The sequence below is a fragment of the Flagellimonas marinaquae genome (genome assembly GCF_023716465.1).
Taxonomy (GTDB): domain Bacteria; phylum Bacteroidota; class Bacteroidia; order Flavobacteriales; family Flavobacteriaceae; genus Flagellimonas; species Flagellimonas alginolytica.
Genome location: NZ_CP092415.1, coordinates 1,772,573 through 2,003,258, shown reverse-complemented (window position 1 = coordinate 2,003,258; position 230,686 = coordinate 1,772,573). Strand labels below are relative to the sequence as shown.

General features: G+C 40.9%; 200 protein-coding genes, 3 tRNA genes and 1 riboswitch (2 of these 204 cut by a window edge). Of the genes, 134 read left to right on the top strand and 69 right to left on the bottom strand.

The window, feature by feature from the left end; translation table 11 throughout:
- The 5 genes from MJO53_RS08995 to MJO53_RS08975 form a co-directional block, all read left to right on the top strand.
- On the top strand, positions 1–2,795 hold the 3' portion of the coding sequence (locus MJO53_RS08995) for an efflux RND transporter permease subunit (protein WP_252078833.1). It extends 298 nt beyond the left edge of the window; the window shows 2,795 of its 3,093 coding nt (coding positions 299–3,093); its start codon lies beyond the left edge, outside the window; its stop codon occupies positions 2,793–2,795.
- Positions 2,795–4,015 carry an MFS transporter gene (locus MJO53_RS08990; protein ID WP_252078832.1) on the top strand — a complete coding sequence of 407 codons (1,221 nt, stop codon included), beginning with the start codon at positions 2,795–2,797 and terminating at the stop codon, positions 4,013–4,015. Before MJO53_RS08995 ends, MJO53_RS08990 begins: the two co-directional genes overlap by 1 nt.
- A 90-nt stretch (positions 4,016–4,105) precedes the next feature.
- Positions 4,106–6,274 (top strand): carbohydrate binding family 9 domain-containing protein, encoded by a 2,169-nt coding sequence (locus MJO53_RS08985; RefSeq protein ID WP_252078831.1) that lies wholly within the window; start codon positions 4,106–4,108, stop codon positions 6,272–6,274.
- Between the two features lie 23 nt (positions 6,275–6,297).
- Entirely contained in the window at positions 6,298–7,020 is a 723-nt protein-coding gene (locus tag MJO53_RS08980) for a superoxide dismutase (protein ID WP_252078830.1), read from the top strand.
- 239 nt (positions 7,021–7,259) lie between these two features.
- Positions 7,260–8,387 carry a Fic family protein gene (locus tag MJO53_RS08975; RefSeq protein WP_252078829.1) on the top strand — a complete coding sequence of 376 codons (1,128 nt, stop codon included), beginning with the start codon at positions 7,260–7,262 and terminating at the stop codon, positions 8,385–8,387.
- A 30-nt stretch (positions 8,388–8,417) separates the two neighbouring features.
- Here the strand turns inward: MJO53_RS08975 and MJO53_RS08970 are convergent, their stop codons facing one another.
- Positions 8,418–9,680 (bottom strand): site-specific integrase, encoded by a 1,263-nt coding sequence (locus MJO53_RS08970; RefSeq protein WP_252078828.1) that lies wholly within the window; start codon positions 9,678–9,680, stop codon positions 8,418–8,420.
- 541 nt (positions 9,681–10,221) lie between these two features.
- Between MJO53_RS08970 and MJO53_RS08965 the strand changes: the two genes are divergently transcribed.
- From MJO53_RS08965 to MJO53_RS08875, 19 genes are all read left to right on the top strand, one after another.
- Complete coding sequence (locus tag MJO53_RS08965; RefSeq protein ID WP_252078827.1) at positions 10,222–10,665, top strand: GNAT family N-acetyltransferase; 444 nt, start codon at positions 10,222–10,224, stop codon at positions 10,663–10,665.
- Between the two features lie 8 nt (positions 10,666–10,673).
- Positions 10,674–10,871, top strand: a complete 198-nt coding sequence (rpsU, locus tag MJO53_RS08960; RefSeq protein WP_224835634.1) for a 30S ribosomal protein S21 — start codon at positions 10,674–10,676, stop codon at positions 10,869–10,871.
- A 30-nt stretch (positions 10,872–10,901) separates the two neighbouring features.
- The gene (locus tag MJO53_RS08955) at positions 10,902–11,093 is read left to right on the top strand and encodes a hypothetical protein (RefSeq protein WP_224835635.1); all 192 of its coding nucleotides are present in this window, start codon (positions 10,902–10,904) and stop codon (positions 11,091–11,093) included.
- Positions 11,094–11,132: 39 nt separating this feature from the next.
- Positions 11,133–11,939, top strand: a complete 807-nt coding sequence (proC, locus tag MJO53_RS08950; protein WP_252078826.1) for a pyrroline-5-carboxylate reductase — start codon at positions 11,133–11,135, stop codon at positions 11,937–11,939.
- A 3-nt stretch (positions 11,940–11,942) separates the two neighbouring features.
- Complete coding sequence (gene proB / locus MJO53_RS08945; RefSeq protein WP_224835637.1) at positions 11,943–12,713, top strand: glutamate 5-kinase; 771 nt, start codon at positions 11,943–11,945, stop codon at positions 12,711–12,713.
- Positions 12,714–12,718: 5 nt separating this feature from the next.
- A complete protein-coding gene (locus MJO53_RS08940) occupies positions 12,719–13,918 on the top strand; it encodes a glutamate-5-semialdehyde dehydrogenase (RefSeq protein WP_252078825.1) in 1,200 nt (399 codons plus the stop codon).
- 184 nt (positions 13,919–14,102) lie between these two features.
- Positions 14,103–14,429, top strand: coding sequence for a YegP family protein (locus MJO53_RS08935; protein ID WP_224835639.1), 327 nt, complete (start codon positions 14,103–14,105; stop codon positions 14,427–14,429).
- Positions 14,430–14,934: 505 nt separating this feature from the next.
- Positions 14,935–17,094, top strand: coding sequence for a DUF5723 family protein (locus MJO53_RS08930; protein WP_252078824.1), 2,160 nt, complete (start codon positions 14,935–14,937; stop codon positions 17,092–17,094).
- Between the two features lie 388 nt (positions 17,095–17,482).
- Positions 17,483–19,774, top strand: a complete 2,292-nt coding sequence (locus tag MJO53_RS08925) for a hypothetical protein (protein WP_252078823.1) — start codon at positions 17,483–17,485, stop codon at positions 19,772–19,774.
- The gene (locus MJO53_RS08920; protein WP_252078822.1) at positions 19,729–20,196 is read left to right on the top strand and encodes a hypothetical protein; all 468 of its coding nucleotides are present in this window, start codon (positions 19,729–19,731) and stop codon (positions 20,194–20,196) included. Before MJO53_RS08925 ends, MJO53_RS08920 begins: the two co-directional genes overlap by 46 nt.
- A 337-nt stretch (positions 20,197–20,533) precedes the next feature.
- Positions 20,534–22,327 (top strand): hypothetical protein, encoded by a 1,794-nt coding sequence (locus MJO53_RS08915; RefSeq protein ID WP_252078821.1) that lies wholly within the window; start codon positions 20,534–20,536, stop codon positions 22,325–22,327.
- A complete protein-coding gene (locus MJO53_RS08910; RefSeq protein ID WP_252078820.1) occupies positions 22,282–26,799 on the top strand; it encodes a beta strand repeat-containing protein in 4,518 nt (1,505 codons plus the stop codon). Before MJO53_RS08915 ends, MJO53_RS08910 begins: the two co-directional genes overlap by 46 nt.
- Positions 26,712–29,057, top strand: coding sequence for a T9SS type B sorting domain-containing protein (locus tag MJO53_RS08905; RefSeq protein ID WP_252078819.1), 2,346 nt, complete (start codon positions 26,712–26,714; stop codon positions 29,055–29,057). The genes MJO53_RS08910 and MJO53_RS08905 overlap by 88 nt, the downstream gene beginning before the upstream one ends.
- Before the next feature lie 14 nt (positions 29,058–29,071).
- A complete protein-coding gene (locus tag MJO53_RS08900) occupies positions 29,072–30,022 on the top strand; it encodes a type IX secretion system membrane protein PorP/SprF (RefSeq protein WP_252078818.1) in 951 nt (316 codons plus the stop codon).
- 10 nt (positions 30,023–30,032) lie between these two features.
- Positions 30,033–31,037, top strand: coding sequence for a hypothetical protein (locus tag MJO53_RS08895; protein WP_224835663.1), 1,005 nt, complete (start codon positions 30,033–30,035; stop codon positions 31,035–31,037).
- A 152-nt stretch (positions 31,038–31,189) separates the two neighbouring features.
- The gene (locus MJO53_RS08890) at positions 31,190–31,561 is read left to right on the top strand and encodes a hypothetical protein (protein WP_224835664.1); all 372 of its coding nucleotides are present in this window, start codon (positions 31,190–31,192) and stop codon (positions 31,559–31,561) included.
- Between the two features lie 342 nt (positions 31,562–31,903).
- Complete coding sequence (locus MJO53_RS08885) at positions 31,904–32,476, top strand: hypothetical protein (RefSeq protein ID WP_252078817.1); 573 nt, start codon at positions 31,904–31,906, stop codon at positions 32,474–32,476.
- A gap of 714 nt (positions 32,477–33,190) precedes the next feature.
- Positions 33,191–35,137, top strand: coding sequence for a histidine kinase (locus MJO53_RS08880; protein ID WP_252078816.1), 1,947 nt, complete (start codon positions 33,191–33,193; stop codon positions 35,135–35,137).
- 10 nt (positions 35,138–35,147) lie between these two features.
- Positions 35,148–35,900 carry a LytR/AlgR family response regulator transcription factor gene (locus MJO53_RS08875; protein WP_224835667.1) on the top strand — a complete coding sequence of 251 codons (753 nt, stop codon included), beginning with the start codon at positions 35,148–35,150 and terminating at the stop codon, positions 35,898–35,900.
- A 6-nt stretch (positions 35,901–35,906) separates the two neighbouring features.
- Here MJO53_RS08875 and MJO53_RS08870 read toward each other — a convergent pair whose 3' ends face one another.
- The 3 genes from MJO53_RS08870 to MJO53_RS08860 all read right to left on the bottom strand — a co-directional run bounded on the left by MJO53_RS08870 (position 35,907) and on the right by MJO53_RS08860 (position 41,644).
- A complete protein-coding gene (locus tag MJO53_RS08870) occupies positions 35,907–36,488 on the bottom strand; it encodes a precorrin-2 dehydrogenase/sirohydrochlorin ferrochelatase family protein (RefSeq protein WP_224835668.1) in 582 nt (193 codons plus the stop codon).
- Positions 36,489–36,554: 66 nt separating this feature from the next.
- Positions 36,555–37,490, bottom strand: a complete 936-nt coding sequence (locus MJO53_RS08865; protein WP_313791037.1) for a type IX secretion system membrane protein PorP/SprF — start codon at positions 37,488–37,490, stop codon at positions 36,555–36,557.
- Between the two features lie 8 nt (positions 37,491–37,498).
- Entirely contained in the window at positions 37,499–41,644 is a 4,146-nt protein-coding gene (locus MJO53_RS08860; protein ID WP_252078815.1) for a gliding motility-associated C-terminal domain-containing protein, read from the bottom strand.
- Positions 41,645–41,912: 268 nt separating this feature from the next.
- On the opposite strand from MJO53_RS08860, the gene MJO53_RS08855 reads away from it, so the two are divergent.
- From MJO53_RS08855 to MJO53_RS08840, 4 genes are all read left to right on the top strand, one after another.
- Positions 41,913–42,218 carry a hypothetical protein gene (locus tag MJO53_RS08855; protein ID WP_224835671.1) on the top strand — a complete coding sequence of 102 codons (306 nt, stop codon included), beginning with the start codon at positions 41,913–41,915 and terminating at the stop codon, positions 42,216–42,218.
- Positions 42,219–42,439: 221 nt separating this feature from the next.
- The gene (locus tag MJO53_RS08850) at positions 42,440–44,809 is read left to right on the top strand and encodes a TonB-dependent receptor (RefSeq protein WP_252078814.1); all 2,370 of its coding nucleotides are present in this window, start codon (positions 42,440–42,442) and stop codon (positions 44,807–44,809) included.
- A 39-nt stretch (positions 44,810–44,848) separates the two neighbouring features.
- Positions 44,849–45,634 carry a DUF4625 domain-containing protein gene (locus MJO53_RS08845; protein WP_224835673.1) on the top strand — a complete coding sequence of 262 codons (786 nt, stop codon included), beginning with the start codon at positions 44,849–44,851 and terminating at the stop codon, positions 45,632–45,634.
- Between the two features lie 50 nt (positions 45,635–45,684).
- Entirely contained in the window at positions 45,685–46,164 is a 480-nt protein-coding gene (locus tag MJO53_RS08840; protein ID WP_224835674.1) for a DUF4625 domain-containing protein, read from the top strand.
- 168 nt (positions 46,165–46,332) lie between these two features.
- On the opposite strand, the gene MJO53_RS08835 is transcribed toward MJO53_RS08840, so the two are convergent.
- Complete coding sequence (locus MJO53_RS08835) at positions 46,333–48,123, bottom strand: ribonucleoside-diphosphate reductase subunit alpha (RefSeq protein WP_252078813.1); 1,791 nt, start codon at positions 48,121–48,123, stop codon at positions 46,333–46,335.
- Between the two features lie 3 nt (positions 48,124–48,126).
- Positions 48,127–49,401, bottom strand: a complete 1,275-nt coding sequence (locus MJO53_RS08830; RefSeq protein WP_224835676.1) for a ribonucleotide-diphosphate reductase subunit beta — start codon at positions 49,399–49,401, stop codon at positions 48,127–48,129.
- A gap of 425 nt (positions 49,402–49,826) precedes the next feature.
- A riboswitch (cobalamin riboswitch) is annotated at positions 49,827–50,032 on the top strand.
- A gap of 160 nt (positions 50,033–50,192) precedes the next feature.
- Here MJO53_RS08830 and MJO53_RS08825 point away from each other — a divergent pair.
- The 6 genes from MJO53_RS08825 (at position 50,193) to MJO53_RS08800 (ending at position 54,565) form a co-directional block, all read left to right on the top strand.
- Positions 50,193–50,576, top strand: a complete 384-nt coding sequence (locus MJO53_RS08825) for an acyl-CoA thioesterase (protein ID WP_252078812.1) — start codon at positions 50,193–50,195, stop codon at positions 50,574–50,576.
- A gap of 19 nt (positions 50,577–50,595) precedes the next feature.
- On the top strand, positions 50,596–51,087 hold the full coding sequence (locus tag MJO53_RS08820; protein ID WP_252078811.1) for a PAS domain-containing protein: 492 nt from the start codon (positions 50,596–50,598) through the stop codon (positions 51,085–51,087).
- Positions 51,088–51,154: 67 nt separating this feature from the next.
- Positions 51,155–51,526: a hypothetical protein gene (locus MJO53_RS08815; RefSeq protein WP_420485394.1), complete on the top strand. Its 372-nt coding sequence runs from the start codon at positions 51,155–51,157 to the stop codon at positions 51,524–51,526.
- 157 nt (positions 51,527–51,683) lie between these two features.
- The gene (locus tag MJO53_RS08810; protein ID WP_252078810.1) at positions 51,684–52,481 is read left to right on the top strand and encodes an MbnP family protein; all 798 of its coding nucleotides are present in this window, start codon (positions 51,684–51,686) and stop codon (positions 52,479–52,481) included.
- Between the two features lie 52 nt (positions 52,482–52,533).
- On the top strand, positions 52,534–53,580 hold the full coding sequence (locus tag MJO53_RS08805; protein ID WP_252078809.1) for a cytochrome-c peroxidase: 1,047 nt from the start codon (positions 52,534–52,536) through the stop codon (positions 53,578–53,580).
- Positions 53,581–53,584: 4 nt separating this feature from the next.
- Positions 53,585–54,565, top strand: a complete 981-nt coding sequence (locus tag MJO53_RS08800) for a transporter (protein ID WP_252078808.1) — start codon at positions 53,585–53,587, stop codon at positions 54,563–54,565.
- 163 nt (positions 54,566–54,728) lie between these two features.
- Here the strand turns inward: MJO53_RS08800 and MJO53_RS08795 are convergent, their stop codons facing one another.
- Together MJO53_RS08795 and MJO53_RS08790 are read right to left on the bottom strand one after the other, a co-directional pair.
- The gene (locus MJO53_RS08795) at positions 54,729–56,906 is read right to left on the bottom strand and encodes a TonB-dependent receptor (protein ID WP_252078807.1); all 2,178 of its coding nucleotides are present in this window, start codon (positions 56,904–56,906) and stop codon (positions 54,729–54,731) included.
- Positions 56,907–57,444: 538 nt separating this feature from the next.
- Positions 57,445–57,526, bottom strand: a tRNA-Leu gene (locus MJO53_RS08790).
- Between the two features lie 162 nt (positions 57,527–57,688).
- On the opposite strand from MJO53_RS08790, the gene MJO53_RS08785 reads away from it, so the two are divergent.
- The 3 genes from MJO53_RS08785 to pth all read left to right on the top strand — a co-directional run bounded on the left by MJO53_RS08785 (position 57,689) and on the right by pth (position 60,005).
- A complete protein-coding gene (locus MJO53_RS08785) occupies positions 57,689–58,630 on the top strand; it encodes a ribose-phosphate pyrophosphokinase (protein ID WP_224835683.1) in 942 nt (313 codons plus the stop codon).
- 24 nt (positions 58,631–58,654) lie between these two features.
- Positions 58,655–59,290 (top strand): 50S ribosomal protein L25/general stress protein Ctc, encoded by a 636-nt coding sequence (locus tag MJO53_RS08780; RefSeq protein ID WP_252078806.1) that lies wholly within the window; start codon positions 58,655–58,657, stop codon positions 59,288–59,290.
- 85 nt (positions 59,291–59,375) lie between these two features.
- The gene (gene pth, locus MJO53_RS08775; protein WP_224835685.1) at positions 59,376–60,005 is read left to right on the top strand and encodes an aminoacyl-tRNA hydrolase; all 630 of its coding nucleotides are present in this window, start codon (positions 59,376–59,378) and stop codon (positions 60,003–60,005) included.
- Between the two features lie 6 nt (positions 60,006–60,011).
- Here pth and MJO53_RS08770 read toward each other — a convergent pair whose 3' ends face one another.
- Together MJO53_RS08770 and MJO53_RS08765 are read right to left on the bottom strand one after the other, a co-directional pair.
- Complete coding sequence (locus tag MJO53_RS08770) at positions 60,012–60,698, bottom strand: hypothetical protein (protein ID WP_252078805.1); 687 nt, start codon at positions 60,696–60,698, stop codon at positions 60,012–60,014.
- Positions 60,695–64,492, bottom strand: coding sequence for a reprolysin-like metallopeptidase (locus tag MJO53_RS08765; RefSeq protein ID WP_252078804.1), 3,798 nt, complete (start codon positions 64,490–64,492; stop codon positions 60,695–60,697). The genes MJO53_RS08770 and MJO53_RS08765 overlap by 4 nt, the downstream gene beginning before the upstream one ends.
- 57 nt (positions 64,493–64,549) lie before the next feature.
- On the opposite strand from MJO53_RS08765, the gene MJO53_RS08760 reads away from it, so the two are divergent.
- From MJO53_RS08760 to MJO53_RS08695, 14 genes are all read left to right on the top strand, one after another.
- Positions 64,550–65,479 (top strand): bifunctional riboflavin kinase/FAD synthetase, encoded by a 930-nt coding sequence (locus MJO53_RS08760; RefSeq protein ID WP_224835688.1) that lies wholly within the window; start codon positions 64,550–64,552, stop codon positions 65,477–65,479.
- Positions 65,480–66,796: an HTTM domain-containing protein gene (locus tag MJO53_RS08755; RefSeq protein ID WP_252078803.1), complete on the top strand. Its 1,317-nt coding sequence runs from the start codon at positions 65,480–65,482 to the stop codon at positions 66,794–66,796.
- A gap of 50 nt (positions 66,797–66,846) precedes the next feature.
- Complete coding sequence (serS, locus tag MJO53_RS08750) at positions 66,847–68,118, top strand: serine--tRNA ligase (protein WP_252078802.1); 1,272 nt, start codon at positions 66,847–66,849, stop codon at positions 68,116–68,118.
- Between the two features lie 255 nt (positions 68,119–68,373).
- Positions 68,374–70,131: a tetratricopeptide repeat protein gene (locus MJO53_RS08745; RefSeq protein WP_252078801.1), complete on the top strand. Its 1,758-nt coding sequence runs from the start codon at positions 68,374–68,376 to the stop codon at positions 70,129–70,131.
- An 18-nt stretch (positions 70,132–70,149) separates the two neighbouring features.
- Entirely contained in the window at positions 70,150–70,467 is a 318-nt protein-coding gene (locus tag MJO53_RS08740; protein ID WP_224835691.1) for a DUF4286 family protein, read from the top strand.
- A 4-nt stretch (positions 70,468–70,471) separates the two neighbouring features.
- Entirely contained in the window at positions 70,472–70,780 is a 309-nt protein-coding gene (locus MJO53_RS08735; protein ID WP_252078800.1) for a gamma-glutamylcyclotransferase family protein, read from the top strand.
- An 18-nt stretch (positions 70,781–70,798) separates the two neighbouring features.
- Positions 70,799–71,671 (top strand): 16S rRNA (adenine(1518)-N(6)/adenine(1519)-N(6))-dimethyltransferase RsmA, encoded by an 873-nt coding sequence (gene rsmA / locus MJO53_RS08730; protein WP_252078799.1) that lies wholly within the window; start codon positions 70,799–70,801, stop codon positions 71,669–71,671.
- Positions 71,658–73,010, top strand: coding sequence for a magnesium transporter (gene mgtE / locus MJO53_RS08725; RefSeq protein ID WP_224835694.1), 1,353 nt, complete (start codon positions 71,658–71,660; stop codon positions 73,008–73,010). The genes rsmA and mgtE overlap by 14 nt, the downstream gene beginning before the upstream one ends.
- Positions 73,011–73,019: 9 nt before the next feature.
- A complete protein-coding gene (locus MJO53_RS08720) occupies positions 73,020–73,385 on the top strand; it encodes a cupin domain-containing protein (RefSeq protein ID WP_224835695.1) in 366 nt (121 codons plus the stop codon).
- 18 nt (positions 73,386–73,403) lie between these two features.
- Positions 73,404–74,336, top strand: coding sequence for a 2-hydroxyacid dehydrogenase (locus MJO53_RS08715; protein ID WP_252078798.1), 933 nt, complete (start codon positions 73,404–73,406; stop codon positions 74,334–74,336).
- A 58-nt stretch (positions 74,337–74,394) separates the two neighbouring features.
- Positions 74,395–74,853 carry a DUF1801 domain-containing protein gene (locus tag MJO53_RS08710; RefSeq protein ID WP_224835697.1) on the top strand — a complete coding sequence of 153 codons (459 nt, stop codon included), beginning with the start codon at positions 74,395–74,397 and terminating at the stop codon, positions 74,851–74,853.
- Positions 74,850–75,236, top strand: coding sequence for a VOC family protein (locus MJO53_RS08705; RefSeq protein ID WP_252078797.1), 387 nt, complete (start codon positions 74,850–74,852; stop codon positions 75,234–75,236). Before MJO53_RS08710 ends, MJO53_RS08705 begins: the two co-directional genes overlap by 4 nt.
- A 53-nt stretch (positions 75,237–75,289) precedes the next feature.
- Positions 75,290–75,676 (top strand): TM2 domain-containing protein, encoded by a 387-nt coding sequence (locus MJO53_RS08700; protein WP_224835699.1) that lies wholly within the window; start codon positions 75,290–75,292, stop codon positions 75,674–75,676.
- 77 nt (positions 75,677–75,753) lie between these two features.
- Complete coding sequence (locus MJO53_RS08695) at positions 75,754–76,245, top strand: GNAT family N-acetyltransferase (protein WP_252078796.1); 492 nt, start codon at positions 75,754–75,756, stop codon at positions 76,243–76,245.
- Here the strand turns inward: MJO53_RS08695 and MJO53_RS08690 are convergent.
- From MJO53_RS08690 to MJO53_RS08680, 3 genes are all read right to left on the bottom strand, one after another.
- The gene (locus MJO53_RS08690) at positions 76,242–78,062 is read right to left on the bottom strand and encodes a GNAT family N-acyltransferase (protein WP_252078795.1); all 1,821 of its coding nucleotides are present in this window, start codon (positions 78,060–78,062) and stop codon (positions 76,242–76,244) included. The two genes, MJO53_RS08695 and MJO53_RS08690, sit on opposite strands and share 4 nt — an antisense overlap.
- 77 nt (positions 78,063–78,139) lie before the next feature.
- Positions 78,140–79,390: an aspartate kinase gene (locus tag MJO53_RS08685; protein WP_224835702.1), complete on the bottom strand. Its 1,251-nt coding sequence runs from the start codon at positions 79,388–79,390 to the stop codon at positions 78,140–78,142.
- A 25-nt stretch (positions 79,391–79,415) separates the two neighbouring features.
- Complete coding sequence (locus tag MJO53_RS08680) at positions 79,416–79,898, bottom strand: GNAT family N-acetyltransferase (protein WP_224835703.1); 483 nt, start codon at positions 79,896–79,898, stop codon at positions 79,416–79,418.
- A 112-nt stretch (positions 79,899–80,010) separates the two neighbouring features.
- On the opposite strand from MJO53_RS08680, the gene fbp reads away from it, so the two are divergent.
- Positions 80,011–81,018: a class 1 fructose-bisphosphatase gene (gene fbp, locus MJO53_RS08675; RefSeq protein ID WP_224835704.1), complete on the top strand. Its 1,008-nt coding sequence runs from the start codon at positions 80,011–80,013 to the stop codon at positions 81,016–81,018.
- On the opposite strand, the gene MJO53_RS08670 is transcribed toward fbp, so the two are convergent.
- Complete coding sequence (locus MJO53_RS08670) at positions 81,015–81,443, bottom strand: TerB family tellurite resistance protein (RefSeq protein WP_252078794.1); 429 nt, start codon at positions 81,441–81,443, stop codon at positions 81,015–81,017. The genes fbp and MJO53_RS08670 overlap by 4 nt on opposite strands.
- A 98-nt stretch (positions 81,444–81,541) precedes the next feature.
- On the opposite strand from MJO53_RS08670, the gene MJO53_RS08665 reads away from it, so the two are divergent.
- Together MJO53_RS08665 and pdeM are read left to right on the top strand one after the other, a co-directional pair.
- A complete protein-coding gene (locus MJO53_RS08665; protein ID WP_252081236.1) occupies positions 81,542–84,004 on the top strand; it encodes a ligase-associated DNA damage response DEXH box helicase in 2,463 nt (820 codons plus the stop codon).
- A gap of 145 nt (positions 84,005–84,149) precedes the next feature.
- Entirely contained in the window at positions 84,150–84,782 is a 633-nt protein-coding gene (gene pdeM, locus MJO53_RS08660) for a ligase-associated DNA damage response endonuclease PdeM (protein WP_224835706.1), read from the top strand.
- 47 nt (positions 84,783–84,829) lie between these two features.
- Here the strand turns inward: pdeM and MJO53_RS08655 are convergent, their stop codons facing one another.
- From MJO53_RS08655 to MJO53_RS08645, 3 genes are all read right to left on the bottom strand, one after another.
- Complete coding sequence (locus tag MJO53_RS08655; protein WP_252078793.1) at positions 84,830–86,488, bottom strand: DUF3352 domain-containing protein; 1,659 nt, start codon at positions 86,486–86,488, stop codon at positions 84,830–84,832.
- A gap of 396 nt (positions 86,489–86,884) precedes the next feature.
- Positions 86,885–87,544, bottom strand: a complete 660-nt coding sequence (locus tag MJO53_RS08650) for an aspartate kinase (protein WP_224835708.1) — start codon at positions 87,542–87,544, stop codon at positions 86,885–86,887.
- Positions 87,545–87,597: 53 nt separating this feature from the next.
- Positions 87,598–87,957: a YraN family protein gene (locus tag MJO53_RS08645; protein WP_252078792.1), complete on the bottom strand. Its 360-nt coding sequence runs from the start codon at positions 87,955–87,957 to the stop codon at positions 87,598–87,600.
- Positions 87,958–88,126: 169 nt separating this feature from the next.
- Here MJO53_RS08645 and MJO53_RS08640 point away from each other — a divergent pair, with 169 nt between their 5' ends.
- From MJO53_RS08640 to MJO53_RS08610, 7 genes are all read left to right on the top strand, one after another.
- On the top strand, positions 88,127–89,623 hold the full coding sequence (locus MJO53_RS08640) for a DUF1800 domain-containing protein (protein ID WP_252078791.1): 1,497 nt from the start codon (positions 88,127–88,129) through the stop codon (positions 89,621–89,623).
- A 9-nt stretch (positions 89,624–89,632) separates the two neighbouring features.
- Positions 89,633–91,351: a DUF1501 domain-containing protein gene (locus MJO53_RS08635; protein ID WP_224835711.1), complete on the top strand. Its 1,719-nt coding sequence runs from the start codon at positions 89,633–89,635 to the stop codon at positions 91,349–91,351.
- A gap of 143 nt (positions 91,352–91,494) precedes the next feature.
- Positions 91,495–93,591 carry a methionine--tRNA ligase gene (metG, locus tag MJO53_RS08630; RefSeq protein WP_252078790.1) on the top strand — a complete coding sequence of 699 codons (2,097 nt, stop codon included), beginning with the start codon at positions 91,495–91,497 and terminating at the stop codon, positions 93,589–93,591.
- 108 nt (positions 93,592–93,699) lie between these two features.
- Positions 93,700–95,832 (top strand): Tex family protein, encoded by a 2,133-nt coding sequence (locus MJO53_RS08625; protein WP_224835713.1) that lies wholly within the window; start codon positions 93,700–93,702, stop codon positions 95,830–95,832.
- The gene (locus MJO53_RS08620) at positions 95,833–96,732 is read left to right on the top strand and encodes a histone deacetylase (RefSeq protein ID WP_252078789.1); all 900 of its coding nucleotides are present in this window, start codon (positions 95,833–95,835) and stop codon (positions 96,730–96,732) included. It abuts the gene before it with no gap.
- Between the two features lie 34 nt (positions 96,733–96,766).
- Positions 96,767–97,609, top strand: coding sequence for a phosphatase PAP2 family protein (locus tag MJO53_RS08615; RefSeq protein WP_252078788.1), 843 nt, complete (start codon positions 96,767–96,769; stop codon positions 97,607–97,609).
- Between the two features lie 83 nt (positions 97,610–97,692).
- Positions 97,693–97,854 carry a hypothetical protein gene (locus tag MJO53_RS08610; RefSeq protein ID WP_224835716.1) on the top strand — a complete coding sequence of 54 codons (162 nt, stop codon included), beginning with the start codon at positions 97,693–97,695 and terminating at the stop codon, positions 97,852–97,854.
- A 161-nt stretch (positions 97,855–98,015) separates the two neighbouring features.
- On the opposite strand, the gene MJO53_RS08605 is transcribed toward MJO53_RS08610, so the two are convergent.
- On the bottom strand, positions 98,016–98,420 hold the full coding sequence (locus MJO53_RS08605) for a hypothetical protein (RefSeq protein WP_252078787.1): 405 nt from the start codon (positions 98,418–98,420) through the stop codon (positions 98,016–98,018).
- Between the two features lie 142 nt (positions 98,421–98,562).
- On the bottom strand, positions 98,563–98,895 hold the full coding sequence (locus tag MJO53_RS08600) for a single-stranded DNA-binding protein (protein WP_224835718.1): 333 nt from the start codon (positions 98,893–98,895) through the stop codon (positions 98,563–98,565).
- Positions 98,896–99,557: 662 nt separating this feature from the next.
- On the opposite strand from MJO53_RS08600, the gene MJO53_RS08595 reads away from it, so the two are divergent.
- From MJO53_RS08595 to MJO53_RS08585, 3 genes are all read left to right on the top strand, one after another.
- Positions 99,558–100,034, top strand: a complete 477-nt coding sequence (locus tag MJO53_RS08595) for a Dps family protein (RefSeq protein WP_252078786.1) — start codon at positions 99,558–99,560, stop codon at positions 100,032–100,034.
- Positions 100,035–100,087: 53 nt separating this feature from the next.
- Positions 100,088–100,558, top strand: coding sequence for a hypothetical protein (locus MJO53_RS08590; protein WP_252078785.1), 471 nt, complete (start codon positions 100,088–100,090; stop codon positions 100,556–100,558).
- Positions 100,559–100,661: 103 nt separating this feature from the next.
- Entirely contained in the window at positions 100,662–101,264 is a 603-nt protein-coding gene (locus tag MJO53_RS08585; RefSeq protein ID WP_224835722.1) for a GNAT family N-acetyltransferase, read from the top strand.
- Here MJO53_RS08585 and MJO53_RS08580 read toward each other — a convergent pair.
- Entirely contained in the window at positions 101,261–102,397 is a 1,137-nt protein-coding gene (locus MJO53_RS08580) for a glycerate kinase (RefSeq protein ID WP_252078784.1), read from the bottom strand. The two genes, MJO53_RS08585 and MJO53_RS08580, sit on opposite strands and share 4 nt — an antisense overlap.
- Before the next feature lie 125 nt (positions 102,398–102,522).
- On the opposite strand from MJO53_RS08580, the gene MJO53_RS08575 reads away from it, so the two are divergent.
- From MJO53_RS08575 to MJO53_RS08555, 5 genes are all read left to right on the top strand, one after another.
- Positions 102,523–103,221, top strand: coding sequence for an SIMPL domain-containing protein (locus MJO53_RS08575; RefSeq protein ID WP_252078783.1), 699 nt, complete (start codon positions 102,523–102,525; stop codon positions 103,219–103,221).
- Positions 103,222–103,254: 33 nt separating this feature from the next.
- Entirely contained in the window at positions 103,255–103,746 is a 492-nt protein-coding gene (locus MJO53_RS08570; RefSeq protein ID WP_252078782.1) for a DUF6265 family protein, read from the top strand.
- A 63-nt stretch (positions 103,747–103,809) separates the two neighbouring features.
- Positions 103,810–106,959 carry a VPS10 domain-containing protein gene (locus MJO53_RS08565; RefSeq protein WP_252078781.1) on the top strand — a complete coding sequence of 1,050 codons (3,150 nt, stop codon included), beginning with the start codon at positions 103,810–103,812 and terminating at the stop codon, positions 106,957–106,959.
- The gene (locus tag MJO53_RS08560; RefSeq protein ID WP_224835727.1) at positions 106,959–107,531 is read left to right on the top strand and encodes a pentapeptide repeat-containing protein; all 573 of its coding nucleotides are present in this window, start codon (positions 106,959–106,961) and stop codon (positions 107,529–107,531) included. The genes MJO53_RS08565 and MJO53_RS08560 overlap by 1 nt, the downstream gene beginning before the upstream one ends.
- Positions 107,532–107,541: 10 nt before the next feature.
- On the top strand, positions 107,542–107,895 hold the full coding sequence (locus MJO53_RS08555) for a hypothetical protein (protein WP_224835728.1): 354 nt from the start codon (positions 107,542–107,544) through the stop codon (positions 107,893–107,895).
- Here MJO53_RS08555 and MJO53_RS08550 read toward each other — a convergent pair whose 3' ends face one another.
- Positions 107,896–108,366: a CBS domain-containing protein gene (locus tag MJO53_RS08550; RefSeq protein ID WP_224835729.1), complete on the bottom strand. Its 471-nt coding sequence runs from the start codon at positions 108,364–108,366 to the stop codon at positions 107,896–107,898.
- A gap of 122 nt (positions 108,367–108,488) precedes the next feature.
- On the opposite strand from MJO53_RS08550, the gene MJO53_RS08545 reads away from it, so the two are divergent.
- From MJO53_RS08545 to MJO53_RS08535, 3 genes are all read left to right on the top strand, one after another.
- Complete coding sequence (locus MJO53_RS08545) at positions 108,489–110,759, top strand: M28 family peptidase (RefSeq protein WP_252078780.1); 2,271 nt, start codon at positions 108,489–108,491, stop codon at positions 110,757–110,759.
- Positions 110,752–111,561: an SDR family oxidoreductase gene (locus MJO53_RS08540; protein ID WP_252078779.1), complete on the top strand. Its 810-nt coding sequence runs from the start codon at positions 110,752–110,754 to the stop codon at positions 111,559–111,561. Before MJO53_RS08545 ends, MJO53_RS08540 begins: the two co-directional genes overlap by 8 nt.
- Before the next feature lie 80 nt (positions 111,562–111,641).
- Complete coding sequence (locus MJO53_RS08535) at positions 111,642–112,343, top strand: hypothetical protein (RefSeq protein ID WP_252078778.1); 702 nt, start codon at positions 111,642–111,644, stop codon at positions 112,341–112,343.
- A 1-nt stretch (position 112,344) separates the two neighbouring features.
- Here MJO53_RS08535 and MJO53_RS08530 read toward each other — a convergent pair whose 3' ends face one another.
- Together MJO53_RS08530 and MJO53_RS08525 are read right to left on the bottom strand one after the other, a co-directional pair.
- Positions 112,345–112,848, bottom strand: a complete 504-nt coding sequence (locus tag MJO53_RS08530) for a nuclear transport factor 2 family protein (RefSeq protein ID WP_252078777.1) — start codon at positions 112,846–112,848, stop codon at positions 112,345–112,347.
- Positions 112,838–113,335 (bottom strand): hypothetical protein, encoded by a 498-nt coding sequence (locus tag MJO53_RS08525; protein ID WP_252078776.1) that lies wholly within the window; start codon positions 113,333–113,335, stop codon positions 112,838–112,840. The genes MJO53_RS08530 and MJO53_RS08525 overlap by 11 nt, the downstream gene beginning before the upstream one ends.
- A 64-nt stretch (positions 113,336–113,399) precedes the next feature.
- Here MJO53_RS08525 and MJO53_RS08520 point away from each other — a divergent pair, with 64 nt between their 5' ends.
- Positions 113,400–114,350, top strand: coding sequence for an NAD-dependent epimerase/dehydratase family protein (locus MJO53_RS08520; RefSeq protein WP_224835735.1), 951 nt, complete (start codon positions 113,400–113,402; stop codon positions 114,348–114,350).
- Here the strand turns inward: MJO53_RS08520 and MJO53_RS08515 are convergent.
- The 20 genes from MJO53_RS08515 to MJO53_RS08430 form a co-directional block, all read right to left on the bottom strand.
- Positions 114,347–114,670 (bottom strand): hypothetical protein, encoded by a 324-nt coding sequence (locus MJO53_RS08515; RefSeq protein WP_252078775.1) that lies wholly within the window; start codon positions 114,668–114,670, stop codon positions 114,347–114,349. The two genes, MJO53_RS08520 and MJO53_RS08515, sit on opposite strands and share 4 nt — an antisense overlap.
- 173 nt (positions 114,671–114,843) lie before the next feature.
- Positions 114,844–115,500, bottom strand: a complete 657-nt coding sequence (locus MJO53_RS08510; protein WP_252078774.1) for a response regulator — start codon at positions 115,498–115,500, stop codon at positions 114,844–114,846.
- 24 nt (positions 115,501–115,524) lie between these two features.
- Entirely contained in the window at positions 115,525–117,426 is a 1,902-nt protein-coding gene (locus tag MJO53_RS08505; protein WP_252078773.1) for a tetratricopeptide repeat-containing sensor histidine kinase, read from the bottom strand.
- Between the two features lie 150 nt (positions 117,427–117,576).
- Positions 117,577–118,587 (bottom strand): hypothetical protein, encoded by a 1,011-nt coding sequence (locus MJO53_RS08500; RefSeq protein WP_252078772.1) that lies wholly within the window; start codon positions 118,585–118,587, stop codon positions 117,577–117,579.
- Between the two features lie 211 nt (positions 118,588–118,798).
- On the bottom strand, positions 118,799–120,190 hold the full coding sequence (locus MJO53_RS08495) for a serine hydrolase domain-containing protein (RefSeq protein ID WP_252078771.1): 1,392 nt from the start codon (positions 120,188–120,190) through the stop codon (positions 118,799–118,801).
- A gap of 524 nt (positions 120,191–120,714) precedes the next feature.
- Positions 120,715–120,786: transfer RNA gene (locus tag MJO53_RS08490), tRNA-Arg, on the bottom strand.
- Positions 120,787–120,885: 99 nt separating this feature from the next.
- Complete coding sequence (locus MJO53_RS08485) at positions 120,886–121,290, bottom strand: response regulator (protein ID WP_224835741.1); 405 nt, start codon at positions 121,288–121,290, stop codon at positions 120,886–120,888.
- A 104-nt stretch (positions 121,291–121,394) separates the two neighbouring features.
- On the bottom strand, positions 121,395–121,808 hold the full coding sequence (locus MJO53_RS08480; RefSeq protein WP_252078770.1) for a DUF6691 family protein: 414 nt from the start codon (positions 121,806–121,808) through the stop codon (positions 121,395–121,397).
- Entirely contained in the window at positions 121,805–122,362 is a 558-nt protein-coding gene (locus MJO53_RS08475) for a YeeE/YedE family protein (RefSeq protein ID WP_252078769.1), read from the bottom strand. Before MJO53_RS08475 ends, MJO53_RS08480 begins: the two co-directional genes overlap by 4 nt.
- Positions 122,363–122,421: 59 nt before the next feature.
- Positions 122,422–122,625 carry a YgaP family membrane protein gene (locus MJO53_RS08470; RefSeq protein ID WP_252078768.1) on the bottom strand — a complete coding sequence of 68 codons (204 nt, stop codon included), beginning with the start codon at positions 122,623–122,625 and terminating at the stop codon, positions 122,422–122,424.
- 10 nt (positions 122,626–122,635) lie between these two features.
- Positions 122,636–122,941, bottom strand: a complete 306-nt coding sequence (locus MJO53_RS08465) for a hypothetical protein (RefSeq protein WP_224835745.1) — start codon at positions 122,939–122,941, stop codon at positions 122,636–122,638.
- Between the two features lie 102 nt (positions 122,942–123,043).
- Complete coding sequence (locus MJO53_RS08460) at positions 123,044–126,238, bottom strand: efflux RND transporter permease subunit (RefSeq protein ID WP_252078767.1); 3,195 nt, start codon at positions 126,236–126,238, stop codon at positions 123,044–123,046.
- A 16-nt stretch (positions 126,239–126,254) separates the two neighbouring features.
- Positions 126,255–127,346 (bottom strand): efflux RND transporter periplasmic adaptor subunit, encoded by a 1,092-nt coding sequence (locus MJO53_RS08455; protein WP_252078766.1) that lies wholly within the window; start codon positions 127,344–127,346, stop codon positions 126,255–126,257.
- A gap of 7 nt (positions 127,347–127,353) precedes the next feature.
- On the bottom strand, positions 127,354–128,658 hold the full coding sequence (locus MJO53_RS08450; protein WP_252078765.1) for a TolC family protein: 1,305 nt from the start codon (positions 128,656–128,658) through the stop codon (positions 127,354–127,356).
- 154 nt (positions 128,659–128,812) lie between these two features.
- On the bottom strand, positions 128,813–128,947 hold the full coding sequence (locus MJO53_RS16950) for a hypothetical protein (RefSeq protein ID WP_262902823.1): 135 nt from the start codon (positions 128,945–128,947) through the stop codon (positions 128,813–128,815).
- A 7-nt stretch (positions 128,948–128,954) separates the two neighbouring features.
- The gene (locus MJO53_RS08445) at positions 128,955–130,412 is read right to left on the bottom strand and encodes an NAD(P)/FAD-dependent oxidoreductase (RefSeq protein ID WP_252078764.1); all 1,458 of its coding nucleotides are present in this window, start codon (positions 130,410–130,412) and stop codon (positions 128,955–128,957) included.
- Positions 130,413–130,532: 120 nt separating this feature from the next.
- On the bottom strand, positions 130,533–131,570 hold the full coding sequence (gene cydB, locus MJO53_RS08440) for a cytochrome d ubiquinol oxidase subunit II (RefSeq protein ID WP_224835750.1): 1,038 nt from the start codon (positions 131,568–131,570) through the stop codon (positions 130,533–130,535).
- A 4-nt stretch (positions 131,571–131,574) separates the two neighbouring features.
- A complete protein-coding gene (locus MJO53_RS08435) occupies positions 131,575–132,948 on the bottom strand; it encodes a cytochrome ubiquinol oxidase subunit I (protein WP_224835751.1) in 1,374 nt (457 codons plus the stop codon).
- Between the two features lie 132 nt (positions 132,949–133,080).
- Positions 133,081–133,209: a hypothetical protein gene (locus MJO53_RS16945; protein ID WP_262902824.1), complete on the bottom strand. Its 129-nt coding sequence runs from the start codon at positions 133,207–133,209 to the stop codon at positions 133,081–133,083.
- Positions 133,210–133,461: 252 nt separating this feature from the next.
- The gene (locus MJO53_RS08430) at positions 133,462–133,656 is read right to left on the bottom strand and encodes a YgaP family membrane protein (protein WP_313791036.1); all 195 of its coding nucleotides are present in this window, start codon (positions 133,654–133,656) and stop codon (positions 133,462–133,464) included.
- A gap of 223 nt (positions 133,657–133,879) precedes the next feature.
- On the opposite strand from MJO53_RS08430, the gene MJO53_RS08425 reads away from it, so the two are divergent.
- Positions 133,880–134,755 (top strand): sterol desaturase family protein, encoded by an 876-nt coding sequence (locus tag MJO53_RS08425; RefSeq protein ID WP_252078763.1) that lies wholly within the window; start codon positions 133,880–133,882, stop codon positions 134,753–134,755.
- Positions 134,756–134,765: 10 nt separating this feature from the next.
- Here the strand turns inward: MJO53_RS08425 and MJO53_RS08420 are convergent, their stop codons facing one another.
- From MJO53_RS08420 to MJO53_RS08370, 11 genes are all read right to left on the bottom strand, one after another.
- A complete protein-coding gene (locus MJO53_RS08420) occupies positions 134,766–135,767 on the bottom strand; it encodes a Tll0287-like domain-containing protein (RefSeq protein WP_252078762.1) in 1,002 nt (333 codons plus the stop codon).
- Positions 135,767–136,036 (bottom strand): heavy-metal-associated domain-containing protein, encoded by a 270-nt coding sequence (locus MJO53_RS08415; protein WP_224835755.1) that lies wholly within the window; start codon positions 136,034–136,036, stop codon positions 135,767–135,769. The genes MJO53_RS08420 and MJO53_RS08415 overlap by 1 nt, the downstream gene beginning before the upstream one ends.
- A 17-nt stretch (positions 136,037–136,053) precedes the next feature.
- Positions 136,054–136,398 carry a rhodanese-like domain-containing protein gene (locus MJO53_RS08410; RefSeq protein ID WP_252078761.1) on the bottom strand — a complete coding sequence of 115 codons (345 nt, stop codon included), beginning with the start codon at positions 136,396–136,398 and terminating at the stop codon, positions 136,054–136,056.
- 105 nt (positions 136,399–136,503) lie between these two features.
- Entirely contained in the window at positions 136,504–137,913 is a 1,410-nt protein-coding gene (locus tag MJO53_RS08405) for an MBL fold metallo-hydrolase (protein ID WP_252078760.1), read from the bottom strand.
- 57 nt (positions 137,914–137,970) lie between these two features.
- Positions 137,971–139,704, bottom strand: coding sequence for a SulP family inorganic anion transporter (locus MJO53_RS08400; protein ID WP_252081209.1), 1,734 nt, complete (start codon positions 139,702–139,704; stop codon positions 137,971–137,973).
- Positions 139,705–139,768: 64 nt separating this feature from the next.
- Positions 139,769–140,401: a Crp/Fnr family transcriptional regulator gene (locus MJO53_RS08395; RefSeq protein ID WP_252081208.1), complete on the bottom strand. Its 633-nt coding sequence runs from the start codon at positions 140,399–140,401 to the stop codon at positions 139,769–139,771.
- A 223-nt stretch (positions 140,402–140,624) separates the two neighbouring features.
- Complete coding sequence (locus MJO53_RS08390) at positions 140,625–142,229, bottom strand: fibronectin type III domain-containing protein (RefSeq protein WP_252081207.1); 1,605 nt, start codon at positions 142,227–142,229, stop codon at positions 140,625–140,627.
- Positions 142,229–143,599: an aspartate aminotransferase family protein gene (gene pbfA / locus MJO53_RS08385; protein ID WP_252081206.1), complete on the bottom strand. Its 1,371-nt coding sequence runs from the start codon at positions 143,597–143,599 to the stop codon at positions 142,229–142,231. Before pbfA ends, MJO53_RS08390 begins: the two co-directional genes overlap by 1 nt.
- A 4-nt stretch (positions 143,600–143,603) precedes the next feature.
- A complete protein-coding gene (locus tag MJO53_RS08380; RefSeq protein ID WP_252081205.1) occupies positions 143,604–145,262 on the bottom strand; it encodes an alkaline phosphatase family protein in 1,659 nt (552 codons plus the stop codon).
- A 74-nt stretch (positions 145,263–145,336) separates the two neighbouring features.
- Entirely contained in the window at positions 145,337–146,788 is a 1,452-nt protein-coding gene (locus tag MJO53_RS08375; RefSeq protein ID WP_252081204.1) for a SusD/RagB family nutrient-binding outer membrane lipoprotein, read from the bottom strand.
- Between the two features lie 20 nt (positions 146,789–146,808).
- On the bottom strand, positions 146,809–150,018 hold the full coding sequence (locus MJO53_RS08370) for a SusC/RagA family TonB-linked outer membrane protein (RefSeq protein ID WP_224835764.1): 3,210 nt from the start codon (positions 150,016–150,018) through the stop codon (positions 146,809–146,811).
- Positions 150,019–150,298: 280 nt separating this feature from the next.
- Between MJO53_RS08370 and MJO53_RS08365 the strand changes: the two genes are divergently transcribed.
- Positions 150,299–150,865 (top strand): helix-turn-helix domain-containing protein, encoded by a 567-nt coding sequence (locus tag MJO53_RS08365; RefSeq protein WP_224836430.1) that lies wholly within the window; start codon positions 150,299–150,301, stop codon positions 150,863–150,865.
- On the opposite strand, the gene MJO53_RS08360 is transcribed toward MJO53_RS08365, so the two are convergent.
- Genes MJO53_RS08360 through MJO53_RS08350 form a run of 3 tightly spaced genes read right to left on the bottom strand, consistent with a single transcriptional unit; the run spans position 150,866 to position 153,907 of the window.
- Positions 150,866–151,540 (bottom strand): phosphonatase-like hydrolase, encoded by a 675-nt coding sequence (locus tag MJO53_RS08360; protein WP_252081203.1) that lies wholly within the window; start codon positions 151,538–151,540, stop codon positions 150,866–150,868.
- Positions 151,537–152,709 carry a TIGR03364 family FAD-dependent oxidoreductase gene (locus MJO53_RS08355; RefSeq protein WP_252081202.1) on the bottom strand — a complete coding sequence of 391 codons (1,173 nt, stop codon included), beginning with the start codon at positions 152,707–152,709 and terminating at the stop codon, positions 151,537–151,539. The genes MJO53_RS08360 and MJO53_RS08355 overlap by 4 nt, the downstream gene beginning before the upstream one ends.
- Positions 152,699–153,907 carry a DUF5690 family protein gene (locus tag MJO53_RS08350; RefSeq protein ID WP_252081235.1) on the bottom strand — a complete coding sequence of 403 codons (1,209 nt, stop codon included), beginning with the start codon at positions 153,905–153,907 and terminating at the stop codon, positions 152,699–152,701. Before MJO53_RS08350 ends, MJO53_RS08355 begins: the two co-directional genes overlap by 11 nt.
- 425 nt (positions 153,908–154,332) lie before the next feature.
- Between MJO53_RS08350 and MJO53_RS08345 the strand changes: the two genes are divergently transcribed.
- A complete protein-coding gene (locus tag MJO53_RS08345) occupies positions 154,333–155,982 on the top strand; it encodes a solute:sodium symporter family transporter (protein ID WP_252081201.1) in 1,650 nt (549 codons plus the stop codon).
- A 52-nt stretch (positions 155,983–156,034) separates the two neighbouring features.
- Here MJO53_RS08345 and MJO53_RS08340 read toward each other — a convergent pair whose 3' ends face one another.
- Together MJO53_RS08340 and MJO53_RS08335 are read right to left on the bottom strand one after the other, a co-directional pair.
- Positions 156,035–156,727: a LytR/AlgR family response regulator transcription factor gene (locus MJO53_RS08340; protein ID WP_252081200.1), complete on the bottom strand. Its 693-nt coding sequence runs from the start codon at positions 156,725–156,727 to the stop codon at positions 156,035–156,037.
- A 4-nt stretch (positions 156,728–156,731) separates the two neighbouring features.
- Entirely contained in the window at positions 156,732–157,730 is a 999-nt protein-coding gene (locus tag MJO53_RS08335) for a sensor histidine kinase (protein ID WP_252081199.1), read from the bottom strand.
- Positions 157,731–158,208: 478 nt separating this feature from the next.
- Between MJO53_RS08335 and MJO53_RS08330 the strand changes: the two genes are divergently transcribed.
- The 39 genes from MJO53_RS08330 (at position 158,209) to MJO53_RS08140 (ending at position 199,893) form a co-directional block, all read left to right on the top strand.
- Positions 158,209–160,617: a C40 family peptidase gene (locus MJO53_RS08330; RefSeq protein ID WP_252081198.1), complete on the top strand. Its 2,409-nt coding sequence runs from the start codon at positions 158,209–158,211 to the stop codon at positions 160,615–160,617.
- Positions 160,568–161,086, top strand: a complete 519-nt coding sequence (locus MJO53_RS08325; protein ID WP_252081197.1) for a hypothetical protein — start codon at positions 160,568–160,570, stop codon at positions 161,084–161,086. The genes MJO53_RS08330 and MJO53_RS08325 overlap by 50 nt, the downstream gene beginning before the upstream one ends.
- A 22-nt stretch (positions 161,087–161,108) precedes the next feature.
- A complete protein-coding gene (locus tag MJO53_RS08320) occupies positions 161,109–161,972 on the top strand; it encodes a hypothetical protein (RefSeq protein WP_252081196.1) in 864 nt (287 codons plus the stop codon).
- Complete coding sequence (locus tag MJO53_RS08315) at positions 161,956–162,435, top strand: hypothetical protein (RefSeq protein ID WP_252081195.1); 480 nt, start codon at positions 161,956–161,958, stop codon at positions 162,433–162,435. The genes MJO53_RS08320 and MJO53_RS08315 overlap by 17 nt, the downstream gene beginning before the upstream one ends.
- 17 nt (positions 162,436–162,452) lie before the next feature.
- A complete protein-coding gene (locus MJO53_RS08310; protein ID WP_252081194.1) occupies positions 162,453–162,803 on the top strand; it encodes a hypothetical protein in 351 nt (116 codons plus the stop codon).
- A gap of 415 nt (positions 162,804–163,218) precedes the next feature.
- A complete protein-coding gene (locus MJO53_RS08305; protein WP_313791034.1) occupies positions 163,219–163,680 on the top strand; it encodes a hypothetical protein in 462 nt (153 codons plus the stop codon).
- Between the two features lie 31 nt (positions 163,681–163,711).
- Entirely contained in the window at positions 163,712–165,076 is a 1,365-nt protein-coding gene (locus MJO53_RS08300; protein WP_252081193.1) for a DUF5458 family protein, read from the top strand.
- Between the two features lie 152 nt (positions 165,077–165,228).
- A complete protein-coding gene (locus MJO53_RS08295) occupies positions 165,229–166,281 on the top strand; it encodes a helicase associated domain-containing protein (RefSeq protein ID WP_252081192.1) in 1,053 nt (350 codons plus the stop codon).
- A gap of 264 nt (positions 166,282–166,545) precedes the next feature.
- Positions 166,546–166,944 carry a type VI secretion system tube protein TssD gene (gene tssD, locus MJO53_RS08290; RefSeq protein ID WP_252081191.1) on the top strand — a complete coding sequence of 133 codons (399 nt, stop codon included), beginning with the start codon at positions 166,546–166,548 and terminating at the stop codon, positions 166,942–166,944.
- 279 nt (positions 166,945–167,223) lie between these two features.
- A complete protein-coding gene (locus tag MJO53_RS08285) occupies positions 167,224–168,309 on the top strand; it encodes a hypothetical protein (RefSeq protein WP_252081190.1) in 1,086 nt (361 codons plus the stop codon).
- A 68-nt stretch (positions 168,310–168,377) separates the two neighbouring features.
- Positions 168,378–168,743 carry a hypothetical protein gene (locus MJO53_RS08280; RefSeq protein WP_252081189.1) on the top strand — a complete coding sequence of 122 codons (366 nt, stop codon included), beginning with the start codon at positions 168,378–168,380 and terminating at the stop codon, positions 168,741–168,743.
- A gap of 53 nt (positions 168,744–168,796) precedes the next feature.
- Positions 168,797–169,651, top strand: a complete 855-nt coding sequence (locus MJO53_RS08275; RefSeq protein ID WP_252081188.1) for a hypothetical protein — start codon at positions 168,797–168,799, stop codon at positions 169,649–169,651.
- 1 nt (position 169,652) lies between these two features.
- Positions 169,653–171,482, top strand: a complete 1,830-nt coding sequence (locus tag MJO53_RS08270; protein ID WP_252081187.1) for a type VI secretion system Vgr family protein — start codon at positions 169,653–169,655, stop codon at positions 171,480–171,482.
- Between the two features lie 4 nt (positions 171,483–171,486).
- A complete protein-coding gene (locus MJO53_RS08265) occupies positions 171,487–172,344 on the top strand; it encodes a hypothetical protein (protein ID WP_252081186.1) in 858 nt (285 codons plus the stop codon).
- Position 172,345: 1 nt separating this feature from the next.
- A complete protein-coding gene (locus MJO53_RS08260; RefSeq protein ID WP_252081185.1) occupies positions 172,346–174,952 on the top strand; it encodes a DUF4280 domain-containing protein in 2,607 nt (868 codons plus the stop codon).
- 52 nt (positions 174,953–175,004) lie between these two features.
- A complete protein-coding gene (locus MJO53_RS08255) occupies positions 175,005–175,898 on the top strand; it encodes a hypothetical protein (protein WP_252081184.1) in 894 nt (297 codons plus the stop codon).
- Positions 175,899–176,018: 120 nt separating this feature from the next.
- Positions 176,019–176,918 carry a hypothetical protein gene (locus MJO53_RS08250; protein WP_252081183.1) on the top strand — a complete coding sequence of 300 codons (900 nt, stop codon included), beginning with the start codon at positions 176,019–176,021 and terminating at the stop codon, positions 176,916–176,918.
- Positions 176,919–177,211: 293 nt separating this feature from the next.
- The gene (locus MJO53_RS08245; protein ID WP_252081182.1) at positions 177,212–177,634 is read left to right on the top strand and encodes a GPW/gp25 family protein; all 423 of its coding nucleotides are present in this window, start codon (positions 177,212–177,214) and stop codon (positions 177,632–177,634) included.
- Positions 177,635–177,645: 11 nt separating this feature from the next.
- A complete protein-coding gene (locus MJO53_RS08240) occupies positions 177,646–179,424 on the top strand; it encodes a hypothetical protein (RefSeq protein ID WP_252081181.1) in 1,779 nt (592 codons plus the stop codon).
- Positions 179,425–179,462: 38 nt separating this feature from the next.
- On the top strand, positions 179,463–181,859 hold the full coding sequence (locus MJO53_RS08235; protein ID WP_252081180.1) for an AAA family ATPase: 2,397 nt from the start codon (positions 179,463–179,465) through the stop codon (positions 181,857–181,859).
- Positions 181,860–182,377: 518 nt separating this feature from the next.
- Positions 182,378–183,298: a hypothetical protein gene (locus tag MJO53_RS08230; protein WP_252081179.1), complete on the top strand. Its 921-nt coding sequence runs from the start codon at positions 182,378–182,380 to the stop codon at positions 183,296–183,298.
- A gap of 19 nt (positions 183,299–183,317) precedes the next feature.
- Positions 183,318–184,202 (top strand): TssN family type VI secretion system protein, encoded by an 885-nt coding sequence (locus MJO53_RS08225; RefSeq protein WP_252081178.1) that lies wholly within the window; start codon positions 183,318–183,320, stop codon positions 184,200–184,202.
- A 23-nt stretch (positions 184,203–184,225) separates the two neighbouring features.
- The gene (locus MJO53_RS08220) at positions 184,226–185,374 is read left to right on the top strand and encodes a hypothetical protein (protein WP_252081177.1); all 1,149 of its coding nucleotides are present in this window, start codon (positions 184,226–184,228) and stop codon (positions 185,372–185,374) included.
- A 9-nt stretch (positions 185,375–185,383) separates the two neighbouring features.
- A complete protein-coding gene (tssO, locus tag MJO53_RS08215) occupies positions 185,384–185,878 on the top strand; it encodes a type VI secretion system TssO (protein ID WP_252081176.1) in 495 nt (164 codons plus the stop codon).
- A 4-nt stretch (positions 185,879–185,882) separates the two neighbouring features.
- A complete protein-coding gene (gene tssO / locus MJO53_RS08210; protein ID WP_252081175.1) occupies positions 185,883–186,332 on the top strand; it encodes a type VI secretion system TssO in 450 nt (149 codons plus the stop codon).
- A 1-nt stretch (position 186,333) separates the two neighbouring features.
- The gene (locus MJO53_RS08205; RefSeq protein WP_252081174.1) at positions 186,334–187,335 is read left to right on the top strand and encodes a PKD domain-containing protein; all 1,002 of its coding nucleotides are present in this window, start codon (positions 186,334–186,336) and stop codon (positions 187,333–187,335) included.
- Entirely contained in the window at positions 187,328–189,691 is a 2,364-nt protein-coding gene (gene tssR, locus MJO53_RS08200) for a type VI secretion system protein TssR domain-containing protein (protein WP_252081173.1), read from the top strand. Before MJO53_RS08205 ends, tssR begins: the two co-directional genes overlap by 8 nt.
- Positions 189,691–190,485, top strand: a complete 795-nt coding sequence (locus MJO53_RS08195; protein WP_252081172.1) for a DUF5457 domain-containing protein — start codon at positions 189,691–189,693, stop codon at positions 190,483–190,485. The genes tssR and MJO53_RS08195 overlap by 1 nt, the downstream gene beginning before the upstream one ends.
- Before the next feature lie 423 nt (positions 190,486–190,908).
- On the top strand, positions 190,909–192,246 hold the full coding sequence (locus tag MJO53_RS08190) for a tyrosine-type recombinase/integrase (protein ID WP_252081171.1): 1,338 nt from the start codon (positions 190,909–190,911) through the stop codon (positions 192,244–192,246).
- A 362-nt stretch (positions 192,247–192,608) separates the two neighbouring features.
- Entirely contained in the window at positions 192,609–192,881 is a 273-nt protein-coding gene (locus MJO53_RS08185; protein WP_252081170.1) for a helix-turn-helix domain-containing protein, read from the top strand.
- A gap of 506 nt (positions 192,882–193,387) precedes the next feature.
- Positions 193,388–194,137, top strand: a complete 750-nt coding sequence (locus MJO53_RS08180; RefSeq protein WP_252081169.1) for a hypothetical protein — start codon at positions 193,388–193,390, stop codon at positions 194,135–194,137.
- A gap of 254 nt (positions 194,138–194,391) precedes the next feature.
- Positions 194,392–194,679 (top strand): hypothetical protein, encoded by a 288-nt coding sequence (locus MJO53_RS08175; RefSeq protein WP_252081168.1) that lies wholly within the window; start codon positions 194,392–194,394, stop codon positions 194,677–194,679.
- A 555-nt stretch (positions 194,680–195,234) separates the two neighbouring features.
- The gene (locus MJO53_RS08170; RefSeq protein WP_252081167.1) at positions 195,235–195,453 is read left to right on the top strand and encodes a hypothetical protein; all 219 of its coding nucleotides are present in this window, start codon (positions 195,235–195,237) and stop codon (positions 195,451–195,453) included.
- 81 nt (positions 195,454–195,534) lie between these two features.
- The gene (locus tag MJO53_RS08165; RefSeq protein ID WP_252081166.1) at positions 195,535–195,675 is read left to right on the top strand and encodes a hypothetical protein; all 141 of its coding nucleotides are present in this window, start codon (positions 195,535–195,537) and stop codon (positions 195,673–195,675) included.
- A 49-nt stretch (positions 195,676–195,724) separates the two neighbouring features.
- Positions 195,725–196,591 carry a hypothetical protein gene (locus MJO53_RS08160; RefSeq protein WP_252081165.1) on the top strand — a complete coding sequence of 289 codons (867 nt, stop codon included), beginning with the start codon at positions 195,725–195,727 and terminating at the stop codon, positions 196,589–196,591.
- The gene (locus tag MJO53_RS08155; protein ID WP_252081164.1) at positions 196,588–196,890 is read left to right on the top strand and encodes a hypothetical protein; all 303 of its coding nucleotides are present in this window, start codon (positions 196,588–196,590) and stop codon (positions 196,888–196,890) included. Before MJO53_RS08160 ends, MJO53_RS08155 begins: the two co-directional genes overlap by 4 nt.
- Positions 196,891–197,266: 376 nt before the next feature.
- Entirely contained in the window at positions 197,267–198,487 is a 1,221-nt protein-coding gene (locus MJO53_RS08150; RefSeq protein WP_252081163.1) for a site-specific integrase, read from the top strand.
- A 389-nt stretch (positions 198,488–198,876) separates the two neighbouring features.
- Positions 198,877–199,038: a hypothetical protein gene (locus tag MJO53_RS08145; RefSeq protein ID WP_252081162.1), complete on the top strand. Its 162-nt coding sequence runs from the start codon at positions 198,877–198,879 to the stop codon at positions 199,036–199,038.
- A 3-nt stretch (positions 199,039–199,041) separates the two neighbouring features.
- On the top strand, positions 199,042–199,893 hold the full coding sequence (locus tag MJO53_RS08140) for an IS110 family transposase (protein ID WP_286037780.1): 852 nt from the start codon (positions 199,042–199,044) through the stop codon (positions 199,891–199,893).
- Positions 199,894–199,991: 98 nt separating this feature from the next.
- Here the strand turns inward: MJO53_RS08140 and MJO53_RS08135 are convergent, their stop codons facing one another.
- Positions 199,992–201,341 (bottom strand): hypothetical protein, encoded by a 1,350-nt coding sequence (locus MJO53_RS08135; protein WP_252081160.1) that lies wholly within the window; start codon positions 201,339–201,341, stop codon positions 199,992–199,994.
- Positions 201,342–201,674: 333 nt separating this feature from the next.
- On the opposite strand from MJO53_RS08135, the gene MJO53_RS08130 reads away from it, so the two are divergent.
- Positions 201,675–202,709: a hypothetical protein gene (locus tag MJO53_RS08130; RefSeq protein WP_252081159.1), complete on the top strand. Its 1,035-nt coding sequence runs from the start codon at positions 201,675–201,677 to the stop codon at positions 202,707–202,709.
- A gap of 234 nt (positions 202,710–202,943) precedes the next feature.
- Here MJO53_RS08130 and MJO53_RS08125 read toward each other — a convergent pair whose 3' ends face one another.
- The 3 genes from MJO53_RS08125 to MJO53_RS08115 all read right to left on the bottom strand — a co-directional run bounded on the left by MJO53_RS08125 (position 202,944) and on the right by MJO53_RS08115 (position 204,091).
- Positions 202,944–203,420, bottom strand: a complete 477-nt coding sequence (locus tag MJO53_RS08125) for a nucleotidyl transferase AbiEii/AbiGii toxin family protein (protein ID WP_252081158.1) — start codon at positions 203,418–203,420, stop codon at positions 202,944–202,946.
- Complete coding sequence (locus tag MJO53_RS08120) at positions 203,417–203,599, bottom strand: hypothetical protein (RefSeq protein ID WP_252081157.1); 183 nt, start codon at positions 203,597–203,599, stop codon at positions 203,417–203,419. Before MJO53_RS08120 ends, MJO53_RS08125 begins: the two co-directional genes overlap by 4 nt.
- A gap of 90 nt (positions 203,600–203,689) precedes the next feature.
- Positions 203,690–204,091 (bottom strand): helix-turn-helix domain-containing protein, encoded by a 402-nt coding sequence (locus MJO53_RS08115; RefSeq protein ID WP_252081156.1) that lies wholly within the window; start codon positions 204,089–204,091, stop codon positions 203,690–203,692.
- A gap of 144 nt (positions 204,092–204,235) precedes the next feature.
- Between MJO53_RS08115 and MJO53_RS08110 the strand changes: the two genes are divergently transcribed.
- From MJO53_RS08110 to MJO53_RS08070, 9 genes are all read left to right on the top strand, one after another.
- Positions 204,236–205,447 carry a HEPN domain-containing protein gene (locus MJO53_RS08110; RefSeq protein WP_252081155.1) on the top strand — a complete coding sequence of 404 codons (1,212 nt, stop codon included), beginning with the start codon at positions 204,236–204,238 and terminating at the stop codon, positions 205,445–205,447.
- A gap of 10 nt (positions 205,448–205,457) precedes the next feature.
- Positions 205,458–205,814, top strand: a complete 357-nt coding sequence (locus MJO53_RS08105) for a hypothetical protein (protein WP_252081154.1) — start codon at positions 205,458–205,460, stop codon at positions 205,812–205,814.
- On the top strand, positions 205,811–206,158 hold the full coding sequence (locus tag MJO53_RS08100; protein ID WP_252081153.1) for a hypothetical protein: 348 nt from the start codon (positions 205,811–205,813) through the stop codon (positions 206,156–206,158). Before MJO53_RS08105 ends, MJO53_RS08100 begins: the two co-directional genes overlap by 4 nt.
- Positions 206,159–207,943: 1,785 nt before the next feature.
- Positions 207,944–208,930 carry a S41 family peptidase gene (locus MJO53_RS16985; RefSeq protein ID WP_420485541.1) on the top strand — a complete coding sequence of 329 codons (987 nt, stop codon included), beginning with the start codon at positions 207,944–207,946 and terminating at the stop codon, positions 208,928–208,930.
- Positions 208,931–209,479: 549 nt separating this feature from the next.
- Entirely contained in the window at positions 209,480–211,534 is a 2,055-nt protein-coding gene (locus tag MJO53_RS08090) for an ATP-binding protein (protein ID WP_252081151.1), read from the top strand.
- A 146-nt stretch (positions 211,535–211,680) separates the two neighbouring features.
- Complete coding sequence (locus tag MJO53_RS08085) at positions 211,681–212,190, top strand: hypothetical protein (RefSeq protein WP_252081150.1); 510 nt, start codon at positions 211,681–211,683, stop codon at positions 212,188–212,190.
- 237 nt (positions 212,191–212,427) lie between these two features.
- Positions 212,428–213,663, top strand: coding sequence for a DNA cytosine methyltransferase (locus MJO53_RS08080; RefSeq protein WP_252081233.1), 1,236 nt, complete (start codon positions 212,428–212,430; stop codon positions 213,661–213,663).
- A complete protein-coding gene (locus MJO53_RS08075; protein WP_252081149.1) occupies positions 213,656–215,041 on the top strand; it encodes a Sau3AI family type II restriction endonuclease in 1,386 nt (461 codons plus the stop codon). Before MJO53_RS08080 ends, MJO53_RS08075 begins: the two co-directional genes overlap by 8 nt.
- Before the next feature lie 168 nt (positions 215,042–215,209).
- A complete protein-coding gene (locus tag MJO53_RS08070; RefSeq protein WP_252081148.1) occupies positions 215,210–216,076 on the top strand; it encodes a hypothetical protein in 867 nt (288 codons plus the stop codon).
- 285 nt (positions 216,077–216,361) lie between these two features.
- Here the strand turns inward: MJO53_RS08070 and MJO53_RS08065 are convergent.
- Together MJO53_RS08065 and rseP are read right to left on the bottom strand one after the other, a co-directional pair.
- A tRNA-Asn gene (locus MJO53_RS08065) sits at positions 216,362–216,435 on the bottom strand.
- 70 nt (positions 216,436–216,505) lie between these two features.
- Positions 216,506–217,858, bottom strand: a complete 1,353-nt coding sequence (rseP, locus tag MJO53_RS08060) for an RIP metalloprotease RseP (RefSeq protein ID WP_252081147.1) — start codon at positions 217,856–217,858, stop codon at positions 216,506–216,508.
- A 151-nt stretch (positions 217,859–218,009) separates the two neighbouring features.
- On the opposite strand from rseP, the gene MJO53_RS08055 reads away from it, so the two are divergent.
- The 4 genes from MJO53_RS08055 to MJO53_RS08040 all read left to right on the top strand — a co-directional run bounded on the left by MJO53_RS08055 (position 218,010) and on the right by MJO53_RS08040 (position 221,379).
- Positions 218,010–218,684, top strand: coding sequence for an SCO family protein (locus MJO53_RS08055; RefSeq protein WP_224836432.1), 675 nt, complete (start codon positions 218,010–218,012; stop codon positions 218,682–218,684).
- A gap of 88 nt (positions 218,685–218,772) precedes the next feature.
- The gene (locus MJO53_RS08050) at positions 218,773–219,015 is read left to right on the top strand and encodes a FeoA family protein (RefSeq protein ID WP_224835771.1); all 243 of its coding nucleotides are present in this window, start codon (positions 218,773–218,775) and stop codon (positions 219,013–219,015) included.
- Positions 219,012–221,228: a ferrous iron transport protein B gene (feoB, locus tag MJO53_RS08045; protein WP_252081146.1), complete on the top strand. Its 2,217-nt coding sequence runs from the start codon at positions 219,012–219,014 to the stop codon at positions 221,226–221,228. Before MJO53_RS08050 ends, feoB begins: the two co-directional genes overlap by 4 nt.
- A 7-nt stretch (positions 221,229–221,235) precedes the next feature.
- Complete coding sequence (locus tag MJO53_RS08040) at positions 221,236–221,379, top strand: hypothetical protein (protein WP_252081145.1); 144 nt, start codon at positions 221,236–221,238, stop codon at positions 221,377–221,379.
- Here MJO53_RS08040 and MJO53_RS08035 read toward each other — a convergent pair.
- The 4 genes from MJO53_RS08035 to MJO53_RS08020 are packed head-to-tail and all read right to left on the bottom strand — an operon-like array spanning position 221,376 to position 224,668.
- The gene (locus tag MJO53_RS08035; protein ID WP_252081144.1) at positions 221,376–221,768 is read right to left on the bottom strand and encodes a DUF423 domain-containing protein; all 393 of its coding nucleotides are present in this window, start codon (positions 221,766–221,768) and stop codon (positions 221,376–221,378) included. The two genes, MJO53_RS08040 and MJO53_RS08035, sit on opposite strands and share 4 nt — an antisense overlap.
- Before the next feature lie 17 nt (positions 221,769–221,785).
- The gene (locus tag MJO53_RS08030) at positions 221,786–222,190 is read right to left on the bottom strand and encodes a DUF2141 domain-containing protein (RefSeq protein ID WP_252081143.1); all 405 of its coding nucleotides are present in this window, start codon (positions 222,188–222,190) and stop codon (positions 221,786–221,788) included.
- A 2-nt stretch (positions 222,191–222,192) separates the two neighbouring features.
- Positions 222,193–222,636, bottom strand: a complete 444-nt coding sequence (locus MJO53_RS08025; RefSeq protein ID WP_252081142.1) for a hypothetical protein — start codon at positions 222,634–222,636, stop codon at positions 222,193–222,195.
- A complete protein-coding gene (locus MJO53_RS08020; RefSeq protein WP_252081141.1) occupies positions 222,629–224,668 on the bottom strand; it encodes a S9 family peptidase in 2,040 nt (679 codons plus the stop codon). Before MJO53_RS08020 ends, MJO53_RS08025 begins: the two co-directional genes overlap by 8 nt.
- Before the next feature lie 95 nt (positions 224,669–224,763).
- Here MJO53_RS08020 and MJO53_RS08015 point away from each other — a divergent pair, with 95 nt between their 5' ends.
- The 5 genes from MJO53_RS08015 to MJO53_RS07995 all read left to right on the top strand — a co-directional run.
- A complete protein-coding gene (locus MJO53_RS08015; protein ID WP_224835782.1) occupies positions 224,764–225,519 on the top strand; it encodes an SDR family NAD(P)-dependent oxidoreductase in 756 nt (251 codons plus the stop codon).
- 6 nt (positions 225,520–225,525) lie between these two features.
- Positions 225,526–226,002: a hypothetical protein gene (locus tag MJO53_RS08010; RefSeq protein WP_224835783.1), complete on the top strand. Its 477-nt coding sequence runs from the start codon at positions 225,526–225,528 to the stop codon at positions 226,000–226,002.
- A gap of 134 nt (positions 226,003–226,136) precedes the next feature.
- Complete coding sequence (locus tag MJO53_RS08005) at positions 226,137–229,253, top strand: glycosyl hydrolase (protein WP_252081140.1); 3,117 nt, start codon at positions 226,137–226,139, stop codon at positions 229,251–229,253.
- Positions 229,254–229,345: 92 nt separating this feature from the next.
- The gene (locus tag MJO53_RS08000; protein WP_252081139.1) at positions 229,346–229,744 is read left to right on the top strand and encodes a hypothetical protein; all 399 of its coding nucleotides are present in this window, start codon (positions 229,346–229,348) and stop codon (positions 229,742–229,744) included.
- A gap of 79 nt (positions 229,745–229,823) precedes the next feature.
- Positions 229,824–230,686 carry the 5' end (the start) of a CusA/CzcA family heavy metal efflux RND transporter gene (locus tag MJO53_RS07995; RefSeq protein WP_252081138.1) on the top strand. The gene runs 3,475 nt beyond the window's last position, so only the first 863 of its 4,338 coding nucleotides appear in the window; its start codon is at positions 229,824–229,826; its stop codon lies beyond the right edge, outside the window.

The window sequence follows — 230,686 nt, the reverse complement described above, 5'->3', positions numbered from 1 at the left end:
GAACGGATATATACAGGGCACGGCAAATTGTAAGTGAACGTATCCCGATGGTTCGTGAAAATCTGCCTGAAGGTATCGGTGCACCAACCATGGCGCCCATTTCATCCATTATGGGAGAGATTATGCTATTGGGAGTAACATCCGATAGTTTGTCGCCCATGGAATTACGTACCCTATCCGACTGGACGATTCGCCCACGCATCAAAGCGATTGGCGGTATCGCTAATGTGGTGGTTATTGGTGGCGAGTACAAACAATACCAAGTATTTGCCAATCCTGAGAAGTTGAAGCACTATAACGTGAGCTTATCAGAATTGGTAGAGCACGTTAAGGAAGCCAATGTAAATGCTCCAGGTGGTATTGTAAATCAATATGGAAACCAATACATCATTAAAGGTAGTGGTAGAGCCTATGCTTTGGAAGATCTACAGGAAGCTGTTTTAAAGCAGGTCAATGGTCAGACCATTAAAATAAAAGATGTAGCTACTGTGCAAATTGGAGCATCGGACAAGATCGGTGATGGTTCATTGAATGGGAAGGAATCGGTAATCTTGACCATATCCAAACAACCCGATGTCAACACCTTAAATTTGACAGAACAGTTGGATTTAGCCATTGTGGATTTACAGAAAACCTTGCCGAAGGGGGTAGAAATCAAATCCCATATTTTCAGACAGTCCGATTTTATCGAAGCCTCCATAAGCAATTTAAATTCCACCTTGTTGGAAGGTGCATTTTTTGTGGTGATTGTATTGTTCATTTTCTTGATGAACTGGCGAACCACGGTAATTTCATTGTTGGCCATTCCTATTTCATTGTTGGTGTCCATCATCATCTTAAAATTAATGGGATATACCATTAACACCATGAGTTTAGGGGGTATGGCCATCGCTATTGGTGCCTTGGTGGATGATGCGATCATTGATGTAGAAAATGTGTATAAACGTTTGCGTGAAAACAGTCGTTTGCCAAAAGAAGCACAGCAATCGGTAATCACAGTAGTACGGGATGCTTCTGTGGAAATTCGTAGTTCCATCATCATAGCGACCTTGATCATTATTGTTTCGTTCGTGCCCCTGTTCTTTTTGAGTGGCATGGAAGGTAGATTATTACAACCACTTGGAATTGCTTTTGTAACATCCGTATTAACGTCCTTGATTGTTGCGGTTACAGTAACCCCGGTATTATGTTCCTATTTATTGAACAACGAAAAACTGTTGAACAAGCAAGCCGAAGGCACCAAAGTGGAACAATGGCTCCAAAAATGGTATGCATCAACATTGGACAAGGTGATTAAATTCCCAAAAACGGTGATTGGTATAACTGTGATTGCCTTTATTTTGAGTTTGGTATTGGCGACCCAATTGGGAAGAAGCTTTTTACCCGAGTTCAATGAAGGTTCGTTGGTGATCAGTGCAGTTGGCCCTCCTGGAATGTCTCTGGAAGAAAGTAACAAGGCAGGGAAACAAATAGAAACCTTGTTGTTGGAAATGCCCGAAGTTGAAGTGGTGACCCGCAGAACGGGACGTGCGGAACTGGACGAACATGCACAAGGGGTCAATGCTGCCGAAATAGATGTGCCATTTATACTGGATGGTAAAACCAAGGAAACATTTTTCGAGGAAGTCCGTACCAAATTGAGTGTAGTGCCCGGGATTAACATCACGCTTGGACAGCCTATAGCACATAGGATAGATCACATGTTGTCTGGAACACGGGCCAATATCGCAATCAAAATTTTCGGCTCTGACCTACAGCGTTTGTTTGAATTGGGAAAACAGGTTGAGCAAAACATCAAATCCATTGACGGATTGGCGGATGTAGCCGTTGACCAACAAATAGAAGTTCCCCAAATTCGGATAAAGCCCAAGCGCCAAATATTGGCGGCTTATGGAATGACAGCTGGCAATTTGATGGAACAGGTGGATATTGCGTTTGCAGGGGAGGAAGTAGGTGAAATCTATGAAGGGCAACAGTATTTCGACTTGGTGGTGCGTTATGAAAAGCCCTTTCGGGATAATATAGAGAACTTCAAAAATACCTTGATAAGCCTGCCCAATGGAGGACAAACGGTGTTGGGTGAATTGGCGACCATAGGTTCAGTAAGTAGCCCAAATACCATCAGCCGTGAAGATGTACAGCGTAAAATTGTAATTGCTGCCAATGTACAGGGCAGGGACTTGCGAAGTGCCGTAAACGAGATTGAAGATGTTGTAAACAGTACCATTAACTTTCCCGAGGGTTATCGTGTACAATATGGCGGACAATTTGAAAGTGAATCCAAAGCTTCCCAATTGTTATTGGTCACTGCATTTTTGGCCATTGGAATAATATTCTTATTGCTGTATTACGAGTTTAAAAATGTAAAATTGGCCTTTGTAGTACTCATCAATTTGCCTTTGGCATTGATTGGTGGAATTTTGATTGTCTACTTCACATCTGGAATTGTAAGTATTGCTGCGACCATTGGGTTTATAAGCTTGTTCGGTATTGCAACCCGAAATGGTATTCTATTGGTATCTCGATACGAAGATTTAAGACAAGAAGGAAAAACAGGAATAGACCTTATCAAAGCAGGGGCATTGGATAGATTAAACCCTATTCTAATGACAGCCTTTACTACAGGGTTGGCTTTGATTCCATTGGCATTAAAAGGCGGTCAACCGGGCAGTGAAATACAAAGCCCCATGGCCGTGGTTATTTTGGGAGGTTTGCTTTCTGCAACACTTTTGAATTTGATCGTAATTCCTTGTGTGTACGAATTGGTGACGAAAAACAAGCCTATGGAAGCATAATGAAGAAACTATACAATGCGTTTATCGAGCCTTTTATGACCTTGGGCAACAAAACCTTTTCGAAGCTGTATTTTGCACAAGTGTCCAGCCTTTTTGGTGATGCTTTTACATGGCTTGGTTTAGCATTGTTGGCTTATGAAATTAAACCTGAAAGTGCGGCAGCAATATTAGCTGCCGCACTTACTTTAAGAGTTACGGCCTATATAATTTTTTCACCCTTTGCAGGTATCTTATCCGAAAGAATTGATCGCAAGAAGATATTACTGTTCACACAATTGGCGAGAATGGGTATTGTTTGCCTATTGCCTTTTGTAAGTTATGAATGGCAGCTATATGTGTTAATTTTCATTTTAAATACGTTTGCTGCATTTTTCACGCCTACCTATAGGGCCATTATTCCGCAGATTGTGGATAAACAAGTCTACAGGGAAGCAAATGGCCTATCCATGGCCACATTTCAATTGTTGAGTGTGTTCGGTCCTGCATTGGCAGGTATTGCATCAGCTTGGTTAGGAGCAAGACAAATCTTCTTTGTAAACGGAGTCAGTCTTTTAATAGCAATGGTTTTGATCATGACCATTCCCAAGGAATCCCTACAAGGTGCTTTACCCTTGAACTTAAGGAAATTTGAAAGTATCTGGACACAATTGGCCAACGGAGTGAAATTGTTGTTTGGCAATAAAATTGTGCGGTTTGCCTTATCCATTGAATTTATTTCTGCTATTGCAGGTGCGATGGTTTTGGTCAATACTGTAGGGTTGGTAAAAACTACGTTGCAATTGGATGATGAACATTACGGATGGGCGATGTCAACCTTTGGAATAGGTGCTGCAATAACCGCTTTCTTATTGGGTAGCTTGGATAAAACCAAAACAAGGAGCATAAGTCTAATCAGCGGTGTTATTGTCATTGGGGTTGCCATCAGCTTTGCCAATAGTGTCTCTTATAATGGCCTGCTCTTTCTATGGGTGTTGGCTGGAATTGGACAAACATTGGCAGATATGCCTTCTGAAACATTGATTGGGGAAAATATAGCCGCAAAGGACCATGGCAAAGTTTATGGTTCGCATTTTGCATTTTCCCATTTGTGGTGGGCAATAGCTTATCCCATTGCGGGGTACATAGGCACTCAATTTATGGGTAGTGATTTTTTATTGGGTGGATTACTGACCATATTTTTAGCTTTGGTTATCGTAATGATTTTTAAATTTAGGGGATAGAAAGTCATTTATGATACCGCAATTATCTTTTTCTACTAAAGCAATCTTTTTATTTTACATAGGATACTGTGAAAGTTCAAATAAGCAATCATGAAGTTTCGGTTAACGTTTCTACTTACTTCACTTGTTATTCTCCCTTTTTTTGGGCAGGAAAATCGGCCAAGAATTGTTTCAGGATATACAAGCGATGAAATAAAAATAGATGGAATACTGAATGAGAGCTTATGGGAAAAAAATCCTTCAATCAATGATTTTTTAACGGTCGTACCAATTGAAGGTGGCAGACCAAGCCAATTTACGGAAGTTAAAATTGTCGCAAACGAGAAGTTTGTTGTTTTTGGAATTGAATGCAAGGACGACCCCTTGAAAATTACCAATTTCTCAAAATTACGGGATGCTGATTTCAGGAACGAGGACTATGTTCGTCTGGTAATTGATCCTTTCCAAGATGGCCAATCAGGATATATATTTATGGTAAATCCCAACGGGGCCCGATACGATGCGCTTGTTTCCAATCGTGGTGAAAGTGAAAGTAAAGACTGGGATGGTATATGGGAAGCAGGTACGAATATAAATGCGGATGGCTGGACTGCTGAAATAAAAATCCCAATTCAAAGTATTAATTTCAGAAAAGGGTTAGGTGCATGGGGATTCAACTTTGAAAGGAATATTCAAAGAAATCAGGAAATCATCAGGTGGGCCAATGTTTCCAGGGATCAGTGGTTTACCCAAACAAGTCGTGCCGGTCTTATGGTCGGATTACCCGATTTCAATTATGGTGTTGGCCTCAATATTACACCTTCTGTTATTGGAAACTGGACTAAGGATAACGAAAGTAATAGAAAATTCAAATTCGATCCTTCAGTAACAGCAAGCCAACGTTTAAGCTCCAATGCCTTGATAACGGCCACTTTTAATACTGATTTTGCAGAAACGGAAGTTGATTCAAGACAAACTAACCTTACAAGATTCCCCTTGTTTTTTCCGGAAAAAAGAGCCTTTTTCTTGGAGGGTTCGGACATATTCGAATTTGGATTCGGCTTAAGTAGGGACATCATACCTTTTTTTAGTAGACGTATTGGTTTGGTTGAGGGCAATCCAGTCCCTATTGTTGCGGGTGGAAAAATTAACGGGAGAACAGGAAGAACATCTTTTGGAGGTCTGGTTATGCACACCAATGAAGTAGATATATCCGTCGATGATAATAATATTGTGACAATACCCAAGAGTACAATGGGTGTGGTACGGGCCAAGCACAATATATTCAAGGAATCTTCAGTTGGTTTTATCGCGTCTGTCGGTGACCCTTTGGGCAGGTCTGATGCTTTGACAGGCGGACTGGATTTTACCTATCAGACTACCAGACTTATGGGAAATAAAAATTTCTTGGTTGGGGTTTGGGGCCTATACAACGAGCGACAAGATTTGTCAGGAGACAAGTTTGCGTATGGTTTTAAGATAGACTACCCCAATGATATTTGGGATGCAGCCATAACCTATGCCCATATTGGAGATGCTTTTGACCCTTCGGTCGGATTTGTCCCCAGAAATGGAATAAATAAGATAGTTGCTGGTGTTACTTGGGCACCTCGACCCAAATGGAAATTGGTCAGACAAATTCGAAATGAGTTGTTTGGAACCTATATAACAGATTTGAATGGACAATGGCAATCATACCGGGTTTTTACTGCTCCTTTAAATTGGAGGTTCGAAAGTGGTGAGCGTTTTGAATTCAACGTTGTTCCGACAGGAGAGTTTTTGACCGCGCCTTTCGAAATAACCAATGATGTAACGATACCCACTGGTTCCTACGAATTTATACGCTACCGATTTGAAGGGGATATTGCCTCAAAACGAAATCTTAATGGAAGGATGTCTTGGTGGTTCGGTCCGTTTTATAAAGGACGCCTAAATGAATATCAATTATCATTAAGCTGGTCACCATCAACCATTCTTACTTTTGAAATGACCGGGACCAGAAATGTTGCCCAGTTACCTTATGGGGATTTTGACCAAACATTGGCTGGTTTTAGAATTAGGTTCAATGCGACACCTGACCTACAGGTAAATTCTTTTATTCAATATGACACTGAATCCGATAGCCTAGGCATTAATTCTCGGATTCATTGGATTTTTCATCCGCAAGGTGAGTTTTTTCTTGTGTTCAACAATGCATCCGTCTATAGTGATATAAACAATAGGTTCTCCCAAGAATCCTCCCAGATCATTGCCAAAATAAGGTATACCTTTAGACTATAAGTCAATCCTTTAAAAAACAAATTATGGAACGTAGAAAATTTATGCAAAATTCAATGATCGTGGGTGGCGCAACCATCTTACCGCAATCCAGTGTATGGGCACAAAACATTGAATACGGAAAGATTGACCGTTTGATGGATGATAATGGAAAGTTTGTCCAGGCGGACCTGCCCTATCCAAAGACATTTTTGGAGCCCTGTATGGATGAGGAAACCCTTTATCTTCACCACACTTTCCATCATGGGGGCGCTGTCAAAGGTGCCAACAAAGACCTAGAAATGATCATCAAGTCACTGGATGACGGAAACTTGGAATTGGTGGACCATTGGACCAAGAAACTGTCCTATCATTTTTCAAGCCATATCCTTCACTCCATTTTTTGGACCAACCTCACCAATAAAAAGAACGATCCAAAGGGAAACCTTCTCTCTTACATTGAAAAGAGTTTTGGAACCTATGATAAGCTCAAAGCCCTTTTGGCCAAGGTTTCAAAGGATGTGGAATCAAGCGGATGGGGTATTTTGGCCTATCATCCTTTCATAGATAGGCTTACTGTGATGGGCTGCGCTGATCATCAAAAATTGACCCAATGGGGTTGCGTTCCCATTCTAGTGATCGATGTTTGGGAACACGCTTATTATTTGACCTATCGTAACCGCAGGGCAGAATTCGTAGATTGTATTATGGATATCATCAACTGGGACAATGTTGCAGAAAGATTGGACATAGCATTAAAAATTAAGTAGGTGTTGAATTCAAGTTGACCCTGTTATTTCAAAATGATTTTGAAGACTTGCTTTTCATAATACTATTCGCACAAACCAATAACCAATCTATTTAGTCTTTCAATGTATAAAGTTCAAACAATCCATTTTTAGTGGTTCTCAGTGACCGTTTCTTCCATTTTCTCTATTGGGCTATAAAAATTTAATTTATAGCTCATAATTTTACTATTTTTGAGCTATAAAAATTAATTATTTAGCTCATGACAGCTTTTAAATGGAACTGGCAACAAAAGGACTGGCCCAATTTCAGGTATGATGAGGCAGCTTTGGAGGACTTGGAATATCAGTTTGTCCAAACTAGTGGAGTAGCTCTAGGTTCCATTAAACATATTGATGAGAAAGACAAAAATGAGCTTTTAATTGAAGTTTTGTCGGATGAGGCCTTAACTACTTCGGCAATTGAAGGGGAATATCTTGACCGTGGGAGTATTCAGGAATCCATCAAAAAAAACTTGGGACTTGAAACGGAAAGAAAGAAACTTCCCCAAGCTGAATATGGAATATCTGAAATGATGGTCAATCTATATCGAACATATGCAGCACCATTGACCCATGAACAACTTTTTGAGTGGCATCAGATGGTCGCCAATGGCAGAAGGGATTTAGTGGATATTGGAAGATATCGTACTCATGAAGATCCTATACAGGTTGTTTCAGGACGCCTCGACAAACCGACGGTACATTATGAGGCACCCCCCTCATCACAAATGACAAATGAAATGGAAACTTATGTTCGTTGGCTCAATGAAACCCACACGACAAACAAATCCAAAATGCTTCCATTGGCCAAGTCAGGAATGGCACATTATTACTTTTTGGCCATCCACCCGTTTGAAGACGGGAATGGACGTATTGCTAGAGGGATTTCAGAAAAATCGATTTCCATGGATTTGAGCAGACCAGCACTTATATCCCTATCACAGACCATTGAGTCAAACAAAAAAGAATACTATTCTTCCATCGAAGCCCATAATTTCAAACTAGACCTTACTGAATTCCTACTATACTTTGGGGGAACTATACTTGCAGCACAACAACACACCATCAAAACCATTGACTTTTTGATTCAAAAAGCAAGGTTCTTTGATCAATACTCCCGTTTGATGAACGAACGCCAGCTAAAAGTAGTCCAACGTATGTTCAAAGCAGGATATAAGGGATTTAAAGGAGGGCTTAGTGCGGACAATTATATTCGTATAGCCCAAACATCTGCATCAACGGCCACACGTGATTTAAAGGATTTGGTCAACAAATCCATATTAGTCAAATCTGGTGAACTCAAAAGCACCCGGTACTCACTAAACCTAAAGTTCAAAAACGAAGTTTGATTTTATTTGACAATCATACACATTTTCGTTTTATGAAATTCCCCAGGCCTCTTTCAATTTTTGAGCAGCCTCATAGTTTGAAATTTTGAGATAACGACGGAAAGCCTTTTCTGATTTATGGCCTGAAATCTTCATGATGAGTTGCACATCGATGCCATTTAGGTAAGCATTGGTACAAAACGAACGCCTACAGGTATGGGAACTTATCAATTTATATTTCTCCAAAAGTTGTGCTTCTTTAATGGTTCCCCGTTTATGTTCAATTTCTACTTTTTGGTGAAGTTTGGCCGAATCCCCAAGTTCCTTTATACGCCTGTTGAAAGTGAATGAGTCAATATCGGGGGCATATCCATCATATTTTCCCAAAATGCTCTTGACTTGGGAACGAAGTGGCACTACAATTCGGCCAGATGTCTTCTTCTGTCGAATATTCAAAAACCCATTATCGTCCAAATACTCAGGTCGAATCCTCGAAATATCGGAAAACCGAAGCCCTGTCAAACACCCAATTACAAAAAAGTCCTTTACTTTCTCCAATTCTTCATCGGCTTTACAGTCCACGGCCGCAATAGCCTGAATTTCATCATCGGATAGATAGATATGGTCCACTTCTTCTTGAACTACCTTAAATGCTGAAAGATCAATGGGCTTGATACGGTTTCTACGCATACGGTCATTTAAAAAAGCCTTTAAGTTCTTCACCAACTTGCCTATGGTATTGTTCTTCATTCCGACACCCCCATTCTTTAATGGAGCATGGTACGCTAGGTAATCCGTCCATTCTTGGTAGAAATGATAATCAAAAGCATTGAAATCGATGATGATTCCCGAAAATTCCTGGAAACCCTCCAAATGTTTTCTAAGTGAATTGTAATCCTTAATCACATCTTTAACCACCTTGCTCTTTTTGCTTTCCAGATAATGGTCAAATTCAGTAAAAAAGTCTTGGACAGGTTTTGAATTGATGGACGGTTCACCTTCTTCAAATTGTTTTTTGAACATCTTTTTTGAAAGTGGCCTACCCTGATTTCGATAGCTGGAAATAATTTGATTGGCCAAGCTGTCCATTTGGGTAAGTTGGACAAATTCAGAACCCACTTCCTTTGATTTTTTAAGAAACGATTTATCCTTGTTCCAATACTTTATTGCAATTTCAATTCCTGTATCGATTTGGATTCTTACATGACGATTTTCATAGTATCTCAACTTGATACTATGGGTACCATTTTTGTTTGGTGATTCTGAAATATAAAAATTGTAATTATACATTTGCGTGCTGCATTCGTGCTGCATTTTTCATGAAAAGTAGTGTTTTATGATGTAAAATAAAAATCAATATACATTTAATTGATTGATTATCAGTAAAATAATGTATGTTAATGATATGTTAAAAATGCAAGGTAGCATCCCGTCCAGACCGCAAAAAGCTCCGATTTCTCGGAGCTTTTTTTGTTTTTATACTTTACCTTTCTTCACTAAGGCAACACTTCTTCTATCTTCAACTCCAACGTTTTCTTACCCCCAAACACTTCCCTATAAACGTTATAAAAATCATAAACCCCAGTATTATTGGGATTTAAGCTCTTGTTTGCTTACCTTTGTGCCGATGAAAGTTAAGCTCCACGAGAGAAAAAACTGCAGGATTCTAAGTTTTAACTATCTGGTATTCCGAAACCAGCCAGATAAGTTTATTCCCCCTACCCTATAATTACCCTCCCTGGTTCTGGGAGTTGCACCTCCAAAAAACGGACAGTTTGGTACCCTGCCAAGCAGTTCCGATCAATCCCTTTTTTGTCAATAAAAAACTTAATCCGATATCGTTCAAAATACTAGCATGGTAATCAAGACCTACGATGCATATACCAGGCTTTCCACCATGGAAGCCGACAGGTTTGCCAATTTTCTTTTCCATAATCAAGAAGGAAAAAAAGCGTCAAAAAATGCCATAAGAAAAGCAATACAATATTCTACCAAGGATATTCCCGGACTCGGAGGATATGTATTTGCCATGGAAGAAAAAGATAGGATACTGGCCTTGGCCGTAGTGAACAAAACAGGCATGGGCGATTACATACCCGAAAATTTTCTAGTTTTTTTTGTAGTGCACAGGGAACACAGAAATATAGGAGTTGAACAAAGACTATTGGACTACACCCTACAGTATTGTAAAGGAGACGTAGCCATACATATAACCAGTGACAACCAATATCCAAACAAAAAATTTTTTGAAGAAAAAGGGTTCAGCGAAACCCATTTAGAAATGAGATTGAACAGATAAATCCATATATGTTAAAAATTGAAGTTAAGCCAGGTGAAAGTATCGAAAGGGCTCTAAAACGTTACAAAAGAAAATATCGAAACACAAAGCGTTTGGACCAGATACGAAGCCATCAAGAATACACTAAAAAATCAGTAGAGCGTCGCAAAACCCTAAAAAAGGCGCAATACAAGGAACAATTCCTGAACGAGCAGGAAGACCAATAACAATAAAATCATAGTATCAAGAACAACAAGATGAAACTTTCAAAAATCAAAAGGGAAACCAAGTATGAAAAACGATATAGCGTTAAAATGGGCGAACTCACCACCCAGGTAACCTATATTAAAAAATACATTATGGGGCTTCCTGTGCGCACTTTGCACAAGTACCGAGAAACTTACGACGGAAAAATTAAAGACTGCAAAGAGTGCAATGTATTGGCATAACAATTTTACAATCTATTATATAACCCTTTAAAACAAAAAATGAAAGTATTGGTTATTGGTGCAGGTAACATGGGACTTACCTACGCTACAGGTATGTCCAAATCCAAACTGTTGAAAAAACGCAACATTATGGTACTGGACAAATCAAAAGAAAAATTGGAAGAAGTGGACAAAATCGGCTACTTCGACGCGATTGATAAGATAGAAGATTGCGTACCACAGGCAGATGTTATCTTTTTGGCCGTAAAACCCTATCATGCCGAAGAACTATTCGGCCGTATGAAAAAATTGGTCAACCCCGAGCAATTGTTCATTTCCATTATGGCGGGCGTTACCATTAACTACATCCAAGAATCCTTGGGCATAAAAAAAGTAGTAAGGGCCATGCCCAACTTACCTGCCCAGGTAGGAAAAGGTCTAACCAGCTACGTATCCGCCGAAGAAGTATCCCGATTGGAGCTTTTTATGGTAGAAGGCTTACTGGACACCACAGGGAAATCGCTTCGGGTAAAAAACGAAAAATTCATCGATGCCTCCACCGGAATATCGGGAAGTGGGCCTGCTTATGTATTCTACTTTATGCAAAGCATGATGGAGGCCGCACTCCAAATGGGATTCTCCGAAAATGTATCCAAAGTGCTGGTAAGCCAAACTTTTACCGGTGCCGTGGAGTTGTTCAACCAAAACAACCTTAACCCGGACACTTGGATGGAAATGGTAGCCTCCAAAGGAGGAACTACCAGGGCCGCTCTGGATTCCATGGAAGACAACAATGTAAACGAATTAATCAAAGAAGCCGCCTTTGCAGCATTTGGAAGAGCTGTGGAACTAGGCGAAGAATACTAAATCATGTATAAACAATTAGTGGTCATCAAAGTAGGAACAAATGTGATGACCAACAAGGACAATAGAATAGTAAGGCCCGTGCTCAATAGTTTGGTGCAACAAATTGCTGAACTTTACGAACGGGACATCATGACCATTTTGGTCTCCTCTGGATCGGTGATTGCCGGAAAAGAGGTTTTGGGAAAAGCCAAGATAAAAGACAAAACCCAACGCAGACAAGTATATTCTGCCATTGGACAGCCCAGAATGATGAGACATTATTACAACATATTCAGCGATTATGGAATGAAATGTGCCCAGGTACTCCCGACCAAACGGGATTTTAACCCAGGCGTACACCGCGATAATATGATCAACTGCCTCGAAGGATTGCTATCCGAAGGAGTAATTCCGATCGCGAACGAGGATGATGCCGTCTCCGTATCCATGTCCATGTTCTCGGACAATGATGAGCTTGCAACCCTACTCGCACAATTAATGAAGGCCGATAAGCTTATTTTGATGACAGATATCGATGGCCTTTACGATGGTCATCCCGAAAAAGCGGAATCCAAAGTAATAGATAAGGTTGAGCCAAAAGAGGACTTGGGCAAGTACATCGAAGAAGGAAACAAGCAGGAGGGCGAAGGCCGCGGTGGAATGGGTTCAAAATTAAATTATGCCCAAAAGGCTGCCGCAGACAATATCCCATCCTACATAGTAAACGGAAAACGGGAAAACGTAATCCTGGATATTGTAGAAGGAAAGAACGTAGGAACAGAAGTTTCAAAATAACAACAATGAAATTATTAGATACAACACTAAAAAATAAAGTACTAAAAGACATGGAGCGAATCCTTGATGAAAATCGGGAAGAACTGCTCCAAGCAAATCAAAAAGATCTGGATGCGTTCAACCGCGACGATCAAGCTTTGTACGATCGTTTGGTTGTGGACCAAAAGAAAGTGGACCAGATGATCCAAGCCGTAAACGAAGTACGCTTGCAAGAGGACCCGGTCAACCAAGAAATCTCTACAAGAGAATTGGACAACGGACTTAAAATCATTAACAGAACGGCACCTTTTGGCACTATCATGATCATTTATGAGTCGCGTCCCGATGTTACTATCGAAGCTGCCGTACTGGCTTTTAAGGCCAACAACAAAATATTGCTAAAAGGCGGAAAAGAAGCCTACCATAGCAATAAGGCCTTAGTAAAATTTTGGCACCGGGCACTGACCCAGAACGGACTATCCGAGGATTACATCCAATTTTTGGAAATGGACAGGTCACAAACACAGGAGTTTCTCCGAAATCCGGACCAAGACTTGGATCTAATTGTTCCCCGTGGAGGCGAACGTTTGATCGCCTTTGTTAAAGAGCACGCCAAATGCGCAGTTCTGATAAGTGGTAGAGGGAACAATTTCCTTTATGTGCACAAAGATGCCGATTGGGACAAAAGCCTTAAGGTAATTCTAAACGCCAAGACCCATAAAATATCGGCATGCAATGCTCTAGATAAAATTTTGGTGGATACCCGGATAGATGGGTACAAGGAAAAACTTGAAGAGTTGAAAAAAGTTCTGGAGACCAACAACGTATCCATAATTGTGGACAAAACGGTAAAGCAAATACTGACAGAGGCCGACACTATTACCGATGAATCGATTTGGCAAGAAGAATTCTTGGCCATGAAATGCATTATCGGCGCAGTCGATACCATTGATGATGCCATACACATGATAAACAAAAACTCGGGAGGGCACTCAGCCTCCATCATGACAGAGAACAATAGCGCTGCACAAATATTTATGGAGAACGTGGATTGTGCCGCCGTGTACCAAAATGCTTCTACCCGATTTACCGATGGCGGACAAATGGGTGTTGGTGCAGAACTTGCGATCAGCACCGATAAATTGCACCATCGCGGACCTTTGGGCCTAAAGCAATTGGTGACCAATAAATACTATGTATTTGGGAATGGACAAATAAGGGTGTAACACTTACATCGAGAATACTAAAAAAGGAGGCTAAGATAGCCTCCTTTTTTTATGGAATCCACCAAAATATATTCCCAAAATATCCCTAAAAGCAACAATGGCTTATTTTATTATCAATTTTCACCTCTTTTATTGGTCATTTTTTAAGAAAATATCTAGATTTATTACTTAAAACATATCAAGTATGGGAAAATTTGAGATCAAAACGGATAAAGCCGGTAAATTCAGGTTTAATTTAAAAGCTGGGAACGGCCAAGTAATTTTAAGTAGTCAAGGGTATTCATCCAAAGATGCTTGCGAAAATGGAATCGAGTCTGTAAAAAAACATTCACAGGACGATAAATATTTCGAGAGAAACAAAGCAAAGGATGGCAGCCCATTTTTTAACCTAAAAGCATCCAACGGACAAGTTATCGGCAATAGCGAAATGTATTCCAGCGACTCGGCCATGGAAAACGGAATTGCCTCTGTTAAAAAAAATGCCCCAGATGCATCTGTAGAGGAAGTTTAGTCTCCCGATACCGCTTTACAATATGAAGAACAGTCCAAATTAGGGCTGTTTTTTTTATGTGGGTATTTTTAATATCAAATCAAAAGGGGCATTCATTGGTTCAAATAAGGCATTCATAAATCGGCCCCCTTTTATCCCATTTTTTGCCCTTATGTTTGTTCTGCAATAAAGCGTTAATCACAATTGAATAGCAAGATCAATTTTTAACGTATGCACATATAGCAATTCACTTTTGACGACTGTTGGTCATAAAAGTGTTTAGTTTAGTTGAGGTTTCCGTTACGCCAAGGAATTGAAAGATTCCTTGGTTGTAATGGTTTTTTTATGTATTCCCATTATAGATCTAAGTAAGAATATTCCTTACAAACAAACATGCTATAAACTCAATCAAAGCATTCGTCAATTCAAAAGGCCCATTCGTTTATTAGCCTATATCCCGCTTCATTATTTGTAGTCTATTTGTGCTTTTCAAAGAAAAAACTATACCCATACAAATTTGAAAATCATGAAGACAAAAGAAATCATTTCATTAAAACTAATCGCCTCCCTATTATTCCTAATAACAGGCCAGGCAATAAGTGCCCAATCCTATCTTGGATTCTTAGAAGACAATTACAACGGTGTGCACGGAGTTATTTCCAATCCAGCGAACATTGCCGATTCCAGATTAAAACTGGACATTAACCTTATCGGAATAAGTGGTTTTCTTGGAAACAACTACCTAAGTACCAGTTTGGGAGACATGTTCAAAGATCCCGGTAAAGCATTCGATGAAGCGGAAACAACCCCTAAAAGCGAAAACTTTATTGCGGCAAATTTAGATATACTAGGCCCTTCTGTAATGATCAGTCTCTCAGAAAAACATTCTGTATCGCTATATACCCGCGGTCGTATTTTTACAAATATTGATGATATTGATGGTTCTACCATTGACAAAGAAGGGGGATTTAACGAAAATGAAGACTTCTCGATAGATGAAGGCGACCTATCTGGCGAGCTTAACCTTTGGACAGAGATAGGGGCCTCGTATGCAAGGGTGTTGATGGACCATAACGAACATTTCCTAAAAGGTGGTGTTACCTTAAAGTACCTTTCTGGTATACACCATACTTACCTTAACGGTTCAGAAATTACTATTGATTATAATTCAACCGACCAAACCGTTGCAACAAATGGGATATTGACTTATGGTTATGATGTTGGTGGAGAAGAAGGATTTGAAAACACATTTAGCAATTTTGGACAATCCACTGGCTTGGGAGCAGATCTAGGTTTTGTATATGAATGGAGACCAAATCATGAAAAGCAAAAGCTGGTCGACCTCGATGGCAAAAAAGTTTCGAACAGGGGCATAAACAAATACAAGCTCAAATTTGGACTGTCCATAACCGACATCGGAAGTATTAACAACAAAGGTGGGGAACAGCAGACCTACGACCTTAACAATAATCAAAGCATAGACAATTTTGATGGCGATGATCTGGAAGATGCTCTTAAAAATAATTTTAGCACTGTTAATGGCCCCCAGGAATCATCCAAAACCGGATTGCCCACAGCATTTCATGGAAACGTAGACTGGAATATTCATTCGAAGTTCTATCTAAACTTAAATTCAGATTTTTCATTAAGAAAAAAGAACAGTTTAAACACTCATCATATTCAAAATCAAGTATCGCTATCCCCACGATTGGAGACAGCTTGGTTAAGCATATACTCCCCCATCAGCTTAATGCAAGATATAGGCTTTCGTTGGGGAGCTGGACTTAGAGCGGGTCCTTTTTACGTAGGTTCAGGTTCAATTTTAACATCACTGTTCGATCAGGGCAAATCCTTGGATATTTATGCCGGACTCAAAGTCCCGGTCTATCACAGCAAGCTTAGGGATAAGGACGGGGATGGACTTAAAAACAGTATTGACAATTGCCCGGAAACACCCGGTCCGATTGAAAATCAAGGATGTCCATGGCCGGACACCGACCAAGATGGACTTCTGGATAAGGACGATAACTGCCCGAATGAAGCTGGGCCTACCGAAAACACTGGTTGTCCATGGCCAGACACGGACGGGGACGGGGTTTTGGACAAAGATGACAAATGCCCGAAAACAGCTGGAAACCTTGAACACGATGGCTGTCCTGATTCCGATGGTGATGGGATAATTGATACAGAAGACCGTTGCCCTCAAAATCCAGGAAAAAAAGAACATAATGGATGCCCAGATATAGATGGGGACACCTTGGTCGATATCGACGACCAATGTCCGGAGCTAGCTGGTCCCGTGTACAATAATGGATGTCCAGAAGTAACACAAGAAGTTCAGAAGCAATTGAACAATTACGCAAAAACCATTCTTTTCGATACGGGAAAAGCAACAATAAAATCGGAATCCGTAGCCGTAATGGTAGACATTATCCAAATCTTGAATGAATATCCAAATGCCAAATTCACGGTAGAAGGACATACAGATAGTGTTGGGAGTAGCTCTAGTAACCAGAGACTATCCGAGGCCAGAGCAAATTCGGTCCTAGACTTTTTGATCAATGAAGGTATCTCGGCAGATAGATTGCGTGCCGTTGGCTTTGGTGAAGAAAAACCAATTACCACCAATGCAACCAAACTGGGTAGAAAGCAAAATAGAAGAGTTGAAATCAATCTGATCAAATAATCATCTTAAAATTATTGTTCTAATTAGAACTAGGTTAAGTGTATCTCTTTTAGTTCTTGAACACATTAAGATGGTTCAGCCGCCAAGGCATGCTTGGCGGCTCTTTTATTATATCAAAAACCATATCAATACAAAACAATAGTTATAAGTAAATACCTACAAGTATAACTTTCTGATAATCAAAGTTTTTCTGTTCGTTGATCCAATTGGGTCATTCATCAATTGTAAAGGGGCATAGGTTAATTGGTGGGTACTATGTATCTAAATACTAGCTTATTTTATACTTACCAAATCTGTTTCCTATCAATTTCAAAGATGGGAATCAATCAAAAAATTTAACCTTATGTCTAGACTTTTACTCCACATTTCAGTATACAAAACCAGTCACTTGAAAAAAGACATATCTGCCCACATGGGCAAATTGGCAAAAAAAAAGATTTTACGCTTAGTTATTCTATTTACACTTTTGGGCGGGAACTGGGTAAAAGCACAACATGTAGATACTTGGTACACTGCCGATAGAGCTATAAATCAGGCACCACTGCCTAGTAATGGAAGTTTAGAACTTTTTACTCCCATACCCACTATAGATGGTGTTTCTGTATTTGAATGGCACGATTTTGTTGATTTTAACCCTTTGACACAAATTGCCATACAACATCCCAACCCATTAAATTACAATCAACCGTATCCAAATGGTTTCTCCATAGGATTTGGAACACCGTCTTTTCTAACACCTGCTGGCTCAATTCCAGATTTGCCAACACTCCAAATGAACAGTGTTAATTTTAATCCAGAGATTCTATTTGATGGAAGTGGAAGTGGACAGGCCTTACATGCACGTTCTGTATGCCGGGAAGAAATGACCATATTCATTATGTTCCGGGCACCGGGAGCTGGAACCACGGCAGAAACTCAGAGGTTGTTATATGGCGGAGATATTGAGACCCACCACAGTTCAACAACCAATTTATCCCTTGGAGTATCCAACGGAAATCGCTTTTCCATAGGACGAACAAGAACCCTAGGTAGTGACTTCGAAAGCGGAAACATCGATTTGTTGGGCCAACCTGCCATAGGAGTATTCACAAGACAAATCAACGGACTTGCAGCCCAAACCGAAAGATTGACGACCAAAGTCAATGGAATACCTGACATTGATTTCATAAGAAACGATGTCATGGCACAATTTGATACTTATCCTTTCATAAGGTTAGGAAAACATTTCAATAGTAATGACCCCAATAGAAACTTAACAGGGGGAATTTCGGAAATATTGGTTGCAGATGGTTTATTGGATGCAAACTCAATACAAAGAGTGGAAAGTTATTTGGCAATCAAATACGGCATTACTCTTAATGGTTCAGCAAGTCTTGGTAGTATATCAGGAAATAGCTCTTATCAATATTTAGCCGCTGATGGAACAATCATCTGGGCAATAGACCCAACATATAGATTCGATATAGCCGGCATTGGAAAAGATAGATATGAAGATTTCGATGCAGGGCTTCCAGGAACAACCGGAGATTTAAAACTACGTTACAACCTACACCAACGTATCTCTAAAAGTGAAAATTCAGAAGCTATTCTGACCATGTCCACAAGCCCAAATTTTATAACAGATAATCTAGACCAAACAAGGACCCCGATAAACACCGGAGGAAGTTTTTCAACAGATCACAACTACTTAATTTGGGGAAGTGACAGACAGTCCATAGCCGAAATTAATGTTGAGCTTCCACCTTTATTACCACAAATCACATCAAGAATAGAAAGAGAGTGGAGAGTTCAAATGAACAACTCAACTGGTCTTACCCCAATAAATGGTGTTAGTGTCCGCATCAATTTGTCAGGATCAACCATTATAGATAATGGCGATTGCGCACTTCATCTCATGATAGATACAGATAATGATGGCGACTTTACAACAGGTCCTATTACGCTAATACAAGCAACTAGTGTAGATGCATTTGGCAATGTTTATTTTGATGGAGTAGATTTTGTCCATCAAAATGTATTTACAGTTGGTTTTGGGGATATTGAAAATCCAACAGCTTCCAATCCAGATTCCTTAACAGTATGTGATACAGCACCCGCTCCAGACCCATTAGTTGTTGATGACGAAGATGATAACTGTGCAGTGGACTCTGTAACACATATTAGCGATGTCTCAGATGGATTAAGCAATCCTGAAACCATTACCCGTACCTATAGAGTAACCGACACTTCTGGGAACTTTACTGATGTTCAACAAACTATCAATGTTTATACCTCTCCAAATGCAGGAAGCGACGACAACCTCGCCATTTGTGAAGGGGACTCCGTCACCGCAGCACAGCTCTTCGCAGCACTGGGGGGAACCCCAGATGCAGGGGGAACATGGTCCCCCGCCCCCGCAGGTGCAGGGACATATACCTATACCGTGGCCGCAACGGCACCCTGCGCAACAGATGCAACTGCGACCATAACCGTCACAGAACAACAACAGCCCGATGCAGGAAGCGACGACAACCTCGCCATTTGTGAAGGGGACTCAGTCACCGCAGCACAGCTCTTCGCAGCACTGGGGGGAACCCCAGATGCAGGGGAACATGGTCCCCCGCCCCCGCAGGTGCAGGGACATATACCTATACCGTGGCCGCAACGGCACCCTGCGCAACAGATGCAACTGCGACCATAACCGTCACAGAACAACAACAGCCCGATGCAGGAAGCGACGACAACCTCGCCATTTGTGAAGGGGACTCCGTCACCGCAGCACAGCTCTTCGCAGCACTGGGGGGAACCCCAGATGCAGGGGAACATGGTCCCCGCCCCGCAGGTGCAGGGACATATACCTATACCGTGGCCGCAACGGCACCCTGCGCAACAGATGCAACTGCGACCATAACCGTCACAGAACAACAACAGCCCGATGCAGGAAGCGACGACAACCTCGCCATTTGTGAAGGGGACTCCGTCACCGCAGCACAGCTCTTCGCAGCACTGGGGGGAACCCCAGATGCAGGGGGAACATGGTCCCCGCCCCCGCAGGTGCAGGGACATATACCTATACCGTGGCCGCAACGGCACCCTGCGCAACAGATGCAACTGCGACCATAACCGTCACAGAACAACAACAGCCCGATGCAGGAAGCGACGACAACCTCGCCATTTGTGAAGGGGACTCCGTCACCGCAGCACAGCTCTTCGCAGCACTGGGGGGAACCCCAGATGCAGGGGGAACATGGTCCCCCGCCCCCGCAGGTGCAGGGACATATACCTATACCGTGGCCGCAACGGCACCCTGCGCAACAGATGCAACTGCGACCATAACCGTCACAGAACAACAACAGCCCGATGCAGGAAGCGACGACAACCTCGCCATTTGTGAAGGGGACTCAGTCACCGCAGCACAGCTCTTCGCAGCACTGGGGGGAACCCCAGATGCAGGGGGAACATGGTCCCCCGCCCCCGCAGGTGCAGGGACATATACCTATACCGTGGCCGCAACGGCACCCTGCGCAACAGATGCAACTGCGACCATAAACCGTCACAGAACAACAAACAGCCCGATGCAGGAAGCGACGACAACCTCGCCATTTGTGAAGGGGACTCAGTCACCGCAGCACAGCTCTTCGCAGCACTGGGGGGAACCCCAGATGCAGGGGGAACATGGTCCCCCGCCCCCGCAGGTGCAGGGACATATACCTATACCGTGGCCGCAACGGCACCCTGCGCAACAGATGCAACTGCGACCATAACCGTCACAGAACAACAACAGCCCGATGCAGGAAGCGACGACAACCTCGCCATTTGTGAAGGGGACTCAGTCACCGCAGCACAGCTCTTCGCAGCACTGGGGGGAACCCCAGATGCAGGGGGAACATGGTCCCCCGCCCCCGCAGGTGCAGGGACATATACCTATACCGTGGCCGCAACGGCACCCTGCGCAACAGATGCAACTGCGACCATAACCGTCACAGAACAACAACAGCCCGATGCAGGAAGCGACGACAACCTCGCCATTTGTGAAGGGGACTCAGTCACCGCAGCACAGCTCTTCGCAGCACTGGGGGGAACCCCAGATGCAGGGGGAACATGGTCCCCCGCCCCCGCAGGTGCAGGGACATATACCTATACCGTGGCCGCAACGGCACCCTGCGCAACAGATGCAACTGCGACCATAACCGTCACAGAACAACAACAGCCCGATGCAGGAAGCGACGACAACCTCGCCATTTGTGAAGGGGACTCAGTCACCGCAGCACAGCTCTTCGCAGCACTGGGGGGAACCCCAGATGCAGGGGGAACATGGTCCCCCGCCCCCGCAGGTGCAGGGACATATACCTATACCGTGGCCGCAACGGCACCCTGCGCAACAGATGCAACTGCGACCATAACCGTCACAGAACAACAACAGCCCGATGCAGGAAGCGACGACAACCTCGCCATTTGTGAAGGGGACTCAGTCACCGCAGCACAGCTCTTCGCAGCACTGGGGGGAACCCCAGATGCAGGGGGAACATGGTCCCCCGCCCCCGCAGGTGCAGGGACATATACCTATACCGTGGCCGCAACGGCACCCTGCGCAACAGATGCAACTGCGACCATAACCGTCACAGAACAACAACAGCCCGATGCAGGAAGCGACGACAACCTCGCCATTTGTGAAGGGGACTCAGTCACCGCAGCACAGCTCTTCGCAGCACTGGGGGGAACCCCAGATGCAGGGGGAACATGGTCCCCCGCCCCCGCAGGTGCAGGGACATATACCTATACCGTGGCCGCAACGGCACCCTGCGCAACAGATGCAACTGCGACCATAACCGTCACAGAACAACAACAGCCCGATGCAGGAAGCGACGACAACCTCGCCATTTGTGAAGGGGACTCCGTCACCGCAGCACAGCTCTTCGCAGCACTGGGGGGAACCCCAGATGCAGGGGGAACATGGTCCCCCGCCCCCGCAGGTGCAGGGACATATACCTATACCGTGGCCGCAACGGCACCCTGCGCAACAGATGCAACTGCGACCATAACCGTCACAGAACAACAACAGCCCGATGCAGGAAGCGACGACAACCTCGCCATTTGTGAAGGGGACTCAGTCACCGCAGCACAGCTCTTCGCAGCACTGGGGGGAACCCCAGATGCAGGGGAACATGGTCCCCCGCCCCCGCAGGTGCAGGGACATATACCTATACCGTGGCCGCAACGGCACCCTGCGCAACAGATGCAACTGCGACCATAACCGTCACAGAACAACAACAGCCCGATGCAGGAAGCGACGACAACCTCGCCATTTGTGAAGGGGACTCAGTCACCGCAGCACAGCTCTTCGCAGCACTGGGGGGAACCCCAGATGCAGGGGGAACATGGTCCCCCGCCCCCGCAGGTGCAGGGACATATACCTATACCGTGGCCGCAACGGCACCCTGCGCAACAGATGCAACTGCGACCATAACCGTCACAGAACAACAACAGCCCGATGCAGGAAGCGACGACAACCTCGCCATTTGTGAAGGGGACTCCGTCACCGCAGCACAGCTCTTCGCAGCACTGGGGGGAACCCCAGATGCAGGGGGAACATGGTCCCCCGCCCCCGCAGGTGCAGGGACATATACCTATACCGTGGCCGCAACGGCACCCTGCGCAACAGATGCAACTGCGACCATAACCGTCACAGAACAACAACAGCCCGATGCAGGAAGCGACGACAACCTCGCCATTTGTGAAGGGGACTCAGTCACCGCAGCACAGCTCTTCGCAGCACTGGGGGGAACCCCAGATGCAGGGGGAACATGGTCCCCCGCCCCCGCAGGTGCAGGGACATATACCTATACCGTGGCCGCAACGGCACCCTGCGCAACAGATGCAACTGCGACCATAACCGTCACAGAACAACAACAGCCCGATGCAGGAAGCGACGACAACCTCGCCATTTGTGAAGGGGACTCCGTCACCGCAGCACAGCTCTTCGCAGCACTGGGGGGAACCCCAGATGCAGGGGGAACATGGTCCCCCGCCCCCGCAGGTGCAGGGACATATACCTATACCGTGGCCGCAACGGCACCCTGCGCAACAGATGCAACTGCGACCATAACCGTCACAGAACAACAACAGCCCGATGCAGGAAGCGACGACAACCTCGCCATTTGTGAAGGGGACTCAGTCACCGCAGCACAGCTCTTCGCAGCACTGGGGGGAACCCCAGATGCAGGGGGAACATGGTCCCCCGCCCCCGCAGGTGCAGGGACATATACCTATACCGTGGCCGCAACGGCACCCTGCGCAACAGATGCAACTGCGACCATAACCGTCACAGAACAACAACAGCCCGATGCAGGAAGCGACGACAACCTCGCCATTTGTGAAGGGGACTCCGTCACCGCAGCACAGCTCTTCGCAGCACTGGGGGGAACCCCAGATGCAGGGGGAACATGGTCCCCCGCCCCCGCAGGTGCAGGGACATATACCTATACCGTGGCCGCAACGGCACCCTGCGCAACAGATGCAACTGCGACCATAACCGTCACAGAACAACAACAGCCCGATGCAGGAAGCGACGACAACCTCGCCATTTGTGAAGGGGACTCAGTCACCGCAGCACAGCTCTTCGCAGCACTGGGGGGAACCCCAGATGCAGGGGGAACATGGTCCCCCGCCCCCGCAGGTGCAGGGACATATACCTATACCGTGGCCGCAACGGCACCCTGCGCAACAGATGCAACTGCGACCATAACCGTCACAGAACAACAACAGCCCGATGCAGGAAGCGACGACAACCTCGCCATTTGTGAAGGGGACTCCGTCACCGCAGCACAGCTCTTCGCAGCACTGGGGGGAACCCCAGATGCAGGGGGAACATGGTCCCCCGCCCCCGCAGGTGCAGGGACATATACCTATACCGTGGCCGCAACGGCACCCTGCGCAACAGATGCAACTGCGACCATAACCGTCACAGAACAACAACAGCCCGATGCAGGAAGCGACGACAACCTCGCCATTTGTGAAGGGGACTCAGTCACCGCAGCACAGCTCTTCGCAGCACTGGGGGGAACCCCAGATGCAGGGGGAACATGGTCCCCCGCCCCCGCAGGTGCAGGGACATATACCTATACCGTGGCCGCAACGGCACCCTGCGCAACAGATGCAACTGCGACCATAACCGTCACAGAACAACAACAGCCCGATGCAGGAAGCGACGACAACCTCGCCATTTGTGAAGGGGACTCCGTCACCGCAGCACAGCTCTTCGCAGCACTGGGGGGAACCCCAGATGCAGGGGGAACATGGTCCCCCGCCCCCGCAGGTGCAGGGACATATACCTATACCGTGGCCGCAACGGCACCCTGCGCAACAGATGCAACTGCGACCATAACCGTCACAGAACAACAACAGCCCGATGCAGGAAGCGACGACAACCTCGCCATTTGTGAAGGGGACTCAGTCACCGCAGCACAGCTCTTCGCAGCACTGGGGGGAACCCCAGATGCAGGGGGAACATGGTCCCCCGCCCCCGCAGGTGCAGGGACATATACCTATACCGTGGCCGCAACGGCACCCTGCGCAACAGATGCAACTGCGACCATAACCGTCACAGAACAACAACAGCCCGATGCAGGAAGCGACGACAACCTCGCCATTTGTGAAGGGGACTCAGTCACCGCAGCACAGCTCTTCGCAGCACTGGGGGGAACCCCAGATGCAGGGGGAACATGGTCCCCCGCCCCCGCAGGTGCAGGGACATATACCTATACCGTGGCCGCAACGGCACCCTGCGCAACAGATGCAACTGCGACCATAACCGTCACAGAACAACAACAGCCCGATGCAGGAAGCGACGACAACCTCGCCATTTGTGAAGGGGACTCAGTCACCGCAGCACAGCTCTTCGCAGCACTGGGGGGAACCCCAGATGCAGGGGGAACATGGTCCCCCGCCCCCGCAGGTGCAGGGACATATACCTATACCGTGGCCGCAACGGCACCCTGCGCAACAGATGCAACTGCGACCATAACCGTCACAGAACAACAACAGCCCGATGCAGGAAGCGACGACAACCTCGCCATTTGTGAAGGGGACTCCGTCACCGCAGCACAGCTCTTCGCAGCACTGGGGGGAACCCCAGATGCAGGGGGAACATGGTCCCCCGCCCCCGCAGGTGCAGGGACATATACCTATACCGTGGCCGCAACGGCACCCTGCGCAACAGATGCAACTGCGACCATAACCGTCACAGAACAACAACAGCCCGATGCAGGAAGCGACGACAACCTCGCCATTTGTGAAGGGGACTCAGTCACCGCAGCACAGCTCTTCGCAGCACTGGGGGGAACCCCAGATGCAGGGGGAACATGGTCCCCCGCCCCCGCAGGTGCAGGGACATATACCTATACCGTGGCCGCAACGGCACCCTGCGCAACAGATGCAACTGCGACCATAACCGTCACAGAACAACAACAGCCCGATGCAGGAAGCGACGACAACCTCGCCATTTGTGAAGGGGACTCAGTCACCGCAGCACAGCTCTTCGCAGCACTGGGGGGAACCCCAGATGCAGGGGGAACATGGTCCCCCGCCCCCGCAGGTGCAGGGACATATACCTATACCGTGGCCGCAACGGCACCCTGCGCAACAGATGCAACTGCGACCATAACCGTCACAGAACAACAACAGCCCGATGCAGGAAGCGACGACAACCTCGCCATTTGTGAAGGGGACTCCGTCACCGCAGCACAGCTCTTCGCAGCACTGGGGGGAACCCCAGATGCAGGGGGAACATGGTCCCCCGCCCCCGCAGGTGCAGGGACATATACCTATACCGTGGCCGCAACGGCACCCTGCGCAACAGATGCAACTGCGACCATAACCGTCACAGAACAACAACAGCCCGATGCAGGAAGCGACGACAACCTCGCCATTTGTGAAGGGGACTCAGTCACCGCAGCACAGCTCTTCGCAGCACTGGGGGGAACCCCAGATGCAGGGGGAACATGGTCCCCCGCCCCCGCAGGTGCAGGGACATATACCTATACCGTGGCCGCAACGGCACCCTGCGCAACAGATGCAACTGCGACCATAACCGTCACAGAACAACAACAGCCCGATGCAGGAAGCGACGACAACCTCGCCATTTGTGAAGGGGACTCCGTCACCGCAGCACAGCTCTTCGCAGCACTGGGGGGAACCCCAGATGCAGGGGGAACATGGTCCCCCGCCCCCGCAGGTGCAGGGACATATACCTATACCGTGGCCGCAACGGCACCCTGCGCAACAGATGCAACTGCGACCATAACCGTCACAGAACAACAACAGCCCGATGCAGGAAGCGACGACAACCTCGCCATTTGTGAAGGGGACTCAGTCACCGCAGCACAGCTCTTCGCAGCACTGGGGGGAACCCCAGATGCAGGGGGAACATGGTCCCCCGCCCCCGCAGGTGCAGGGACATATACCTATACCGTGGCCGCAACGGCACCCTGCGCAACAGATGCAACTGCGACCATAACCGTCACAGAACAACAACAGCCCGATGCAGGAAGCGACGACAACCTCGCCATTTGTGAAGGGGACTCCGTCACCGCAGCACAGCTCTTCGCAGCACTGGGGGGAACCCCAGATGCAGGGGGAACATGGTCCCCCGCCCCGCAGGTGCAGGGACATATACCTATACCGTGGCCGCAACGGCACCCTGCGCAACAGATGCAACTGCGACCATAACCGTCACAGAACAACAACAGCCCGATGCAGGAAGCGACGACAACCTCGCCATTTGTGAAGGGGACTCAGTCACCGCAGCACAGCTCTTCGCAGCACTGGGGGGAACCCCAGATGCAGGGGGAACATGGTCCCCCGCCCCCGCAGGTGCAGGGACATATACCTATACCGTGGCCGCAACGGCACCCTGCGCAACAGATGCAACTGCGACCATAACCGTCACAGAACAACAACAGCCCGATGCAGGAAGCGACGACAACCTCGCCATTTGTGAAGGGGACTCAGTCACCGCAGCACAGCTCTTCGCAGCACTGGGGGGAACCCCAGATGCAGGGGGAACATGGTCCCCCGCCCCCGCAGGTGCAGGGACATATACCTATACCGTGGCCGCAACGGCACCCTGCGCAACAGATGCAACTGCGACCATAACCGTCACAGAACAACAACAGCCCGATGCAGGAAGCGACGACAACCTCGCCATTTGTGAAGGGGACTCAGTCACCGCAGCACAGCTCTTCGCAGCACTGGGGGGAACCCCAGATGCAGGGGGAACATGGTCCCCCGCCCCCGCAGGTGCAGGGACATATACCTATACCGTGGCCGCAACGGCACCCTGCGCAACAGATGCAACTGCGACCATAACCGTCACAGAACAACAACAGCCCGATGCAGGAAGCGACGACAACCTCGCCATTTGTGAAGGGGACTCAGTCACCGCAGCACAGCTCTTCGCAGCACTGGGGGGAACCCCAGATGCAGGGGGAACATGGTCCCCCGCCCCCGCAGGTGCAGGGACATATACCTATACCGTGGCCGCAACGGCACCCTGCGCAACAGATGCAACTGCGACCATAACCGTCACAGAACAACAACAGCCCGATGCAGGAAGCGACGACAACCTCGCCATTTGTGAAGGGGACTCCGTCACCGCAGCACAGCTCTTCGCAGCACTGGGGGGAACCCCAGATGCAGGGGGAACATGGTCCCCCGCCCCCGCAGGTGCAGGGACATATACCTATACCGTGGCCGCAACGGCACCCTGCGCAACAGATGCAACTGCGACCATAACCGTCACAGAACAACAACAGCCCGATGCAGATAATCTGAGCAACGTAGAGGCATGTGATTCTTATGTCCTGCCTGAATTAACCAATGGAAACTATTTTACTGGAAGTGGGGGAACAGGAACACCTTTGTCCGCTGGGGATGTTATTTCAACTTCCCAAACTATATATATATTCAGTCCAGGCAATGGGATATGCCCTTACGTAGAAAATTCATTTTCCGTGAACATTACTGGATTTAGTGTCTCTACCCATGTTCAGCATGAAACCTGCTGGGAAAATGACAATGGTTCGGTCTCAATAGAAATCGGAGATGCTGTTTTCCCAGTTACAGTTCAGCTTAACAGTATGGAACCTATGGTTTTCAATACAGATTCATTCTCCATAACCGATTTGTCTCCTGGAAATTATGAAATGAGTGTGATTGATGACACAGGTTGTGAAACCAATACAAATTTTACCATTCTACAAGGCGGACCCAACCTTAGTGGTTCGGTAAATGTGATGTATTTGTGCGATGCCAACCTTCCATCAAACACAATTGATGTAACTCTCTCTGATTCATCTATCAGCAGTAATGTGCTATATGCTCTGGACTCTACTGACCCAAATGATTTTATCCTAAGTCCTGATTTTGGAAATATAAATCCTGGAAAACATAGTTTATTCATACTCCACGACAATGGTTGTGTAGGTGAGATTACATTTGAGGTTGAAAACTTTGAACCATTAGAGTTATCGCTTACCAGCGAATATGTGAATCAAATCACTGCGAATGTTACTGGTGGCACTGCGCCTTACACCTATTATTTTGATGATAATGATGCAACTGACTCCAACACATATACCATTACCAGAAGTGGAGCCTTTACAGTAAGAGTGATTGACAGTAATGGTTGCGAGGTTGTACAAAGTATTTCCATGAACTTAATGGAAATCACTATTCCAGATTTCTTTACTCCAAACTTTGATGGACAAAACGATTATTGGGCTCCTAGAAACACTAAACTGTTCCCTGATATTGAAACATACATTTTTGATAGATATGGAAGAAAGATATGGACTCTAGGGCCTTCGGAGGCCTGGGATGGTGAATATGATTCAAAACCTATGCCATCTGGCGATTATTGGTATATAGTAAAATTAAATGATGGGTCTGGACGTGAGTTTGTAGGACACTTTACATTGTATAGATAAAATTGAATTGATAGATGAAGAAAATTATAATGACATTAATGTGTATGAGTTTTTTACTGATGAAGGGACAGGAATTGACCATACCTCAATTGTCTCAATACTTATCGGACAACCCGTTTTTAATGTCGCCTACCTATGCTGGAATTGGAAACTATGTTAAGGTAAGGATGAATGGGGTAACCCAATGGGTAGGTATTAAGGATGCTCCAGATACACAGACATTGTCCGCCGATGTGCGTTTGGGAAACCGATCTGGAATTGGGATGGTGATTTACAATGATTCCAATGGTGAAACCAAACAACGGGGAGGCAAAGTTTCTTTTGCACACCATTTAACCATAGATAAATATGACGACCAATACTTCTCCTTCGCATTGTCCTTCAACCTTAATCAGATCAGATTCGATATTGAAAATTTTGACCCTGAAGCCGGTGATGATCCTGCCATAACAAACGACAGGTCATCCAGCAATCCAAATTTTGATATTGGAGTCTTGTACCGTCGTAACGGATTTTACCTGAGTGTCAATGCCGCAAATATTTTGAACAAACAGTTGGAAAAATTCGACCCTATTTTTGAACCGAACACTTTACGTAATTACTCTGTGTATTCTGGATATAAATTCAGAAAAAGTAGAAGGGCCGACTTTGAAATAGAACCTTCTGTCTTTTTCCAATATTTTGAAAATGATGGAAGATCTATAACGGATGTAAACACCAAGTTCAAATGGTACGATTTTCTGGACTATTACTATGCTGGACTTACTTATAGGTTTTTGAACGATCAGTTAGGATCCCCACTTTATATAGCCCCAATTATTGGGCTGAAGAAGGGGGATTTTTACTTCGGTTACTCATATCAAGTCATTGTAAACGAATTACTCGGATATTCCTCGGGGACCCATGTGGTTACCCTTGGAATCGATTTATTTCAAGGAATATCAAATTGCTCATGTACTTATTAATATTAACATTATGAAAATGCTTACCCAATCTTTATCAAAAATTTACCTACTATCTTTAATTATCGGTATGTCTTGTTTGTCCTGTAGTCAGGATGATGCGGTATTATCTGCCTTGGATAGTCCCGAAGTTGTTGTTCAACAATCTACCAAGGACACATTGGTTTATGCCATTGTGGACAACTACAAAATTCCCATTGTTCTTTCGATTCCCGAAGGTTGTGATTCCGGAGGGCATTCTGCAGTAGTTGTAATGCACGGTTCAGATGGAATGTGGATTGATCATGATCCAAAAACAGGTAAAATGTCAGGTCAAAATAGCGAATGGCGAGAATTGTTCAATGCAAATTGTATAATCGGTGCATTTGTAGATAGTTATTCGGGCAGAGGAGTATCCACCCGATCGGGAAAATGGACAACTGCTCCGGATAATTTTAAAATAAGCTCACAGTTTATTCGACCAAGAGATGCCTATGCCGCCCTAGATGTATTACGAAAGCTTAAATTGGAAGATGGCACCAATTTGGTCAACCCTAAAGATGTAGGATTACTTGGGTTTTCAGATGGGGCAAGCGCTGTTGCCTCTACCTTGTACAATACGAACAAGACACCTGCCGATTGGCAATGGACCCAAACTTTTGATGGAAAGGAATACAATTCCTCCTCTGGGGTTTTAGCTCCGGCACCCAACCCAGAAACAGGGTTTGCAGGAGGTGTATTTTATTATGGTGGTTCTGGCGGCTACAATTATTGGGGAGCAAGTCCGTGTGGCGGAAATGCCCTAAACGGAAATGTTTTTGAGCCCTATGCACCAATGTTATATCAAATCCCATCGGACGGCTATTTAACGGAAAACACGCTTTGTATGATCGATGTTCTTAAGGAAAAGGGAGCTCCAGTTGAATTTAGAATATACGAAGGTGTTGGCCATGGGTTTGATTTCGGGGACAACAACAAAAGAGCCATTGCGCGAACCAATGCCATAAATTGGTTTAAAAAAATATTCGAAAATAATTAGTAAATCATCAGTAGTTCATAATCTACTCCCGGAAGGACCGAACACCAAGTACATATGTTCAACTTAATTTATTGAACCATATTATACCCCAATAATATTGAACCAAACTCCTGAAATAGGACCAAATCAGAACACCTAAAACTTAAATGACAATGAAAGGGAATTTTTTAGAAAAATGGATTTTAGACCTGGTAAAATCAGAATACGAATTTGGTAAAATACCAAAACATGCCTCTTATAAATTAAAGGAGCGAATGGATGATTTTATTGAGGTGACCATTGAATGGATGGATAACGAGAACAATAATCACAAAATTGTTTATCATGCTAGGGCTTATGGAAAAATGAAAGTAAACAGCAGTCTTGAAATTGCCAAGGACCCTGTATTTGAGCTTGAAAATTATTACACATTAGAAATTCATACCTATATCAACCATATAAAAAGGAATTACAGCACGCGAAAAATCGCCAATTATGATGTTATGGGGGTTATTGGCCAGATTCAAAACGCAGAAAAGAAATAAACGGTCTACTCTATAACTTTTCTATGCTTGAGTTGTTAAACTTTCACAGGATTTATGCCAATGCCCGTTTTGGGAATTGGCATAAATCGAGAAGCCCATGCATTTCATCCATAAAAAGGAACATGTAATCGATTGATTTTCATCCGTCAATTGGAAACACCCATTCGTGAATTGGCACCCAAAATACTCAATATTAATTTGTTATTTGTGGTGTGATTTAAAGTTCCCAGGTTTTAAACAAATATTTATTTCATGCATTTACTAACCATAATTTGGACGTTGCTTTGCGCTGCTATTATTATAGGATATCCCGTTTATCTTATAAAAAAGTCTCCATCTATAATGAGGAGTCACAAGGATACTCCCCAATCATCAACTCAAAATACCGTGGAGCTGTTATCTTTTGATATTAGGGAACAATTACCGGGATGGTCCTTTACTTTAGATGTTCCTCAAATCACAGAAAACATACTCAGGAACAATCCAATACTTTTTTATTTAGAGTCGGAGAATTCGTGCCTTAAATTACCCTTGAACAACCCCGCAATGGGCTATAAGGTAAATGTATATAAAAATGTAGGGAAGGTTTATGTAACATTTAAATCTATTAAAGATGGAGTTTCGAATTTTTATGTTCCCACATGGCATTTAAAAAAACTCAAAGTTTTGATCATTAAATCCGAGGATTCAAGGGTCAACGGTAATTGGGAAACAGGTTCAAATACATCCATGATACACAAAAACCTAAAAAAATCGGGGATAAACATCAACGATTATGAAGATGTTCTAGGTTATGTAAGCAACATCGCATCCATTGATTTTAAAGGGCATTTTATCGCTAAAATGCCCACTAAAAAATCTTTCGGAAGTTTAAGCTCAAAAAGTAAGGAACATACTTTGTGCCATTCGGCATAACAATTATCCAACAAGAAAATTTAGTGTTCTCATGTTACCAAGTGGGGTTTCATAAAGTCTGTAAACCCCACTTTTACAAAAAGAGAATACTATTATATAAACCCAAAAAGGGCATTCGTGAATTGAAACACCCCTTACATCAAATCAGCATGATTTTTTAACTCTAGGCAATGTAGATTTAACCATTGAAAAAAATAAACTATGGGCTGCACACATGAAATAATTGTTCTTGTCTTCGGTTCTGGCGATGAAGACAGTGCAGTCCAAAATATTTAGATAGATTATTTGATAAAACTCACCATTAGTAATTTCTTCAGCTGAAAGCAAGTATGGGGTTATGCTGCGCAACAGTTAAAACAAGAAAAGAAAGTGGTGAGTTATTTTCACACTTACGCTCCATTGTCCTATAAAAAATGATGAGCCAGTATTAATTGAGTAAGTGTATACTTCCCCCAAAGAGCTTTTTAAACCAAAGAGCAGTTGTAATTGGTTTTATTTCACTCAGAAAATTAAACAATTAAGTTCAGAAAAAAAGAGTAACTTGATATTAACTAAAAAAAACGAAAACAGAGTTGTTTCAATGCTTTATTTTACAAAGTGTAGAACTTCAGCAATTACCCAAATATAAAAATAATAATCAAATTCCCCAACATATGAAAGAAAAATCTTTTTAAAGTCACAAATCCTATCTCTTTTTTAAACTTAACCCGATTAATGCCCTACTCGATCAACAATGTGCTAAACACAAAAAAATACAACAAAGCAGCCTTTTTATTGCTTGTCACTAAAAGGTTCGACCTATTTAAAATCAAATTTAATTCTACCGTTAATCCCTTGCTCTTAACATGGGTATTCTTTGTTCTGTGGTTTATAAGTCCTTTACAACTTATTACTGCCCAACAAATTTCAGACGATCGTGAAGTAACAATGATTCAATCTTCATACTTGAAAGATGAAAGCAATCTTCTGGAAATTGAAGACATTCTCCAACACGACTATAGTTTCACTCCTTTTACAACAAACCCAATAGATAACCTACATGCTACCTATTGGATTAGACTGGATCTTAAAAAAGATCGTGAAACCTTGTGTACACAAAAGCAATGGTCACTCAGATCTCCCAGTTTAAGTGAAGCTACTTTATTTAGTGAATACGGGGACGAGATCGAGGAATATAAATTCGGAAAATTTAACAGTACGGAAAAACAAAGTTCTTTATTATACAATAATGGCGCTCCATTCGATAAAGAAGGTTTATTTTTCGATAGATATCTATACGTTAAGATCAAAACATACTTCCCTGTAGCACAACCCTTAAAGTTTCACTACCTACCCAATGTGTCCAACCGATTTTATACCGATTATTATACAGATATGGACTTAAGAACAATCGCACCTTCTCTCTACTATCTAGGGGCTTGTTCTATGATCTGCATAATGTTTTTGGTCATATATTTTACTATCTTGAAAACCGAATTCTTGTTCTATTCATTATACGTTCTGTTTTCTATAATTTATCTTGCAGGTAACAACGTGCCAGAGCTGTACATTTTTTTTAATAGTAAGTATACTTTTTGGATAAACGTCATATCTCAAATATTTATAAATCTCTTCTATCTGATTTTTGCCAAACTATACCTGAACACCAAAAAAAACTACACGTTTTTAAACAGCATAATAAACATTGTTATTGCCGTCCTTATAGTATTGATTATTCTTCATTTCATAGCTTATTTCTTGTCCTATTATCAGTTTCAGGACCAAATATTGGATGCACAGAGAGGATTTATGACCATTTGGGGGCTTTTCTCAATGACCTATTTAGCTTTTAAATACAAGGATTCATTGGTAATTTTTATTGTTCTAGGTTCTTTCATATATATGATCGGGGCCCTGGCCTACTTATTCTCTGGCGATAAAAACTATATGATGACAGGATTGATCATAGAAATCTTGATTTTCTCCCTAGGTCTGGGCTACAAGATAAAACTTGATTATATGGATAGACTTAATCTACAGAAAGAAGTTTTCAGCAAAGAAATAGTTGCCAAACAAGCGCAAATGAACCCACATTTTATTTTTAACTCATTAAGCTCTATTCAACATCTGATCATTCAAAACGATAAAATGTCCGCTCTCAACTATCTGTCAAAATTCTCCAAACTCACCAGAAATGTGCTTGAAAGCTCACATTTGACCACGGTAACACTAGATGAAGAAATCAGTGTAATAAAATCGTATCTTGAGTTGGAATCCTTGCGCTTTGACAGCTCTTTTCAATATAGAATAAACGTGGCAGAGAATCTTGACACTGAAAATGTCAACATACCTTTAATGCTTGTGCAGCCATTTGTGGAAAATGCATTGATCCACGGGTTAATAGGCAAAAAAGAGGGGAAAAAAGAAGTTGAAATTAGAATCTACAATAAAGATGGATTCTGTGTGATAGAAGTTGAAGATAATGGTGTTGGACGGCATAATAAGAATAGAGTATTAAACAAAACTGGTCAAAAATCCCGCGGGATGCAGATTACACAAAAAAGGCTACAACTACTCAATAACGGCCAGCCCAACAAAAATACGGTAGAGATTGTGGACAAGTATGATGCTAACAGTCAATCAAAAGGAACCAAAGTGATACTAAAAATACATAACCCCTAATACCAACCCAATGATTTTAAAAGCAGTAATTATCGAAGATGAAAAACATAGCAGGGAAACCCTAAAGTCTATGTTGGAAGAATTTTGCAAAGACGTTCAAGTAATTGCAACGGCCGGCTCTGTTCAAGAAGCCGTAAAAGTATTATCCATTTACAGCCCCGACATTGTTTTTCTGGACATAGAACTACAATCGGGAGTAGGTTTCGATGTTCTTGAACAGATCAAAGATCCAAATTTTGAGGTGATTTTTACCACCGCATTCGAAAAGTATGCGATAAAGGCCATAAAGTTCAGCTCCTTGGACTATCTACTTAAACCCATAGATCTGGACGAGCTACAACAAGCCGTAGAGAAAGCCAGAACCCGTATGGACACCAATGTGTACCGGGAGCAATTGGATACTTTAATGCAAAGCATCTCCCGCGGTAAGGTTAGACCGGAAAAAATCTGTTTGGCCACCACGGCAGGAATGGAATTTATTGGGATAGACGAAATTATCGCTTGTAAAGCAGATGGCTCCTATACCATCTTTATGCTCGAGGACGAGAACACCCTACTAGTGAGCAAACATTTAAAAGAATATGAAAACCTGTTATCCGAACACCAGTTTATGAGGGTTCATAACAGTTTTCTCATCAATCTAAAAAAGGTAAAAAAGTATGTCAAGTCAGATGGGGGATATGTAATTATGAACAACGATTTGCAGGTAAATATTTCCCCAAGAAAAAAAGACGACCTAATAGAGGCCATGAAACGTTTGTAGAAGGACTTAATCCTTATTGTTTACCAATCCTTTGGTGAATTCGTTCAGTGCTTCGACCTTTTGTTCAAAGTCCCCCTTTAAGGTCTTCCGATATTCGTTCAGATTGTTTACGAGATCATCAATGTTGTCCGGCAGTACATCTTCAAAAAATTGACGAAGGCGCTTGGCCGTTGTTGGCGATTTACCATTGGTGGATATGGCAACTTTCACATTTCCCTTGGTCACTATACCGCCCATATAAAAATCGCAAAATGGAGGATTATCCGCCACATTTACCAATTTACCCAGCTCCCTACAATCATGGTACACTTGCTCGTTGACCTTGGGCTTGTCCGTACAGGCGATCACAATGTGTTTCCCTTTTAGAAAATGATCTGCATAAACATCCTTTGTGATCTCAACATTGTGCTTTTTGGCCAATTCCAAAGTATCTGACAAAAATTCGGGCGCTACCATTTGAACTTGGGCCCGTGGACTGGATTTCAGCAAAAAAGTCAACTTTTCCAAGCCTACGTTACCTCCCCCAACAATGAGTACCTTTAAATGGGAAACCTTTAAAAAAATGGGGTACAATTCATTCCTCTCCATAGCGTTTTGTTTACAACTAAAACTTTGCCAAAGATACTGACTATTTCCGGCCGGGACTACGAATTACTAAAACGTAGGAGGTTCTTTCTGCTTTTTGGAGGATTTAAACTCGTACCTAACAAATAACTCGTGTGATCCCCCTGTATAGCTAGCCAAATTGGAGGTGGTTAGATCATAGGCATACCCAGCACTAAAGTTCGGATTGATCTGCATGCCCAATAAAGTAGAAAAGGAATCGTCCCAGCGGTAGGCCAATCCAAAGGTAAAGGTTTCCCGTAGCATAGCGTTTACCGATACATCGGCGATAATCGGCGCACCGGGCACCCATTTTACAAAAAAGGCAGGTTTTAACTTTACATCTGGGGTCAAATCCACTACTTTGCCCCCTATAAAATAATAATGTAGTCGTTCAGCAGCTATCTCCTGCTCTTCCCCGTCGTAGTGTTTTTGTGAAAAGAAATTGGGAATAGCAAACCCTAAATATCCTTTTTTGGTATCATAGAACAACCCTGCACCAATAGTAGGGAAAAACTTGCTCTTTATATTATTCTGAAATGCCACATCGGCGTCCTCTGTTAGGCCCTTGGAAAAATCAACATCAAAAATGCGTCCGCCCAATTTCATGCCAAAAGAAAGTTTACTATTGGCACTGTCCAATTGTATGGTATACGAAACATTGCCATCCACAGAAATTTCGGAAGATGGACCAAGAGCATCTCGGGAAATAATCCCCCCTGCCCCGATTTTATTCTCCAATGGCATATCCACCGCCAATACTTGGGTATTCGGAGCTCCATTTACACCTACCCATTGCGAACGATGCAACAATAGAGCAGTTAAATGGCCATGGTTACCGGCAAATGCAGGGTTAACACTCATGGTATTGTACATGTACTGGGTAAACTGGGGGTCCTGTTGAGCATAACCGGAATAGACAAACAGAACCATGAGCAGAAAACAGATTTGCCTTGCCCCTTTTACTTTATGTTTAAACCAAACCATCCCCATACTTATCTGTTTATATACAACCAATCGGTTCGTGGCTCCGAACCATCGCCCAAATCCAACACATAATAATATGTTCCCACGGGCAATTGATCCTCTGGTTGAACTACGGCACGGCCATTAGTGGTACCGTCCCAATCATTTTTATACGATCTTGTCTGGAAAACAATATTTCCCCATCGGTTGTACACTTGTAGCGAATTGTTCGGATATTGCGCAATACAATCGATTTTAAAATAGTCGTTTACCCCGTCCCCATTGGGCGAAAACTCGTTATACACCACCAAACAACCAGGTTCCACAAAAGCCTCAGCGGAGTTATTGCTTTCATCTATATCCCATTGATCTACAAATGCCAAACTCACTCGGTTGATGTAATCGTCAACATCCGCAACCTCAACCGTAAGCAATAGTGTGGCCGATTCTGTTGTTGGTAAAGATTCTATTTCCCAAAAAGAGGCCGATGCATCGTACGTTCCATTGGTTGTTTCGTGGCTTACATATGTATATCCCAATGGCAACTCTTCCTGAATTCCGATATGGGTGGCGTCATCTAAACCTTGATTGACAACGGTAATCTCAAAAATTACCTCATCCCCAATATTGGGCGAGGCATTGTCCACATGTTTTGTGATGACCAGATCGGTTGTTTGTGGCAGTACAAAAGCAGCGGCCTCATCGTCATCCACAATGCCATCGGAAAGATCATCTGCATTGGTACCTGTTGATGGGTCACTGTCAGGATCTGGATATAAACTTGACGATATATATGCTTCGTTCAAATATTCGTTCTCGGTCCCTGTGGGCGGATTGACCACCGCCAAAATCTCCAAGCTTTCCGTATCCTGATTCAAAATTGCCCTATTGATGTTCCATAGTCCAGCATTTGCTTGGTAAACACCTGCGGTAGCACTATGGGATTCGTAAGTATAACCGATAGGCAATATATCGGTAACCGAAACATTTCTTGCATCGGACGGCCCATTATTGGTAATGCTCACCACAAAGCGAACTAGATCTCCCACATTCGGGTTGGCGTTATCCACCGTTTTGGATAAAGAAAGATCGTTAAGTCCGCCCGGAACTGGAATTATCGTTGATTGATCATCCTCAGAGCCCAAGTTGTTGTTTGGGGTGGAATCGGGGTCATAAATGTCCGAAGCTATAAGTTCGGCAGTATTCTTATACTCTCCATTTGGAAGTACAAGTACTCTTATTTCCAAAGTTTGGGTTGTTGCATTGGCAAGGGAAGGCAGCTCCCAAGACCCTGCTATTTCATCATAAACACCGGCAGAAGGCATGGCGGACACAAATTGATAACCATTCTCCAGTTCATCTTCGATGATCAGCCCGGTCGCATGGTTGGGGCCATTGTTGGCAATTTGAATGGTAAAGACCACTTCATCACCAACTTCAGGATTCATGCTGCTTACAGTTTGACTTATTGAAATATCCGCCACTTGTCGTGGAGATATTGTTTTATGATCTTGATCATCCTCTGTTGGGATATTGTTGTTCGGTGTGGAATCTACATCAAAAAAAGTAGCACTTACCACTTCGGAGTTTATATCGTAATCTCCTGTCGGGTTCACTTCAGCTACAATGCTCAGCTCCATCTGGGTTGCCAAGGCAAGATTCCCAACATTCCAAAGTCCTGTAGATGGATCAAACGACCCATTAGAATTATCGGAAATATATGTAAATCCATCCGACAGTAAATTTTCCACGGCCACTCCAATGGCATCACTGGGACCTTGGTTGGCCAATGTTACGGTAAAGGTTACCTGTGTTCCTACATCAGGAAACTCGTTGTCCACCGCCAAGTTCAAATTTAAATCTGCAGATGGCACAGGTGTAGTACCAGCACTATCTTGATCGTTTTCAAAAACATTATTGTTATTGGGAATGGAGTTGGGATCCAATTGATCTGCCGAAAATACTTCGGTTACATTAAAGTAATCCCCTTGATCGTTCACTGCTGCCACTATAGAAAGTGTTTCGGTGTTTCCATCGCCGATATCTGCGTTTAAGGTCCACATACCCGTTGTGGGGATATAAATTCCCGCAGTTGCGCCATGGGAAACATAGGTATAACCGTCCGGTAGAAGATCCATAATTTGAACCCCTGAGGCTTCACTAGGGCCTAAATTGGTAATGTTTAGGGTAAAGATCACATTTTGTCCCACGTACGGGCTCAATTCGTTTACGGATTTGCGCAACAGGAGATCGGCCACCGGAACTACAATTGGTTCTATGGTCTGTTGATCATCTTCGGTCTCGTTATTGTTATTGGGGCTTGAATCTATATCCCTTTCGGCCACATTGGTCAACTCGGCCGTGTTGCTGTAGTTTCCAGTTGGCAACACGTCTACGGATATTTCCAAAGTCTCCGAAATCCCGTTCGCCAAATTGCCCACTACCCAAGAACCATTGGTGGCATTGTACGTTCCCACAGATGGGTTTGCTGCCACCAACTGATATCCTGTTGACAGTACATCCGTTACCACAACATTGGTGGCATCACTGGGGCCATTGTTCTGTATGGTTACCGTAAAGCGTATTTCTTCTCCCACTTCTGGGACAAGTTCGTCAACAGTTTTGGTTATTTCAATATCTACCAACGGTTCGGGGACCACCGAAATACTATCTTGGTCATCCTCTCCCACAAGACCGTTATTTGGTGCGGAATCCACATCTGTTTGGTCATGTCCTGTAATTTCTGCTGTATTTTCGTAAATACCGGAGGCATTTACATTGCACAAAATCGAAAGGCTCGTTGAATTGCCACTGGACAATGTACCAACGTTCCAGATTCCTGTTATCTGGTTATAAGTTCCTCCACTATTGTCCGAAATGTAGGTGTATCCCGATGGCAACAGGTCGGTAACTTCCACCGAGGTGGCATCACTTGGTCCATCATTGGTCACTACAATTGTAAAACGGACATTATCGCTCACCAATGGTGGCGATTTATCAATGCTTTTGGTCAAGGATAGATCGATCAACTCCTGGGGCGATATTACTACATCCCCTTGGTCATCTTCTGAGGAAACACCATTTGCCGGAGTCGAATCTATATCAAAAGCGTCCGAAGCGATAATTTGTGCGGTATTGGTATGGTTTCCTGTCGCATTGACCTCTACGTTTATGGTAAGTGTTTGAATATTGCCATTGGCCAATGTCCCCACTTCCCAAAAGCCGCTAATGGGATCGTACGTGCCTGTTGTTGCTGAATAGGAAATATAGTTGAAGCCCGAAAGTATTTGATCTACGACCCGTACATTGGTGGCGTCGTGCGGTCCATTGTTGGCAATGGTTATTTCAAAACCGATCTGTTCGGTCACAAAGGGAGATAAATCCCCTCCTACCACTGTTTTGGTCAGTGATAAATCGGCTTGTTGTGGTGCTGGAGTAATATTGTCCTCATCATCTTCACTTTGATCTCCGTCATCGTTGTTCGGTGTACTATCCACATCCAATTGATCGGCAAAAATAATTTCTGCAACGTGTGTAAACTCCCCTATCGTTGCCGTTGGGGTCAATACGGTAGCATCAAAACTCAACGAGGCCGTATTTGTACCTACAGGAACGTTTATACCTGTCCAACTAACTTTATCCGTAATAAAACTAAAAGTTCCGCTATTGTTTATTGCGGTTACATTGTTGAAACCAGATGGAACAAGGTTTTCAATGGCGACACCCGTGGCGTCAACATCCCCAAAATTGCTCAAATTAATTGTAAAAGTCACTACATCACCAATATTCGGCAGTGGATCGTTAACTACTATTTCCAGTTCCAGATCTACTCCTTCGATGGTAATCCCCACTGTGTCCGAAGCAGTATTGCAGGTAACATCCGAAACGGTCCATTCAAAAATATAGGTTCCCAAAGCAGTATTGAAGACTTGGGTGCTTGGATCGGTGGCATCATCAAAAGTCACTAGGGTTGGGCCCGATAGTTGTGTCCAAACACCGAAACCGACCGGAGGCACATCGGCACCCAAAAACACCGTCGTCGTACGGTCAAAATTTTGGTCCGAACCTGCATTGACCGAACAATCCTGCGAATATCCAGCTTTAATTGATGCCAAGACAAAAAGTACCATCAATAAAGAATGCCTGCAACGCAGGAGGGTTAGCGGTTTGTTCATAGTCTAGCTGCTGAGGTTTATCCTTACGAAGTAAGGCTTCTCCAAACTTATCAAGAACAGGCTAGAATAGATAAGTTATGTTGTATGCAAAGGGGCTTTTGTTGTGAAATAGTATAAATATGATGAAAGAAACAACCTACCTTTTCCTAAGCTTTTCTTTCTTATTGTAGATATAAAACGATACTAAACCCAATATTTAATTCATCTTAATTCAAACATCCTTGACCATTAGCACATTTCGCTGGTTTTTTTATAAATTTGCTTTTCCATGAAAAAGAATCGTCTTAGCAATAGTATCGCTTACGGTTTGTTTGTCCTCTTTTTGGCAACCAAGCTCGTAGGCTTACATGCGCTTACCCATCATAACGATACAGACGATTATCTAGACCATTGTGAGATATGCTTGAATATAGCACACGATAGTCAATCCCCTGGAATAGTAAACGATATTGTTGAGCCTACCATTGAGAACACTGTGGTTTACTATCCAAAAGTTACCAATTCCTATTTTTTTGAGGTTTCCGGAACGCTTACCATAAGCCATCTGTTTTCGAGGCCTCCCCCTACCACATAACATCCTCCATCCTCGTTTTTGGTATTTAGATTTTTACCATTTACTATGACTTGATTTTGCTTAAAATCCAAAACTTGCTTTTGGTGTATGCAATACATCAGTTTTTGACAAATACTTGTTTTAAGCATTAAGTCGACCCCCTATACTAGAAACACACTTGATGGAACCTCCATAAATGCTTCCCCCAAAAGAGAAGCTAGTTACAAAATCTAGTTTTTATAATGATAAAATACACACTTCTTGCTTGTTTGTTTATTGGTTTCAACACTTTGATTTGGGCTCAGGAAACCTACACTATTATAGGTTCGGTTATTGATTCGAGTACTTTGGCCCCTATTTCAGGCGCCAATATTGTTGGTAGTACCAAACATGCCGTCTCCTCGCTAAACGGTGAATTTATTATAGAGAATATACCTAAAGGAGCTCATACATTTGAAATATCCCATATTGCCTACGCTCCAATCAAATTGGTTATAGAAGTGGATCGAAACCTTAGCGAATACACAATAAAATTAACGGAGAAGGTGACCAATTTAGATGAGATTGAGCTACTTGGAAAAAGTGACAAAAGACAGGCTCAAGAACTCTCAACAATTTCAGTTGGAGTGGACAAGGAATTTTTGGAAACCAACCGCGAGAACAGCTTAATGCAAACCCTTAAAAAAATTCCTGGTGTAAGCACCATAACCATTGGCTCAGGGCAATCAAAACCTGTAATCAGGGGGCTCGGATTTAATCGGGTAAGTGTGGTCCAAAACGGCATTAAGCACGAAGCCCAGCAATGGGGAAATGATCATGGGCTCGAAATAGACCAATACGGAATAGAGAACATACAGATCATTAAAGGTCCCGCATCTTTATTATATGGCTCCGATGCCATAGCCGGTGTAGTGGACATCCAGCCCTCAAAAATACCCATGCCGAACTCCTTTAATGGTGAAGTAAACCTACTTGGTGAGACCAATAATGATCTTTTAGGTATTTCCACTGGAATCCAAGGAAGAAAAGAACAATGGTTCTATCGTGGGCGATTGACCTACCGGGATTATGGCGATTACAAAGTGCCCACCGATAAAATTTATTACGAGGGCTACGTTTTTGACCTGTACGAAAATCATCTCAGAAATACAGCGGGCATGGAAGCCAATGCCAGTGCCAGCATTGGTTTTGTAACGGAAAACATTAAATCAGAAACTTTTTTCAGCAATGTAAACGCCAAAAATGGATTCTTTGCCAATGCCCATGGTCTCGAGGTTAGGAACTCCTCTATCGATTATGATAGTTCCGATCGGGATATCGATTTACCCTACCACAAGGTAAACCACTTTAAAATAACCAATAACACCACTTTTTATAAAGGAGCGCACACCATTCAATTGGACCTTGGTTACCAAAACAACCAAAGAGAGGAGCACTCCGAACCTGTTCCCCATGGTTATATGCCCACACCCCCCAACAGCAGGGAAAGGGTATTTACAAAAAACACCTATTCGCTGAACTTAAAAGACACCTTTAAGCCCAATGATAGACATGACATTGTTTTTGGAATAAATACGGAATACCAGAACAATAATATAGGTGGATGGGGCTTTCTGATTCCTGCTTATGACCGGTATACCGCGGGAGTGTTTGTATTTGACCATTATAAAATCAGTGAAAATTTACACTTACAGGGAGGTTTGCGATACGATGCTGGCCTTATGCGGACAACATCCTACACAGACTGGTTCCGATCTGTTGTAAACAATCCCGATGGCACCACCTCCAATGTATTTTTGCAACGTGCACGAGACGAGGATTTGGAATTTGGCAACCTAAGCGGATCTTTGGGTTTGAGTTACCTCAATAATAATACTACATATAAAGTAAACGTTGGAAAGAGTTTTAGAATGCCTTTGGCCAATGAGTTGGCTTCAGATGGGGTAAACTATCATATGTACCGTTACGAAAGGGGAAGAATAGATCTAGACCCAGAACAATCCTATCAAATAGATTTGGATATCGATCATTCCAACAACTATTTTGATTTTGGTATCAGCCCTTTTTTCAACTATTTTGAAAATTACATTTATCTCAACCCTACCTCCAATTACTATGAGACCTTACAAGTGTACGAATATACCCAAAGCGAGGTAGTCCGTTTTGGTGGCGAGGCACGGGTAGGTGCAACCGTCGGCAATGATCTACGTTTGGATGCTTCTTTGGAATATGTGTATTCCAGACAGACCAGTGGACCCAAAAAGGATTTCACGCTACCCTTTAATCCGCCCCTCTCCACTTTGCTCTCTGCCAACTATCAATTTAAGAATGTATCCTTTTTAAAAGCACCGAGTATCACCGCGGAATATAGGATAACCGCTGCCCAAAACGATATTGTACCTCCAGAGGAAAAAACAGAAGGTTTTCAAGTACTCCATATATCCGCCATGGCAGGGATAACAATGTTCAAAACGGCACAACCTATGCAATTACGCATAAAACTAAATAATGTATTCAATACAGAATACTACGATCATACCAGTTTTTATCGGCTTATCGACGTTCCAGAACCTGGCAGGAACTTATCCATTTCGATGACCATACCATTTTAAATAAATCAAATTAAGTCTAATATCAAAAACAGAAGAAAAATGAAATCAATGTTAAAACCACTTGCAATTATCGCATTTTTAGGCGTAGCCCTTCAATCTTGTAGTAGCGATGATGATGGAACCGACGCAGTAGCAGCCCCGGTTATCGCCAATTTTGAATTTGGAGAGGGCAGTGCCCATTCTACCGATCAAGTTGCCTATAAAGGATCGGACCTTCATTTAGAAGCGGAAATTACTGCCGAAGGAGTTGTACAAAGTATCTCCATCGACATTCATTCAGACGAGGTAGAGGCCGGAGAAGGTGAAGTAGATTGGGATTACGAACAAACTTGGACCGATGCCGATTACTTGGTGATCAACCCTACATTCCATGAACACATCGATATTCCGACCAACATTCCCGCGGGAGAATACCACATTGAACTGGTAGTGACCGATGCCCTTGGAAATACAACAGAAATCGAAGGTCACATCCAAATTCTTGATCCTATTACCGTAAGCGATTTTGAAATGGATGAAACCGTAGAGCGAGGAAGCGATTTCCATATAGAATTTATGATCGAAGCGGTAAATGGTATACATGAGGTATTGGTGGATGTTCATGCCCACGATCTTGAAGTAGGCGAAGGAGAAGTGGAATGGGATTACGAAGGCGACTTTTCCGAGGATTACCACGAATTGACCGAGGCAGAGTTCCATGAGCACATAGAAGTACCTGCTACTGCTCCAGCAGGGGAATATCACATTATTTTTACTATCGAGGACGAGGATGGAAACATCCACGAATTCGAAGACCATATCGATATTACAGTACCTACAGTTTAATATGAATATCCGTGGGGCCCTTTAGGGCTCCACGGTTTTAAAAAAAAACTATGAAACTAAAATTTAAACACATCTTTATCGCCACTTCAATCATATTTTTGTCGAGCTGCTCAAGTAGTGACGACTCTACTATTGATGAAGAAAAGCCTGCGATCAGCATAAACTTCTCGGGTGGCTTTCCCCAAGCCTGCGAAGTACTGCAAAGGGGTCAGACCTACACATTTAAGGCCCAAGCAACGGATAATGTATCCTTGGCCTCCTATAGTTTGGACATACATCACAATTTTGACCACCACACCCACGATGACCAGGGTGCTCAATGTGATCTAGAAGCTGTTAAAAGTGCAGAAAACCCATTGATCTACATGCAAAACTTTACTATTGCAGAAGGTGGAACTTCACATGAGATCAATATTAGCATTACCATACCGGAAGATATAGATACCGGCGACTACCATTGTGCCTACTCCGTAACGGATGCCACTGGATGGCAAGGTAGAACATCTGTGGACATTAAGATTGTGGAATAAAACGGAGACTGTCCTTCGTTTTATTAATTTGCCCACAGCAATAAAAACTAAAACCACGGACGCAAAAATATGATTGGTCCCGTATTTAAATAAAGTCTTCTTCAATAGAACAAAAAAAAGGAGGTCCCGTTGTCGGGACCTCCTTTTTTAATGTCAAATTTGGATTTTCTATGCCTCACAGCTCACACAATCCTTCTTTTGCTTGAATTTTTGTGCAGCATTCATGCTATGCTGGTAGTACAGGGATTTAAGTCCCAATTTCCAAGCGGTAACGTGGATTTTGTTGATATCCTTGGTAGGCATGTCCGGGTGCACAATAATGTTCACCGATTGCCCTTGATCTATATGGTTCTGCCTATTGGCAGCTTGATAAATTATATCAAGTTGATCTATTTCTGAATAGGTTTTAAAGACCGCCTTTTCTTCTTCGGTCAAAAAGTCCAAATGTTGTACAGAACCATCCATATCACGGATACTTTTCCAAACTTCCGGAGTGTTTTGCCCTTTTTCTTCCAGCAAATCCATTAAAAATGGGTTCTTGATAGTTGTCTTGATCTTGGCAATATCCTTTACATAACAGTTGGACCAAATTGGTTCGATACCTTGGGATACTTGGCCCAAAATAAAGGCAGATGAGGTAGTAGGCGCAATCGCATTCAATGTTGCGTTACGCCTTCCGTAACCTTTCAACACCTCCGGTTCACCAAATCGTTCGGCCAATTGTTCTGAAGCTTTGTAGGAACGTTCTTTGATTTCCCTAAAAATTTCGCTGTTCAAGTTATACGCTTCTTGACTGTTAAAGGCCACTCTTTTGGACTGCAATAAAGAATGCCAGCCCAAGACCCCAAGACCCAAGGAACGGTTTTGCTTTGCAAAGTTGTAAGCTCTTTCCATAAATAGGAAAGTCTGTCTGTCCTCTCTGTCCGAAGAATCTCTGTAAGCCTCCAATTTTTCGATGAACTCTGTAATTACTGCATCCAAGAAATGGACCATGGTCTCTACCGCATCGGTTTTTTTCCATTTATCGTAATGCATCAAGTTTACGCTGGAGAGCACACAAACAAAAGACCAATTATCATTAGATGGCAACATAATCTCTGTACACAGGTTACTGGCATGAATACGGTGGTTCTTGTCCTTGTATACATCCGCTGCACCATCATTGGCATTATCGGTAAAGAACACATACGGATATCCCATTTCACCCCTACGTTGCAACACTTTGGCCCAAACGGTCCTTTTTTCAACATCGCCTTCGACCATTTCCTGCATCCACTGGTTGGTCACTGTTACACCATGTGTTAATTGCTGGATTGGATTACCTTCGGTACCAATTTCCAAAAATTCCATAATGTCTTTGTGATCGATTGGTAAATATGGAGAAAAACGACCGCGACGAACCGAACCTTGGCTAACCACATCCACCATGGATTCGAACAACTGCATAATATGAACTGCTCCCGAGGCTTGACCATTATTTTTTACAGGAGCACCCCTGTGCCTAATATTTCCAAAATATCCCGATGTCCCACCACCTAGTTTGGACATCATTCCTACCTCGGACTGTGTATAAAGGATATTCCCCATATCATCGTCGATATGTGAGCCAAAGCAACTAATGGGCAAACCACGTTTTTTACCAAAATTGGACCAAACTGGAGATGCCAAGGAGAAAAATCCTTCGGACATATATCCATAAAATTTATCCGAATACCCAGGAATTTGCAATATCTCCTCGGCCCTATCGGCAATCTCGCGGATACGCCCTTCAGGGGTTACGCCCTCGGTTAGGTACCCAGATGCCAAAAACTTTCGGCTATACTCGTTCAACCATTCGAACCCCTTGTCTTCCTCGGTTTTAAGTTTGGACAAGGTATCCTTTCTTGCGTTTACAAGTTCTTGTGTTTTATTGTCTTGTTTTTGGTCTGTGGTCGGGGTTAGTTGTGTTCTCTTCTCCATAATTTAAAAAAGGTCGTCGCTTGTTATACTTTGTGTTCTTTTGCTATAGTTAATGGATCTTTTTACAAAAAAGTCTCCGTGTTTTGTTCCAATGATCTCGTCATCGAACCATTCGGTCTGCTCCAATAATTTTTGATCGACATCAAATATTTTAGAAATCCCGATACTCTCCAATGAGTTGTTGAATCTGTTCTTGATAAACTCGTTTACCAAGTTTTTGGGCAAGAAATCCAATTCACCAGCTTCAAATATCCAATCCACTATTTTACTTTCCGATTCAAATGCCTTCTCACAGATATCTTGGATCATTTCCTTGTATGCATCATCGAACCATTCCGGGTGTTCTTTTTTGATGATATTGATTACATCGATACCAAAATCACCATGGATCTGCTCTTCTTTGGAAGTCGCCTCCACAACGTTCGAAATTCCCTTCAGTACATTTTTATGTTTGTTGAACGCCATAATGATCAGGAACTGGGAGAAAAGGGAAACATGTTCGATAAAAAGGGAAAATAGCAAAATGGACTCGGCATACTCCTTATTGTTTTCGCTTTTTGCATTTTTAAGTGCCGTCTCCAAATACTGCACTCTTTTCATGATCACCGGTTTCTTCTTCAGGTTTTCAAACTCTTGGTTCAGTCCCAAAATTTCCAGTAGGTGCGAGTAAGCATCGTGGTGGCGCACCTCGCTCTCCGCAAATGTGGCTCCCACCGAACCTATTTCTGGTTTTGGCATACGATGGTATATGTCGCCCCAAAATGTTTTTACGGCCACCTCGATCTGGGAAATGGCCAACATGGTATTTTTAATGGCACTTCGTTCCACTTCGGTCAATCCGGATTTAAAATCTTGGATATCGCTGGTAAAGTTAAACTCAGTATGTATCCAATACGAGTGTCTGATCGCGGGAACGTATTCGTATAATTGTGGGTATTCGTAAGGTTTAAGGTTTATTCGTTTTTCAAAAATATCGGACTCCCGCATTTGGGCCCTTTTGTTCCTATAAATAATGTACGCTTTTGCCACATCGTGGAACTCACTGTCCATAAGTTGGTTCTCTACAACATCTTGCACTTCTTCAACAGTGGGCACATAATGTTGGTCTTGGCTCTTTCGTTCCAACAACTCTTTATTTACGTTGCTGGCAATGGTCTGCGCATCGGTGATCTGGCCATGCTCCACAGCTGTCATGGCTTTCAAGATTGCATTCGTAATCTTGTGTAAATCAAATTCTTGCGTACTAAAATCCCTCTTAGTTATATGAGTTATCTGCATGAAGAAAACGGTTTGGAGTTGAAAAAATAGCTTGACTGTAAAATTCATATTTTCTTCACTTCGATTTGAAGTTTCGTCGATCAGGTTCTTAACACTGTTATCAACATTCGAAATTTTTGACAGTCAAAATCCATGGGAACAAACGTAGGATAAGGGCTGAGAAAAATCCACATTGGAACCGACTGCCAAGAAATACTTTTTCACAGTTTTTTAACAATTACAAACATATAATCCCAAACACCCTTATTACATAAGGCTTTAAGCAGATTTCAATCAAAAAAAAGATCATTTGTCCAATTCCGCCCAAGCACCAACCCCAAAAGATCTGTTCATTAAATTTTACCGCATAAAATTCGGACAGAAATAATTTCAAGGTAAATTCAAATTTCGATACATTTACCACCAAATAAGTTCTTTACTTAATTTCTTTATCATAACGATAGGGTTTCCGACACATATCGGAATTAAAAGGGAATCGTGTGTAAATCACGAGCTGACGCGCAACTGTAAGTTCGATTCCGTTTTTGGAATAGTATGTTTTTGCAAAAAACCATTGTCTTTCCCAAAAAAAGATGAGAAGGTGGCAAAAATCGAACAAGCCAGGATACCTGCCCATTTCGTTCCTACTTTGTAGGATTTTGACGATGCCTTCGCGTAAAGGGCAAGTCGAACGTTTGAACTTTCACCGGCTTATCCGGCAAAACTCCACACACGTTCCACTTGTTTAAGGCATTGCGAAGTTGAGCTAAGGAGCTTTTATCTAATTGTTCAATTTTATAAAAGCTTTTGCCATGGAAATCAGCGAACGCATAAAGCGATCAAAAACAAACATTTTTAAAGCGGTATTCCCCAATACCGTAAACCACTACGACACCTTGTTTGGCGGAACCGCACTTAGCCTAATGGACGAGGTTGCCTTTATTACTGCAACACGGTTCAGCAGAAAACGAATGGTGACCGTAAGTACAGATCGTATAGATTTTGACCACCCAATTCCTGCAGGTACCATTATTGAACTGATAGGCGAAGTAATAAAGGTGGGCAACAAAAGTTTAAAAGTGCAAGTGGACATTTATTTGGAAGAAATGTATTCCAGCCAAAGGGAAAAGGCCATCTGCGGCCAGTTCACCTTTGTTGCCTTGAACCAGGACAAAACACCAATTTCAGTGGTTTAATTTAACGTAGAACAAAACAATGACGAAAGACAACAAACTCCAGGCATCCCCATTACTAAGCTTTGATTTTTATTTGGAAAGCTATCACAGGTTACTGGGCAACCTAAAAAAAGAAGCAGACCTAAAGAAAATCACCTACCTGCTTGGTGAGGAAATATCGCAAGAGAATCAGAGTCTTATAAAAAAGGAAAACTACGACGCCCTGGTCGTTACCGACCCGGACCATTCCATTCTTTGGGTGAATGATGGTTTTATAGAAATGACAGGGTATCGAAAAAATTACGCGCTACAAAAAAAACCGAGCTTTTTACAAGGAAAAGAAACATCAAAAACCATCAAAAAAGAAATTAGGGAACAGTTAAACGCGCATCACAGTTTTGATGGCGCGGTGATTAACTATCGCAAAAATGGCGAACCTTATCTATGTCACATCAAAATATTGCCACATTATAGCCCCCAAAAAAAACTATCCTGTTTCATAGCTTTGGAAAAAGAACTAAAAGCTGCTTAAAACAGGCAGCTTTTTTTACATCTATCAATTAAGTGGATTATATTTGTACAGGTTCAAAAAATTTTTCTTGAAACAGCGGAGTCTTCCCATATTGTTCACACTTTTGTATGTAATGGCCATGTTAAGGCCCGTACTTCCTGTTTTTGAATATGTGGTCAACCAAGACTACATTGCCGAGTATTTGTGCGTGAACAAGGACAAACCAATGCTCAACTGTAACGGTAAGTGCTATCTGTCCAAAATGCTGCAAGAAGAACAAGACGAAAAAAAGCAAAATCTACCCTCTATTAACATGAAAGAGTATCCCATCGGCTTTGTGGATATTCTTTTTTGTGATTTTACTCCGCAAACTTTGGAAAACGACCAACTACCTGAATTTACCTCTAGCAAACCGCGCCAATTTACAGCTTCAGTTTTTCGCCCGCCCATCATCTGTTAACACCGACCTTTTTTATAGCTGTGCTATTTCCCTAAAGGGAAAAAAGCAACTGTGCCTATACTTTTAAGTACTGCGCCTTTGGCACATGTATATAACATTTTTAATCCGGGGGGCTTTTAAGCAGAGGCTTCCCAACTCATAACTATTTGTATTACAGATGAAATCAATTTATAAATTATCTACCGCTTTATTCTTATCCATTTTATTGGCATCATGCAGCAGCGATGACGATTCTACGCAACTAACAGGTACCGGAATGGTAAAAATTGAATTTGACAACAGCGTATCCGGGGACGACCTTATTCTAGGGTCTTCCTACACCAATTCCCAGAATGAGACCTTGACCATAGAACGCCTGAACTACATTGTCGGAAATTTTAGGCTGACCGATGAAGATGGTAACATATTCACCTATCCTAAGGATACGGGCTTTTTTATAACAAGCGAAGAAACCGGAAAAACAGAAGTAGTTCTTTACGATGTTCCTACCGGCAAGTACACTTCAATAACGTTTGGAATTGGTGTGGACCAAGAAAAGTATCTCTTGGGAGCCGAAGGACAGGGAGACCTCCTTACCCAAGCTGAAAACAATAACATGATGTGGTCCTGGCAAGCTGGCTACAAGTTCCTGAATTTTGAGGGAACGTTTACCTCGGCCACGGTTACCGATGACACCAATTTTAAAATTCATATGGGAAGTCACGGTTCCAGCTTGGACAATTACAAAGAAACCACGCTAAGCCTTGGAACAGATGCCTTGGTCAGTGATGATATGACCCCGATAATCCATATTGTGGCCAATGCCGGCAATATACTGGATGGACAACATAAAATATCGCTTACCGAACAAGCGGTAATTATGGTCAGCGAGGAAAAATCACCCCTAATCGCCACAAACACATCAAATATGTTCACTGTGGATCACGTACACAACGGAGACGGAAGCTCACACTAGATTTTATGGGCTGTTCATAAAATGAACAGCCCTCAAATTCAATTTTACACCTATGAAACATCTAATATGGGCAATCCTGCTAATGATGTTATCTGCCTGCAGCCAAAACGATGAGGAGTACCGGAGTATTGGTGACAACGAACTCTTGTCCGTTACCATACCTTCAAACTTTCCGCCAATGATCTATAATGTAGAAGCCAATCCTCCTACCAAATTCGGTTTTGAATTGGGAAAAAAACTGTTTTATGATGGCAAATTATCAGCAAACGGTTTTATATCCTGTGGTTTTTGTCATGAACAAAAATTTTCGTTCACGCACCATGGTCATCAATTTAGCCATGGCATAAACGATTTGGAAGGAACCCGAAACACTCCCTCGATTGCCAACATGGCTTTCTTTTCGGAATTCGCTTGGGACGGAGCCACCAATCACTTGGATCTTTTTCCCATAATCCCGATTACAAACGAGGTGGAAATGGGAGAAACCATGACAGGAATTCTTCAAAAATTACAGAAAGATGGCGATTACCAAAATGCATTCAATGCCGCTTTTGAAGAAGGCGGGGTAAGCCACGAGAACTTTTTGAAAGCCATTGCACAGTTTATGGTGATGATGGTTTCTTATAACTCCAAATACGACAAATATGTACGGAACGAAGATGGGGTTACTTTGACCGACCAAGAACTTCAAGGCATGTCAATTTTCAAAGAAAAATGCGCTAGCTGCCACACCTCCGACCTGTTTTCCGATGGAAGTTTTAGGAACAATGGCTTGCCCCCTAATCCAAATATCAATGATTTGGGAAGGGCTTTGGTAAGTGGCAGTTCGGATGACAATTACAAGTTCAAGGTGCCCAGTTTAAGGAATGTGGCCCTGACCGCCCCATACATGCACGATGGTAGATTTGGAAGCTTGGAGTCCGTACTGAACTTCTATCAAAATGGGGTTCAGGACTCACCCACGCTGGACCCCTTGTTAAAAACAGATGAAGGTCTGGGAATTTCTCTGGTCGAAACAGAAAAACTAGCCCTGATCGCCTTTTTAAATACCCTTACCGATCAAGAATTTATTAATGACGAAAGATTCGCCGAATACTAACCTTATGAAAATTTACATAACACTACTTTTTTTATTGATTTTAGGAATCCATACCGGGACATCCAATAAAACACCCGTAAATCCATGTACCAAAACCACATCGGCAACCCTAATGATGTTCGATGATTTTTGCGATACTTGCGGCTGTAGCGGAAATGGCGGAAGCATGGGTTTTGGCACCGGATTGAACAACAATTTCATAGGGCTCAGGTATATAGCCCAGCGTTATCAGTCCCGTGATGGTATTTTTGCCAATTCGCCGTGGATTGATGAGCACTTCAATACCCTACAATTATGGACACAGATTCCACTTGGAGAGCGTTTTATCATCAATGCCGTACTCCCCTATCAGTTCCACTATAGGGAATTTGCAGATAATACGGAACAAAGCATCAACGGAATGGGCGATGCTACCATTCTTGGGTTCTATCAAATACTGAAACAAACCCCGGATAGCATTATCTCAATCAAACCCCGACATACTTTGCAATTGGGAGGTGGTGTTAAAATGCCCACAGGCAAGTTTGATGAAGCAAACCTTGAAGGCAGTGTCAACCCCAGTTTTCAATTGGGAACCGGCAGCTGGGATTATCTGTTGGCCGCCAATTATGGTATCACCCATCGAAATTGGGGCTTGTCCGTTATGGCCAATTACACCATTAAGTCGAAAAACGATAAAGAATATCGTTTTGGAAATCAGTTTAATTACGCTCTCAACACCTACAAAACCTATTATTTTGGGACTAATTTTGCGTTAACCCCCCAACTTGGTGTTGGCGGTGAGTATTTCGACAAAAATGAAGAATACGGTTTAGAGGTAGCCGATACGGGGGGAAGTGCTTTTTTTGGCAAATTGGGCGCCGAAGTGAATTTTAAACAATACGCCCTGGGCGTTTCTACCATGTTACCCATTGCACAGGACCTGAACAATGGAAAAGTCGAAGTCAAAAACAGGTTTTCCGTGTATCTTAATATCAATATTTGACATAAAAAATGAAGCTGACTAAAATGTTCGGAAATACATCATTCTGAATTCAATTCGATGTCCCATTATGCTGATACGCAAATTATGATGAGACACTCAATCAAGTTCAGTTTGGCGTAAATCGACTTTTTAGTCAGCTTCATTCCATTCAATCGGGTTTTGGCTAAAGCTTGATTTTCACTCCACCATTTACTACAAACCCATCTACTGGCGCATAAATATCAGTAAACTGTGGGTCACTGAGGCTTCCCGTATATATTTGGTCAAATCGTGTTTGGCGAGTATCCAAAAAGTTCTCAAAATTCAGAAAGATTGAAAATTTATCACCAAACTTCTTTTCACTCATGAGTCCCATTATCCAATAGGATTGCCCCGTTTCTCCTGTGCTCAACTTTTGGGGGCTATAATAATAGGCTTCCAATCCTACCCAAAATTTCTCTTCTTTTTCATACATCAATACATTGTTCAGACGATGTTTGGCCACCAATGGAAAATCTGTTACCGTGCCATTTTGATGTTGTTCTACATTGGCATGGGTATATCCGGTGAACAATTTAAAATCCCCATACTTCACTTTCAAGTTCACCTCTGCCCCACGGGTATCCACATAGCCATCTGGTTGTAGAAAAGTATAGTATCCACTATCAGTTAATTCCAATACCATGGGGTCATCAATTTTAGTATAAAAAAGCAAAGTGTTCAGGGTCATAACCACACCGGGAAAAGGTGTCCATTTATAGTTTACATCAAAATTACCCCCGATGGACCTTTCAAGATCGGTCTGGTCCACATCGATGGGCAATACATTCCTAAACTGTACCCGTTCGGCATCTTCGGTAAACACAGTGGGCGTTTTGTAGCCCATTCCGCCCCCCAATCTAAAGGTGAGGGATTGGCTGGGTTCAAAGAGTACGGATAATCTGGGCAGGGCCATTGCGCCATAATCAGAATGGAAATCCGCCCGAAAACCGGTTTCCAAGGACAAAGTTTCATCAATGGGCCATACATTTTGGGCAAACAATCCAAGTATCTGGAAGGATTGATCCAAAGCTTGGGACTCATCGCCACGGGTATCATTAAAATATTCCGTCCAAAGATTTGCCCCAAACACCCATTCCGATCCACTATCTGAATTGTTGGCATAATTAAGTTCACTAAAAGATGAGCGTTGATAACCAGAAAAAGTAAAATCCGGCACCTGGATGGTTCTATCATAAAAACTAAAACTGTTTTTGAGCTCTAAACGGTTTTGTTCATTAAAAGAATGTTTGAACCCCAGTTGGGTGGAGAGCCTTTCGGTTTCGTTCGATTCAAAATAAGGATCGACCACTTCGTCACCCTTGACATAATCCATATTACCTCCAAGACGATCTTCCCAAATGGCATTCATACCCAACATCAATTCGGTCTTCTCATCCAAATACCAATATAATTTTGGGTTTAGGGTGACCCTATCAAACTCTGGAATGGCTGTTAATCCAATATCTGCTGGATCATAGGGTGTTCCTAAATTATAGGAAGCGAACACGGTGGTGCCGACCTTATCAAACTTTTGGGAATAAAAACCGCTCAGATCCAAACCGAGTGCCGAAGTAGCATTGGCCATAAAACTAAGTTCAGGAGCGTCTTCCGGGGTTTTGGAAATAAGGTTGACCAAGCCAGCAATAGCGCCCCCACCGTACAAAGTGGAGCTTGACCCCTTGATAACCTCAACTTGTTTAAGATCCAAAGGGGCAATTTGCATTAGGCTTAGGCCACTGGCAAATCCAGAGTACAATGGGAATCCATCCCTCAGTAACTGGGTGTACTTACCATCCAAGCCCTGGATGCGTATACTGGAATTATAACTTGTTGCCGAGGTCTGTTGTGTACGTATTCCGGTACTTTCATTTAAAAGCATACGGATATCCCCCGGTTTCATATTCCCTTTTTCGGAAAGCTCCTCCCCTGCAATTACTTCCACCCTCGTCGGGATATCCTCAATGGTTCGGGTGCTCCTAGTAGATACCAGGGTAACCTCTTCCATTTCTTCCGTTTGTGGCACCATGGCAAATATTTGTCCCTGTGATTCTGGATCCAATGGGAATGTCAATGATTTTTTAATAGGTGCATATCCTATATAGCTTAACTGTAATATAAAGGTGCCATTAGGAATATTTTCTATTTGAATGTTCCCATTCTCATCGGAAATTGCTCCTATTTCCAGGGATTCCAGAATGGCCGTGACACCGATCAGGGGTTCATTGCTATGGGAATCTTTAACTGACACATTCAATGTGCTTTGTGCAAACGCGGATACCATCCTGAACAGGGACAGTACCATTAATATTTTAAATTTCATTTAATTTGATTTTTTGAAATGATTGTGTTCTTGGTCAAACAGGAATTACCAAGAAAGTTGTGAACTAACAATTAGTGATATTTCAAAAAATCCGGGGAGGTTTAAAGTCTAGAAAGTAAAATTCTTTAGAAAACGATTCAGTATACGGCACTGGCAAAATCTCAGGTTCCGGCTCGTATGCCACAAAATCAATTGAACTTAAACTTATAGTAAATGCTGAACATCGACCACAATTATAAAATGGGGAACAAGGTGATTGATTTTTATGAGAATCATCATCGTGTGGAACATCATCGTGCGCACAATGCTCTTTCGTGTGGGCCAAAGATGTGGAGTCGGGGCACAAATCATCGTCCTGGCAACATGGAAATGATGACAGGACCACAATCAATAAGGACAAGATGACCGCCAAGACTTTCATAATCCAAAAGTATGAAAAATAGCTATTGACTGCATAACATATGATGTAGTGACAAATTAAAGCAGGCAATAAAACAACAAGACCCCGACAATTTATGATTGTCGAGGTCTTCAATTGTACCTTGGGTGGGAATCGAACCCACACGTCCGAAGACACTGGATTTTGAATCCAGCGCGTCTACCAGTTCCGCCACCAAGGCAAATGGTATCACATTTTTGAAATGCGAGTGCAAAGCTAAAAAAATATTTTTATATATCACCAAAAAATACTTTCATTTATACTTTATCAACCCGAATTAATTCTTAAATTTGCACCTCTTTACAAAAAAGTACTTTAAAACGCTAGTTAACAAGAGTTTGTAATGGCCTATCAAGTTCCGGAACCAAAAATTTTTGCTTGTACCCAAAGTGTAGAGCTCGGTAAAAAAATCGCTGCTTCCTATGGTGCCGAATTGGGAAAAGTCCAATTCTCCCGCTATAGCGATGGTGAATTTCAACCATCGTTCGAGGAATCCATCCGAGGAGCCCGTATTTTTATTATTGGCTCAACCAATCCAAGCTCGGAAAACTTGATGGAAATGTTGTTGATGTTAGATGCCGCCAAAAGAGCATCTGCCAGGCACATTACGGCCGTTATGCCCTATTTTGGATGGGCAAGACAAGATAGAAAGGACAAACCAAGGGTTCCAATTGCCGCTAAATTGGTTGCAAAAATGCTGGAGACCGCAGGTGCAACCCGAATCATTACCATGGATTTGCACGCGGATCAAATCCAAGGGTTCTTCGAGAAACCAGTGGACCACTTGTTCGCCTCAACACTATTTTTGCCTTACCTAAAAGGCTTAAATCTTGACAACCTTTGTATCGCATCTCCGGACATGGGCGGTTCTAAAAGAGCCTATGCCTATTCCAAAGCATTGGAATGCGATGTGGTTATTTGCTATAAGCAAAGAGCCAAAGCCAATGTAATATCCCACATGGAGCTGATCGGTGACGTTCAGGGAAAAAATGTGGTCCTTGCAGATGATATGGTCGATACCGCAGGTACCCTTACCAAGGCTGCGGATTTGATGATGGAGAGAGGGGCTGCAAGCGTGCGGGCCGTTACAACCCATGGCCTTTTGTCCGGTAATGCCTACGAAAGAATAGAAAAATCAAGACTAACGGAATTGATCGTAACAGATTCCATCCCGGTAGATAGCAACCAAAGTAAAATAAAGATATTGTCCTGTGCCGACCTGTTTGCAGATGTAATGCACCGGGTACACCACAACACTTCGATATCTTCAAAATTTTTAATGTAAATAAATCAATTTTAATATATAACAATGAAGTCAATTACAATCAAAGGATCCCAAAGAGAAAGCGTGGGCAAGGTTTCTACCAAAGCCTTACGTAATGCTGGAAAGGTCCCTTGCGTACTGTACGGAGGGGATAAGCCAGTGCATTTTTCAGCTGATGAGCTTGCATTCAAAGACTTGGTGTACACCCCAAATGCCTACACCGCAGTAATTGAATTGGAGGACGGTCAAAAATTTGACGCAGTTTTGCAGGATATTCAGTTTCATCCGGTAACGGATAAAATCCTTCACGTGGATTTCTACCAATTGTTCGAGGACAAACCAATTACCATGAGTATTCCCGTACGTTTGGAAGGAAACTCCCCAGGTGTGAAAAATGGTGGACGATTGCTATTCAGAAAAAGAAAACTTTCGATCAGAGCTTTGCCCGCATTGCTTCCTGATTTTATCACCGTGGACATTTCTAAATTAAGAATAGGTCAAACTATTGCAGTAGAAACCATTCTTAACGATGACTATACATTCTTGCACCCGGACAGTACCGCTATCGTACAGGTCAAAGCCTCTAGAACATCTGTTGATGATTCTGAAGATGAAGACGAAGAAGGTGCAGAAGGAGAAGCTCCTGCTGAAGACGCTCCACAAGCTGAAGCTGCAGAGTAACCCTTTCACTAGTTAGCATAAGCATCCCTGTTTACTTTAGTAATATGGGATGCTTTTGTATTTTTAAGCCATTCAATTACGAGCGATGCTCAATTTCATCAATAAGCTTTTTGGCCCACCCAAAAAACTATTACAAGTTAACGACCCCATGAAAAAATTTTTGATTGTCGGTCTAGGAAATATAGGACCGGACTACGACGAAACACGCCATAATATCGGGTTTAAAATTCTTGATTATCTGGCCGAGCAGGAGGACTTTGTTTTTGAGAATGCAAAACTAGGAGCTGTAGCCACCTTTAAACACAAGGGAAAAAGTGTTGTTTGCCTAAAACCTTCTACCTATATGAACTTGAGCGGGAAGGCGGTAAAATATTGGATGGACAAGGAAAACATACCAATGGAAAATATATTGATCGTTACAGACGACCTAAACCTGCCATTTGGATCATTGCGACTAAAAAGCAAGGGCAGCGATGGGGGCCATAACGGCTTAAAAGATATCCAAAATGTGTTGCAAACCAGCGGTTATAATCGTTTTAGGTTTGGAGTGGGCGCCGATTTCAGCAAAGGCAAACAAGTAGACTATGTATTGGGGCGTTGGAACGACGAACAACAAAAAGCTATGCCCGAACGTTTAAAAAAGTCTATAGATCTAATACGCTCCTTTGTGTTCGCAGGAACCAAAAACACCATGAACCAATTCAACGGTAAATAGAAAAAACTAGAGGACTTTAAAGTCAAACACACCGGAATCCGAGGTATTCCCCTCAAGATCTGTTGTCACCACTTTCCAATAATAGACGGTTCCAGATTCAACACTTACAGAAAGCTCCATATCTGTTGCATTGGCAAGGCCCACAGAAGTTGTCGGCGGATTTGTTGTGGACAAAAACACCTCGAAAGATTCTATATCGTTGTCCACGTCTGCACCTGTCCATTTCAATAGAACTTCATTGGCAACATCTTTGATTACCGTGGAACCTGAAAGCGGATGTACCAACTGAGCCGGAAACGGAGCATATGTGGTCTGTGACCCCGCATTGTAAAACAACCACGTTTCACTGGTCGCTACTTGATCCGACGAAGCGTTTTGTGAAGTAACCGACCAAGAGTATGGTGTTCCCTTGGCCAAAGTGAGACTGGCCGAGGTAGAAACGGTGGATAAATTTTGAGGTACATTGGTATTCAAATTCACAACATTTAAAGTGTAACGCTCCGTATTGCTGGATGCCATCCACCTAAAAGTTACCTGCGTAGATGTCTGGTTAACCTCCGTCCCTGTTGTACATTCGGAATTTTCCTCGGGAAATACCAGAGCTGCACCTTGCGGGGCCGGTGGCGGACCATCATCTCCACCACAAGAAACAAATACAGCCAAAACAAAAAGTCCAATTATATTCCGAATCATCTTTTTATGAATTTAAACATGTCGTTCTCTCCTTCTTTTTCCAGTCCCAAATAATACATCCCCTTGGCCAAATATGATAGATCTAACACTAGGTTTTCGCCGAAAACCGCTCTACGTTCGATATGGACCAATCTTCCATTAGCGGTAAATATTTTTATATCTAGTTCTCCTTCGTACCCGCCAAGATAAACTTCGGTGGCCGCATCTACCGGATTAGGGGAGAGTATGGACCGTGAAGAATAGAATAGATTTTTTTCCACTACTCCTTGACATGGTAGATCGGAACTCACCCTGAGCACATTATTTCCATCTTTTAAGGGGAGTTGAATTTTAGAATTCTCGGTCTGGGTGACCAAACCGTTCAATTCTACGTTATAAAATTCCGAACCTCTTAATTCCACCGTTACCATACCAGAATCAACCAACGCATCAATGTCTAGAACATCCGGTTGGGTAATCACCAAATTGTAGCAAACTTCTTCGTAGTCTATCAAGCCGTTGGTACCGGTTATGCACAGCGTATATTCTCCTGCTGACAAATTATTGAAGGTCTGTCCATCGGTAAAATCAACAGAAACAGCTCCTGCTCCACCCTCCAACTGTGCCGTATAGGTGATAGATGTATCAAAAGGAGTCACCGTAATGGTTCCATCATTATTCACCCTACATGTTTCACTTTGGAGTTCTATTTCGAAGTTATCTGCAGCAAATCTATAAATAGCACAACCGTTGGTATCTACTTCGACTCCCTTTGGTGTTCCCAAGCAAAGATCGTCACCATCATCAAACACACCATCTTCATCCTCATCGGGTCTATAAGCCCCCTCTATACACACGTCCAACGAAAAACCTATTAAAGTACCACCATCACCCGAAGCTGTATCCGATATTTCCAATGTCCATTCCCCAAGAATTGATTCCCCTTTTAAGGAAGCCAAAGAACCCAAAGGGGACACTGTACCGGATATGGCCGGGCTTCCCGAACATTCGAGGGGATCACCATCATCATCGAAAACTGCGTCGATGTTGTTTTGCGACCCACATGTGTTTGAAATCAAGGTAACTTCGGTTCCTTGTGGAGAAATAAGTTTGATTATTAGGTCCTCCAAATAGGTATGATCTAATTCCAAATTTACGTTAACATCGGATATTGGAAGATCTTCCAAAAATATGACAGATGTAGAAATGGTGGTTGCAGCACCGGAAGAAATGGAAATGGGCAAATCACCCGGCTCCCTGTTTTTACAATCGACCTGGGTGGTCGTAAAACCGAATATTGTTCCAAATGTGCCGCTTGCGCATCCATTACTTGGCCTAACTCTCCAGAAGTATTGTGTTTCGGCCTCTAAATTGGTCACTGTTTTGTATTTGGTAAACGGTACGGTGGCAGATTCAACAATATCAGAAAATCCAGCATCCGTTGCAATTTCCAAATCATAACTGGAATATAAAGGATTGTCTTTCCAACTAAATTCAGCGTCCAAAGAAACACCAACTTCACCATTTGCCGGTGCAAGCAAAGTTACATTTGAAAATGTACCATCTTGAACTTTAAGAGACAAGACTACACTTTTTGTTACCGAAGCAGAAGTAGACGTTACCGTAATATCGTACACGCCCGGGGCAACACCATTGGTATTGGACAAGGTCAGATCTACAGCACTATCATCGACTGTTGCAGCTACTGGGGAAAAACCAGCTAGCAAACCGCTCGGCACATCTGCCGAAAAGGTAGAATTCTCGTTAAATCCATTATAGGTCTCATAAACAAATGGGATGATGATATCGTTTGGTTGACAAACTTCGTATTCCAGCTTTTCAAAATTCAGCACCACTTCCGATTCCTCAATTGTAAAATCGGATGAATTGACCGCAAAGAAAACATTGTCACTGGCCTTGATCATTATTCGTGCCATTGTAGACACATTTCCTGGAAGAAGCACTTCCTCGGATCCATCGTTGAGCGTGTTTTCCAAAAGTGTGATCGGGTAAGTAAGCCCCCCGTCCAGAGAAAGGAAAACATCCACGGTCTCTGCATTTACGGGAGCTAAATCGGTATTGGCTACATCCCAAGTAATTTCCTGTACGGAACCGGCGGTATAAGTTTGCGGACTTGCTTGAGAGGTAACTACAAACGGCCCTGCTGCTTTAATTACGTGAACATCCAAAATATCGGAAACCACCTGTCCACCCCCGATTGCATTGTCTCGAACAGTAAAAGCAAAGCTAAGGGTCCTCTCTATTTCGGATACAGATTCCCAAGTATCGGAAATAGTAGGATTGGTCTGTGTTAGATTGCCCTGCGCCACTTCGGACAGCCTTGGAAAAAATCTGCGGGGGTCGCTAGTTGGCGGCATTGATCTAAAATTGGCACCATTGGGGTTTGTTGGCCCAAACGAATTCACGGTCACCAAACCATCATTGATCTGCTCCCAAGTATAAGTTAAAGCATCGCCCAGATCCGGATCGGTAGCCTCGCCCTCCAAAACAAATGCCGTTCCCTTGGGAATGGTAAAGTCACCCACCGGGGTAAGTACAGGGGGCGAATTTACCAATGCTGTGGTCTGGGCACAGGAGGTAGTCTCCAAATAGGTGGAAATCTGAAGAATACTGTTGTAATGAAAATAGTCATCGCCATTTGCAGCAACATTGTTTACGCCGACTATACCGGCATACCCCATTATGGATGTACCGCTACCAGGTTCTGCCTGTACACCTGTTCCTTCGGATTCAAAAGACCATGTATGGTTTGCTCCAAATTGATGTCCAAGCTCATGGGCGACATAGTCCAGATCGAACACATCGCCCTGAGGCACGTTGGCCGCCGAAAAGGCACTACCCTTTCGGTTATCTACGCATACGGCACCAATAAAACCAGCATTACCGTTATCCTCGCCTTCTCCCACCTGGTGAAAAAGATGACCTACATCGTAATTTTCTTCTCCGATTGTAGAGGTTATGGTCGACTGTACCTGAGAATTCAGTGAATTCCCATAAGGATCCGTATTGGGGTTGGTGAAAATTATTTGATCGTTATTGGCAATCAGTTCCAATGTTACCCCTAAATCTGTTTCGAAAACTTCGTTTACCCGGGTCAAAGTCGCATTTATTCCGGCCAACGCATCCGCAACCGTACCACCCATTTCTTGGGTATATTCTCCAGATGCCGATACCGCTATTCTATATTTTCTAAGCTCCTGACCATCAACCAAGGGAACAATAGTTTTTTCAGTGTGTCCCAGTGATTTATTGACCATACCAAAAATACCTTTCTCCGTTCCGCAGGTAAAGCCAATTTTTGAGGACAGCCCGTTTTTTTTATCGTATAGGACATAAGTGTCCTCTTGGTCGGAAACTGGTTCCACAAAGGTAGTTTTGTTATTTTTCAAATCCACGACCATGGACTGGACACCCTTGTGCGAATTACTCAGTTTAACTTTATATCTACCATCTAGACTTATGCCGGTATAAGATTTGATATTCGGATACTTTTTTGCTAAATCCGGATGCAGAACAGAGGTTTCCTTAATTTTAAAGGGCATTACATTTCCTTCATTATTGGGAAGGTAGACCACCTGTTGGCCACTTTTAGCGTTCAAACTTGGGGACACTTGCTTTGCAAAACCCTCCCTATCAAGGGTCAATACCAGTTTTGCTTCAGAAATATCGGTCCGTGAAACACTTTTAAAACTTGCTTTTTTGGGAATTGTTTTCCAATAACTTTGTTGCCCGTATATGCAAAAGCAACTAAAAAATATGGTTATTGAGAAAACAAGATGTAATTTAGCTTTCATACACGGTCAGGGCATAGTATAAATTCAAATGTAAGCCTTTTTTATTTCTTTATTACGTTGGAAACAATCCATAACATTTCTGATTTTAAGAACGTTCCACATCAAACGGTGGTCACCATTGGTACTTTTGATGGAGTACACTTGGGACACCGAAAGATACTGGAACGCCTCACAAACAATGCCAAAAACACAGGTTTAAAATCTACAGTGCTCACTTTTTTTCCACATCCACGTATGGTTCTTCAAAAAGATGTGGACATTAAACTATTGAACACCCTTGAGGAGAAAAAACAGATTTTGGAGACCCTTGGGCTGGATTATTTGATCATTCATCCTTTTACCAAGCAATTTTCACGGCTTTCTGCGATAGATTTTGTTCGGGATATTCTTGTAAACAACATTAAATCAAAAAGAATAATTATAGGTTATGATCATAGGTTTGGACGCAACCGGAATGCCAATATTCAAGATTTAATGGCCTTTGGCAGTACTTTCGATTTTGAAGTGGAAGAAATACCTGCACAAGAGATAGATGACGTATCGGTGAGTTCCACAAAAATAAGAAAGGCGCTTATGGAAGGTGATGTGGAAACAGCGAACAGTTACCTCAACTATGCTTACATGCTCACAGGAACCGTAAAAAAAGGCAAAGGATTGGGTAGGGATTTTGGTTTTCCAACGGCCAACCTCCATATCGCGGAAGACTATAAACTTATTCCAAAAAATGGGGCCTATGTAGTAAAAAGCGACCTTGGTGGCAATACGTATTTTGGAATGATGAACATTGGGTTTAACCCTACCGTAGATGGTTCACGAAAAAGTATAGAAGTCAATTTTTTTGAGTTCGAAGGAAATCTTTACGATACAAAAATCCAGGTACAACTGTTGCACCGCATTAGGGACGAGCATAAGTTCAACTCCATAGAAGAACTTAAAGAGCAATTAAAAAAAGACAAAAATCATTCGTTGGACCTAATCTCCAAGTAAATGTTTGACCAATTTCTTTTCAAGAAGATTGACAATGCACAACTTGTGGTTTTCAGGATTTTTTATGGATTGTTGGTCAGTGCGGAATGTTATGGCGCCATAGCAACGGGCTGGGTCAGACGAACTTTGGTGGAACCTCGGTTTACTTTCTCCTTTATCGGTTTTGAATGGTTACAGCCCCTTCCCGGTAACGGCATGTACATTTACTTTGCGGTAATGGGCACATTAGGACTACTGATCGCCCTAGGTTATAAGTATCGGTTCAGTGCGCTGGCCTTCGCAATTCTCTGGTCGGGCGTGTACCTAATGCAAAAATCATCGTACAACAACCATTATTATTTATTGATGCTCCTTGCCTATATTATGGCGTTCTTACCGGCAAACCGAGATGCATCTTTAGATGCAAAGTTGAATCCGGGTTTACGTTCACAGACCATGTACAACGGGGTCCGATGGGTCATAATCCTACAACTGTTCATTGTTTATACCTATGCATCTGTAGCTAAATTATATGCGGATTGGTTGGATTTTAGCATGATAGACGTTTTGATGACCTCCAAAAAAGATTATTACATCATCGGAGAACTTCTTCAACAAAAATGGGTTCATAAGATCATTGCCATATTTGGTATTAGTTTTGACCTCTTGATCGTACCCGCCCTCCTTTGGAAACCAACCCGTAAAATTGCGTTTCTGCTTTCCATTTTCTTTCATCTGTTCAATAGTATCGTGTTTCAAATTGGGATTTTTCCATACCTGTCCTTAGCATTTACCGTCTTCTTTTTTGAACCACAGACTATTCGAAACATTTTTTTAAAAACCAAAACATTTGCCCCGGAAGCCAAAATCATCATACCAAAAACCAAAAACATGATCTTGTCGGTTCTGGGCATTTATTTTCTAGTTCAAATAGCGTTGCCGCTTCGGCATCATTTTTTTAAAGATGATGTCCTCTGGACCGAAGAAGGTCACCGATTGAGTTGGCGCATGATGCTGCGGAGTCGAGGCGGGAGAATAACCTACAAAGTGGTAAACCCCAAAACCAAAGACACCATAAAAATCGATTTGGATAAGTATCTTACAAAAAAACAACGTCGCAGGGTTACATGCTATCCCGATTTTATTTGGCAGTTTGCCCAACACCTTAAAAAGGAATACGCAAAAAAAGGAGAAAGCATACAAGTGTTTGTGGACAACAAGGCTAGAGTGAATCAAGGGAGCTATAAACAATTTATAGACCCAAAAGTGGATTTGGCCAACGTTCCATGGAAACATTTTGCCCATAACGATTGGATTCTGCCATCTCCAAAGGAATAAAGTTGGGCACTTCTTCAGATTAAATTAAATTTGCCGCTCAAAACAAGGCCATGCTTCAAATACAGAACATCCGGGAAAACAAGGAAAGTATTATTACCGCATTAAAAAAGCGAAACATCGATGCCGAACCAATGCTATCGAAGGTATTGGAACTCGATGAAAAAAGGCGTTCCATACAAACGGAACTGGATGCGACCTTGGCCGAATCCAACAAACTATCCAAAGAGATCGGTATGCTTTTTAAAACAGGAAAAGCACAAGAAGCCAATGTTCTAAAAGAAAAAACCGCTGGACTCAAAGAAGCATCGAAAAAATTAGGGGACGACTTAAACACTGCTGCAGAAGAACTTCAGCAGCAACTGTATTTGATTCCCAACGTACCCCATGAATCTGTTCCTGCTGGGAATTCGGATGAGGATAACGAAGAGGTTTTCAAGGAAGGGGATGTACCGACCCTGTCCGAAGGAGCTCTTCCGCATTGGGAACTGGCAAAAAAGTACAACATTATAGATTTTGAGCTTGGTGTTAAGATAACCGGAGCAGGTTTTCCTGTCTACAAGGGAAAGGGTGCTCGATTACAGCGCGCTTTGATTGCCTATTTCTTGGATAAAAACACCGAAGCAGGATATACCGAAATGCAAGTTCCGCTCATGGTCAACGAAGATTCCGGTTACGGAACAGGGCAGTTGCCCGACAAGGAAGGCCAAATGTACCATGTACAGGCAGACGATCTTTATCTCATTCCAACGGCAGAAGTCCCCGTGACCAACTTGCACCGGGGGGATATTTTGGCAGAGAGCGATTTCCCCATAAAATATACCGGATACACCCCTTGTTTCCGTCGCGAAGCCGGAAGTTATGGCGCCCATGTCCGTGGATTGAACCGTTTGCACCAATTCGATAAAGTGGAGATTGTACGCATGGAGCACCCCGATAATTCGTACCAAGCGCTGGATGAGATGGTGGAACACATAAAAAATATTCTTCGAGAACTTAAACTCCCTTATCGCATTTTACGCTTGTGCGGTGGTGATTTAGGTTTTACTTCTGCCTTAACCTACGATTTTGAAGTATTTTCCACAGCACAAGACCGTTGGTTGGAGATTAGTTCCGTATCCAATTTCGAAACCTTCCAGGCCAATCGATTAAAACTGCGCTACAAGGACGAAAATGGAAAAAGCCAATTGGCCCACACCTTGAACGGAAGCTCCCTGGCATTGCCAAGGGTACTCGCCGGTATTTTGGAAAACTATCAAACAGAAGACGGCATAAAAATCCCCGAGGTTTTGGTCCCGTATTGTGGATTTGACATTATCGATTAAGGCTTTGCACTAATTATTTGGATTCGCTTAACAGAATCCCCCACATTTCTGCGTTATATTTGAAATAAACCACATTGGCCTACAATCTAAAGTGTAATTTTTTGAATATGATTGTGATTCCAACAGAGCTAAGCAACGAGGAATCTCATGATCTTGAAATTGAAATGAGGTTCCACTAGTTTCGAAAGAACAGGACATTCTTATTGAATATTACTAATGAACATGTCATTGCAGCGTCTTTTATTTCTCCTTTTGATGGTATCCTTTGTTAGTGGATGGTCCCAAGAAGATTTCTTGGCCAAACAATATTTACAGGACGGCGATTATGAGAAAGCTGTGGTTTTTTACGAAAAATTAGTAGAAACCAACCCGAGGCGTACCGATTATGCAGAAGGACTCGTAGCCTGCTACCAACAATTGGAGCGATACGATGAAGCGCAGGCATTTTTACTTAAAAAAATTGAAGACAGTTATGCCTTTCCCACTTTTTATATTGAACTGGGATACAATTTTACGCTCAAAAACGAATCCGATAAGGCAAGCACGTATTACGACAAGGCAATAAACAAAATAGAGGACAATCCCAATTTTGGATATAGTGTTGGCTATCGTTTTCAAAAATATGCCCTATTGGACTATGCCATTCAAGCATACACCAAGGCCATGGAACTAAAGCCGGACCTGAATTACGATTTTCAATTGGCCCGCATTTATGGGGAGCAGGGCAACATAGCCAAAATGTACCAATCCTACCTCAACCTGATCTGGGAAGGACGCACCAGTCGCTCCAATGTATTAAGGAACATCGATGATTTTATCTCGGAAGACCCATCGAATGAGAACAATGTGCTATTGCGCAAAGTACTATTGCAAAATGCACAAAAAACGCCGGATATTCTTTGGAACGAGCTCCTGAGTTGGCTTTTTGTTCAACAAAAGCAATACAATAGTGCCTTTGGCCAAGAAAAGGCCATATATAAACGTAGCGAAGGGCAATCGATAAATCGATTGGAAAACCTTGGCGATATTGCTGTGGAAGACAAAGATCTGGAAACCGCAACCTCTATTTACCAGTACATCGTGGACAACTCGGAAAATCCCAGGACCAAGTTAAATGCGGAACTCAACCTAATCGATATCGCTTTGGAAAATCCAACAAAAAAAACATTGGAAAACGTAGAAAAGAAATTCCAAAGCCTAGTAGAGGAATACGGTAATCAAAGTACCACGTTACAACTGCAGATCGCCTACGCCAACTTTCTAACTTTTAAAAAGGAAGATCCCGAACCAGCCATCGCCATGCTCAAACAAAGCCTTGAAATTCCAATGGGCCGGATGATTATGGCATACGTGAAACTGGCATTGGGCGATATATTGGTGTTCGACCAAAGATTCAACGAAGCCTTGATCCTATTTACCCAAGTACAAAAGAGCGTAAAAAATGATGTACTAGGACAAAATGCCCGATTTAAAGTCGCACAGACCAGCTTTTACAAAGGTGATTTTGACTGGGCGCTCACCCAACTAAAAGTTTTGCGAAGCTCAACTTCACAGCTCATTGCCAATGATGCCATGCAATTGAGCTTACTTATTTCCGACAATTCGTTGGAAGATTCCACCCAGACCGCATTAAAAAAATATGCAAGGGCAGATCTATTGGCCTATCAAAATAAAAATAAGGAAGCCATAAAAGTACTTGAAGATATTTTACAAAATCATAAGGGCGAAAAAATTGAAGATGAAGCCCTTCTGAAACAAGCCAAGTTATTGGTGGACCAAAAAAATTACGAGGCGGCCAAGTTCAACTATCAAAAAATTGTGGAGTTTTACAGTGATGGAATTTTGGCAGACGATGCACACTTTGCCCTTGGCGAACTCTACGATAATATTTTAAACGAACCAGAAAAGGCCAAAACCCATTACGAGAAAATTATTTATAATTATGAGGACAGTTATTATTTTCCACAGGCCCGAAAGAATTTTAGACGATTGCGCGGGGATGCCATAAACTAATCATTTAAAAAAAGTAAAATGCTTATATATAACGTTACCATTAACATAGACGATACCGTGCACGAACAATGGTTGGAGTGGATGAAGGACAAACATGTGCCGGATATGCTGGCAACGGGCAAATTTACACATGCCAAAATGGTAAAGGTGCTGGTAGAAGAAGATATGGGTGGCATTACCTACTCCATACAATATACCACAAAGAATAGGTCCACATTGGAAGCCTATTACAAGGAGGACGCGGACCGCCTGCGTGCCGACGCCCAAAAAATGTTTCCCAACAAGTTTGTTGCATTTAGAACAGAGCTGGAAGTGGTAAGCCAACAAATACCTTAAAAATTTGGAGTTTATTTTTTCCTACGGAACCTTACAAGATACCCAGGTACAAGAGTACATTTTTGGACGTATATTAAATGGAAAGCCCGACACCGCATTGGGTTTCAAGAAAATCGAAAATGCCGTATATGGCCGTTATCCGTTGGTCATCAACACCAATGATCCCGAACACAAAGTAAAAGGCATGGCTTATGAAGTAAATGATACCGACCTAATAAAAGCGGACATTTACGAAACAAATGCATACAAAAGGGAAAAAATCCTTTTGGAATCAGGAGATGAAGCTTGGATCTATATCAAAAATTCCAACTAACTTGCAAAAAAACCCGCAGTGCCCAAAAAAAAGAGGAAAAAATACAATAACGGAAACCGTCATCCCCAAAAAAATGAACAAATAGATGGTGCTGTAAAAGCAAAAAAGCACTTAGGGCAACATTTTTTAAAAGATGAGTCCGTCGCAAAAAAAATTGCTGAGACACTGTCATTGGATGACTATAAAAATGTACTGGAAATAGGCCCTGGCATGGGTGTTCTCACCAAATATCTGCTTCAAAGGGATTTGGACCTTGTGGCCATGGACCTTGATGAAGAGTCCATTGTTTACCTGAACCACAGTTTTCCTTTGGAACATGCCTCTATTTTAAAAAACAACGATCGCCTCAATATTATCGAGGCGGATTTCCTCAAGTTCGACCTAAAACAACTATATGGAGAAGAGCAATTTGCCATTACCGGAAATTTCCCATACAATATTTCCAGTCAGATAGTTTTTAAGATGTTGGAAATGCGACAGCAAATACCCGAATTTTCCGGCATGTTCCAAAAAGAGGTGGCCAAAAGAATCTGTGAAGCACCGGGCAGTAAAACCTACGGCATCCTATCCGTATTGGTACAAGCTTATTACGATGCCGAATATCTATTCACCGTTCCTCCCGGAGTTTTTGATCCTCCTCCAAAGGTGGATTCCGGAGTATTGAGACTCACAAGAAAAAAAGAATTGAACCTCCCTTGCGACGAACGTCTCTTCTTTAAAGTGGTAAAAACAGCTTTTAACCAAAGACGAAAAACAATCCGAAACAGTCTTAAAATCTTCAACCTTTCCGATAATCTAAAAGAGAATACTATCTTTGACCAACGCCCGGAACAGCTTAGTGTGGCCGATTTTATAACGTTGACACAGAAGATAGCCAATGACCCCGTTTAAACTCACAGACGACCTTTTAGCAGAAATCAGGGAACTGATCGCCAACAAGAACAATGGTGAGCTCCAAACCATGATGAAGGAGTTCCACTATGCCGATATTGCGGAAATTGCGGACGAACTCGAAGTTGATGAGGCCACCTACCTGATAAAACTGCTGGACAGTGAAAAAACATCGGACATCCTTGCCGAAATGCACGAGGATATCCGGGAGGCCGTACTTAAAAATCTAACAGCCAAAGAAATTGCCGGCGAACTTTCGGAATTGGATACGGATGATGCCGCGGACATCATAAACGAGCTTCCCAAGGAAATTATTCAAGAAGTTATCTCCGAGATAGAAGATCGGGAACACGCCAAAGATATTGTAGATCTTTTGCGCTACGAGGAAGATTCCGCAGGTGGACTTATGGCCAAAGAATTGGTAAAAGTCTACGAAAACTGGACCGTGACCTCTTGCGTTAAGGAGATGCGCGCCCAAGCAGAGAATGTTACCCGCGTACATTCCATTTATGTGGTGGACGACGAAGGCAAATTAAAAGGAAGATTGTCCCTAAAAGATTTGCTCACCGCTCCAACCAAAAGTCACATAAAAGATATCTATATCCCAAAGGTAGATTCCGTAAACGTGAACGAAAAAGGAGAAGAAGTGGCCAGAATTATGTCCAAATACGATTTGGAGGCCATACCCGTGGTTGATGAAATCGGGCGTTTGGTCGGGCGCATTACCATCGATGATATTGTAGATGTAATACGTGAAGAAGCCGATAAGGATTACCAAATGGCGGCAGGTATTTCCCAAGGCGTTGAAGTGAGCGATAGCATATGGGTACTCACACGGGCCAGGCTGCCTTGGCTAATTTTAGGTCTTTTTGGTGGACTTGGTGCTGCGGCCATTATGGGAACTTTTGAAGATATGATTTCCAAACACGCAGTTTTATTCTTTTTTACTCCCCTAATTGCTGCCATGGCCGGAAACGTTGGGGTACAGTCCAGCGCCATAGTAGTGCAAGGTCTCGCGAACGACGACCTAAAAGGAAGCATGAGAAACCACCTTTTAAAGGAAATGCTTTTGGCCTTGCTCAATGGATTTATACTAGCCATCCTGCTCTTATTGTTCACTTGGATCTGGAAAGATGCCTTTACCACCGCTTTGGCCATATCGCTATCGCTGATAGTAGTAATTGTTGTGGCAGGGCTGATCGGCACATTTATACCCTTGTTCCTTCATAAAAGAAACATTGATCCAGCAATTGCCACCGGACCGTTCATTACCACGAGCAACGATATTTTTGGAATCTTGATCTATTTTTGGATCGCCAAATTAATTTTGGGAATATAAAATCTTGTCATGAAACCCATCAACCTAAAACAAAAACATGCCGAATTCTCCGCACAGTGGCATCCGCATCAAATTGCCATTGTGGACGATATGCAGGTGCTTTTGGCCAAAATACAAGGTGAATTTGTATGGCACGCCCACGAGAACGAGGATGAATTGTTCCAAGTAATCAAAGGTACCCTCTACATGCAATTTCGAGATAGGACCGAAGTGGTGAACGAAGGTGAAATTATTGTGGTGCCCAAAGGAGTGGAACACAACCCCAAGACCAAAAACGGCGAAGAGGTACAAGTACTCCTTTTTGAAAAATTGAGCACCGCCCATACTGGAAATGTCCAGCACGAAAAAACACAGACCCACTATCCAAAAATCTAGGAATTTTATATTTGATTCATGAAAGTTCTCCACCTCGATACCAATCATGAGCTGCTAATTGAACAATTTGCCGAGCTCGGTTTCCAGAATGATGAAGATTACACATCGACCAAGGAAGAAGTCGAAAAAAAAATCCATTTATACGATGGGATCATTATCCGAAGTAGGTTTACCATAGACCAACAATTTTTGGATAAGGCCACCAACCTTAAATTTATTGGAAGGGTCGGGGCCGGATTGGAAAATATTGATACCGAACACGCCAAGTTCAAGGGTGTTTTTATGGCTTCTGCCCCCGAAGGCAACCGCAATGCGGTAGGTGAACACACACTGGGCATGTTGCTCGCCTTATTGAACCAAATGTGCAAGGCCGACCGACAGGTTCGAAAAGGCAAATGGAAACGGGAGCAAAACAGGGGCTTTGAACTGGAAGGCAAAACCGTGGGCATTATCGGCTATGGCAATATGGGAAAGGCTTTTGCCAAAAAACTAAAAGGATTCGACGTCGAGGTGATCTGCTATGATATTATTGGAGGAGTTGGGGATGAAAATGCGCGACAGGTCGGAATCATGGAATTTCAACAACGCTCGGACGTAGTGAGTTTACACGTACCGCAGACCGAGTCGACCACCGGCATGATAAATTCAGAATTTATCGAGGCGCTCCACAAACCGTTTTGGCTTTTGAACACGGCTCGGGGAAAATGTGTTGTTACCAAGGATTTGGTAACCGGGCTAAAATCGGGCAAAGTACTTGGAGCCGGGCTCGATGTGCTGGAATACGAAAAAAAATCCTTCGAAAACATGTTTGTTCAAAAACCCAAAGCCTTTAAATACCTGCGCAAGGCCAACAATGTGTTATTGACTCCCCATGTTGCCGGGTGGACCGTGGAGAGCAAAGAAAAATTGGCACAGACCATTGTTGATAAAATCAAGGAGAGATTTTGTTAACTTTATAAGCCTTATCCAATCAACTTTTGGCTCTGGCAATCCCTAAAATTGATAAATTATGACGATAGATGCCAAAACACCGGAAGAGTACATTGAAAAACTCCCGGAAGAACGAAAACAAGTCATTTCCCGACTAAGAGAAGTCATAAAGAACAATCTCCCTGCTGGTTTCGAAGAATGTATCAGCTATAAAATGATAGGGTATGTAGTGCCCCATTCCATGTTTCCCGGCGGCTATCATGTGGATCCAAAGTTACCCTTGCCCTTTATCAACCTAGCATCACAAAAAAACTTTGTAGCACTATACCATTCCGGAATATATGCGGACAACAGTTTACATGATTGGTTTGTTACCGAATACCCTAAGCATGTGGACACCAAATTGGATATGGGCAAAAGCTGCATCCGATTTAAGAACATTAACAAAATACCTTATGATCTCGTTGCAGAGCTTTGCCAAAAAATGACCCCGCAACAATGGATCGGTTTGTATGAACAAAACATTAAGAAATCATGAAAAACAGGGTAACTGGATTGGGGGGCTTTTTTTTTAAGAGCAAAGACCCAAACAAAATCAAAGATTGGTACAAAAACCATTTAGGACTAAATACCGACCAATATGGCTGTACCTTTTGGTGGAAGGACAAGGAAGGCAACGATTGTTCCACCCAATGGAGTCCGATGGACGAAAAAACCGAATATTTTAAGCCTAGCGAAAAACAGTTTATGATGAACTTTAGGGTTGAAAATTTGGAAGAACTTCTAAAAACCCTAAAAGAAGAAGGGGTTACGGTGGTTGGTGAAATAGAGGAATACGAGTACGGAAAATTCGGATGGATTTTAGACCCCGAAGGCAACAAGTTGGAACTTTGGGAACCTGTTGATAAAGCTTTTCTATAGGTATTGATTTATTTGCTACTTTTAACCCTCATTAACCAACACATTAAATAAACATGTCAGAAGAAAAAAAGGACTTTGGTGACAAAGCGGAAGAAGCAGCCAAAGAATTTAAAGAAGAAGCAAAAAAAACCACGAACGAATTCACCGAAAATGCCAAAGAAGCTTTAAATTCCGGTGACAACAAGAAACTTTTAGCCGGAATATTAGCCATTGTACTTGGACAATTAGGGGTTCATAAATTTATCCTAGGCTACCAAAAAGAAGGTTTCATAATGTTGGGAGCTACTGTTATCGGATACATAACCGCTTGTTTTGTTGTGGGAAGCTTCATTGTTTTAGGTGTAGCAATTGTTGGACTTATTGAGGGTATCATATATCTTACTAAATCTGATGAAGAGTTTTTTAACACTTATCAAGTGGGTAAAAAGCCTTGGTTTTAAATTTTTAAAAAACCAGTACATCTGGTTTTTTTTATTGCCTTATTAATCGTAATATCACAATAATAAAAGCCGACTTTATGAAAGTGCGAAATATGAAGCCCTCGGATTGGAGAAATGTGTCCGATATATACAGGGAGGGGATTTCCACAGGATTTGCCACTTTTGAAACACAACCGCCCTCTTTTGACCAGTGGGACGAAGCACATGTAAAAGACTGTAGGTTAATCGCTGAGGAAAATGGTTCTATTCTGGGCTGGGCAGCGCTTTCGCCAGTATCGAGCAGGTGTGTTTATGGTGGTGTTGGTGAAGTAAGCGTTTACATTGCCAATGCAAGCCGAGGTAAGGGCATTGGCCAATTATTGATGCAAAAATTAATCACCGATAGTGAAAAAGCTGGCTTTTGGACCCTACAATCCGGTATTTTTCCTGAGAATACGGCCAGCATAAAACTTCATGAAAAAGTTGGCTTTCGCTACATTGGCAAACGAGAAAGGATAGGTAAGATCAATGGTGTTTGGAAAGACAATTTATTGTTCGAAAAACGCAGTGATTCCGTAGGTGTGGACTAATCCACTTCAACGGTTCCGTTACCTTCGGCCACTTTACGCTCCAATTCAGCTTGAAACTCCTCCATAACCGGCTTTACCGTGCTCTCCGGTAAATCCGCAATTCGGATGTACATTAATCCATCCACCGAATTGTTGAACAATGGATCCACATTAAAAGCCACTACCTTGGCATTTTGTTTAATGTACTTTTTTATCAATACCGGTAACCGTAGGCTCCCCGGCTCTACTTCGCTGATCAATTTATCGAATTTGTTAAGATCGGCCTGGGTCTCATCGAACACAAACTCCTTATCGGCATCTTTCAACTTTACCTTAAATTCCTTTTTTGGACGAATATATTGTGCCACATACGGATCCCAATAATTGGATTTCATGAACTCGATCATCAGGGATTTGGAAAAATTGGAAAATTGGTTGCTGATACTCACTCCTCCTATTAAATACTTGTGTTCTGGATGCCTTAAGGTCGTATGCACGATTCCTTTCCAAAGTAAAAACAACGGCATGGGCTTTTGTTGATATTCCTTCACAATATAGGCCCTTCCCATTTCTATGGATTTCTCCATCATACCGTACAGTTCGGGTTCAAATCGGAAAAGGTCCTGCAAATAAAAACCGTCTATTCCGTAGTTTTTAAAAATATCCGAGCCCAAACCCATTCTATAGGCGCCAACAATTGCTTTGTTATCGTTGTCCCACAAAAATAAATGGTGATAGTACGAGTCGAACTTATCCAGATCAATGGCATTGTTTGTTCCTTCGCCTACTTCCCTAAAGGTAACCTCGCGCTGACGCCCTATTTCGTTCAAACAAAATGGCATATCCTTGGCCTGGGCCAAAAACACTTCATAGTTTTTACTCTCCAACATACGGCAATCCTTCTCCCGTAGTTTGTCAATTTCACCTTCCAACACTTTGGCATTGATAGCTGTTGCAATTTTCTTTGGCGGTTTTGGAATTTTTAAAGAGGTCGGAACCTTATCCAAAAACCGTTCTTTTTCGAAAACGTTGGCCAACAAATAGGTTTTTTTTCGCAACAACTCGGTAAAATCCTCCAAGGTTTCCTCTTCATTTTGCGTGCTTACGGATATGGGCTGGCCTATTCTGACTTTAATGGGCCGCCTGCTTTGCGATGTTAGTTCCGAAGGCAATTTGGCTGTTCGGAATACATCGTCAATTTTGGACAAACGATAAAACAAATGACTGTTCCTGGCATGAAAATATATGGGAACTACGGGGACTTCTGCTTTTCTGATGAGTTTTATGGCAGCTTCCTCCCACGGCCTGTCCACCACCAAACGACCATCTCGATAGGTAGAGACCTCCCCTGCCGGAAAAATACCTAATGGATGACCATCCCTTAAATGTTTAAGCGCATTTTTAAAACCTATTATACTGCTCTTGGCCTCCTTATGATTTTCAAAAGGGTTCACTGGCATAATATAAGGTTTCAAGGGCTCGATTCGGTGCAACAAAAAGTTGGCGATTATCTTAAAATCGGGTCTTTCTTTCAAAAGTAGTTTTAGTAATAGCACCCCATCTACACCTCCCAACGGATGGTTGCTAATGGTAATGTAAGGACCGGACTTGGGCAATCGTTTTATATCCTCTTCCGGAATCTCAAAATCGATTTCGTAATGTTCCAAAATAGCATCAAGAAACTCGGGTCCCGAAAGATTCTTGTTTTTATCATAAAATCTATTGATGGTGCTGATCCTGGTGGCCACCATTAATAGCCATCCTACAAATGTGCCCAAAAAGCCATATTTGTCCAGATGGATAACTTTTGCCACCTCTTTAGCCGTAACCAAGCCCATAAAAATAATATTTAGCTACGGTAAAGATAGAAAATTAAGCCTATTGCCCTCAGCGACCCAATATTATCCCCAAAGGTTTATTTAACAACAAGTTGAACCGTTTCTTTGCCTCTTTGCTCCACCAATACGGATTTCCCATTCTGCAACGATTTGACCGAATCACTGTTAAAATGACGTATGGTGTATAGGGAAACATCTTCGTGGCACACGACTTTGAACTTGCGTTTTAATTCTTCCAACAATGGCTGAAGCCCACGGAACTTGTTGTCCAAGCAGACAGAGAAGCTAATGGCAGAATTCTGGATAAGATCTACCTTAAGTCGATGATCGTGGAAGAGCTTAAAAATTTCACTGATGTTATCCTCCACAATAAAAGAAAAGTCGAGAGACGACAGTTTTAACAAAACCTGGTTCTTTTTTACAATAAAGCATGGGATCTTTGGCTCTATACCGTTCCCTTTTCCAACTATGGTACCGTTATCCTTGGGCTTTACAAACGATTTAACCTGTAAGGGTATTTCTTTTCTTTGTAAAGGTTGCAGGGTTTTTGGATGAATTACAGAGGCCCCGTAAAAGGCAAGCTCAATAGCTTCGCGATACGAAATTTTTTCCAAGAGATGTGTTTCCTCAAAATTCCGGGGGTCCGCATTCAAAACCCCGGGAACATCTTTCCAAATAGTCACCGATTCGGCATTAAGGCAATATGCCAAAATTGCTGCCGAGTAATCGGAACCTTCCCGGCCCAAGGTGGTTGTAAAGTTATTGTCGTCGCTACCTAAAAAACCTTGGGTTATGTTCAATTTGGAGCGATCGACCAAAGAATCCACCTGTTCTTGGGTGCGCTCCCAGTTTACCTGTGCATCCCTATAATTGGTATCGGTTTTTATCAAAGTACGAACATCCAGCCATGTATTGGCGATACCTATCTCATTTAAATAGGCACTCACTATTGTTGTAGACAATAATTCGCCATAGCAGACAACTTGATCGTACACGAATGCATATTTGGGTGATTTGTTCCAAGTTAAAAAACCTGTAACCTCATCGAACAACACTTTTAATTTCCCATATACCGGATGTTCTGGATTTTTAAACAAGTCCGATACAATGGTATGATGATACTCGATAACTTCTTGAATGGTCTCCTTTACATTTCTTTTATCGTTAAAATAGGATTCCACCACTTTTTCCATGGCATTGGTCATTTTTCCCATGGCCGATACCACTACCAAGGTATCCTTATGGCCAACCTCTTGCAATACGTTGACCAAGTTTTTTACCGCATCGGCATCTTTAACGGATGCTCCTCCAAACTTAAATATCCTCATGTTCTTTATCTTCTAGTTTTCTGGTCTAGTCCAGACGCTCCAAATAATTTTTGATTCCTTCTTCGTCCAAATGCACCACATCCCAATCCCGCAGTACATTGGCTCCTTTTTTCTCATAAAAATCGATGGCCGGTTCGTTCCAATCCAACACTTCCCAACTGATTCGTTTTACACCGAGTTCAGCCCCATACTTGACCACTTGATCTAATAATGCAGTTCCCAGTCCAGTTCCCCGCATATTCTCGGAAACAATAAGGTCCTCCAAATGGATTACGGGACCTTTCCAAGTAGAATACCTTGGGTACACCAATGCTATGCCGACAATTCCTTTTTCGGTTTCTGCAACAAAACATTGAAACATTTTTTGTTCACCAAAGCCATCCTTGACCAAATCGTCTTTGGTCACTTCTACAGCATCCGGTTCTTTCTCAAAATCAGCTAGTTCCTGCACCAAATTCAGTACCTGTTCCATATCCTCGATGCGAGCCTTCCTTATTGTATATTCCATAATTGTTACAAATAAAACTCAAAGTTATAAAAATACACAATTAAAGATTCTCGAAAACGTTGTAGTTTCACAAAATGCCCGATATTTGTCCTTAAATAAAACATCCTTTCCTATGTTTGACAAACAACGGCTCACCATGGGTGAGTTCATCATCGCCAATCAAGAATCTTTTCAATACACTTCTGGGGAATTATCAAGACTGCTCAACGGTATTCGTTTAGCCGCCAAAGTAGTTAACCACGAAGTAAACAAGGCCGGTCTCGTGGACATTATCGGTGCTGCGGGAGAAACGAATATCCAAGGGGAAAATCAACAAAAATTGGATGTACTTGCCAACGAAAAATTTATAGAAACACTAAAGAATAGAGAAATAGTTTGTGGTATAGCATCGGAGGAAGAGGACGACTTTATAAGCATAAACAGTTTTGACAAACAACACCAGAACAAGTATGTGGTTCTTATAGATCCTTTGGACGGTTCTTCCAATATTGATGTAAATGTATCGGTCGGAACCATTTTTTCAATTTATAGAAGGGTAACTCCTGTGGGCACTCCGGTTACTTTGGAGGATTTTCTGCAACCCGGCAAAAACCAAATTGCAGCAGGATACATAATTTATGGCACCTCAACCATGTACGTGTACACTACCGGACATGGGGTAAATGGATTTACACTGAATCCTGCCCTTGGAACTTTTTACCTATCGCATCCCAACATGCAATTCCCGGAAACAGGACAGATCTATTCTGTGAACGAGGGAAACTACATTCATTTTCCGCAAGGGGTTAAAGACTACATAAAATATTGCCAAATGGAAGAAGGCGACCGCCCATATACCTCAAGGTACATTGGCTCATTGGTTTCCGATTTTCACAGAAATATGATCAAAGGGGGAATTTATATGTACCCTAAAAGCAGCAAGGCGCATAACGGAAAGCTACGTTTATTGTACGAATGCAATCCAATGGCGTTCTTGGCCGAACAAGCCAATGGCAAAGCAAGTGATGGCTTTAGAAGAATCATGGACATCCAGCCCACGGAGTTGCACGAACGGGTACCATTTTTCTGTGGAAGTAAAAAAATGGTTGAAAAGGCAGAAGAATTTATGGCCAATTACTAGCTATCTCTCTTCACTAATTCATGATAATCCTCAAACGGAATTTTTCCAGTAAAAATCTTGATGGATTTATCGATGATGTTAGCAGCGGTCTTTGGAGAAAAGCCCAGGCCTACTGCATACTTTTCCACTATTCTTCGCTCTTCATCATCAATATCGTGATCGGAGAAAATAATTTGAAAAAATTCAAATAGCCTTTTATACCTCTTTTCACCACTGTGCGGAGTTTCGATAGGATATTTATTCTCCTTCTTCATTATCTCCTTAAATTCCTGATCGCTGATATTTAGCTTAAAGGCAAACTTTTTAAGGACTTCCATTTCCTTCTCATTGATTTCTCCATCAACAGCAGCCAAACTTGCCAAAGTGGCAAAATGGGCCAGGTTTTTTCTTTTTTCCCCGTGCTCGTAAAGATCTAAAATTGGCATATCTGAAATTTTGTGGCACAAATATAAATCTTATCGCAAAATTGAAGGCACAAACCCAGTAAAGAAATTCGTATTTTTCAATCCAAAGCAGCTCACCACTGAAAGAATCCGATCTGTTCCATATAGCCGAAAAATGGTTCCAAGAACAAAAATGGCAGCCGTTCCCTTTTCAAAAAGAAACATGGAAAGCCTTTTTGAATGGCAAGCACGGTCTGTTAAATGCCCCGACCGGAAGCGGAAAAACCTATGCCCTTTGGTTTCCGATCGTACTCAATTACATCAAAAACAACCCAGAGTATAAAACCACGCACAAGAAAGGTCTAAAAGCTATCTGGATTACTCCATTGCGAGCGCTCTCGCAAGAAATCAAACAATCGGCAGAACGGATAACCCAAGACCTGGGCACACAAATGAGCGTCGGTATCCGAACCGGGGACACTTCGGCAAAGGATAGGGCAAAAATGAGGACCAACATGCCCGATCTTTTGATCACCACTCCCGAAAGCCTACAGCTTTTACTTTCATCCAAAGGGTACGCCAAAACTTTTAAAAACTGCTCTGCTATTGTGGTGGACGAATGGCACGAACTTTTGGGCACCAAACGAGGGGTGCAAATGGAACTGGGCATTTCCCGATTGAAAACCGTATGCAAGGCATTGCGTATTTGGGGCATATCGGCGACCATAGGTAATTTGGAACAAGCACGGGAAGTATTGTTGGGCCCTTCTACACCCGAACTGGACAATTCGATATTGGTAAAGGCAGACCTCAACAAAAAAATTACGGTAAAAAGTATTGTTCCCAAAGAAATGGAAACCTTCCCGTGGCGCGGACATTTAGGGTTGCATTTATTGGATGATGTGATACCCATTATCAAAAAAAGTAAGACCACGTTACTTTTTACCAACACCCGAAGCCAATGTGAAATCTGGTTTCAGAAAATATTGGAAAAATATCCCGAATTCGCTGGGGAAATAGCCATGCACCATGGCAGCATAAACAAAGAAACCAGACTCTGGGTAGAGCAGGCCATTCGGAACGAGAGTCTCAAAGCCGTTGTCTGTACATCGAGTTTGGACCTTGGCGTGGATTTTGCCCCTGTGGAAACGGTGATCCAGATTGGTGGACCAAAAGGGGTTGCCCGTTTTTTGCAACGCGCCGGGCGGAGCGGACATCGACCTGGAAAAGAAAGTGTTATCCATTTTTTGCCCACGCACGCTATTGAACTGGTGGAGGCTTCGGCCATGCAAAAAGCAGTACTCAACAATGCTGTGGAAGATCGCATCCCTTACCTGAACAGTTTTGATGTCCTACTTCAATATTTGACCACCTTGGCCGTTTCCGATGGGTTTTATCCTGATGAAATCTATCCCGAGATACAACAAACGTTCTGTTATCAGAGCCTATCGGAAGAACAGTGGCAGTGGCTACTCAATTTTTTGGTAATGGGCAGCCAAAGCCTAAAGAACTACGACGAATACAAAAAAGTTGAAATTGAAACAGATGGTAAATTTAAAGTAAACAGTAGGGTCGTTGCCATGCGCCATCGTTTCCAGATCGGAACCATTGTTGGGGACGCAACCATATCGGTCCGCTATCAAAAGGGAGGGTATATCGGTAGTATTGAAGAGTACTTTATCTCCAAATTGAGTCCTGGGGATGTTTTTACCTTTGCTGGTCGAAATTTGGAGTTTATTCGAATAAAGGGGATGTCGGCACACGTGCGCAATTCCAAAAAAAAGACCAACAAAGTACCCAGTTGGATGGGCGGAAGACTGAGCTTTTCAGCAAAAATGTCCGAACTATTACGGCAAGAACTCTACACGGCCGAGTTGGAGTCTTCAAAACAATCGGAGGAAATCCGGGCATTGCAGTCAATGTTCACCAAACAAAGGGAAGAAAGTCTAGTGCCCCAACCGCATCAATTTTTGATAGAAACCTTTGAGACACGAGATGGTCATCATCACATGTTTTATCCGTTCGAAGGCAGGGCCATCCACGAAGGCATGAGCAGCCTGTTGGCATACCGTATCAGTTTATTGAGCCCGATTACCTGCTCCCTGGCCTTTAACGACTACGGTTTTGAATTACTTTCGGACAGGAAAATCGATATTCAGGAGATTCTGGACAATAACCTTTTTACGCCGGAACATATGTTGTCCGATCTTCAAAAGAGTTTAAATTCCAACGAAATGGCGCGTAGAAAATTTAGAGATATTGCCGTAATCAGCGGCATGGTCTTTACGGGCTACCCCGATAAAGGAATAAAAATGAAACACCTGCAAAGTAGTTCAGAATTACTTTTTGATGTTTTCCGTGATTTTGAAGACGATAATTTGTTGTACCAACAAGCTTTCACCGAAACTTTTGAGCATCAATTGGAGGAAGGAAGATTACGTTTGGCACTGGAACGGATCACACAGCAAAAAATAGTCTGGAAAAAATGTTCTCAACCAACACCACTATCTTTCCCGATCATTACAGATCGGTTGCGGGAAAAACTGTCCAATGAAAAATTGGCTGATCGCATTAAACGAATGGTGGAGAAATTGACCAAATAAAGTTCGAACACACTCACATGGCCCGGACATTTAGCGTAGTCGAAGAGACAAAACACCGCATCTGATCGATAATTTTTAAAATAGTTTCCGCACTTGCCCCTCTCGTTTCAAAATTACAATTGGTTAAATTTGTTGCTTCGTTAGAATGATCGAAAAAATCCAAATACAAGGCCAAGAATTTCATCTACACCCTTTGGGTGGATTGTTTTGGGTTAAAAAATCCATATTGCTGATCAGTGATGTACATTTGGGGAAAGTATCCCATTTCCGGAAATTTGGCGCCGCCGTTCCTCGAAAGGCAATCCATAAAAATTTTATCCTTTTAGATCAAATCGTGGCCGATTTTCAACCCTTTCAAATCTGTTTTTTAGGAGACCTCTTCCATTCTTCGTTGAACAAGGAGTGGGAGTTGTTTGAAAACTGGGTGGGCAAAACACCTTCGGAAGTTGTGCTGATTACAGGAAACCACGATATTATCGCCCCCGAAAAATTTCAAAACGTGAATGTCTCCCAATTTCAGGAGCTTGCCATTGATTCGTTTTTTTTTACACACCATCCGGAAGATCGCAAAGGGCTCTTTAATTTTTGTGGACATATACATCCTTCCATAAAACTAAAAGGGCCAGGGCGGGATTACGTTAAGTTGCCTTGCTTTTTTAAATCCGAAAACAAAATGATATTGCCCGCTTTTGGACAATTTACTGGAACCCATGCCCTAAAACCTAAAAAAAGCGATGATGTTTACGCCATTGCAGACGACTGTATATTCAAAATTTGAAAACCTCATCAAAAAATTACCAAAGTAGTGGGTAAGCTATTAAAGGATCAGAACCTTTTTTTATGCACTTGCAATCCGTCCTCATCATAATAACGCCATGTGCCCACCTGTTCATCTTTACGAAAACGACCGCGAATTTTTCTTGTACCGTTGGTGTAGAACTCTTCGTACTTGCCATGTTTTAAACCATCCTTGAGCTCCACTTGGAACCTAACGTTTCCGTTGTTGTATTTTTTTATAAATGTCTTCGCATTTAAATCGTTCGGATATATGGGTTTCAGGTTAAAGACCGCATCTGTTGTCTGGGCCGTCGCAGTATTTTTACTTTTAGATGTTACATTGTTACCGGTTATTGGCATGACCTGGTGTTTTTTCACCTTCTCAACATCCTCATACTTTAGCACCAATCTATTTTCGAACAAATCATCTTTCGGCGATAATTGTAATCCAATCTGCGGAAAACAAATGATAAAATCCTTGTTCTTGCGCATTTTCTGTTTGGTTGGCGCATCGGCCAAAGCATACATATTATCAAACAGCAAAGGCACATTACTATATATAAAAACAGAAGATTCGGGATCGAATTTCTGATTAAAATCAATGTACTCACTGGAAGTTGCCAAAATTTCGCCTTCGGTAACCTTTTCTATTATGCCCTTTAGGGTATTTGGGCTATCGCTAAAGACCACATAATCATCGATTTGGGTAAAGTAGGGTTTATCGAACTCATTAAATCTGCCGCCCAGTAGCATTTTAAAAAATCCTTTGATGGACAAAAAATTAATTTCGTACCCCTTGTAATTTACAGCTTTGAACTTTACCGGTGTTTTTTTGCGGACCTGCTCCACCACAAAATCCAAGTTGGTCCTAGCCTTATCGGCATTATTGGTTTTAAGGACAAGCGCTAGATCATTTTTGCCTTTGGAAATGTGAGATTGTATCTGAAGTAAGGCCACCTCGTCCCCTATCCAGCTTACAAAATTTTCCTTGATATCGATTTTTAGGAACTTTTCCACTTTGGCTATGCCCTTTTGGTAACTTTCAAACTGTTCGGGGTCGCTTTGCTGGACCATCTCAAAATTTTTGTAGAACTCGGAAAAGCTATCAAAACCATAGCTAACATAAAGCGCTGTGCTATTTGGGGCCACTTCTGGTATGGAACGTTTTGCCTTTCCCGATTTTTGAAGTGCCTTAAGGTAATATTCGTTTACCGAACTTATGTTGGTATATCCGTTGGCGGTCAGTGTGCTGTTCTTGTCCAAATCAAAATAGAACCCAGAAAACAAAAAGTTTTCACTTACGCGCATTACCCAGTCGGAGGGCCGGTCGGAATACATTTTAATGTAATCGTCAAAAAAATGGTATTGTACATACAACCGGAACAGGTCCTCGTGCCCGACTTTTTGATTGATTTCCAAAAAATTGAGGTTTCGCCCCAACACCGGCTCCATATATTGATCTATTGAAGCTTCTACCAAAGTGTGCGTGTAAGAGGCCACCAATTGATTTTTGATGAAGGACAAATGCATGGTTTCCTTGCTATCGCGATCGTGAACTTCCAATATCTCGTGTTCGTGATAGGTACGTTTGCTAAGCACATAGCCATCGTCCAACAGTGTGTTCAAATATGTTTTAAGCAATTGTAGCTTGGCTATCCGTTTTAAGTCCAGTACATAAAAAATCCCATAGTCTTTGGGGGATATCATGTGTACGGATATGAACAGGGAGCGATTGTCAAAAAACTCGAACAGTTTATGATTATCGTTAAATACAGTATCTACCCTTTGGATATTTTCTGTAAGGTCTGAAAAGTAATCGTTCTTTTTAAGATGGTGCCAGGCTCTGGACTTACTGACCTGTTCCTAACTTTCCACGGGCTTTTCCGATTCAACAATAAAAACGGCATCCTTTGGGATAAGGTAGATGGATTGAAGATTTGTCTTGGGGGATAGCACAAAAACATAAGCCAGATAGCACAAATACAGTACAATTAGGCCTAAGAAACCGTAAAAAATCCGTTTTTTGGTCATTTTTCCAAAAAGTGTCTTTTTCTAAAACGATAAAGAATTGATTTTAGTTTAGACACCGAAAAGTTAACCTTATTACAAGGATTTTAGATCTTTAATGGTCTTGAAGGCAACATCCACTTGTTCATCGTTCACCAGAATGGTAAACTCGTTTGTAGTGGATATTACTTCGTAGAGCACAATGCCTTCCCATGCCAATCGTTGAAAAATAAAGTAATAAATTCCAGGTACCGATACGTTATCGGACGGCAGTTTAACCGTAATCGACGAAAGTCCTTCGGCCTTTTGCGTACAGCGCTCCATTTTAAAGTACTTTTCCACAATACCGTCCATTGTATTGCTGATCACAATATTGATTTCGTTTACACCGCGCGAAGAAGTATAAAACACATCTTGATTGGCATTGACTTCTTCCAAGAGTCGTGCCTGTTGTTGTAAAATAGTATCGGAGGCCAAAAACGTATAGTCGGATAAATTAGATCTAACGGTAATTTCCCCAATATTCTTGAGCACTTTTACAATCTTGTGTGTGGCCCTAAACTCCAGATCGTCCGAAAGCCGTTTAAGAGCCATTACAATAGCGCCATCTTTAACATCTTTCCCAAGTTCTTCTGCAATTTCCGGTTTTATTTGTCTGGATAAAGAAGTTAAGTTAATGATCCCTTGTGCCAGTGCCGTTTGCAAGAACGGCTTTTTTTTGATGTAGTGCTCAACTACGGCAGATATTGTTTTCATTTCTGGTTAGAGTTTATTCAAAAATAACACATTGTTATAAAACAAACAAATGGTTAAAAATGATAGAAAGCACCTTCAATGTGTTCAATTTCAAACTTCTGCCCTCTTTTTACAACGGTAATCACATCAAATCTAACCTCCACATCCAAATCATTTTTTTCGATATACTGGTTTGCCGCCATGGTCAAAAGTTTAATTTTTTTAGTGGTGATCACCGTTGAGATATCTTCCAAAAAACCCGTATTTCGGGACTTTACCTCCACTATTGCCAAAACATCGTCCTTTTGGGCAACAATATCGATCTCGGCACTGAGATACCGATAGTTACGATGACATATTTTGTATCCCTTCCCCTCTAAATGGGCAACGGCCTTCTGCTCCCCGAGCATCCCAAATGTGTTGTGTTCAGCCATATATTTTGTAAAAATGTAAATTTTTTGTGCATTTCGTCGAAAAATTTGGTAGTTCGTGGACTTAAGAACGTTAAGATTGTAATTTGTTGGCTCAATTGAACCACACCAACATTAGCATAAACATATAGTTGCCCCAAAACTATGTACTTAATAAACGCCAGACATTGCTATGGAGTACTTTATCAATTGTAATTCCTCAACTTTGGCACCATACACTACTCCACTGGATGAGTTGCGTGCCGCCCATTTGTACCGAAGGCTAGGTTTTAGTGCCCCGGTGCAAACCATTGCTGCTGCTGTTGGACAAACAGCTGGCCCACTCGTGGACAGCTTGGTGGACCAAGCGCTTGCCGCTCTCCCGATTCCGGCCCCAGCCTGGGCAGACTGGAACAATGCCGATTACCCTGCCGATGACGATTTGGCTCGGCAAATGCGTAGAGCCCACATCGAAGAGCTCACCACAGCCTACGGAAACGCCTTGGCAAACAACGAACTGCTAGATAGATTGAGCTTCTTTTGGAGCAATCACTTTGTAACACAATTGGAAACTTATGACTGTCCACAGTTCCTTTTTTATTATCTCAATTGTTTACAACGAAATGCGCTTGGCAACTTTAAGACCTTTACCAGTGAAATCGGCCTTACCAGTGCCATGCTCTATTATTTGGACGGTGTAAGAAATCGAGGGAACAACCCGAACGAGAACTATGCCCGAGAACTATACGAGCTGTTTACCTTGGGAGAAGGAAATAATTACACCGAAGAGGATATTATCGAAACCTCCAAAGCATTGTCCGGTTATACCGAAAGAGGAGAAGAAGGGTGTACCCAGGTTACTTTCGACCCTTCGGAATTCAATACGGACAACAAGACTATTTTCGGGCAAACGGGCAATTGGGGCTATGATGACGTAATAGACATACTGTTTAACCAAAGGCCCGATGAGATTGGTTGGTTCATCTGTAAAAAACTTTATGAGTTTTTTGTCCATCCAGATTCTACAAACGATGATGGCGGCATTGCTCCACAGATTATCGACGGTCTGGCACAGACTTTTATCAATAGTGGCTTCGAAATTGCCCCTGTACTCCGTCAACTTTTTAAGAGCCAACACTTTTTCGACGAAACTGCAATAGGTGTAATCATAAAAAGTCCGGCCGATCTTTATTTCAACCTATTAAAAGAAACTGGGTTTACGTATGACGATGGCACCATACTGAACATGATCGATTCCTGTTCGTTGATCGGACAGCGTTTTTTTCAACCGCCCGAAGTGGAAGGCTGGCAACGTGATCGGACCTGGATCAACACTAATTTTATAATTGGACGGTGGTTGACCGTTGAGATGTTCCTGCAACGGTTTTATCAAGAAAATCCCGAACAATTCAGGGATTTGGGTCTCTCGCTTTCCGGCAATGCCGGGCTCACAAGCAACAACCCAGACGAAGTTGCCAGGCCCATTATCGATAAATTTTTACCAAAAGGCTTGCTCACCGATGCCGACTACGATAGAGCATTTATAGCGTTTAGGAGCGATGTGGACATAAATTATTACGAAGGCGGAACAACGCCTTCGTGGACTTTACTTGGATGGGAAACAGGACCGTCTCAAGTTTATCTTCTATTGCGTCACTTATCCCGCGAGCCCGAATTTCAACTCAAATAACCCCACACCATGTGCGATAATCACCACACCCACGATACATCCCCACACAAAGGCCTTGAACACAAAGGCCACGATCAGGAACATAAAAAATGGAGCAGACGATCATTTATCCAGGCACTTGGTATAGCCGGTTCTGGATCCATGTTTTTAGGAAGCCATATGATTTCGGCATCAGCACCATCCCCACTTACGGCAGCAGTTGCTGCGGCCGAAACCGACAACATTTTGATCCTTATTCGATTATCCGGAGGGAATGATGGTCTCAGTACTGTAATTCCCATTCAACAATATGATACTTATGCCAATGCAAGACCCAATATCTATATCCCCGAAAGTAAGGTCTTAAAACTTACCGACGATTTTGGGGTGCCCACTTATATGAGCGCCCTAGAGTCCCTTTGGGGAGACGGACAATTTAAGGCCGTGCATGGCGTAGGTTACGAAAACCAAAGCCTTTCCCACTTTACGGGATCGGATATTTTTGCCAACACCGATCTAACCACAACAGGATTCTCAGGAGAAAACACAGGATGGATGGGTAGGCATTTTGAAGAGCTGTATCCCGACTACCTGATTGCTCCGCCACCTTCCCCGGCAGCCATACAAATTGGCAACCTGGCCAACTTGGTCTTTCAAGGAGAAGAAACGAACTATGCCTTTGTGACCAACAATGTGGAACAATTGGAGCAAATTGCAGAAACAGGTACCTTTTATGATATAGAAAATGCTCCTTTTGACGATTGTATGTACGGAGACCAACTCAGGTTCCTGCGCGGAGTGGCCAATACCACATACGAATATGCAGGTACTATCCATGATGCATACATGGCCGGACAAAACCAAGTAGAATATCAAGACAATGGTTTTGCACGTCAATTGGCGCTTTTGGCACGTTTGATCAAAGGAAATTTAGGAACCAAAGTATATATGATTTCCATGGGAGGTTTTGATACTCACGGAAACCAACCCGAAGTTCACGAACGCTTAATGTCAAATCTTTCCGTAGCCATCAACAATTTTTATGAGGACCTAGCTTTTACCGAACAGGACGATAAGGTTTTGAGCATGACCTTTTCCGAATTTGGGAGACGGATTTTTGAAAACGGTTCCAATGGGACCGACCACGGAAAAGCAGCACCCACCTTATTTTTTGGCTCCGGATTGAACGGAAGCGCTTTTGTTGGCGACCACCCATCTTTAGATGAGCCCAATAATCGGGGAAATTTGGAGTATACCATGGATTTTAGAAATCTATATGGCACCGTATTGGCAGAATGGCTTTGTGTTCCCAGGGAATCTGTTGAACAGCACTTATTGGGACATCCTTACCAAGCTATCGACCTAGGATTTAACTGTAGCGGAGAAGTTTTTGATGACATTGCCATGGACAACGACCCACCTACCTTGCCCGAAACCCCGCCAAGTCAAGATCCAATGGACCCCAATATCGATATTTTGGATACCATTGAACACGCGGCCATATATCCGGCAACCTCACCTCGAGACCCATATATCCATCTGGAAATGCCCGTTTCAGCCCATGTAGATATTGAACTCTTTAATATTTTGGGACAACGTGTAGGCACCCTGTTCAATGAAATGATGATGGAAGGTGCCGTGGACATCAATATACGTGAGCGAATGCGCGATAGCTTGTCCACTGGAAAATATATCTATAGAATATCTGTAGGAGATAAGAAAATGAGCAAATCTGTAATGATAACCTAAAACACGTACATTTTAATAGTCCAATTTTCGAGACCCATCGATAGTGTACCCCTCACCCCAAATAGGGCCGCACTTTCGAGGGTTTCGTTTTTTATGTGTATCCCGTTAAAATCAGTATTTTTGGGGCCTAATTAGAATTTTACATGGCTCAGAATACATCACCTTCCAGGTATACCATTACCGCAGCGCTTCCGTACACCAACGGCCCCATTCATATTGGACATTTGGCCGGAGTTTATGTCCCTGCAGATATTTATTCCCGTTATTTAAGATTAAAGGGCAAGGACGTTGCCTTTGTTTGCGGGAGCGACGAGCACGGCGTGGCAATTTCCATGAAAGCCAAAAAGGAAGGTGTTACCCCCAAAGAAATAATAGACAAGTACCACGGCATCATTAAAAAATCCTTTGCCGATTTTGGTATTTCTTTTGACAACTATTCCAGGACATCGGCGCAAGTGCACCATGAAACTGCTTCGGAATTTTTCAGAAAAATGTACGAGCAAGGTGATTTTATAGAAGAAGAAACCGAACAATTGTACGATGATGAGGCCAACCAGTTTTTGGCAGACAGATTTGTAATCGGAACCTGCCCAAGATGCGGGCACCACGAAGCTTATGGCGATCAGTGCGAAAATTGTGGGTCATCTCTCAACGCAACGGATTTGATCGACCCAAAATCGACGATAACGGGAACGGTACCGACCTTAAAAAAGACAAAACATTGGTTTTTGCCCTTGGACCGCTACGAAGGGTTCTTAAAAAAGTGGATCTTAGAAGGTCATAAGTCCGACTGGAAACCCAATGTTTATGGGCAATGTAAATCTTGGATAGACGAGGGCCTAAAACCTAGGGCCGTAACCCGTGATTTGGACTGGGGAATACCCGTTCCAGTGGATGGCGGCGAAGGCAAAGTACTATATGTCTGGTTCGATGCCCCGATCGGATATATTTCCTCCACCAAAGAGTGGGCAGAACGCGAAGGCAAGGATTGGGAACCCTATTGGAAAGATCAAAGCACCAAATTGGTCCACTTTATAGGCAAGGACAATATTGTGTTCCATTGCATTATTTTCCCGAGCATGTTACAAGCCAACGGTGATTATATACTACCGGAAAATGTGCCCGCAAACGAATTCCTGAACTTGGAGGGGAACAAACTGTCCACCTCTAAAAATTGGGCGGTCTGGTTGCACGAATATTTGGAAGAATTTCCAGATATGCAAGACGTACTCCGATATACCTTAACAGCAAATGCACCCGAGACCAAGGATAATGATTTTACCTGGAAAGATTTTCAGGCACGCAACAACAACGAATTGGTGGCCATTTTTGGCAACTTCGTGAACCGTGTGGCTGTTTTGACACATAAATATTACGACGGCACCATACCAGCGCCCGGAGAACTTACAAGCACTGATAAAGAAACCTTGAGTTCCTTAAAAAGCTATCCGGATCTACTTTCCAACTCACTGGAGCGATATCGTTTCCGAGAAGGAAGTCAAGAATTGATGAATTTGGCCCGATTAGGCAATAAATATTTGGCCGATGCAGAACCATGGAAGTTGATCAAAACCGACGAGGAGCGGGTCAAGACAATAATGTACGTTGCCTTACAAATTGCTGCAGGTTTGGCTATTTTGGGCGAACCATTTTTGCCCTTCACTTCTAAAAAACTGAAAGGCATACTTAATGTCCAGTCTGGCAAGGTCGAGACTTCTTGGGAAAGTGTGTCTTCTGAAGATACCCTGCTCCCTGCCGGACACATCATCAATAAAAGTGAATTGCTTTTCCGTAAGATCGAGGACGCTGAAATTGAACATCAATTACAAAAATTGGAAGACACTAAAAAAGAAAATGCTTCGACCACCAATAGCGCAGCTACCATGGACAACAAAATAGTACCACAAAAAGACACCATTACTTACGATGATTTTTCCAAACTCGACATGCGCGTCGGAACCATTATCGAAGCCGAAAAAATGCCAAAAGCCGATAAACTTTTGGTTTTAAAGGTAGATACCGGTCTGGATACGCGAACCATTGTTTCGGGTATTGCAAAAAGTTTTAAGCCAGAGGATATTGTGGGCAAAAAAGTAACTGTATTGGTAAACTTGGCTCCTAGAAAATTACGCGGTGTAGAAAGTCAGGGAATGATCTTGATGACGGAGAACAAAGAGGGGAAACTAGTTTTTGTAAATCCTGATGCCGATGGAGTTTTAAATGGTGAAGTTATAAGTTAATCCATTACCGAGAAACTGTGCTTTGGAGCACAATTGAGATCCTCTTAAAAATTTTGGATAGTAAAACTTCTCGACTGCGCTCGAAGTTACAAATACTAAACAAACATGATGCAGCTTGTACCCTATATTGTCCGCCATACCCAATTGCCGGAAAAGAGTGTGGAAAACACAGTGGCCCTTTTGAACCAAGATTGTACCGTTCCATTTATCTCTCGTTACAGAAAGGAACTTACCGGCAATCTGGATGAAGTCCAAATAGGTTCCATAGTGGAATTCAAGAACCAGTTCGAGGCGTTGGAAAAAAGAAAAACAGCTATTCTAAAAGCTGTAGATGAGCAAGGCGCACTTACTCCAGAACTAAAATCAAAGTTTTTAAACTGCGAGGACCTTACCAGTCTGGAAGATTTGTATTTACCTTTTAAAAAAAGCAAGAAGACCAAAGCGGAGACTGCCCGTAAACATGGACTGGAGCCCTTGGCCAAAATTATAATGGCGCAGCGCAGTGATGACATCGAATTCATCGCTTCCAAATACCTAAATAAAGAGATAATCAATGAGGACGAGGCCCTGGAAGGTGCCAGACACATTATTTCCGAGTGGATCAATGAACGTACCGACATAAGAAATCAGCTCCGAGGTCAATTGGAACGCCACGCCCTGATTACCACAAAAGTGGTAAAGACAAAAAAGGATGATGAGCAGGCACAAAAATTCCGAGATTATTTTGATTGGAGCGAACCTTTGAACCGATGTCCATCTCACCGTTTTTTGGCCATTATGCGCGCCGAAAAAGAAGGTTTTATCCGTGTGAAAGTTGAAATTGATGATGAACGTGCGCTTCAAAATATGGAACGTAGATTGATCAAAACCAAAAACAGCTGCACAGAACATATCGAGATAGCCATTGCTGATGCCTATAAAAGACTTTTGTTTCCTTCACTGTCCAACGAACTTTTAAAAATTGCCAAGGAAAAAGCCGACGCTTCCGCGATACAAGTTTTCTCAAAAAACCTGAAACAGTTATTGCTCGGTGCTCCACTTGGCGAAAAACGCATTTTGGCCATTGACCCTGGTTTTAGGACTGGCTGTAAAATAGTATGTTTGGACGAACAGGGCGATTTAAAACATAACGAAACCATTTATCCGCACCCTCCTCAACGCGATAGTTCTGGAGCCATCAAAAAAATAAGCTCTTTGGTGGATGCCCATAAAATAGAGGCCATTGCCATTGGTAACGGAACAGCATCGCGCGAAACGGAACAATTGGTAAAACGGATTGCTTTTAAAAGGCCCATCGAAGTTTTTGTGGTAAGTGAAGCAGGTGCTTCCATTTATTCCGCATCCAAAATTGCACGAGATGAATTCCCAAACTACGATGTTACGGTAAGGGGAGCTGTTTCGATTGGCAGACGATTGGCCGATCCTTTGGCAGAATTGGTAAAAATAGACGCTAAATCTATTGGGGTGGGGCAATACCAACACGATGTGGACCAAGCACAATTAAAAACTTCTTTGGACACTGTTGTGGAAAGTTGTGTAAACTCCGTAGGAGTAAACATTAATACGGCCAGTATTCCATTATTGAGCTATGTATCGGGAATAGGGCCCAAATTGGCCGAAAACATAGTGGCCCACAGAAACGAAAACGGTGCTTTTAAGAATAGGGAGGACATTAAAAAGGTAGCTCGTTTGGGCGGTAAGGCCTTTGAGCAAAGCGCAGGTTTTTTGCGTATCAAAAATGGTGATAATCCTTTGGATGATTCTGCCGTTCACCCCGAACGTTACAGTTTGATCTCGAAAATGGCCAAAGACCGGGGAATCTCCCTTAAAGAAATTGTGGGAAACACCTCTGCTCTAAAGGAAATCGACCTTAAAGCATATTGTACAGATACAATCGGAATGCCCACTTTGGAAGACATTGTGAAGGAATTGGAAAAGCCTGGTTTAGATTTACGCGAAAAAGCAAAAGTGTTCACATTTAACCAAAACATTAGGGAAATCAACGATTTACGTGAAGGTCAATTATTACCGGGTATCGTAAACAACATCACCAACTTTGGCTGTTTTGTGGACATCGGCATTAAAGAAAGTGGCTTGATCCACATCTCCAATCTTGCCGACACTTTTGTAAAAGATGTTAACGAGCATGTGAGCCTTCATCAACAAGTTGTGGTCAAGGTCTTGGATGTGGATGTTCCCAGAAAACGAATTCAACTGGCATTGCACAAAAAGGATGTTTAAATGCTAAAAATAGCCTATCATCCCATATACAAACATCCGCTGCCCGAGAAGCATCGATTCCCAATGATCAAGTATGAGCTCTTACCTCAACAACTGTTATATGAGGGCACTTGTACCGAGGAGAACTTTTTTGAGCCCGCGCTACCGGAAGACCGGCATATTTTATCGGTGCACGATAAAACCTACTACAATGATCTTAAAGGGTTAATGCTTTCCAAAAGTGCCGTTCGAAAAATCGGTTTTCCTCTCAATGATGAGCTTGTCCTACGAGAACGTATTATTGCCGATGGCACAATTAAAGGTTGTGAATTTGCACTGAAAAATGGTATTGCCATGAATATCGCAGGTGGAACCCACCATGCATATTCCGATAGAGGGGAAGCATTTTGTATGTTGAACGACCAAGCCATTGGGGCCCGTTATTTGTTAAAGAACGATCTCGCAAATAAGATACTGATCGTTGATCTGGATGTGCACCAAGGCAATGGAACCGCCGAAATATTCAGGACAGACCATTCTGTTTTTACTTTTTCCATGCACGGAAAGAGCAATTACCCCTTTAAAAAGGAAATATCCGACTTGGACATACCTCTCCCAAAAGGCACCACCGATCAAGAATACCTTTCCCTACTTAAAAAAACATTGCCGGAATTATTGCAGCAAGTGCAACCGGATTTTATATTCTATCTCTGTGGCGTGGACGTACTGGATTCGGATAAATTGGGCACATTGTCCATGACCTTGGAAGGTTGCAAGGAGCGTGACCGATTTGTACTTCAATTATGTTCCGATGAAAACATTCCCGTACAATGCAGTATGGGCGGCGGATATTCACCAGATATTAAGACCATTGTCGAAGCGCATGCCAACACTTTTCGGCTTGCTCAAGATATTTTATAATTATTTTTGCGACAACCTAGTATAAACCATCATCATGAAACCTCTACAACTCCTTTTTCTAGTTCTTTTCACGACCACGATTTCGGGACAAGATCTACAACCTAAAAAAGAAAAAAACCTTTGGAACAACTTCACTTACGACGTTGGCAATATGTTTGGTGGTGTTGGATATGCCTACTCCCGTCCATTCCATTGGAAAGGTAACGACTGGGCCAATTTTGGATATTTAACTGGCGGTACATTACTACTATTTACAGTTGATGATGAACTTAACCGTTGGAAAAATGGTTTTGACCAGGATGTTCCCGACCTTATTATGGACTATGGAAACAAATATGGTGCTCCCGAAAACAATTATATGCTAACGGGCGGCGTATATCTTGCCGGCTTATTTACCAAAAATGAAAAACTTCGCCGAACTGGGGTTCTTTTAATTTCTTCGGCCACTGCTGGGGGCTTTCTTCAACAAGTAAGTAAGCGGATCATTGGTAGGGCACGACCTAAAAGTGGTGCTGGATCGGGAACCTATGATCCTTTTCATTTGGACCGGGTGTACGATTATGATTCTTTCCCTTCCGGACACGCCATGCTTGCATTTAGCAACGCTTATGCCATTGCAAAGCAATTTAAAAGTCCTTGGGTAAAAGGAGGCCTATATACCATTGGGATGATTCCTGGACTAGTCCGTGTGTTGGATGATTTCCATTGGTTTTCGGATGTGGCATTTAGTACTGTGCTAAGTATTTTTATCGTAGAGTCTATTGATCGTTACCTCGACTCCAAATACAATGAAAAATATAACAACAAAAGACCCAAAGACGTAAGTTGGAACCTATCTTTTGGTCCCAATAGGATTGGTGTCTCCGTTAACTTTTAGGTTGACTCAAAATGCAACAATGTTAAATTTTATTTAGATTTATTTAAAATAATTATTTTTGCTCCGGTATTTCATTTCTATCAATGGGAAAGAAAAAGGACAAGAAAAAGCTCAAAAAGGCACAACTTAGAGAGTTGCCCCCAACTGGTAAGGTAAAATCCAAGTGCTGTAAAAAATATAAGAAGAGCGAGAGCAAGCGCTGTAAAAAATGTCCGTGCTTTGATCTTCTGAAAAAAGTTGCTTAGATAGGTTTGTCTTCCCGAGATTTTAAAATCTTCAAAAAAAATAACCCCTTGCCTAATTAGAACTTAGAACCCTTGGTCTGTTCAGGGGTTGGTTAATACGATATCCATAAAAAACGCCCCAACAATTGGGGCGCATTTATTAACCAACTAAAAATATGCAATCAAAAAATTCTTGGAGAAGCTACTTGGACAATTGAACCCACAGCCCCTTTGGATATATTTTCGTTGGCCTTGTATGTAAAATATATACTTGCCTTTTCGTAGAAGTAATCGCTATGCGTACACTGATTGTTGCAAGAATGGGCATGCTGGGAGTATGCCTCCTGCTTGCTTGTCATGTATACTTGATAAGCCAGACGATTTTTGGTTTTTAGTTCCTTTTCGTATCGGACTTGATCTTGCCAAAAATCTTTTTCGTCATCTACATTTAAAAAAATGGCCGTTTGTTCTTTATAGGCGTCTTTTTTGGCTTGGTTTTCGTAAAAGGAAAGGTCATTCTCTTGTGCCGAACCAATGGCCGCCAGCCCTAACGCTAAAAATACCGTGATGTGAACTTTTAATCTCATCTGTCTGAGTTCTTCTAAATACTGTGTTCATTATCTAAAGTTCTGGCGTTTGCCTTTATAACAACTTAATTTACATTTACCCTAATGTAAAAGCTAAAAAAATCGTTATTCTCCTCTTTTTGTCGCCTTGGAACAACTAAACTTACTTGCCCAACATCAACAATTCGTTGCATTTGATTTCCGTTATGTACCGCTTCTCACCTTCATTGGTTTCGTACGAACGGTTTACGAGCTTGCCCTCGATAATAACCTCTTTGCCCTTGCTTAGAAAATCTTCTGATATTTCGGCCAATTTGCCCCAGGCCACGATATTGTGCCATTGGGTATCCGTTACTTTTTCGCCCTTGTTGTTTTTGTATGTCTCGTTGGTCGCGATGGAAAACTTGGCCAATTTTGTCCCATTTTCCAGAACAATGATCTCTGGGTCGTTCCCCAGGTTGCCAATCAATTGTACTTTGTTTCTTAGTGAATTCATAATAGTAAGAATTAAGTTTAAAATTCAATTTTTGAATCCTGCTGATTCGATAGGGCAAACTTATATCCACTAAAAAACTGTATTCGGAATGTAATTATTTGTTTTCGTTTGTAAACGTATGTAAATGATTAAACCTGTTTGTAAGTGACCCCTCATCCCTAATTTGTGTCATAACAAATAGATTTATTCATTCGACTTCATGCACATCAGAAATATTAATAGATACAAGGTCATTAAGCGGTTCAGTATTAGTAAAACGTTATTAGACATCAATGAAATCCTATATATTCAGGAAAAAGATACCGAACACGAAAATCCTCAAAAAATATTCAGTGAAACCAAAGAATATCTTACGGACATATCCCCGAAATTGTACAGTTCTCTACTACAGGGTTTCATTGTTCCCGATGAGCGCCTACCATCCAAACCAAAATAGGTCCTAACGGTTGCTAAATTTTCATATAAAGTTGATTTTATACTACTTACACAAAATTTTCAGTATAAATAATTACTGCTAAAATCTTCAAAACACAGTGGGAAAAGGCCTAAAACCCTATCGATATCGGCCCAAAAACCAATTGGATCAAGAATTAAATCGTTACGATCAATCCTCCCGGGCACTCTCTTGTACTTTTACAGTGAACAAATAAAAAATCTAGTATATGGAAGCTGTTAAAGCAAAAAATAAAACATTCAAAAAATTAGGATTCACATATTTGGAAACTGCTGAAATCGTGGTCAGTTTAAACACCTTATTGGCCAATTATCAGGTCTTTTACAATAAACTGAGAAATTTTCATTGGAACATTGAGGGGCCCGATTTTTTTGAACTTCATGAAGAATTCGAAAACGAGTACAATACGGTAAAGGAAAATATCGATGTCGTTGCAGAAAGAATCCGGGTATTCGGGGTAAAAAGCAATTTTACCTTTAAGAAAACACTGGAGCTTTCCAAGATCAAAGAGCAAGAAAAAGAAATTTCCGCGTTGGAAATGGTAAGGGAAGTGCTCCACGATAGCATGCTAGATGCGGTAAATGCCTCTCTGGAAACCGGTGATGTGGTAACCGAAAACATGATTACCGGATTTATGACCGAATTGGAAAAGAGACACTGGATGTTCACTTCTTTCCTGAAGTAGAAACCAGTCGGCACTCTCGAAAAAACAAAGTATTAACCTTAAAAAATAATTCTATGAAAAAGCTATTCACCATACTATATATTGCCACCTTGACCGCATTTGCGGGATATGGGCAAAACAAGACTTCCGGCGTTATGAAAGCGACCACACAATTAAAAACCTTTACCGTTTCTGAAAATGGCAAGGAGCTACAGTACAGTGTTAAGGTAATGGAGCGCAGAAAATACGGAATGGAACTGGACCATAAGGACAAGGGCATGGTAAACCAAGATAGAAAAACATCAGCCGCCTATGTTACCAAACTAGTGGCCATTGATAGTGATTCCGATAACAACTACGATGATTATATGGTATTAAAATACAAGGGTACCGAAAACAATGATTTTGAAGTAGTACAGACGGATAAAGGATTTGATATCAAGGTAGACGACAAATCCATGCACTACAATGTTCTGGAAAGCAATTATCTCGTAGATAAGAAGAGTAAAAACTTCTTTATTATCGAGGAATTTGAATCGAAATAGGTTTTAATTTCGTTTTTTGATTGATGAATGGCCGGAGATAATCTCCGGCTTTTTCAATTTTATATGCCCATATAAAGCCTATATTTGACCTAAAATTCAACCTATGGAAACTTGGTTACGCCCCACACAACTGGAAGGCGAATGGGTAAAACTGGTACCCTTGCAAAAATCCCATAAAGTAGATTTGGCCTTCGCCGCATCGGATGGAAAGCTCTGGGAACTGTGGTACACCTCGGTCCCCTCCCCCAAGACCATAGATGCCTATTTGGATGTTGCCCTGAACGAACAGGAAAATGGAACCGCATTGCCATTTGCCATAATCAATAAAAAGAACAACACCATTGTAGGCAGTACACGTTACATGAATTTGGATGCAAAAAACAAACGATTGGAGATCGGTTCAACTTGGTATGCCAAAAAAGTGCAGCGCACAGGCATCAATACCGAGGCCAAATACCTATTGTTAAAATATGCTTTTGAAAACTTAGGCTGCATTGCCGTAGAATTTCGGACGCACTTTCACAACCATCCATCCAGGAATGCCATTCTTCGACTAGGTGCAAAACAAGATGGTATTTTAAGAAACCATAGAATAGATGGTTCCGGAAACCTAAGGGACACCGTTGTTTTTTCCATTTTGAACAGCGAATGGAAAACCGTAAAAACTTCTTTGGAATTTAAGATGGGGATTAGACCTATAAATTAGCTTTTGCCCAATTTCAGCATATTTGCAAAATTATAGCTCGCCAATTCCAAGTTCTCCTCGACATTTGCCTTGGCATCATCCAAATTGCCCACTTCATTAAGAATCGACACTGCATAATCCAGGCCCATTTCTTGTATTTGTCCAATGGTCACTTCTACCGAACCACAGAGTGCGGCGACGAGTACATTCTGTTTTTTTGCCGATTTTACCACTCCGTTAATGGTTTTGCCGGAAAAGGTTTGGGAATCCAGCTTTCCTTCCCCGGTAATTACCCAATCGGCACCCTGCAGCACTTTATCAAAATTGGCAAGTTGCATCACCAAATCTACGCCAGAGGCCAATTCCGCATTCAAAAACGTTACCGCTCCACCTCCTGCTCCACCGGCTGCACCGGCGCCATGGATCTCTTGGACATCAATCTTAAAAGTTGATCGCAAAATATTCGCAAAATGCCTTAAACCCTCGTCCAAAAAGGTAATCTCTTCTTCTGTTGCTCCTTTTTGAGCCCCATAAATTTTAGCAGCCCCTAGCTCTCCATAAAATGGATTGGTCACATCGCAGGCCACTTGAATTTTTGTATCCATGAGTTTTGGATGTAGATTGTTTGTTCGTATTTCCCTTACCTTGCCCAGATTTCGCCCAATAGGCTTTAGCTGATTTCCATTCGCATCCACAAAAACGTAACCAAGGGCTTGGGCCATACCCATACCTCCATCGTTGGTTGCACTTCCTCCAATGCCCAATACAATGTTTCTGGCTCCTTTTTCAAGTGCATCCACCACCATTTCACCTGTTCCCAAAGTTGTAGTATCCATACAGTTCATCTCGGATTTTTGCAATAATTTATATCCAGAAGCTTCGGACATTTCAATAAAAGCCGTTTGCCTATCCTCGGAAAGCAGGTAAAAGGCGGTAATCTTCCTAAAAAGCGGGTCTGTAACAACAATCTTCTCTTTAGATGCCTTTAGGTAATCTATAACCACATCGATGGTACCGTCCCCACCATCGGCAAGGGGTCGATACACTGTTTCTGCATTGGGAAAAACTTTTTTGATGCCCCGGGCAACTATTTCACAAAATTCCCATCCAGTTAGGGAGCCTTTATATTTATCTGGTGCCAAAATAATTTTCATGCCTACAATGTACTCAAGTTAATTCAGTTAACCCATACATTCATGTGAATCAAAACTTTCAAATTAGACTACGGCACATGTTTTGAATGTAAAGGTGAAGTATATACCTTTAATAAAAATTAATCATGAAAAAAACGATCTTTTTAATGGCCGCAGTGCTGTTCTCATCGGTAACTTTTGCCCAATCCAAAAACTTTTTGGACACCCCCTATTTGGAAACACAGGCCAAAGTGGACACTTTGGTGACCCCGGATAGAATATACCTCAATATCATTATCCAAGAAAAGGATACCAAAGGCCGTGTTTCTGTAGAGGAACAAGAAAACCAAATGGCACAACGCTTTAAAGCCATGGGCATCGACCTCACGGAACAGCTTGTGATAAAAGACATGGGCAGCAATTTTAAAAAATACTTTTTGCGCCAAAAGGAAGTCCTAAAAAGCAAACAATATTCGCTTTTGGTCTATTCGGGAAAAGAACTCGGCGATGTTATGATGGCTTTGGAACAATTGGATATTGCCAATACCCATATCGAAAAAACCGAATATTCCATGATGGACGAATTAGAGCTGGAACTAAAATCTCGAGGAGTAAAGAGAGCGAAACAAAAAGCCGATGCCCTGACCCGACCTCTGGGCCAAAAAGTAGGCATGGCCATCCATATTGCAGACAATTCAAATTACTATCCTAGGTACAACCAAGCCCCCATGATGGAAATGAAAGCGGTTTCTGCTGATATGGGTCAGGCACAGCCCTTGGACATCGATTTTGAGAAAATCAATGTGGAGACCACTGTAAACGTAAAATTTGCTTTATCCAATTAACGATGGTAATGTAACACCGACCAAAAAACCATTATGAAACATATTACACTTATTTTCTTGTTGTGGGCGGGACTTGTTTCCGCCCAACATACAATGCAATTGAACAAAGGCCAATCATCACCAAAAGCCAATCTAGAGGATGTTTCATGGATCAAGGGCCACTGGATTGGCGAAGCTTTCGGAGGAACGGCCGAAGAAATTTGGAGTGCACCAATGGGCAATTCTATGATGTTTGTATTTCGACTAGTGAACAATGGCAAAGTTTCATTCTACGAATCAGGTCATATCCAACAATCGGACGATTCCATAATTCTCCAGCTCAAGCATTTTGACGGCAATATGAAAGGTTGGGAAGAAAAAGATAAAACCATTGATTTTAAACTAGTAAAACTAGAACCAAACAAGGTGTATTTTGAAGGGCTCACCATGGAAAAAATTGATGACGACCATATGAATGTCCATGTACTTATTGAAGAAAACAACAATACAGAAGAAATCCTGTTCGCTTACAAGAAAGTGAAGTAATTTAGTTTCATTGGAATACGTTGAATTAGTATCTTTAACGGACTAACTAATTCCAACACTCTCGTGAAAATAAGACCTTTACTATTATGTGCCATACTTTTGGCCTTGCACCCTGTTGATGCACAACGAAGAAACAAAAAATCCAACCAACCCTCCACAGAAGTCAACGACTCACTTTTTCCCGGTTTAAAATGGCGAAACATTGGTCCGTTCCGTGGCGGCCGAAGCGTTACATCCACCGGTGTAGTAGGGCAACCCTACACCTACTATATGGGTACCACTGGCGGTGGCATTTGGAAGACCACAGATGATGGTCTTACCTGGAAGAACATCTCCGATGGATTTTTAAAAACCGGAACCGTTGGCGATATTGCCGTTGCAGAAAGCAACCCTAATTTGGTTATCGCAGGAATGGGCGAACACGCCGCTCGGGGGGTTATGACATCCATGGGAGATGGAGTCTACAGATCTACCGATGCCGGTAAAACTTGGGAACATATAGGTTTGGATTACACACGCCACATTTCGGATGTTATAATCCATCCTACAGATCCAAATATCATCTTTGTCGCTGCCCAAGGCGCACAATATGGCCCATCCGAGGACAGAGGCATTTACCGTTCGACCAACGGCGGCAATACCTGGGAAAAAGTACTCTTTGTGGACTCAAATACAGGCGCTTCCTCCTTGAGTATGGACATGAACAACCCTTTGATTCTTTATGCATCCATGTGGCAACATCGCAGATATCCCTGGACAATGGAATCTGGCGGTGCCTCTTCGGGTCTTTATAAATCCACAGATGGTGGGACTACATGGAAAAAAATGGAAAAAGGACTTCCAAAAGAGTTTGGGAAATCTGGAATTTCGGTTTCTAGGGCAAATGCCGAGGTTGTATATGCCGTAATCGAAGCCGAAGGTGAAAAAGGTGGAGTATATAAAAGTACCGATGCTGGCAAAACATGGCGGCAGACCAATAAGGACCGTATCAATATAGCACGATCTTGGTACTACATGGAAATTTTTGCCGATACGCAAGACGAAAACATCGTATATGTTCTCAATGCTCCCGTTACCAAATCCATCGATGGCGGAAAAACCTTTACCACGGTATCCACACCGCACGGTGACAACCATGATCTTTGGATCCATCCCGAGAACAACCAGATCATGGTCAATTCCAACGATGGAGGCGCTAATGTGTCCAACAACGGAGGTAAAAGCTGGAGCACACAGCAAAACCAAGCTACGGCGCAGTTTTATCGCGTAATTACCGATAATCTGGTACCGTACAACGTGTATGGTGGGCAGCAGGACAATTCTGCCATTTCCATTGCAAGCAGAACACATGGCTATGGAATTGATTGGAAAGATTGGTATTCCGTGGCAGGTTGCGAAAGCGCTTATTTGGCCTTTGACCCCGACAATCCGGAGGTGGTATATGGTGGCTGTTACCAAGGTATCATCGAAAAATGGATAAAGGCTTCAAGAGAATCCAAGCCCATAAAAGAATACCCAGAATTGGGACTGAGCAAAGTTCCCAAAGATTTTAAGTTCCGTTACAACTGGAACGCACCCATAATCAGTTCCCCCCACGACAGAAACACCATTTATCATGCCGGGAACGTGGTGTTTAGAACACAGGACGGGGGCAATAGTTGGGAAGTAGTGAGCCCCGATCTTACCCGGAACAATCCCGACCAGCAAGGTCCGGGAGGTGGCCCATACACCAACGAAGCAGCTGGTGGGGAAAACTACAATACCATTATGTACTTGGTGGAATCCCCTCACGAAAAAGGAGTTTTATATGCCGGTTCGGACGATGGACTGGTCCATATTACCAAAAATGGAGGTGAAAGCTGGGAAAATATTACCCCTCCCAATAGTAAAGAAGGTATTATAAACAGCATCGAAGTATCCCCGCACGGGCCAGGAACAGCATATATTACATTGATGCGCTATAAGTTCATGGACTTGAACTCCTATATTTTTAAAACCTCCGATTACGGGCAAACTTGGACCAAAATAACCAACGGAATAAATGGCGAGCACAACTTTACCCGTGTAGTGCGTGAGGACAAAAAGCAAAAAGGGTTACTGTATGCCGGTACCGAAACAGGTCTTTTTGTTTCACTGGATGATGGTTCCAACTGGCAACCGCTGCAATTAAACCTTCCTGTGGTACCCATCAATGATTTGGTGATCCACGATAATGATCTTGTAGCGGCAACAGCCGGTCGTTCTTTTTGGATTCTGGATGATTTAGGAGCGATCCAACATAGCATCGAACCAACTTCCGAGCTTCAAATTGTGCCCCCAAAACCTTCCTATCGCATCTTTAATGGAAGCACCAATTCCACTGTTCCAGGGTTGGGTCAAAACCCAAAATCGGGCGTTACTTTTGATTACTACCTGCCCAAAAAATTGGACACGATAGAACTAAAACTCGAGGTACTTTCCGCTGGCAAGGTGATAAAAACAGTGACCAATCAACCCGATAAGAGTTTTAAAAGCTGGCCCGGTGGACCTCCAAAACCCGATGTATTGCCGTCGGCCAAAGGGTACAACCGTTTTACATGGGATTTTAGCAAAGAAGCTGTACCTGCCGTGGACAAAGTTTTTGTTTATGGCAATTATAAAGGAGCTCGTGTGTCCCCTGGCACTTACACTTTACGTTTAACATCCGAGGGACGTTCCGTAGAAACAGAAGCAACGGTTCTTGCCGATCCAAAAGTTAGTGGCACTCCCATGGATTACGCAGAACAGCAATCGGTACTCAATAAAATTGATGAAACAGTGGCAAGTATGCACCATTCCGTAAACCAAATGCGCGAGGCCAAAAGTCAGTTAAAACATTATAAAAAATTGCTTAAAGACCACGAAAACGCCAAAGCATTGTTGGAAAACGGTGATGAATTATTAGAGAGAATAACCAATTGGGAAGAAAAGCTGATCCAGCCCAACCAAAAAACTTTCCAAGATGTAATCAATTTTAAAAATCAACTCAATGCCGAATTTATGCATTTGAAAGGCTTTGTAGATGTGGCCGAACCAAAGGTAACCCAAGGTGCCAAAGAAAGGTTACGTGATCTTTTGGCCCAATGGAAGACTTACGAAGATGAAAAAAACGCCATTGTAGTGGATGGTATGGGAACATATAACCAAATGTTCAAAGCATTGGATGTGCCCGCCATAATCTTGACCAAGGAGTAATGGCGGATAACTTTTGGCTGGAACAGGAGTTCGTAAAACAGGATTTTACCCAAACAAAATTGCCCAAAGGCGATTATGAAGAATGTAGTTTTGTGGACTGCCTGTTCTCCAAAGGTTTTTTGGACAACCAAAATTTTGTGGACTGCACTTTTGATGGGTGCGACCTTACCAATACCAATATTGCCCATACCATTTTTAATGGTGCAACCTTCAAAAGCTGTAAAATGGTGGGGGTTCAATTTGAGACCTGTAATCAACTTTTATTGACTTTGCGTTTTTTGGACTGTAATTTATCCGTGGCATCATTTATTGGGATGAACCTCCCCCAAATCCAATTTATGGACTGCAGGCTGCATCAAACCGATTTTACAGACACCCAATTAACTATGGCCAAATTTCCAAATTGTGATTTTGACAATGCTATTTTCGAGAATACGGATCTAAGCGGAGCCGATTTGAGTACTGCCTTTGGTTTTAATATAGATCCAACCATCAACCAACTAAGGAAAACCAGGTTTAGCCAAGAGGGATTGATCGGTTTATTAAAAAAGTATGATATTGTGGTAACCTAAATCTTATCACATGTCCGAAAGAAATTGTTTGGTCTGCGGTGAAAAACTACTCGGTCGCATAGATCAAAAGTACTGTTCCGACCATTGTAGGAACGCCTATAACAACCGACTTAACCGAGACAGTAAAAACCTAGTACGCAACATAAACAACAAATTACGCAAAAACTACCGGATACTGAATGGCTTTACCCTCCGGGATGGGAAAACAAAGACCACAAAAATGCGTTTGTTGGATAAAGGTTTTGATTTTGAATACATTACAAACCTATATACCACAAAAAAGGGCAGTACCTATTTTTTTGTGTATGATCTAGGGTATTTGCCGCTGGACAACGACTATTTTATGATCGTAAAAAGGGAGTGATCATTTCCAACTGTGCGACGTTAATTTAAGTGCTGCGATCACAATATCCTTTCGGCTTATCTGCCCAACGAGAATATCGTTTTTCATAACGGGCAATCTGCGCCTATTGTGACGATCAAATACGCCCGCTGCATCGAAAATGGACATGTCATGGGGTATGGTCTCCACATTTTTGGTCATAAACCGCTCAACACTTTTATCCAAAATGGGTTGGTTAAAATACCTACTCTCCGATATCTGTTTCATACAATCCGCCTCGGATATGATTCCTACCAAAAACCCATTATTATCTACCACTGGTCCACCGGAAATATGATGTTTGGCAAACGTCTCCATTACTTCCAAAATGGACTGTTCAGGGGAAAATGTGATCAATTTATTGGTCATGTAATCTTCCACCAAAATTGGGGCATTGTACTTTTTCTTGTTCTCCTCCTTGCTCCGTATGCCTTGAAAACTTTTGATTGCCATAAGGTTAGATTTTAAAGTTGATTCTTAAATATAGTTTTTTTTAGCGAATAACCTAATTTTAAGCGCTTAAAGATGAGAACCTTTCATATATTCACATTTTAAATTATGAATATCGCTACGCCATGAAGTTTTCCCGGACCCTTGCCCTAATTCTACTTTTTCTTGCCGTATATTGGAGTTTTAGATTCTTGACGCCTCAGTACAAAACCGATCAGGATGCCCCGTTGGGAGCTTTCTCCACAGATAGAGCGCTTTCCCATGTAAAAGAATTATCCAAAGAACCACATGCCGTTGGTTTTCCAGGACACCAAAGAGCTAGGACCTATATTATCTCCGAACTCAAAAAAATGGGTCTGGAAACTACCACACAACAGGGTTACACCGCTGGAGACTGGGGCAATCTGAGCAAAGCCACGAATATTTTGGCAAGAATTAAGGGCAGTGGCAACGGAAAAGCATTACTGGTACTCTCGCATTACGATAGTAGCCCCCATTCCTCCTTTGGAGCAAGTGATGCAGGTAGTGGAGTTGCCACAATTTTGGAGGGAGTCCGAGCATTTTTGAGCAACAATGAAACCCCAGAGAACGATATCATTATCCTAATTACCGATGCCGAGGAACTTGGCCTTAATGGGGCCGACCTTTTTGTAAATAAACACTCTTGGGCAAAAAATGTGGGGCTAGCCCTAAATTTTGAGGCTCGCGGTAGCGGCGGGCCCAGTTATATGCTTATAGAGACCAATCGCGGCAATGGCACTTTGATCAAGGAATTTACAAAAGCAAATCCCAAATACCCGGTTGCGAACTCTTTGGCCTATAGCATTTATAAAATGCTCCCCAACGATACCGACCTAACCGTTTTTAGGGAAGATGCAGATATTGATGGATTTAACTTTGCTTTTATAGATGACCATTTTGATTACCACACCGCCCTGGACAATTATGAGCGTTTGGACCGAAAAACCCTAGCTCACCAAGGCAGTTATTTAATGCCGTTGCTCGCACATTTTAGTAATGCCGATTTGGATAATTTAAAAAGTTTGGATGATTATGTGTATTTCAATATCCCCATCTTTAATCTGGTTTCCTATCCTTTTGAGTGGATCTGGCCCGCATTCGGCATTGCAGTTTTGGCTTTTGTCCTGTTACTTTTTTCAGGGTTTAAAAAACAGGTCTTAAAAACAAACGATGTTTTAAAAGGCTTTGTTCCCGTCCTCATCACCTTAATGGTGAACGGTGCGGTCGGCTATTTTTGTTGGGCCATAATTACTTGGTGGTACCCCGGGTATAAGGATATGTTACATGGGTTTACCTACAACGGCCATACTTACATTGCCGTGTATGTTATGTTCTCGCTGTTTATCTGCTTTTACACCTATCATAAATTCCGAAAAACCCCTACCCCAAGTTTATTGGTAGCCCCTATTTTTATTTGGTTGCTAATTTGCGGCTTGGTAGCACAATACTTAAAAGGCGCCAGTTTTTTTATAGTTCCCCTGTTCGGCTTGCTGGCAGGGCTGCTCGTAACCATCAATCAAAAGAAGCCCAATCCATTTTTAATGCTGTTCTTGGCCTTGCCCGCGGTTCTTATCTATTCCCCATTCATTAAAATGTTTCCCGTAGGCCTTGGTTTAAAAATGATGGTGGCCGCGACCCTTTTTACGACGTTGTTGTTTTTCCTGGCACTCCCATTTTTAGGTCAGTTAAAAAGTAAAAGGAGACTGGCCTATTTATTCCTGCTTCTTTTTTTTGCATTCGGAATTACGAGTCACATACAATCCGACTTCAACGAAGAAAGACCAAAACCCAGCAGTTTGCTATATGTTTATAATACGGACGACGACTCAGCACTATGGGCCACATACGATAAAGTTCTAATTGATTGGAACGGCCAATTTATTAACGAAAACAAAAGAAAACCTAAAGCTGAGACCATATCAAGCAAATACCGCACTAACTTAAATTATGTGGCAGATGCACCAAAAAAACAACTGGAAGCATCCTATATTGATACCGTGATGGACACTATTGTTGGGGAAAACAGGGTAATAGAACTTTGCATCACACCGAAAAGAACGGTGAACCGCCTTGAGGTATTTACCAATCCGATCAATTTATCGAAGGCAAAAGTGAACCAAATCGAATTATCCCCTTATTTCCTCGAAAACAGGAAAAACAGGTTGGTCACTCATTATATTTCCAATAATGATTTTACAGAACTGCAACTCCAATTCCCTAAGGATTCGGTATTGGAACTCACTTTATACGAAGCATCCAACGATTTGTTGATACATCCGGATTTTAGCATACCGAAAAGACCAAAAAACAGTATTCCCACCCCTTTTGTGTTAAATGATGCTATATTGACCATAAAAACTTTGCGATTTGAATAAACATATTGGTATTCTGGGATGTGGTTGGCTGGGATTTCCCTTGGCCAAATCATTGATAAAAAAAGGATATCACGTTAAAGGGACCACCACTTCCACCGATAAATTAATGGAATTACAAAAAGAAGGTATTGAACCCTTCGAAATTCGTTTGACCGAAACTGGAACCGAGGGAAATATTAAGGAATTTCTTTCCCAAGTCGGGACCTTGATCATTAATGTGCCACCGAAGTTACGAGGCAACAATGCCGAGAGTTTTGTTGACAAAATAAAGTTCCTGATATCTGAATTGAAAGACAGCGAAATTTCCAATATTATTTTTGTGAGCAGTACTGCGGTATACGGAGATTTGGAGGGAGAGGTTACCGAAGCAACACCGGTATATCCCAATACGGAATCGGGCAGACAATTGGTGCAATGTGAAAACATGTTCCAAAAAGAGGTTGGCCTCGATACCACTATAGTCCGCTTTGGAGGACTAATTGGTCCGGACAGGCACCCTGTGACCACCTTATCGGGCAGGAAGCAACTTGGCAACGGCAACCATGCCATCAACTTGATTCACCTGTACGATTGCATTCACATGATCCAAACCATATTGGAAGAAGGTTATTGGGGCGAAATTTTCAACGGTGTTTACCCTTATCATCCCAAAAAGCAATTGTACTATTTTGAGGAGGCCCAGAAAAGAGGAATCCCCCCGCCATCGTATAAAGAAACATCATCCAAGGCAATGGGAAAAATCGTTTTGAGCCAGAATTTTTTAAACAAATCCCATAACTTCACTACCTCCATTGTTTCCTGAGAACCTTCCATTACTTATTGTATTCTTAACAGCTTGGTTGGGATTATTTTGTTAGATTTGGCGCACTAAACTGAAGATCAATGAAAAAGACTATACTCGTATTGCTCCTTTTAACGGGCATTAGCGGTATTTCGCAAACCGGCAACGAACTTTTAAAACATTATGAAGCGTATTACAAAGAAATGCGTTTGCAGGGAGATGTAAACGGTGTTATTGGAGCGTTGACCCATTTGAACGTTTTGGCGCCATCAAAAGAAAGAAAGGATACCTTGGCCTTTGTTTATATGAACAACGGACAACACATGCAGGCCCTAAACACCATAGGTGTGGATAAAGATGCCACCGATTCCGATCTTGCCGTACAGATCAAAGCATTTTCGTTAAAGGCGCTTAACCAGCCCAAAAGGGCATTGGAACACTTTGAGGAGCTTTTCTCGAGAAATCCATCTCCTTACCTGGCCTACGAAATGGCCGACCTTAAGATACAGACCGGTGAAACCAGCGATGCAAGAGTGAACATTGAGTACGGTATTGCCAATGCCACCGACGAAATGAAGTATGCTTTTTACGAACGTCAGCAGCCCTACGAGGTTCCTTTAAAAGCTGCATTTTATCATTTAAAAGGATTGGCAGATTTCAATCTGGACAAAGAAAATATTGATGCTGCCATAGTTTCTATAGATGAAGCCCTAAAGATTGCACCGAACTTTAACTTGGCGAGTTTGAGCAAACAGGCATTGGAAGCCAGAAAAAAAGAAGCAGCCCAGAGCGACGGGAACTAATCTATTGTCTGTTCTTTTTTAGCTCCTCTAAGATTGCATTGTCTTTTTCTTCTTTGATTTGGACAAGTTCATCCACATATTCGTTGGGAACGGCAATTGAAAGTACATAATGGGCAATTTTCCATTGCCCATTTTCTTTTTTGAGCACACCCGAACCTCTACATATTTTCATTTGGGTATCCAAAAGTTCATCGAACCAGGCCAAATTCCCAGAATCATCGAGATACACATTCCGCTGGACGGTGGTAAAGTTCCATGCCTTTCCTTTATCAAAATATGGTTTGGAAAACTCCCTAAACTCTGTATTTTGCCAGTTTTCCATGGCATCCGTGCCCAAAAACACCCCTTCTTTGGTCATATTGCCAAAATAAGCCTCAAAATCTGCATTGGCCGCTGCCATGTGCCAGTTATCCAACACCTTATTTATTTTTTGCTCATCACTGGTCTGGGCCAAAACGGTATTTACCATTAACAGTACAGCGATAATTATAATTTTATGTTTCATCCAAGATCAGTTTTTTATCCAATTGGCTATTTACTATTATATTTAGTTGTTTTCGCATGTTGTTATATGCTTCCAGGGCTTCCACAATCGGACCAGTTGTTGGTTGGTTCTCTAGGATGCTTGCTTTTGCCTTGTACAGAAAAGTCCGCATCACACTTTGCCTACTCTTTACCTGAAAGGTATCGAAAAGTTCGGGATACTTACCGTTGGCCATTTTTTTCTCTTTCTCGATAAGATCGTCTATGGCCAGGGCCAAATCTTCGTTGTTGGTTGCCCTGTACAGTACGTCCACACTGGAATTCAAATCCTTGAACTCTGGCCACTCCTCAACTATGGCGGTTGCTTCCGGGTTGAACTCAATTTTATCCGGCATTTTTTGATAATCGAACTCCAACTCGGGAGATTCGACCTCGGCCGTGGCCTTCTCAACCTTCTTACATCCTCCCAGTATGGAGAACAGCAGTAAAATACCTAACAATTTTCGCATAAGCGAATGTACAAATTTTAAGAAAGGGTATCTTTGGCAACAAACTAAATTAACTTCGATTTACATGCACAAACCCATTTTAATTATTGGCGCTTGCGGTCAGATAGGAACCGAACTAACCTTTGAGCTACGCAACAAATATGGTGCGGACAATGTTATTGCAAGCGATATTAGAGAAGGAGGAGATGCCCTAATGCAGTCGGGGCCCTTTGAATTGCTGGATGCCACCGACTATGCTGCTGTCGAAGATGTGGTTATGCATTACGAAATTGAAGAAGTGTATTTAATGGCCGCCATGCTCAGTGCAACTGCGGAAAAATTCCCGATGAGAGCATGGAACCTAAACATGAACTCTTTGTTCCATGTTCTTAACCTTGCTAAGGAAAAGAAGATCTCCAAGATCTTTTGGCCTTCCAGTATCGCCGTTTTCGGCCCAAATACCCCCAAAGAGGACACCCCACAGAACACCATTATGGAGCCCAGCACGGTTTATGGCATAAGTAAGCAATCTGGGGAACGTTGGTGCGAGTATTATCACAAAAAATATGGGGTAGACGTTAGAAGTGTTAGGTATCCTGGCCTAATAAGTTGGAAAACCATGCCAGGTGGCGGCACTACTGACTATGCTGTAGAAATCTACCACGAAGCCCTAAAACAAGGTAAATATGAGTGTTTTTTGAGCAGTGAGACCCAATTGCCCATGATGTACATGGATGATGCAATAAGGGCGACCATTAGCTTAATGGAAAGTCCGGCTGAAAAAATAAAAGTACGATCGTCCTACAATCTGGCCGGAATGACCTTTACCCCCAAAGAAATTTCTAAGAGCATTGAAAAGCATATACCTGGGTTCACCATTAGTTATGCTCCCGATTTTAGACAGGAAATTGCTGATTCTTGGCCAAGTAGTATAGATGATACCAAAGCTCGCCAACAGTGGGGATGGACACCTAGGTTCGACCTGGACCAAACGACCAAGGAAATGTTGGATAATCTAAAGGCTACGACAAATTAGTCCTCTACCTCGTCGTTATCATCGGAATCGGAGAACTCATCGCTGTCACCGGGAATTTTTTCATAATCCTCAGAGTCAAAATCATCGTCTTCATCTTCATCGAAGTCCGCCATGGTACGCTCTAATTTTGAGCTGATCTTCACCAAATATTTGGTATCCTCCGTGGACACCTCAACGGCTTCAATAGTTTCGCCTTTCAGGTTTTTAAAGTTGATCACATCATCGTCCCCGTAACCATCGGGATATTTATCCACCAAAAGCTTGAGCACTTCGGAGGTCAATTTTTTATAATCAACTATTACACGTTTGAGGTTATTCATCGTTTTGGGATTGATTTTTTGTTCGATATAGATCGAACCATTGTGATTGTATGGAAAAATTATAAAAAAAAACTTGGGTAGTCAAAAATGGGAAGATAAAATCGACCAAAAATGACCTTAACTTGAAGATGGTATTATTAAAATGTTGGGAAAGATGTGACAACTTCTTGATATTACAGCAAGTTTTGTCTTCGTGCCTTTTGAACAGCTTCCAACTTGTTGTGGACCTGAAGCTTCTTGTAAATATTCTCGATATGCTTTCTTACCGTACTTGGGGAGAGAAAGAGATTTTTGGCAATCACGGTATAGCTTAACCCTTCGGCCAGTTGTTCCAATACCTCCTTTTCGCGGGAACTTAGTAAAATATCCTCTTCCTGTGTGGATAGGGCTTTTTGTTTCTCTGGATACCGTAACAATTTAAGTGTCTTTACGGCGATTGAAGGGCTCATTGCCGCGCCTCCCCCAACGGTCTCCACAATGGCATTGTGCAGTTTTTGTCCTTCTATTTCCTTGAGCAAATATCCATCGGCGCCTGCTTGTATTGCGTTGAAAATATTCTCATCATTATCAAAAACCGTTAGCATAAGAACTTTAATGTGCGGGTATTTCCGTTTTACGATATGCACAGTTTCTATGCCGTCCAATATAGGCATTTCAATATCCAAGAGCACCAAATCCAGATTATGGTTTTTTTCTAGTGCGGCCAACAGTTCACTACCATTAAATGCCATGTACTTGATATCCAAATTTTCAAAATGGACCAATTTTTCGCGGACGGCCCTCGCCAAAAATGTATTGTCGTCCACTATGGCCAGTTTAATCTTGCTCATGGTCGTCTTTTTTCTACTATACTATTATACCCTAACCCTCAATGTTACCTTGGTGCCTTTACCCAGTTTACTTTCCTGTTCAAAATCAACACCTGCTTTTTCGGCCCTGTTTCGCATAATATGAAGTCCGTTCCCTGTTGACTCTTTTGACGTGTCGAACCCTCTTCCAAAGTCTAGGACCACAATTTGTACTGCACCATCAATTTCATTAATTATTACTTCTATTAGTTCGCTTCCCGAATGCTTCACGGCATTGTTGACCGATTCTTGAATAATTCTGAAAAGGTTCATTCCTACAAAAGCGTTGAGCACACTATTGGCAGGGGTTCCTTTAACTTTAACTCGCGTTTTATCATCTGTTGCTTCATGCACGGTCGCAGCCAATTGTTGGGTACGCTCCTTAATATCCTCCAAGCTGATCTCGTCTTTGTTCATGGCCCAAATGGTATCCCGAAGCTCGGAGATAGTAACCAACGAAAACTGTTTCATTTGGGTGAGTTTTTCCATTAAAAACACTTCTCCTTTGTCTATTCCTCGTTTTGCGGAATCGGTTAGGGAAGTAAGGTATGTAAGCTGAGAACCAATATTATCGTGTAGATCCCGAGCAATCCGTAAACGTTGCTCTTTAAGGTTTTCTTGTGCTCGGGCCTCGGCCATTGCTTTCTCCAGAACGGTCTCCCTTTCAAAGTTCTTCGCCTTTATTTTCTGTTCCCTGAACAGTACAAATCCAACAATCAACAGTATTGCCACCAAACCGCCGCTACCCATCAGCATATTATTGCGTTTTTTTATGGACAGTTCGCTTTCTACCAGCTGGTTTTGTTGGCGCAAGATTTCATTCTCCTTTTGTTCGGACTCGTATTTTTCTTTTAGGTTAAGTACTTCTTTGGCCCTTTCATCACTTTTTAAGCTATCGTTTATTTTTACGGACTGTTGTAGAAAGGTATAGGCTTCACCATAATTTCCAAGGTTATTGTTAATTTCGGACAGTGTATTGCACAATTCCAATTGTGCCAAAACTATACCTTTTTGTAGTGCCTCGTCATACGCTTGATCCGCTATTGCCTTGGCTTTATTAAGTTTACCTTGTAAAATATAGGTTTTTGCAATATCATTCTTAAGATGAATGGCAACGTACCAATCTTCTTTTTCCTGCTGAATTTTTAAGGCCTTCTCAAAATAGTCCAAGGCTAAATCAAATTCTTTCGACCCTTGATGGGCATATCCCAAATTGTAAAGTGATGTGACCGTTTCAAAATAGGCTCCCGAAGACACAAAGCCTTCAAGGGATTTATCTGCATATACCATTGCTTTAACGTAATCCTTGCGCAATAGGTAGATACTGGCCAAGTTATTGTTTATCAAGGCCACATAGTATTCGTAGCCCAATTGACCATACAAATCCCGAGCCTTTTTAAAATAGTTTTCGGAAGTATCATATTCCTCTATAGCTTGATACCTACTACCTAAATTATTATAACTACCGGCAATCCATATGGAATCTTTTGAAATTTCGAATTCTTGCAATGCTTTTAGTTGATACGAAACGGAATGGTCCACTTCTCCTATTTTCTCATAGGCGTTGGACATATTTGTATAAAGGGCGCCTTTAGCAAAATGATCATCCGAATTTATAATTGTGGGCAAGGCCCTTTTGTAATATTTTAGGGCTTCCAAAGAATTACCGTTTCCGTTTTCCAATATCCCAAAAGATATGGTCAACCTTGCAGCCAAGTATTCATTTTGTTGTTCAATGGCTTCCGAGTAACCTATTTTTGTGTAATACCATGCACTATCATAATTTATAGATCTAAACTTCATCCCGATATCCTTCAGGACCAGAATCCTGTCCTCTCCCTTTTTCAACTTTAAGCTATCCTTTAGTGCGCTGATCTGTTGTTGAATATCTTGTGCAAAAAAAGGCATACTAAACATTAATGCGCAAAAGAAGAAAATGGGAGAAAGGATTTTTTTTGGACAGGTCATGGTAAAAGAAAATGGTTGGTGTTTAAAGCTAAACCAAAAGTGAATATAAATTTTCTTTTTTTAGAAAAATGTGGGTAATCCCAACTAGCGTTAGTTTGATTTATTTGCCAATTTTTCGATAGTTGCACCCAAAAAGGCGGTTATTGCCATTTCGGCCCCTTTATTATATTTTTCCGGGTCGCATTTTACCACTGAAACATTGATGTCTTCTTTATCTTCCACTCGCCATATACGGAAAACCCCGGCATCGGTTCCTCTCTTGTCCACATCTGCTCCCTGTGAGGCATCAAACTTTTGCTTTTCCAAAATACCTGCTACTTCCACACCACCTTTAACGATCATTTGTCCAATATTGAACTTATTAAAACTGGAGGCACCAATCTTAAAATCGGTCTCGGCCTTTACCTGTGCGTATCCGGCATGCCTGTTCAATGCTCTTGTGGTCTCGCTCAAGGCATTATCAAAAGCCATTACATTAAGGACCACTTTATTAAAAATGAATTCCTTTTTTTGGTTGGAAACTTTCAGTTCTACTTGTTCTTCGTAATTGGCCAGTTTTAGGGGGCCTGTTTTTTTATTGTCCATATTCTTTTTGGCCACGATAAATTTCTGACCGGTTGGGCGCATTACAATGGTTCCGAACTCATCTCCTTTTTCCCCTCCTTGTCCAGACCGTAAGTCCCATCTTTTCTCACGATTTTTTTGGTATGCGTTATGGTTCCATAATTCTTCGATGGATGCTATTTCAAACCCTTTGGCGACAAGTTCGGCTTTGTATTGTTCAAAGAGTTTATCGGTGAGTTGCTGAAGTTCTTCTATATTGAGCCCGTCCAAGACCAACGTCAAAGATGCCTTTGCATCTCCTTTTAAACCCCCTCTCCACATTTTTCCGCCTTTCTTTTTATCTTCCAGTTGCAGAGCGGTTTGAAAGTTGACCTGAAAATCGGAGATTACCACTCTTTTTGGAACTTTCCTAAAGTTAAGATTGGCCGGCCCCAACATTTTTACCTTAAAGTCTTTTACATTTTGTGCAATCAAAACTGGAGATGCACATAATAGAATCAATAGAAAAGATAACATAGATAGATTAATACGTCTCATATACTGGTTTTATGGTTTATCGCAAACTTAAGTGCCAGTATCTGTCGACTCAATAGGGCAATTGACGTATTTAGGAAAGAAAAGCTAGCCCAAAAAGAATTGAACTTGTCTCCTAGACCTCTTTATTATTGGGACTTTAGCTTTTTAATTTCAAAATATCGACGATATGTGAACCCTTGATTAAAGTAGTTCTTTTTAAGTGCTGCCTTTATTATAGAGCTCTCAATATGTAATTCGGTATCATTTCATTTGGCGGCGTACTTTTACCATAAAGTTCGTATGAGTTGTAATTACCCCCTGTAAATACAGTAATCATATCAAGTTCTGGCCAAATATTAATTTTTTGCCCGCCATTTCCCGAAGCTAGATAAGAATTATATCTTTTACCGTCTATCACGAAATATTTATGTTCCCATAGGTAACCATAGTCTCCTTCCTCCATATCGAATGTTTTAATTATCCAATCTTTAGATATGACTTGTTTTCCATTCCATATGCCCCCGTCTTTAAACATTTTTGCTAAACGAACTAAATCTCTTGGTGTAATATACATTTGACTGAAAGTATTTTTACTAGAAGGATTTGGTTCAAAGTCCCATTTATAATTAGTAATTTCCATTGGTTGATAGAAATATTTTTTAGCAAAGTCTTCTATTTTTTCATTTGTTGCAATTTCTACCAAATTGCCCAGTGTAAGCGCACAGCCCGTACAATAGGATGAATATTGTCCTGGAATTGCTACCATGGGCAAATCAAGGGTGTATTTTACCCAATCTTCACTTTGCATCATTAGCATTTCATTTCCCTTGCTATCCGCGTTGTTATTTTCACAGTCCAGTCCATGGCGATAGGTTAAAAAATTCTCAATAGTGATTTCTTTTTTTCTGTCATCCAAATTGTCAATATTTGGATATTTTGCAGCAAAAAAAGGTAAGAGCTTCTCTTTCTCGCTACTTATAAATCCTTTGTCAATTGCAATACCCAGTATTCCTCCAATTAAAGGTTTGTTTGCTGATCTTAATTGATGTGGTGTATTGGCATCATACCCATAAAAATATTCTTCCAGTACCAATTTGTCATTTTTAAAAATAAGTATACCGTGTACTTCGGGGAAATTTCCTTTGATTGTTTCCTTGACCATATTTATTATTGTTTCAGGGTTAGAAAATTCTTTAAACAAATCACCCGAAACGAGACCATCATTTTTATTTTCAGGTATTCCATAAGAATAATTATCAGCGTTACCGAATAATTCTCTACGTGGAAACATTTCCATTTTTTCGAACTCCTTGTTTAAAAGTTTGAAATCTTGACCTCCTGATCTATAACTAAATATTTTACCGCTCTCATCCCTTTTAAAAACAACTGGGTTATTTCTAATATTGACGAAACTATCTTTTTCAATATAGGTCAAAGGATATTTTGAATTGTCCAATACAGCATAGAGGACTGTATCAAATTCTGATGCTACAAGATCTATTGTAGTTTTTCCCAAATACTCATAATGCCCTTCATATTCAACTAATGTTTGATATTCATTTTTCTCTTTTCGTGGCGAACATCCTATTGCTACCAGTGTTATAACAAAAAATACTTTTCTCATATAGTAAGTTTTGTTTAAAGACGATATTTAGATTTAATTGTGACATTTTCTTGTTTAGGACTCTATGACATATAATCTTTCATAAAACCGGACATATTTTAATATCATATAACTATTAAATCAATTGTTTATCAAGATATAAGGCTTATCGATGTTGCTTGAGCAAATGAACTTTTGACACTTTACTTTTTTGAATCCTGTTCATTGATCGGAATCCTTCGCTTTAAACTGATGTTGAGCTTTTACCGTTCACAGAAATCCTGGCATGAATGGGAGCTTTGCCATTTTTAGGCCTACTGGAATAAAGCCAAAGCATGACGGAAAAATGTGGAGTTTGGCCTCTTAATTGTCTTCTTTTAGTTGTTGACGAAGACGAAAGTCAAATCAAACGCATCAACTAAATCACTGATTTTCAATATATTACTTTAAAACAGCAATCTAAAAAATGTTGACGATTTGTGAACTCTAAAAGCCAAAATCAAAGGAATTCAATTAAAATCAAAAAATATGAAGAAGTCAAAAAGTAGCCCCGGCAAGAATCGAACTTGCATCTAAAGTTTAGGAAACTTCTATTCTATCCATTGAACTACGGGGCCATCCTTGAAAAGGGATAGCAAAAATATGCTTTTTCAGAAAAACTTTGTACTAGTTGAGAGTCAATTTTAAGATGTTCGGTGTTCGCCCGTTTTTTTGAATCAACTTCTCCTTTTCTCCTCTTCTTTCAAAATTTTCTCCAGATAAGATCGTGATAAGGGTTTGTCCACATAGCCCGCAATCAACCCATGGTCTTTGGCTATGGTTCGGTCTTTGGCATTTGTAAAGGCAGATAACACATAAACACTGGGCAGTTTGTGTTCTTTGAACAAATTTTTCAGGTTTTCCAGAAAATCCCATCCACTCATCCCGTCCATAACAAGGTCCAAAAAAATAATATCGGGCAACCTATTGCTTTTTTCCACAAAGTTAAAACAGGCTTGAACACCTTCTTCTCCACTGGAACAGGTTACGATATCAAACTCTCTTTGAGATTGTTGTATACAGTACCTTGTCGCAAATTGCGACACCAGATCATCATCAATGATAAATGTGGTCAGCTTCATTAATCGGGACTATTAAGTAGGTTTGCATCGAACAAAGCTATAGGCCAGCCCTCAAGCTGCCATTCATATTCGTTAATCGACCCAAATATCCCGTTAAGGCAACACTAATGTGGTAATTTCCTTCTTAAAACCCCATATACAAAGGCACCCAGCAATGCACCAAACAAAACAATGACCATGGGCCAATATCCTGCTCCGACCAAAATATAAATTGGTCCCGGGCACGAACCTGCCAGGGCCCATCCCAATCCAAAAAGCGTACCTCCCCATATATATCTTGCAAAGGATTTTTCCTTATCCGGTATTTGGATGATCTCTCCTGAAAATGATTTGACCTTGGATTTTTTGATCAAAAAGACCAAAACAACACCAATGGTCAAAGCTGATCCGATGATACCGTACATGTGGAATGCATCGAACTGAAACATTTCATAGATCCTAAACCATGATGCTGCTTCGGATTTATACAAGACCACTCCTAAAAACGAGCCTAAAAGGATATACACTAAACGCTTCATACCGCAAAAATTAAAGGGAACAGTAAATGAACCATGATCAATCCCCCTACAAAAAATCCGATTACGGCAATCAGGGATGGTCGTTGTAAATTACTCAGACCAGAAATGGCATGCCCAGAGGTACAGCCGCCAGCGTAGCGAGTTCCAAAGCCTACCAAAAAGCCCGCCACCAAAAGTATCGCCCAAACTTTAGGATCGGACAAGGATTCTAGTGCAAACAGTTCTGTAGGCAAATAGGCTTTACCTGCGCTTTCAAAACCCAGTTCGTTGAGCTTGGCTACCGTATCGTCCGAAATATCCACGGCAGGATTCGGTGAAAGTACGTTTGCACCAACAAATCCGCCAATTACAGACCCCAGAACCACCAAGAGGTTCCATCGTTTTGATTTTATGTCAACTTTGAAATAATCCGAGTATTTCCCCGCTCCTCCGATAGAACATAGGGTTTCGAGGTTGGAGGACATTCCAAAACGTTTGCCCATTAATATGAGCAGTGCCATGATAATGGCAATAAGTGGGCCGGCCACATACCATGGCCAAGGTTGATACAGCATTTTCGCGAGGTTTTTAAACAAAGATCACGAAAATGCTTTAGATATCAAATATAGATGGACTAGCAACAATCCTTATCGGAATCGGGGACCCCGAACTTCTTCAGGATATCTTCCAGTAAACACCATTTGGTCAACGATGACTGTAACAGGTTGGCCCCTACAAAAGCCGTAAACCACAGCCAATTTTGACTTACATAAATGGCCAAAAGCAAACTGATCAATATAAAGCTTCCTGCTACTCCTCTTACAATTCTATTTTTCATGTTCGATGTTTTAAACGGTTCTTTCAATTGGGACTTCTACAGCCCTGATCGGGTTCGTTGTTTCACTTTCGGTATTGAATTGCTCGATCATTTTGAACAATTCGGTTACTTTTTCCTCTTCGGTAAAAGAAAAATACATGTTCGATGCTGCACCTCCTCTTTCGCTAGGAAACCAACTACTGGTGTACATTAAGGGCGCCGCTTTTTTAAAACCATCGATATCCGATCCACTAAAGCTTTCCACTCCGGCCTTTTTAAATAATTTGAATACTTCGTTCTTATATTCTTCGACCGTGGTAACAATGATCATTTTCATGTGCTTATTTTATAGTTTTTTCAATGGTCACATGGAACCTTTGACGACTAAAATAATCTTTGCAGTGTGTCTAAAGATTATTTTAGTCATGTCGGTTTCATCTTAGTTGTAATTTTTACGTTCAATCATATAATACACCAATGGCACCACCAAGAGCGTCAGTACGGTAGACACTATGGTTCCTCCCATAAGTGATATGGCCAATCCCTGAAAAATAGGGTCGAACAAAATCACAAAAGCTCCAATGACCACGGTTCCTGCGGTCAATAAAATAGGAGTTGTACGTACGGCTCCTGCTTCTATAACAGCCTGCTTTAATGGAACATCTTCTTTGAGCCTTAAGTTGACAAAGTCAATAAGCAATACCGAGTTCCGTACCATAATACCAGCCAAGGCAATCATCCCGATGAAGGAGGTTGCCGTAAAAAAGGCGCCCAACATCCAATGTCCGAGCACAATCCCGATCAAGGAAAGCGGAATGGCCACCATCATCACCATGGGTGCTTTAAAATTTTGGAACCATCCCACGATCAACATGTAAATGATCACAATTACACCGAGGAAAGCAATTCCCAAATCCCGGAATACCTCCAAGGTAATCTGCCATTCCCCATCCCATTTAACAGTATAATCATCCTCAAATTGCGGTTGTTCCATGTACAGTTCGTTGATGGAATATCCTTTGGGCAACTCCAATTGATTCAATTTGTCCGTCATGCCTAAAATGGCATAGACCGGGCTTTCCAATTCCCCCGCCATATCCGACATAACATATACTACTCGCTTTTGGTTCTTCCGGTAGATGCTCTTGGCCTTTGTTCCCTCTTTAATGGAAACCAAATCACCCACGGACACCATGTTGCCCTGTTGGGATTTTATTTTCAATTGTTTGATTTTATCCAAACTGGATTTATCCTTTTCACTTACGGACAAAACAATTCCGATTTGATCAAAGGAATCTTCACGATACATATGGGATACCGGCTGCTCACGGAAAGCCATGGCCATCACCTGAACAATTTGTTGAGGGGTAACCCCGTACAACATGGCTTTTTCCTTATCAATCACAAAATCATACTCCACTTGGTCATCCTCTACCATCCAATCCACATCAACAACGTCAGTAGTATTGTTCAAAATGCCCTTTACCTTATCGGCCAAAGCAATCTGTTTGTCATAATCGGGACCATACACCTCAGCCACAATGGTGGAAAGTACAGGAGGTCCCGGCGGCACCTCAACTATTTTGATATTGGCATGGTATTTTTTGCCCAACTCTTGGATTTTTGGGCGCAACAATTTGGCAATATCATGGCTTTGTTCGCTCCTGTCGTGCTTATCCACCAGATTTACTTGAATATCGGCCATATTACTACCACCGCGTAAATCATAGTGCCGTACCAAACCATTAAAGGTTATCGGTGCCGATGTGCCCACATAGGTTTGATAATTCACCACTTCGGGTCGGGTAGATAAGTAAGCTCCGATTTCCTTAGTTACGGCAGCCGTTCTTTCCAACGTGGTTCCTTCGGGAAGATCTATCACCACCTGGAACTCGTTCTTGTTATCAAAAGGCAACATTTTTACCGCTACCGATTTGGTAAAGAACATGGCCACAGAGGCGATCAACAAGAGAAAGGTAATGCCCAAGAATAGCCACCTTTTTTTACCACTCTCGATCAAGGGCCTTTCAAATCGAGCATACGCCTTATAGATGAAGGTATCTTGAATTTCTACAGGCTCTTTTTCCTTTTTCTTCTTTTTATCTTTTTCCTTTAGGAAGATGTATCCCAAATACGGGGTTATGGTCAACGCCACAAACAATGATAGCAACATTGCAATCGAGGCTCCTATGGGCATGGGTGACATGTACGGGCCCATCAAACCAGAAACAAATGCCATTGGCAATACAGATGCAATAACCGTAAAGGTGGCCAAGATGGTGGGGTTACCTACCTCGTTGATGGCATACAGAGCGGCATCCTTGAACGGCAAGCGTTTCATTTTAAAGTGACGGTGCATGTTCTCCGCGATAATAATGGAGTCGTCCACCACGATACCGGTTACGAACACCAAGGCAAACAAAGTAATTCGGTTCAACGTATAATCGAGCATGTAATAGCTCAACAAAGTCAAAGCGAAGGTAATGGGCACGGAAAGGAACACGACCAATCCACCTCGCCAACCCATGGCCAACATCACCACAAAGGTCACGGCGATAATCGCACCGATCAAGTGCATCAACAATTCGGATACCTTTTGCGAAGCGGTTTGACCGTAATTACGGGTTACCTCAACATGTACATCATCAGGAATCAGGGTTGTTTTTAGGTGCTCCACTTTCTCCAACACCACGTCGGCAATCTTCATGGCATCCGCACCTTTTCTTTTGGCAATCGAAATGGTTACCGCTGGGTATTCCGATTTAAATTCTTCTGACTTTTCACTAGCGGCCCCAAATCCAAGGGAAACATAGTTTTTGGGCAGCTCGGGACCATCCAAAACGCTGGCTACCTGCTTTAAATATATGGGCTGACCTTGTTTTGTGCCTACAATCAGGTTTTTGAGATCTTCTTTTGTTTCCAAAAAATTTCCCGTGCTAATGTGGAACTCGGTATCGTTGGAAAGGAAATTCCCAGCATCCATTTGCTGGTTATTGGCTTTAATCATTTGGGCCACGGCCAACATATCGATGCCCGATTCGGCCATTTTATCCTTATCCACCACCACACGAAGTTGGGGACTACGTCCGCCTATCTTCTTGGTGATGGAAACCCCGTTAACTTTTTCAACCTCATTGACCAATTCCCCAGAAATCTCTCGTAACTGAAAATCATCATATTCATCGCTCCACAGAGTAAGTGCGAGCATGGGTACATCATCGATCGCACGGGTTTTTACCAATGGCATGGTTACTCCGGCGGGCATTTGGTCCATGTGCTTGTTGATCTCGTCGTACAAACGCACCAATGACCTCTCGATATCCTCACCAACATAGAACTGTACAATGGCCATCCCCTGCTCTTGCATGGATGTTGTGTACACGTACTCTACACCTTTAATGTTGGATATAATTTTCTCCAGGGGTTTGGTAATCCTAGATTCCACTTCTGTAGGGCTAGCCCCGGGATATCCCACAAATATGTCCGCCATGGGCACGTCTATCTGTGGCTCTTCTTCCCTTGGGATAAGGAAGGAACTGTACACCCCAATGACCATGAACACGATCATTAGGAGCACCGTTAGTTTGGAGCTGATAAACCCTTTGGCTATTTTTCCTGCAAGTCCGTCTTTCATTGTTAGCTTTTTTGGGTTACTGAATACTTACTTTAGCTCCGTTGTACAACTTTCCTTCGGCCGACACGATATACTGATCTCCTTGGGACAAACCAGATAATACTTCCACCTCATCTCCATAACTCTCGCCCAAACGCAACCAACGCAAAAGCGCTACATTGTCCTGCCCTAGCGTATAAACACCTGTTAGTTGGCCTTTGTGCACCAAGGCTTCGGACGGAACGGTAACAACTGTTTTACCATCGCTCTCCATTTCCGCCTCGAGCCTAACGGTTGCATACATACCTGACAAAATCTTGGCATCCGTATCGTCCAAGCTTACTTTCATTACATATTGCCCGCCTGTATTTTGTGCCGAGGCACTCAACTCGGACACTTTTCCAGCAATTGTGGTATTCAATGCTTTAACCAAAATGTGGGCTTTGGTTCCAACTTCGATCGCTGAAATGCTGTTCTCCGCCACTTTGGCCTCTACTTCAAACCCTGTTGCTGGGGATTCCACAGAAACCAACGGCACCCCTGGGTTGGCCATATCGCCTTCGTCAATATAGGTGTTGGTGACCACGCCATTGAATGGGGCCCTGATGTTGGTATAAGCAAACTGGGAGTTTACCTCGTTCTTCATTTGGTTTGCGGCCTCCAATCTGGCTTTTGCCATTTCGTAGCGCGCAGTCACATCATCCAACTCCTTTTGTGAAGCACTGCTTTCGTTAAAAAGGTTCTGGAACCTTTCATAATCTTTCTTGGCATTGTTAAATGCCACCTGAGCTTCGGTAATGGATGCCTCCACTTGTGCTTTTTTGGCGCGTAGGTCCACGTTGTTGATAGAGATCAGCAAATCTCCTTTATTTACCTTCTGACCTATTTTCACAGGGATGGATTCCACATGGCCCATCATTCGGGTGCTCAAATTGGCACTATTCACGGCTTTAATCTGACCACTTCCTGCCAATATGGTAGAGCTATCGCCTATGGTTACTTCGCCGATGGTTACCGGTACTGCTTCCGTGTTGTCAGCCGGCTGTTTTTCATCACTTCCACAACCTATAAGCAAAAAGCCCAAGGAGACGGTCAGCATAAAACTTTTATATATCGTAGTGTTTTTCATCTTGCAATTATTCTTTGGTTAAAAATGTTAATAAGGATTGTGCTTGATTGTATTCAAATATGGTTTGATAATAAGCCAGTTGCTTTTCCGCTAAAGTGGCTTCGGCCATCAGTAGGTCGGTAGTTTTTTCCAGACCCTCCTTGAATCTATTGGTACGTATCCTTAACGATTCTTCAGATTGCTCCATAGCCAATTTTGAGGTCTGAAGCCTGCTCTCGGCATTTTCGACCATCCGCTTGGTGCGTTGAAGCTCCATAGAACTTTTGGCGACGTACTGCTCGTATTCTTGTTTTGCTTTTTCATAATTGGTTTTGCTCTTTCCTGCTTTGGAAAAGCGTTGAGACCCTTTAAACACATCCCAACTTAAACTTGCCCCTATAATATATCCGTTCGCATCGGCCCGGAATATTTCGTCATCGTACATTTCATAACTGGCGAAAGCATTCAATCTTGGTAAAAAGGTCATTTTATCGGCTTTCATATTGGCTTTGTAAGCTTCGGACACTAGGTCCATTGCCTTAACATCGGCCCTATTTTCCAGTGAGCCTTCTAAAGGTCCTCCTGGTCTGACTGGCACCAATTCTTCTGATGGTTCATAAATAACACCCCCATGTTCGTTCATTAGAAATGCCAAGTAATCCGAAGCATTTTGCACGTTGCTCTTGGCTGTTTTCAATTGGTCCGATACTTCCGTTACCCTCACTTTCACCTCCAACAAATCGGCTTTTTGAAGCAGCCCTTGGTCATAACTGTTCTGTGCCGTGTTCAAATTGGCATTTGCAGCTTCAAAAGCTTTTTGCAACACGGCTACGGCTTGGTGAGCCAGTTGTAATTGACCATAGGCCTTTTGGGCTTCAAAATTGAGATAGTCCCTGGTCCGCATGGCTTGAAGCTCCTTGGCCTCCATGGTGGTCTTGGCCGCTTTACGCTGATAGAAACCATCCAGGTTGATCAAGGGTTGTTCCACTGAAATTTTTGTGGCATAGTTCTCAATTTGATCGGGGTCGTTCAACAAATCAGGGTTAAAATCGGCCTGGGTCAAAATCTCTTGATTGAGTTTGGAGCCAAACGCCATTAAAGGATTTGTGGTCGCCAATCCAGTATGTGAAACCGATATCTGCGGCAAAAAAATGGAATTGGAAAACCGATAATCATATTTGGCCATCTTGGCCTCATATTCGGATACCTTGATACTGGCATTGGACTCCTGTACCTTGATCAGGACGTCTTCCAAGGAGATTCCGACATGCTCTTGGGCAAAAAATTGACCCTGAGCAAAAAAGAATATCATTAATACTAATAATCGCTTCATATACCTAATTGATTTGAAGCAAAATTAGATTTGCTGTCAGACTTACACAGTAACATGAGTTACCGAGAATATCGCATAAAAAACCTCAATACTGGGTCCGTTAAGAGGTGTACTCCTGTATTGAGGCAATTTTAGTTCTGAGACCTATTTATTATTATGCGTCTCGGGTTCCACCGTGACCTCCTGCCACTACGACCAATACTTTGATGCTCAAATAAATGAACTTGAAGAATTGGATTATAGGGTTCATCATTGTAAATCGTTTGTATTTGGATATTCTGCGTGTCATAACTAATCTATTCAGGAATTAACCACCAAAAAGGTTTCATTTTTGCTTTATAAATAAAGGCATAGTGCAATGCCAGTTTCAACCAGTGGCCTGCCAAACCAATGGTACCAAAAGTCTTGCCCAATTTTCTGCCCTGTGTATCGGGATATTTGTTATAATCGGGAACAATCGGAAAGGTAGTAATGCTCACACCGCTACCCTTGGTCATTCCAAAACCTGCGGATGCAATACAAGCGGCACCCATATTGCCCATAGATCCTTTGTGATGCATTTTATTGCTCGAGTGTTTGATCATATCTATAATGTTATCGGCCACCAACTTTGCGGTTATCCCCGAAGGCATACCTGTTCTGGGAGGCGCCGGTGTAATATCCGTACCGTTCTTGCTCTTTCTTGGTTTGGATATACTGTGTGGCGGGGCAAAGGCAATTCCCGGCGCAAAAATATTGGGGTAAGACGGATTTTGATAGGTTTCGGGCCAGTCCTGAACACTCCATTCCTCGTACGGTTTTGGTGTGTAATCGGCATCAACGATCATAAATCCCCTAAAAAGTTTATCCGTAATATCCGCCCCTTCTTTATTGTAGGCTTTAAATCCATGACCGGAAAAAGCAGGTATGAGCATGGCGAAATCGTAGGTTTTTTGTTTGTGATCACCGTCCAAGTTCTCGTAATGGACCAATCCGTCCTCTACCTTGTTTACGGCTGCTCCCAAAATCCAATTGATACCACGATCCTCAAAGATCATTTCCACCATTTCATTCGACTTCATAATGTTGCTTCCATAGCTCATAAGCATGCCGTCCATTCCAAAGTCTCCAAGATGGTATTCGTTGGAAATCCAAGTAATTTCGGCCATATCCCTGACCTTATGTCTTCTGAGTTCTTGTTCTACATTTAAAATGTACTCAAAAGCAGCTCCTTGACAGGTTGATTTGGCATGGCCCGTTCCAATCAATATTTTAATCTTTTTACCTTCCTTCATTTGTTTAATTAGGCCTTCCAAGGCAATCCAAGCTTCTTGTGCATGGGTGTAGGTACAAACGGAATGTGCTTTGTTCTTACCCGGTGAGAGTCCTTCGGTTCCTTCAAAGTTGAGTTTTGGTCCTGTGGCATTGATCAAGTAATCGTAGGTAACCTTTTCAGTCGTTCCTTTTTCATCACCATCGACATATTCCGCCAAAACATAGGGTCTTGGTTCGTTATTATCACCTTCTGGATGAAAACTTATCGCTTTGGCCTGTTTATAATCAATTTGCTTTTTTTTGTAAAGAGGTGCTAATGGGAACAGAATATCCTTTGGTTTCATTCTCCCTATCCCTACCCAAATATTGGATGGGATCCATTGATAATTACTGTTTGGTGAAACTACCACAACCTCATGCTCCTTGGAGAGCTTTCTTCTAAGATGGGAGGCAGCAACATGGCCTGCAATACCAGCTCCCAAAACAACTATTTTGGACATTTTTTCTATGATTTACCCAAATGTAATGGTACCCAAGGAGATATAAAGTGACTTAAGTCACACACAAAAAAGAGCACTGTGCTTGATGCTTTTTTTTTAATTGGAACAAAAAATCCAAAATCAATAACTGGTCTCGTCCAATTTTACTTTTCCCCAAAAGGTCTTGTACACAAAAATGGTATAGAACAGCACCAATGGAGTTCCAATGGCCACTATTACCATCATAATCTGTAAGGATTTTGTTGAAGATGCTGCATTGTAGATGTCAATATTATATTGTGGGTCTATCGAAGAACGCAACAGTACCGGATATAGTTCCACTGCTACCAAAACCAATAAAAAGGCAATGGTCAACGAGGAAAACAAAAACGCAGATTTATACCTGCGCTTTTCGGCCAACCTGGGTACGTTGGCAATACTGAGAAAGGTAAGCAGGGGTATAACAAAAAGTGCCGGATTACTTTTAAAATCGTCCGACAAATGGGGAATATAGATCAAGGTATAAAGGGTGGTCACCGCAAAACTAACCATAAAAAATATCATTCCTCTTTTTAAAAGGCGTGTTAACTTGGCGAACAACCTGCCCTCGGTCTTTAAGAGCAAAAAAATGGCGCCGTGTGCCATAAAAAGTGACAACGTGGTAAATCCCGTCATTAGAGCATATGGGTTTAAAAACTCGAACAGCACACCCCCTTGGTATTGGTAATTCTCCCCTATTGCAATTCCTTGTAGCACATTGCCCAGTACAACCCCCAACAAAAAAGCCAGCATAATACTGGACACACTGTAGCTAACATCCCATAGATTTCGCCACCACAACATCGGCTCTTTGCCCCTAAACTCTATGGATATGGCCCGGAATATAATAAATACCAAAAACAGCATAAAAGGAACGTAAAGGGACGAAAACATGGTGGCATACATAACAGGGAACCCAGCAAAAAGAGCTCCACCACCAATCACCAGCCAAACTTCGTTACCATCCCACACCGGTCCAACGGCATTTAAAGCGATCCTGCGACTGTTCTCTTTCTTTAAAAAGAGATGCCATGCCCCGGCACCAAAATCAAAGCCGTCCAGTATGGCATAGCCGGAAAAAAGACCTCCTACAACCAAAAACCACCATGTGGGATAATCCAATCCTAAAAAAGTTTCCATAATCTTATTTCATCATATGTGTTAGTGTTCCCCCGAAAGGTGTATCATCGTTTTCCGATTCATCGTATGGCCCATGTTTTATTTTTTTGTGCAACAAATAAATAAACAGCACGAACAAAAGGCTATACACAAAGAAGAACAGAATGAGGGAAAACAAAATTTGATTGTCGGACACTGCTTGCGAAAATGCCTGATCTGTTCTTAAAAGACCGTAGACCACCCAGGGTTGTCTACCCATTTCAGCAGCAAACCAACCGACCTGATTGGCAATTTGAGGCAGAAAAACTGCAAATACAAAAATCCACAACAGCCATTTTTTATTGAACAATTTACCTCTCCACCATAAAAAAGTGGCATAGAGGGTCAAAAATATCAACACCATACCAATGGCCACCATTATATGATAAAACTGAAAAACGGCATTCACTTGGGAAGGTCTCTCATCTTCGGGAAATGCATTGAGACCGGTTACCGGAGCATCAAAATCATATTCCAATAAAAAAGATAAACCTCCGGGTACCTTTAACCCTGTTACTTCCTGCTTATCTTTATCCACCCATCCCAAAATATACATGTCGGCAGGGGCGGAGGCTTCAAAATGTCCTTCCAGTGCGGCCAGTTTAGCGGGCTGGTTTTTTGCCACACCATCTGCTGACCGGTGCCCTGTGAACAACTGTCCCAGAGAAAATACGGTGGCAACTACCAGGGCTATTTTGAAGGCTTTTTTGGAAATTTCAACATATTTCCCTTTGATAAGATAATAGGCATGAACGCTCATGACCAAAAAGGCTCCGGCCAAAAAGGCTCCGAGCCAAACATGCGTTAATCGGTCTACACTGGACGGATTGAACACCATGGCCCAAAAATCTGTGATTTCTGCCCTAGCATCAAACCCCTCACCAACTATATGAAATCCGGCAGGAGTCTGCTGCCAGCTATTGGCAACTACGATCCAAATCGCGGAAAACATGGACCCCAAAAATACGCCGATGGTCGAAACCAAATGTACCCAAGGCTTGACCCTGTTCCATCCGAAGAGCAAGATGCCCAAAAATCCACTTTCCAAGGCAAAGGCAAAAATTCCCTCCGCTGCCAGCGCACTTCCAAAAACATCGCCAACAAATCTGGAATATACGGCCCAATTGGTTCCGAATTCAAATTCCATAACAATACCTGTAACCACACCTATACCAAAGGTCAAGGCGAATATTTTGGTCCAAAATCGCGCTAGTTTATGGTAAATTTCCTTTTTGGTCCTTATGTAGGAACTTTCAAATATTACAAGCAGCAGACCGATCCCAATACTTAAGGGCGGATAGATATAATGAAAAGCAACAGTGAAGGCAAATTGAATCCGGGCGAGAATTTCGGTTTCCATGGGCAACTATTTATAGTCCAAAAATACACTAGACCGTGGTATTCTTAGGTGACCCATGTTACAAACGAAATGGATTTAACATAAAAGTAATTTAACCTATGCCAAATCCATTTCAAAGTATGTGGTTCGTATTTATTTTTTACCACTGTTCATCATGGCCAAAACTGCAACTATCAACACGACGACCACTAGGGCAAACAGACCTATCATCCAGATACCGTTTTCCCAAACTACCAGAGGAATATTTGTAAGTGCTTTCACAATGTATTGGTTTTAATTTTAAATCAAATTTAATTGCTCCGATCTGTTCAAAACATGATATTACTCATAAATGCTGGTTCCAACAGGTTTCCAATTATACATTTTTACCTTTCATCAATATATTCCGATACAAATAAAATAGTCATATTCTTTAGGCCAATCCCAATGATCCTTCCCTCAAACACCCTTATTCTCAAAATAAAAAAGCCGTTCGAAATCGAACGGCCTTCCTATATCAACCAACCAAAAAACCTAATTTTTGACCTTACATGTACGTATTCCAAAAAGGGTATACAAAGGACAAAAACTAACTAAGCTTGTTAAAACAAATATGGTAGCCAAAGCTAGCAACACATATGCCAATGTTCCTGTTATCATATTAAAGTAATATAATGCACCAACTATAAGTGCAAGTACAATTCGGATTGCGCGGTCTGCTCCGCCCATGTTTTTTTTCATAATCGTTAGTTTATGGTTTGCTCCTTACAATGCATCAAAAAAATAAAATGATTTATATCCGAAGCATATATTTTTGATTTACAGGGCACTATTCCAAAAATATGGTCTCTTTAAATGTTTTAGCGTAACATGGGTTACATAACCGTTATTTTTTTAAAAGTATTTTTAAGTTTGAATCAGTTTTGCCCTTTGCAAACGACTAAATACACCTATGTTGGAATATTTTGAAGCTTTGATCAATGGTTTTTTGGGTACGGTCCGTTGGACATGGAAATCCATCCTTTTTGATGTTCCTTGGTACACCAATTATTTTTGGGGACTTATCTTGATCTCTTTGTTGGTATGGGCTTTGGAAATCCTTTTCCCTTGGCGCAAAGAACAATCCATTTTTAGGAAGGACTTTTGGCTGGATGCTTTCTATATGTTTTTCAACTTTTTCATTTTTGCCATAGTCATCAGTGGAGTTTACAAATTCCTTGGTGTGCTTTTTAAGGACGTGGGAATCAGTAGTACCTCGCTGACCATAATCGACATCGGTCATTGGTCCCAATGGGCCCAACTGCTCGTATTCTTTGTGGTATTGGACTTTGTCCAGTGGTTTACTCATATGCTTTTGCACAAATACCCTGTGCTTTGGCAGTTCCATAAAGTACACCATAGTGTAAAAGAAATGGGGTTTGCCGCACACTTAAGGTTTCATTGGATGGAAAATATTTTATACAAACCTTTAAAAACATTGGGGGTAATGGTCTTGGGCGGGTTTGAACCTGAACAAGCCTATATTGTTCATTTTGCGGCAATTACCATTGGACATTTTAATCACTCCAATATAAAACTGACCTACGGCCCTTTAAAATATATTCTTAATAATCCGGTAATGCACCTGTACCATCATGCTTATACCATTCCAAAAGACTCCTACGGTGTAAATTTCGGAATAAGTCTAAGCATTTGGGACTACATCTTCAAGACACATTATATCCCCGAAAGTGGCGGAAAAATAAAACTTGGTTTTCCTGGTGATGAAAACTTGCCCAAAGGATTTTGGGGACAATTGGTATATGGCTTTAAAAAGCCAAAAAAATAAACGGATTGTTTTAGTCTGTGTTTTTTGGGGCATCAAAAACAATACTCCAGATGCCACGGACCTCATCGGGACCGTATCCAACGGCCATATCCTTTGGATATAGCTCCAATAAATTCCGATATACTTTTGGAAGTATATCCTTGTTCGGCGTTCCATGGCAGTTTAAGCACATGGTATTGGTAACTATGGGGTAGTAAAAATACACCTTGCCGTTTTCCTCCCTTAAAATTGGTTCAACCGAATCCCCGGAGGCCACTTTGCCTTTAAACGTATCAATATGTTCCAATTCTATAGCATTTGCCCTGTTGTTCGGATTTCTGGGCTTATCCGATACTCTTCTTATACGGGCATTAAAGTGGGTGGACATACTATCGGTGAGTGGGTAGGCCCGTTCGTTGCAAAATACAACGGCCTCCTCTACCCCTTTGTTCTGTATGGTACCCATAAGGTTTTGGCCCAACACTTTTTTGGTTCCCAACGCATATTGCATCCCGAGCTCCTTCGGCGTTGGTTTTGTCTTTATCGGCGTCAACCTTTTGCCTTTATTGTACAAAGAGTCGTTATGCCTAGCCAACCAATGTTCTTTAAACCAATCCGGCTCTTCAATTTGATAATCGAACATGTACTTCGCTATTTTTTTGACTTCTGTTTCGGGAAATTGCTGTGCCGGCATTACTCCAAATCTACGGACCGCTCCACGCATTAAGGTATTTTCCTCGGTTGGAGAATTTACAAACTGCATGATGCTTTTTATAAAGGCATCTTTGTTTTTATGGGCTGCTAAATAATGAGCTTTGATGGCGACCATTGGCGGCCCGATCCGAGAACCCTTTTCTGGAGCGGATGGGTTATGGCATAGATAGCATTTGGTTTCCATCAACTTTTGGGCGTCCTCCGGTGAGAACACTTCCGCTTGCACTACTGGCCCAGGATCTACATCGGTGGTTTTTGGCCCCTTTTTGCAGGATGCGATTCCAATTATAAGTGTTATGAAAACAAAAAGATTCTTCATTATTTGGACATTCTGCCGCTGGCACAGCTCATAAAGGATTTTGCCTTGTCCACAAAACCATTTTCATCATCGACTGTGGGATACCCCATTTTTTTGAGGGCCTCTTTAACTAAGGAAGCATCATCGGCGCTCTGATGATCAAAGCTAACCGATGAGCTATCCTTCTCCACAATCACATTTTTGATTTCTTTTATTTCCGAAAGTTTATTGGAAATTGTTTTTACACAGCCTCCACACTTAAGGTTTTGTACTTGAACTGTTGTTTTCATGTTGTATAGTCTTCAAATTAGTAGGTCCAGGTCCGGTATCCTCCTCGGAGGTCGTACACCTTATCAAACCCCATTTTTACCAGTTTTCTAGCTGCTTTTTGACTCCTGTTCCCAGACTGGCAATACAGATAGACCGGCTGATCTTTCTTTAATTCTGAAAAATTACTTTCAAAACTCGACCCTTGAAAAAAATCTATGTTCTTGGCCCCTTTAATATGGCCCGACATAAATTCTCTTTTTGTTCTGACATCTACGAGTTGAACCTTTCCTTTGGAAATCGCGCTTTTGTAGTCCTCCCTATCCAAAATGGCTATGGCATCCGGCAGGTTTTGTTCTTTGAACAAGAAACTAAATATTGACATGGTATCTTTATTTTGAGACACTAAAGTATCTCAAACAGCCTGTCCCGTCAGTAACGATGGTTACATAACCTGAACTTTTTTGAAACTATTTCCGAAGTTTCTCCCTTATTTCAAGGTAGTGGGGCACACATAGTCGGTAACAGGTATGCCAGCTTTCTTGATGTCAGCAAAACCACCGGCAACGTCCACTAGGTTGTGGATTCCCCTACTCTTCAATATAGAGGAAGCGATCATACTCCTGTACCCCCCTGCGCAATGAATGTAAAATTTTTCGTTATCCGGAAACTCGGCCAAGTGGTCATTAATATAGTCCAAGGGTGTCAAGTTTGCATCCACAACGTGTTCGGCCTGGTACTCGCTTTCTTTTCGCACATCGAAAACGGGTACTTTCTTTTCGACCATTTTTTTGAACTCTTCCGCATTTACACTATCCACGGTATCGATTTCCTTGCCGGATTGTTTCCAGGCCTCAACTCCGCCTTGTAGGAAACCCAAGGTGTTATCGAAACCTACTCTCGACAATCGTGTAACGGTTTCTTCTTCCCTTCCTTCTGGAGTGATCAACAATATGGGTTGTTCCACATCGGCGATCAAGGCGCCCACCCATGGTGCAAAACTGCCGTCCAGACCAATAAAAATTGATCGTGGCACATGTGCTTTGGCGAAGTCATCTTGATGGCGTACATCCAAAACAATGGCTCCAGTTTCATTGGCCGCCACCTCAAATGCATTGGGATCGAGTGCTTGTGTGCCCCTTTTTAATACCTTGTCGATATCCTCGTATCCCTCTTTGTTCATTTTTACGTTCAGAGGGAAGTATTGTGGCGGCGGCAATAGGCCATCGGTAACTTCTTCAATGAATTCGTCACGCGTCATGTCCGCCCTTAACGCATAATTCATTTTTTTCTGATTGCCCAAGGTATCCACGGTTTCCTTCATCATGTTTTTTCCACAGGCCGAACCTGCTCCATGCGCCGGATACACGATTACATCATCGGCCAAGGGCATGATCTTATTGCGAAGACTATCGAACAGGGTTCCTGCCAATTCTTCCTGTGTCATGTGTGCTGCTTTTTGCGCCAGGTCCGGGCGGCCTACGTCTCCAAGGAACAGTGTATCGCCACTAAAAATTGCGTGGTCCTTTCCGTTTTCATCTATCAACAGAAAGGTGGAGCTCTCCATCGTATGTCCGGGTGTATGTAGTACTTTAATGGTAATTTTTCCTAGTTTAAACTCCTGCCCGTCCTCTGCAATCAAAGCTTCGAAGGATGGATTTGCCGTTGGACCGTACACGATGGCGGCCCCAGTTTCTTTGGAAAGGGTTACGTGTCCACTTACAAAATCGGCATGGAAATGGGTTTCAAAAATGTACTTGATCTTGGCCCCATCTTCCTCAGCTTTTTTAATATATGGTTTTACTTCTCTTAAAGGGTCCACAATGGCCGCTTCTCCTTCACTCTCTATATAATATGCCCCTTGGGCCAAACATCCTGTGTAAATTTGTTCAATCTTCATGTGATAATGGTTTTTATCAAAATTAGTATTGTGCTCCCTAATTTTCTGTGACCAAAGTTACAAACGTTTGGTCTTATATTGTTGGGATACTTTTTTCTGTATGGTACTCAATGTCTCTGGATTACGGCAGCATTCCACGGCATCAAAGGTTTGTGCAAAAAGATTTTCCTCTCCCAGTACATCTATAATTCCACTGGTGTACAATATATCACGTGTTGGGCCAATTGCCCCGGCTATTAAAAACTGGATACCGTTTTCCCGTTGTTCCCGAATAATTCGTTCCAACATAACTGCCGCACTGCTATCGATATAATTAATAGGCTCGGCATTTAAGATTATGTATTTTAAGCTCGGTCCTTTTTTTGCAATTTGTTGGTACAATTGTTTTTTGAAGTAATCCTTGTTCCCAAAATAGAGTTGAGCATCGAATCGTAGAATGAGCTTATCCCCGGACACCTCAACATCTTCCGAAAAACGATCTATGTTTTTAAAATAGTTGGTTCCTTTGATTCTTCCCAAAACCGCAATATGTGGGTTTGATATCCTATAGACCAACAGCAGCAAAGAAAGCAGAACACCCAAAAGAATACCTTCTATGAGCCCAATTGACATGGTCATTACAAAAGTGGCCAACAAAAGAACGAATTCATCTTTTCGGTTTTTCCACAATTGTAGGGGATACTTCAAATCAATCAGTCCGAAAACCGAAACAATTATAATGGCACCGAGTACAACTGTGGGCAGGTTATAGAAAAGTGGGGTCAAAAACAACAATACTCCCGCTACCAACATGGCGCTAAATACCAATGCCATTCCTGTGCGAGCTCCCGAGTGATCATTGATCGCTGTTCTGGAAAAACTTCCCGAAACGGAAAAAGATTGAAAAAACGACCCTAAAATATTGGAGATACCCAAAGCTCTGAGTTCTTGGTTGGGGTCAAGGTCGTATTCAGGATGCCTCTCTTCTACGGTTTTGGCAATGGAAATGGATTCCATAAAACCGAAAAGGGCAACGGTAAGTGCTATTGGTATAAACTGCCCTATTTTATCCCATTGAAATCTTGGCAATTGAAAACTTGGCAATCCTTTTGGAATTTCACCGACCACTTTGATTCCTTTTGATTCCAAACCGAATATAACTACGGACATTATACCCAACACCACGACAAGTAAGGGAATCGGTAGCTTTTTATTGATTTTTTTCAACCCAATGATCAATGCAATCACCAAAATTCCCATGCCCAAAGTAAACAGTTGGACTTCTCCAAGGTTACCAAAAATATTTCCTAGCAACACATAGATCTTGCCCGACTGCGGCAAATCCACACCGAGTATGTGCTTTAGTTGACCCAGACCAATTAAAATGGCCGCTGCGGATGTAAATCCACTAATTACCGGTTTGGACAAGAAGTTTACAAAAAGACCCATTTTTAAAACGCCGAGCAATAATTGAAACAATCCAATTAGAAGGGTCAAAAAGAGTACTGCAGCAATATAGTCTTCGGTATTTCCCAATTGCATAGCGCCTATTCCGGCCGCCACCAAAAGTGAATCCATGGCTACGGGGCCAACGGCCAATTGCCTTGATGTTCCTGTTATTGCATAGACCAATTGTGGCACCAATGCCGCGTACAGCCCATATATGGGTGGCATGCCCGCAATCATAGCGTAGGCCATCCCCTGCGGGATCAACATTATACCTACGGTAATGCCGGCAACTAAATCGCCATAGAGCAAAGAGCGATTGTAAGAGCCTATCCAAGTTAAAAAAGGAAAAATCCTTTTGAGCATTCGATTGATTTTATGCAAAAATAGAATGGCCAATTACTACAGACAGTAACAAAGGGCACATATTTTAAAGGTCTATTACAAGAATGTGGTTTCTGTGGAGCTCCAGCTTCTTCATTTTCTCCAGTTTTTTCAACAATCTGGAAACTACCACCCTTGAGGTGTGCAAGTCATAAGCGATCTCTTGATGTGTGTTATTTATCCGGTTGTCATTGGTTACCTCGACTTTCTTTTTCAGATAATCCATTAAACGTTGATCTAAATTTTTAAAGGCGATACTGTCCACGGTCAGCAACAACTCATTCAGACGGTTTTGGTAACTATCAAAAACATAATTGCGCCAACCTTTATATTTTGCCATCCATTCCTCCATTTTCTGCACCGGTACCATCACAATTTTGGTATCGGTTTCGGTTATGGCCTTAATTTCGCTTTTGGTATGTCCCATACAGCAGGTCATGGTCACCGAACAGGTTTCGCCCTGCTCCAAATAATATAAAAGCAGTTCATCGCCTTCTTCGTCTTCCCTGAGAACTTTTATGGCCCCGGACAACAACAGTGGCATACTTCTTATATATTGGCCAATATCCATAATGGTTTCTCCTGCTGGAATCTCCTTATACTTGCCCTCTTTAAGAATCTCTTGGATAAGAGCAGGTTCGAAATAGTTGCTGAATGTTCCTAAAAGTTCTTCTTCCATTTGGCAAAAATACACTGCTCTAAGGTAACCATTTTAACAAAACCTAACACATAACTTCAGGGTACAAAGAGAAAGACCCGCACTGATCATACGGGTCTTTGCACAAACATGAACTAATAAACTGAATTAAACGTACTTAAACTTATAGTTTTAGGAATTTTCTTGTTCCGGACAGGTAGTAACCAGGGAAAACTGAATCGATCACTTCGGACAAAATTTGTCTCTACCTGCTTTTTATTTCTGCCGTTTTAAATGACACCGTTGGGGACCAATCGCTCCAATTTAGGTTTTGATCTCTATATCTGACTCTCCAATAGTAATTTGTATTGGGTTTTAATCGTTTTGTTTTTTCGTCCGTCAAATCATCGTTCTCTTGACGATTTTCTTTGTAGTACCAGTTTTCAAATTGTTTCCAGCTATCCAAGGCCAATTTTTCAAAATCCTTGGATTCCGATACCTGCCAATGGGATGCTGCATGGAAGGAGGCATGGTGTGCACTGGAAAATTCTCCGGCTTTCAACACGGCAAACTCATCCTTTACAATTGCACCATTGATTGGGGAGATCACCTTGGGCGCTTCGGGTTTTTTGCTCAGCCTCCAAATCGTGATGCTATCCCGAAGTTCATTTTCTCTGGATTTGATCGTATTCCCCCTACTAATCCTTTTAATGGTAAACTTGGGGTCGTTCCTGTTGCCATCCACCTCGACCATAACAAAGCCGTATTCGTCCTGGGTAACGGTAAACTCATCATAATCCCTGCCTTCAAACTCGCCCCAATTGTCAATAGCGCCACCAGCGGATGCCACATTTATCCACAAGTGCTTATGGTCTCGGGACTGTCCTCTGGAATACCCGTGGGTATGTCCAAAGAAATGAATACTTGGTTTTCCTGTTTTTGTTGAAAACTCTTCGAGCATTTTCACCACTTTTCCTGTCGATTCTTCCTCCCCTGGAATCCACAGTTCTGATTTATGCGGATGATGAAGTTGTGCAAAAACAAAATCAATATCCTCGTTTTTTTCGGTATCCAACAATACTTTCTCCAGCCACTCGTACTGTTCCCGTAGGTCACGATAACCTTCGTTGGAATTTAATCCGATGATTCGCGTATTCCCATAATCCTTGTACCACCAATGTTCTGCGTAGGCGGGAGTTCCATTTTCGGGCAAACTGAAGTACTTGAAGTAGAATACCGAATTTTTTTCATGATTTCCCAAAACGGGATATACAGGAACTTCTGCAAAAAGCTTTTGGGCGGGATCAAAAAAATGCTCTTTCCATTGATAGTATTTGCTTCCCGTGGTCACTAAATCGCCAGGAATCATTACCATGGCCAAGTTATTGGGCAATTTGCCGCCATGCGCTTTTTCGAGATATTGAAGCACTCCTTGATTCACGATCTCCGAAAATTTATTGGGATGCTGGCTATCGTATTGCATATCGCTCATGGCCACAATATTAAAGGACTCTTCGTCACTTGAAAACGGCGGCGTTTTAAATTGGAAGATATCCGATGTTATCTTTCCCGTTTTTACACGATAATAATACTCGGTGAATCGCTTGAGTCCTTCCAATTTTACAGTATGCACTCTGGATTCGGAGAAATTGATGTCCTCTGCTCTTCCGGTGGCTTTTTTTCCGAGTTTTTCGGTAGTTCCCCACTCTACAATGCTTTCCTCTCCGCTAGAGGTTTCCCACATGATCACTATGGAATTGGGTTCGGCATTTTGCAAATAAGGTTGCACAAGAATTTCGGGTTTGGTCTGGGCAGCAAGCTGCATCAATCCCAAACAAAAAACAATACAAAAACAATTGATTTTTTTCATTAGGCTATGGTGTTGGTTTTTAAAAATGCACAATTAAGTATTTCAAATGCTGTTTCCAGCTCTTCCCTGGAAATGGTCAAAGCGGGCGAGAGTTGCAGAACGTTCCCTTTGGAAACCTTGAAACTCAATCCTTGTTTTAGACATTCGTACATGATTTCCTCGGCTTCGTTGGTAGCTTTCTCTTTAGTGTTCCTATCGGTCACCAGTTCAATGCCCCATAATAATCCTACCCCACGAACATCTCCGATCAAGGAATACTTACGGTACATTTTGTAAAGGTTCTTACGCATAAATTCTTGGTCCTCCTTTACTTTTTGTAGAATCTGCTCATCTTCCAGTACTTCCAATAAGGTTAATCCTGCTATAGAACCCAATGGGCTTTTTTCGTGGGTATAGTGGCCCAGCGATATATCCCCGAACTTGTTATATTCTTCTCTGGTAACAATGGCTGCCTGCGGAAAAATACCACCTCCGAGTCCTTTTCCCAGACAAAGAATGTCCGGTTCAATGTCAAAAAGCTCATAGGCGAACATTTTGCCCGTGCGCCCAAAGGCAATCGGGATTTCGTCCAAGATTAAAAGTACATTATGTTTGGTGCATAGCTCCCTTGCTCCTTTCCAGAATTTTTTTGATGGGATCTGTACATCGGTATTACGGATGGTTTCTGCCAAAAATGCCCCAATCTGATGGTCTTTTTCCAGAACATATCGCAAATATTCCAAGGCTTTGGTTTCGTCCCCTTCAAAAATACCACGATAGGTTATTGGCGGTGGAATGCGCTCCACCCCCGGCATTAAAGGCCCCATATGTTCCTGAAAAACAGACTCGCCGCCCACGCTTATGGCATCTAAAGAGGCTCCATGGAACGAATCCCAGAATGAGACTACTTTGTGCTTTCCTGTTACGGCCCTCGCCAATTTCAGGGCAATACCAATAGCAGAGCTTCCATTTGGCGTAAGCAAGATACGGTCAAGACCTTTGGGCGTATATGAAGTTAACTTCTCGGCAAACCGAATTGCGGTCTTGTTGGCATACCTTCGGGTGGAAAAAGTTAGGCTTTGTAGTTGCTCGGTTAAACGAGAGACCAATTTTGGATGGGAAAATCCAATTTGGTGCACATTGTTGCCGTGAAAATCCAAGTATTTTTTGCCGGATGTACTTTCTAAGTGCGACCCTTCACACGTTTGGAGCACATCCAAACAAGGTGTCGACATGGATTGATGCATAAAATATTTGGCATCTTTTTCCAAAAGTTCTCTGGTTTCTTCGCTCACTTCGTTTTGCAACCATTCGCTCCGAGCGGGAGTTAGGTTTATGTCGCCTTCCACAACAGATTCTAAGTTGTGCTTATCGCGTTCTCGGTTCATCATTTACCTATTTTTCTCTGTATAAATGATTTGCAGGTATAATCTGTTTTGGGGTGTTTGGGCCTTTATATTTCACATCTAAATGAAAGCCCCCGCCTCCATTAAAATACTCCACACGCACCAAATGTTTCCCTTTGGCAAGTTGTAACGACCCGCTACGTTCCCTTACACCATGGTCTCCATCGTTGTCAACTATTTCGGCGCCATTTACATATAGTTTGCTGCCATCATCACTATTGGTATAAAAAGTATATTTCCCTTCTTGTGGAATTTCGAGTAAACTTTCAAACACAACGGCAACCTGCTCTTGGGGCCTGTCCTTGGTCAAGGACTGTTTGTGCGAAAACTCGGTTACAAAACCTTTAAGCATTGGTGTTAGAGACGAGAAATTGGGTAATTTTTCTATTCCATTTACCTGATAAATTTCAAATTGAACAGGGTCTTGCTTTGATTTTGGAACAATTCTAAAATTAGCCTCCGTAACCGTACTCACCAATTGGTTGTCCTGAAATATTCCTGCTTTTACGATTTCTGTTTGTTTCAGATAGAAGGTATCTTGGTAACGTTGGCTATTATCGAATGTGGGAACTATATCTCCAAGTGTGTACCTTATCTCGCCCAAATTGTTCGGGTTTTGCATAACCACCGCCACCGAGTCTGATTTAAAAATCCCTCCTGCTGGCTCAAAATAGCCAGCATCCGGAAGAATTTTTGGTTGGGTTATTTTAACCTTTCGCTTGTAGATAAGTTTTGGGGCTTTATTCCCTATAAATGCACTTTTAACGGGACGACCGATCCATGCTTGCGGAGTTATTAGCCCCATGGCATAGGCTACAGTGGGTGCGTTGTCGTATTGATAAACGGTTTCTTCTATTTGATATCCTTTTTTAATGCCTGCGCCGTACAAAATAAAAGGAATCTCCATTTCGGCCAAGCTTTCTCCTCCATGGCCAAAGCCCAACCCACCATGATCGGAGGCCACTATGAACATGGTATTTTCAAAAATTCCGGCTTCTTTGGTAGCATCCACAATTTTGGCGATTAGGGCATCTGCTTTTTCCACGGACTCATAATAATCGGGAGTGCCGTGACCCTTGGCATGGCCTGCGTGGTCCACATGGTCCAAGTGGACAAAGGTGAACGTTGGTTTATTCTTTTTGATATAGTCCACTGCTGCAAGGGCAGTTTTTTCTTCGTGGTCTCCATCAATATCAAAATCAACATCCGATTTCTCGAACAAGCGTCCGAATCCATCCCAATCGTAAATAGCTCCTACATGGGCTTCCGGTTGTTGGTCTTTAAAAAGTGTAAATATTGTAGGAAAAGTTCCGTTTTTGGTGGCTACGACCGGAGGCAATTGATGGTCGAATTTTTCCCATCCGTTAGATGTAACCCCATGTTGTTCCGTACCGGCTCCCATGATCATGCTGGCCCAGTTTGGACTGGAACTGGATGGTAATACGGCCCTTCCGTTCATGGTGGCTGCGCCGTTCTTAACCATTTCGTCCATCATTGGGGTTTCTGCCTTAAGAATACCATCCGGGCTCATACCATCTACTCCGATAACCACTACATGCTTGATTCCTGTATGGGTTTTCTTGATTTTGGAATCACATGAAAACAGAAGGAATACAGATAAAATGGCACATACAATTAATCTTGACATACTGTTGGTTATTAAATGCAAAGGCTGCCCTTGGTAAAGGGCAACCACTTGCAATTATTTTAAATTTTGTAAGCTTAGTATCTTGTTCCTGTTTCCCACCATCCCGGTGTATTGATGTTATCACCTTCGCCACCCATGGCCTCTACCGCTGCTTTATAATTGTCTCCGTTCAAGGTCTGTTCAGAGGAGGGGTAAAGGAAGCGAACTGGATAACGGCCGCCATTAAGGTCGTCTTGACCATTCTCCAAGGCGGGTATTCCTGTTCTTCGATAGTCCATCCATCCTTGGTAATCCACGTTCCAAAGGGCAATTGTTTTTTGGGTCAACAATAATTCCAAAGAACCATTGTATTGAACGGCCGGCTGTACCAAATACGCTTCAATGTCATCACTGGGCACACCCCAGTAATCCAAACTTGCACGGATTCCATTGTTATAATAATCCTCTGCACTTCCAAAGATAAACCCTCTTTCTGCAGCTTCGGCAAGGATAAACTGTACTTCGGAGTTTTTCATAATAAAGGCTTCGGCAGCTGTAGAGGAAAAATAGAACAGCTCAACATCCAATCGACTTGGACTAAATTCATCGTCATAGGCACGAGCGTTATCTTGGTTAAGACCAATTGGAATCCCCACCCATTCACCTTCACTGTTGCGATCAAACCAAATATCCAATCGGGGATCATTGAATTCTTCAAAATAGCCCAACAAGGTAGTGCAAAGACTCTTTTCATCGAACCCTCCAATACGACCCGTACTCTGTGGCCAAGAATCGGTATTGGATGTTCCACTGTAGACCAAAACGGCGTTGTCGCTATTATCGTTGATGTAATTTCCTGCACTTACAATGGCCTGCATTTCGGAGGATACATCTCTTTGCTTGGAAATTCGCAATAGGTAGCGCAAGCGCAATGCGTTTGCCAATTTTCTCCATTTGGATGCATCGCCGTTATAAATTACATCACCGGTAGACCCTGCTATGGCCTGACCTTTGGCAAGTGCCGCATCGGCATCGGCCAAATCCTGAAGTACTCCGTTGTATACCGTTTCTTGATCATCGTAAACAGGGGTAAAAATACCTTCTGTTTTACCTGCCATTGCCTCGGTATATGGAACGTGACCGTACAAATCGGTAAGGTTGGCAAAAGATAGTGCCCTTAGGGTAAGTGCAATCCCTTCGTAAGTTGAATTTTGAGTGCCTTCTGCTCTTGAAATTTCCAAAATATCGTTGATCTCGGGCAAATAGCTGTAGAAAAAATTCCACATGCCTTGATCTCCCCAATCGAACTGGCTAAACCCAGGGAAATTGTTTTTGGCCATTAATTGGGTAATTGTGTTCCCGTCGCTATACCCTTCTTGTGTCAATGTCCGTGTAATTTCGGAGGTTACCGTAGAGGTAAGCAGGTTGGCGCTAACTTGTTCGGGCGCATTTGGGTTGGAATTGATTTCCTCAAAATTGTTGGTACACGAAACCAAAACGGTTCCTGCAAATAAGATGGATTTTATGAAGTTTGATGTTTTCATCATTCTTTATCTTAAATTCTTTTTTAAAATTCTACGTTAAGGTTAAGCCCAAAACTTCTTGTGCTTGGCAATGCCATATCTTCTACGCCGGGAACAATGGTTCCTCCTGAGAATGAGATGGTTTCGGGGTCTACATGATCGTTCTCCGTCCAAAGGGCCAGATTACGGCCCACAAGTGAAATTGTGGCAGACTTTATCGGAGTTTTTGCCAATAGTTTGCTCGGTAATGTGTATCCAAGTTTTACTTCTCTCAATTTTACATAGGTGGCATCGAACATTGAACTTTCCTCGTTACCTCTGTTATAAACGTGGGAGTAATAATTGGATGCAGCTACGTTTGTGGTGTTTGGTGTATAATTTCCGTTTCCATCGTCCACAACACCTTGTGCCACGATCCCTGTTTCGCGACCGGGAACGGTAAAGTCCAGCATACCGGTTGTTCCGCCAATGGCAACTGTTCTTGAGTGATACACACCTCCTTGTCTCCAATCGAACAAGAATCCGAAACGAAGGTTCTTATACCTGAAACTATTTTGAAAACCAACCATAAAATCAGGGTTGTAGTTTCCTAGGTTCCTTAACTCGTTGCTTCTAATGGGCAATCCTGAATCACCATCTATGATCCATTGTCCATAGTATTGGCTGTTCTTATCGGTAACTTTTTCAAATCCGGTTCCGTACAAATCGCCCATGCGCTCGCCTACTTCGGCCACTACTTGCAAATAGTTCGATTTAACCAAATATTGATCTAGGCCTTCCGTCAACTCTTTTACCTCTCCACGATTGGTGGTAAAGTTGATGTTGGTGTTCCAGCTAAAATTATCCGTTTGTACCGGAGTGGCCGATAACGTTACTTCCAAACCTTTGTTCTCAACTTCACCTGCGTTTATGATTCTAGAACTATACCCGGAAGTATTGGATACCGGCAAGGATAAAATCTGGTTTTTGGTGATGGATTTGTATGCTGCAACGTCCAATCCCAAGCGGTTACCCAAGAATCTTAAATCGGCCCCTACTTCGAACGAGTTGGTACGCTCCGGTTTTAGGTCGGCCAATTTTAGTTCGGACGGTGAATAAACTCGTGAATACCCGTTAAACGTATTTCCAAAACCATAGGTCGCGGCCAAATTATAAGGGTCGGTATCGTTACCTACACTTGCCCAACCCCCTCTAATTTTTGCAAAGCTGATCGCTTCCGGCATTTGAAACATATCCGAAAGAATAAAACTTAAACCAACGGATGGATAGAAATAGCTATTGTTGCCATCGGGTAGTGTGGACGACCAATCGTTACGTGCCGTTACATCCAAAAATGCATAATCTTTATAGGCCAAGTTGGAAAATGCATACAAACTGTTTACGGTAAACTTGCTATCGTAATCGCTTTGTGTTAAAGGTTCTGCGGCATTTCCAAAATTGTAGATCCCAGGAATGGACAAGGAATTGGCACTGATCCGCTGGTATCTGTTTTTGGCAGAACGGTGGTTACCTCCCAAGGATATCCCAAAATCAAAGTCTTGATTCAATTCTTTGTTATAGGACAGCAAGAAATCGGTGTTCTGTTCGTAGGCATACACAAAATCCTCTCTATACTGTCCATTTGGAAAACGTTGTGTAGAGTAGGCCCTTTTACGTCTATCCAACTCATTGGAATAATCGAAACCTGTACGGACCATCAAACTTAAACCATTGGCAAGATTCATATCTGCCCTAAGATTGGTAATTACACGATCCTTATTAAAGGCGTTTGTATTTTCGAAAACCGTAAAGAACGGGTTGTCATGATAGTTATAATTGTAGTTGTACTGCTGAACATCTTCCAATCCTGGCTGCCAGTAGTCCCTTAACCCGTTCATATTGATATGACGGCCGAACCAAATCCACAGGTACATAATGTTCTCCGTTCCATAGGAATTGTTGGGACGGTTACGTGAATTTGAGTTGATGTAATTCATAGATCCAGTAACCTTTAACCAATCCGTTAGATTATATGATCCGTTTACTTGATATGACCTTCTTTTAAAATTGGAGTGCGGGATTACACTCTCACTCTGTAGGTCGGTAAATGAAACCCTAAAGTTTCCATCTTTATTGGCACCGGTCAAAGCCACGTTATTGCTCATGGTAAAACCAGTTCTAAAAAAATCTTCGATATTATCGGGTTGGGGAGAAAATGGGGTTGCGATGATCTCATCGGCAAAAGTACCGTCGGGATTTCTTGGTCTAACATGTACATCGCCCGCGCGGAAACCGCTAGAGGTAGGACTATCGTGCTGTGGGATCAATTGCCCGTTCATGGCAGGTCCCCAACTTTCGTCCACATGATCGTTTATGCCTCCGGTAAGGGAACGGTTCTGACCACCATCGTTAAAGGCAAACTGACCGCCAGAACCCTGTCCATATCGGTTTTGGTATTTTGGAAGGGTCAATAAGTCCTCGAAAGTTGTGTTATGGGTTATGGAAACACCGATTCCTTTGGTACCTTGACCTGATTTTGTTGTTATAAGTACAACACCATTTGCACCTCTGGAACCGTACAATGCGGTGGCGTTCGGACCTTTAAGCACGGTCATTGTTTCTACATCGTCCGGGTTTATGTCCATGGCCCCATTACCGTAATCCACTTCCATGTTACCTTCGGAACCTCTGTTGCTAACATTGTTGTTTATAGGAATCCCATCCACAACGAACAATGGAGAGTTGGCATTTGGGCTTGGGTTTAATGAACTTTCTCCACGAATTATAATCTGTGATGTAGAACCAACCCCAGAATTACCTCCTGTTACCTGAACTCCCGCCATTTTACCGGAGAGAGAGTTCACCACATTGGTTTCACGCGCCTCTGCGATTTCTTCACCGGAAACCTTTTGTACCGCATATGCCAGTTTCTTGGTTTCCCTTTTAATCCCCAATGCAGTAACAACTACCTCATCCAACTGTTGGGAATCTGGCTGTAGCATTATGGAAATGGATGTTTTTCCAGCAGTCTCAACATCTTGAGAAATATACCCTATATAGGATACCTCGAGTATTTCTCCACCTTGAGGAAGCTCTATTTCAAAGTTTCCATCAAAGTCGGTGGCAACACCATTGGCACTGCCCTTTACAACAACCGATGCACCTGGTAAAGGCACGTTGTTCTCGTCTACTACCTTTCCAGAAAAGGTGACTTGCGAATAGCCAATTATACTTACCGTAAATGCAAGTAAAAATGCTACGAATGATTTTTTCATTTGTTGAATATTTGTAAAATTTGGTTAATTATTTATCAACAAATATCCAACACCAGAATTAAGACACGCATCCATCCAGATTAAAAAAATGATACGGAAAGGTTAAAAGAAACAGCCCAATGTTATATTAATATTATTTACAAATATTTAACTTTTAACAAAGGTTAGAGACATGTTCTTTTTTAAGAACTCCAACAATATCCTACCGTTACAGATATTTTTCTTATTCTTGATCTTTCTTAGAATATTATAAATACTAAAATTTTTGAGTTCGCATATTATGGAAGATTATTTGGTGGGCATTGGAAAGAGGATCAAACAAATTCGCAAAGACAATAAAAAAACCATAAACGATGTTGCTGGAAGTGCCGGGGTAACTGCCGGCTTAATTTCCAGGATAGAAAATGGCCGTACCATTCCATCGTTGCCCGTATTTTTGAAAATTGTGGAAGCATTGGGCACCGAAATGACCGTTTTTTTTGATGGTATCCCCAATGTAAATGGACAGAATTTTTTAGTGACCCGCAAAGATGAACAGTCCGTGATCGATAAGGAAGACGAAGCTATCGGCTTTTCTTACAATTACATCTTTAGCAAGCAATTGAACTCTGTCGGCTTTGAAAGTGTGCTCTTGGAGGTACAGCCCAACTCTAAAAGGGAAAAAGTGGTGACCGATGCTTTTGAGTTCAAATATATTTTAACCGGTGAGTGCTATTACGAAATAGGCGACCAAGAAGTGCTGTTAAAAGAAGGGGACTCTATTTTTTTTGATGGCAGAGTCCCCCATGTACCTGTAAACAAAGGGAATGTTCCTTCTAAAATGTTGGTTGTATATTTTTTTATCTGATCAAGAAAACAATTCCTCCGCCAAGCTGGACAAGGATTCCAAGATAAGGGTTGGCCGTGCTGTTTCCAATTGCTCACGGTTCTGTGCCCCGGTAAGGACACCTACCGTCCAGCCGCAATTGGCATTTTTACCCTCTTCAATATCGATAGCGGAGTCGCCGGCCTTTAATACCTTTTGCGGATCGGTAACACCAAATAATTCCATGGCCTTATCTATCATTTCGGACGACGGTCTTCCATTGACCACATCGTCCGCCGTGATCAAAGCATCCACCTGTTCACCGGGAATCCATCCCAATTTATTTAAAAGGGTTTCCGCTGTTTTACGATCATAACCAGTATTCAACACTATTTTTACTTCCTGTTTCTTTAAGGTTTTAAATAGTTCTTCAACGCCATCATAAGTGCAAACGTTTAAATTGGTATAAGCATCTTCCAACATTCCCTTAAAATCCTGAAACACTGCTTTGGCATCCACACTTTTGTTCTGGCTTTCCTCTAAAATATCGGAAATGGCCTTAAACTTTTCCTTTCCGGCGCCGCATTCGAGTACAGTTTCCAAAGTAACATCCACGCCATGCTTCGCCAGAGCGGCCCTTACGGTTTTGTACACCACATTATCTTCGTTCACTGTTGTTCCCGCCATATCAAAAACGGCCAGTTCTATTTTTTTCATAAATTGATTTTCTGTGCATTAAAAATTGTTGCAATGTTTTTTTTGGAAAATCCGGCACTCCCTGTCATTCCCTTACCTCCGATTCCCGTAACAATATGAATATTGTTGTCTATTGTTTTTTGATAAATATCACTGTTTTTACATTGTGAGTACATGCCGTACCATCTTTTTTGGATTTGATAGGTGGGCAGGTCAATAATTTTCTTGGCCTCCTGAACCATAAAATCATCAATATCCATATCAAGATCGTATCCCAGATCTTCCATATTACCGGCATCGGCGTATTGGTGGGAATCCCCGAGAATTACCGAACCATCCGTTGCTTGTTTAAACAAAATGTGGACCCCCCATTTCTTTTGAAGGCTGTCCTTTGGCTCGTTGGCCTTTATCGTTTTGAAGGAAGGACATTCGTGAAACGCCTCGTACCTTCGAATGGACCAACCTGTTAATATAGATCCTTTTAGATTGTAATTCCCTTGGGGTTTGGTCTGCATCATCTGCAATTTGGAAACCTCTAGATCACTGGATGCAAACGTTTCGGGATAAAGATTTTTAAAATCGGCCCCATTGCAGATTATCACTTTTTTGGCTTGCACTTCTTCATTTTTGGTGTTTTTGACCCTAACCCAACTACCATCGGATTCGCAGGAAACCACCGGAAAATCGAACTTGATATCCAACCCTTTTTGCTCCATCAAATATTTTTGAAGTTTATGGATCATTACCCTGGGCTCTACGATTACTTCTTGCGGAAAATACAATCCGGACAGAACATAGTCTTTCCTTAATCCTGGATATTTTTCCAAGCACTGTTCCTTGGTTAGCATTTTGGATTCGTAATCGTTGCCACTGTTTATTGCCCTAAGCTCCACCAGCAAACGCTCTTCTTCTTCGTTGGATGCTAAATAAACTGTACCGTTCTGACGGATACTGATATCGAACTGCGATTGGATATCCTTATATATTCGAAGACTTTCGCGGCCAAATTTTTGCCATTTGGTATTCATGCCAGAAGGCACAACCTGTCCAAAGTTCTGGGTGGTAGCCCCTTTGGGGTAGGCATCTTTTTCCACCAAGCATACTTTTAGGCCCATTTCCATTGCATTATAGGCATGAAAAGTTCCCAAAACACCGCCACCTACAATGACAGCATCATACTTATTGTCCATAATCGAATTGTTTATTGAGTTGTTCCGCCTTGCTCAGCGCAGTAAAATGAAAATACAGCACCAGTGTACAGCCAATACCTATAAATGCTACGGCATAGGTTCCATATATAAAAAAGTTGAGCCAAGATAAATTGGCCTGTCCAAAGTTTTTATAGAGCAAAACAAGTACACTGCCCACGTAGCCAAAAGAATCGGCGATGTATATAAGAAAACCCGAATTCCCTTTTACATGATAGGTGGCTATGAAGCGGTCGAAAAAAAGACAATTGAAGGGTACGTAGCAGATATATAGCCCAAAGCCGGTGCAAACCATCCAAATAAATGGGTCCAGTACTCCTGTTTGAAACAAAAGTGTACCTACGGCCAACACCAAGGTGCCCATTATTAGTAGGGCATGATAGGTAAGTAGCGCCTTAAAATTGTTCTTTATATAAAAAATGGAACCTATGATCAATAAGACTATAATTGCAATTATGATTTCCGATGTCGAAAAAACGGAAATATCGCCCTGATACCCGATGCTATCCCAAAGTTCTCGAGCAAAATTGTCCCTAAAATCCCTAAATGCGGTTAAAAATGTATAGAAGAGCACAACGAGCACCAATGGAAAAAAATACTTTTTGACCAAGTCCCTCCGGTCTGCCGCAGTCATTGGGATACGTTCGGTCCTGCTGGAAATATCTTGGGCTGTTGGTGGTGGAACCCGTTGTAAAAGAAGGGAGCAAATCAAAAGGGGAACAAAAAACAATGCCCCGGTCACGGAGGGCATCCAAAATTCGCTCACACCCCATGAATTCATAACAAAGAGGCCTACTGATTTTACAACGCCACTGGAGACAATAAAACTTGCAGATAGGACCACTCCCAGAATATCGGTAAACTTTCTTCCTTCTATATAGGAAAACACAATGCCCCAGATCATTCCCAAGGGCAAACCGTTCAAGAACATAAACAATATATTGTACGGTGCAGGGACCCAGGCAAAAAGCAACAGGGATATTTCTGCAATACCTATAAGCGACATTAAGTAAAGTAACCTTTGGTCGGGTTTTAGTTCCGATATCACTTTTATACCGACAAATTTGGATAGTGCGTACCCCAACACCTGCGCAATCACCAATAATATCTTGTAATCCACTCCCCAGAAAGCCACTCCATCAAAAGTTGCTACAGAAAATGGTTTCCTAAAAGCGTACATACAAAAGTAAGTGCCAAAAGCAGCAAGCGATGCGTGCAGCACAAATACCAAACTCGGTCGCTTAACAACAGAACTATTATCAATCAAAGTTTACTAATAATAAAATTAAGTTGCTAATTACTCAATTTATTATCATAAAAAAGCCAAAAAACAGTTTAAATAATTGTTAGCTGTGGATTATCTTTTTGAAGGCCAGCCATCCATAAACTTTTGAAACTCCTTCAAATTAGAATGAAAATGTTGCGTTTATAGATTCTATATACTTTTCCGAAAAATCCAGTTATATTAGCATTTGTTAGAATTTTATATTCGCTTTTAATATTGGACCATACCGATTCACCTTGCAGTTTTTTGTAAAGTCCAGATTAATTGCACCCAACTAAGCAAACCGTTTTGGCACGCGCCGGAACATCAAACTTTAAAGTATGGCACTTATTTCCTTTTTGGGATTTACTCTAATGGTAGGTATAATATCCTGGTGGTCCGTTAGAAAAACGGACGAAACCTCATCGGACGGTTATTTTTTGGGCGGAAGAAGCCTAACCGCCGGCGTAATAGCTGGGTCACTATTGCTCACCAACCTCTCCACAGAACAAATTGTTGGCCTAAACGGCAGTGCATATAAGGACGGATTATCGGTCATGGCCTGGGAAACCCTGGCAGCGCTTGCCATAGTGGTCACCGCATTGTTTTTGCTCCCGCGCTATTTAAAGGGAGGACTTACAACGGTCCCTCAGTTTTTGGCCAAACGGTTCGATGTTACCACAAAAACGATTACATCGGGACTTTTCTTAACGGGCTATGTTGTTGTGCTGTTGCCGGTAATTTTATATTCTGGTTCGGTTGCCATAAGTGGTATGTTCGATGTTCCGACCTTACTAGGGGTATCGGATTCCACCGCTTTGGTCGTTTGTATTTGGGGTATCGGTATCATTGGTTCCATTTATGCGGTTTTTGGAGGATTAAAGGCTGTTGCCGTTTCGGACAGTATCAATGCGGTTGGACTTATTGTAGGTGGTATTTTGATACCCGTTTTTGGATTGATGGCCATTGGGGACGGAAGTGTTCTTGGCGGCTTGCAAACATTAATGGATGCCAACCCAGAGCGCTTTGATTCCACTGGGAATCCTGGACAAGAGGTGCCCTTTTCCACCATTTTTACAGGAATGATGCTGGTTCAGCTTTTCTATTGGGGCACCAATCAACAAATCATCCAAAGGGGATTGGGCGCAAAAAACCTTGCGGAAGGCCAAAAAGGCCTATTATTGGCCGCATTTTTAAAGATTTTAGGGCCAATAATCTTGGTGTTGCCCGGGATGATCGCCTACTATTATTTCGAGGGAGGACTTGCCAGTAGCGACTTGGCATATCCCGAACTGGTACGCGCCGTGCTTCCTAAACCATTAATGGGCTTCTTTGCCGCTGTACTTTTTGGTGCTATTTTAAGTTCGTTCAATAGTGTGCTCAATAGTTCGGTGACCTTGTTCGGGATAGACATTTATAAACAGCACATCAACAAAAATGCCTCGGAAATAACCGTGGTAAAATACGGTAAGGTGTTCGGCGTATGCTTGGCACTTGCAGCCATGTTCATTGCCCCAATGATTGCCAACGCTGGTAGCTTGTTCAACTATTTACAAGAGATCAACGGTATTTACAGCATCCCTATTTTCACTATCATCGTTGTGGGATATCTCACCAAAAGGGTACCTGCCATTGCAGCCAAAATAGGCATCCTTTCAGGATCCATTCTTTACATCATCAGTCAGTTTATTGTGGGGCCCAGAATGGTGGCCAACGCACTTGCCGAAGCGAAGGCAAATGGCATTACAGACCCTGTGGAACTAAATCTGGTAGAAGCCGGTGCCTATCCACACTATCTTCACGTAATGGCGATATTGTTTGTTTCCAATATTGTAATTATGTTGATCATCGGGAAGTTTTATCCAAGAAAAGAACCCTTCCAATTGGAGTACACCAAACAGGTTTCCATTGAGCCCTGGAAGTATGTAAAACCGGCCAGTGCATTTATCTGCTTTATCGTTATTGCCATTTATGTGTACTTTGCGAAATAGAGTAGAATTTATAAAGATTTAAAGTAAAAGCCCGGAAACAAATTCCGGGCTTTTACTTTAATATGCTCTTTAAAAAAGTATCCTTATATGCCCTGCCCAAGGGTACTTTGGCCCCATTGGTCAGGATCACCAGATTTCCTGAAATCCTATCGATTTTTTTGGTGTTTATGATATGTGATTTGTGGATTTGATAGAATTGATCGCCTCCCAAAACACTTACCCAATGTCTAAGTGGTTCGTTGGACAAGATTTTTTTGTCCTCCAATTGGATTTCGGTATAATCGGAATCCGAGGTAATCGTGTAAATATCATCCACCAGCACTTTAATATGCTCGTGACTGGATTTTACGTAAATCTCGGTCAGTGGTTCATTGACGCTGCCGGATCTCTGCACATCCAACTTGGCATTTGCCTTGTTCACGGCCTGTAAAAAGCGCTGAAACGAAAATGGCTTCAACAAATAGTCCACTACATTTAGATCATAGCCTTCCAAGGCGTATTCGGAGAAAGCAGTGGTCAAAATAACTTGAGGAGGGTCCGGAATACTCTTTAAAAAGTCCAAACCATTGATTTTTGGCAAGTGTATGTCCAAGAACATAATATCCACGGACTCCCGGTTCAGGAATTCCATGGCGCTCAGACCGTCCGAAAACATATCAACAAGTTCCAAGTTGGGAACATCTTGTATATATTTTTTTAAGATTCGCTGCGCCGGTGGTTGATCCTCAACTATAATACACCTCATCTTTTTAGACTTTTTCCAGTTCCAATTTTAGATATACCTTGTAATCGTTCTCTGTTTCCTCTATCTGCAAAATATGTTTTTTTGGATAAAGCAGCTCTAATCTTTTCCTTACATTTTTTAACCCGATACCCTTGGCCACACTATCCAAACTAAAGCCAGAGACGTAGTTATTGCTGCATACGAATTCCAAGGTGGCATTATTTACCTTAACGGAAATATTGATCTTGATATCCGAAGATTGACCCGACTGGCTATGTTTAAAGGCGTTTTCGATAAACACGATCAAAATTAATGGCGCGATCCTGTATTCGCCCTCTATTTTATCAACATCAAAAAGTACCTCGCCCCTGTCCTCTATCTGTAATTTGTACAACTTGATAAAGTTCCCCAGTTGCTCCAGCTCTTTATTGAGCGGGACCATCTGCTCTTTGGACTCGTACAGCATATAACGCAGAACACCGCTCATCTCCAAAATAATCTCAGGGGTTTTGGGCGATTCTTGCAGGGCATAGGAGTATAAATTGTTCAAATTGTTGAACAAAAAGTGCGGGTTTATCTGGTTTCTGAGAAATTGAAGTTCACTTTCTTCTATAGCGTTTTTCAATTCATCTATCTGCGCTTGTTTCTGCAAGGCATCCCATCCGAATTTAAATCCGGACAGAATACAGATTACGGGCAGTACACTGAACAATGATATATATATTCCAGGAAAGTTTCTTCCACGTTCGGTATCGGGAAACATTATAGGCTCCAACACCAATTCTTCGATTAAAATTACGGATACCACTACCAAGGTCACCCCAAAGAAGAACTGCCAATACTTTTTTTTATACAGAAACCGTGGCATTAGGTAATACGTTATGGACACGGTCGAAATACTATAAAACAAAAGGAATACGGCCCGATACCAGACAATTCCCCCGGTGTTTCGGCTAAAGGAGAAAAACAATAGCACCAAAACGTGCAGTATTATTTGAAAAAGAAGTTCTTTTCTAGAAATCAAAATGCTCTTTTTAGCTAGAACAAAACTATCGATAAAAGCATTGCATAAGAAAAGTTGCTTTACAAACAACCATATTTACCCTGTAAACGACAGTTTGACCACAAAACGCACTTAAGTAATTGGCTGTTTGCAGATTAACCTTTACTCTTAACTAAATAATTGCATATGGTTCAGGTTACGGCAAATCATTTAGAAATTTTTATGGCAAACAAGTAAAACTCCTACTCTTTGCCCTATTGATCAACACCGCATAGCTTACGGTAAAAACACCAAGAAATGGACTTTGACCGATAAATATAGTATTGGTTTTAATGATGCCTATCTACTGGATTGCCACATCCGTCAATTCAAAAGGGGCATCCGTCAATTCCCCATAGGTTTAATCCCATCACTTCCCGACCTTCATTTCTTATGTTGAACCTGCTTTGGCATTGTATTACCAATTGCCCTAGCATACCACGTTAAAAAATAGTTGAGCATGGGATTAAAACTTGAAATACTGTACACCGGTCCAAAAACTTACGCCGAAGAAAAAGAAAGACAAATACTACTGGGCACTAATTTTGATACCGGGGCTGTATTTGCCAATAACGGTACCGCCGAAATTGTATCGGGAAACAACTTTCCAAAAACAGTTGAGGGTCCCTCCGAAACCATGTCAGGTGAAAAAGCCACCTATACCATTACCGACTTTGTGGGAAAAAATAATGGTGACATCAACGAAAAACGCCTGCCCATGGATAAATGTCTTATGAAGTGGGCCCTTTATATTGATGGAGTTCCCGTTAAGGATAAAAATGTGGAATACCTAAGTATATGCAATAAGGACAGGGCCAAAGAGGCCAGCGAAGACTTTATGGCTATCACCGATATCGAGGAGCGCACCAAGGCCATAATGGAGCATGCCATATTATACGCAACCATAGAAAGTGCGGAAGCGGACACTGCCCCCCTCAATACCACCAAGCTAACGGTAGAGTTCTCCAAGTGGCTGGACGGCCATAAGGTACATATTGAAGCTTACCGCAGTGGCCCTGACATGGAGCCATCCAAAGATTATGTGGTAACCACCAACATCTCTGCCCAACCTGAAATAGTAAAAGGCTATTGGGCAAACCATAGGCGAGAAGAGATAACCAACAAAACCGTTGGCTATAAAGACACGGTTTACATGTGCCTGGAAACCCTGGGCATGAAAGGCAAGACCGTGACCACCGAACTATGGGAAGAAGGCATCACCTTTATGGGCAGTACCAGTGGAAACGACGAAACCATTTGCATGAACGAGAACATAGCATGGAAGCTGGAAGAACGCCGGAGCTACAAAAAACTGGAACTCCCCGACCAAGACACCGAGGAATACAAAAAACAACGCGAGGGCATTTGGGAGACCGATCCCTTGGAACTCTACTTTAAAGTTCCCAGTGAAAAAGATATTGATGGCTATAAAACCAAGTTCGGCCAATTACTGTATTTAACGACCGACGAGCGCATAAGCGATGCCTACTTTGCCAAGCAGGTAAAGCAGAAAGCCATACACGATGGCACGGTAAAAGAGGAAGAAAAACCAAGGCTACATATTGTACAACCTAACGAAACCCTATCTCGCATAGCCCCAAAATACGGCATACATTGGCAAAAAGACCTGGCCAAGGCAAATGACATGAAAGCCCCTTGGACAGTAACCATAGGCCAAAGATTAAAACTGCCCGACAATGCCGTAATACCAAAGGACAAAAACGCACCAAAGGAAGAACCGCGACCCAAACCAAAAGAAGAAACGGTATATGAGCGTACGGACAGTGCCAGTTTGGGCAGCGAAGTGCACTTGGTGGTGGAGACCGCCAACCTGCACGGAAAAAAAGTAAACATTGAGGTGTTCGACAATGAAAAATTACTGGCCAAGGATACCGCAACCCCAATAAAGTTACTAAAAGATGATAAAGAAGTAACCAAACTGGAAAACATAACCATAAACGATACGGGCAAAGCCATTGCAAAAGTGAAACTGCGCCCTAAAAAGGATGAGGATTATAAAACTTTAAAAGATAAGTTTAAAGTAAAAAACACCTATAAAAATAACAATACAGGAAATGAAGAAGAATTACATGCAGATGACCAAGCCATAAAAGATTGCCCAGATGATTACACATTAATAAAAGAAGGTGAAGAAAAAGTAGCTAAGCTATTTTTAAAAATTACCTGTAAAGGCGATGATAAAGACCATGAAGAAGAGTTCTTAGGTGGCAAAGAATTAGTAATTTCTATAAGAAAAATAGCTCCTTGGATGGAAATCGCTTGGGGAGAATTAGGTATAAATGAAAGAGATAAGGTTAATGGGGGATTTGAAAAAGTAAAAGAATATTATAAAGATGGGGCTGGACAATCTTCACTTCATCCTATTAATGATGCATGGTGTTCTAGTTTTGCTAACTGGGTTATCATTAAAACAAATGAAAAACTAGGAGGAAACTTTTCCTATATTCCATTGAATGCGACAAAAAACAATCCTGCTGGAGCAATAAATTGGTATAACAAGTCTAGATACCCTGGAGGGAGTAGGCTTACTCCTACAGAAAAGCCTCCGTATGGAGCTTTATTGGTAATGAAAAAGAAATCGGGATGGGAAGGGCATGTAGCTTTTGTTGTTGATTATGAGGAGTCTGGAAGTGAAAAAACTTTTCATATTTTAGGAGGGAATCAATCTCATAAAGTATGTGTACAAAAATATGTTTTTAAAAAATCAGGAAATGATTATTTATATAAAAGCAAGTATAAACTGTTAGGGTTTGTTCTACCAAAGGAATATGATTTTAACAAAACAGAAGAGCAATATTATGAATATAATAAAGATTATAAATCTGAAGCAGCTGGGTCAACTCGCTAGTATTTTTATCTTATGTATTTTCGTTTCTTGTAAAAAGGAAACAGTTAAAACTAAAACTGATATTTCTACTAATTCTTTAAAGCCAAGTTTAAAACCAGACTCTATTAAAAAAAGAAAAATCATTCTTGAATTCAAGAATTATTTTTTGTCAAAAAAAGAAAAATCATTCTTGAATAACAAGTTTTTATTAGATACTTTGTATGGAGATTGTATATTTTTTAAGTTAGGTTTAGATTCTCTATATGAATCAGGAAGATACTATCTTTTAAAAAAAGAAATCATATCTAAAAATATTTTCGATAATAATATTCATAAGGCTATTATAGAAAATATAGACTCTGTAGATATCAGTAAAAAATTTAGTATATCCTATTTATTAAAAGATGAAGAATTTGAATCATCAACAATCTATAATTTTATAATAGTTGATAACCAACCTTATCTTTATTCTGTTAATTGTGCTGATTAAATATATGGCAAAACAGTAACTATTGAAGTATTTGATAACGAAAAAGCTATTTGCTGCTGATGATGAAACACCAATAAAATTAGTAAAAGATGATAACGAAGTAACCAAACTGGAAAACATAACCATAAACGATACGGGCAAGGCCATTGTAAAAGTAAAACTGCGCCCAAAATCTGATGAGGACTACAAAAAACTAAAAGAAAAATTTAAGGACGACAAGGTTGCCAAACTCTTTTTAAAAGTTACTTGCCAAGGCGATGATAAAAACCATGAAAATGAGTTTTTAACCAGTGGGGAGTTGGAGGTGAAAAAAAGCAAAAGAGCCCCTTGGATGGAATACGCAGAAGAAGAATTTAAAACATATAAAGGCATTAATGAGAATAAGTCTCCATTAAAAGAAAGGATAGAAGAATATTTTAATACAACTAATGCAAAAACAGGTAAGCACAACACCCCTTGGTGTGGAGCATTTGTAAATTGGTGTTTTGAGCAAACAGACGAATACAAAGGTACTAACACAGGATTGAATGCTCTAGCATTTGACTGGGGCTCAAAAGGCAATTCTAAGGCTAAAGCATCAAAACACAAACCTGACGGTTGGGCAAACGGAGAAGAATGCGATCCGTTTTATTGGGCCGTTATTGTTTTGAATTATTCTCATACAGCTTTTATTGTTGGTGAAAATTCAAAAAAGAATAAGTATGTTTATTTAGGCGGGAATCAAGGAGGGAGTGGTTCTGGCACTCAAAAAATACAATATGGGAGCGTGATAATTGGAAAAGAGTTTATGATAATGAAACCTAAAGACTATAATGTGTCAGAAGGAGAAAAATCTTTAAAAGAATATAATGTCAATAAAGATGGCTCTTATGAAACCACAAGATAGATTAATTCTAATTTTTTTTTCAATATTCTTGATTTTTGTGTCTTGCAAAGAATCAGTAAAAAAAGAGAAAAGCATCAAAGCAAATGAGAGCTTACTATTAAATTATGTGGATATAGTTTTAAAAAATAATTGTTTAAAAATTAACGAATTATCAAATTTTTATAGTGAAATAAGAATGTTATGTAAAGGCACAAACAAGGAAATCACTCATCTCTTTTCGAAAGGGTTAGAAGAACATTACAAGCAGGGTTTTTGTGATTTATTTAATGATGCAATAAAAAATCTAGATGGTGAAATACAATATAAAATAGATGAGGATTGTAATGGTGTTGTAAGTATAATCTCTGTTGAGAATATCCTTGATGAAGACGGAGAAAAATATAGGAATGAATATGCGACATTCCTTTATATTAAAAAGGAAAAAGGAGAGTTAAAAATATACAATATTGGAGGGGCAGGCTAAAAAAAGTAAACATTGAGGTGTTCGACAATGAAAAATTACTGGCCAAGGATACCGCAACCCCAATAAAGTTACTAAAAGATGATAACGAAGTAACCAAACTGGAAAACATAACCATAAACGATACGGGCAAGGCCATTGTAAAAGTAAAACTGCGCCCCAAGAGCGATGAAGACTACAAAAAACTAAAAGAAAAATTCAAGGACGATAAGGTTACCAAACTCTTTTTAAAAGTTACATGCCAAGGTGATGATAAAAACCATGAAAATGAGTTTTTAACCAGTGGGGAGTTGGAGGCAGTTGCAAATTCCCCGATATTTAGTATAGCTTTTCTTCATAACCAATATAAATATCAAGTTTCTTTTCCATAAAAATCTTTTTAGTCTTTGATATACAATGAAACAGGATAAAGCCCAATAACCTGAAAATAAATAAAATCCCTACGAAATACTATAACGTATCCATGATAAGGGATTATTTGACGCCCATCTAGAGTTCATACATATTTAAGTATAGATTTTGCAATATTGGCAACAATACCGATTGGATAGCAAGTAACAAAACCTCACTTTGCCGACCATAAATTTTATCAACCATCAAGCCAAACGGCCCATTCGTTAACTCAAACAGGGCATCCATTAGGTTGCCTACCTGTTTAAGTTAATTAGATGTTATGTTTGATGGAAATGAATATACTATCTATTGAATGTCCTTACAATAACGTTCAATGTTTTTACATAAAGAAAACTAATTACAACAAATACATCCATTTAACACCTATCAATTATGTCAATGTACAATTATGGGATTGGGGGAAACGAGGTCAAGACAAATGCCAGCGAGGGCATTTCCGACATTCCATCCAACAGAACACTTTTAATCCAAAAACTAACGAATGAGCCTCCTATAAAGCCAGAGGCCGTCTATGGTCTTAAAACTGTAGAAGACGTATTTAAAAAATTCACCCCAAAGGTTGAACTAGAATTCATGGATGAAAACGGAATGAACGTGACTGAAGAGATGAGTTTTAACAATTTAGGGGATTTTGGGGCAAAATCAATTAAGGAAAACAGCAGTTTCCTAAATAAGATCAACATAAAGAAAGAGCAGAGTCTTAAAATTTCCAGACAATTGGCATCTAATAGAGCATTAAAAAAAGCGCTCGAAAATCCCGATACCCGTTCCGCAATTATCAATATGCTGGAAAATGCGCTTGAGGAAATAGAAAAAGCCCCAAAGCAACAATAAAGTAAAAAAGCTCTAATACCTAAACGTTAACATGTCTACAACAAAAACACAAGTACAAGCAATAAAATCCACTAAAAAAACACAATCGGCATCAAATACGGTAGATGCCTTGGCGGAATACGGCGGTTTTTCCTTTTTAGAAAATATCGTTGATGGACTCACCAATTTAAATCCAAACAGAAAAGCCCGAAGAAGTATTTTTCTCAATGATGAGCAATGGAGTTCAGAACGTGAAAATCTATCAAACCGTATCAATGTATGGCTCAATTTGTTAAAAGATGGAAAGAACATAGAATCCATGAGGGATTTTGCCATAGAACAATCAGAAAAGGCCGAAGACGTTTTGAATGTTAATCTTAGAAAAGCCCTAAAAGCAACAGAAGAACTGGAACGCTCCTATCGATCTGTTTCTTTGTTCTATAAAAACGCGGGGACGGACAAAATTAAGAACATAACTGTCCTAAATGCCGATTTGAGCCAGCTTCAGGATTTGGACAACACATTGTTCATAGACTATGTTTCTGATGAATTAAAACAGAATTTTGACCGCTTGGATCTAAGGGAAAATTATGGGATTTTATGTGTTCCAGGTTATTTGGGACCCAACGCAGTCGTAAATAAATGGGCCAAGATAGCTCATGATAACAAAGCTGTACTTGTTACAGATTTTCAAGACCTGGAGACACCGGACGATGTTGTGGATTTGTTTCATAATGCCAACCATGCGAGTGGAGACGTATATAAATCCAATACATTAATGACCTGCAATTGGTTATTGGGACGTAAAAAAGAAAGTATCGTAGGAGAAGAGAACGACCTTTTTGTTCCACCGTCAAGTGCGCTTGCAGGAAAGATTTACGGAACATTAATGTCACAAGTGGTCGCAGGAATGAAATTTGGTGGTGTAAACGAGGTGGAAAGTGTTCGTTTTGACCTTAAAAAAAGTGAGATTTCCGAATTGGAAAAAATGGGCGTAGTACCCATGGTGAATGAATACAGCAAGGTGATGGCATTTTCCGCCAAAACTTTGTTCAATGGAGACAATCTTGGATTACAAACATACTCTGTGGTCCGTGTGTTCGATCATATCACCAAAGTGTTATTTGATTTCTTGAATAGACGTGCTTTTGAAAATTGGACCACGAGAACAGAAGCGGATTTACGAAGCCAAATCGTAAAGTTTCTAGATGGTATTCAGGGCCCTGCCAAGTTGATCGAACGCTTTAAGGTAATACGCATAGAACAAGACCCAAACCAAAAAGATAGAGTATTGTTGGATATTCATATTACACCCTATTTTCCTGCAAAGAGCTTTGTGATCCAGTTGGATGGTCATAAAGGAGATGGTCCGGAGAATGCTGTTTGGAACAGTGAGTATTTACAGCAAAACCAATAAACGTAAGATTCTCAACAGTAATTATATTTTTGCTCCCAAGTTTTCTTGGGAGTTTTTTTGGTTTTATCTTAAACCTATAGGGCAATACCAATAATATTCCTTTTCCAGTAGTTGGCCGTTATGATTTATCTTTGTGATAGTCACCTCAACATATGGCTAAGCAATACAAAAAACACTGGAGGTATGGCCCAACGGATGTTTGGTTGATTCGTTTCAAGGCATTTATAGAATTTGTTTCAACCCATGGAGAGTACCCTACAAAATCAACACATCCAATACTATCCAAATGGATTAGCAATCAACGACGACGGTATAATGCTGATAATAAACCACTTAGTCCGCCATTGGTCGAGCTGCTCAATGAGTATGGTTTTGTTTGGGAGAACACACAAGAACAACATTGGCAGGCAATGTACCAACGTTTGATCAAATATTTAAAAAAGCATAAAAAATACCCCTCTAAAAAGGAAGACAAGGAGCTCTACCATTGGATACTGCGAACCAGAAAAAGCTATTGTTCAGGTAAGTTGGATAAGGCCCGTGTTCTAAAACTGGATGCCTTGGATTTTGAATGGGATCCAATTGGTAATAGTTGGAACCATAAATACATCAAACTAAAAACCTTTATAGAAAAGTATGGCTACTATCCTACCCCGGAAGAGGACAAATCGTTGAATCAATGGGTCAACAACCAACGAATGAAAGATGCCAAAGGCAAACTTTCCAAGAAGCAACAAAAACAGCTCAATAGTTTATCCAAGCCATGGATTCATCATGCAGACAGATCATGGTTGGCAGCACTGTATAATCTAAAATCCCATATTAAAGATTATGGAGATTACCCACTTCCAAAAGATGATGGATACTTGAACGCTTGGGTGGCCAAACAACGCTATAAACATAAAAAAGGAAAGCTCAAAGATTGGCAACTCAACATGCTATATCGTATGGATTTTGCCTGGGATATCGGGTTATGGCGTTGGGAGCGATGGTTTACTGTATTTAAAAATCATATGGATGCCCAAAAAAAGTACCCAACACGGCAAGACAATTATCAGCTATGGTATTGGGTATATGTGCAAAGAGACTTTAAGCGTAAAAATAAGATGGAGGAAAATAGGATACGAAAGCTTGATCAGATCAATTTTGACTGGGATATGCCACCGTCCAATGGTAGTCATCGAAAAAGAAAATCAAAGAATTGATGACCAGGTATTTATTTAAGAAAAAAAATATTGCAGATAGCTTGGTCATTTAACAAGAATATTTTACATTCGCCTTAATTGTTTGACAATTGGGTAACCTTATACTCTTTTGAAGATTGTTGAAACAACTGACCTCTACGTTTCTTAACCCCACACCTCTTTAGAGCTTCCACCAATGGTCGGACTTGATAATTTCAATCATGTTTGGCAATACATTTTTTACATTTTATATCATTTAATTATTAATTTTTAAACTATCCAATTATGGGAAGCTTTAGAGCATCATTGGAACTCGGAGGTAAAGAGTTCGACGTATTATTTTCAGATTATTCGTTCAGTAGAGATACTGACAAAAAAGGCAAGCCTGCCTCTAATGTGTATGGTGGCCGTGTCACTGTAGAGATTGAATCCACTGAGGATACCTCGGTAATAGAGGCCATGCTGAACAGTCAGTTCAAATCAGTCGACGGTAAAATTGTGTACAAAAAGACAGAAGAGGACGCCAAGATGAAAGAAGTGGAGTTCAAAAATGCCTACTTAGTGTATTACAAGGAAACTCTTGATGTCAATGGGGAAGTTCCAATGACAGTGAAGTTCACTGTATCCGCAGAGGAGATCGTAATCGGAAACGCTACGATCAATAACCGATGGCCGAGTGCCTAAGAATCAACTGATCCAATTAGGGGTCTTTTGTGTCAAATAAAAAGGAACTAGGCTGTCTTTAGGACTTGCATATGCAAGACTTGGACAGCCTTTTTCCATTGGTCTGTACATTATTGAACTATCCGAACCGATCATGCCTTTAGAGGCTGGTTGACAACCATTTGTTTGATGCAGACAAAGATAAAATCGACCAGAAGATATACAAAAATGTCTGTGAAGAAGATATCATCAAAATCTTGAAAGACCAAGCCTATAAACGATGGTAAATAATGAACAAATATGAGTGACAATGTTAAATTAGATTGCCTTAGCACACATATACAAGATACTATATCTACAGCTTGGGAATTTACCAAGCACAGCCAGATACTGCAAGGTGAAACCTTAGAAGATAAGCTTGGCGAGGAGCTTCAGTTTTTGTTGAACCAAGATTCTACGCTGGAAACAATAATGGATGAGTTGGCGTGCGAAGAGTACAAGAAGCATGAACAGCAAACAATATTCGATCCACCTAATTTTAAAAATTATGTGCGCCTAAGCAGCAACAAGGGTTATGTAGAAGTTTTTGTAGGGAATAAATGGATAACGGTACCAGCTGATTCAAACATAAATTTCTCTTCAAAAGCAAACTATGGTTTTCGAGTGACAATCTCTCATGGTGGCAACTTTACAGAGGTTGCATTCACCCCTGCCCAAGAAGATGTTGAGGAATACATACGAAGTGGAGGAAATATTGAAGTTTCCCAAGTAGAAGAATATTGTTGGGAACAGTTTGGGAAGGATACCTATGGGTTTGCAGAGCATGTAAAGAAAAACCGAGACTTTTTGAATCAAATATCTACGGCGTATTTAGATACATCAAAAGAGTTTCAGCGCACATTTACCTATAAAATTTCTAAAGCCGGAAAACGTGCCAAAATACCTGTAAAAGCTGGAAAAGTATATCATAATGCCAGAAAGATGGCGAAGCTGGGGAAAATGGGGAAAATCACTGGAATTGGTGGAATTGTATTTGATACAGGAATGATTGGTTATGAACTAGCTACTGATAAGTGGGATGCCCATACAGTAGCAAATGGCGCTTTACTGGTTATTGGGGTTGGGGCAACATTAGTTGGTGCCCCAGTTGTTTTGGCGGGTGTAGCAGTATATGGCATTTTAGATTATGCTTTTGACATTAGCGAAGCTCTGGATAATGCTGTGGGCAGGCAATCAGGTTTGTGGGAATCGGGTCCAAACTCCAATGCCTTTATAGAACGAACCCCTTTGTTCAAACCAAAGCCAAATCTATTGCCAGAGGTGCGAACCATGGCCATAGACAAGACCAAGGTAGCGACCAAAAGGACAAAAAGACTGGACCGATGATAAAGTTTTTGTTCAAAAAGATATTATCATCCTTTTATTGTTTTGCCCGTACTTGGGTGAGCAAAAAGATGAAAGACAACGTAATTCCTGCTACACTGTGGTCTTTTTTATTGTCAATAACGCATATTCTGTGGGGGCTATACGCTGTTCTTATGGGTTCATTGCCATTCAAGGTAAGTGATGTGCTCTTAAAAACAGGTATAATTGCGCTGGCTTTTTTTACAATGTTACTGATGTACGGACCCACCAAGCGTGCTATTTTTAGTTGGGGGATAGAAAAAGAATACAGAGCGTATGACCTAAGTTTGCGCTGGAGAAAAAACACCTTTGCTTTTCTCTTCTTCTGGGGAAGTTTTATACTGTTCTTTTATCTGGGAGTCAGGTTTTTAAGTAGATATGCTTTTTCGAACTTGAAAATGGGTGGAATAGAATGACTCTGGACCGCAATAAAATAAAGATTGTTTTTATTCCTTTTGTTTTGGTCTCAATGGGAACAATACTCTTATATACCATGCTTAGATACCAACTTGGTACAAAGCTTGGGATTTTGCCATTTGAGCAAGAACTGTGGAACTTTTGGATTCCGTTTTATTTGCCATTTATCTCATTCTGGGCATGTCTTGGGAAAAGAGTGAGGATACTTAAATTGAAGTCTCTCAAAAATAAGTATATATCCGCCCACCAGGCTTTAATTTTACTTATGGTATTGGCCATGAGCCCCCCTATGATTTTAAGCCAGAAATATCTCGATAAAGTTCCACACGGCCTCATTGAGATTGATGATTTTGATGAGATCAAGAATCATCAAAAAGAAAAATTCTTCGTTATAAACCAGTTTGATGTTGATAAGGGCTCTATTGTGGAAGGTTTTTCAACTAGGGAAGTTATGGGAGGAAAATATTCACGGGCGAGAAAATATTTTTATGTGGATATGCTGTATCCATTTAAAAATGTTTCAGGAGTGTGGTATGGCATTGAATATTCCAAAAACATCAACGGAAAAAAAGACAATAAAGAGCTAAAGCAGGTAAAGGAAACATTTTACAGAACATCCAAAGACAGTTTTATATCTCAAAACCTTAAAGAGGTCAAGTATTTTGAAAAACTGAACAATTCATATAAGAGAAGTAGATTTTTAAAGGCCATCAATAAAAACAGGCCCTTGGTCAATATTGATTCACAAATAATATTGATTCCCAAAATGAGAGATTACAAAAATAGAACAGGAATATCGTTGGGGTGGATTTTTGGCTCTTATGTCATAGGCTGTGTATGTGTTTTAATAATTATAGCTATTCCAAAACTAGATAAACGACTACTAACAAAATTTAACAATAACTGATATGAATATTACAGAACCAAGAAACCAAGTCAGTATAGATGGAAAATATTTGAAAAATTTTGAGCAAATAGTTCTCAAGCAAGCCATCAATAACCATCATTTTTTTAAAATAACAGTAAACCACGACGAACTCGAAGCTTTGGGCAGCCATACACTGGACAGGTCAAAGGCAGTACTTGGTAAACCCGTGGTCATCACCTTTGGCGAAATGGAGTTTTTGGGAATTGTGACCAATGTAAAACTGGTACATACCAATGGGCATCACCGTGGAAATATTGTTCTTTCCGGTTTTTCCAAAACAATACTTTTGGACGGAGGCAGGCACATCCGGTCTTGGGCGGACAAGGGACTAGCCACCATTGTAAAGGAAGTAGCCGATGAAGCCGGCGTGGAAACAGCCGTAAACCCAAGGAACAAAACATTGGTAAAGTACGGAACACAATACAACGAATCTGGCTTTACCTTTCTACAAAGATTGGGCAAACAATATAATGAATGGTTATATTACGATGGGGTAAAATTGGTGTTCGGCAAGCCCGTTATAAGCAATAGCACAACCTTGGAATATGGCAGCGAACTGGACAATCTCTCCATGGGCATACGCACTGGTGCGGGCAACCAAAGTGCATTCTCTTACGATGCCATGACCGATACATGGAACGAGGCAACGACCAAGAATGAAGTAGAAGGACTCAACGAACTCGCCATGGGGGCATTCAACACCTCTCAAAGTATCTTCCCCAATACCGCTACCAGTCATTCTTTGGTCCCGGAGCAGGATAAAAGCGAGATAGAGACAAGCCTACAAGGAAGACAGGCTGCCACCATGGCGGATCTAAATGTCCTAGAGGCCAGCTGCAATAAGCAAGGCCTTACCGTGGGCAGTGTTATAAAGGTACGCTCAGCTCGGTGGGACGGAAAAACAACCTTTGATGAACAAAACTATGGCGAATACCTGATCATAGAAATATCCCATAACGCAGAGGGGAACAATGTGTACCATAGCAGTTTTAAAGCCATACCCGCAGGAGTAGCAGTACTGCCTACCCCCAAGGTGGACATGCCCTATGCCCATGCCGAGATTGCTACCGTGGTCGATAACGAAGACCCCAAGAGCAAGGGAAGGGTAAAAGTACGGTTTGGGTGGCAAAAACACCAAGCAAGTACCAATTGGTTACGGGTGCTCATGCCAGATGCAGGTAGCTCCGACCATAAGGCTCAGAACCGAGGCCATGTTTTTATCCCGGAAGTGGGAGACCAAGTAATGGTAGGGTTCCGCTACGGGGACCCCAACAGGCCCTTTGTAATGGGAGCTGTGTTCAATGGGGTCAACGGTGCCGGAGGTGGGCCCGGCAACGCGGTAAAAAGCATAGCCACACGAAGCGGCCACATACTGGAGTTCAACGATGCCGAGGGCTCGGAAAGCATAACGATCACGGACAAAAACAAGAACATCATATGTATTGATACTGCCAACAATAGCATCAAGATTACCGCACAGGAAACTATAGATTTTGAGGCCAAGAACATCAATCTAATAGCTACCGATAAAATTACCCAACGATCACAACATATGGAGGTCCATGTAGGACAAGATAAAACGGTCAATATCGGTGGATCTTATGATGTCGGCATTAAAAACAATTACTCCATTTATGCAGCAGATTGTACAGAGACCGTTTATGGCAGCAAGGCAATTCAAATAGAGGGGAATCTAGACCTAAATTCTTCAGAGGCCAATATTATGGCCAATAAAGGAGACATAAATGTTAAGGGGGCCGGCGTGGCCGTGCTTCAAGGCGGTGGTGATGTTAAGGTAAGTAAAGGATAATCCCATGGATTTAGTTTTGGAAACCGAAAATGTTTCATCATACCATGCCGCTAATCAGTATAAAAAATTCGATAGGCCAGTGGAATATTCATTTACCATCGAGGAAGAGACATGTTTAAAAGATCATGTAACCCGCCACCTGTACACTCTTGATCTTGAGGTATTAACAAATCATAGGGAAAAAGGCAATTACAACTTTATCGTAAGAACCACTGACCAGCAATTTAAATTGGATAAACAATGGGCAAAGCAAGGGAAGTTCTTGGCAGATTTGAGCGAGTTGACGGAAGAGGTAAACCTTTGGGTTGATGAAAAAGGATCTATAGCATCTTTTGACCATCCCAAACTACAACAGAAATGGAAGAATCTAAAGTTGAGATTGTTGAAAAACCATATTGGGGAAAAGGTGGAAAATTATATCCGGGAAATAGAGAACAGAATCAATAACAAGACCCTGTTTTTAGAGGATTTAAAACAACCAAAATTGTTTGGACTTTTGTTTGATGGGTATGGAACATTACAGGAAAAAAGAGGTTCCAGACAACGAAAAATAAATTCCCTAATACATGGTTTGCCTATTTGTTTCGAAGAACATTTCGTCCAAACAAAAGAAACCTTCCCAGAGCAAGAAATCTCTATACAAGGGAAAATGAAGCATTTGGATGCCAATGCTCTCTCCCGTATTCAAGCGTATTTTAAGTTCAATGATATTGTAGAAACAGCCCCATTCTTGGTGTACTACAAAAAAAATGCTGTACTGGACATGGACTCCGGGTATGTTAAAAAAAGTCACTTCCAATTGGAACTGACCAATGGAAATGGCTATACAAAAAAACAAGTACTGGAATTAAAGCAAAAATAAAATGGCAAAAAATTATGTCTGCAATGGTGCCAAGATAGAATGTATGTTGTGCACCTTGCCCGAAGGGGAATTAAAAGTGACCTCCAATACGGTTAAGGTCCAAGATAAATTGTTCGCCAATGCAAACGATAAAGAAAGGGAGAATCTAGTGTTCCAAGGCAATTGCAAAAAGAGCCCTGCCCAAGCCCACCCGTGCCAAATGGTGATAAATACCGGGGATTGGGAAAATATAGCGGACCTTGTGGTACAGGATGCACCCGCTCTACTGGAAGACTCCACAATTAAATGCAATTACGGCGGAGTGGCCATAAAGATCACAGACCATCTACAAATCAACGAAATAACAAGCATTCAACCAGCTACAGGCCCTTTTATTGAGCCGATTTTTGAGCCCGAAATTCTAAGTTTGGAGTGGAAATCCAATAAAGAAGTTAAGGATAAAAACAAAACGTCTGACCATCCCGATGGAGTTATTGAAGAAACCACTGCTGGAGAAAAAATTTGGCTGGAAGCATGTACCCTTGGAATGCTTCCTGGTGAAACAGTAACATTTGAAATCGTAGAAAAAGATGATCCAAAAACTATTTTGCTACATTCGACCGGCTATATTGATACCGAGGGCTATGCTAGAATTGAACTTCAAAGCGAAGACGCTATAGATATTGTTAAACAGACCCTTTGTGCAACAGTAACGTATTATGAACAAAAAAAGGAAGCCCGTATAACCCTTGCCCCCAAACTTCCCAAACTGCAAGGAGAAATTATTTTTGTACACGGGTTTTTGTCAGACCCAATACATAATTCAGAAGCCGTTTTTTACAATGCTACCAAACACAAAAACCCAGACGACCCCAACAGTGGAGCTCTAAAAGGAGAAAATGCCGATGAAAACGACCGAACACATCCTGATGATATAGACACGGCCCAAGAAAAAAGAGACCGAGATAATGCCCCAGAAAAATCAAGAAAAGAAAAAATAATGGATTTCTTAAAAAATCCGTTAAGAGATTTTGCCTTCACTCCTGATGAAAAATATTATGATTATTGGAACACCAGGGCAAATGATTTTAAAGCCACAAAAACATACGCAAAATATTTCAATGCAGAAGACCACGTACACTATATCAATGGATCACACGGTTTGGGCAGTAATGGCGCACATCGGGTAGACCATGGCATATCCTTGGGCTACACTTGGGCCGAAGAAGTCTATACGCTTTTGGAGTGTGAAGATGTTGAAGAATTTAAAGACGAGATACCTATAGTGGAACAATACTCCCCAAAATACAAACCTATAACCGTTATAGGACATAGCCAAGGTGTTTGTATGGCTGCGGGTGTTGCTTTGGGCGTTATAAAATATGCTGCCGATAAAGGTTATGATACAATACCCATTAACATCATATTTCTTGGTGTACACCAACCCAGAGGACTATATGGAAAGGAATACGACCATCTTATTGATGTAAAAGTAGACCGATACGAATTAAATTACAGTTATCCCTCTTTTGGGGATGACGAAGAATCTAGTTTCAAGTTTTTAAATAGCTTGTCCGCATTATTCTCGGATAAATATAAAAAACTATATCACAACAGGGGACTTTATGAGCATGTCAAAGAAATTTCTGATTGGCAGGCCTATAAAACCAGGGCCGTACAATTTACCTTCACCAACGACCATGGCGATTTGGTACTCATAGATGGTGACATACCTGAAATACCAAGCGCTTGTGACCCAAAACGAGACAGCACCCTGTTCAGTGTGGAATACTATGGCAATTTACCCACAGCAATACATAAGCAAAACAAAGAAATCATAAATCTAACAGAACACGGGGCAAAAGGCGGGTTTATTGTGCTGCCAAAATATATTGCCAACAATCGTTTTGATTTTGATGCCTTAAAAGAAATTGACAAACCAACCAAAACTCAACTGGAACTAGGTGTGGAATGGGCTAAATATAAAACCGTGGCCATACGTTGGGGCACAGCAATGTACAACTACAAAAAGCTAAAAAAACAATACGAAACCCAAACGGGCAAAAGCTATAGATACACCAATAAAGTAGCAGAAGAGTACCAACAAGCCATGCAAAAACTCGGCAATTGGCTCAAAGACAAAAACCCATTTACAGACGACCTTACAGATGAGGAAAAAAGAAAATTGGAAGAGCGGAAAAAAGAGCTGGACCTAAAAACACAAGTAACCGATGCCTTTGAAACAGCTTTAAAGAAATACGCCGCCATACAAGAAGCCGACCTCTATGCGCATTTTAGCCCGGTGGAAATGATACACCACCCCAAAATGGTAGAAAATTTCCCTAATGACGCACTTGGCAACGAGAGTATTTGGAAGCGCATACAAAACCTTGGAAAAGACATATTTTATAGGGTGGAGTATGATACTGACCCTAAAAAAGTTGCTGAAATGACCGAACAGCAAAAACGGGAAAAGGAGAGAGAAGAAATTGAAGGAAAGCTAGTAAATAAATTAGTAGACACCTCAATAGGAGATACAGACTATATCAACAACGTAATACAAGCCTATGTGCACCAAAACAAAGATGCAGAATACCGTTTATACCAAGAGGCCAAGGATGAACAATAAAATCTTTTATCTTTTTCTAATTCTAACATTTACAAACTGCCAACAAAAAAGTATGCAAGAGTATAACGACCATCAAGAATTACACAACCATAAAGGAACTGAACATTATGAAGTAACCACGTTGATTTCAAGTAAAAATGAGCCTTATTATATACAATTTGATTCAATTCAAAAACTACTCATAGTAAAATCAAGTTTTGATGCCAATAAAGGTAGAGGATTTAACACCTATGAAACTGCTAAGATCAATACTTTAGGTATTAAAGAAGAAGCATTTGATGATATTGACCATATACTTAATGACGGTACAATGTGGGATGGTGATTATTATAGAAATTGGATTATAAACGGTGACAAGACCAAACACAAATACCTGGACCCATTGACCCAAGAAGAAAAAAACGATGCGGAAAAATGGCGTAAAAAATTTATTTCTTATTACAATAGAGCGACTTATGTTCATGAATCCTCTTGGAGTTATTATATGAAAATAAATAAAGAATGGTTTAAATTCAAAATGAACCTTGAGGTTATTAATGATGAGTTTGCAAAACAACATCCACCCAAGGAAAATGAAGAAGTAAGAATGATAAAGTTAAAAGACCTTACCCCCGATTTTTTTAGTTCAGAAGAGCGAGAAAAAAACAAGGGTTTTATGGAACTGGTGGGCTACGAGGAAACCGAGAGAGAAAAGAGCAGCCAGATACTCAACCCCATAGAACACTCCGCGGGCCACTATATAATAAATGTTCACCTGCCCAAAGGCGACACCCTCAAGATAAGAAACTTTGGCAGCATGTACCCTAACCTTAAAACCTACAAAATACCAAAAGAACACGGTGGCCGGGACGATGTTATCTTTATGGTGCAGGAACCTGACCAAGAGCTCTACCCCAACCAAAAATGGGGAGGCATGTACGTGATAAGGCCAAGAAAAATGAAATAGAGGCCCATGTCCACCAAAACAAAGATGCAGAATACCGTTTATACCAAGAGGCCAAGGATGAACAATAAAATCTTTCTTTTACTCCTAATACCAATACTTACAAACTGCCAACAAAAAAACATGCAAGAGTATAACGACCATCAAGAATTACACAACCATAAAGGAACTGAACATTATGAAGTAACCACGTTGATTTCAAGTAAAAATGAGCCTTATTATATACAATTTGATTCAATTCAAAAACTACTCATAGTAAAATCAAGTTTTGATGCCAATAAAGGTAGAGGATTTAACACCTATGAAACTGCTAAGATCAATACTTTAGGTATTAAAGAAGAAGCATTTGATGATATTGACCATATACTTAATGACGGTACAATGTGGGATGGTGATTATTATAGAAATTGGATTATAAACGGTGACAAGACCAAACACAAATACCTGGACCCATTGACCCAAGAAGAAAAAAATGATTGGAAACCATACAGTAAAAAGTTTAACAAGCTATATCATTCTTCAAGTTATGTCTATAAAGACATAAGTACGTTCTTCTTTAAAGTTAATGATAACTGGTATAAAATAAAAGATACCTTAAAATCTAAAAACAGACCAGATGATTTTAGAGCACAATATCCACCCAAGGAAAATGAAGAGGTAAGAATGATAAAGTTAAAAGACCTTACCCCCGATTTTTTTAGTTCAGAAGAGCGAGAAAAAAACAAGGGTTTTATGGAACTGGTGGGCTACGAGGAAACCGAGAGAGAAAAGAGCAGCCAGATACTCAACCCCATAGAACACTCCGCGGGCCACTATATAATAAATGTTCACCTGCCCAAAGGCGACATCCTCAAGATAAGAAACTTTGGCAGCATGTACCCTAACCTTAAAACCTACAAAATACCAAAAGAACACGGTGGCCGGGACGATGTTATCTTTATGGTGCAGGAACCTGACCAAGAGCTCTACCCCAACCAAAAATGGGGAGGCATGTACGTGATAAGGCCAAGAAAAATGGAATAAAGATCGACACTGCCCAAAATTTTGTGTGAAATAATAACAACAGGTTTCTAGGGAGCAGGATAATTTATAGACATCCTTATCTATCAACGAGAGCCATGTACGTTTAACTTGCCTTAAAAAAGGAGAAAACCGCTTTGGAGCATTACAGCCCACAATCACTTTGGCAAGGAACAGGAAACATCATTTTAATTTTTTGAAAAAACTGCATTGGTATTTCACTTATATTTTTAAATTTGACAGCCGGCTTACCCCATACTAACTAATCTTAATAGTTAGAACCACACTACTTAGCCGTGAAATACATAAAACTTCCCTTGAACTTATTGCACTCAGTACGAGGTGCCAAAAACAACTTTTGCGCTTTGGAAGAATCCATTGCACAATCCATAATGATGCAAACTACCTGCAGGTATGGAGAAGTAGAGGGCAGGCCCGATTATGGCTCAGCCATTTGGGAACTGGAATTCAACCAGTTGATCAGAACCCACGAATGGGAGGAACAGGTCAGTAACTCGCTTCATGCATCCATTCAAAAACATGAGAAAAGACTCAAGAATGTAGATGTAAGCGTACATCTTTCTGAAGTCCACACCGAATCAAAAAATCATGTTCAAGTTAGAAAAAAAGCAGAAATATATGTGAAAGGGACAATCGTCTTTTCGGAAGTTCCCTTTCATTTCAATACCATCTTATACATAAGCCCTATTACCCAATAAATAACAAACCTATGCCGAACAAGGACTTGGAAATAATTAAGGAAAACATGGTAGAACGTGCCATGGAGCTTTGGGAAATAGAAGATAGAACGCTTATGGACCCTGTAGTGGAACTTCTACTGGACGTTTTTGCCCATGAATTTTCCAAGATCAATCAAGATCTAAAAATATCCGACTCCAAACTTGTGGAGCGAATAGCCAAAATATTGGTAAAAGAAAGCTGGTATATGCCCCTTCCCGCCCATGCACTGATTCGTATGGAACCCGTAGATGATTACCTGTGGATAGATAAAGAAACCCATTTCTATTACCAAAAAGTGCTAGAGGGAAATGAGTCCCTCGATATCTTCTTTACCTCTTTGACCTCATTTCAGATTATTAAGGCAAGGGCCATTTGTACCATAAAAAACAAAGGAATTGCGTTTTTTGATGAAAGAGGGAGAACTTTCCGAACGATCCCCCCAAAACCCGATGGACAAATTTGGGGTCATACATTGTGGGTCGGAATCGAAATAGATCGGAAGTTATTGGAAAAAACTGATCAGCTTTCAATTTCCATTATGCCAAGAGACTCCGATCTTGCCCCTTATTTAAGAATGACCAAGGTGTTTAATGCTGAGGACGACCTAGTTCCCATTAGGCCACAATACAGCAATAAAAACACTGGCAATACGCATTATTATAACAGTGTGTTCCGGTATTATCAGGATTATCTGTACACCCTGGACATTACCAAATGCAACGCACTACAAACGCTACCTTCCAAATGCAAAGAAGCTTTTCACCAAGAAGATTTGGAAGACATGGACCAAGAACTGTTATGGCTCAAATTCCAGTTCCCAGCAGTGTTCGACCAAGAAGAATTGAGAAAGCTCCAAATAAGCCTCAATACTTTCCCCGTAGTAAACCGAAAACTGAAATACAAACAACACAATGTAAAGCGCAATGGAAGAATAGTTTCTATAAGTTCACCTAATGAACATTTTCTAAACGTCGCAAAGATGGAAGATGATAAAGGCAGGGAATTCCATCCAACACTAAACAGCGAAATCTCCAATCTAGAAGGGTCCTATTCTTTATACTTTGGTGAACTGGAACAGTTTGATGAAAGAAATGCAAAACAATTATTGGAACAAGTAATTCAAAAAGTAAGGGAAGAAGGCAGTGCATTTTCTGCCATAGGCTATGATATATTGAATGCACATTTGGAGGATTTGAACAAAAAATTGGATGTTTTGGAACGAAAATTAAGCCTAGGTCAAAACAATCATTCTACGGGTGGCAAACAATATATAATGTCCTTTCCCTATAAAGATACATCTAATTTGGAATGTCATTACTGGATCACAGACGCGCATGAAGCCAATGGCCTCCCACAAGGCACCAAACTTGCCCAATACAAATTGGGTGGAATCGTACCCAACACCATTAGATTGTGGACCGATACTATTGGTGGCCGTTATAAAAACTCCACTAAAGAACAAGTGGCCAACTTAAGGTATGGACTTATCTCCAAAGATCGTATTGTATCTAGAGAAGACATTAAAGAATTTGTAAAAACCATTATCGGAAAATCAGTGATCAATGTCGAGGTAAGCTCCGGGGTATCTGTTTCACCAAACAAAAAAGAAGGTCTTGTACGTACCACCGAAGTACATATAAACATGCGTACCAATACTCCACTTTCCCCCGAAAACCAAAAAAGATTAGCCCATTATATCCAATCCGAATTAGAACATAAATCAGTACATAACATCCCATATAAAGTTACCATATGCCTACAACAATAGAAAATATTTTTAGTCCAAGCTTAACATCAGCTGTGCGAATGGCCAAATCCTTAGCTTCAAAAGAAGGCCATACCTCCTACGGCGTTGCACACCTTGCCATTTCAATGCTATGCGAACCCACAGGATTGACAGAGGTACTGAAAAGTATGGGAAAGAACGTGGATTATATCCAAGAATGGTTTGATGTTCGAAAGGAGATGTACAAAGCAAGCTCAGCGGCCACTAAAGAGTCGGACGGTGTGTTGCCAGACAAAGAGGTGTCCCGTGTACTTGAAGAATCTGAACGTTCAAAGATAAAACTCGGCACAGATTATATTGATGCTGTCTGCGTGTTTGTGGCCATTGTACGACAGGGAGTGGTGTACAATACCCAACAATTGGACACCATCACAGTGAATGAGGATGATTTTTTATCTCATTTCAATGCTACGAACCGTATTGACCAATATCTAGGACAAGAAAATAATGAGACCATACATAACATTCCCTATTGCAGTAACTATCTCTCAAAACAATGTGTGGAAGAAGGTGAGCTTGTTGTCGGCAGGGACAAAGAAATTCGGAACATCTTCGAAAATTTACAGCGAAAAGAAAACAAGGGAACGCTGATTATAGGAGATTCGGGGGTAGGCAAAACAGCAATCATTAAGTCTTTAGCGTATCATATAATAAATTCCACAAATGCAGAATATTCTGAAATGGACCTGTTAGGCTTAAATGCGTCCAAACTTTTGGCCAATTGTTCTTCACCGAACGAGGTGGGCAAAAAGCTGAGCGACATTTTTGATAAGGTAGAAAAAACAAATAAATGTATTCTTGTCATTGATGATATTCAAATCCTATTAGAAACGGAACAATCAGCAAGCAATATTGCCAACCTTATTGCCGCCCAACTTAGTGATGGCAAGTTAAATCTTATTGCTACAATTTCGGGGGATGCCTATCGAAAGACCATTGAAAAACATTCATTAAACAGAAAACTGGTTCATATACAATTAGAAGAACTTGAATCTTTGATGCTCGCACAATGTATGGAGAACCATAAAATTAAACTTACTGCATACTCACAGATAAAAATTGAACAGCAGGCCATTGATGATGCCATTAACTTCTCAAAAAGATATTTCAAAGAAAGTAAACTGCCCCATACCGCCATTGACCTGTTGGACAAAACTTTGGCCGCCGTTCGAAAAAGCAATTCGGACACAAAGAAAGAAATAGAGACATTGCAAAAAAAGTTTCAAGCCATAGAGAGCAAACAACCGGATGCCAAATTACAACTACTTTATATTCACAAATTGATATCCGACAAGGTTAGCCCCGTAATCCTAAGTAATGTAAGTACAAACTTTGACAGTAAGGGACAAACGGAATACCAAAAGCTTGAATCAGCATTAAAATCCTTACTTAAAGAGCTCTCATCAATAACCCAAAATCCTATAAAAAAGATTACAGGGCAACATATTACGGCCATGGTGGCCAATATCACTGGAATCCCGATCGGAAAGATACAAGCCGAAGAAAAAGATCGTTTGCTTAACATTGATGCACATTTACAACAAAGGGTAAAAGGTCAAAATCACGCTATCAAGACGCTTTCCGATGCCATTATAGAATCCAGAAGTGGTCTTAGCAACCCAAAACAACCTATAGGCTCATTCTTTTTTCTTGGGCCAACAGGCACCGGCAAAACTGAGCTTACCAAAGCACTTGCCGAATTGTTGTTCAATGATGAACAGGCCATGATTCGTTTTGATATGTCAGAATTTAAAGAGGAACATTCGGCAGCCCTGTTATATGGAGCCCCTCCTGGATATGTAGGTTACGAGGAAGGGGGTATGTTGGTGAACAAGATTCGTCAAAAACCCTATTCAGTAGTACTTTTCGATGAGATAGAAAAAGCTCATAGTTCTATTTATGATGTATTTCTACAGATTATGGACGAAGGGAAAATCCATGATAAACTAGGACGGGAAGGGGATTTTTCAAATGCCATTATCATCTTTACTTCCAATATAGGCAGCGATTGGATTGCTCAGCAGTTTGAAAAAGGTAACGTTCCTGCATCCAATCACCTAATCGATTTAATGAGCGGACACTTTCGCCCAGAGTTTTTGGGCAGGCTGACCGAGGTGGTGCCGTTCTCCCCTATTCATGAAGAAGTGGCACAAATGATTTTCAAATTACATTTGGGCAATCTTCAAAAACAACTAAAAGAACAAAAAGACATAACATTGACCCTAACTCCTGAAACCATTGTTTATCTCTCCGAAAAGGGATACTCGATAAAATACGGAGCACGACCTATTGCAGGCATTATACGCACCTATATAAAAAAGGTGGTCTCTCGAATGATCGTCGCAGAAAATATAGTAGAAGGTGACACGGTGTCTTTGGATTACAAAGAAGGGGCTTTAACCTGGGAAAAATTATAAATAGAGGTTTCGGTATCCTTGGCAACTACTATTTAGAGTTAGGTTCTCAAATATGACAAATTGGGTTTACTACGTTGTCACAACAATTGTTTAGACTCTATCATTTTTTTTACAGAACAATTGATTTTACCGTTTCGTCAATTCAAATGGGGCAACTGTCAATTCTATAGCTTTCGAACCCGCTCGTTTTCCTATTTTTCCATGAACGAATTCAGAAAAAACACACACCTTATTTTCCATGTCCCTGTTTTTGAGTTATTGCTATATGAATCCTGTTTCAAAAAATTATCACCTAATCATTGTTTTCCATTAAATGAAAAACATAAGTTTTAACATCTTCGCTGGTATACCCGCCATGTATATTGCCTGGTTTCCGGGGCATGTATTCCATGCTGTAAAACTGAACAAAAACCTACCTGACTTGTTTACTGATTTTGTCGGAAAAGACCACCCTCACTCTGCCATTATTGGAAACATAAAATTTCAAGCCTTTATCAACATACTATAAAGTAGTGCTAATGAATATTAAAGATGTACGGACAAGTGAGGTATGGGGGTATATTGGAGAAGTCTTTATCGAAGAACTCAAGTATATTATAGGTGAGGATGACCTTAAGGAATTTTGGGTAAAGAATAACGGAATGAACAGTCGCGCTTCTTCAAAAGATGTGACCAATGTGACCACTTATGGCTATGCTACGGCAAACGATTTAAAAGAAGCCATCTTTATCCATATGAGTCGCAACAGTATATACCACCATCTGCCTGAAGTATTCTTTCATCCTATTGCGATAAGCCACCCAAATATGAGCAACAAAGAGGTGGTTGCAGCCATTAGGAAGAATCGTAGAACAGAACAAGAGAACATTCATTTCTTCATTCCTTTTGATACAGAATTCTTCAAAAAAAAAGTAGGCCTGGTCAATAGATACCTTAACATTTTTACGGACCCAAATGCCAAACAAAATCTTTTCACCTTGGCCAGGGATATTGTTGCAAAAGATTTGGCACTAAACAAAGAACAACTTTATAAATTATTCCTAAACCTATGTTTTTCCGAAAAACTCAAGGAAAACCTACCGGCACTTGCACAATTGCTCACCAATATTATGGCCTGTACCATTACAGTTAAATATTTGCCCAAAGAATTTTCCGAAACACCCTTTAAAAATTTGGGGGAAGGTATCCTTGGCCACAATGCCGGGCTTCAAGGAAAAGTCAGTAGTGAGTTTGATGATATAGTCGCGACCATAATCTCTAACCAACAGATGAAGTATCAGATTATCCAACAATATATGAAGACCCTAAAAAAAATTTTAGAATTCTTTGTCTTTGCCAACCGAGACATCCATGTTAGATATCAGACTTCTGGTATTGATGAATTTATACTTAACAAGAGCTATTTAGGATACAATACGGCAATTTCAATATCCAATTGATTTTTTAAGAAATAATTTTATGGAAGTACTCATTGGATTTTTTTTGAAGTATTTATTAGCTCCGGTATTGGTAATCGCATCGGCAGCTATTATGAATGTCATTGCAAAGGGCAGATCTGTATTAAAAATGAAACGCCTTATCATTTTTATTCTTATATCTGCAATTATAGTCGCTCTACCTTCACTTTTGGGCATACTTAAATATGAATTTGTTTGGGGCGGTCTAATAATTGCCATAGTATTCTACCTGTTGTTGGGTCTATTCTTCAACTTCCTCTCAAAATCCAAATTTTTTGAAAAAATAGGATTCAATGGCAATCAATGGATCATCTTGTTCAGTTATCTGGTTATCGCCATCCTAGCTGGGTGGATATTCTATCTAGTGTTCACATGGCTCAGTAAACTAAACTATGGGATTTGGGTCATGACCGTGGTTCTCTGGTTTCTATTGCCCCCGTTGTACAAATTTTCAAAAGAAAAGTTTATTTCCATACCAGAAACATTCTACAAATCTTGGTATGTAAGAAAAAAACCTGCTGACGAAGAATATTGGAATACAATAGACACTTTTAGGCTAATGCAGGTAAATCTAAAGGTGAAACGCAGATTTGATTCCCCTCAATATTCTTCTTTCTCGGTAAAAATACCAGAGGATGTATCCTTGGGAATGTGGTACAACCGCTTTATAGAAGATCAAAATATCCGCTTTCCAAGCACGCCCGTAGAACTCTCGGGGCCTGATGGAGAATATGGTTGGATATTCTACACCAACAAATGGTTTCCTTTTCCCCTGTTCACAAGAACATTGGATTTTGAGAAAGAGGTTCGTGAAAGCAAAATCAAAAATAAGACCACAATATATGCTAAAAGGGTTTCTAAAAGTGAAGATTATGACAAAGAATAAACCAAAATAAACATTACAAAAGAATGGATACGAAACATCTTGCCATAAACTGGACCGATGGAGTGAAAATAACACAAGAACACTTTCATCAAAGCAACGCACATATGACCGATTCTATCAGGGAATTGGCCACAATGCTACTTACCGACCACAATTATGGCCTTATATATCCTATTGAAGGAGAAAAAGACGCATTCAGTTATACCACCGTGGTCCACACCCAAGAAAGGCTTTCCATTAAACTAGATCATTGTAATGCGATTACACAAGGAGGGCACCACATTTATTATGATCCAAAATTATATGGCGATTTTCAACCAGTTGCATCTATCGAAGCCAAAAACCTGGATTCCAATACTACCATAACCTTTTTATTGCTACTGACCATAGAACCATTCGAACATGTTCCAGTGGGGAGGCCCGATCCGGAAAATATTCCATTGCACCACCCTTATGTCATGCCCAAAATTACTATGCACCTGGTATCACAGAGCCAATTCAATGCATCGTTCCTTCAAACACATCATCTCATATTAGGAAAGGTGGAATGGAAAAATATGTGTTTTGTACTGGATAAGGACTATATTCCTCCAACTTCAAAAATCAAATATCACCCAGCGTTATCGCTGTTTCAGAAACGGGCCACTACTGTATTGGTGAACCTAAGGAGCTATTGTCTCATCATAAACCGGAAAAACCAAAACCAATTTACCAATAACAAACTGTCCAACAACACATTCAAACTATGCTTAAAAGTCATGGATTTTGTTGGTGAGTTTATCTTTCAATATTCTCAAATAGCGAAAGAGCAATCGCCAATTTTTATTCCTCAGAGCATATCAGTACTGGGCAACTACTTTTCCAACGAGCTGGCCATGATCCCCGAAACTGAAAAAGAAGAACTCCTACAATATTTTTATGAATGGGTTGATATCAAACCCTCAGAACTTGAACAGGTCATAGGGGGTATAATTGACGTTCAATATGTCCACACAGAAATATCGAGCATGTTAAAAAACATGGATTACTTCATGGCGATAATAGAACGTCTATGGAAAAAACTAAGCGATTTGGAGTACATAGGCCAGCGTAAAGACAATATAGTGGTGAGCGAGGACAAGTTTACCCTTAGGGATAATCAGCAACAAAATTCTTGGTCAATCATCGATTAACATATTGCAATGAAAGCTTTAAATAAAAAGGAACGCAGGGAAGGTATATTAAAATTTGCATTGGTTTTTTCAGTAACGCTGACCCTATTGTTTTTCTTAGGTTTCTTCACTATTAAAACCGGTGAAAAAGGAATCAATATACTCAACGAAAGACATGAGAATTATAAGGCAGTATTCATCACACAAGCCACATTATCCCATAAAATGGAAAATATCATCAAATTACTTCACCTATACAAGAACAAAAACCGATCCTTAAGGCAGCATAGGATCTCCCAAAGCTACATCTCAGAATCGGTAGACTCATTGGAAACAGAATTGATAAGACTGGATTACAAGGAGGAAGATCGCTTTATAGTCTTCAAAGAAATGATAAGCCAAGTGGATGATATCCAGAAGACTTTAGATAGGTTGGAAGCTGACAAGGAAGAATTACAACAGCTGAAATTGTATCTCATGAAATGCAAAGAAAAATATAACAAAAAAGAAAATAAAAACCAGTAACAACATGCATTTGGAAGAGACCTTTTGGAAAAAAGCAAAGTTTTTTATCGTTTTCAGTTTCACAAGTATCATCATATATGTTCTTCTAACAAAAATGATATTCAGGATACCCCAAGACAACAACCGTAAACTATTAGTGGCAATCAACGAATATGAAACAGTTTTAAAAAGACAAAAAGAAACCTCACAGGACATTTGGGTACTTCACGATACCATTTCAAAATTGGACTTTAATGTAAACATGGTACAACTTCAAAACGACCTTGAAAGAGAAATAAACCAAATCGATGACATCTATGAAGAAAATAACAATAATTACAAATATATTTTCTCCACCCAAGCATCTCGTCTATTGAAAATATATATGGATTCACGCGAAGCCCATTGCGCTATAATACACGGAAAAAAAATAGTTGGAAGCAACTATAAAGAATGTGAGGCAAAAATAGAATAAGATGAAACCAACACGAATTATAACCCTGTCTGTTTTATTGGGATGTACCTTAATTGCGCTACTAATTGCCATTTTTATGCCTTTTAGGACCAATTTGGCCAACCTTGATTTCTCTATCTCTGATCATAATGGAAACCTGCAATTTGAAGTCGGAGAGAACCTATATTTCAAAGTAAACGATGTGGATGCCTTTACCAACAGAGAGCTTCTCTGGGAATTTGGTGATGGAGGACAAAATCGCATATCGGCAGAGGAAACCTTGGGAGATGGCGGCCCAAACACAGAGTACCGTTTTGAAACTCAAGGCAGGTATTTAATAACTCTTACTGTGGACAACAAATTCGAGGTTCCAAAATACATCGATGTTGTGAGTACCCAAACTCATAACGCTTTAGATTCAATTCCAAAGATATATGGTGTTAATGAAGGGTTTGTGGATGAGCAACTTGTATTTTCGGCACATTCTCCAGGAGCCACCAATTACGAATGGAGCTTTGGGGAATCGGGCGCAATAGACGCCAATGAAAGGCAAGTGATATATACCTATAAGAATCCGGGGACTTACCGGGTTACCCTCCGCACCAACAAATCCAAATACCCAGTGACCCACATTATAGAAGTTTCTCCTCTTTTCAGCATTATTGAAGAGCAGGATTGTGCAAAAAAAGCGGCTGAAGATATAAAAAAACATTTTCAGGCTATTGCGGATGCCAAGGTATGGGATCAAGCCACGGTGAAACTCAACTTACGCCACATAGAGAACACATATCACAAAGAATGTGAATTAAGCGACCGACAAGATATCGTAGTAATTATCAATGGGAAAAAGTACAACGACCTATATAGTTACAGCCAAGGCCTACATTATTTAGAAGGCAAAGGCTCCTCTACAATCGACATCAATGAAGTTAGAGTAGAGACTGCCGTAGACTCGGCCAATATGAAACTCTGTAATTGTGTAAAACGAATTGAGGTTATGCAAAGTACCATTACCAATGAATAAGCAGCTCATACATAGTATAATGTTCATCTTCCTGGGCCTTATGTTAATTGGCTGTGCAGGGTATGGCAAGTATTCCAAGGTGGATAAAATCGGGAAAAACACCTATAATCTTCTAGACAAAACAGGTTGTAGAAAACAAAAGAAAAACAAGAACTTGAAAATTGTCTATTCTGACAGGGCCAATAACTTCTCTTATATAGACCAACTGGGATTAAAGCGAGGGGAAAAACAAGGCTTTTTAAACCCATATTATGTGATTGGAGACGATGGGGATTTTGTGCAAGTGGTAGCTTACAAACCAACAGCCATAGGAAAACCAAAGGGTATGTTCTCTTTCTTATTCAATGGAAAAAGCACATTTTCAGACATAAAAAAAGTTCCTTACATAGGCTGGATGCACAAAAGCAACCTTTTACATTATCAACAACCAATAACAGATCCAAAAAATCTAAGACCGATTCAGTATATGATAGGGTTTCACGATTTAGAGACCATTTATAATCTAAAGGAATTTATTAATAAAGACACCGTCCATGTATACATGGATCCAAAACTAAATAAAAAGTCAAAAATATATCTGAAGATAAACCAAATGGTGTATTTGTATAAATACAACCCGTCCAAAACCGCTGCACTGGTCTCCAATCTGGACAATATGTCCCTGGCAGATTCTGTTAAGAGAAAAATGGGCTGGATATCGTCAAAATTGATAATTCCAATTGGACAAAGAAAAATTCATAAATTAAACGAGGGGTCATCCATAAAAGCATGGGGCTCTCCAGATACCATTGCCGACAGAGAGATTGTAAATTCCATCGTATTCGAAAGAAGTCGAGGGTGCAACACCATAGATTCCCTGGCCACAGAAATCATTGCTCCTCTCTATGTATGGAACAATAATGATAACAAGCTCATTAATGTAAAAGGCCATGACCTCCCTTTAAGCGAGATTCCAAATATCAAAAACGATAACAAAAAAATCAACTTTCATCTCATTTTTGACTGCGGTAAAGAACAGCGCAAAAAATTGCTTTTACAGATTGCCTCGCTACAACGAATATGGCTATTGGCCACTAAAAACAAAATGCTAAAAGATTACGAATTCACCTTTAGTGCAAGCTCTTATGGCTGTGGTGATTTTTATTATGTTGATAAAACCGTTTCATTTTCCAAATGGCTGGATTATCTTCAGAATGTCTTTTTAGGAAAAATCACTCCCGAAGCAGTTAACAATGATGGAATCATAAAATGTTTTGACTTCATTACCAATGATGCCAAACTGCCAGGTTTTGAAAACAATATTGTACTCGTAATAGGTGAAGATCGTTTGAGCTTGCCCAATGGTTCGAACAAACAAATAGTATCAACAAGATTGCATAATTCCATAGAAAAATTAGCTAAAAGTTCCTCAAAGCTTCTTTTCTATCAAATGGAGAACAATATCCAGAACAAGTATCAGGATTATACATTGCAAGCCAAATTGATAGTGAACAAAGTTGGAGAGGAATATGCTGAGTTTTTGAAGGATTTTACTGTTATGAACCGATTGGTAAAAACAAAGAACCTATATACCAACATACCCTCTGATACCGATAATATTTTTATTCACAATCCCCCAGAAAATAGCGTTTACAGTGGAGGTATCGTCTTCCCTAAAATAAACAAATCCTTATCTCAAATATCGTTTGACAAGGCATTGGACTCGTTGCTCACTCGAACACTACGCTTCAACAAAATGTTTATAAAGTCTTTGGAAAGCTCAGCGGTCGAATTAGGCTTTTTACGGAGCATCCCATCAAAAAGGCTGCTAAAACTCATAGACAAGGATGATATTTATTTATCTGGAATATCCTACCTACCAAAGAACCAAGTCTATGAGCAATACTATGAGAGTCTTTTCATAAATCCAAAAGATAATTCAAACACTAATACAGGGTACATGTTAACCAAAGAGGAGCTAGATGTGCTCATACAGAACTATGAAGCGATCATACCTATGGCCGATAACCTTTTGGATAATAGAAAACGCAAGCACCTCTTAAAAGTTTATAGAAAATCTGTAAGAGGTTTAAATAAACTCATGTATCAAAAAGCTTTGAAAAGAAATGCAACACTTGGAAACATTTTGTACATGAAAACCGGAATCCCAGTGAGGGATACAATATTAAGTACAATGAAAATCAAAGATGTTGACAGTAAACGAATGTTTTCCCATGAAGAATTTACGGATTGGATGGCATCACTCCGAAAAAAAATAAATTTTTTGGAAAACCATCTGAACGATTCATATTTCGAACCTATTGAGGATGGATCCAATACTATTTACTACTTCATAAACGAAGAAAACCTACTGTAATGAGCATTAAAAAAGTTACTGGGGTGCCATTACACGAAATAGTGTTAAAAATCATGTATCTGGAAAATGTTCAGAAAGCTGCAGAAATGGCACCGAAGGATGTTTTATGGCGCATTAACAATCCTGAAATCTCAGAGAGACAAATTCGGGAGGTATTGGATTGGCTTGTAATGCACAATAAGGTCAATCTATATCTTGGCAAATATAGTTTGGACAGGATAGCTTTTCTTGAACAAATGGAACTCTATGAAGATTCATTAAAATATGAGGACACCAAAATGAAAACCACAAACAGGGAAAACAATCCTAAAATGTATTATGTAACCTCTTTAAAGCCTAGAAAAGACACTCTTTTTACTTCTATTTTCAAACCCTTTATTCTGATTTTAGGCCTCCTTGTGATAGCATATTCCACGTATACTTACTGGCAAATACAGCATCCTGCAAAAATGCTCTTGGAAGAAAATGTTGAAATTGCTTGGGAGGCAAAAACCATAGGGAACCAGAAAAATCTATATATATCAAATTCCGAAGATTACGATGATAAAGCACGAAGTGCCATATCTTCATCATTCTTTAGACAAAATGCAATAAATAAGATAATTGCCAACGAAGTAAATCATTTGAACATAGCTTTGGACAGTATTACAAAAACCCATCATGAAAAATTGACGGATTTACAAATTCATTTACAACAAGTGAATGACGATGCGAACATTCTTATAAATAACTTGGCGGTTTGTAATTCAATCATCATTTTTCTATTTGTTTTACTTTATCTTGAGAAATTGTAAACTTTCCTTAGATAGAACTGCTTATTTTAATGTGTATATATTAAAGAGTATTTACTTGTCTGACTTCTTCATCAAATTATGGGTTTGTCCCATACTTCGAATTTGGAACCTAAATGAATATTGGTAATGATACTTACAAAGACGATGTTTAGATACTTGTAGAAGCATCAACTATTTAAAAATAAAACGGTTACACTTTTAAAAAGTACAACCGTTTTTGTTTACCTGCTCCCCCTCTTGGGGTGCAATTATCATTTTTTGGTAGATAACGAACAATCATTATATTTCTACAAACCTAGTATTTATAGTATACACAACTTGTTTTTGTCCTAATATAATTGTTTACACAATTAAAAATGTTGGATAAAATGTTGGATAAAATTGGATTAAACAGTAATTTGCTTTTGTTCAAAATGCACCAACATGGCAAACATTAAATTCTATCCGTACAAAAAGACTGGAACTAACAAAATATATTTTAGGCTCAACATTGGTAGAAATAAAGATTTTAGGCTTTCAACAGGCTTAACAATTCAAAATGCCAAGGACTGGAACTACACCACCAACCTTCCTAAAGAAAACATTGCACAAAACAAGAAATTAAAAAACCGCCTTATTGATCTTGCTAAAGAACTGGACAAGTTTATCGATGAGGTGGAAAAAGCCGAAAACAAAAGTTTGTTGGATATTGAAAGTAAACAACTAAAGGCCATTGTCCAAAAGTTCAACAACCTTGAACCGATAAAGGAAAAAGAATTTTTAGTCCCATATTCAAACTGGTATTGCGAAGACCTAAAGAAAAGAACCTACATAAGAAACAACATCAAATACCACTACAAACAAAACACACTAGATAAGTACCTCAACTTTTCTAAAATATTGGATAAGTACCAGAAACACAAAGGCCATAAGTTGAAAATAAAGGAAGTGAACACAAGTTTTGCAGTCGACTTCCTAGACTTTCTGACCGATATAGAAACAAAGAGCATAAACACCAAAGGAAGGTACATTAAACGCCTTAAAACCATTGTTAGGGATGCACAATTGAACGGGTGCAAGGTAGACCCGGACTATATGAACATTAAAGGCTTCCAAGACGAAAACATTGTTACCTATTTGACCTTTGAGGAAATAGACCAGATTATTGAAAAAGAAATGCCCAACGAACGTTTACAAATTGCAAAGGATTGGTTCATTATCTCTTGTTATACTGCACAACGTATTTCAGACCTTCACAGATTTACTAAAAACAATATCCAGACCATAGACGGGGGCAAATACATTGTTCTAAAACAATTCAAAACAGCTAAGAACATTGAAATACCAATTCACTACAAAGTAGATGCAGTACTCAAAAGATATGGCAATGACTTTCCACCTAAGTTTAGTGAAAACGAGCAAAGCCAACGCACCACTTTATCCACATTGATAAAAGAAGTTTGCCGTATTTCTGGTTTAAGACAAAAAGTCGAAGGAAGGTATAACGGAAAAAAAGGACTTTACCCAAAACATAAATTAATCAGCAACCATACTGGCAGGCGTTCATTTGCGTGCAACTTCTACAACCTGGGCACATGGTCTACACAGGAGATTATGAATATTACAGGCCATGTAAACGAACGTAATTTCCTAACCTACATTGACAAATCAGACCCTACCCTTTCAAGGATTGCAAGGGCTAAATTTGATGCAATGGAAAAAGAAGACCAACGCAAAAAGGAACCTCAACTCAAAATAACACCAAGGGCATCCAATGAGTAAATCATAATTAATCGGCTGCAATATATCTACCTTAAAAAACGGTACTAAGACGACAAGAAAAAATCAATAATTGATTTCTATTGTTTCATATGTGAAACATATGTTGACAAAATAAAAAACCTCTATGTGATTGAAATACAATCATTAACCACTCCCAAGTTGAAATTCTGTGGAGAACACGGCCTTTAAATTGCACCATGCTTTAAAGGGATTACAATAATTTTACATCAGAATTATAAAAAAAGGCTAAAGACCTGCCGAAGCAAAATCTAAAGCCCTTTGTAATGTGAGAAATTCAAAGGTAAACTATTTAAGTGAGGCGGGAAATTGGCCAAATGTCTAATTTCTTAATAACACTTAAAATGGAACAATTACAATTTATTGGCACAACGCCCGAACAACTACAAAAGGCCATTACAGAAAACGTAAAAAGCCAATTAGAGGAACTCAAAAAAAGTTTCCAACCCAAGACCCCAGAAGAATTTTTAAGCAGGAAGGCAACTGCCCAACTGCTGAACATCAACCTAAGCACTTTATACCTTTGGACAAAAAAGGGCGTACTTCAATCCTACGGTATATCCGGCAAGGTATATTATAAGCGTAGCGAAGTAGAATCTGCATTAGTCGAACTATAAAAACCGGGCAATATGGAAAGCATCACCAGAACAAATAAGAACGGTAATTTAGTCCGATTAATCAAATATGTTAGGGAATCCAAATACATTGATGTACTTGAACAGCCTACAATATGCAAATCCTTTGGGTTGCCCTATAGACCGTCTGTCTTTAGACAAGAATATACAAGGCGAATTATTCAATTCCTTAAGGAGAACACAACAACTGCATCAACAGTTTCTAAGCAAACAGGAATACCCCAAAAGTATATCTGTCAAGTAAAACGAAATTTGGAAGATAAAGGTAGGCTAAAAGTGGTAAAGTTTGACCGCTGTCCAACAACAGGATCTCCTAATGTCCAATTTTTGACCACAAACATTTAAAAGAAAAAGGGGAGTAATTCTCCCCTTTATTTCTGTTCAAATGCAGCAATACGGGCAACGCATCACCAGATACAAATGTAGCCCTTTTTACCCCTAGTATAGTATAGCGTAAAAAAGTATTAAAAATTAATACCATCACCCGATTGGATAATATAAGACTAAAAGTCCCATGCTATTGCATTAAGGACTGGGAAAGTTCATCTTTCGATGAGGTAGTCACCTATGGGGAAAAAGAAAAAACGACATTGAAGTCAAGAAACGAAATGCCAGGGCTTAGCTATTTAGCTATTTCACATGAGTTAACAATATGTGCCAATGCCAGAATATTTGGAAATGATTATGGCTTGGGCTTTTCATTGGATACAATCGAAAAATTAAGGCTAATACTAAAAGATTTAGGTATTGAACTTAACCCGGACTATGCAGGTGAATCAAAGTTGAGCGTTGCACACGAAAAAACCGACCTACTTATAGAACCTACTGAAATATTTGATGAGCTCGTTTATCTATGTCCATCAAAATACGCAAGAACTGCTTACCCAAATAGTTACACTTTTAAGAACCTCAACAAGTCGTATAATTTTATAGTGAATTTTTATGGCAAGCACCATGAAATGACCAAAACAAACCCAAAAAAATACGAATTATCAAAGACCAGCCCAGAACCCTTTAAAGGAGTTACACGGATGGAAACAAAATGTGATGGAGCAAAGACGGTAAACTGGTTTTATGGAACTAGAAATTTTAAAGAAATCTTGGAAAGTAAAAACAACCATCAAAGGATATTTAATGAATTAATTGAAGGTCAACCTATGAAAACGAAAAAAATGGATTTAAGCCAATTTAAGACTATTACGGAACTGAACCACTGCAAGTGCCAAACTGCTATTTGAAAATCACAATGGAGATATAAATAGCATTAAAAGGTATTTGGACAGCTTTTACTCCAAAAACACCAAAGGAAACAGCGCATTTAAGAATTTCAAAAAAATGCTGCCTCTTATTACCAATCCAGATGGGAAGGAACTAAAACACCTTCAAACCCTAAAAACAATACTCGCGGGTAAAGGAATCGAAATGTTATCTAACCCGTAAAAAAGAGTTTTCGGAAACCATAAAAAAGGATTGTTTTTATAACACTAAAAAAATGAAATCAACAGAAGGCATAATTCCAAAACCTATAATCAGGAAAAGGAAATTTAATGGTAATCCTATCAACAACACAAGACGTGTACAAAGAGTACTAGATTTGATTACGTTCCTAAATGAGTTTAAAACCATTAAGGAAATAAAAGACTGTTTAGAAATCCACGAAAAGAGCGTACAACGTTATTTAAACTTATTGGTACAACTTGGGTTTAATGTTGAGGTAAAATTCGGAAAGTACTATTCATATCGCATTACCAATACCAAGTCCTTTTTTAAAGTAGCATAGTCAAAGACTTTTTGGTACTCATACGCGCACGCGAATAGATACCCATATATTCAAATACCCGTATCATATTTCGCTATCTGTTCACGCATAGAACTTGATTAATCAATCTTTTTCAAAAAAAGTAACCAGTACGCGCGCACGCGGACTTAACAAAACTTAACCTTCAAGAACCCATTAAAACCTAACATGGGAAGTATATCGGGGTCATAACGCGCGTAGAGGAATTAAGTTTTTCGAGCCATAAAAATAATATCTCACTATCTGTTCGCGCGAATGGAATTGCTAAAACGACATAAAAACGACTATAAATCAATATAGAGGCAAAGTATTCGGAAGTCATAACGCACGTTAATAACGGTCGAAAAACGGCTATGGCATCAATAAAGTTCAATTAAATTGATTAATCAATCATTCTTTCAATCTTGAATAATCAACGGTTTTTTCAAAATCCGAACGTTACGCGCGCGCGAGGGCAATTACTAATCTTGCAATTATTAAAGTGTTTCCTTACATTTAGAACTCTTCCCCCAAGATTTTTAAAACCTAACTATAATTATGAAATCAAAAGCACAACTTAAGTTTGAAGAGCAGCGAAAAGACTTAACCGATAGGGAGATAATGATGGAAATACTTTATGCAAATTATTTAAGTTATCGGTCATCAGAAGCAGTTAGGTCAAACACTTCAAAATTAGTTTGGTTTGTGGTCATTGGGATTATTTTATCAATTGTTTCTGCACTTATAGGATTTGGTGCAGCAGCAGCAACTATCTAGAATTTTATGATTCAACCTTTCTATTTAGCAGCCCAAATCCAAAAGTCTGATGACTTCAAACAATTATTATTAACCAATTTCATGGAACATAGCAATGGTATTACAATGCAGCAATATGCTGAGGCGGAAAAGAAATTATTGTCTATTGGTACTTATGGTGTTGAGGAATATTATAATTCGGTCAAATCCTACATTGAATTTTTGGAAGAGATTATTGACTAAGACCAAATTGATACAAATAAAAACATTTTATTACCTGAAACTAGCATAAATGCAAACTATAAATATCAACCTTGATTCAGGAAGAATAAGACCAATTATAGAAGCATTCGAGCCCTATTCATATAATCAGGATTTTACAATTAATCTTTCTCATGATTCAAAAAACAGGATAATGGTTGACAAATATCCATTACTGTGTTCAATTGTAAATGAAATAAGAAAGCAAGGAAACACATGCAATGTCAATTTGAATTCTCAGGGCGTCAGTAGTCAATTGGATTATGCTGAAAGAATGGGCTTCCTTTCATTTTTAGGAATAGATTATAATTATCAAAAGGAAAAAAGAAATAGCGGGGGTAGGTTTATAGAAGTTAGAAACGTAAACGGTTATTATTTTCCAGATCAAGAACTTGAGAATATTTTTCAAAATGATTTTGGACTAACTGAAAACCAAGCAAAGGATTTAGGTGTAATTATTTCTGAGATAGCAATTAATTCTCATTTACATTCAGAAAGTAAAGGCGGTGCAATTCTATATTGTCAAAAATATCCCAATCAAAAATTTTTAAATCTTTTTATTATAGATAGTGGTGTAGGGTTTTATCACGCTATGCGATTATTGGATAAATACAAAATATTAAATGAACGAGAAGTTTTTCTTAAAGCATTTGAATTTGGTGAAGGAAATGGTAAGGGTTATGGACAAGGATTGTTCTTAGTTTCAGAATTTATTCGAAGAAATTTCGGTACTTTGCGTGTTATTTCAGGAAATTTTATGCATATTATAGAAGAAAAGAAGAGTTTTATTTTTAAAATTCCAACTTGTTATAACGGTGTAATTACTCATCTTGGAATACCTTTTGATATTAATTCTACTATAAATGAAATAATGGATGAACAAATAATTCAACAATGAGAAGTTTAAAACTAGTAAATTACGGGAGTAACTTTTTATTTATTGATGGATTTGAAAAAGTTTTAAATTCATTAATTGAAGAAGTTGAAAATGAAAAGTTCTTGAAAATTAATTTTGAAGGGGTTGTGAATATTTCACCTTCATACATGACACGATTAATTCATGGCATCATTGTGAATACGAATCCCAAGGAAATAACAATAGAAAATGCAAATGATCGTATAGAGTCTACTTTTAAATTTGCCTTACACTCAATAAATAAATTGAAAGATTCAAAGCATTTTTCTAGCATATATTAAAAATTAGTTCATATCTAATTTAAAATAACAGCCCGAACAAATTTACTTTGATTGGGCTGTTATTTTTAACACACATTCTTAGTAGAACATATAAACCACTTTTATTGATATTGGATAAAATGTTGGATAAAAAAGAGGTGTAAAAACAAAAAACCCAGTAAGTACAATACTTACCGGGCTATGTCTGCTCCCCCTCTTGGGCTCGAACCAAGGACCCTCTGATTAACAGCGTCGTCGAAAGGGGTACAAGCAAATTTAAAAAATCATATATTTTATTGATTATCAGTATTTTAATAAATTTTGTATTCAAACGAAATCAATTGAATCCGACTTTTTGCGTGCAAATTGCGTGCAAATTTTTTTATAACTTATGTTCATGAACACGAGTATAAAGCTAAGTTTGGACACCCGCAGAATGACCCAAAATGGATGTTTTCCCATCATTTTGAGGCTGACCCATTTTAGAAAGACCACTTCGATCAAAACAGGTCATTATGTCCCAGAGGAATACTGGGATCATCACAGGTGCAAAGTAAAGAGAAATTTTCCAGATGTTGATTCGGTTCACTTGATGAACACCCTTTTATTAAAAAAACAACTCAAGGCACAAGAAGTAATCAATAGACTGGCCGATAATGATCAATTGGATAGACTAACAGCCAAAGACATTGCCGATAAAATCGTTAATAGAAAACGGTTAAACTCATTCTATGAGTTCGGTCTTCAAAAAGCAGAAGAGCTTATTAGGGAAAAACGGATAGGCACTGCAAGAAACTATTCCGGAATCATAGGAAGGCTAAAAGTATTTACAAACAATAGGGATTTAAAATTCAATGAACTCAATCTTGAGTTCCTAAAACGGTTTGAAAGGCACCATTTATCAAAACCAGGCAATACCATCAATGGAATTGCATCTTATATGAGAACGATAAAAGCCATCTACAATAAAGGAATCAAGGAGGGTATGGTTGATGAAGCTCTATACCCTTTTAAATACTACACCATCAAAACCAAGCCGACTGAAAAAAGAGCCATTAAGATTGAAAGCATCAAGAAAATACTTGAAATGGAAACCAAGATCGGTTCCAATCATTTTCACTATCGCAATTATTTTATTCTTTCCTATCTGATGTTAGGCATGTCTTTTATTGATATGGCATTTCTGAAAAGAGATAATATCATCGATGGTCGTGTTAAATTCCAAAGACGTAAAACAGGAAAACGCTACGATATAATTATAACCGATCAGATTAAACCCATTATTGATTATTATCTGGACAATCCCAACCCTTCCGGTTTTTTATTGCCCATAATCTACAGGGATACTTTGGAATTACAGTACAAAGATGCCCAATGGGAGCTTAGACGTTACAACATTGGTTTAAAAGAAATTGCAAAAGAATGTAAGATTGAAGAGCGTTTGACCTCTTATGTTTCAAGGCATAGTTTCGCAACCCATGCAATGTTCAAAAAAATTCCTTTGGAAGCCATATCCGCAATGATGGGCCATAACAAACTCAGTACCACCCAAATTTATCTGAAGTCCTTACCTAGCAATGTACTTGACACCTATCAATTGGAACTTAATTCTATTTAGGGCATGACTTTTATCCCCTCTGGAATAAACCTTTCAATACTATGAAATCCCAATACTTGGGATTGAATTTCAAGATGTGTCATTGTCATGACAAATCTTGCTTTTGCTCCCGAAGGTCCTTTAGATTAAAGGCCCCTTTGGTCGCAAAAGTTTAAAACCATGTTGATAATGTTTTAAGAGGGGATTCTTAAGGGGAGACTTATAACTTACAAAATAGTTAATAACCTAAAACCGGGGGAGGCAAGGTGAACTATCCGAAGGTCTGATCAGGCATCATTTTGCGAAGTAGTCCTTACCTCCCTTTAGGTTGCAAGGGCCAATTAGAATCCTAAGAAAGACTTATTAAAGGTATCAGCTGGCAACCATTCCGGTTAAAAAAACAAAATGTAATGGACAAATTTAACAAGAAAGAACACTTCATCGGGGTCGATATCAGCAGCGCCTCATTGGACCTGGCACTGACCAGAAAGAACGGTTTTGTAGGCCATAAGGTCGACAATTCCATAAAAGGCTTCACCCTTATAATACGCTGGATAAAGGAACAAGGGTAGAAGTTGGACGATTGTGCATTCTGTATGGAGCACACCGGAACCTACGGATTGCTGTTCTATGGATGGTTGGCACAGCAAGGTATTCTGTTCTGTGTGGAATCGGGACTGCACATCAAGCGAAGCCTTGGGATGACCAGAGGAAAGAACGATGCCGTGGATGCGGAAAGGATAGCGGATTACGCCCTCACCCATAAGGCAAAGCTAAAGCCCTATGAGATGCCATCTCCCTTATTGGTAAAGATAAAACAACTGCTCACCTATCGGGAACAGATGGTCAGGATAAGGACATCATTGAAGAATAGCCTAAAAAGTCACAAAAGGTATCTGCCCGTCAGCGGAATGGACAGCATCATTGACCAGATCAAGGAACAGATTCTGCAACAAGATAAATTGATTGCCGGCATAAAAAAGCAGATAACCGACCTTATTGAGGATGATGGGGAACTGAACAGGAACTACAGGCTAATTTCATCGGTAAAAGGGATTGGGGTCATAATTGGAGCCTTCATGCTCGTCTCCACCAATAACTTTACCAGCTTTGACAATGGTAGGAAATATGCCTGTTATGCGGGTATAGCACCCTTCGAGTTCAGTTCCGGGACATCCATAAGAGGAAAGACTAGAACGAGCAAGTTCGGTAACAGGACCATCAAAACGCTGCTCAACAATGGAGCGAATTCAGCAATTAGATATGACGAACAAATGAGAAAATACTATGAGAGAAAGAAGAATCAGGGCAAGGAACATAAAGTAATTGTCAATGCTATTTGCTGCAAGCTGGTGAATAGAATGTTCGCCGTGGTAAAAAGACAAACGCCCTATGTGGAAATCTATGGACAGAATTTTGTCCGATGATTTGGTTTTCTCTTAGAATTCGCAAAAGAAAACTGAAATAAAGGCGAACGAAACGAAGTGAAGAGCTACAACCACAAACTAATCTACTGAGCGAGGCATTACTCAATTTCTATTCCTTCCATATTCTCCAATAGAGATATCATTCCCCAATTTTGATGGTATTCCTCATCACCAGTCAATACTAAGAACAGTTCATTTCTTCCATGTTTAAGATTGAGGTCAACTGTTTCATTATCAACAAAAACTCTACCCTCCTCTTTAGTGACATCCATTTCCTTTTTAAAAATGATACTATCATTGAGGATTACAATCATATGCTTGGCAAAGCCAAAATGCATTTTCAGGGTTTGATTTGATTGTGAAACAATATTTGTTTTTAGAACAACGCTCTGGCTCATAACATCCATAAAACGACTCAAATTGACCAATCCATCTTCATCTGCAACTATTTCTTCCCATAAGATTTTACTTTTTTGCATTGAATCCAATTGTGAAAGAATTACAGAATCCCGTTTTATAAATTTGGGTGATAATTTCCATTTTTTAAGATAGTTTCCCGATTCAGTTCGGAATTCTTCATCACTAATTTTTGACACGCTATCCTTAAGTTCTTTAATGGTAACATTGGCAAAAAAAGCATCAAAAAACTGGTTTCTAAGACTAATATTTCCTGACCGTGTGCCGAGTTTTAATTTCACCATCATTTTGGGCTCGTTCATATCCCCCACATAAACAGCGGCATGCTCACCTATTACCCTAATCTTTACATGTGACCATACATATGGATTCCATAATTCCCATCCAGAGGTAGCTTTTCTAAGGAATCCACCTTTGAGTTGTTCGATGTCACCAATTCCCCAAGTATCCTCATTTATAAATTGTAGTTGAGCTTTACTTGAAAAATTTATTCCAAGGTTTCCTAGTTTAATCTTCAAACTGCCATTTATAATACCTTTTTTCAAATATTTATCGAAAGATAAAGGTACAGTACCCTCTTTTCTTTCATCAAAAGTTGCAACTGCCTCATATTTGGGATAATTGTACAATTGCCATGGAAGACTCCCGTTATATATAGGGAGGTATTGAAGTGCATCTTTTTTATTGTTGGACATTATCCTTAAATAAACCAACTCATAGTTGTTCGCATCTTGACCCCGAAAACCCACTCCAGGCATAACAAAACCAATAACATCAAATTCCATTTCAAAGTTTTCGAATTCCTTATTGTTTAGATAGGCCGTATGTCCCAATGGTAAGTGAAGTGCTTTCTTCCCATCATAGGTAGTTGTGTCAATTGACTGCTCTGCCCCTCCCTTATCCATGACTTTCCAAACTTCTTGATTAAAAGGCAAGTCTAGATTTGATTTATCGTTTATATTTTTTTGAGCGCATGAAAATTGAAGTGTCAGGATTGCTAATTGTAATAGGGTGAGAATTTTTGCTTTCATGATAAAATCTGTTCTTTTGTTATATTGATTGATGTTGCTAAAAGTATGTTGGTAAATAATTCTTTAATTGTTTTTACGCATTCATATCTATTCATGTTTGTTCACGAGAAATAAATTGTGGAAAATTTCAAAAAACATATCTCTCTTTGCTTTGAACGTATAGAAAGAAAACTGTCCATTGGCTCTATTGAGAATTGGGACACCAATGATTTTCAAATTTTAAGTGATTCCATACATAAAGAAACAGGTACTTTATTGAGCATCTCCACATTGAAGCGTTTGAGCGGTAGGGTTAATTATCGTTCCAAACCCAACAGGTCATCTCTGGACACTTTGGCAAAATATATAGGCTATGACAATTGGCGCATGTTTTTGCTTGAGATGGAACCTGTCAATTTTATAGAAACTCAGAGAAAGGAAAAATCATGGAAGCGGTTTATTTATGTGGTTCCTTTTTTGCTGGTCATCCTAGCAATTTCAATCTTTCATTTTTTTGAAAACCGCACTACTATATATGACCCAAGCGATTTTACATTTTCGGTAAAATCGGTCACCACTGGATTACCAAATTCCGTAATCTTTAAATATGACGCTTCGATGATAAGCGAAAAAGACAAGGTTGAAATCCAACAGGATTGGGATGACCGTAAACGGGTGGTTGTTGATAAAAATGACAGCATTTCAACCAGTATATATTATCATCCCGGGTTCTTCAAGTCAAAATTGGTGGTCAATGATTCAATCATCAAGGAAAAGACTGTTTTCATTCCTTCAAATGACTGGATGGCTACTATTGAAACTGATTCATTGCCCATATATTTGAACAATGAGGATTTCCGAATAGATGGAGAGCTTTCTGTAAGAACCGAATCACTAAAAAAATATGGAAAAGACCCGTTTGAGTCAAAGACTCTTATAGGGTTTTATCAAATAAGGGACTTTGGTGGAGTATACACGGATGATTTTGAATTGACCGCTTTATTGAAAAACAATTTTAAATCCGGTAACACTCCATGCCAAGGTGCCCAAGTGACGATTGTGAGTGAAGAAGGGCCAATTGTGGTTCCTATTTGCAATAAGGGATGTATTTCAGATATTTCTTTGTTTGCTTTTGGAGAAAGAGTAGACGGAAAGAAAAATGACCTAGAAAATTTTGGTGTTGACTACACTGATTACGTTCAGTTAAAATGTGTATCAAAAGACCAAGAATTGGTTATTTTTGTTAATGAAGAACCAGCTTATTCCTTTAAAGTTCCCAATCCCAAAAGTAAAATAATAGGAGTTTGTATTTTCTTCGAGGGGACAGGGTCAATTAAGGACATAAAGCTTACAGGAAATGCAAGAGAGGTATATTCTTTTGGTCTTTAGGGTTGCGCATTGCACATATTGCTACTATCCAGATGGCGACTATTTAAAAAGCTATCTTTTTTGGAAACTGAAAATAAAAGCGAACGAAACGGAGTGAAGTGCTGCAAGCCCCAAATCTTACACAAACTAATACTACTGAGCGAGGCAAAAACCTATTAACTTTTGAAGAGTTCCTATAAAACCTTTTTGAGAGGGACCCTACAGTTGGTCTATTGGAAGATAAGACTGTTCTAACTAGTCTTTATTGTTGATCCTCTTCAATTGTTGGACATCTGCCAAATCCTTGGGCCTTCCCGCCTTGATCTTACTTGTGATCAAGTCATCAAGATTCAACACTTTCCATTTTAGTTGGGGTTGGTCTTCCAAGGAAGCTTCTTCCGCCTCCTCATAAGCTTGGTCGAAACTTTTGTTCACTGAAAAATTGGTAATCAACTCAAGATTGAGATCGGCAGGGGAGAATTTAATGGAAATGTTTTGGTGTCCATCCTTCACTTCTTTTGGGAAATCCTCGATCTCATACCCCATTTCATTGAATACTTTCACCAACCTTTTGAAATTGTCCTCATTTGGGTCTATCCAAAAATCAACATCCGCAGAGTGTCTTTGATGCCCGTGAAAATTGACGGCACCCCCACCTACCATGAGCATCCTAACCCCATGCTTGTTGGTCATTTCCAAAAAAAGGTCGATATCCTCTTTCCATTGTCTCATTTCCCGGTTGTAATCTGTATGATGAATTTATTCTCATCATGCTTGGTCTTTGTGGGAAATCGGTTGATGCGCTGCATCAGATCCAAGAAACGGTAAATACGCTCAATAGGGGAAAGTGCCAAGAAATCCCTTTCCTGTTCCATATTGGCCTCATCTTTGGTGCGAAATTGAACTTGCATTTGCCTATATATTACCGTTCTATGATATAAAGATATTACAAATTGACAAGAGTCAATAAAGGGTGGGAATAATCGCAGCTTAAAAACAATTTATTTGATCAGCTTTTCCAAATAGGCAATCTTGTCTTTTTCAGCTTGAAGAAGACGCTCATAAAGTTTCTTGTTTTCTTCGTGAGCTTCCATTAGTTTATCCAAAGGATTGAACGTACAACCATAATTAACAGCAGAAGAATTATCTACATGGTAAGTATTACCAATAATATTCAAAATGGCTTCCTCCGAAAAATTTTCAATACCTTCTTTGGTGACCCCCAAAGCCTTGGCAATCTCTTCAAGTTTCACATCATCCACCTTCTCGCTGTTCTCAATGTTGGAAACGGCCTGTTGGCTTATGCCCAGTTCTTCGGCAAGGGTCTCCTGTTTCATTCCACGGAGTTCCCTGATCCTACTGATCTTTCTGCCTATATGGTTGTTCTTGGTCTTTGTCTGCATATCTCAAATATAGGGTGTTTCGTACAATAATCCGATTGTAAAATACAAAACTGATTCAATAAAATACAAGTGCCCATGGTGGGGTACTTCGGAATGTGGCCTTAATATGGTCGATGATTCTTGAACCCTTTAAAACACATTTCTATGAAATATGACACAAACATACCGGAAAACTTTGAAAGAGCCGAAGAGCTGTCCGAATTGCTCGACAGCATCCTGAACATCATTACCATTGACAGTGCCTTTTTATCAAAAAAACAGAAGGAGGGCAATACCGAATACCATTTTCTTACCCTATTTGTGGATGTCAACAATGACCCTCTCCCTAATGAGATCCGTTCCTTGGTAACCAAAAAGGGAAAGAAGCACCCTGATTTCAGGATAAGGGTCTATACGGAGAGCCAATCCGAGATAGGCCTTGAAAGGGGTTCGCTCTATTTCTTGGAACACTGCTGTCTGGGGGAAACTGTTTTTGCTCGCTTACAAGGAGGAAACATTATGGATTACCCCTCAATGGCATATGAGACCCTTGTCAAGAGGGCCATTCGATATCATAAATCGGAATTGGCAAAAGTAAATGCCTTTGCCAATACTGCCGACATCCTGATAAAGGAAGGGGATTATGCCATTGCCACCTTTAACATGCACCAGGCCTTTGAGCTTTCGTTCCGGTTCATTGAACAGATGTGCATAGGAAGGAGCATGGTAACACACAGTATCATCAGCCATATCAATTACTGCAAACATTTCTTTCCCACCCTACAGCCCTTTTTGGAATCTTCTGAGCCGAACAGCAATGAACTCCTGCTCCTTTTGGAACATGCCTATAGCGTTGCACGCTATGGCAATGAGTTTGAGATTTCAAAAGTACAGACCAAGACCGTCCAATCCAAGATGAAAGAATTCATCAAAGCGGTCGAGTCCATATTCCATAGGCATCTTGAACACTGCAAAGACCATATCGAAGGAATCGGAAAGGATTTTAAGGAAGCATTCCCAAAAGTGACCAAAGACGCGGGGAACAATGATGAGATATCATTAATTGACCAATTGAAAGGACTTGAAAAAATGTATTTCCATGCCTTGAAGCCCTATCTCCCCGAAAAGGGATTGTACAGCACGGAACTCATTACCGAGGGATACTGTGAAACCTCCTATATGATCTCAGACCTGATAAAGGTCTGTATCACAGCTTTGGAAAACGAGAATTTCTCGACACGTTCCGTTCCCCAACCCCCCAGTAATATTAGTGGGGTTCTCGGATATATACTGGATCTGATCCCCCATGATGAAATGGAATTCTTGGACAAGGTCAGAAAACTGCTTTCGGAACAAAAGACAACCACAACCCAATAAATCGATTCACATGAAATCAAAAAAGAAACGGTTAAAGACCTTGGAAGAGATCCAACAGCTCAGAAGCAATCTTTCGGGACTCTTGGGAAACAATAGGTCCATAGACCCCAAGGGAAATTATGTGACTTTCGAGGTCAGGGACAACAACCATCTTTTGACACAGATCATCAGTCTTTTGGAGGTCTGTGTGTTTGCCCTTGATGGGGAGGGAATGATGTTGTTTCCTGCCAACCAAAATGCATCAAAAGAGGACAGTGTGATCCAAGTATTGGAACTGGTATTGAGCATCCTTCCGGATAGCCAATTGTACTTCATGGACAAATTGGACGAAAAGTTGTCAGAACTTGAAAACAAAAAAAATCCATGAACCCAAACGAAGAAAAACTAATAAAGGATTTGAGACTTCACTCAAATGACCATTCCCCTACCTTGGTTCCCCATCCATGGTTCAAGGACAAGTTCCAACCCACGTTCTTTTACCTTGACGGTCATGCCAATCTATTGTTGACCGTTCGAGCATTGCTATACCTTTCCATGAGGGCAATAAATCCTGATCTTGGTTCGGACGATCTAATGGACAGGAACGAAGAGGAATTCATCCATCAAGCGATGACCATCGCCAACCGATTGATGCCGGTCGGTGAAGAGGCTTTGATGGACCATTTGAACCTATTTTATCGGGAGGAAAAGAAGGCTAAAGTAGAGGAATGATTAAGGAATAGAAAAGCATTTTTTCCTAAAATAAGCAGGGGTTTTTATGATTTTTACGCTAAAAATTCATTGATTTTACTGGGCTGAGAGCATTTTTACGCTAAAAATAGTATCAATCCAGAAATTTTAAATAGTCAACAGAATACGGCTAAAACAACTCTTGATCAAAACATCAAACAACCATTTTTTAGTCAAAAATCCATTGATTTTACTGGGCTGAAGGCCTTTTTTAGTCAAAAATGCTATAAATGCCAATAACCAATATTTTGAAAAAACACCCTGAAAATGGGCTTTTCCGAAGGAAAATGAAACAATAGCGTCGCGCCAGCGTGCTATCCTCTTGCTTTACCTTTTCTTTTGCGAAGCAAAACAAAAAAGAAAGCTTTAAGATTCCTGTTCTGATTCATTGTAGGAAAATATCCTTAAATTGTAAGCTCTCCCGAAAAGCTTGTTTTTTAAATAGCACTATGATGATATCAAATTAAGTACATGGGAAAACTGGCAAAAATTTCAGGCTCAACTTTTATTGCATCTATTTCTATATATGTCATTCTTTTATCAAGCTGTAATAATGGAGCATTTGATAAGGAGCTTGACCGAAAAGTTGAAAATCTAAAAGCCTTTTCAAAGGTTTATGGATATGTAAAGTATTTTCATCCAAGTGATCCGGCTTCTGAAATTGATTGGGCTTCATTTGCCATCTATGGAGCCGACCGTGTAGAGAGTTGCAAAAATAAGGATGAGTTGATTGATACATTGACAGCACTCTTTAAGCCAATTGCCCCCTCAGTAATCTTTTCAAAAAACCAACCAGGCCAATATAATCTTAATTCTATAACTCCTGAAGATATAAGAGGTATGCAACCAACTTACTGGCAGCACAGAGGTGTTGGATATGGCATGGATCCCCAGCTTAGAACACCATACCAAAGCTCAAGGGTAAATGGGCTTATAAAAAAAGACTATTCCCATGTGGTCGGTAAACTCTCCATAGAAATCGATGCTTCCAAATACGTCGGGAAAAAGATAAAGTATGTTGCATGGGCAAAAAAAGGGGATGTTCCTTTGGAGAAAGCATATCTAAGGTTGGCATTGGAGAAATCAGATGGTACTTCTGATTTGAAAATGGAAAACATCACTGACGATAAATGGAAGCAATACGAGATAATCACCCAGATTGATTCCATCACTACTTTGATTCATCTCGGTTCTGCCATTAAAGGCAAGGGTTCGATACTATATGATTTGCCCATGTTGTATTATGAGGAAAATGACAATTGGGTCCAAGTTCCGTTATCAAACAATGATTTTGAAACAGATGTTTCGTTTAATGAAAATCAACCTAATAAATGGTATTTTGAGGGAGTTGGGTATTTATGCTCTTTAACAGATTTGGAACATTATAGCGGATCCAAATCTATAATTTTAGAATATTCGGGAATTGTTGAAAAGGAAAAAGGTCAGCCCTTGTTCCCTTCACAACCAAAGTTTGGGGAAACATTGGCCAAAGAAGTCGGTAATGGCATCTATTTTCAAATGCCATTGGTTTTATATTCAAACGATAAAGGAACGTATCCCGAACCAAACCCAGAAGGATTGGAGAGATTAAAGCTTGCACTTGAAGAAACACCTAGAAATCCAACACATTTAAATGTTAGACTGGGCAATGTTATCAATACAAATAATGTCTTTCAGCACTTCTACCCTTACTTTGATGTAGTGGAATTGAATTGGCAAGATGAGCTGAAAAAAGCCTTGGCGAACAGTTACAAAGACTCAACGGGAATGGACCACTTGATTACACTACAAAAATTCACAGCTCCATTGAAAGACGGCCATATTGTGGTCTCATACCAAGGGGATTCTGGATGGTTGACTCCCCCGATTACTTGGGCTTGGATTGAAGAAGAGCTTGTGATTACCAACGTTTTGGACAGCAAAATTCCTTTAAGCGTTGGTGATGTGGTAATAGAAATAAATGGTGAAAGCGTAGCTGCATATTTTGAAGAGGTCAATTCAAGAATCTCAGCTGGAACAAAAGGATGGCTGAACTATCGGGCAGAACAGCAAAGCTTAATGGGAGAGAAAGGTTCAGAACTGAATATTAAGGTTGGTGATGAGGATATAAAGCTTATCAGGAATCATTACCCATTTAGCTCTGCAACCCGCATGTCAGATTATGAAAAAATCAATGACAGTGTTTTTTATCTGAATTTAAACAGTATAGCAATGGAGGATATTGATATGCTTCTTCCAGAACTGGCCAAATCAAAATCAATTATCTGTGATTTGAGGGTATATCCAAGAGGCAACCATGGATTTATTTCCTATTTGTTGAAAGAGAAAGACACATCGGATTCATGGATGCAAACCCCACAAAATATCTATCCTGATAGGAAAGAAACAACCTATCAAAATGCGAATTGGTTGTTGCCAAACAAAAAACCTTATTTGGGAGACAAGCAAATAATTTTCATAACCAAAGGCTCTGCCATTAGTTATGCCGAGAGTTATATGGGATTCATAAAGGGATATAAATTGGCTACTATAATAGGCCAACCCACTGCCGGAACCAATGGTAATATCAATCGCTTTGAACTGCCAGGGGGATATAATATTAGGTGGACAGGCATGAAAGTTATCAAACATGATGGTTCAACATTGCATGGGATTGGCTTTCTTCCTGATATATATGTTCATCGTACAATTGAAGGTGTGAAAGAGGGAAGAGATGAATATTTGGAGGCCGCGATCGAACTCACTAGGAAGTAATATTGTTATTCGGACTTTGTAACCCCACTACCTAATTTTATTTAAAAAAGCATTAATGCCCCATTCGCATATTCAAGCGCAAGTTCTATTTGTAAATCCGGTTCATTTCATGGATTTGCCGCAAATTCTGGCTTGTTTATAGGGGTTTCAAGGCCTTTTGCCGCAGATGTTGTTTTCTATCAAGACTATTTATAGACTAGTTCATTTTTTATTTCACTGGCTATAAGTACTTTAACTTTTATTCAAAACCAGCAACGCCGGCCTGCCGTGTTGCCCTCTTGCTTTACATTTTCATTTTGCGAAGCAAAACAAAAACGAAAGCAATCCAACTTTTGAATTGAATGAAATTATTTCAACTCTTTACGGGATTCCACATTTTCTTATTTATCGAAAATTCTTACATTTAACTCAATCCCCCCATATTTACAGTGAGTCTAGTAAAAACTATGCTGTTTTTTAAATATAAAAACTTGGATACCCCCTGCCAATTAGTTGTATTTATTAACAAGTCAAAGGCGTATTAAGACTACAGAATAGCAGTAAAATATTATGACGAAAATTTATAGGCTTTTATTACTTGGGCTTTCATTCCTTCTATTAGTTGGACTTGGTTTTTACATTCGACAAGACTTCTCATTTTTACTCAATGACTTTTGGTTTACTTCGGGACTTTTACTTCTGATTTTACTATCACTCATTGACCAGCCACATTTTTCAAAAGACACTAATGTTTTTGTAAATGCCGTGACGGCTGCCGTTTCTTTACTTTTAGTTCAAGCCGACAACAGAGACTTTCTATTTTGGACGTTTTTAGTTTTCATTATTTACCTAACCGTTAGCAGTTACATTTTAATGTGGCTTCGGACAAATCCGCTTAATGAAGAAAATAAAGCTGTTCAACTTTTTTCACGCTTAAACAGACAAATTGGACGACCAGAAGCAATCTTTTCGGCTTTTTTTCTTTGGGGAGGTATCAGACAATTTGGACTTGCTTCAAATGAATTCAATTTGCTTTTGTGGTTTTGGATAATATTTATGATTTTAAATATTCCAGCACTAGCAAGAACAATCGAAGGACTGTTTATTACAATCAAAGAAAAGAACGACAAGGAAGCAATTGGACAAATTTTTGGCGTTCAATCAAAAAACACATTTCTCGTAAAGCTGTCAGAAAACAGAAGTCAAACCACACGGATATTTGAGTTCGTTGAATTCAAATATTCAATTGACAATCAAGTTAAAAAGGGATTGATCCTTGATGTCTATCTACTCAATCAAGAGCAATGGGTAAAAGTTCTTACAACCCAAGAAATCGAAAAAATATTTTCCGAAATGATTGTTTTTTCAACCCATACTCCCGATTTGGTTTATAAGATAACAGATGTTCCAATGACTGACTATTTAGAACGTTTCATCGGCTTGGTAACAGAGAACTCTACCATCGAGAAAATAAAATTTGTTTACAACTCAAAAGCAGCTATTTCAGAGGGACAATTATTAGAATTAAACATCCGAAACGAAAGAATTTTATATCAAGTTATTGAAGGGACTACCAAAATTGAATTACTTGAAAATAAAAACCAAACAGGTTTAATCATTGCTGAAGCAATTCAGTTGGGAACTTGGAATACTACAACTTTAAGGTTTGAACAATATGGTTGGGTTCCAAGCATTAACACTCCTATTTATCTTGCGACTAACATAAAAGATGTTCCGTTAGAACAAACCGAGTATGTCATAGGAAGTATACCTGGAACAAATTATCCTGTTATCATCAACAAGGAAGTTGCAATTACGCACCACACCGCAATATTAGGTGTAACAGGTTCAGGGAAATCTGTATTTGTTCGCAACCTGATAAAGCAAATAGTTAATGCCGCCACAAAAGTTATTATCATAGACCTGACAGGTGAATATCGAGCCAAAATTGCAGACATTCAACCTATCATTAGCGAAGCAAGTGGCGACAATGCTTTTAAGGCAATTGAAGCTATCGCCACAGAAGAAAGGAAGTTTGCCAATCAAAGGGATTATGCTGCGATAAAAGCAGCAGAAAAAGTCATTAAGACTGAATTTCACACATCAATTAAAAACTTCTTGGAAGGAGAAACAACAGAAGCCATTTTTGAACTCCCTGATATTTCTAATAACTCCCAAATAATTGAATACACAAAGTGGTTCTTTTGGGTTTTATTCAAGACAGCAAAAGTTGAAAAGAGTTTTGGCAAACGTGTTTGTGTAGTTCTTGAAGAAGCACATACAATTGTACCTGAATTAAATTCAATGGGCGTTTCCGACTTTGCTTCTAAGGCGACAGTTAATAGTATTGCTCAAATTGCCCTACAAGGACGCAAATACAATATTGGCTTTTTTGTTATAGCACAACGGACAGCGAATGTTTCCAAAACAGTTTTGACACAATGTAATTCGATTATAGTCTTTCAAGAGTTTGACAAGACAAGCAGCGAATTCCTTTCAAATTATCTTGGAGCAGAATATATTAAAGCATTACCAACATTACGATTTAGGCAAGCAATTGCAGTAGGTAAAGCATTTAAATCGAACGTACCAATGATTTTTGAAGTGCCTAAACTAACGACATAAAAACAATGACTGAAAGAAAAATCGCATATAACACGGTTTTTGCATCAGAAAGAGGTTAATGTGCAAGCATAGTGCTTGGCACTTATTTTCAAATTTAGTATTGGGTTTAATTAAAACAAACCAATGACAATAAAAAAACTCACATTATGAATTATCAGGAAGGAATTGAACATATGCAAAATATAATTTCTGAATTAGAACCTAACTCAACCGATAGTTTTAATGTGGGAAATTTAACCATCACATATCCAGGAAAGAAGAAAAAAGGTGACTATCGATTGACAATCAATGGTGTACCACCAACGCATACGGATATCGTGCGTACGATATATAATTATACTACTTCAGCAAATTTTGATCAAGTTGTTGAATTTTTAGACGATGTTTACCAAAATGGTCTAAATGCAACTTCTACTCTATTTCCACGGTCCTTTATCGAAAAATTATTTTGGATTACGCTACAAGAGGAAATAAACTACCCATCACCACAATATCAAGGAAGAAAACTACCTTTTTGTAGATTTTATGAAGGTGCTTTATCCAAGATATCTTCGGTTAATTTAATGAACGTTTTAAACAGAACTAATAATCATGGTTCTAGAGTTCCTAGTTTGTTTAAAACTGGTTCCATTTTAAGACCATCATTCTATAATTGATAATAAGTAATATTTAACAGGACATCTTGGAAATTAAATTACCCTTAAGCCAAAGTTCAATTTTCTAGTTAATATTTTTGCCTAAAATCATTAACAAGACATGTTAATTTTACCCACTAGGATTCTCAACATTTATAAAAGTGATTTAATACCTTTAATGACTATCATGTGATGTCAAAGACTTTACAGTCACGAAAAGTTAAATATTCATAAAATAATTTGTGCAGTATGAAAATCATGGAAGAAAAGCTTAAAGTAGTTGAACTTTTTGCCGGAGTTGGTGGATTCCGCCTTGGTCTAGAGAAAAGTAATTACAAAGTTGTTTGGTCCAATCAATGGGAGCCACTGACCAAAACGCAACATGCATCTATGGTTTACGAAGCTAGATTTGGAGAAGAAAACCACTCAAATCAGGATATTGCAACAGTACCGACAGATGAAATTCCAGATCATGATTTATTATGTGGGGGGTTTCCATGCCAAGATTATTCGGTTGCCACAACCTTGCAAAATTCAAAAGGTCTTAAAGGTAAAAAAGGAGTTCTTTGGTGGTCAATCCATCGAATTTTAGAAGATAAGAAGAACAAGCCAAAATATCTTTTTCTAGAAAATGTTGACAGACTTTTAAAATCACCAGCAAAACAAAGAGGTCGTGATTTTGCTGTTATGCTTCAAAGTTTGAACGAACTTGGATATGCGGTTGAGTGGCGGGTAATTAATGCCGCCGATTACGGAATGCCACAAAGAAGAAGACGAATATTTTTTATTGGCTATCATAAATCAACCGAAGCTTATAAACGACTTCAAAAATCTAAAAAAGTTGATTGGCTTTTGGACAAAGGAACTATTGCAAAAGCCTTTCCAGTAGTTACAACAAATTCGATACAAGAGGTTGAATTGAAAGGCAGTCTGGTTGAAATAACAAATAATTTCAACAAAACAGGAAAACTATCACCTTTTCAAAACACCGGATTACTAGTAAATGGAAAGGTTTTTACCATTAAAACCGAACCCAACTTTGACGGAAGATTTACAGTCTTAGGTGATATTTTACAAAATGGTGAAGTTACAGACGACTTTTTTATTGATGATAAAGACAAACATAAATGGGAGTATTTGAAAGGGTCAAAAACTATTGAACGAGTTTCAAGTGAGGGTCATAAGTATAAATATTCAGAAGGGAGTATGATTTATCCAGATGCTCTTGACAATGCATCAAGAACAATTATTACTGGTGAAGGTGGGAAATCACCTTCAAGATTTAAACATGTAGTCGCTTCGGATAGAGGATTGAGAAGACTAACACCAATTGAATTAGAAAGACTTAATATGTTCCCTGACAATCATACCAAACTTGATGGTATTACAGATACAAAACGTGCATTTTTCATGGGAAATGCATTGGTTGTTGGTGTGATTGAAAAAATTGGAGTGGAGCTATACAAGCAAATAAATCAATTTGAGTATGCTTGATATTACCTCGGCAGATTCAATAATTAAGTTCGCTAATAAACTAAAAGGACTTACATTAAAACAAGCCTGCGGTAATGAAATTGAAAAACACGGATACCAAGGAAAAGGCAATTTTGGTCAAATTTTAGAAAAGTTCTATTTCGGTTATGAGCCAAATTCTGAATCTGCACCCGATTTTAAAGAAGCAGGAATTGAACTAAAATCAAGTCCTTTGAAAATATTGAGAAACGGAGAGTTTCGGGCAAAGGAAAGGCTTGTATTAAATATTATAAACTATATAGAAGTATACAAAGAGGAATTTGAGAACAGTTCCTTTTGGAAGAAAAATGCACATTTATTATTGGTATTTTATCTTCATGACAATGATTTGGACTTGCTAGATTATCATATAAGGCTTGTAAATGATTGGCAATACCCAAGTGAAGATTTAAGAATCATCAAACATGATTGGGAAACAATAAATAAAAAAATAAAAGATGGCAAGGCCCACGAATTATCAGAAGGTGACACATTTTATCTTGGGGCTTGCACAAAAGGCTCAACTGCCTTAAAATCTTTTCGCAATCAGCCATTTAACAAAGAAAAAGCAAAGCAAAGGGCTTATTCTCTTAAGCAAGGTTATGTTAATCACATAATTGCAAACATTTCTCGGGAGGAAACTGAGACATATGGAAAGATTATAGAGCGGCCAGAAATTCTCGATGCAGTTCAATCAATCGAAGAAATAGTTATATCGAAATTCCTTCCTTTCTATGGTAAATCAGCAAAAGAGATAGAAAAATATTTGGGTTTGGAGTTGAATCCAAAAGCCAAAAGCTATTTTGCCAACCTTACTAATGCAATTCTTGGTCTTAAACTTGGGCAAAAAATAGAAGAATTTGAAAAGGCGGATATTCAAGTCAAAACAATTCGACTTAAAGAAAATAACCTACCAAAAGAAGATATTTCATTTCCAACATTTGAATTTCAAGAATTGATCAAAACTGATTGGGAAGACTCTGATTTTAAGAACATTTTAGAGAGTAAGTTTTTCTTTGTTTTTTATCAATATGAAAACGATGATCTGATTTTAAAAAAAGTACGGTTTTGGAATATGCCACAATCCGACATATCAGAGGCCAAAATAGTTTGGGACAAAATGATTGAAGTAGTTTCTAGAGGTTTGATAGTCCGAGAAGTAAGCGATATTGGTATTAGAAAGACATATTTTCCAAAGAAAACTGAAAACAGAATAAGTCATGTCCGACCACATGCCAGAAATGCTGCAGATACTTTTATGCTTCCTATACCCGATAAATTAACAAAACTAACTGAATATACTAAACACTGTTTTTGGTTTAATGCAAGTTATGTGAGAGATGAAGTATTTATGAAATAAGTCCCCAGAACGTATTAAGAATTTTAACACTTTTATGTACTTAGTTTAAAAAGTCCTCTATTTATTGTCTTGATGAAGTTAGATTAAAACGGAATAGAACTTTAAACAAAAAATGCAAATCATTACTGAAAATGGTAAAATTATATTTTGATATCCAATCCAAGTCAATTGGAGAAATTACTCCATCTTATATCTTCACAAGAAGCCTTTGCTGAAAAATTTAAATTTTCCAAAAGAGAACTCTTCATCAACTTACTCGAATCATTAAAGGTTAACTATGAAGACTTTACTCAAAACTATTTTTATTACGATTCAAGTAGAAAAATACATATATCCGAAAGCCAGTTTGGGTATATTTGGGTAAGTACTTCGGGATTAGTTGCAAAGAATAAACCTACTTCTAATCGTAGGCTAAATTCTTGTTTAAATCAATATTTAGTAATATCACTACTTTTTAAAAATGCGATTGAAATTGTTAAAGATGAAAGGGTATATGATATTGATTCATATCCATCAAGTCAATTAAGCAAATTATCACCGGCAATTTTCCACAATCTCACATTTTACATTGAGGTATTTTGCAAAGCTTATCTTTCATTGACAGATAGCGTGGTCCCTCGCACACACAACTTGTCTGTTCTCTACCAGAAAACCGTAGAGGTAATGGTTAATAAAAAACATAATGATTCGCTTTTCCAGATATTGGTATTGGACCCGCTTTATAATTTCATTGATCATATAGAAAAAATTCCAGGTGGTTTTAAAGAACAATTTATAAAATACGATGATAACCCATTAGACGATACCGTAATCTTATTTGATGTCGGGGGCTTAGTAGAAATGACCCATATACTTGAATTATCTGTTGACTTTATATCCGATTATTTCTATACGGGCACAGAATCTCATTATTTAGAAACAAACCTATTTAAGAGACTTTTAGAATTGGCAGACACTGAAGAAAAAAAGAAAAAGATACGAGAAATGTATCCACATTTAGACAACAGTCACAAGAATTCTAGTAAGGAAAATTAAACTTAATTGGATTTTTATTCTAAAGTCATTTATTAGCACAATAGGTTGCCCCTTTTCCAATTTTAATTTACGCTTTTCTTCCCGAACACTATAAAATTGAAACAGGATCCATGCGCAAAAGTTTAAGGGTAAGAATTTGGGACATATCGCAAATTATTCTGGAAAATTTTAGTCTGAAATGTTAAATTTTGGGTTCAAATTTTATTTTTTTCAATCCGCGTGCAAATTGCGTGCAAATGAAAAAGGCTCCAGAGAGTGAATTTCTCTGAAGCCTTGCTGTATCTGCTCCCCCTCTTGGGCTCGAACCAAGGACCCTCTGATTAACAGTCAGATGCTCTAACCAACTGAGCTAAGGAGGAATATTTTTACCTTAAGCGGGTGCAAATATAATAGATTCTTTTTTACACCACAAACAAAAAAATTGCTTTTCTATTTAAAAAGCCATTTATATAAATCATTACCATTGGCAAACAACAATAATGCGATCAATATAAAGAAACCAATCATCTGGGCATACTCCAAAAACTTATCGCTCGGTTTACGCCCAGTTACCATTTCGTACAACAAAAAGGCTACGTGACCTCCATCCAATGCCGGAATGGGCAAAATGTTCATAAAGGCCAAAATAATGGATATAAATGCCGTAGTGGCCCAAAATGCAGGCCAGTTCCAAGTATCGGGGAACATTCCTCCGATAGCCGCAAAACCGCCCACCTCTTTATATGCACCAGTATCGGGATTGAATATTTTTTTCATCCCCTTAATGTAATCCGTTAGCGTTTTTACGCCTTTGTTCCAGCCAGCGGGAATGGATTCCCAAAAAGAATACTTCAAAGTTTTTAATTCCAAATAGCCCGCTTCTTTAAACTCTTCGGGTGTCATTCCCAAAACTACACCAAGTGCAGCATCATCAGATATGGATACCGTAAGGTCTTGAAGCGACCCCTCTCTCATGACTTTAATCGGTACTTCTTTGCCCTTATTTGCTTCCAAAATAGGAGTAACTTGATCTCTATACTCCACTGATTTTCCTGCCAATTGCACCACAGCGTCGCCTTTTTGAAGACCGCTATCAATATTTGGTGAACTTTTGGGAATATCGTTGATTACAAATGGCCATCGATAAGAAATCAAAGCCCTTGATTTATCTTTATCTTCGGACAACGTCTCGATAACGTCTATTGGCACCTGCTTTTCGATTACCTTTCCATCCCTTTCAACCGTAAATTCATTTCCGAGCAACAGTCCTGGCATAATATTGGACAAGGCCTCGACCTCTTCCCCGTCAATGGTCAAAATCTTGTCACCCGTTTGAATCCCCAGTTCATCCCCCAAAGCTTTGTCGGTTACCCAGATTCCGTCCTTTAGGCTATCGTTGGCAATATATTCTTCCCCATAAGTAAATACCAACCCTATAAAAATCACCACCGCCAAAACAAAATTTACGGTAACACCGCCCAACATAATGATCAAACGTTGCCATGCCGGCTTGCTACGAAACTCCCATGGCTTTGGTTCTTGCTTCATCTGCTCTTTGTCCATGCTCTCATCGATCATACCGGATATCTTTACATATCCGCCCAAGGGCAACCAACCGATTCCGTAAACAGTTTCTCCTATTTTCTTTTTGAACAATGAAAATTTGACATCAAAAAACAGATAAAACTTCTCCACCCTGGTCTTAAAAAGCTTCGCAGGGATAAAGTGTCCCAACTCGTGAAGCACGATCAGAAGCGACAAACTCAAAAAGAATTGTATGGTCTTTATTAGTATAGGGGTCATCCGTATTATTTTCTTAAAACGAACAAAAGTAACCTTTTAGGTATTTATAAAAAAACATCTAAATTAATCCCCTTGCCATTTAAGAAAGATTTAGCAACAAAAGCCGTCTTTCTCCTTGAAGAATAACCAATTGGGCCGTAATTTTGCACCTATGGGATCTTTCTTTGCAAAATACAAGTTCTTTGGCATCGTAATGTTGGCTCTTTCCGGCGTAATCGTATATCTATTTTACAATGCGCTGCAACCAAAAAAAATGTTGCCGGTCTACCAACCATCAATGGTAGACAAATCGCTTGTGGACAGCACATTGCACTATACCAAAAAGTATCACAAAATCGGGGATTTTTCCTTGGTGAACCAAAATGGTGACACCATAACACAGAACAATTACAAGGACAAAATCTATGTAGCCGATTTTTTCTTTACCACTTGCCCTACGATTTGCCCGATAATGACCAAGAATATGGCCGAGATCCAAGAAGTGATCAAGGACAAACCAAACGTTATGCTACTCTCCCACTCCGTTACACCTCAAATCGATACCGTAGCGCAATTAAAAAGGTATGCCATGGAAAAAGGGGTCTTGGACCACAAATGGAATTTGGTGACAGGGAATAAAAAACAGATCTATGAGTTGGCCAGAAAGTCGTATCTCGCGGTAAAAAACGACGGAGACGGCGGTCCTTTTGATATGATTCATACCGAAAATTTTATCCTTGTGGACAAAGAAAAACGAATCCGCGGCTTTTACGATGGAACCAACCGAGACGATATTGATCGCCTTTTGGAAGATCTTAAAATACTTGAGGCCAGTTATACCGAATAATTGACAAACGATTATCCATGATCGGCACTTCCAGTTCCTCTTTTTTACTTATTTTTGCTCTTAATTAAATTTATTCTAAATAAACACAGTGGCTACCGTTGCAGATTTACAATATGGACAAAAAGGTATAATCAAGGATTTTACCGAACATTCGCTCCCTGTTAAATTAATGGAATTGGGCTGCTTGCCCGGCAACAGTGTGGAACTGTTGCAAATAGCTCCCTTGAACGACCCCATATACATCAACCTCAGTGGAAGTCATCTCGCAATACGAAGGTCTTTGGCAGAACTTATCGAGCTGGATATTATTGAAGAAACGCAGGCCAAATGAGCAAAAACATTAATGTAGCCTTGATCGGCAACCCGAACACAGGGAAAACCTCGGTTTTTAATCAACTTACAGGACTCAAGCAAAAAGTAGGGAACTATCCAGGAATCACCGTAGAAAAAAAAGAAGGTGTCTGCAAACTTCCAAGAGGGGTCAAGGCGCACATTCTGGATTTACCGGGCACATACAGTCTCAATACAACTTCGTTGGACGAAAGCTTGGTGGTAGAACTCCTGCTCAACAAAAACGATAAGGATTATCCAGACGTTGCCGTGGTGATCAGTGATGTGGAAAACCTCAAGAGGAACCTGCTGCTTTTTACACAAATCAAGGACCTTAAGATCCCTACCATTTTGGTGATCAACATGGCCGACAGGATGGACCGCAAGGGCATCTCGTTGGACAATGAGGCCATGGAGAAAAAACTTGATACCAAGATTGCGCTGGTAAGCACCCGTAAAAATACGGGCATCGACCGAGTAAAAGAACTCATTACCGATTACAAGAACATCTCGTCCAAACCCCTCCTCGATCCCAATCGAATTTCTCCAGAATATTTTGATCGACTACAAAAAGCTTTCCCACAGGAAGATCTGTACAAGCTCTGGCTGGTGATCACCCAGGATGTAAATTTTATGCCGATTGAAAAAAAGCGGATTCAAGATGCCACGGATTTCTCCACAAAATCAAAGGATGAGCTCAAAAAACTACAACATAAGGAAACCGTTCTTCGATATCAGCTGATCAATACTATTTTAAAGAAGACCTATAAAGTCGATTTTTTGGCGGCAAAAGGTCTTCGTGCGACCTTGGATAAGATACTTACCCACAAAATATTCGGATACCTTATCTTTTTCGCCATTCTACTGTTGATTTTCCAGGCTATTTTCGAATGGAGCTCGTATCCCATGGACTTTATAGACGAGAGCTTTGCCTCGGCAGCTGAATGGATCAAAAACACCTTGCCGGCCGGATTGTTTACGGATTTATTGGCAGAGGGAGTAGTGGCCGGAATCGGGGGAATCGTAATTTTTATACCCCAGATCGCGTTCTTGTTCCTTTTTATTTCCATTCTGGAAGAATCTGGATACATGAGCCGTGTAGTCTTTTTAATGGACAGATTAATGAGACCTTTTGGACTGAGCGGAAAAAGTGTGGTGCCATTAATTTCGGGAAATGCATGTGCAATTCCGGCGATTATGGCCACTCGTACCATAGAAAATTGGAAGGAAAGACTTATCACCATTTTGGTCACACCTTTCACCACCTGCTCCGCTAGGTTGCCCGTGTACTTAATTCTAATTGCCTTGGTAATTCCGGAAGGCAGTTTTATAGGACTTAGTTATCAAGCATTGACCTTGATGTTGTTGTACCTGATCGGATTTGGCATGGCGCTTTTATCTGCAATGGTATTGAACAAGATCCTTAAAATAAAAAGCAGATCTATTTTTATGATAGAAATGCCTACATATCGCTTGCCTTTAATAAAAAATGTGGGCTACACCGTAATCGAAAAAACCAAAAGTTTTGTTTTGGGTGCCGGTAAGATCATTCTGGCCATTTCCATTGTCTTATGGTTTTTGGGTTCCAATGGCTATTCCGATGATTTTAAAAACGCCGAAGACATTGTTACCGAAAGAATCCAAAATGAAGGATTGAGCACCTACAGCAAAAATTATATCCAGAACAACATTGCTTCTTATCGCGAAACGGCATTGGACGAAGGAATGGCGCCAAAGACCATTCAGGATTCCGTAAAGGTTTTAACATCGGAACTTTCCGAAAGGGCCATAGCTCAAGAAATCGCCAGTCATAAATTGGAACATTCGTACATTGGTCAAATCGGCAAGGCCTTTGAGCCCATTGTAAAACCTCTGGGCTACGATTGGAAAATTGGAATTGCAGTACTGACATCGTTTGCTGCCCGCGAAGTATTCGTTGGAACTTTGGCTACAATATATAGTGTTGGCAGCGATGAGGAGGAAACCATTAAAAACAGAATGGCCGCCGAACTGGATGATTCCGGAAAACCATTGTTCAACTTGGCATCGGGAATTTCGTTGATGTTATTTTATGCCTTTGCCATGCAATGTATGAGTACACTCGCCATTGTAAAAAGAGAAACAAATTCTTGGAAGTGGCCTATGATCCAGCTGGGCTTTATGAGCATTTTTGCCTACATTGTAGCTTTAATAGCCTACCAAATCCTAATATAACAATAGAATGATTCAACAAATATTGGCATACGGAACCTTGGCACTAGCAGCAGGCTATCTTATTTGGAAGTTCTTCCTGCCAAAATCCCTTTTTAGTAGAAGAAAAAGCAATTCCAATTCCTGCGGAAGTGACAACTGTGGTTGCGGTTAAAACAGATTGGAAACAAAAGAGTAGAGCAACAACCCCCAACCTACGACCAAAAGCAGTCCTCCGAGCGGGGTCACTGGTCCTAAAAAACGGGGTTTGTTTCCTTTTGCAGCACCTAAACACAATGCATAAATACTGAACGAAAACAACAGTGTTCCAAAAATAAAGCAGTTAATAATCCAAGAGTCCATTGGCTTATCAAAATTTAGATTAAAGCCTAGGATCAACAGTATAATGGCATGGTACATCTGATATTTGACTCCTGTTTCAAAACTTTGCAGCAACTCGGGGGTCAATTTCTTTTTTAACGCATGGGCACCAAAGGCGCCAAAAACTACCGCTAAAAGCCCGTATAGTGCACCCATTAATTGAGCCATAAAAATTGTTTCCATAGTGGTTTCAAATTTACTTATAAATCAATGTGGATTTGGTGATCGGAATCCATTCTAAAAGCGCACTCCTTATATTTTGGAGGTCCAAAAGTCTTCATCTTGGCATTGGAAAAGGCTACTTTCTCTTTTGGGATGCCCAGCCAATTGGTGTCCAACTTTCCGTTATCGTTCTCATCGTGGAAAACGGCCAAAGCATACTCTCCAGAAGGCAGATCGGAAATATGAAGCACAACACTACCTTGGTCGGCCACCACACTTTTCGTTTTTAGTACCTGATCAAAAGACAAAAAACCTTCGTCGGAATCGTAAACCGCAACATTGACCTTTCCCTTATGGGATTTTACATTGTTCACCTGAACGGATAAGGTGTTTTGGGAAAAGCCCACAACGGGCAATAAGAATAAAAACAAAAACCTTTTCATACTCATTGAAGTCCTTTCGCAGTTTCCTTTTGATTGATTAGTTCAGTGCGCAAAAGTGCAAATAATTCTTGGGTTTTTAGGCTATCCCTCAAGTTCATGTATAATTTCAAAGTATCGTGATGTACCACTTTTATTTTTTGTTGATAGAGGTCATCCACAAAAACATAGGCTTTGGAACTGGTTAAGGTATCCGTAAAAACCCCTTTTTCCTTTTCTTTCCAAGAAAATCCGCTGGAACGTTCCATTTCGGGCAGTTTATCTACCAACAATACACTATCCATTTCGGACAGGGCAATTTTTTGATAGTAAATTCCAGACAATACCTTTAGGTTTCCATCTTCGATCTTGTGCCAGTTCTTGTAATGGGCCACAAAGGCGATTGAACAGATGATCACTGTAAAAACAATAAGCAGGTTCCAAAGCCAATGTCTTCTTTTCTTATTCATTTTTAATATCTGTTCTATACTTATCAAACCATGCAATAGTATGGGCCACTTTGGTCATTAAATTGCTCGGTTTGTTGGCTATGCCATGGCTGGCTCCGGGAATCTCCACCAAAACAGCCTCTATTTTTCTTAGTTTAAGGGCATGGTACAACTGCTTGGCCTCGCTCGGAGGTGTTCGCAAATCGTTCATCCCGACCATCACCATGGTGGGTGTCTGTACATTACCAACGAGCGAAATAGGTGAAAATTTCCAATACCCTTCAAAATTTTCCCAAGGTTGCCCTGGATATCTATTTTCGGCATAATAAAAATAATTGTCGGCCGTCAAAGTTTTACTGATCCAGTTCATAACCGGTTTGGCCACCACGGCTGCCTCAAAACGATTGTTTTTGCCGATCATCCAAGCTGACATTATTCCTCCCGCACTACCTCCGGTCACAAACAACTGATCTTCGTGGGCCACACCTTTTTCAATGCAATGGTCCACTCCGTCCATTACATCATTATAATCCTCGCCGGGGTAATTGTTGTAGAGCAAATTGGCAAACTCCTCTCCATAACTTGTGCTACCTCTCGGGTTTGGATAGAAAACCACATATCCGGCAGCGGCATACAATTGCATTTCAATGGAAAATCTATCACCATAATTGGCAATGGGACCTCCATGGTTTTCCACCATAAAAGGATACTTTTTATTGGCGTCGTAATTGGGTGGGTAAACAATCCACCCTTGAATATCCCGCCCATCCACGGACGATTTGTACCAAACCTCCTCCACCTTGCCCAAATTTCTATAGCTGAGCAGTGCTTTGTTCAGGTTGGTTATTCTTTCAGCGTTTTTTGCTTTTGGTCCCAGAATGGCCAAATCTGCCGGGTAATTTGGTCTGGTCTGTGTAAAAACTATGGTGCCCTTGTTGGAAACACTGTACGAACCACCGGAATATGGCCTTCCCAAACTTGTGCCGCCCAGATTGTCGGCTAATTTTGTAATTTTTCCTTTGAGGGATATCAATCCCACTTTACCATTTCCTTTGTCATCATAGGATACATATATTCCATCTCCTTTTTCGTTCCATTGGATGTTCGACACGGATCGGTCCAAGTCCTCCGAAATAACACGTTGTGCACTCCCATCAATATTCATTACATGTAATTTGTATGTTTGATGGGCCTGCACCTTATCCTCATAACCCGCATAAGCGATAAATTTTCCATCGGGAGAAACCTGCGGGTTGGAATCCGGTCCGTTACGATCGGTAAGGGCAACAATATTGCCTGTTTCCACATCAACAGAATATATCTCGCTGTTACGGAATCGATACTCCCAATCCTCTACCCTATTGGCGGAAAAGTAGATTTTGGAACCATCTTTGGCCCAGGACAAAGTACCTCTATGGTGCCAATCACCAGAAGTTATTTGGCGTGCCGCCCCGCCATTGGCAGGAATTGTAAAAATATGGTTGAACCCAGGGGCGATATAGCCTCGCCCATCCGCTTCGTGGTACAAGCGATCGGTAATTCTCGGAGCTTTTTGCCATTTTGCGCCTTTTGGCTTGGATGGTATTTTAGCAATTACCGGGGGTGCTTGCGGAACGTTCATGGAAAAAGCCAATTGGTTTCCATCCGGGGACCAGGTCAACGAACTTGGGCCAAAAGGCAATTGGGTCAACTTGGCTACTTTGCCCGTACCTACCCAGTACATATATATTTCAGAACCTTCTCCAGTACTGCTGGTAAATGCGATCCGATCTCCACTGGGCGACCATCTAGGACTGCTCTCATTACTTTCCGATGCCGTAAGTTTTTGGTTCTGACTCCCATCCGAACGGATCAACCAAAGATTGCCGCGAGAGCCATCTTTCATAATATCAAAACCCATTCTTCGGTACACCACCCATTCACCATTCGGAGATATTTGAGGGTCGCTCGCATATTGAAGATCAAAAATATCGAGATAGGAAAATTCTTTTTTTTGTGCGGATGAAAATTGAAATGACAGCGCTAAAAAAAGCAAAAAAAGTGATTTATGCATGGTACTGATTTTTGTGATTTTCTAAAAGTAATGTAATTCCGTTTAGCATTCAAGACCGTACTTTCCTATTATCTTTGGAAAAGCAATTTAGCGATATGGATTTTAAAGGTAAGCACGTATTGATCACAGGGTCCTCCCGAGGCATCGGAAAAGCCACAGCTATGGCATTTGCCAAAAAAGGAGCCAAAGTAGGCATCAATTATAGGAATAATGATGCTGTCGCCCAACAAACACTTCAAGAATTGGCAGGAGACGGCCATTCACTTTTCAAAAGAGATATTTCTCAAAAATCAGAGACCAAAGCACTGATAGATGACTTTATAAAAGAATATGGTCAGTTGGATGTTCTGGTGAACAATGCCGGAATTTCCATCTTCCACGAGATTGACCAAGTAGATTTTGAACACTGGTCGCATGCCTGGGAAAAAACCTTCGAGACCAATCTTTTTGCCGTGGCCAACTTGTGCTACTGGGGAGCCAAGGCCATGATGAAGTCCGGCGGCGGACATATTGTTAGCGTATCCTCTAGAGGTGCTTTTCGTGGCGAGCCTACAAAACCGGCCTATGGTGCCAGCAAAGCTGCATTGAATTCCATGAGCCAATCCTTGGCCAAAAAATTGGCGCCGCACAACATTTATGTTGGGGTTGTAGCTCCAGGATTTACCGAAACCGAAATGGCCAAAGAAACCTTAACGGCTGCCGAACGCGAAAACTTGCTCCGAGAATCACCCTTTAAACGAATGGCACAACCGGAGGAAGTAGCCCATGCGATTTTGTTCTTGGCATCGGCCGAGGCGGCTTATTCCTCTGGAACCATAATCGATGTAAACGGAGCTTCATATCTAAGATAGTTTATTATGAAAGCTGCTACCATTGCCCAACTAAAAAAAGAACTCCAATTTAAATCGCAAGAAGACATAACACAGCTTTGCTTGCGTCTGGCCAGGTTCAAAAAAGAGAACAAGGAATTACTGACCTACCTACTATTTGAATCGGATAGTGAAGAAGGGTACATTGAAACGGTAAAAGAAGAGGTGGACCAAATGTTTACCGAAATCAACACCAATAGTTATTTCTACATTAAGAAAAGTGTTCGCAAGATCTTACGGACCATCAAAAAGTACATTCGGTATTCGGGAGACAAAGCTACCGAGGTTGAACTTTTGCTATACTTCTGTGAAAAACTGAAGTCTTTTCGTCCCTCCATCCAACGGAACACCACTTTAAAAAATTTATATAACCGTCAACTCGAATACGTAAACAAAAAAATCCCAGGGCTCCATGAAGACCTACAATACGATTTCGGGACAATTCTAAAAGAGTTGCAAGTCTAAATAAGGCGAAAAGCATCATAACGCGCTACACCAGAGTTGTTTATTTCGAAAATTCGCTTGTTTTGGATTTATTTTCTCATTGTTATTGATTAAATTGTTCCTAATTCTAACTAATCAAAACCAACCTCAACAACATGAGAATGCCAAAAAATCCACTACAGAGTTGGGTGCTACTCTGTCTTTTTCTTTCAACAATTTTCTCCTATTCACAAAATCCAGCTCCCACTGCCGTTGACACTAGCTTTTATAGCGGTTTTAAATGGAGAAATATAGGTCCCGACCGAGGAGGACGCTCCTTGGGCGCCTCTGGAAGCTCGGCCAGGCCCAACGAATATTATTTTGGAGCCACTGGAGGCGGACTTTGGAAAACCATCGATGGCGGAAACACGTGGAAATGTGTTACCGATGGTTATGTCACCAGTTCATCGGTAGGAGCCGTGGCCGTGGCCGAAACCAATCCGGACGTGGTATATATAGGAATGGGCGAAACCCAACTAAGAGGAAGCATTACTCAAGGGGATGGCGTTTACAAAACTACCGACGGCGGTGAAACATGGACACATTTAGGACTGGAAGAAACCCAGGCCATTGCCAGGGTACGAGTTGACCCGACCAACGAGGACATTGTTTATGTGGCAGCACTTGGACACCCCTATGGAAATAATGAGGAACGTGGTGTTTTTAAATCTGTTAACGGCGGAAAAACATGGAAAAAAGTTCTTTATGTAAGCGATAAGGCAGGTGCCGCCGATTTAATTATTGACCCCAATACCCCCAATGTATTATATGCAAGCACATGGCAAGTATACCGAAAAGCATGGAAAATGTGGGGCGGTGGTCCCGATTGTAAATTATGGAAATCCATTGATGGTGGCGAAACTTGGACGGACCTTACCAAAAATCCGGGTATGCCGACCGGGCCTATAGGCAAAATTGGCGTTACGGTTTCTCCTGTGGATTCCAACAGGGTTTGGGCCATTGTAGAAGCCAATGAAGGTGGTGTTTTCCGTTCCGATGATGCAGGAAAAACATGGAAATTGACCAATAACGAACGTAAACTTAGGCAACGCGCCTTTTACTATTCCAGATTGGTCGCCGATCCAAAGGACAAGGATATTGTATATGGATTGAATGTTGGATTCTTTAAATCCACGGACGGAGGAGTAACCTTTGACGAGCGTATAACCACTCCCCATGGAGACAATCACGATCTATGGATAGACCCCAATAATCCCGACCGAATGATCAATGCAAACGATGGCGGTGGTGTTGTGAGCATAAACGGCGGAAAAACATGGACGGCCCAAGATTATCCTACCTCGCAGTTTTATCACGTTATGGCAACAAGCGATGTTCCCTACCATGTTGTTGGTGCACAACAGGACAACTCTACCTTGGCCATACCCAGCGATGGTTGGGATTTTATGCAGGCCAGAGGCCCAAGCCCAGATTGGTATTATGCCGTAGGTGGCGGAGAAAGTGGTTGGATTACACAAAGCCCAACAAATCCCGATGTTTTTTATGCAGGTAGCCAAGGCGCTCTTTTAACCCGCTATGATCGAAGCAATGGTCAAATAAGAGATATTCAGGTCTATCCAAGATTTTTCTCCGGAGAACCTGCCAGTGCACTTCCCGAACGTTGGCAATGGACCTTCCCTATTATGTTCGCTCCCAAAGACCCCAATGTAATGTACACCTGCTCCCAACACGTTTGGAAAACCACCAACGATGGACAGACCTGGGAAAAAATAAGTCCAGATCTTACTTATGCGGACCCTGAAACTTTGGGCAAAACCGGCGGTGTGATCACTATGGACATGAACGGTCCTGAGATTTATGCCACAGTTTTTGCGTTGGCCCCATCCAATCACGACATAAATACCATTTGGGCGGGTTCCGATGATGGTAAAATACATATTACGAGAGACGGCGGCAAAAACTGGGAAGATATAACCCCTACCGAATTGCCCAAATTCTCAAGAGTGAGCATTATCGAGGAATCCATCCATAATCCGGGCACTTTATATGTAGCAGCCAACCGTTACCAAGTGGATGACCGTGCCCCTTACGTTTTTAAAACACATGATTATGGAAAAACTTGGACCAAAATAATTTTAGGCATTAAAGACGGACATTTTGCCAGGGCCATTCGAGAAGACCATCAAAAAGAAGGACTTTTATTCTTGGCTACCGAACACGGCGTTTATTTTTCCATAAACGATGGCTCAGAATGGCAATCGCTCCAGTTAAACTTGCCGGACACCCCCATCCGCGATCTAGTAATCAAGGACAACGATGTTGTTTTAGGCTCCCATGGAAGAGGTTTCTGGATTTTGGACGACATTCAACCCCTGCGAGAGTATTCCGAAAATCTAAAGAATCAAAAAAGTGTATTGTTCAAACCCACCAATGCCATACGCGGTATCTATAATGCCAACTTTCAATATTTCTTGGAAGAACAAGTGGATACGGTGACTTTCTCCATTTTTGATGCCGATAACAAACTAATCGACACCTTTGGCGGAAACCAATCTAATTACGAAAAGAGTGGGAGATCATCCTGGTGGAGCCGTTTTAGCAGTACCAAACCTACTACGGCCAAAGGTATTAATACTTTTACTTGGAACTTGCGATATCCCGGACCAACCACTTTTGATGGAATAATTATCTGGGGAGCTTCGGCAGAAGTGGGCCCCAAGGCACCTCTCGGCAACTATACCGTGCAAATGAAAGTAGGTGAGGAAGTTATCAAAAGCTATCCGTTTAAAATTGAAATAGACCCAAATTTAAAAGGTGTTACAGCTGATGACCTTGAAAAGCAATTTGAATTGGCATCCAAAATCACTGCAAAAGCCACCATTGCCAACGAAGCAGTTATCAAAATAAGAAGCATTCGCAAACAAATGGACAGTTTGGGCAAAGGAGTGCCCAGTAAAAAATTTAAAAAACTGTCTGAAGATTTTATGGCTTCCTTGACCAAAATCGAAGAAGACCTGTACCAAACCAAAAACCAATCGGGGCAAGATCCTCTGAATTTCCCGATTAAACTGAACAACCGGTTCAACGCCTTGCAAAGAAGTATCGAAAATGGGGATGCCAAACCTACCGATGCCGCTTACGTGGTGTATAATGAACTTTCTGAAGAATTGGACGGACATATGGCCAAGCTGAACAGTCTATTACAAAAGGAGCTTCCAAAGATCAATCAATTTTTAAAAGACAACCAACTATCAACCATTGAGAACAAGTAGGGTCCTTTATGGTTTTTAAAAATGAGACTTATTCTAAATTAAGAAGTTATGTTCATCCTACTACGTATTCTTTGTAATTTTACGTAGTACGGATGAACAAACTAATTTCCATAGGGGTTTCCCTGCTTATCTTGCTCCAAGGAGCCAATATTCATCTAAAGGATTTGGTTGAACTTGGAGATTTGGTAGAGCATTACCAATTCCACAACAAGGAATATGGTGACAGTTTTATGGTCTTTGTTTCCAAACACTACGGAGAACTTAAGGCATCTCACAGCGAAAAACACAAAGAAGAACAAAAGGATCATGACAAACTGCCTTTTCAACATCAATCCCATTGCTCGATCCAACACGTTTTTGTTGTTGACTCCGATAATTACATAACATCCGATTCGGAAATTCCTTTGGTTGCAAAAGGCAATTTCCATTATCAAATATCCTACTTCCTAGTATGGGAAGATGGACCGTTCCAGCCACCAAGGCACACATAGTTCATAGTATTTCAGCATAGCTGAACACTTTTTATCCAGCCTTATTCCATTTTAATAATGCTATTTTTTTCTATGAATTATGTTTTCAAAAATCATTTGTTTTAGTATTCGGAACAAGTTTATTGTTCTTTTATTTACGGCGACCATGGCCCTTGTAGGTCTATATTCGCTATCACAAATTCCTATTGGAGCGGTTCCCGATGTAACCAATAACCAAGTTCAGGTAATTACAACTTCCAGAAGTTTGTCCACCCAAGATATGGAACAGTTTGTAACCTATCCGGTGGAACTGGAAATGGCCAATTTACCTGGTGTAAAAGAAATCCGATCAGTATCCAAATTCGGATTATCCGTAGTGACCATCGTTTTTGATGACGACATGGGAACCTTTTTGCCCAGACAGCTTATTGCTGAAAAAATAAAATCGGCATCAAATCGAATTCCCGAAGGCTTTGGAAACCCGGAAATGGGGCCGATCACTACGGGATTGGGAGAAATCTACCAGTACATTTTGGATGTGGAGCCCGAGTTCAAGGACCTATACTCATCCACCGAATTAAGAACCATACAGGATTGGATCGTTAAAAGGCAACTGTCCGGTATTCCGGGGGTAGTGGAAGTAAATACTTGGGGAGGCCACCTTAAACAATACGAAGTGGCCATACAAACACAAAAACTCAACGCTTATAATATTGGTGCCAAAGAAGTGTTCGCCGCTTTGGAAAGGAACAATAGCGTTACTGGCGGCGGCTATATCGAAAAAGTGAACCAAGCCTATTTTGTTCGTGGAGAAGGACTGGTAAATACGCTTTCGGATATTGAAAATATAGTGGTAACCACTCGAAACAGTATCCCAATTTACATTAAGGATATTGCCAAAGTAGGATTTGGCAGTGCACCCCGATTTGGCGCGATTACCGGAAATGGGGAGGGGGAAAAAGT

What these genes read in the sequence shown, in the direction of transcription:
- MJO53_RS08870 (WP_224835668.1), bottom strand. Translation starts at nt 36,488, where the DNA reads ATGGAGAGGAATGAATTGTACCCCATTTTTTTAAAGGTTTCCCATTTA.
- MJO53_RS08220 (WP_252081177.1), top strand. Translation starts at nt 184,226, where the DNA reads ATGGATACGAAACATCTTGCCATAAACTGGACCGATGGAGTGAAAATA.
- MJO53_RS08550 (WP_224835729.1), bottom strand. Translation starts at nt 108,366, where the DNA reads ATGGCAATCAAAAGTTTTCAAGGCATACGGAGCAAGGAGGAGAACAAG.
- MJO53_RS08155 (WP_252081164.1), top strand. Translation starts at nt 196,588, where the DNA reads ATGAGAAGTTTAAAACTAGTAAATTACGGGAGTAACTTTTTATTTATT.
- MJO53_RS08015 (WP_224835782.1), top strand. Translation starts at nt 224,764, where the DNA reads ATGGATTTTAAAGGTAAGCACGTATTGATCACAGGGTCCTCCCGAGGC.
- MJO53_RS08370 (WP_224835764.1), bottom strand. Translation starts at nt 150,018, where the DNA reads ATGAAAAAATCATTCGTAGCATTTTTACTTGCATTTACGGTAAGTATA.
- MJO53_RS08190 (WP_252081171.1), top strand. Translation starts at nt 190,909, where the DNA reads ATGGCAAACATTAAATTCTATCCGTACAAAAAGACTGGAACTAACAAA.
- MJO53_RS08485 (WP_224835741.1), bottom strand. Translation starts at nt 121,290, where the DNA reads ATGAAGCTGACCACATTTATCATTGATGATGATCTGGTGTCGCAATTT.
- MJO53_RS08820 (WP_252078811.1), top strand. Translation starts at nt 50,596, where the DNA reads ATGACGAAAGACAACAAACTCCAGGCATCCCCATTACTAAGCTTTGAT.
- MJO53_RS08915 (WP_252078821.1), top strand. Translation starts at nt 20,534, where the DNA reads ATGGTCCCCCGCCCCCGCAGGTGCAGGGACATATACCTATACCGTGGC.
- MJO53_RS08690 (WP_252078795.1), bottom strand. Translation starts at nt 78,062, where the DNA reads ATGGGCTTGGTTACGGCTAAAGAGGTGGCAAAAGTTATCCATCTGGAC.
- MJO53_RS08530 (WP_252078777.1), bottom strand. Translation starts at nt 112,848, where the DNA reads ATGAAACATAAAATTATAATTATCGCTGTACTGTTAATGGTAAATACC.
- mgtE (WP_224835694.1), top strand. Translation starts at nt 71,658, where the DNA reads ATGACCCCGTTTAAACTCACAGACGACCTTTTAGCAGAAATCAGGGAA.
- MJO53_RS08805 (WP_252078809.1), top strand. Translation starts at nt 52,534, where the DNA reads ATGAAACATCTAATATGGGCAATCCTGCTAATGATGTTATCTGCCTGC.
- MJO53_RS08955 (WP_224835635.1), top strand. Translation starts at nt 10,902, where the DNA reads ATGAAACTTTCAAAAATCAAAAGGGAAACCAAGTATGAAAAACGATAT.
- MJO53_RS08905 (WP_252078819.1), top strand. Translation starts at nt 26,712, where the DNA reads ATGGTCCCCCGCCCCGCAGGTGCAGGGACATATACCTATACCGTGGCC.
- MJO53_RS08545 (WP_252078780.1), top strand. Translation starts at nt 108,489, where the DNA reads ATGAAGTTTTCCCGGACCCTTGCCCTAATTCTACTTTTTCTTGCCGTA.
- MJO53_RS08300 (WP_252081193.1), top strand. Translation starts at nt 163,712, where the DNA reads ATGTCTACAACAAAAACACAAGTACAAGCAATAAAATCCACTAAAAAA.
- MJO53_RS08825 (WP_252078812.1), top strand. Translation starts at nt 50,193, where the DNA reads ATGGAAATCAGCGAACGCATAAAGCGATCAAAAACAAACATTTTTAAA.
- MJO53_RS08005 (WP_252081140.1), top strand. Translation starts at nt 226,137, where the DNA reads ATGAGAATGCCAAAAAATCCACTACAGAGTTGGGTGCTACTCTGTCTT.
- MJO53_RS08235 (WP_252081180.1), top strand. Translation starts at nt 179,463, where the DNA reads ATGGCCAAATCCTTAGCTTCAAAAGAAGGCCATACCTCCTACGGCGTT.
- MJO53_RS08795 (WP_252078807.1), bottom strand. Translation starts at nt 56,906, where the DNA reads ATGAAATTTAAAATATTAATGGTACTGTCCCTGTTCAGGATGGTATCC.
- MJO53_RS08620 (WP_252078789.1), top strand. Translation starts at nt 95,833, where the DNA reads ATGCTAAAAATAGCCTATCATCCCATATACAAACATCCGCTGCCCGAG.
- MJO53_RS08585 (WP_224835722.1), top strand. Translation starts at nt 100,662, where the DNA reads ATGGAAACTTGGTTACGCCCCACACAACTGGAAGGCGAATGGGTAAAA.
- MJO53_RS08305 (WP_313791034.1), top strand. Translation starts at nt 163,219, where the DNA reads ATGTCAATGTACAATTATGGGATTGGGGGAAACGAGGTCAAGACAAAT.
- MJO53_RS08885 (WP_252078817.1), top strand. Translation starts at nt 31,904, where the DNA reads ATGAGGAGTCACAAGGATACTCCCCAATCATCAACTCAAAATACCGTG.
- MJO53_RS08360 (WP_252081203.1), bottom strand. Translation starts at nt 151,540, where the DNA reads ATGAAAAAAATAGAACTGGCCGTTTTTGATATGGCGGGAACAACAGTG.
- cydB (WP_224835750.1), bottom strand. Translation starts at nt 131,570, where the DNA reads ATGGAAACTTTTTTAGGATTGGATTATCCCACATGGTGGTTTTTGGTT.
- proB (WP_224835637.1), top strand. Translation starts at nt 11,943, where the DNA reads ATGTATAAACAATTAGTGGTCATCAAAGTAGGAACAAATGTGATGACC.
- MJO53_RS08085 (WP_252081150.1), top strand. Translation starts at nt 211,681, where the DNA reads ATGAATTATCAGGAAGGAATTGAACATATGCAAAATATAATTTCTGAA.
- MJO53_RS08940 (WP_252078825.1), top strand. Translation starts at nt 12,719, where the DNA reads ATGAAATTATTAGATACAACACTAAAAAATAAAGTACTAAAAGACATG.
- MJO53_RS08110 (WP_252081155.1), top strand. Translation starts at nt 204,236, where the DNA reads ATGAAATATGACACAAACATACCGGAAAACTTTGAAAGAGCCGAAGAG.
- MJO53_RS08295 (WP_252081192.1), top strand. Translation starts at nt 165,229, where the DNA reads ATGGCTAAGCAATACAAAAAACACTGGAGGTATGGCCCAACGGATGTT.
- MJO53_RS08810 (WP_252078810.1), top strand. Translation starts at nt 51,684, where the DNA reads ATGAAATCAATTTATAAATTATCTACCGCTTTATTCTTATCCATTTTA.
- MJO53_RS16985 (WP_420485541.1), top strand. Translation starts at nt 207,944, where the DNA reads ATGGACCACTTGATTACACTACAAAAATTCACAGCTCCATTGAAAGAC.
- MJO53_RS08115 (WP_252081156.1), bottom strand. Translation starts at nt 204,091, where the DNA reads ATGCAGACAAAGACCAAGAACAACCATATAGGCAGAAAGATCAGTAGG.
- MJO53_RS08035 (WP_252081144.1), bottom strand. Translation starts at nt 221,768, where the DNA reads ATGGAAACAATTTTTATGGCTCAATTAATGGGTGCACTATACGGGCTT.
- MJO53_RS08720 (WP_224835695.1), top strand. Translation starts at nt 73,020, where the DNA reads ATGAAACCCATCAACCTAAAACAAAAACATGCCGAATTCTCCGCACAG.
- MJO53_RS08030 (WP_252081143.1), bottom strand. Translation starts at nt 222,190, where the DNA reads ATGAAAAGGTTTTTGTTTTTATTCTTATTGCCCGTTGTGGGCTTTTCC.
- MJO53_RS08260 (WP_252081185.1), top strand. Translation starts at nt 172,346, where the DNA reads ATGGCAAAAAATTATGTCTGCAATGGTGCCAAGATAGAATGTATGTTG.
- MJO53_RS08275 (WP_252081188.1), top strand. Translation starts at nt 168,797, where the DNA reads ATGGGAACAATACTCTTATATACCATGCTTAGATACCAACTTGGTACA.
- MJO53_RS08605 (WP_252078787.1), bottom strand. Translation starts at nt 98,420, where the DNA reads ATGAGATTAAAAGTTCACATCACGGTATTTTTAGCGTTAGGGCTGGCG.
- MJO53_RS08265 (WP_252081186.1), top strand. Translation starts at nt 171,487, where the DNA reads ATGGATTTAGTTTTGGAAACCGAAAATGTTTCATCATACCATGCCGCT.
- MJO53_RS08600 (WP_224835718.1), bottom strand. Translation starts at nt 98,895, where the DNA reads ATGAATTCACTAAGAAACAAAGTACAATTGATTGGCAACCTGGGGAAC.
- MJO53_RS08645 (WP_252078792.1), bottom strand. Translation starts at nt 87,957, where the DNA reads ATGGCTGAACACAACACATTTGGGATGCTCGGGGAGCAGAAGGCCGTT.
- MJO53_RS08860 (WP_252078815.1), bottom strand. Translation starts at nt 41,644, where the DNA reads ATGAACAAACCGCTAACCCTCCTGCGTTGCAGGCATTCTTTATTGATG.
- MJO53_RS08145 (WP_252081162.1), top strand. Translation starts at nt 198,877, where the DNA reads ATGGACAAATTTAACAAGAAAGAACACTTCATCGGGGTCGATATCAGC.
- MJO53_RS08580 (WP_252078784.1), bottom strand. Translation starts at nt 102,397, where the DNA reads ATGAAAATTATTTTGGCACCAGATAAATATAAAGGCTCCCTAACTGGA.
- MJO53_RS08935 (WP_224835639.1), top strand. Translation starts at nt 14,103, where the DNA reads ATGGGAAAATTTGAGATCAAAACGGATAAAGCCGGTAAATTCAGGTTT.
- MJO53_RS08405 (WP_252078760.1), bottom strand. Translation starts at nt 137,913, where the DNA reads ATGAAGATTGAACAAATTTACACAGGATGTTTGGCCCAAGGGGCATAT.
- proC (WP_252078826.1), top strand. Translation starts at nt 11,133, where the DNA reads ATGAAAGTATTGGTTATTGGTGCAGGTAACATGGGACTTACCTACGCT.
- MJO53_RS08480 (WP_252078770.1), bottom strand. Translation starts at nt 121,808, where the DNA reads ATGAAGCGTTTAGTGTATATCCTTTTAGGCTCGTTTTTAGGAGTGGTC.
- MJO53_RS08695 (WP_252078796.1), top strand. Translation starts at nt 75,754, where the DNA reads ATGAAAGTGCGAAATATGAAGCCCTCGGATTGGAGAAATGTGTCCGAT.
- MJO53_RS08765 (WP_252078804.1), bottom strand. Translation starts at nt 64,492, where the DNA reads ATGAAAGCTAAATTACATCTTGTTTTCTCAATAACCATATTTTTTAGT.
- MJO53_RS08845 (WP_224835673.1), top strand. Translation starts at nt 44,849, where the DNA reads ATGAAATCAATGTTAAAACCACTTGCAATTATCGCATTTTTAGGCGTA.
- MJO53_RS08990 (WP_252078832.1), top strand. Translation starts at nt 2,795, where the DNA reads ATGAAGAAACTATACAATGCGTTTATCGAGCCTTTTATGACCTTGGGC.
- MJO53_RS08420 (WP_252078762.1), bottom strand. Translation starts at nt 135,767, where the DNA reads ATGAAGAATCTTTTTGTTTTCATAACACTTATAATTGGAATCGCATCC.
- MJO53_RS08400 (WP_252081209.1), bottom strand. Translation starts at nt 139,704, where the DNA reads ATGCTCAAAAGGATTTTTCCTTTTTTAACTTGGATAGGCTCTTACAAT.
- serS (WP_252078802.1), top strand. Translation starts at nt 66,847, where the DNA reads ATGCTTCAAATACAGAACATCCGGGAAAACAAGGAAAGTATTATTACC.
- MJO53_RS08195 (WP_252081172.1), top strand. Translation starts at nt 189,691, where the DNA reads ATGAGCATTAAAAAAGTTACTGGGGTGCCATTACACGAAATAGTGTTA.
- MJO53_RS08450 (WP_252078765.1), bottom strand. Translation starts at nt 128,658, where the DNA reads ATGAAGCGATTATTAGTATTAATGATATTCTTTTTTGCTCAGGGTCAA.
- pbfA (WP_252081206.1), bottom strand. Translation starts at nt 143,599, where the DNA reads ATGATGAACCGAGAACGCGATAAGCACAACTTAGAATCTGTTGTGGAA.
- MJO53_RS08090 (WP_252081151.1), top strand. Translation starts at nt 209,480, where the DNA reads ATGACGAAAATTTATAGGCTTTTATTACTTGGGCTTTCATTCCTTCTA.
- MJO53_RS08460 (WP_252078767.1), bottom strand. Translation starts at nt 126,238, where the DNA reads ATGAAAGACGGACTTGCAGGAAAAATAGCCAAAGGGTTTATCAGCTCC.
- MJO53_RS08875 (WP_224835667.1), top strand. Translation starts at nt 35,148, where the DNA reads ATGATTTTAAAAGCAGTAATTATCGAAGATGAAAAACATAGCAGGGAA.
- MJO53_RS08075 (WP_252081149.1), top strand. Translation starts at nt 213,656, where the DNA reads ATGCTTGATATTACCTCGGCAGATTCAATAATTAAGTTCGCTAATAAA.
- MJO53_RS08495 (WP_252078771.1), bottom strand. Translation starts at nt 120,190, where the DNA reads ATGAGAAAAGTATTTTTTGTTATAACACTGGTAGCAATAGGATGTTCG.
- MJO53_RS08625 (WP_224835713.1), top strand. Translation starts at nt 93,700, where the DNA reads ATGCAGCTTGTACCCTATATTGTCCGCCATACCCAATTGCCGGAAAAG.
- MJO53_RS08500 (WP_252078772.1), bottom strand. Translation starts at nt 118,587, where the DNA reads ATGAGACGTATTAATCTATCTATGTTATCTTTTCTATTGATTCTATTA.
- MJO53_RS08785 (WP_224835683.1), top strand. Translation starts at nt 57,689, where the DNA reads ATGGCCTATCAAGTTCCGGAACCAAAAATTTTTGCTTGTACCCAAAGT.
- MJO53_RS08355 (WP_252081202.1), bottom strand. Translation starts at nt 152,709, where the DNA reads ATGGACAATAAGTATGATGCTGTCATTGTAGGTGGCGGTGTTTTGGGA.
- feoB (WP_252081146.1), top strand. Translation starts at nt 219,012, where the DNA reads ATGAGCAAAAACATTAATGTAGCCTTGATCGGCAACCCGAACACAGGG.
- MJO53_RS08535 (WP_252078778.1), top strand. Translation starts at nt 111,642, where the DNA reads ATGAAAAAGACTATACTCGTATTGCTCCTTTTAACGGGCATTAGCGGT.
- MJO53_RS08165 (WP_252081166.1), top strand. Translation starts at nt 195,535, where the DNA reads ATGGAACATAGCAATGGTATTACAATGCAGCAATATGCTGAGGCGGAA.
- MJO53_RS16950 (WP_262902823.1), bottom strand. Translation starts at nt 128,947, where the DNA reads ATGACACGCAGAATATCCAAATACAAACGATTTACAATGATGAACCCT.
- MJO53_RS08340 (WP_252081200.1), bottom strand. Translation starts at nt 156,727, where the DNA reads ATGAGGTGTATTATAGTTGAGGATCAACCACCGGCGCAGCGAATCTTA.
- tssO (WP_252081176.1), top strand. Translation starts at nt 185,384, where the DNA reads ATGAAAGCTTTAAATAAAAAGGAACGCAGGGAAGGTATATTAAAATTT.
- MJO53_RS08705 (WP_252078797.1), top strand. Translation starts at nt 74,850, where the DNA reads ATGAAAAACAGGGTAACTGGATTGGGGGGCTTTTTTTTTAAGAGCAAA.
- MJO53_RS08840 (WP_224835674.1), top strand. Translation starts at nt 45,685, where the DNA reads ATGAAACTAAAATTTAAACACATCTTTATCGCCACTTCAATCATATTT.
- MJO53_RS08710 (WP_224835697.1), top strand. Translation starts at nt 74,395, where the DNA reads ATGACGATAGATGCCAAAACACCGGAAGAGTACATTGAAAAACTCCCG.
- MJO53_RS08250 (WP_252081183.1), top strand. Translation starts at nt 176,019, where the DNA reads ATGCAAGAGTATAACGACCATCAAGAATTACACAACCATAAAGGAACT.
- MJO53_RS08280 (WP_252081189.1), top strand. Translation starts at nt 168,378, where the DNA reads ATGAAAGACAACGTAATTCCTGCTACACTGTGGTCTTTTTTATTGTCA.
- MJO53_RS08685 (WP_224835702.1), bottom strand. Translation starts at nt 79,390, where the DNA reads ATGAGGATATTTAAGTTTGGAGGAGCATCCGTTAAAGATGCCGATGCG.
- MJO53_RS08525 (WP_252078776.1), bottom strand. Translation starts at nt 113,335, where the DNA reads ATGCGAAAATTGTTAGGTATTTTACTGCTGTTCTCCATACTGGGAGGA.
- MJO53_RS08590 (WP_252078785.1), top strand. Translation starts at nt 100,088, where the DNA reads ATGAAAAAGCTATTCACCATACTATATATTGCCACCTTGACCGCATTT.
- rseP (WP_252081147.1), bottom strand. Translation starts at nt 217,858, where the DNA reads ATGACCCCTATACTAATAAAGACCATACAATTCTTTTTGAGTTTGTCG.
- MJO53_RS08930 (WP_252078824.1), top strand. Translation starts at nt 14,935, where the DNA reads ATGAAGACAAAAGAAATCATTTCATTAAAACTAATCGCCTCCCTATTA.
- MJO53_RS08850 (WP_252078814.1), top strand. Translation starts at nt 42,440, where the DNA reads ATGATAAAATACACACTTCTTGCTTGTTTGTTTATTGGTTTCAACACT.
- MJO53_RS08225 (WP_252081178.1), top strand. Translation starts at nt 183,318, where the DNA reads ATGGAAGTACTCATTGGATTTTTTTTGAAGTATTTATTAGCTCCGGTA.
- MJO53_RS08700 (WP_224835699.1), top strand. Translation starts at nt 75,290, where the DNA reads ATGTCAGAAGAAAAAAAGGACTTTGGTGACAAAGCGGAAGAAGCAGCC.
- MJO53_RS08560 (WP_224835727.1), top strand. Translation starts at nt 106,959, where the DNA reads ATGGCGGATAACTTTTGGCTGGAACAGGAGTTCGTAAAACAGGATTTT.
- MJO53_RS08505 (WP_252078773.1), bottom strand. Translation starts at nt 117,426, where the DNA reads ATGCCTTTTTTTGCACAAGATATTCAACAACAGATCAGCGCACTAAAG.
- MJO53_RS08610 (WP_224835716.1), top strand. Translation starts at nt 97,693, where the DNA reads ATGGGAAAGAAAAAGGACAAGAAAAAGCTCAAAAAGGCACAACTTAGA.
- MJO53_RS08980 (WP_252078830.1), top strand. Translation starts at nt 6,298, where the DNA reads ATGGAACGTAGAAAATTTATGCAAAATTCAATGATCGTGGGTGGCGCA.
- MJO53_RS08670 (WP_252078794.1), bottom strand. Translation starts at nt 81,443, where the DNA reads ATGCCAATTTTAGATCTTTACGAGCACGGGGAAAAAAGAAAAAACCTG.
- MJO53_RS08755 (WP_252078803.1), top strand. Translation starts at nt 65,480, where the DNA reads ATGTTTGACCAATTTCTTTTCAAGAAGATTGACAATGCACAACTTGTG.
- pdeM (WP_224835706.1), top strand. Translation starts at nt 84,150, where the DNA reads ATGATCGAAAAAATCCAAATACAAGGCCAAGAATTTCATCTACACCCT.
- MJO53_RS08770 (WP_252078805.1), bottom strand. Translation starts at nt 60,698, where the DNA reads ATGATTCGGAATATAATTGGACTTTTTGTTTTGGCTGTATTTGTTTCT.
- MJO53_RS08555 (WP_224835728.1), top strand. Translation starts at nt 107,542, where the DNA reads ATGTCCGAAAGAAATTGTTTGGTCTGCGGTGAAAAACTACTCGGTCGC.
- MJO53_RS08970 (WP_252078828.1), bottom strand. Translation starts at nt 9,680, where the DNA reads ATGCAGCACGAATGCAGCACGCAAATGTATAATTACAATTTTTATATT.
- MJO53_RS08975 (WP_252078829.1), top strand. Translation starts at nt 7,260, where the DNA reads ATGACAGCTTTTAAATGGAACTGGCAACAAAAGGACTGGCCCAATTTC.
- MJO53_RS08395 (WP_252081208.1), bottom strand. Translation starts at nt 140,401, where the DNA reads ATGGAAGAAGAACTTTTAGGAACATTCAGCAACTATTTCGAACCTGCT.
- MJO53_RS08740 (WP_224835691.1), top strand. Translation starts at nt 70,150, where the DNA reads ATGCTTATATATAACGTTACCATTAACATAGACGATACCGTGCACGAA.
- tssR (WP_252081173.1), top strand. Translation starts at nt 187,328, where the DNA reads ATGAATAAGCAGCTCATACATAGTATAATGTTCATCTTCCTGGGCCTT.
- MJO53_RS08125 (WP_252081158.1), bottom strand. Translation starts at nt 203,420, where the DNA reads ATGAGACAATGGAAAGAGGATATCGACCTTTTTTTGGAAATGACCAAC.
- tssO (WP_252081175.1), top strand. Translation starts at nt 185,883, where the DNA reads ATGCATTTGGAAGAGACCTTTTGGAAAAAAGCAAAGTTTTTTATCGTT.
- metG (WP_252078790.1), top strand. Translation starts at nt 91,495, where the DNA reads ATGGCTCAGAATACATCACCTTCCAGGTATACCATTACCGCAGCGCTT.
- MJO53_RS08175 (WP_252081168.1), top strand. Translation starts at nt 194,392, where the DNA reads ATGAAATCAACAGAAGGCATAATTCCAAAACCTATAATCAGGAAAAGG.
- MJO53_RS08285 (WP_252081190.1), top strand. Translation starts at nt 167,224, where the DNA reads ATGAGTGACAATGTTAAATTAGATTGCCTTAGCACACATATACAAGAT.
- MJO53_RS08365 (WP_224836430.1), top strand. Translation starts at nt 150,299, where the DNA reads ATGGAAGATTATTTGGTGGGCATTGGAAAGAGGATCAAACAAATTCGC.
- pth (WP_224835685.1), top strand. Translation starts at nt 59,376, where the DNA reads ATGCTCAATTTCATCAATAAGCTTTTTGGCCCACCCAAAAAACTATTA.
- MJO53_RS08515 (WP_252078775.1), bottom strand. Translation starts at nt 114,670, where the DNA reads ATGAATAACCTCAAACGTGTAATAGTTGATTATAAAAAATTGACCTCC.
- MJO53_RS08040 (WP_252081145.1), top strand. Translation starts at nt 221,236, where the DNA reads ATGATTCAACAAATATTGGCATACGGAACCTTGGCACTAGCAGCAGGC.
- MJO53_RS08575 (WP_252078783.1), top strand. Translation starts at nt 102,523, where the DNA reads ATGAAAAAAACGATCTTTTTAATGGCCGCAGTGCTGTTCTCATCGGTA.
- MJO53_RS08830 (WP_224835676.1), bottom strand. Translation starts at nt 49,401, where the DNA reads ATGCAGATAACTCATATAACTAAGAGGGATTTTAGTACGCAAGAATTT.
- MJO53_RS08330 (WP_252081198.1), top strand. Translation starts at nt 158,209, where the DNA reads ATGGGATTAAAACTTGAAATACTGTACACCGGTCCAAAAACTTACGCC.
- MJO53_RS08170 (WP_252081167.1), top strand. Translation starts at nt 195,235, where the DNA reads ATGAAATCAAAAGCACAACTTAAGTTTGAAGAGCAGCGAAAAGACTTA.
- MJO53_RS08780 (WP_252078806.1), top strand. Translation starts at nt 58,655, where the DNA reads ATGAAGTCAATTACAATCAAAGGATCCCAAAGAGAAAGCGTGGGCAAG.
- tssD (WP_252081191.1), top strand. Translation starts at nt 166,546, where the DNA reads ATGGGAAGCTTTAGAGCATCATTGGAACTCGGAGGTAAAGAGTTCGAC.
- MJO53_RS08380 (WP_252081205.1), bottom strand. Translation starts at nt 145,262, where the DNA reads ATGTCAAGATTAATTGTATGTGCCATTTTATCTGTATTCCTTCTGTTT.
- MJO53_RS08880 (WP_252078816.1), top strand. Translation starts at nt 33,191, where the DNA reads ATGCCCTACTCGATCAACAATGTGCTAAACACAAAAAAATACAACAAA.
- MJO53_RS08655 (WP_252078793.1), bottom strand. Translation starts at nt 86,488, where the DNA reads ATGATATCCCCCAAAGACTATGGGATTTTTTATGTACTGGACTTAAAA.
- MJO53_RS08470 (WP_252078768.1), bottom strand. Translation starts at nt 122,625, where the DNA reads ATGAAAAATAGAATTGTAAGAGGAGTAGCAGGAAGCTTTATATTGATC.
- MJO53_RS08595 (WP_252078786.1), top strand. Translation starts at nt 99,558, where the DNA reads ATGGAAGCTGTTAAAGCAAAAAATAAAACATTCAAAAAATTAGGATTC.
- MJO53_RS08890 (WP_224835664.1), top strand. Translation starts at nt 31,190, where the DNA reads ATGAAAGGGAATTTTTTAGAAAAATGGATTTTAGACCTGGTAAAATCA.
- MJO53_RS08745 (WP_252078801.1), top strand. Translation starts at nt 68,374, where the DNA reads ATGGTATCCTTTGTTAGTGGATGGTCCCAAGAAGATTTCTTGGCCAAA.
- MJO53_RS08715 (WP_252078798.1), top strand. Translation starts at nt 73,404, where the DNA reads ATGAAAGTTCTCCACCTCGATACCAATCATGAGCTGCTAATTGAACAA.
- MJO53_RS08020 (WP_252081141.1), bottom strand. Translation starts at nt 224,668, where the DNA reads ATGCATAAATCACTTTTTTTGCTTTTTTTAGCGCTGTCATTTCAATTT.
- MJO53_RS08120 (WP_252081157.1), bottom strand. Translation starts at nt 203,599, where the DNA reads ATGCAAGTTCAATTTCGCACCAAAGATGAGGCCAATATGGAACAGGAA.
- MJO53_RS08150 (WP_252081163.1), top strand. Translation starts at nt 197,267, where the DNA reads ATGAACACGAGTATAAAGCTAAGTTTGGACACCCGCAGAATGACCCAA.
- MJO53_RS08855 (WP_224835671.1), top strand. Translation starts at nt 41,913, where the DNA reads ATGAAAAAGAATCGTCTTAGCAATAGTATCGCTTACGGTTTGTTTGTC.
- MJO53_RS08430 (WP_313791036.1), bottom strand. Translation starts at nt 133,656, where the DNA reads ATGGGCGGAGCAGACCGCGCAATCCGAATTGTACTTGCACTTATAGTT.
- MJO53_RS08965 (WP_252078827.1), top strand. Translation starts at nt 10,222, where the DNA reads ATGGTAATCAAGACCTACGATGCATATACCAGGCTTTCCACCATGGAA.
- MJO53_RS08255 (WP_252081184.1), top strand. Translation starts at nt 175,005, where the DNA reads ATGCAAGAGTATAACGACCATCAAGAATTACACAACCATAAAGGAACT.
- MJO53_RS08270 (WP_252081187.1), top strand. Translation starts at nt 169,653, where the DNA reads ATGAATATTACAGAACCAAGAAACCAAGTCAGTATAGATGGAAAATAT.
- MJO53_RS08900 (WP_252078818.1), top strand. Translation starts at nt 29,072, where the DNA reads ATGAAGAAAATTATAATGACATTAATGTGTATGAGTTTTTTACTGATG.
- fbp (WP_224835704.1), top strand. Translation starts at nt 80,011, where the DNA reads ATGTTTGACAAACAACGGCTCACCATGGGTGAGTTCATCATCGCCAAT.
- MJO53_RS08230 (WP_252081179.1), top strand. Translation starts at nt 182,378, where the DNA reads ATGAATATTAAAGATGTACGGACAAGTGAGGTATGGGGGTATATTGGA.
- MJO53_RS08135 (WP_252081160.1), bottom strand. Translation starts at nt 201,341, where the DNA reads ATGAAAGCAAAAATTCTCACCCTATTACAATTAGCAATCCTGACACTT.
- MJO53_RS08375 (WP_252081204.1), bottom strand. Translation starts at nt 146,788, where the DNA reads ATGATGAAAACATCAAACTTCATAAAATCCATCTTATTTGCAGGAACC.
- MJO53_RS08425 (WP_252078763.1), top strand. Translation starts at nt 133,880, where the DNA reads ATGTTGGAATATTTTGAAGCTTTGATCAATGGTTTTTTGGGTACGGTC.
- MJO53_RS08410 (WP_252078761.1), bottom strand. Translation starts at nt 136,398, where the DNA reads ATGTCAATATTTAGTTTCTTGTTCAAAGAACAAAACCTGCCGGATGCC.
- MJO53_RS08315 (WP_252081195.1), top strand. Translation starts at nt 161,956, where the DNA reads ATGAAACCACAAGATAGATTAATTCTAATTTTTTTTTCAATATTCTTG.
- MJO53_RS08865 (WP_313791037.1), bottom strand. Translation starts at nt 37,490, where the DNA reads ATGGTTTGGTTTAAACATAAAGTAAAAGGGGCAAGGCAAATCTGTTTT.
- MJO53_RS08475 (WP_252078769.1), bottom strand. Translation starts at nt 122,362, where the DNA reads ATGCTGTATCAACCTTGGCCATGGTATGTGGCCGGCCCACTTATTGCC.
- MJO53_RS08345 (WP_252081201.1), top strand. Translation starts at nt 154,333, where the DNA reads ATGGCACTTATTTCCTTTTTGGGATTTACTCTAATGGTAGGTATAATA.
- MJO53_RS08325 (WP_252081197.1), top strand. Translation starts at nt 160,568, where the DNA reads ATGAATATAATAAAGATTATAAATCTGAAGCAGCTGGGTCAACTCGCT.
- MJO53_RS08000 (WP_252081139.1), top strand. Translation starts at nt 229,346, where the DNA reads ATGAACAAACTAATTTCCATAGGGGTTTCCCTGCTTATCTTGCTCCAA.
- MJO53_RS08455 (WP_252078766.1), bottom strand. Translation starts at nt 127,346, where the DNA reads ATGAAAAACACTACGATATATAAAAGTTTTATGCTGACCGTCTCCTTG.
- MJO53_RS08055 (WP_224836432.1), top strand. Translation starts at nt 218,010, where the DNA reads ATGGGATCTTTCTTTGCAAAATACAAGTTCTTTGGCATCGTAATGTTG.
- MJO53_RS08010 (WP_224835783.1), top strand. Translation starts at nt 225,526, where the DNA reads ATGAAAGCTGCTACCATTGCCCAACTAAAAAAAGAACTCCAATTTAAA.
- MJO53_RS08510 (WP_252078774.1), bottom strand. Translation starts at nt 115,500, where the DNA reads ATGAGCAAGATTAAACTGGCCATAGTGGACGACAATACATTTTTGGCG.
- MJO53_RS08105 (WP_252081154.1), top strand. Translation starts at nt 205,458, where the DNA reads ATGAAATCAAAAAAGAAACGGTTAAAGACCTTGGAAGAGATCCAACAG.
- MJO53_RS08520 (WP_224835735.1), top strand. Translation starts at nt 113,400, where the DNA reads ATGCACAAACCCATTTTAATTATTGGCGCTTGCGGTCAGATAGGAACC.
- rpsU (WP_224835634.1), top strand. Translation starts at nt 10,674, where the DNA reads ATGTTAAAAATTGAAGTTAAGCCAGGTGAAAGTATCGAAAGGGCTCTA.
- MJO53_RS08100 (WP_252081153.1), top strand. Translation starts at nt 205,811, where the DNA reads ATGAACCCAAACGAAGAAAAACTAATAAAGGATTTGAGACTTCACTCA.
- MJO53_RS08415 (WP_224835755.1), bottom strand. Translation starts at nt 136,036, where the DNA reads ATGAAAACAACAGTTCAAGTACAAAACCTTAAGTGTGGAGGCTGTGTA.
- MJO53_RS08895 (WP_224835663.1), top strand. Translation starts at nt 30,033, where the DNA reads ATGAAAATGCTTACCCAATCTTTATCAAAAATTTACCTACTATCTTTA.
- MJO53_RS08240 (WP_252081181.1), top strand. Translation starts at nt 177,646, where the DNA reads ATGCCGAACAAGGACTTGGAAATAATTAAGGAAAACATGGTAGAACGT.
- MJO53_RS08435 (WP_224835751.1), bottom strand. Translation starts at nt 132,948, where the DNA reads ATGGAAACCGAAATTCTCGCCCGGATTCAATTTGCCTTCACTGTTGCT.
- MJO53_RS08390 (WP_252081207.1), bottom strand. Translation starts at nt 142,229, where the DNA reads ATGAAAAAAATCAATTGTTTTTGTATTGTTTTTTGTTTGGGATTGATG.
- MJO53_RS08185 (WP_252081170.1), top strand. Translation starts at nt 192,609, where the DNA reads ATGGAACAATTACAATTTATTGGCACAACGCCCGAACAACTACAAAAG.
- MJO53_RS08835 (WP_252078813.1), bottom strand. Translation starts at nt 48,123, where the DNA reads ATGGAGAAGAGAACACAACTAACCCCGACCACAGACCAAAAACAAGAC.
- MJO53_RS08640 (WP_252078791.1), top strand. Translation starts at nt 88,127, where the DNA reads ATGGAGTACTTTATCAATTGTAATTCCTCAACTTTGGCACCATACACT.
- MJO53_RS08985 (WP_252078831.1), top strand. Translation starts at nt 4,106, where the DNA reads ATGAAGTTTCGGTTAACGTTTCTACTTACTTCACTTGTTATTCTCCCT.
- MJO53_RS08025 (WP_252081142.1), bottom strand. Translation starts at nt 222,636, where the DNA reads ATGAATAAGAAAAGAAGACATTGGCTTTGGAACCTGCTTATTGTTTTT.
- MJO53_RS08615 (WP_252078788.1), top strand. Translation starts at nt 96,767, where the DNA reads ATGAAACCTCTACAACTCCTTTTTCTAGTTCTTTTCACGACCACGATT.
- MJO53_RS08635 (WP_224835711.1), top strand. Translation starts at nt 89,633, where the DNA reads ATGTGCGATAATCACCACACCCACGATACATCCCCACACAAAGGCCTT.
- MJO53_RS08465 (WP_224835745.1), bottom strand. Translation starts at nt 122,941, where the DNA reads ATGAAAATGATCATTGTTACCACGGTCGAAGAATATAAGAACGAAGTA.
- MJO53_RS08080 (WP_252081233.1), top strand. Translation starts at nt 212,428, where the DNA reads ATGGAAGAAAAGCTTAAAGTAGTTGAACTTTTTGCCGGAGTTGGTGGA.
- MJO53_RS08650 (WP_224835708.1), bottom strand. Translation starts at nt 87,544, where the DNA reads ATGAAAACAATATCTGCCGTAGTTGAGCACTACATCAAAAAAAAGCCG.
- MJO53_RS08205 (WP_252081174.1), top strand. Translation starts at nt 186,334, where the DNA reads ATGAAACCAACACGAATTATAACCCTGTCTGTTTTATTGGGATGTACC.
- MJO53_RS08160 (WP_252081165.1), top strand. Translation starts at nt 195,725, where the DNA reads ATGCAAACTATAAATATCAACCTTGATTCAGGAAGAATAAGACCAATT.
- MJO53_RS08350 (WP_252081235.1), bottom strand. Translation starts at nt 153,907, where the DNA reads ATGTACGCTTTTAGGAAACCATTTTCTGTAGCAACTTTTGATGGAGTG.
- MJO53_RS08800 (WP_252078808.1), top strand. Translation starts at nt 53,585, where the DNA reads ATGAAAATTTACATAACACTACTTTTTTTATTGATTTTAGGAATCCAT.
- MJO53_RS08570 (WP_252078782.1), top strand. Translation starts at nt 103,255, where the DNA reads ATGAAACATATTACACTTATTTTCTTGTTGTGGGCGGGACTTGTTTCC.
- MJO53_RS08680 (WP_224835703.1), bottom strand. Translation starts at nt 79,898, where the DNA reads ATGGAATATACAATAAGGAAGGCTCGCATCGAGGATATGGAACAGGTA.
- MJO53_RS08445 (WP_252078764.1), bottom strand. Translation starts at nt 130,412, where the DNA reads ATGTCCAAAATAGTTGTTTTGGGAGCTGGTATTGCAGGCCATGTTGCT.